Origin of the sequence: Rhizobium sp. MHM7A, assembly GCF_005862215.1 — a bacterium.
Lineage (GTDB): Bacteria > Pseudomonadota > Alphaproteobacteria > Rhizobiales > Rhizobiaceae > Rhizobium > Rhizobium bangladeshense.
This window is the reverse complement of the sequence record NZ_VCHT01000009.1, coordinates 1-227,037: the sequence shown is the minus strand read 5'-3', so window position 1 is coordinate 227,037 and position 227,037 is coordinate 1. Positions and strand designations below refer to the sequence as shown.

Annotated in this window: 218 protein-coding genes, 2 tRNA genes, 6 pseudogenes and 2 riboswitches (1 of these 228 only partly in view); of the genes and pseudogenes, 125 read left to right on the top strand and 101 right to left on the bottom strand. The window is 61.3% G+C overall.

What is annotated here, in order from left to right; translation table 11 throughout:
• From FFR93_RS26360 to FFR93_RS26330, 7 genes are all read left to right on the top strand, one after another.
• Window positions 1–576: the 3' end of a M20 family metallopeptidase gene (locus FFR93_RS26360; RefSeq protein ID WP_138395324.1), read on the top strand. The gene continues 849 nt to the left of window position 1, outside the view; only the last 576 of its 1,425 coding nucleotides appear in the window; the start codon falls outside the window, past its left edge; the stop codon is at window positions 574–576.
• Window positions 569–2,239 carry a M28 family peptidase gene (locus FFR93_RS26355; protein ID WP_138395323.1) on the top strand — a complete coding sequence of 557 codons (1,671 nt, stop codon included), beginning with the start codon at window positions 569–571 and terminating at the stop codon, window positions 2,237–2,239. Before FFR93_RS26360 ends, FFR93_RS26355 begins: the two co-directional genes overlap by 8 nt.
• A gap of 59 nt (window positions 2,240–2,298) precedes the next feature.
• Window positions 2,299–3,153, top strand: coding sequence for a transporter substrate-binding domain-containing protein (locus tag FFR93_RS26350; RefSeq protein ID WP_064705161.1), 855 nt, complete (start codon window positions 2,299–2,301; stop codon window positions 3,151–3,153).
• 80 nt (window positions 3,154–3,233) lie between these two features.
• A complete protein-coding gene (locus FFR93_RS26345) occupies window positions 3,234–3,953 on the top strand; it encodes an ABC transporter permease subunit (RefSeq protein ID WP_138395322.1) in 720 nt (239 codons plus the stop codon).
• The gene (locus tag FFR93_RS26340; RefSeq protein ID WP_138395321.1) at window positions 3,953–4,693 is read left to right on the top strand and encodes an ABC transporter permease; all 741 of its coding nucleotides are present in this window, start codon (window positions 3,953–3,955) and stop codon (window positions 4,691–4,693) included. Before FFR93_RS26345 ends, FFR93_RS26340 begins: the two co-directional genes overlap by 1 nt.
• Window positions 4,690–5,457, top strand: a complete 768-nt coding sequence (locus FFR93_RS26335) for an ATP-binding cassette domain-containing protein (protein WP_138395320.1) — start codon at window positions 4,690–4,692, stop codon at window positions 5,455–5,457. Before FFR93_RS26340 ends, FFR93_RS26335 begins: the two co-directional genes overlap by 4 nt.
• A gap of 30 nt (window positions 5,458–5,487) precedes the next feature.
• The gene (locus tag FFR93_RS26330) at window positions 5,488–6,345 is read left to right on the top strand and encodes a transporter substrate-binding domain-containing protein (RefSeq protein WP_138395319.1); all 858 of its coding nucleotides are present in this window, start codon (window positions 5,488–5,490) and stop codon (window positions 6,343–6,345) included.
• 224 nt (window positions 6,346–6,569) lie between these two features.
• Here FFR93_RS26330 and FFR93_RS26325 read toward each other — a convergent pair whose 3' ends face one another.
• Window positions 6,570–8,882, bottom strand: a complete 2,313-nt coding sequence (locus tag FFR93_RS26325; RefSeq protein ID WP_064705157.1) for an NADP-dependent malic enzyme — start codon at window positions 8,880–8,882, stop codon at window positions 6,570–6,572.
• Between the two features lie 236 nt (window positions 8,883–9,118).
• Between FFR93_RS26325 and FFR93_RS26320 the strand changes: the two genes are divergently transcribed.
• Window positions 9,119–10,558: an FAD-binding oxidoreductase gene (locus tag FFR93_RS26320; protein ID WP_138395318.1), complete on the top strand. Its 1,440-nt coding sequence runs from the start codon at window positions 9,119–9,121 to the stop codon at window positions 10,556–10,558.
• 113 nt (window positions 10,559–10,671) lie between these two features.
• Here FFR93_RS26320 and FFR93_RS26315 read toward each other — a convergent pair whose 3' ends face one another.
• Window positions 10,672–11,421 (bottom strand): phosphoglycerate mutase family protein, encoded by a 750-nt coding sequence (locus FFR93_RS26315; RefSeq protein ID WP_138395383.1) that lies wholly within the window; start codon window positions 11,419–11,421, stop codon window positions 10,672–10,674.
• A gap of 173 nt (window positions 11,422–11,594) precedes the next feature.
• On the opposite strand from FFR93_RS26315, the gene FFR93_RS26310 reads away from it, so the two are divergent.
• A complete protein-coding gene (locus tag FFR93_RS26310; RefSeq protein ID WP_138395317.1) occupies window positions 11,595–12,437 on the top strand; it encodes a UDP-2,3-diacylglucosamine diphosphatase in 843 nt (280 codons plus the stop codon).
• 164 nt (window positions 12,438–12,601) lie between these two features.
• Window positions 12,602–13,819: an MFS transporter gene (locus tag FFR93_RS26305; RefSeq protein ID WP_138395316.1), complete on the top strand. Its 1,218-nt coding sequence runs from the start codon at window positions 12,602–12,604 to the stop codon at window positions 13,817–13,819.
• On the opposite strand, the gene dgcA is transcribed toward FFR93_RS26305, so the two are convergent.
• On the bottom strand, window positions 13,771–14,754 hold the full coding sequence (dgcA, locus tag FFR93_RS26300) for an N-acetyl-D-Glu racemase DgcA (protein ID WP_138395315.1): 984 nt from the start codon (window positions 14,752–14,754) through the stop codon (window positions 13,771–13,773). The two genes, FFR93_RS26305 and dgcA, sit on opposite strands and share 49 nt — an antisense overlap.
• A gap of 83 nt (window positions 14,755–14,837) precedes the next feature.
• Between dgcA and FFR93_RS26295 the strand changes: the two genes are divergently transcribed.
• Genes FFR93_RS26295 through FFR93_RS26280 form a run of 4 tightly spaced genes read left to right on the top strand, consistent with a single transcriptional unit; the run spans window position 14,838 to window position 18,885 of the window.
• Window positions 14,838–16,022, top strand: a complete 1,185-nt coding sequence (locus FFR93_RS26295) for an MlaE family lipid ABC transporter permease subunit (RefSeq protein WP_138395382.1) — start codon at window positions 14,838–14,840, stop codon at window positions 16,020–16,022.
• A 1-nt stretch (window position 16,023) separates the two neighbouring features.
• Entirely contained in the window at window positions 16,024–16,869 is an 846-nt protein-coding gene (locus FFR93_RS26290; protein ID WP_138395314.1) for an ABC transporter ATP-binding protein, read from the top strand.
• Between the two features lie 8 nt (window positions 16,870–16,877).
• Window positions 16,878–18,248, top strand: coding sequence for an MlaD family protein (locus tag FFR93_RS26285; protein ID WP_064705152.1), 1,371 nt, complete (start codon window positions 16,878–16,880; stop codon window positions 18,246–18,248).
• A 25-nt stretch (window positions 18,249–18,273) separates the two neighbouring features.
• Window positions 18,274–18,885 (top strand): ABC-type transport auxiliary lipoprotein family protein, encoded by a 612-nt coding sequence (locus FFR93_RS26280; protein WP_138395313.1) that lies wholly within the window; start codon window positions 18,274–18,276, stop codon window positions 18,883–18,885.
• A gap of 215 nt (window positions 18,886–19,100) precedes the next feature.
• Here FFR93_RS26280 and FFR93_RS26275 read toward each other — a convergent pair whose 3' ends face one another.
• On the bottom strand, window positions 19,101–19,976 hold the full coding sequence (locus FFR93_RS26275) for a D-alanyl-D-alanine carboxypeptidase family protein (RefSeq protein WP_138395312.1): 876 nt from the start codon (window positions 19,974–19,976) through the stop codon (window positions 19,101–19,103).
• 373 nt (window positions 19,977–20,349) lie between these two features.
• On the opposite strand from FFR93_RS26275, the gene FFR93_RS26270 reads away from it, so the two are divergent.
• The gene (locus tag FFR93_RS26270) at window positions 20,350–21,099 is read left to right on the top strand and encodes an aminoacyl--tRNA ligase-related protein (RefSeq protein WP_138395311.1); all 750 of its coding nucleotides are present in this window, start codon (window positions 20,350–20,352) and stop codon (window positions 21,097–21,099) included.
• A 131-nt stretch (window positions 21,100–21,230) separates the two neighbouring features.
• Window positions 21,231–21,749, top strand: a complete 519-nt coding sequence (locus tag FFR93_RS26265; RefSeq protein WP_138395310.1) for an AAA family ATPase — start codon at window positions 21,231–21,233, stop codon at window positions 21,747–21,749.
• Window positions 21,750–21,958: 209 nt separating this feature from the next.
• Here the strand turns inward: FFR93_RS26265 and FFR93_RS26260 are convergent, their stop codons facing one another.
• Complete coding sequence (locus FFR93_RS26260; RefSeq protein WP_138395309.1) at window positions 21,959–29,065, bottom strand: hypothetical protein; 7,107 nt, start codon at window positions 29,063–29,065, stop codon at window positions 21,959–21,961.
• A gap of 463 nt (window positions 29,066–29,528) precedes the next feature.
• Between FFR93_RS26260 and FFR93_RS26255 the strand changes: the two genes are divergently transcribed.
• Window positions 29,529–29,912, top strand: a complete 384-nt coding sequence (locus FFR93_RS26255) for an Hpt domain-containing protein (protein ID WP_082930498.1) — start codon at window positions 29,529–29,531, stop codon at window positions 29,910–29,912.
• 202 nt (window positions 29,913–30,114) lie between these two features.
• Window positions 30,115–30,435, top strand: coding sequence for a 2Fe-2S iron-sulfur cluster-binding protein (locus FFR93_RS26250; RefSeq protein WP_003540151.1), 321 nt, complete (start codon window positions 30,115–30,117; stop codon window positions 30,433–30,435).
• A gap of 423 nt (window positions 30,436–30,858) precedes the next feature.
• Here the strand turns inward: FFR93_RS26250 and FFR93_RS26245 are convergent, their stop codons facing one another.
• Window positions 30,859–31,485 carry a DUF922 domain-containing protein gene (locus FFR93_RS26245; protein ID WP_138395308.1) on the bottom strand — a complete coding sequence of 209 codons (627 nt, stop codon included), beginning with the start codon at window positions 31,483–31,485 and terminating at the stop codon, window positions 30,859–30,861.
• Between the two features lie 102 nt (window positions 31,486–31,587).
• Between FFR93_RS26245 and folP the strand changes: the two genes are divergently transcribed.
• Genes folP through folK form a run of 3 tightly spaced genes read left to right on the top strand, consistent with a single transcriptional unit; the run spans window position 31,588 to window position 33,330 of the window.
• Window positions 31,588–32,457: a dihydropteroate synthase gene (gene folP, locus FFR93_RS26240; protein WP_138395307.1), complete on the top strand. Its 870-nt coding sequence runs from the start codon at window positions 31,588–31,590 to the stop codon at window positions 32,455–32,457.
• The gene (gene folB, locus FFR93_RS26235; RefSeq protein WP_138395306.1) at window positions 32,454–32,819 is read left to right on the top strand and encodes a dihydroneopterin aldolase; all 366 of its coding nucleotides are present in this window, start codon (window positions 32,454–32,456) and stop codon (window positions 32,817–32,819) included. The genes folP and folB overlap by 4 nt, the downstream gene beginning before the upstream one ends.
• Entirely contained in the window at window positions 32,812–33,330 is a 519-nt protein-coding gene (folK, locus tag FFR93_RS26230; RefSeq protein ID WP_138395381.1) for a 2-amino-4-hydroxy-6-hydroxymethyldihydropteridine diphosphokinase, read from the top strand. Before folB ends, folK begins: the two co-directional genes overlap by 8 nt.
• A 62-nt stretch (window positions 33,331–33,392) precedes the next feature.
• Here the strand turns inward: folK and FFR93_RS26225 are convergent, their stop codons facing one another.
• The 4 genes from FFR93_RS26225 to FFR93_RS26210 form a co-directional block, all read right to left on the bottom strand.
• Window positions 33,393–33,944 (bottom strand): hypothetical protein, encoded by a 552-nt coding sequence (locus FFR93_RS26225; protein WP_064705144.1) that lies wholly within the window; start codon window positions 33,942–33,944, stop codon window positions 33,393–33,395.
• A gap of 209 nt (window positions 33,945–34,153) precedes the next feature.
• On the bottom strand, window positions 34,154–35,233 hold the full coding sequence (locus tag FFR93_RS26220; RefSeq protein WP_138395305.1) for a TIGR01620 family protein: 1,080 nt from the start codon (window positions 35,231–35,233) through the stop codon (window positions 34,154–34,156).
• Window positions 35,230–36,705, bottom strand: a complete 1,476-nt coding sequence (locus tag FFR93_RS26215; protein ID WP_138395304.1) for a YcjX family protein — start codon at window positions 36,703–36,705, stop codon at window positions 35,230–35,232. The genes FFR93_RS26220 and FFR93_RS26215 overlap by 4 nt, the downstream gene beginning before the upstream one ends.
• A 177-nt stretch (window positions 36,706–36,882) precedes the next feature.
• Window positions 36,883–37,377 (bottom strand): histidine phosphatase family protein, encoded by a 495-nt coding sequence (locus FFR93_RS26210; protein ID WP_064705141.1) that lies wholly within the window; start codon window positions 37,375–37,377, stop codon window positions 36,883–36,885.
• 275 nt (window positions 37,378–37,652) lie between these two features.
• Here FFR93_RS26210 and dksA point away from each other — a divergent pair, with 275 nt between their 5' ends.
• Entirely contained in the window at window positions 37,653–38,072 is a 420-nt protein-coding gene (dksA, locus tag FFR93_RS26205; RefSeq protein ID WP_008525884.1) for an RNA polymerase-binding protein DksA, read from the top strand.
• A gap of 90 nt (window positions 38,073–38,162) precedes the next feature.
• Here the strand turns inward: dksA and FFR93_RS26200 are convergent, their stop codons facing one another.
• Complete coding sequence (locus FFR93_RS26200; RefSeq protein ID WP_138395303.1) at window positions 38,163–38,798, bottom strand: DUF1062 domain-containing protein; 636 nt, start codon at window positions 38,796–38,798, stop codon at window positions 38,163–38,165.
• Window positions 38,799–39,201: 403 nt separating this feature from the next.
• Entirely contained in the window at window positions 39,202–40,227 is a 1,026-nt protein-coding gene (locus FFR93_RS26195; RefSeq protein ID WP_171049261.1) for a flagellar biosynthetic protein FliO, read from the bottom strand.
• Between the two features lie 294 nt (window positions 40,228–40,521).
• Between FFR93_RS26195 and FFR93_RS26190 the strand changes: the two genes are divergently transcribed.
• Window positions 40,522–43,125 carry a PAS domain-containing sensor histidine kinase gene (locus FFR93_RS26190; protein WP_138395301.1) on the top strand — a complete coding sequence of 868 codons (2,604 nt, stop codon included), beginning with the start codon at window positions 40,522–40,524 and terminating at the stop codon, window positions 43,123–43,125.
• 80 nt (window positions 43,126–43,205) lie between these two features.
• Here the strand turns inward: FFR93_RS26190 and FFR93_RS26185 are convergent, their stop codons facing one another.
• Both FFR93_RS26185 and FFR93_RS26180 read right to left on the bottom strand, forming a co-directional pair.
• Window positions 43,206–44,132: a pseudouridine-5'-phosphate glycosidase gene (locus FFR93_RS26185; protein WP_138395300.1), complete on the bottom strand. Its 927-nt coding sequence runs from the start codon at window positions 44,130–44,132 to the stop codon at window positions 43,206–43,208.
• Between the two features lie 88 nt (window positions 44,133–44,220).
• Window positions 44,221–45,165, bottom strand: a complete 945-nt coding sequence (locus tag FFR93_RS26180; RefSeq protein WP_138395299.1) for a carbohydrate kinase family protein — start codon at window positions 45,163–45,165, stop codon at window positions 44,221–44,223.
• 229 nt (window positions 45,166–45,394) lie between these two features.
• Here FFR93_RS26180 and recA point away from each other — a divergent pair, with 229 nt between their 5' ends.
• The 3 genes and pseudogenes from recA (at window position 45,395) to FFR93_RS26165 (ending at window position 50,147) form a co-directional block, all read left to right on the top strand.
• The gene (gene recA / locus FFR93_RS26175) at window positions 45,395–46,483 is read left to right on the top strand and encodes a recombinase RecA (protein ID WP_011425583.1); all 1,089 of its coding nucleotides are present in this window, start codon (window positions 45,395–45,397) and stop codon (window positions 46,481–46,483) included.
• A gap of 155 nt (window positions 46,484–46,638) precedes the next feature.
• A complete protein-coding gene (gene alaS / locus FFR93_RS26170; RefSeq protein WP_138395298.1) occupies window positions 46,639–49,293 on the top strand; it encodes an alanine--tRNA ligase in 2,655 nt (884 codons plus the stop codon).
• A 104-nt stretch (window positions 49,294–49,397) separates the two neighbouring features.
• Window positions 49,398–50,147, top strand: a pseudogene (locus tag FFR93_RS26165) (GyrI-like domain-containing protein).
• A gap of 47 nt (window positions 50,148–50,194) precedes the next feature.
• On the opposite strand, the gene FFR93_RS26160 reads toward FFR93_RS26165, so the two are convergent.
• From FFR93_RS26160 to FFR93_RS26150, 3 genes are all read right to left on the bottom strand, one after another.
• Window positions 50,195–50,821, bottom strand: a complete 627-nt coding sequence (locus tag FFR93_RS26160; protein WP_138395297.1) for a glutathione S-transferase family protein — start codon at window positions 50,819–50,821, stop codon at window positions 50,195–50,197.
• Between the two features lie 80 nt (window positions 50,822–50,901).
• On the bottom strand, window positions 50,902–51,348 hold the full coding sequence (locus FFR93_RS26155; protein WP_064705133.1) for a GNAT family N-acetyltransferase: 447 nt from the start codon (window positions 51,346–51,348) through the stop codon (window positions 50,902–50,904).
• A gap of 68 nt (window positions 51,349–51,416) precedes the next feature.
• Entirely contained in the window at window positions 51,417–52,628 is a 1,212-nt protein-coding gene (locus FFR93_RS26150) for an NADP-dependent isocitrate dehydrogenase (RefSeq protein ID WP_064705132.1), read from the bottom strand.
• Window positions 52,629–52,819: 191 nt separating this feature from the next.
• Between FFR93_RS26150 and FFR93_RS26145 the strand changes: the two genes are divergently transcribed.
• The 10 genes from FFR93_RS26145 to FFR93_RS26100 all read left to right on the top strand — a co-directional run bounded on the left by FFR93_RS26145 (window position 52,820) and on the right by FFR93_RS26100 (window position 63,253).
• Window positions 52,820–53,362 (top strand): hypothetical protein, encoded by a 543-nt coding sequence (locus FFR93_RS26145; RefSeq protein ID WP_138395296.1) that lies wholly within the window; start codon window positions 52,820–52,822, stop codon window positions 53,360–53,362.
• A gap of 94 nt (window positions 53,363–53,456) precedes the next feature.
• Window positions 53,457–55,496 (top strand): FUSC family protein, encoded by a 2,040-nt coding sequence (locus tag FFR93_RS26140; RefSeq protein ID WP_138395295.1) that lies wholly within the window; start codon window positions 53,457–53,459, stop codon window positions 55,494–55,496.
• A gap of 4 nt (window positions 55,497–55,500) precedes the next feature.
• On the top strand, window positions 55,501–56,331 hold the full coding sequence (locus FFR93_RS26135) for an RNA methyltransferase (RefSeq protein ID WP_064705129.1): 831 nt from the start codon (window positions 55,501–55,503) through the stop codon (window positions 56,329–56,331).
• Complete coding sequence (murI, locus tag FFR93_RS26130; RefSeq protein WP_064705128.1) at window positions 56,312–57,112, top strand: glutamate racemase; 801 nt, start codon at window positions 56,312–56,314, stop codon at window positions 57,110–57,112. Before FFR93_RS26135 ends, murI begins: the two co-directional genes overlap by 20 nt.
• Window positions 57,113–57,240: 128 nt before the next feature.
• Entirely contained in the window at window positions 57,241–58,752 is a 1,512-nt protein-coding gene (locus FFR93_RS26125) for an ATP-binding protein (protein ID WP_138395294.1), read from the top strand.
• A gap of 225 nt (window positions 58,753–58,977) precedes the next feature.
• Complete coding sequence (rpsD, locus tag FFR93_RS26120) at window positions 58,978–59,595, top strand: 30S ribosomal protein S4 (RefSeq protein ID WP_064705126.1); 618 nt, start codon at window positions 58,978–58,980, stop codon at window positions 59,593–59,595.
• A 72-nt stretch (window positions 59,596–59,667) separates the two neighbouring features.
• Window positions 59,668–60,597: a glutaminase gene (locus tag FFR93_RS26115; protein ID WP_138395293.1), complete on the top strand. Its 930-nt coding sequence runs from the start codon at window positions 59,668–59,670 to the stop codon at window positions 60,595–60,597.
• 57 nt (window positions 60,598–60,654) lie between these two features.
• A complete protein-coding gene (ttcA, locus tag FFR93_RS26110) occupies window positions 60,655–61,518 on the top strand; it encodes a tRNA 2-thiocytidine(32) synthetase TtcA (protein ID WP_138395292.1) in 864 nt (287 codons plus the stop codon).
• Window positions 61,519–61,567: 49 nt separating this feature from the next.
• Window positions 61,568–62,395 carry an inositol monophosphatase gene (locus FFR93_RS26105; RefSeq protein WP_138395291.1) on the top strand — a complete coding sequence of 276 codons (828 nt, stop codon included), beginning with the start codon at window positions 61,568–61,570 and terminating at the stop codon, window positions 62,393–62,395.
• Window positions 62,396–62,428: 33 nt separating this feature from the next.
• Window positions 62,429–63,253 carry an inositol monophosphatase family protein gene (locus tag FFR93_RS26100; RefSeq protein WP_138395290.1) on the top strand — a complete coding sequence of 275 codons (825 nt, stop codon included), beginning with the start codon at window positions 62,429–62,431 and terminating at the stop codon, window positions 63,251–63,253.
• Between the two features lie 59 nt (window positions 63,254–63,312).
• Here the strand turns inward: FFR93_RS26100 and FFR93_RS26095 are convergent.
• The 5 genes and pseudogenes from FFR93_RS26095 to FFR93_RS26075 all read right to left on the bottom strand — a co-directional run bounded on the left by FFR93_RS26095 (window position 63,313) and on the right by FFR93_RS26075 (window position 67,215).
• A pseudogene (locus tag FFR93_RS26095) lies at window positions 63,313–63,786 on the bottom strand (GNAT family N-acetyltransferase).
• Between the two features lie 35 nt (window positions 63,787–63,821).
• The gene (locus tag FFR93_RS26090; RefSeq protein ID WP_064712629.1) at window positions 63,822–65,099 is read right to left on the bottom strand and encodes a multidrug effflux MFS transporter; all 1,278 of its coding nucleotides are present in this window, start codon (window positions 65,097–65,099) and stop codon (window positions 63,822–63,824) included.
• Window positions 65,100–65,134: 35 nt separating this feature from the next.
• A complete protein-coding gene (locus FFR93_RS26085; protein WP_064705120.1) occupies window positions 65,135–66,340 on the bottom strand; it encodes a multidrug effflux MFS transporter in 1,206 nt (401 codons plus the stop codon).
• A 137-nt stretch (window positions 66,341–66,477) separates the two neighbouring features.
• A complete protein-coding gene (gene grxD / locus FFR93_RS26080) occupies window positions 66,478–66,813 on the bottom strand; it encodes a Grx4 family monothiol glutaredoxin (protein WP_011425564.1) in 336 nt (111 codons plus the stop codon).
• Between the two features lie 171 nt (window positions 66,814–66,984).
• On the bottom strand, window positions 66,985–67,215 hold the full coding sequence (locus tag FFR93_RS26075; protein ID WP_064705119.1) for a hypothetical protein: 231 nt from the start codon (window positions 67,213–67,215) through the stop codon (window positions 66,985–66,987).
• Between the two features lie 164 nt (window positions 67,216–67,379).
• On the opposite strand from FFR93_RS26075, the gene FFR93_RS26070 reads away from it, so the two are divergent.
• Window positions 67,380–68,570: a hypothetical protein gene (locus FFR93_RS26070; RefSeq protein WP_138395289.1), complete on the top strand. Its 1,191-nt coding sequence runs from the start codon at window positions 67,380–67,382 to the stop codon at window positions 68,568–68,570.
• A 260-nt stretch (window positions 68,571–68,830) separates the two neighbouring features.
• Here FFR93_RS26070 and FFR93_RS26065 read toward each other — a convergent pair whose 3' ends face one another.
• Genes FFR93_RS26065 through FFR93_RS26050 form a run of 4 tightly spaced genes read right to left on the bottom strand, consistent with a single transcriptional unit; the run spans window position 68,831 to window position 72,030 of the window.
• On the bottom strand, window positions 68,831–69,547 hold the full coding sequence (locus FFR93_RS26065; RefSeq protein WP_138395288.1) for a transporter substrate-binding domain-containing protein: 717 nt from the start codon (window positions 69,545–69,547) through the stop codon (window positions 68,831–68,833).
• A 13-nt stretch (window positions 69,548–69,560) separates the two neighbouring features.
• Entirely contained in the window at window positions 69,561–70,325 is a 765-nt protein-coding gene (hpaI, locus tag FFR93_RS26060) for a 4-hydroxy-2-oxoheptanedioate aldolase (protein WP_064705116.1), read from the bottom strand.
• 7 nt (window positions 70,326–70,332) lie between these two features.
• Entirely contained in the window at window positions 70,333–71,115 is a 783-nt protein-coding gene (gene hpaH / locus FFR93_RS26055; RefSeq protein WP_138395287.1) for a 2-oxo-hept-4-ene-1,7-dioate hydratase, read from the bottom strand.
• A gap of 21 nt (window positions 71,116–71,136) precedes the next feature.
• Entirely contained in the window at window positions 71,137–72,030 is an 894-nt protein-coding gene (locus FFR93_RS26050) for an intradiol ring-cleavage dioxygenase (RefSeq protein WP_138395286.1), read from the bottom strand.
• Between the two features lie 251 nt (window positions 72,031–72,281).
• Here FFR93_RS26050 and FFR93_RS26045 point away from each other — a divergent pair, with 251 nt between their 5' ends.
• The 10 genes from FFR93_RS26045 to FFR93_RS26000 are packed head-to-tail and all read left to right on the top strand — an operon-like array spanning window position 72,282 to window position 79,645.
• Window positions 72,282–73,016, top strand: coding sequence for a GntR family transcriptional regulator (locus FFR93_RS26045; RefSeq protein ID WP_138395285.1), 735 nt, complete (start codon window positions 72,282–72,284; stop codon window positions 73,014–73,016).
• Window positions 73,016–73,831 (top strand): sugar phosphate isomerase/epimerase, encoded by an 816-nt coding sequence (locus FFR93_RS26040; protein WP_138395284.1) that lies wholly within the window; start codon window positions 73,016–73,018, stop codon window positions 73,829–73,831. The genes FFR93_RS26045 and FFR93_RS26040 overlap by 1 nt, the downstream gene beginning before the upstream one ends.
• A gap of 48 nt (window positions 73,832–73,879) precedes the next feature.
• On the top strand, window positions 73,880–74,548 hold the full coding sequence (locus FFR93_RS26035; protein WP_064705111.1) for an amino acid ABC transporter permease: 669 nt from the start codon (window positions 73,880–73,882) through the stop codon (window positions 74,546–74,548).
• 9 nt (window positions 74,549–74,557) lie between these two features.
• On the top strand, window positions 74,558–75,208 hold the full coding sequence (locus tag FFR93_RS26030; RefSeq protein WP_138395283.1) for an amino acid ABC transporter permease: 651 nt from the start codon (window positions 74,558–74,560) through the stop codon (window positions 75,206–75,208).
• Between the two features lie 43 nt (window positions 75,209–75,251).
• Window positions 75,252–76,076, top strand: a complete 825-nt coding sequence (locus tag FFR93_RS26025; protein ID WP_082930497.1) for a transporter substrate-binding domain-containing protein — start codon at window positions 75,252–75,254, stop codon at window positions 76,074–76,076.
• Between the two features lie 7 nt (window positions 76,077–76,083).
• On the top strand, window positions 76,084–76,857 hold the full coding sequence (locus FFR93_RS26020; RefSeq protein WP_171049260.1) for an amino acid ABC transporter ATP-binding protein: 774 nt from the start codon (window positions 76,084–76,086) through the stop codon (window positions 76,855–76,857).
• Window positions 76,858–76,879: 22 nt separating this feature from the next.
• The gene (locus FFR93_RS26015; protein WP_171049259.1) at window positions 76,880–77,740 is read left to right on the top strand and encodes a shikimate dehydrogenase; all 861 of its coding nucleotides are present in this window, start codon (window positions 76,880–76,882) and stop codon (window positions 77,738–77,740) included.
• Between the two features lie 15 nt (window positions 77,741–77,755).
• Entirely contained in the window at window positions 77,756–78,124 is a 369-nt protein-coding gene (locus FFR93_RS26010) for a 5-carboxymethyl-2-hydroxymuconate Delta-isomerase (protein WP_138395281.1), read from the top strand.
• Between the two features lie 31 nt (window positions 78,125–78,155).
• Complete coding sequence (gene aroQ / locus FFR93_RS26005; RefSeq protein WP_064712615.1) at window positions 78,156–78,605, top strand: type II 3-dehydroquinate dehydratase; 450 nt, start codon at window positions 78,156–78,158, stop codon at window positions 78,603–78,605.
• 2 nt (window positions 78,606–78,607) lie between these two features.
• Window positions 78,608–79,645, top strand: a complete 1,038-nt coding sequence (locus FFR93_RS26000; protein WP_138395280.1) for a Gfo/Idh/MocA family oxidoreductase — start codon at window positions 78,608–78,610, stop codon at window positions 79,643–79,645.
• A 41-nt stretch (window positions 79,646–79,686) separates the two neighbouring features.
• Here FFR93_RS26000 and FFR93_RS25995 read toward each other — a convergent pair whose 3' ends face one another.
• From FFR93_RS25995 to FFR93_RS25980, 4 genes are all read right to left on the bottom strand, one after another.
• Window positions 79,687–79,920, bottom strand: a complete 234-nt coding sequence (locus tag FFR93_RS25995; protein WP_004676237.1) for a BolA family transcriptional regulator — start codon at window positions 79,918–79,920, stop codon at window positions 79,687–79,689.
• A 19-nt stretch (window positions 79,921–79,939) separates the two neighbouring features.
• The gene (gene purL / locus FFR93_RS25990) at window positions 79,940–82,171 is read right to left on the bottom strand and encodes a phosphoribosylformylglycinamidine synthase subunit PurL (RefSeq protein WP_138395279.1); all 2,232 of its coding nucleotides are present in this window, start codon (window positions 82,169–82,171) and stop codon (window positions 79,940–79,942) included.
• A 120-nt stretch (window positions 82,172–82,291) separates the two neighbouring features.
• The gene (locus FFR93_RS25985; RefSeq protein ID WP_138395278.1) at window positions 82,292–82,870 is read right to left on the bottom strand and encodes an acyloxyacyl hydrolase; all 579 of its coding nucleotides are present in this window, start codon (window positions 82,868–82,870) and stop codon (window positions 82,292–82,294) included.
• 122 nt (window positions 82,871–82,992) lie between these two features.
• The gene (locus FFR93_RS25980; RefSeq protein ID WP_138395277.1) at window positions 82,993–84,411 is read right to left on the bottom strand and encodes a PLP-dependent aminotransferase family protein; all 1,419 of its coding nucleotides are present in this window, start codon (window positions 84,409–84,411) and stop codon (window positions 82,993–82,995) included.
• 81 nt (window positions 84,412–84,492) lie between these two features.
• On the opposite strand from FFR93_RS25980, the gene FFR93_RS25975 reads away from it, so the two are divergent.
• Window positions 84,493–84,747 carry a DUF1127 domain-containing protein gene (locus FFR93_RS25975; RefSeq protein ID WP_138395276.1) on the top strand — a complete coding sequence of 85 codons (255 nt, stop codon included), beginning with the start codon at window positions 84,493–84,495 and terminating at the stop codon, window positions 84,745–84,747.
• 24 nt (window positions 84,748–84,771) lie between these two features.
• On the opposite strand, the gene FFR93_RS25970 is transcribed toward FFR93_RS25975, so the two are convergent.
• The 6 genes from FFR93_RS25970 to FFR93_RS25945 form a co-directional block, all read right to left on the bottom strand.
• Complete coding sequence (locus FFR93_RS25970; RefSeq protein ID WP_064705099.1) at window positions 84,772–85,170, bottom strand: hypothetical protein; 399 nt, start codon at window positions 85,168–85,170, stop codon at window positions 84,772–84,774.
• A 76-nt stretch (window positions 85,171–85,246) separates the two neighbouring features.
• On the bottom strand, window positions 85,247–85,918 hold the full coding sequence (gene purQ, locus FFR93_RS25965) for a phosphoribosylformylglycinamidine synthase subunit PurQ (protein ID WP_138395275.1): 672 nt from the start codon (window positions 85,916–85,918) through the stop codon (window positions 85,247–85,249).
• Between the two features lie 85 nt (window positions 85,919–86,003).
• A complete protein-coding gene (gene purS, locus FFR93_RS25960) occupies window positions 86,004–86,246 on the bottom strand; it encodes a phosphoribosylformylglycinamidine synthase subunit PurS (RefSeq protein WP_138395274.1) in 243 nt (80 codons plus the stop codon).
• Window positions 86,247–86,261: 15 nt separating this feature from the next.
• The gene (purC, locus tag FFR93_RS25955) at window positions 86,262–87,026 is read right to left on the bottom strand and encodes a phosphoribosylaminoimidazolesuccinocarboxamide synthase (RefSeq protein ID WP_008526002.1); all 765 of its coding nucleotides are present in this window, start codon (window positions 87,024–87,026) and stop codon (window positions 86,262–86,264) included.
• A gap of 269 nt (window positions 87,027–87,295) precedes the next feature.
• Window positions 87,296–89,593, bottom strand: a complete 2,298-nt coding sequence (locus FFR93_RS25950; RefSeq protein ID WP_138395273.1) for an EAL domain-containing protein — start codon at window positions 89,591–89,593, stop codon at window positions 87,296–87,298.
• Window positions 89,594–89,681: 88 nt separating this feature from the next.
• Window positions 89,682–90,236: an alpha/beta hydrolase gene (locus FFR93_RS25945; protein WP_064712609.1), complete on the bottom strand. Its 555-nt coding sequence runs from the start codon at window positions 90,234–90,236 to the stop codon at window positions 89,682–89,684.
• Between the two features lie 176 nt (window positions 90,237–90,412).
• Here FFR93_RS25945 and FFR93_RS25940 point away from each other — a divergent pair, with 176 nt between their 5' ends.
• Window positions 90,413–91,216 (top strand): DUF2189 domain-containing protein, encoded by an 804-nt coding sequence (locus tag FFR93_RS25940; RefSeq protein WP_138395272.1) that lies wholly within the window; start codon window positions 90,413–90,415, stop codon window positions 91,214–91,216.
• 129 nt (window positions 91,217–91,345) lie between these two features.
• The gene (locus tag FFR93_RS25935; protein WP_138395271.1) at window positions 91,346–91,825 is read left to right on the top strand and encodes a low affinity iron permease family protein; all 480 of its coding nucleotides are present in this window, start codon (window positions 91,346–91,348) and stop codon (window positions 91,823–91,825) included.
• A gap of 530 nt (window positions 91,826–92,355) precedes the next feature.
• Here the strand turns inward: FFR93_RS25935 and purB are convergent.
• From purB to FFR93_RS25905, 5 genes are all read right to left on the bottom strand, one after another.
• Window positions 92,356–93,663 (bottom strand): adenylosuccinate lyase, encoded by a 1,308-nt coding sequence (gene purB, locus FFR93_RS25925; RefSeq protein ID WP_138395270.1) that lies wholly within the window; start codon window positions 93,661–93,663, stop codon window positions 92,356–92,358.
• A 72-nt stretch (window positions 93,664–93,735) separates the two neighbouring features.
• Window positions 93,736–94,221 (bottom strand): hypothetical protein, encoded by a 486-nt coding sequence (locus tag FFR93_RS25920; protein WP_138395269.1) that lies wholly within the window; start codon window positions 94,219–94,221, stop codon window positions 93,736–93,738.
• Between the two features lie 16 nt (window positions 94,222–94,237).
• Complete coding sequence (locus tag FFR93_RS25915) at window positions 94,238–94,963, bottom strand: DUF2259 domain-containing protein (protein WP_138395268.1); 726 nt, start codon at window positions 94,961–94,963, stop codon at window positions 94,238–94,240.
• Window positions 94,960–95,637, bottom strand: a complete 678-nt coding sequence (rpe, locus tag FFR93_RS25910; protein WP_138395267.1) for a ribulose-phosphate 3-epimerase — start codon at window positions 95,635–95,637, stop codon at window positions 94,960–94,962. The genes FFR93_RS25915 and rpe overlap by 4 nt, the downstream gene beginning before the upstream one ends.
• A 62-nt stretch (window positions 95,638–95,699) precedes the next feature.
• Window positions 95,700–96,782: a branched-chain amino acid ABC transporter substrate-binding protein gene (locus FFR93_RS25905; protein WP_138395266.1), complete on the bottom strand. Its 1,083-nt coding sequence runs from the start codon at window positions 96,780–96,782 to the stop codon at window positions 95,700–95,702.
• A 198-nt stretch (window positions 96,783–96,980) separates the two neighbouring features.
• Between FFR93_RS25905 and FFR93_RS25900 the strand changes: the two genes are divergently transcribed.
• Window positions 96,981–97,475 (top strand): flavin reductase family protein, encoded by a 495-nt coding sequence (locus FFR93_RS25900; protein ID WP_064705087.1) that lies wholly within the window; start codon window positions 96,981–96,983, stop codon window positions 97,473–97,475.
• Between the two features lie 31 nt (window positions 97,476–97,506).
• Window positions 97,507–97,827, top strand: coding sequence for a TfoX/Sxy family protein (locus FFR93_RS25895; protein WP_064705086.1), 321 nt, complete (start codon window positions 97,507–97,509; stop codon window positions 97,825–97,827).
• Here the strand turns inward: FFR93_RS25895 and FFR93_RS25890 are convergent.
• The 5 genes from FFR93_RS25890 to FFR93_RS25870 form a co-directional block, all read right to left on the bottom strand.
• A complete protein-coding gene (locus tag FFR93_RS25890) occupies window positions 97,797–98,246 on the bottom strand; it encodes an NUDIX domain-containing protein (RefSeq protein WP_138395265.1) in 450 nt (149 codons plus the stop codon). The two genes, FFR93_RS25895 and FFR93_RS25890, sit on opposite strands and share 31 nt — an antisense overlap.
• A gap of 7 nt (window positions 98,247–98,253) precedes the next feature.
• Window positions 98,254–99,753, bottom strand: coding sequence for a DEAD/DEAH box helicase (locus FFR93_RS25885; protein ID WP_138395264.1), 1,500 nt, complete (start codon window positions 99,751–99,753; stop codon window positions 98,254–98,256).
• Window positions 99,754–99,910: 157 nt separating this feature from the next.
• Entirely contained in the window at window positions 99,911–101,224 is a 1,314-nt protein-coding gene (locus tag FFR93_RS25880) for a peptidoglycan DD-metalloendopeptidase family protein (protein WP_138395263.1), read from the bottom strand.
• A gap of 138 nt (window positions 101,225–101,362) precedes the next feature.
• Complete coding sequence (locus FFR93_RS25875; RefSeq protein ID WP_138395262.1) at window positions 101,363–102,190, bottom strand: ferritin-like domain-containing protein; 828 nt, start codon at window positions 102,188–102,190, stop codon at window positions 101,363–101,365.
• Window positions 102,187–102,660 carry a peroxiredoxin gene (locus tag FFR93_RS25870; RefSeq protein ID WP_064705081.1) on the bottom strand — a complete coding sequence of 158 codons (474 nt, stop codon included), beginning with the start codon at window positions 102,658–102,660 and terminating at the stop codon, window positions 102,187–102,189. Before FFR93_RS25870 ends, FFR93_RS25875 begins: the two co-directional genes overlap by 4 nt.
• A gap of 125 nt (window positions 102,661–102,785) precedes the next feature.
• Here FFR93_RS25870 and FFR93_RS25865 point away from each other — a divergent pair, with 125 nt between their 5' ends.
• Window positions 102,786–106,184 carry an AsmA-like C-terminal domain-containing protein gene (locus tag FFR93_RS25865; RefSeq protein WP_138395261.1) on the top strand — a complete coding sequence of 1,133 codons (3,399 nt, stop codon included), beginning with the start codon at window positions 102,786–102,788 and terminating at the stop codon, window positions 106,182–106,184.
• Between the two features lie 13 nt (window positions 106,185–106,197).
• On the opposite strand, the gene FFR93_RS25860 is transcribed toward FFR93_RS25865, so the two are convergent.
• A complete protein-coding gene (locus FFR93_RS25860) occupies window positions 106,198–107,859 on the bottom strand; it encodes an alpha-amylase family protein (protein ID WP_138395260.1) in 1,662 nt (553 codons plus the stop codon).
• A 183-nt stretch (window positions 107,860–108,042) separates the two neighbouring features.
• Here FFR93_RS25860 and FFR93_RS25855 point away from each other — a divergent pair, with 183 nt between their 5' ends.
• Window positions 108,043–108,339 (top strand): hypothetical protein, encoded by a 297-nt coding sequence (locus tag FFR93_RS25855; protein WP_138395259.1) that lies wholly within the window; start codon window positions 108,043–108,045, stop codon window positions 108,337–108,339.
• A 63-nt stretch (window positions 108,340–108,402) separates the two neighbouring features.
• On the opposite strand, the gene tyrS is transcribed toward FFR93_RS25855, so the two are convergent.
• Window positions 108,403–109,659 carry a tyrosine--tRNA ligase gene (tyrS, locus tag FFR93_RS25850; RefSeq protein WP_138395258.1) on the bottom strand — a complete coding sequence of 419 codons (1,257 nt, stop codon included), beginning with the start codon at window positions 109,657–109,659 and terminating at the stop codon, window positions 108,403–108,405.
• 130 nt (window positions 109,660–109,789) lie between these two features.
• Here tyrS and FFR93_RS25845 point away from each other — a divergent pair, with 130 nt between their 5' ends.
• Both FFR93_RS25845 and FFR93_RS25840 read left to right on the top strand, forming a co-directional pair.
• Entirely contained in the window at window positions 109,790–110,902 is a 1,113-nt protein-coding gene (locus FFR93_RS25845; RefSeq protein ID WP_138395257.1) for an anhydro-N-acetylmuramic acid kinase, read from the top strand.
• The gene (locus tag FFR93_RS25840) at window positions 110,899–111,435 is read left to right on the top strand and encodes a GNAT family N-acetyltransferase (RefSeq protein ID WP_138395256.1); all 537 of its coding nucleotides are present in this window, start codon (window positions 110,899–110,901) and stop codon (window positions 111,433–111,435) included. Before FFR93_RS25845 ends, FFR93_RS25840 begins: the two co-directional genes overlap by 4 nt.
• Before the next feature lie 27 nt (window positions 111,436–111,462).
• Here the strand turns inward: FFR93_RS25840 and FFR93_RS25835 are convergent, their stop codons facing one another.
• Window positions 111,463–112,140: an alpha/beta hydrolase gene (locus FFR93_RS25835; protein WP_064705075.1), complete on the bottom strand. Its 678-nt coding sequence runs from the start codon at window positions 112,138–112,140 to the stop codon at window positions 111,463–111,465.
• Window positions 112,141–112,358: 218 nt separating this feature from the next.
• On the opposite strand from FFR93_RS25835, the gene FFR93_RS25830 reads away from it, so the two are divergent.
• From FFR93_RS25830 to sufA, 8 genes are all read left to right on the top strand, one after another.
• Window positions 112,359–113,525 (top strand): cysteine desulfurase family protein, encoded by a 1,167-nt coding sequence (locus FFR93_RS25830; RefSeq protein ID WP_064705074.1) that lies wholly within the window; start codon window positions 112,359–112,361, stop codon window positions 113,523–113,525.
• A gap of 143 nt (window positions 113,526–113,668) precedes the next feature.
• Complete coding sequence (gene sufB, locus FFR93_RS25825) at window positions 113,669–115,138, top strand: Fe-S cluster assembly protein SufB (RefSeq protein ID WP_138395255.1); 1,470 nt, start codon at window positions 113,669–113,671, stop codon at window positions 115,136–115,138.
• Between the two features lies 1 nt (window position 115,139).
• Entirely contained in the window at window positions 115,140–115,361 is a 222-nt protein-coding gene (locus FFR93_RS25820) for a hypothetical protein (protein ID WP_064691724.1), read from the top strand.
• Between the two features lie 77 nt (window positions 115,362–115,438).
• Window positions 115,439–116,194 carry a Fe-S cluster assembly ATPase SufC gene (gene sufC / locus FFR93_RS25815; protein ID WP_138395254.1) on the top strand — a complete coding sequence of 252 codons (756 nt, stop codon included), beginning with the start codon at window positions 115,439–115,441 and terminating at the stop codon, window positions 116,192–116,194.
• Window positions 116,195–116,218: 24 nt separating this feature from the next.
• Entirely contained in the window at window positions 116,219–117,493 is a 1,275-nt protein-coding gene (gene sufD / locus FFR93_RS25810; protein ID WP_138395253.1) for a Fe-S cluster assembly protein SufD, read from the top strand.
• 13 nt (window positions 117,494–117,506) lie between these two features.
• Entirely contained in the window at window positions 117,507–118,748 is a 1,242-nt protein-coding gene (locus FFR93_RS25805) for a cysteine desulfurase (protein ID WP_138395252.1), read from the top strand.
• 12 nt (window positions 118,749–118,760) lie between these two features.
• Window positions 118,761–119,141 carry an SUF system Fe-S cluster assembly protein gene (locus FFR93_RS25800; protein WP_138395251.1) on the top strand — a complete coding sequence of 127 codons (381 nt, stop codon included), beginning with the start codon at window positions 118,761–118,763 and terminating at the stop codon, window positions 119,139–119,141.
• Between the two features lie 112 nt (window positions 119,142–119,253).
• Window positions 119,254–119,646, top strand: a complete 393-nt coding sequence (gene sufA / locus FFR93_RS25795; protein WP_138395250.1) for a Fe-S cluster assembly scaffold SufA — start codon at window positions 119,254–119,256, stop codon at window positions 119,644–119,646.
• 60 nt (window positions 119,647–119,706) lie between these two features.
• Here the strand turns inward: sufA and FFR93_RS25790 are convergent, their stop codons facing one another.
• The 5 genes from FFR93_RS25790 to gcvT form a co-directional block, all read right to left on the bottom strand.
• A complete protein-coding gene (locus FFR93_RS25790) occupies window positions 119,707–120,009 on the bottom strand; it encodes a flagellar basal body rod C-terminal domain-containing protein (RefSeq protein ID WP_138395249.1) in 303 nt (100 codons plus the stop codon).
• Between the two features lie 153 nt (window positions 120,010–120,162).
• Complete coding sequence (locus FFR93_RS25785) at window positions 120,163–121,203, bottom strand: GH25 family lysozyme (RefSeq protein ID WP_138395248.1); 1,041 nt, start codon at window positions 121,201–121,203, stop codon at window positions 120,163–120,165.
• A gap of 212 nt (window positions 121,204–121,415) precedes the next feature.
• Window positions 121,416–124,280: an aminomethyl-transferring glycine dehydrogenase gene (gene gcvP / locus FFR93_RS25780; protein ID WP_138395247.1), complete on the bottom strand. Its 2,865-nt coding sequence runs from the start codon at window positions 124,278–124,280 to the stop codon at window positions 121,416–121,418.
• Window positions 124,280–124,642 carry a glycine cleavage system protein GcvH gene (gene gcvH / locus FFR93_RS25775; protein WP_064705064.1) on the bottom strand — a complete coding sequence of 121 codons (363 nt, stop codon included), beginning with the start codon at window positions 124,640–124,642 and terminating at the stop codon, window positions 124,280–124,282. The genes gcvP and gcvH overlap by 1 nt, the downstream gene beginning before the upstream one ends.
• A gap of 26 nt (window positions 124,643–124,668) precedes the next feature.
• Window positions 124,669–125,805 (bottom strand): glycine cleavage system aminomethyltransferase GcvT, encoded by a 1,137-nt coding sequence (gene gcvT / locus FFR93_RS25770; protein WP_138395246.1) that lies wholly within the window; start codon window positions 125,803–125,805, stop codon window positions 124,669–124,671.
• Window positions 125,806–125,881: 76 nt separating this feature from the next.
• Window positions 125,882–125,963, bottom strand: a riboswitch (glycine riboswitch).
• A gap of 3 nt (window positions 125,964–125,966) precedes the next feature.
• Window positions 125,967–126,055: riboswitch (glycine riboswitch) on the bottom strand.
• Between the two features lie 157 nt (window positions 126,056–126,212).
• Between gcvT and FFR93_RS25765 the strand changes: the two genes are divergently transcribed.
• Window positions 126,213–126,593, top strand: coding sequence for a hypothetical protein (locus FFR93_RS25765; RefSeq protein WP_138395245.1), 381 nt, complete (start codon window positions 126,213–126,215; stop codon window positions 126,591–126,593).
• A gap of 73 nt (window positions 126,594–126,666) precedes the next feature.
• Window positions 126,667–127,680 carry a DUF1775 domain-containing protein gene (locus FFR93_RS25760; protein ID WP_138395244.1) on the top strand — a complete coding sequence of 338 codons (1,014 nt, stop codon included), beginning with the start codon at window positions 126,667–126,669 and terminating at the stop codon, window positions 127,678–127,680.
• A gap of 62 nt (window positions 127,681–127,742) precedes the next feature.
• Here FFR93_RS25760 and FFR93_RS25755 read toward each other — a convergent pair whose 3' ends face one another.
• The gene (locus tag FFR93_RS25755) at window positions 127,743–128,009 is read right to left on the bottom strand and encodes a hypothetical protein (RefSeq protein ID WP_064705060.1); all 267 of its coding nucleotides are present in this window, start codon (window positions 128,007–128,009) and stop codon (window positions 127,743–127,745) included.
• A gap of 111 nt (window positions 128,010–128,120) precedes the next feature.
• Between FFR93_RS25755 and crcB the strand changes: the two genes are divergently transcribed.
• From crcB to FFR93_RS25720, 7 genes are all read left to right on the top strand, one after another.
• A complete protein-coding gene (crcB, locus tag FFR93_RS25750) occupies window positions 128,121–128,498 on the top strand; it encodes a fluoride efflux transporter CrcB (protein WP_138395243.1) in 378 nt (125 codons plus the stop codon).
• Window positions 128,499–128,585: 87 nt separating this feature from the next.
• Entirely contained in the window at window positions 128,586–129,584 is a 999-nt protein-coding gene (locus tag FFR93_RS25745) for an RluA family pseudouridine synthase (RefSeq protein WP_138395242.1), read from the top strand.
• The gene (locus tag FFR93_RS25740; protein ID WP_138395241.1) at window positions 129,581–130,234 is read left to right on the top strand and encodes an HAD-IA family hydrolase; all 654 of its coding nucleotides are present in this window, start codon (window positions 129,581–129,583) and stop codon (window positions 130,232–130,234) included. The genes FFR93_RS25745 and FFR93_RS25740 overlap by 4 nt, the downstream gene beginning before the upstream one ends.
• A gap of 9 nt (window positions 130,235–130,243) precedes the next feature.
• Entirely contained in the window at window positions 130,244–131,029 is a 786-nt protein-coding gene (locus FFR93_RS25735; RefSeq protein ID WP_138395240.1) for an ATP12 family chaperone protein, read from the top strand.
• A gap of 65 nt (window positions 131,030–131,094) precedes the next feature.
• On the top strand, window positions 131,095–131,553 hold the full coding sequence (locus FFR93_RS25730; protein WP_064705055.1) for a hypothetical protein: 459 nt from the start codon (window positions 131,095–131,097) through the stop codon (window positions 131,551–131,553).
• Window positions 131,554–131,588: 35 nt separating this feature from the next.
• The gene (locus FFR93_RS25725; protein WP_138395239.1) at window positions 131,589–133,121 is read left to right on the top strand and encodes an acyl-CoA carboxylase subunit beta; all 1,533 of its coding nucleotides are present in this window, start codon (window positions 131,589–131,591) and stop codon (window positions 133,119–133,121) included.
• Between the two features lie 139 nt (window positions 133,122–133,260).
• Window positions 133,261–133,653: a DoxX family protein gene (locus FFR93_RS25720; protein ID WP_064705053.1), complete on the top strand. Its 393-nt coding sequence runs from the start codon at window positions 133,261–133,263 to the stop codon at window positions 133,651–133,653.
• 49 nt (window positions 133,654–133,702) lie between these two features.
• On the opposite strand, the gene sugE is transcribed toward FFR93_RS25720, so the two are convergent.
• The 8 genes from sugE to lipB form a co-directional block, all read right to left on the bottom strand.
• A complete protein-coding gene (gene sugE / locus FFR93_RS25715; protein ID WP_138395238.1) occupies window positions 133,703–134,017 on the bottom strand; it encodes a quaternary ammonium compound efflux SMR transporter SugE in 315 nt (104 codons plus the stop codon).
• Between the two features lie 164 nt (window positions 134,018–134,181).
• Window positions 134,182–134,640 (bottom strand): YaiI/YqxD family protein, encoded by a 459-nt coding sequence (locus FFR93_RS25710; protein ID WP_138395237.1) that lies wholly within the window; start codon window positions 134,638–134,640, stop codon window positions 134,182–134,184.
• Window positions 134,641–134,650: 10 nt separating this feature from the next.
• A complete protein-coding gene (locus tag FFR93_RS25705) occupies window positions 134,651–135,124 on the bottom strand; it encodes a GNAT family N-acetyltransferase (RefSeq protein ID WP_138395236.1) in 474 nt (157 codons plus the stop codon).
• Entirely contained in the window at window positions 135,124–136,251 is a 1,128-nt protein-coding gene (locus tag FFR93_RS25700; protein ID WP_138395235.1) for an S-(hydroxymethyl)glutathione dehydrogenase/class III alcohol dehydrogenase, read from the bottom strand. The genes FFR93_RS25705 and FFR93_RS25700 overlap by 1 nt, the downstream gene beginning before the upstream one ends.
• Before the next feature lie 75 nt (window positions 136,252–136,326).
• Window positions 136,327–138,336: an acetyl/propionyl/methylcrotonyl-CoA carboxylase subunit alpha gene (locus FFR93_RS25695; protein WP_138395234.1), complete on the bottom strand. Its 2,010-nt coding sequence runs from the start codon at window positions 138,334–138,336 to the stop codon at window positions 136,327–136,329.
• A 73-nt stretch (window positions 138,337–138,409) separates the two neighbouring features.
• Window positions 138,410–139,114 (bottom strand): hypothetical protein, encoded by a 705-nt coding sequence (locus FFR93_RS25690; protein ID WP_138395233.1) that lies wholly within the window; start codon window positions 139,112–139,114, stop codon window positions 138,410–138,412.
• A 97-nt stretch (window positions 139,115–139,211) separates the two neighbouring features.
• The gene (locus FFR93_RS25685) at window positions 139,212–140,162 is read right to left on the bottom strand and encodes a DMT family transporter (protein ID WP_171049258.1); all 951 of its coding nucleotides are present in this window, start codon (window positions 140,160–140,162) and stop codon (window positions 139,212–139,214) included.
• Window positions 140,163–140,211: 49 nt separating this feature from the next.
• Window positions 140,212–140,931, bottom strand: a complete 720-nt coding sequence (gene lipB, locus FFR93_RS25680) for a lipoyl(octanoyl) transferase LipB (protein WP_138395231.1) — start codon at window positions 140,929–140,931, stop codon at window positions 140,212–140,214.
• Between the two features lie 182 nt (window positions 140,932–141,113).
• Between lipB and FFR93_RS25675 the strand changes: the two genes are divergently transcribed.
• Window positions 141,114–141,198 (top strand) — tRNA-Leu (locus FFR93_RS25675).
• A gap of 184 nt (window positions 141,199–141,382) precedes the next feature.
• Here FFR93_RS25675 and FFR93_RS25670 read toward each other — a convergent pair.
• From FFR93_RS25670 to FFR93_RS25660, 3 genes are all read right to left on the bottom strand, one after another.
• Complete coding sequence (locus FFR93_RS25670) at window positions 141,383–141,751, bottom strand: hypothetical protein (RefSeq protein WP_138395230.1); 369 nt, start codon at window positions 141,749–141,751, stop codon at window positions 141,383–141,385.
• Window positions 141,752–142,057: 306 nt separating this feature from the next.
• Window positions 142,058–142,570, bottom strand: coding sequence for a BON domain-containing protein (locus FFR93_RS25665; RefSeq protein ID WP_064710517.1), 513 nt, complete (start codon window positions 142,568–142,570; stop codon window positions 142,058–142,060).
• A gap of 71 nt (window positions 142,571–142,641) precedes the next feature.
• Window positions 142,642–143,136: a peptide deformylase gene (locus tag FFR93_RS25660; RefSeq protein ID WP_064710583.1), complete on the bottom strand. Its 495-nt coding sequence runs from the start codon at window positions 143,134–143,136 to the stop codon at window positions 142,642–142,644.
• A 241-nt stretch (window positions 143,137–143,377) separates the two neighbouring features.
• Here FFR93_RS25660 and mgtE point away from each other — a divergent pair, with 241 nt between their 5' ends.
• Window positions 143,378–144,790, top strand: coding sequence for a magnesium transporter (mgtE, locus tag FFR93_RS25655; protein WP_138395229.1), 1,413 nt, complete (start codon window positions 143,378–143,380; stop codon window positions 144,788–144,790).
• 65 nt (window positions 144,791–144,855) lie between these two features.
• The gene (locus tag FFR93_RS25650) at window positions 144,856–145,248 is read left to right on the top strand and encodes a MerR family DNA-binding transcriptional regulator (RefSeq protein ID WP_011425479.1); all 393 of its coding nucleotides are present in this window, start codon (window positions 144,856–144,858) and stop codon (window positions 145,246–145,248) included.
• Window positions 145,249–145,274: 26 nt separating this feature from the next.
• On the opposite strand, the gene FFR93_RS25645 is transcribed toward FFR93_RS25650, so the two are convergent.
• Window positions 145,275–146,264 (bottom strand): heparan-alpha-glucosaminide N-acetyltransferase, encoded by a 990-nt coding sequence (locus tag FFR93_RS25645; RefSeq protein WP_138395228.1) that lies wholly within the window; start codon window positions 146,262–146,264, stop codon window positions 145,275–145,277.
• Complete coding sequence (locus tag FFR93_RS25640; RefSeq protein WP_138395227.1) at window positions 146,264–147,028, bottom strand: DUF599 domain-containing protein; 765 nt, start codon at window positions 147,026–147,028, stop codon at window positions 146,264–146,266. Before FFR93_RS25640 ends, FFR93_RS25645 begins: the two co-directional genes overlap by 1 nt.
• A gap of 247 nt (window positions 147,029–147,275) precedes the next feature.
• On the opposite strand from FFR93_RS25640, the gene FFR93_RS25635 reads away from it, so the two are divergent.
• On the top strand, window positions 147,276–148,676 hold the full coding sequence (locus FFR93_RS25635; RefSeq protein WP_138395226.1) for an L-serine ammonia-lyase: 1,401 nt from the start codon (window positions 147,276–147,278) through the stop codon (window positions 148,674–148,676).
• Between the two features lie 60 nt (window positions 148,677–148,736).
• Window positions 148,737–149,174 carry a DUF1489 family protein gene (locus FFR93_RS25630; RefSeq protein WP_064710522.1) on the top strand — a complete coding sequence of 146 codons (438 nt, stop codon included), beginning with the start codon at window positions 148,737–148,739 and terminating at the stop codon, window positions 149,172–149,174.
• A 46-nt stretch (window positions 149,175–149,220) separates the two neighbouring features.
• Here FFR93_RS25630 and FFR93_RS25625 read toward each other — a convergent pair whose 3' ends face one another.
• The 7 genes from FFR93_RS25625 to FFR93_RS25595 form a co-directional block, all read right to left on the bottom strand.
• Entirely contained in the window at window positions 149,221–149,496 is a 276-nt protein-coding gene (locus FFR93_RS25625) for a hypothetical protein (protein WP_064710523.1), read from the bottom strand.
• Window positions 149,497–149,609: 113 nt separating this feature from the next.
• On the bottom strand, window positions 149,610–151,160 hold the full coding sequence (locus tag FFR93_RS25620) for a D-alanyl-D-alanine carboxypeptidase (protein WP_138395225.1): 1,551 nt from the start codon (window positions 151,158–151,160) through the stop codon (window positions 149,610–149,612).
• A 118-nt stretch (window positions 151,161–151,278) separates the two neighbouring features.
• Window positions 151,279–152,064: a hypothetical protein gene (locus FFR93_RS25615; RefSeq protein ID WP_064713639.1), complete on the bottom strand. Its 786-nt coding sequence runs from the start codon at window positions 152,062–152,064 to the stop codon at window positions 151,279–151,281.
• A 220-nt stretch (window positions 152,065–152,284) separates the two neighbouring features.
• A complete protein-coding gene (locus FFR93_RS25610) occupies window positions 152,285–152,890 on the bottom strand; it encodes a transglutaminase-like cysteine peptidase (RefSeq protein ID WP_138395224.1) in 606 nt (201 codons plus the stop codon).
• Between the two features lie 352 nt (window positions 152,891–153,242).
• Entirely contained in the window at window positions 153,243–154,217 is a 975-nt protein-coding gene (gene pip, locus FFR93_RS25605; protein WP_138395223.1) for a prolyl aminopeptidase, read from the bottom strand.
• Window positions 154,218–154,546: 329 nt separating this feature from the next.
• Window positions 154,547–155,158, bottom strand: a complete 612-nt coding sequence (locus FFR93_RS25600; protein ID WP_064710528.1) for a PilZ domain-containing protein — start codon at window positions 155,156–155,158, stop codon at window positions 154,547–154,549.
• 124 nt (window positions 155,159–155,282) lie between these two features.
• The gene (locus tag FFR93_RS25595; protein ID WP_171049257.1) at window positions 155,283–155,927 is read right to left on the bottom strand and encodes a PAS domain-containing protein; all 645 of its coding nucleotides are present in this window, start codon (window positions 155,925–155,927) and stop codon (window positions 155,283–155,285) included.
• A 261-nt stretch (window positions 155,928–156,188) separates the two neighbouring features.
• Here FFR93_RS25595 and FFR93_RS25590 point away from each other — a divergent pair, with 261 nt between their 5' ends.
• Window positions 156,189–156,977: a rhomboid family intramembrane serine protease gene (locus tag FFR93_RS25590; protein ID WP_138395222.1), complete on the top strand. Its 789-nt coding sequence runs from the start codon at window positions 156,189–156,191 to the stop codon at window positions 156,975–156,977.
• A gap of 95 nt (window positions 156,978–157,072) precedes the next feature.
• Entirely contained in the window at window positions 157,073–157,507 is a 435-nt protein-coding gene (locus FFR93_RS25585) for a CBS domain-containing protein (protein ID WP_064710531.1), read from the top strand.
• 305 nt (window positions 157,508–157,812) lie between these two features.
• Here FFR93_RS25585 and FFR93_RS25580 read toward each other — a convergent pair whose 3' ends face one another.
• Window positions 157,813–158,697 carry a LysR substrate-binding domain-containing protein gene (locus tag FFR93_RS25580; RefSeq protein WP_138395221.1) on the bottom strand — a complete coding sequence of 295 codons (885 nt, stop codon included), beginning with the start codon at window positions 158,695–158,697 and terminating at the stop codon, window positions 157,813–157,815.
• 140 nt (window positions 158,698–158,837) lie between these two features.
• Between FFR93_RS25580 and FFR93_RS25575 the strand changes: the two genes are divergently transcribed.
• From FFR93_RS25575 to FFR93_RS25530, 10 genes are all read left to right on the top strand, one after another.
• Entirely contained in the window at window positions 158,838–159,599 is a 762-nt protein-coding gene (locus FFR93_RS25575) for an SDR family oxidoreductase (RefSeq protein WP_138395220.1), read from the top strand.
• A gap of 26 nt (window positions 159,600–159,625) precedes the next feature.
• Window positions 159,626–160,465 (top strand): transketolase, encoded by an 840-nt coding sequence (locus tag FFR93_RS25570; protein WP_138395219.1) that lies wholly within the window; start codon window positions 159,626–159,628, stop codon window positions 160,463–160,465.
• Window positions 160,462–161,499 (top strand): transketolase family protein, encoded by a 1,038-nt coding sequence (locus FFR93_RS25565; RefSeq protein ID WP_138395218.1) that lies wholly within the window; start codon window positions 160,462–160,464, stop codon window positions 161,497–161,499. The genes FFR93_RS25570 and FFR93_RS25565 overlap by 4 nt, the downstream gene beginning before the upstream one ends.
• Window positions 161,500–161,559: 60 nt before the next feature.
• Window positions 161,560–162,564: a TRAP transporter substrate-binding protein gene (locus FFR93_RS25560; protein WP_138395217.1), complete on the top strand. Its 1,005-nt coding sequence runs from the start codon at window positions 161,560–161,562 to the stop codon at window positions 162,562–162,564.
• Between the two features lie 25 nt (window positions 162,565–162,589).
• Entirely contained in the window at window positions 162,590–163,120 is a 531-nt protein-coding gene (locus FFR93_RS25555) for a TRAP transporter small permease subunit (protein ID WP_138395216.1), read from the top strand.
• Window positions 163,117–164,376 (top strand): TRAP transporter large permease subunit, encoded by a 1,260-nt coding sequence (locus tag FFR93_RS25550; RefSeq protein ID WP_138395215.1) that lies wholly within the window; start codon window positions 163,117–163,119, stop codon window positions 164,374–164,376. The genes FFR93_RS25555 and FFR93_RS25550 overlap by 4 nt, the downstream gene beginning before the upstream one ends.
• Window positions 164,377–164,386: 10 nt before the next feature.
• Window positions 164,387–165,889, top strand: a complete 1,503-nt coding sequence (locus tag FFR93_RS25545) for a sugar ABC transporter ATP-binding protein (RefSeq protein WP_138395214.1) — start codon at window positions 164,387–164,389, stop codon at window positions 165,887–165,889.
• Entirely contained in the window at window positions 165,886–166,896 is a 1,011-nt protein-coding gene (locus FFR93_RS25540) for an ABC transporter permease (protein WP_138395213.1), read from the top strand. Before FFR93_RS25545 ends, FFR93_RS25540 begins: the two co-directional genes overlap by 4 nt.
• A 42-nt stretch (window positions 166,897–166,938) precedes the next feature.
• Window positions 166,939–167,913, top strand: coding sequence for a substrate-binding domain-containing protein (locus tag FFR93_RS25535; protein ID WP_138395212.1), 975 nt, complete (start codon window positions 166,939–166,941; stop codon window positions 167,911–167,913).
• Between the two features lie 64 nt (window positions 167,914–167,977).
• Window positions 167,978–168,871, top strand: a complete 894-nt coding sequence (locus FFR93_RS25530) for an amidohydrolase (RefSeq protein WP_138395211.1) — start codon at window positions 167,978–167,980, stop codon at window positions 168,869–168,871.
• 10 nt (window positions 168,872–168,881) lie between these two features.
• Here the strand turns inward: FFR93_RS25530 and FFR93_RS25525 are convergent, their stop codons facing one another.
• From FFR93_RS25525 to folE, 3 genes are all read right to left on the bottom strand, one after another.
• Window positions 168,882–169,844 carry a patatin-like phospholipase family protein gene (locus FFR93_RS25525; RefSeq protein WP_064710532.1) on the bottom strand — a complete coding sequence of 321 codons (963 nt, stop codon included), beginning with the start codon at window positions 169,842–169,844 and terminating at the stop codon, window positions 168,882–168,884.
• A 116-nt stretch (window positions 169,845–169,960) separates the two neighbouring features.
• A complete protein-coding gene (gene hisI, locus FFR93_RS25520) occupies window positions 169,961–170,413 on the bottom strand; it encodes a phosphoribosyl-AMP cyclohydrolase (protein ID WP_064710533.1) in 453 nt (150 codons plus the stop codon).
• Window positions 170,414–170,438: 25 nt separating this feature from the next.
• On the bottom strand, window positions 170,439–171,053 hold the full coding sequence (gene folE / locus FFR93_RS25515) for a GTP cyclohydrolase I FolE (RefSeq protein ID WP_064710534.1): 615 nt from the start codon (window positions 171,051–171,053) through the stop codon (window positions 170,439–170,441).
• Window positions 171,054–171,363: 310 nt separating this feature from the next.
• Between folE and FFR93_RS25510 the strand changes: the two genes are divergently transcribed.
• From FFR93_RS25510 to thrS, 5 genes are all read left to right on the top strand, one after another.
• On the top strand, window positions 171,364–171,810 hold the full coding sequence (locus tag FFR93_RS25510; protein ID WP_064710535.1) for an iron-sulfur cluster assembly scaffold protein: 447 nt from the start codon (window positions 171,364–171,366) through the stop codon (window positions 171,808–171,810).
• Between the two features lie 3 nt (window positions 171,811–171,813).
• Window positions 171,814–172,218: a membrane protein insertion efficiency factor YidD gene (gene yidD, locus FFR93_RS25505; protein WP_138395210.1), complete on the top strand. Its 405-nt coding sequence runs from the start codon at window positions 171,814–171,816 to the stop codon at window positions 172,216–172,218.
• 5 nt (window positions 172,219–172,223) lie between these two features.
• Complete coding sequence (locus FFR93_RS41030) at window positions 172,224–172,385, top strand: hypothetical protein (protein WP_171049256.1); 162 nt, start codon at window positions 172,224–172,226, stop codon at window positions 172,383–172,385.
• Window positions 172,382–172,909 (top strand): DUF1697 domain-containing protein, encoded by a 528-nt coding sequence (locus FFR93_RS25500; RefSeq protein WP_064713645.1) that lies wholly within the window; start codon window positions 172,382–172,384, stop codon window positions 172,907–172,909. The genes FFR93_RS41030 and FFR93_RS25500 overlap by 4 nt, the downstream gene beginning before the upstream one ends.
• Window positions 172,910–173,027: 118 nt before the next feature.
• Window positions 173,028–175,034, top strand: a complete 2,007-nt coding sequence (gene thrS / locus FFR93_RS25495) for a threonine--tRNA ligase (protein WP_138395209.1) — start codon at window positions 173,028–173,030, stop codon at window positions 175,032–175,034.
• Window positions 175,035–175,225: 191 nt separating this feature from the next.
• Here the strand turns inward: thrS and FFR93_RS25490 are convergent, their stop codons facing one another.
• A complete protein-coding gene (locus FFR93_RS25490) occupies window positions 175,226–176,323 on the bottom strand; it encodes a hypothetical protein (protein ID WP_064713647.1) in 1,098 nt (365 codons plus the stop codon).
• A gap of 113 nt (window positions 176,324–176,436) precedes the next feature.
• On the opposite strand from FFR93_RS25490, the gene FFR93_RS25485 reads away from it, so the two are divergent.
• The 3 genes from FFR93_RS25485 (at window position 176,437) to FFR93_RS25475 (ending at window position 178,885) form a co-directional block, all read left to right on the top strand.
• Window positions 176,437–177,021: a nitroreductase gene (locus FFR93_RS25485; protein WP_138395208.1), complete on the top strand. Its 585-nt coding sequence runs from the start codon at window positions 176,437–176,439 to the stop codon at window positions 177,019–177,021.
• Window positions 177,021–177,632 (top strand): flavin reductase family protein, encoded by a 612-nt coding sequence (locus FFR93_RS25480; RefSeq protein ID WP_064710541.1) that lies wholly within the window; start codon window positions 177,021–177,023, stop codon window positions 177,630–177,632. The genes FFR93_RS25485 and FFR93_RS25480 overlap by 1 nt, the downstream gene beginning before the upstream one ends.
• Before the next feature lie 107 nt (window positions 177,633–177,739).
• Entirely contained in the window at window positions 177,740–178,885 is a 1,146-nt protein-coding gene (locus FFR93_RS25475) for a DUF2336 domain-containing protein (protein WP_138395207.1), read from the top strand.
• Here FFR93_RS25475 and FFR93_RS25470 read toward each other — a convergent pair whose 3' ends face one another.
• Entirely contained in the window at window positions 178,886–179,305 is a 420-nt protein-coding gene (locus FFR93_RS25470) for a hypothetical protein (RefSeq protein WP_064710543.1), read from the bottom strand.
• Between the two features lie 130 nt (window positions 179,306–179,435).
• Between FFR93_RS25470 and FFR93_RS25465 the strand changes: the two genes are divergently transcribed.
• Window positions 179,436–179,894: a GNAT family N-acetyltransferase gene (locus FFR93_RS25465; protein WP_138395206.1), complete on the top strand. Its 459-nt coding sequence runs from the start codon at window positions 179,436–179,438 to the stop codon at window positions 179,892–179,894.
• An 8-nt stretch (window positions 179,895–179,902) separates the two neighbouring features.
• Here the strand turns inward: FFR93_RS25465 and FFR93_RS25460 are convergent, their stop codons facing one another.
• The 3 genes from FFR93_RS25460 to parE form a co-directional block, all read right to left on the bottom strand.
• Window positions 179,903–181,105 (bottom strand): AI-2E family transporter, encoded by a 1,203-nt coding sequence (locus tag FFR93_RS25460; protein WP_138395205.1) that lies wholly within the window; start codon window positions 181,103–181,105, stop codon window positions 179,903–179,905.
• A gap of 116 nt (window positions 181,106–181,221) precedes the next feature.
• Window positions 181,222–182,349 carry an esterase-like activity of phytase family protein gene (locus FFR93_RS25455; RefSeq protein WP_138395204.1) on the bottom strand — a complete coding sequence of 376 codons (1,128 nt, stop codon included), beginning with the start codon at window positions 182,347–182,349 and terminating at the stop codon, window positions 181,222–181,224.
• A 190-nt stretch (window positions 182,350–182,539) separates the two neighbouring features.
• Window positions 182,540–184,609, bottom strand: a complete 2,070-nt coding sequence (gene parE / locus FFR93_RS25450; protein ID WP_064710546.1) for a DNA topoisomerase IV subunit B — start codon at window positions 184,607–184,609, stop codon at window positions 182,540–182,542.
• Between the two features lie 207 nt (window positions 184,610–184,816).
• On the opposite strand from parE, the gene FFR93_RS25445 reads away from it, so the two are divergent.
• From FFR93_RS25445 to FFR93_RS25430, 4 genes are all read left to right on the top strand, one after another.
• Window positions 184,817–185,716 carry an alpha/beta hydrolase gene (locus tag FFR93_RS25445; RefSeq protein ID WP_138395203.1) on the top strand — a complete coding sequence of 300 codons (900 nt, stop codon included), beginning with the start codon at window positions 184,817–184,819 and terminating at the stop codon, window positions 185,714–185,716.
• Window positions 185,717–185,852: 136 nt separating this feature from the next.
• On the top strand, window positions 185,853–186,623 hold the full coding sequence (gene tpiA, locus FFR93_RS25440; RefSeq protein WP_138395202.1) for a triose-phosphate isomerase: 771 nt from the start codon (window positions 185,853–185,855) through the stop codon (window positions 186,621–186,623).
• 131 nt (window positions 186,624–186,754) lie between these two features.
• On the top strand, window positions 186,755–187,288 hold the full coding sequence (secG, locus tag FFR93_RS25435) for a preprotein translocase subunit SecG (RefSeq protein WP_064710548.1): 534 nt from the start codon (window positions 186,755–186,757) through the stop codon (window positions 187,286–187,288).
• 142 nt (window positions 187,289–187,430) lie between these two features.
• Complete coding sequence (locus FFR93_RS25430; RefSeq protein WP_064713653.1) at window positions 187,431–189,059, top strand: CTP synthase; 1,629 nt, start codon at window positions 187,431–187,433, stop codon at window positions 189,057–189,059.
• A gap of 57 nt (window positions 189,060–189,116) precedes the next feature.
• On the opposite strand, the gene FFR93_RS25425 is transcribed toward FFR93_RS25430, so the two are convergent.
• On the bottom strand, window positions 189,117–190,205 hold the full coding sequence (locus tag FFR93_RS25425) for a citrate synthase/methylcitrate synthase (RefSeq protein ID WP_138395201.1): 1,089 nt from the start codon (window positions 190,203–190,205) through the stop codon (window positions 189,117–189,119).
• Between the two features lie 84 nt (window positions 190,206–190,289).
• Between FFR93_RS25425 and FFR93_RS25420 the strand changes: the two genes are divergently transcribed.
• The 5 genes and pseudogenes from FFR93_RS25420 (at window position 190,290) to FFR93_RS25400 (ending at window position 196,738) form a co-directional block, all read left to right on the top strand.
• Window positions 190,290–191,420, top strand: a complete 1,131-nt coding sequence (locus FFR93_RS25420; RefSeq protein ID WP_138395200.1) for a citrate synthase — start codon at window positions 190,290–190,292, stop codon at window positions 191,418–191,420.
• A gap of 136 nt (window positions 191,421–191,556) precedes the next feature.
• Window positions 191,557–192,075: a FecR family protein gene (locus FFR93_RS25415; protein WP_138395199.1), complete on the top strand. Its 519-nt coding sequence runs from the start codon at window positions 191,557–191,559 to the stop codon at window positions 192,073–192,075.
• Window positions 192,076–192,080: 5 nt separating this feature from the next.
• Window positions 192,081–193,937, top strand: coding sequence for an adenylate/guanylate cyclase domain-containing protein (locus FFR93_RS25410; protein WP_138395198.1), 1,857 nt, complete (start codon window positions 192,081–192,083; stop codon window positions 193,935–193,937).
• Window positions 193,938–194,035: 98 nt separating this feature from the next.
• Window positions 194,036–195,991, top strand: coding sequence for a DEAD/DEAH box helicase (locus FFR93_RS25405; protein ID WP_138395197.1), 1,956 nt, complete (start codon window positions 194,036–194,038; stop codon window positions 195,989–195,991).
• Window positions 195,992–196,035: 44 nt separating this feature from the next.
• Window positions 196,036–196,738 (top strand): annotated as a pseudogene (locus FFR93_RS25400) (50S ribosomal protein L11 methyltransferase).
• On the opposite strand, the gene glp reads toward FFR93_RS25400, so the two are convergent.
• The 5 genes from glp to FFR93_RS25375 are packed head-to-tail and all read right to left on the bottom strand — an operon-like array spanning window position 196,707 to window position 202,165.
• A complete protein-coding gene (glp, locus tag FFR93_RS25395) occupies window positions 196,707–197,930 on the bottom strand; it encodes a gephyrin-like molybdotransferase Glp (protein WP_138395196.1) in 1,224 nt (407 codons plus the stop codon). The pseudogene FFR93_RS25400 and the gene glp overlap by 32 nt on opposite strands.
• A complete protein-coding gene (gene moaC / locus FFR93_RS25390; RefSeq protein ID WP_138395195.1) occupies window positions 197,927–198,424 on the bottom strand; it encodes a cyclic pyranopterin monophosphate synthase MoaC in 498 nt (165 codons plus the stop codon). Before moaC ends, glp begins: the two co-directional genes overlap by 4 nt.
• Window position 198,425: 1 nt before the next feature.
• Window positions 198,426–199,238: an indole-3-glycerol phosphate synthase TrpC gene (gene trpC / locus FFR93_RS25385; protein WP_138395194.1), complete on the bottom strand. Its 813-nt coding sequence runs from the start codon at window positions 199,236–199,238 to the stop codon at window positions 198,426–198,428.
• A 9-nt stretch (window positions 199,239–199,247) separates the two neighbouring features.
• Window positions 199,248–200,264 carry an anthranilate phosphoribosyltransferase gene (gene trpD, locus FFR93_RS25380; RefSeq protein WP_138395193.1) on the bottom strand — a complete coding sequence of 339 codons (1,017 nt, stop codon included), beginning with the start codon at window positions 200,262–200,264 and terminating at the stop codon, window positions 199,248–199,250.
• Window positions 200,265–200,272: 8 nt separating this feature from the next.
• Window positions 200,273–202,165 (bottom strand): peptidylprolyl isomerase, encoded by a 1,893-nt coding sequence (locus FFR93_RS25375; RefSeq protein WP_138395378.1) that lies wholly within the window; start codon window positions 202,163–202,165, stop codon window positions 200,273–200,275.
• Between the two features lie 219 nt (window positions 202,166–202,384).
• Between FFR93_RS25375 and FFR93_RS25370 the strand changes: the two genes are divergently transcribed.
• The gene (locus FFR93_RS25370; RefSeq protein ID WP_064710587.1) at window positions 202,385–202,666 is read left to right on the top strand and encodes a hypothetical protein; all 282 of its coding nucleotides are present in this window, start codon (window positions 202,385–202,387) and stop codon (window positions 202,664–202,666) included.
• Window positions 202,667–202,740: 74 nt separating this feature from the next.
• Here the strand turns inward: FFR93_RS25370 and FFR93_RS25365 are convergent, their stop codons facing one another.
• Entirely contained in the window at window positions 202,741–202,995 is a 255-nt protein-coding gene (locus FFR93_RS25365; RefSeq protein ID WP_064710560.1) for a GlsB/YeaQ/YmgE family stress response membrane protein, read from the bottom strand.
• 569 nt (window positions 202,996–203,564) lie between these two features.
• Here FFR93_RS25365 and FFR93_RS25360 point away from each other — a divergent pair.
• The 3 genes from FFR93_RS25360 to FFR93_RS25345 all read left to right on the top strand — a co-directional run bounded on the left by FFR93_RS25360 (window position 203,565) and on the right by FFR93_RS25345 (window position 206,183).
• Window positions 203,565–203,723 (top strand): entericidin, encoded by a 159-nt coding sequence (locus FFR93_RS25360; protein ID WP_138395192.1) that lies wholly within the window; start codon window positions 203,565–203,567, stop codon window positions 203,721–203,723.
• 603 nt (window positions 203,724–204,326) lie between these two features.
• Window positions 204,327–205,220 (top strand): transglutaminase family protein, encoded by an 894-nt coding sequence (locus FFR93_RS25350; protein ID WP_138395190.1) that lies wholly within the window; start codon window positions 204,327–204,329, stop codon window positions 205,218–205,220.
• Between the two features lie 156 nt (window positions 205,221–205,376).
• Window positions 205,377–206,183, top strand: coding sequence for a transglutaminase family protein (locus tag FFR93_RS25345; RefSeq protein ID WP_064710563.1), 807 nt, complete (start codon window positions 205,377–205,379; stop codon window positions 206,181–206,183).
• A 38-nt stretch (window positions 206,184–206,221) separates the two neighbouring features.
• Here the strand turns inward: FFR93_RS25345 and FFR93_RS25340 are convergent.
• Together FFR93_RS25340 and FFR93_RS25335 are read right to left on the bottom strand one after the other, a co-directional pair.
• Window positions 206,222–206,445: pseudogene (locus tag FFR93_RS25340) on the bottom strand (alkylphosphonate utilization protein).
• A gap of 50 nt (window positions 206,446–206,495) precedes the next feature.
• On the bottom strand, window positions 206,496–207,443 hold the full coding sequence (locus FFR93_RS25335; RefSeq protein WP_138395189.1) for a LysR family transcriptional regulator: 948 nt from the start codon (window positions 207,441–207,443) through the stop codon (window positions 206,496–206,498).
• A 135-nt stretch (window positions 207,444–207,578) separates the two neighbouring features.
• Here FFR93_RS25335 and FFR93_RS25330 point away from each other — a divergent pair, with 135 nt between their 5' ends.
• Window positions 207,579–209,012, top strand: a complete 1,434-nt coding sequence (locus tag FFR93_RS25330; protein ID WP_138395188.1) for an MFS transporter — start codon at window positions 207,579–207,581, stop codon at window positions 209,010–209,012.
• 261 nt (window positions 209,013–209,273) lie between these two features.
• Here the strand turns inward: FFR93_RS25330 and FFR93_RS25325 are convergent.
• Window positions 209,274–209,414 (bottom strand): annotated as a pseudogene (locus FFR93_RS25325) (zinc-binding dehydrogenase); the annotation flags it as partial.
• An 81-nt stretch (window positions 209,415–209,495) separates the two neighbouring features.
• On the bottom strand, window positions 209,496–210,212 hold the full coding sequence (locus tag FFR93_RS25320; protein ID WP_138395187.1) for a 3-keto-5-aminohexanoate cleavage protein: 717 nt from the start codon (window positions 210,210–210,212) through the stop codon (window positions 209,496–209,498).
• Window positions 210,213–210,445: 233 nt separating this feature from the next.
• Here FFR93_RS25320 and FFR93_RS42085 point away from each other — a divergent pair, with 233 nt between their 5' ends.
• Window positions 210,446–210,727 carry a LysR family transcriptional regulator gene (locus FFR93_RS42085; RefSeq protein WP_348640335.1) on the top strand — a complete coding sequence of 94 codons (282 nt, stop codon included), beginning with the start codon at window positions 210,446–210,448 and terminating at the stop codon, window positions 210,725–210,727.
• A gap of 10 nt (window positions 210,728–210,737) precedes the next feature.
• Here the strand turns inward: FFR93_RS42085 and FFR93_RS25315 are convergent, their stop codons facing one another.
• Complete coding sequence (locus FFR93_RS25315; RefSeq protein ID WP_138395186.1) at window positions 210,738–211,418, bottom strand: TetR/AcrR family transcriptional regulator; 681 nt, start codon at window positions 211,416–211,418, stop codon at window positions 210,738–210,740.
• 192 nt (window positions 211,419–211,610) lie between these two features.
• Here FFR93_RS25315 and FFR93_RS25310 point away from each other — a divergent pair, with 192 nt between their 5' ends.
• Complete coding sequence (locus tag FFR93_RS25310; protein WP_138395185.1) at window positions 211,611–212,099, top strand: RidA family protein; 489 nt, start codon at window positions 211,611–211,613, stop codon at window positions 212,097–212,099.
• A 177-nt stretch (window positions 212,100–212,276) separates the two neighbouring features.
• Here FFR93_RS25310 and FFR93_RS25305 read toward each other — a convergent pair.
• From FFR93_RS25305 to FFR93_RS25295, 3 genes and pseudogenes are all read right to left on the bottom strand, one after another.
• Window positions 212,277–214,166, bottom strand: a pseudogene (locus FFR93_RS25305) (adenylate/guanylate cyclase domain-containing protein).
• 486 nt (window positions 214,167–214,652) lie between these two features.
• A tRNA-Ser gene (locus FFR93_RS25300) sits at window positions 214,653–214,742 on the bottom strand.
• Between the two features lie 163 nt (window positions 214,743–214,905).
• On the bottom strand, window positions 214,906–215,727 hold the full coding sequence (locus FFR93_RS25295; RefSeq protein WP_064713665.1) for an Ig-like domain-containing protein: 822 nt from the start codon (window positions 215,725–215,727) through the stop codon (window positions 214,906–214,908).
• Window positions 215,728–216,257: 530 nt separating this feature from the next.
• On the opposite strand from FFR93_RS25295, the gene FFR93_RS25290 reads away from it, so the two are divergent.
• The 4 genes from FFR93_RS25290 to FFR93_RS25275 all read left to right on the top strand — a co-directional run bounded on the left by FFR93_RS25290 (window position 216,258) and on the right by FFR93_RS25275 (window position 220,574).
• Window positions 216,258–217,364: a septal ring lytic transglycosylase RlpA family protein gene (locus tag FFR93_RS25290; RefSeq protein WP_138395184.1), complete on the top strand. Its 1,107-nt coding sequence runs from the start codon at window positions 216,258–216,260 to the stop codon at window positions 217,362–217,364.
• A 70-nt stretch (window positions 217,365–217,434) separates the two neighbouring features.
• Window positions 217,435–218,628, top strand: coding sequence for a D-alanyl-D-alanine carboxypeptidase family protein (locus FFR93_RS25285; protein WP_138395183.1), 1,194 nt, complete (start codon window positions 217,435–217,437; stop codon window positions 218,626–218,628).
• Between the two features lie 234 nt (window positions 218,629–218,862).
• Window positions 218,863–219,543, top strand: coding sequence for a dTMP kinase (tmk, locus tag FFR93_RS25280; RefSeq protein ID WP_138395182.1), 681 nt, complete (start codon window positions 218,863–218,865; stop codon window positions 219,541–219,543).
• Window positions 219,544–219,551: 8 nt separating this feature from the next.
• Complete coding sequence (locus FFR93_RS25275) at window positions 219,552–220,574, top strand: DNA polymerase III subunit delta' (protein ID WP_138395181.1); 1,023 nt, start codon at window positions 219,552–219,554, stop codon at window positions 220,572–220,574.
• Between the two features lie 16 nt (window positions 220,575–220,590).
• Here the strand turns inward: FFR93_RS25275 and FFR93_RS25270 are convergent, their stop codons facing one another.
• A complete protein-coding gene (locus FFR93_RS25270; protein WP_138395180.1) occupies window positions 220,591–221,379 on the bottom strand; it encodes a sulfite exporter TauE/SafE family protein in 789 nt (262 codons plus the stop codon).
• A gap of 231 nt (window positions 221,380–221,610) precedes the next feature.
• On the opposite strand from FFR93_RS25270, the gene metG reads away from it, so the two are divergent.
• The 3 genes from metG to FFR93_RS25255 are packed head-to-tail and all read left to right on the top strand — an operon-like array spanning window position 221,611 to window position 224,768.
• Window positions 221,611–223,161, top strand: a complete 1,551-nt coding sequence (gene metG / locus FFR93_RS25265; protein WP_138395179.1) for a methionine--tRNA ligase — start codon at window positions 221,611–221,613, stop codon at window positions 223,159–223,161.
• A 4-nt stretch (window positions 223,162–223,165) separates the two neighbouring features.
• Entirely contained in the window at window positions 223,166–223,948 is a 783-nt protein-coding gene (locus FFR93_RS25260; protein ID WP_138395178.1) for a TatD family hydrolase, read from the top strand.
• A gap of 4 nt (window positions 223,949–223,952) precedes the next feature.
• On the top strand, window positions 223,953–224,768 hold the full coding sequence (locus tag FFR93_RS25255) for an MBL fold metallo-hydrolase (protein WP_138395177.1): 816 nt from the start codon (window positions 223,953–223,955) through the stop codon (window positions 224,766–224,768).
• A gap of 77 nt (window positions 224,769–224,845) precedes the next feature.
• Here FFR93_RS25255 and FFR93_RS25250 read toward each other — a convergent pair whose 3' ends face one another.
• Complete coding sequence (locus tag FFR93_RS25250) at window positions 224,846–225,454, bottom strand: TerC family protein (RefSeq protein ID WP_138395176.1); 609 nt, start codon at window positions 225,452–225,454, stop codon at window positions 224,846–224,848.
• A 256-nt stretch (window positions 225,455–225,710) separates the two neighbouring features.
• On the opposite strand from FFR93_RS25250, the gene FFR93_RS25245 reads away from it, so the two are divergent.
• The 3 genes from FFR93_RS25245 to FFR93_RS41295 form a co-directional block, all read left to right on the top strand.
• Window positions 225,711–226,388 carry a hypothetical protein gene (locus FFR93_RS25245; RefSeq protein WP_138395175.1) on the top strand — a complete coding sequence of 226 codons (678 nt, stop codon included), beginning with the start codon at window positions 225,711–225,713 and terminating at the stop codon, window positions 226,386–226,388.
• 61 nt (window positions 226,389–226,449) lie between these two features.
• Entirely contained in the window at window positions 226,450–226,830 is a 381-nt protein-coding gene (locus FFR93_RS25240) for a hypothetical protein (protein ID WP_138395174.1), read from the top strand.
• On the top strand, window positions 226,827–227,037 hold a 211-nt coding region (locus tag FFR93_RS41295), incomplete at its 3' end, for a hypothetical protein (protein ID WP_205910750.1). The genes FFR93_RS25240 and FFR93_RS41295, both read left to right, overlap by 4 nt.

The window sequence follows — 227,037 nt, the reverse complement described above, 5'->3', positions numbered from 1 at the left end:
ACCGAGACGATCGTCCGCAGTGAAATCGTCAGCGGCGATGCCAATCTCGTCGGCAATACACCCCTTGAAAAGTGCATGTTCGCCCATCTGCAGCGGCTTGGCCCGCCCCCATTCGATGATGCCGACCGGGCGACAGCCCGCAAGTTCCAGCAGACCTTCAATGCAGAAGATATCGCCGCGTCCTATGGTCGGTTCGCGCTGAAACCGAAGGAGGGGCAGGCGCTCTGCGAGGAGATATTTCCTTTGAATGCCGGTGACGGCACACTGGTCGGCTCCACCGATGTCGGAACCGTCAGCTGGGTGGTGCCAACCGTGCAGATGCGAGGCGCTACCTATGCCATCGGCACGCCCGGACATTCCTGGCAGCTGGTTGCGCAAGGCAAACTGCCGGCTGCACACAAGGGAACCGAACACGCCGCCAAGGTGATGGCGAGCACGGCCATCGATCTCATCTGTAATCCCCGATTGATCGAAGCTGCCAAAGCCGATCACAGAGCGCGACTTGAGCGTACGCCTTTCGTCAATCCGATCCCGGATGACGTCGAGCCGCCATTGCCGGAGAAGGCTGATGCCTAACCCGGACTTTCAGCCCGATCCTGAACGCCTGATGGCCCATATCCGCGAGTTCGCCCGTCGGGTGAAATTGTCTGGAACGCCGGAGGAACTCGAGAGCTTTCATTATCTTCAGGCGCAGATGGAGAGCTACGGATACAGGACGCAGTTGCTGTCGCATGATGCCTTCATCAGCTTGCCCGGTCCTGCGAAGGTCGAGGTCAAAGGCGAAAGTCTCCGTTGTATTACCCATTCCATGTCGGTTTCCACAGCGGGCATAAGCGGCGACCTCGCATATGTCGGCGAAGGCAAGGAAGCCGATTTTTTTGGCAGGGACCTGGCCGGCAAGATCGTCCTAATCGACGGAATTGCGACGGAGGAAGTCGCCGTATTGGCGAGCGCGGCCGGCGCTGTCGGCGAGATTCATGTCAGCCCGAATGAGCATCTCTACGAAATGTGCGTGTCGCCCGTCTGGGGCAGCCCATCGCAACACACGCGCGCCCACCTGCCGAAGACCGTGATCTGCACCATCGCGCGGGAAGATGGGGTGCGCCTGCACGAAAGGCTCGCGCGCGGCGAAAGGGTGCGGGCGACGCTGACGGCAGAGGTCGATACCGGCTGGCGCAAGACGCCGCTGCTTGTCGCCGAACTTCAGCCGTCAGGCGAGGACAAACCATTCGTGCTGTTTTCAGGCCATCATGACACCTGGCATTTCGGCGTCATGGACAATGGCGGCGCGAACGCGACCATGCTGGAGGCGGCGCGCCTGCTGGCCCTTCATGCAGGTGATTGGCGACGCGGCTTGCGCATCTGCTTCTGGTCAGGCCATTCGCACGGCCGCTATTCCGGCTCGGCATGGTATGCGGACGAATTTTTCGACGAACTCGATCGCCGTTGCGCCGTGCATGTCAATGTCGACTCCACGGGCGGCGAGGGCGCAACCGTGCTCACCAATTCCGCTGTCATCGATGAACTGAGGCCGCTGGCGCTAGATGTAATCGAGAGCGTAACCGGACAAAAGCATGCCGGCAGACGGCATGGCCGAGCCGCGGATCAGTCATTCTGGGGTGTCGGAATCCCCTCGATGTTCGGCAGCCTCAGCCATCAGCCGCCGGGGCCCGCCAAGACGCTGACGGCGCTTGGTTGGTGGTGGCACACGCCGCATGACACGGCAGAGCATATCGATCCTGACAATCTCAGCCGGGATACGCGGATCGTGCTTGACGTACTTTGGCGCTTGCTGACCTCTCCGCTCCTGCCATTTGACTATACCGTCTACGCGCAGGCTCTCAGCCATCAGGTCGCGAAACTGCAGGCTGAGCTTTCCGGGCGCGTCGACATTTCGGCTCTCGCAAACGCAGTCGAGGAGTTGAGCAACAGCGCGAAAGCCGTATTGGAGACGAAGGACCTGTCTCCGGCAAACACGGCGCGCGTGAACGCATCGCTGATGCGGGCCGGTCGCCATCTCGTGCCGCTGAATTATACGAGCGGCGAGCGCTTTCATCATGATCCCGCCCTTCCGCACCCGGCTTGGCCGTCGTTGGACGGGCTGCGAGCGCTGGCGGCGCAGCCCGTGGGATCGCCGGATATGGCTTTTTACGCTGTCCATGCCCGCCAGACTAGAAATCGCCTTGTCCATGGGGTGAGGGAAGCCAACGCGGCTTTGCGCGCGGCCTTGGAGGACTGACGCAGCCATACTGCAGAACAAACAAGCGGTCGTTTTGCCGCCGAGAAAGGGGAACAGAAATGAAGAATAGAAATCTGCTTGCCGCTGTGTTCGGCGCCATAGCCGTCCTGACTTCGTCCGCTACCGGCGCCAAGGACTGGACGCATGTCAAGGTCGGCATCGAAGGCGCATTTCCACCCTGGAACCTCATGGATTCCAGCGGCAAGCTGGCAGGCTTCGATGTCGATCTCATCAACGACCTCTGCAAGCGCGCCAAAGTCGGCTGCGAACTCATATCCGGCGAATGGAATGCAATGATCCCCAGTCTCAATGCCGGCAAGTTCGATCTGGTGATGACCCTCGGCATCAACGAGAAGCGCAAGCAGGTGGTCGATTTCACCGTACCTTATGCCAGCGGGGTCGCAAGCTTCCTGCTTCTGAGGGACGGGCCGGTGTCTTCTCTGCCGATGACCGGCGAACGGCTGAATTTGAACGACAAGTCCAAGGCCGATCCGGTGATGGCCGAAATCGGCAAGACCCTCAAGGGCAGGACCGTCGGCGTCGTTCAGTCGACTAGCCAAGAGCAGTTGATCAACGCCTATTTCGGCTCCGATGTAACGGTGCGCGCCTACAAAAATTCCGGCGAGCGTGACCTCGATCTGAAGGCTGGGCGCATCGATGCTGGTTTCGACAGCGGTGTTTACGGAACCTCCGTGCTCGGCAAGCCTGGCAATGACGGTCTGATGATGTCGGGCCCGCTGGTGAAAGGCGCGATGTTAGCTACCGAAGTCGCACTCGGCATGCGCAAGGGCGAGACCGATCTGAAGGCCAAATTCGATGACGCAATCAGGCAGGCCGCCAAGGATGGCACGATCAAGCAGCTCTCGGAAAAATGGAGCAAGATCGACCTGACACCGACGTTCGACGTCCGCTAAGCGCCCTTTCGGCGCATCACGCCAACTGAGGCTATGACAATGTCAGTTGCTGCAAGAATATGCTCTCCCGGGGCGGCGCCATGAGCCAGCCGGGTCTTTTTGAGCTCGCCGGCTTCGGTCCGGATGGCTGGGGGCATGCTCTTCTGGCCGGAGCGTGGATGACCATCCTCGTTGCAATCGCCGGCTATGCCGTCGGCGCCTGTATCGGGACGCTTGGGGCATGGGCGAAGATTGCCGGTCATGGCTTTGCTCGGGCAACCGCTGATGCTTATACGACCGTGCTGCGGGGCATTCCCGACCTGTTGGTCATCTACCTCTTCTATTTCGGCGGCAGCGCCGTGGTCACGGCGGTCGGCAGACTTTTCGGTGCCGAAGGCTTCCTCGGCTTCCCGGGCTTTCTTGCCGGTTCCCTTGCCGTGGGCGTCACCTCCGGCGCCCAGTTCACGGAGGTGCTGCGAGGCGGGTTCAAGGCGGTCCACCCGGGTGAGATCGAGGCGGCCATCGCCTGCGGCATGCCGCGCTGGCTTCGTCTGCGGCGGATCATTGCGCCGCTGACGCTGCGTCACGCGCTTCCTGGTCTCGGCAATGTCTGGCAGGTCGTCCTGAAGGAGTCGGCATTGGTATCGATCACAGGCGTTGCCGAACTCCTGCGCCAGGCCCAGGTCGGCGCGGGATCGACCGGGCTCCCATTCGATTTCTACCTGATCGCCGGCGCGATCTACCTGATGATCTCGACAGTTTCGAGCCTCATCATCCAGCAGGCGGAGCGGCGCCTGTCGCGCGGCGTGAGGAGGGATTGATGGACTGGCAGTTTCTCAAGGAAACATTTCTGAGCCTGGTCTCTGCAATTCCGTTGACGATCGAGCTTGCCGTGACATCGATCTGCCTTGGGGCCATTCTGGCACTCTTGCTGGCGCTTGCCCGCCTCTCCGGCGTCGTCGCTCTGGATTGGTTCGCACGGCTCTATGTCTTCATCTTCCGCGGCACGCCGCTGTTGGTGCAGATATTTCTCATCTATTACGGGCTTGGCCAGTTTCCGGCCATACGGCACAGCGTCTTCTGGCCGTTTCTCCGTGATCCTTACTGGTGTGCGGTACTGGCGCTGACCTTGAATACAGCGGCCTACGCCAGCGAAATCATTCGCGGCGGGCTGCTCTCGGTGCCGTACGGTCAAATCGAGGCTGCTCGCGCCTGCGGCATGCATCGCTTCCTGATGTTTCGCCGGATCGTGTTGCCGCTGGCAATCCGCCAAGCACTGCCCGGATACGGCAACGAAATGATATCGATGGTCAAGGCGACGTCACTCGCCTCGATCATTACGCTGATGGAGGTAACGGGTGTTGCCGCCAAGCTCATCTCCGAGACCTATCGGGCAATCGAGGTCTTCCTCGTCTCCGGAGCCATCTATCTCACCCTCAATTTCTTGCTGACGCGTCTCATTCAATTGGCCGAATACAGGCTTAGCCCGCATCTGCGCGCTCCTCTTCCCGTCACCCGAGAGAGTGCCGCCACGGCGACCCCTGCAGGAGAACATCGATGACGGCTACACCAACCGCACTCAGTGTGCGCGACATGCACAAGAGCTTCGGACCTGTTGATGTCATCCGGGGCATCTCCCTTGATGCTTTAGAAGGCGATGTCGTCTCCATCGTCGGTTCGTCAGGCTCCGGGAAATCGACGTTCCTGCGTTGCATCAATCTGCTGGAAACGCCGGATTCCGGTGAAGTGACCGTTGCCGGCGAAACGATCTCGATGCAGCGCAATGCCGCCGGCACCCACCGCGCGGCGGATAGACGGCAGGTCGACCGTATCCGCTCCCGGCTTGGAATGGTGTTCCAGAACTTCAACCTCTGGTCTCACAAGACGGTCCTTGAGAACCTTATCGAGGCGCCCATCCATGTTCAGCGCCGCTCGCGCGCCGAATGCATAGAGGAAGCTGAAGCGCTGCTCGCCAAGGTCGGCATTGCCGATAAACGCAATTTCTATCCCGCTCATCTCTCCGGTGGCCAGCAGCAGCGCGCCGCCATTGCCCGCGCGCTCGCCATGCATCCAAAGGTGATGCTCTTCGATGAGCCGACATCGGCACTCGATCCGGAGCTTGTAGGGGAGGTTCTGCGCGTCATGCGCGCCTTGGCCGAGGAAGGACGCACCATGCTGGTCGTCACACATGAGATGGGATTCGCCCGTGACGTCTCCAGCCGTGTCGTCTTTTTACACAAGGGTGTGGTCGAGGAAGAGGGCAAGCCCCAGGACGTCTTCTCGAACTCGAAGTCGGAGCGCTTCCGCCAGTTCATCAATCAATGATTCATCAGCTCAAACAAGGGGAACTCAAGCATGAAATACCTGACTGCAATCATGACTGCGATCGCTATGATCGCTGCCTTGGCCGTTTCGACGGCGGTACGCGCCGAGGAGAAGAAGTGGACGCATGTGACGATTGCGACCGAGGGAGCCTTTCGGCCGTGGAACTTCACCAAGGCCGACGGTAGCCTCGACGGTTACGAAATCGAGCTGATCAAGTATTTTTGCGCCCATATGAAGGTCGAATGCACGACCGTAATTCAGCCTTTCGACGGCATGATCCCGGCACTCAATGCTGGCAAATTCGACGTAATCATTTCGGGGATGTCTGCAACTGCTAAGCGCGAGGAGGTCATCGCTTTCAGCGATTCCTACGGCACGACGGGCCAGACTTTTGCTGCATTGAAAGACTCTCCGCTTGCCAATCTGCCTTTGAAGGGTGAGGTATTTTCGCTCGCAACGGACGAGGCCGGCGCTGTCGCCGCGCTGAAGCAGCTAGAACCGTTGCTCAAGGGCAAGACAATCGGCGTGCAGACAGCATCGATCGCCGCAACGTTCCTCGACAAATATTTGAAGGGTGTCGTCGATGTCCGTGAGTACAAGACGACGGAACAGCATGATCTTGATCTGAAGGCCGGTCGCGTCGACCTCGTCATGGCTTCGATGGCATATCTCTCGACCGCGGCCGCAAAGCCGGGCAACGAGGATTTGATCGTCACAGGCCCCCGGTTCCAGGGCGGCATGCTCGGGCGAGGCAGCTCGGTTGGCTTGCGTAAGGAGGATACGAACCTGAAAGCCATGTTTAACGACGCGATCGCAGCAGCCAAGGCGGACGGCACCATCGTCAACCTATCGCAGAAGTGGTTCGGCTTCGACGTTACGCCGAGGTGAAATGCGGCTGGATGCTCTCGGCGCATGGTTCGCGGACTTCACAAAGCCCTTGAAGCCCTGAGCTTCAAGGGCTTCCAAGAGCTTGCCGGCGCAACTGAACGAAAGTCGGCGCGTGCCGCCGGATCTGGTTGCAGCGGATCGCACAGCGATTCGAGGATCGAGCTTACTCTTCACGACGGCGGCGCTCGCTTCGAAACACCGCCGCGAATTGGGCCTACATCGCTTTACGCCGGCTGCGATGCCTCGACGACGGCGAGTGCGGCCATGTTGACGACACCGCGCGAAGTCACAGAGGGAGCAAGAATGTGAGCGGGCATGGCGGTGCCAAGCAGGATCGGGCCGACATGCAGTCCGTCGGTCATCGACTTCACCACACCGAAGGTGATGTTGGCGGCGTCGAGATTCGGGAAGACGAGCAGGTTCGCCTCGTCGTGCAGCGTCGTATCCGGCATGACGCGCTTGCGCAGCGCTTCGGTGATGGCGCTTTCGCCGTGCATTTCGCCGTCGACCTCAAGGTCTGGTGCGGTCTCGCGAACGAGCTGCAGGGCATTTCGCATCTTTGTCGCACTTTCGGATTCGCGTGAACCGAAGTTGGAGTGTGAGACGAGGGCGGCGCGCGGAGTGATGCCGAAGCGGCGGATTTCCTCCGCCGCAAGCACGGTTGCCTCGGCAACTTCCTCTGCACTCGGGTTGAAGGTGACATAGGTATCGGTGAAGAAAGTGGCGCCGCGCTGCGAGATCATCAGGCTGAGGGCGGAGAAATCGCGGACATCCTTTCGCTTGCCAATGATCTGGCGAACGTCGCGCAGGTGTTTCTCGTAGCGGCCTTCGAGGCCGCAGATCAGCGCATCGGCCTCGCCGCGCCTCAGCGCCAGCGCGCCGATGACGGTCGTGTTGGTACGCACGATCGTGCGGGCGGCTTCCGGGATGACACCACGCCGGCCTACGAGCGAGAAATACAGATCGACATATTCGCGGAATCGCGGATCGTCTTCCGGATTGATGACCTCGAAATCCTGCAGCGGGCGGATGCGCAGACCGTAGCGCTTGAGACGCGTCTCGATGACCTGCGGACGGCCGATCAGGATCGGTTTGGCCAAGCCTTCCTCAAGCAGCACCTGAGCGGCGCGCAGCACACGCTCGTCCTCGCCTTCGGAGAAGATGACGCGTTTGCGCTCCGCGGCCTTTGCCGCAGTGAAGATCGGCTTCATGACGAAGCCGGAGCGGAAGACGAAGCGATTCAGCTGGTCGAGGTAGGCGTCAAAATCCTGGATCGGGCGGCGGGCCACACCGCTCTGTTCGGCGGCTTTCGCAACCGCAGGGGCGATGCGCAGGATGAGGCGCGGATCGAAGGGCGAGGGGATCAGGTAATCGGGACCGAAGACCGGCGTCTCGCCGGAATAGGCGCGGGCGGCGACGTCGGACGGCTCTTCGCGGGCGAGAGCTGCAATGGCGCGCACGGCCGCCATCTTCATTTCTTCGTTGATCGTCTCCGCGCCGCAATCGAGGGCGCCGCGGAAGATATAGGGGAAGCACAGGACGTTGTTGACCTGGTTGGCGAAATCCGAGCGGCCTGTGCAGATCATCGCATCCGGACGGGCGGCGCGGGCGAGATCCGGCATGATCTCCGGCGTCGGATTGGCAAGCGCCATGATCAGCGGCTTGTCCGCCATCTGCGCCAGTAGCTCCGGCTTCAGCACGCCCGCGGCGGAAAGGCCGAGGAAAACATCCGCGCCGCCGATATTTTCGGCGAGGGTGCGGGTGTCGCTCTTCTGTGCATAAACGGACTTCCATTCGTCCATCAGCTCGGTGCGGCCCTCATAGACGAGGCCTTCGATGTCATGGACCCAGATGTTTTCGCGCTTGGCGCCGAGCGTGACCAGCAGATTGAGGCAGGCCAGCGCCGCGGCCCCCGCGCCCGAGGCGACGATCTTGACGTTATCGATGGACTTGCCAGCCAGCTCCAGCCCGTTCAGGATCGCAGCGGCGACGATGATCGCCGTGCCGTGCTGGTCGTCGTGGAAGACCGGGATTTTCATCTTCTCGCGCAGGCGCCGCTCGACCTCGAAACATTCCGGCGCCTTGATGTCTTCGAGGTTGATGCCGCCGAAGGTCGGCTCCAGCGACGAAACCGTCGAGACCATCTGATCGACGCTTGCGGCGTCGATCTCGATGTCGAAAACATCTATGCCGGCGAATTTCTTGAAGAGCACGGCTTTCCCCTCCATGACCGGCTTCGAAGCCAGGGGGCCGATATTGCCGAGGCCGAGCACGGCGGTGCCGTTGGAAATGACAGCGACGAGATTGGCGCGGGACGTGTAGTCGGCAGCCGTTTCAGGATTGTCGCGAATGGCGAGGCAGGGAGCGGCGACGCCCGGCGAATAGGCAAGTGCGAGGTCGCGCTGGTTGCCGAGCGGCTTGGTCGCCTGGATCTCCAGCTTGCCGGGGCGGGGGTAGCGATGGAAGAACAGCGCCTGCTCGTCGAGATCGCCGCCCGGCAGGTTCTTGTCCGTCTTGGATTTTTCCTGGTGATCCATTGCCGCCTCCGTGCACGTCTTTTTCTGAAGATCCCTCCATACATCAATCGGATCGTGGGGACAGTATGGAAATGAGGGTGGGAGAAGTTTTCGTCGAGACGGCGTGTCCCATGACACTACGCGGCAGATCTACCGCCATCGCCGGTACTAATCCTTTTGGAAACTTGTTTGACACCCCTTGCAAGCGCAAGATGCCGGCCGCGACGGTGCGGGGCGCCGGTCGCATGGAGGAAATCATGGACAATTTGAACCTGACGACCCTGCAACGGGGTCAGACGATGGTCAATGACGTGGCCATGGATGCGTTTGCCGCCGGCTTTCGCGGCAGTCTCCTGACCAGCAAAGACATGGATTACAACGAGGCGCGGACGATCTGGAACGCAATGATCGATCGCCGGCCGGGCCTGATCGCGCGGTGCGCGGGAGCGGCCGATGTCGTGCGCGCTGTGCGCTTTGCGCGCGACAACGATCTGCTCGTTTCGGTGCGCGGCGGTGGGCACGGCATTGCCGGCAATGCGGTTTGCGAGGGTGGTGTCGTCATCGATCTGTCGCCGATGAAATCGGTGCGGGTAGATATCGAGACACGCCGCGCCAGGGTCGAGCCAGGCGCCACGCTCGGCGACGTCGACAAGGAAATGCTGGCCTTCGGGCTGGTGCTGCCGACCGGCATCAATTCCACGACCGGCATTGCCGGCCTGACGCTCGGTGGGGGTTTCGGCTGGTTAACCCGCAAATTCGGGCTGACGCTGGATAATCTGATTTCGGTCGATGTGGTGACCGCCGATGGCGAGCTGGTCAAGGCGAGCGAGACGGAAAGGCCGGATCTGTTCTGGGCACTGCGCGGCGGCGGCGGCAATTTCGGCGTCGTCACCTCCTTCGAATTCCAGCTCAACCCGCTCCATCCTGAAGTTTTCGCCGGATTGGTGGTACATCCCTTCGCCGACGCGGAGAGAGTGCTTCGCGAGTATCGCCAGGCGCTGGAAGCGGCACCGGACGAACTGACCTGCTGGGTGGTGATGCGCCAGGCGCCGCCGCTGCCGTTCCTGCCGGCCGAGTGGCACGGCAAGGAGGTCGTGGTGCTCGCCATGTGCTATTGCGGAAACGTTGCGGCCGGCGAAAAGGCTGCGGCTAGATTGCGTGGGATCGGAAAGCCGATTGCCGACATCGTCGGCCCAATGCCGTTTATTGGCTGGCAGCAGGCATTCGATCCGCTGCTGACACCAGGGGCGCGCAACTACTGGAAGAGCCAGGACTTCGCGTCGCTTTCGGATGCGGCGATCGGCTTGCTTCTGGACGCCGCGCGCGGACTGCCAGGACCCGAATGCGAAATATTCATCGGCCATGTCGGTGGGGCCGCCGGCCGTGTGCCGACCGAAGCCACCGCATTTCCGCAGCGCAGCTCGCATTTCGTCATGAATGTGCACGCGCGCTGGCGGGAAACCGGGATGGACGCAGGCTGCATTGGCTGGGCGCGTGAACTCTTCGAAGCCACCAAGCCGCATGCTGTGGGCACCGCCTATATCAACTTCATGCCCGAAGACGAGGTCGACCGGGTCGAAATGGCTTACGGGGCCAATTATGCGCGTCTTTCCGAAATCAAGCTGCGCTACGATCCGAACAATCTGTTCCGGATGAACCAGAATGTGAAGCCGATGGCGGCGGAGCAGGCTGCGTGAAGATGAAGTAGGGCGGGAGGGGTTGAGTTGGCGCTGACCGTGGCGGACATGGACGTTTTCGCGGATGAAACGATGAATTGGAGAAGGACGGTGCGGCCTCGTTGGGGAGGGGTTTATCCACCGCCCTTCGGCGTTATCGTCACATCAGCGCCATAGGCATCGCGCAATTCGCTCTCCTGTCCCGGCTCCCGGTCGCAGGCCTGGTGCAGCAGGATTGATTGGTAGCCGTGGGAGCGGGTTCCCTCGATCAGCGTGACGTCGGCGTTTCCGGGATTGTCGGAGCGCTCGAACCAGTCGACCGAATGGTGGAGAAAATTCATTTCCACCGCGCGGTTGGTGACGCCATGGCCGACGATCGCTACGTTGTGGTCGTCATGTTCGGCGTCGCGCATGACCGTCTGGAGAAAGAGACGTACCCGCTGCGCCACGTCCGCCCGGCTTTCGCCGTCCGGCGGCCGCGCGTAGAATTTCCCGCTGTTATTGCGCAGTCTTGCCCATTTTTCGAATTCCTCGGGGAATTTCTGCTTCCGCTCCGCGTGATCATAGATCTCGGTAAAGAGACCGAAATCCTGCTCGCGGAGGAGATAATCTTCCCTGATGTCGCCGACAAAGCTTTCCGGCAGGGCTTCGAGCAGCGCATCCTTGCTCTGGCGTGTCCTTAAAAACGGGGAATACCAGATGTGGAGCTTGCCTCGACGTGCGCTCGGCAATGCTCTCAGGAAGGAAGCAATCGCACTGCCAGCCTCTGACGCCTGCCGGTAGCCCCACTGCGTCAGCGGCACATTGTGATCGCCGAATTGGCGGTAGGCCTGCTCGTTGATGTTGCCAAGGGATTCGCCGTGACGAACAAGGAAGAGACGCATCAGCCAACCCGCAGTGTCGAATGTGGAATCGCCATCATCATGAACGTGCCGGATGAACAGGGCAACATTGCCGGCGGACGATAGCGCTCGCGCAATGAACGGCTTTGCGAGGCTTTTCCCCACCTTGTCATCTTCCTGAAACACGAGTCTGGTTTTGGAAGGCTAGATGAAAGATGGGGCATGAGCGGCAGCTCGTGATAGACATGATGGAACCCAGACATTTCCGCACGCTCTTCATTTCCGATGTCCATCTCGGCTCGAAGGCCGCGAAGGCCGATTTTCTGCTGGATTTCCTGCGCTACCACGAGGCAGATACGATCGTCCTCGTCGGCGACATCGTCGACGGATGGCGGCTGAAACGCAGCTGGTACTGGCCGCAGGTCTGCAACGACGTCGTCCAGAAGCTGTTGCGCAAGGCGCGCAAGGGCACCCGCGTCGTCTATATTCCAGGCAATCACGACGAATTTCTGCGCGACTTTCCGGGCATGCATTTCGGCGGCATCGAGGTCGTCGAGCGCATGATGCATGACGGTGCGGACGGCAAGAAATACCTGATCCTGCACGGCGACGAGTTCGATGTCGTCGTCCGCAACGCCCGTCTGCTCGCCTATCTCGGCGACTGGGCCTATGATACGGCAATCCGCATCAATATCCTGCTCGCGGCCGTACGCCGCCGCCTCGGCATGCCCTACTGGTCGTTTTCCGCCTGGGCAAAGCTGCAGGTCAAGCACGCGGTCAATTTCATCGGCGAGTTCGAGCGCGTCGTGGCCGAGGAGGCTCGCAAGAGCGGCGCCGAGGGCGTGATCTGCGGCCACATCCACCACGCCGTCATCCAGGATATGGACGGCATACGCTACATCAACACCGGCGACTGGGTGGAAAGCTGCACGGCGGTCGCCGAACATGCGGACGGCACCTTCGAACTGATCACTTGGCGGGCACTCACCAGCGCCGTACCGGCGCTTGCCGCCGTCGAGCGTTCCGAAGAGGCGGAACTCGCCCCGCAGGCGGCGTGATTTTTGCGCCGTCGCAGCCGCGGCGGCTCTCCAGCAGTTTAGCCGTTACCGCGAGGTGACAGGCCCAATTTATTTCTTAAAACGTTTTCGGACGGCTATTTCTCGCAATAGTCCCTTCCGGGGTGGTGTGTTAGGACAACGTCCAGTTTCCTGCAGGTCCACCTATGATTCCCGCTCAACATTCCCAGGGTGAGGGCGCGCCGCCGCGCTTCCGGCTGCTCAGCGCGCTGTCCTATTGCGCGCCGCTGCTCGTCAACGGCATCGTGCTGCCGTTCTTCCCCGTATGGCTGGAAACTCACAGCTTCAGCGATCATGAAATCGGCATTATCCTTGCCATACCGATGGTGGTTCGGGTCCTGGTCGCGCCCGTCGTCGCCATGATCGCTGACCGCATGGCGGAGCGCGCCGACGTGCTGCTCTGGTCGGGCGGCTTGTCGCTCCTGACGGCGATCGCGCTTTATTGGACGACGAGCTTCTGGCCGGTGACGATCGTCTTCGCGCTGCAGGGCGCTACCTTCGCACCCTATCTGCCCGTGGTCGAATCGATCGTCATTTCGGGCGTTCGCCGCTGGGGACTCGACTATGGCTCGATGCGGGTATGGGGCTCGATCGCCTTCATCATCTCGACGCTTCTCGGCGGCCAGCTGATCGGCTGGTGGGGCGGCGGGATGGTGCTCGTCGTCATGATATTCGGCTTTACGATGACGGTGGTCATGGCGATCTTCTGTCCGCGGATCGGGCCGACGCGGCGGCGCGGTCAGCCGATCGATCTTCCGGCCGCGACTGGCCGAGGTCTGCGCGAACCACATTTGCTGATGCTCCTGATCGGCGTCGCCATTCAGCAGTCAAGCCATGCGGTGCTGAATGCCTTTTCCTCCATCTACTGGCATCAGCTCGGCTTTTCCGGCACTGAAGTCGGCCTCCTCTGGAGCGCCGGCGTTGCGTCGGAGGTGACGGTCTTCTTCCTGTCGAAGCGTCTCAACCGACGCTTCAACGCCTGGACGCTGATCCGCTTCGGCTGCGCAGTAAGCGTCTGCCGCTGGATCCTGTTTCCCATGGATACAGGCTTTGCCGGCTTCTTCCTGCTGCAATGCTTCCACGGCTTCACTTATGCCTTTGTGCATACCGGCGTGCAGCGGCGGATCGTGGCGACGGTGCAGGAGACGCAGGAGGCCTCGGCGCAGGGCGCCTATTTCTTTTATGTCGGCATGGCGATGGGTTTGATGACTATTGCTTCCGGCTATCTCTACGCTTGGCTCGGCCTCGTCAGCTATTACGTCATGGCGCTCGTGGCGCTTTCCGGCCTTGGGCTCGTCATCTCAGCCTACTACCTTCAGCCCCAAAGGGCGCTATCCGGCGGAAAGACCAGGGAAGCGGCGTAGCGCAGGCCGGGCTCGCGATCGCGCGCGAGCAGCAGAGGGCCGTCAAGATCGACGAAATCGGCATTTTGCGCGAGCAGCACGGCCGGCGCCATGGCAAGCGAAGTGCCGACCATGCAGCCGATCATGATCGAAAAGCCGAGCCTCTCGGCTTCGGCCTTCATCGCCAAGGCCTCGGTGAGGCCGCCTGTCTTGTCGAGCTTGATGTTGATGGCGTCATAGCGGTCGGCAAGGCTTGCGAGATCGCCGGTGTGATGGACGCTCTCGTCGGCGCAGACCAGCAGCGGACGGCGAATTTCGGCAAGCAGCGCATCCCGACCTGCGGGCAGCGGTTGCTCGACAAGGGCAACACCGGCCTCTGCGGCGATCTGCAGGTGACGTTCCAGCACCGCCTCGGGCCAGCCCTCATTGGCGTCGAGAACGATTGCAGCATCGGGTGCGGCCGCACGGACGGCGCGGATGCGGCTTTCATCATCACCGGTTCCCACTTTGACCTTGAGCAAAGCGCGATCGGCATGTTCGCGCGCTTGGGCGGCCATCACCTCCGGCTCGCCAAGCGATATGGTGTAGGCTGTCGTGAGCGGCTTCAGCGCAGTGAGGCCGAGGCGGGCTGCGACAGCTTGGCCCGTCCGTTTTGCTTCGAGATCCCAGAGAGCGCAATCGACGGCGTTGCGCGCCGCACCCCGCGGCATCGCCGACAACAGATCGTCGCGCGAAATGCCGGATTCAACCAGCGGGCGCGCTGCCTCGATCTGTGCGAAGACGCTCTCCATGGTCTCACCGTAACGGCGGTAGGGCACACATTCGCCGTGTCCTTTCGCGCCTTCTTCTGTGACTGTGCATGTAACGACCTCGGCCTCCGTCTTTGCCCCGCGGGAGATGGTGAACGTTCCGGCAATCGGAAAGGAATTCATCTGGATATCGAGGGTGCGCGGCATTATTGCTATCCTGCAAGCATAGAAATCGGACGTTGCTTCTGTATATTGACGCGCCGGGCGGCGATCCGCTTCGCGAGTCGGCAATGTCGCCGCAAGCCTTGAAAGACACAAGTATCTTGAACGCCGAGAATCGCAACGCCGCCTCGCTGCAAGTGGACGACCGGTCAGATGGTTCGGGGCAGCACGTTCGTCTCAGCGGCAATTGGCGCAGCGCCTATGTGCATCTTGTGCTGCGCGACTTCGAAAAGCTTCGGCGAGAGAAGAACGGCGACTTGACGCTCGACCTCTCTGACTTATCAGACATCGATACCGCCGGCATCTGGTTGCTGTGCCGGCTGAAGAAGGAAGAGGAAGCGGCCGGACGCACAGTGCGCTTCGTCGGCACCAATCCGCATATCGACGAAATGCTGGAGATGTTTTCCGAGGAACCGGCCAAAGCGGAGCCGGAACAGAAGGAAAAGGTCTCGCTTGCCGCGCGCATATTGGCGCCCATCGGCAAAATGACCTATGACATCTGGGATAATCTTGCCGCCTCGATGTATATTCTCGGCTCGGCGGTGCGCGGCGCGCAAATGAAGCTCGGCCGCGGTAGCGGCGTTTCGCCAGCCTCGATCGTCAACCAGATCGACCACATGGGTGTGCGCGCTGTTCCGATCATCCTGCTGATGTCGTTTCTGATCGGAGCGATCATCGCCCAGCAGGGCGCCTTCCAGCTGCGTTATTTTGGGGCGGAGGTCTTCGTCGTCGATCTCGTCGGCATTCTGCAGCTGCGCGAAATCGGCGTGCTCCTGACCTCTATCATGATTGCCGGCCGCTCCGGCAGCGCGATCACGGCCGAGATCGGCTCGATGAAGATGCGTGAGGAGATCGATGCGCTGAAGGTGATGGGGCTTAACCCGATCGGCGTGCTGATCTTTCCCCGGCTGGTGGCGCTCACCATCGCGCTGCCGCTGCTGACGGTATTGGCGAATTTCGCCTCGCTGGCGGGGGCAGCCGCCGTCGCCTGGGGCTATTCCGGCATCACTTTCGCCAATTTCCTGGCGCGCCTGCACGAGGCCGTGACGCTGTCGACCGTGCTGTCGGGCATGATCAAGGCGCCATTCATGGCACTCGTCATCGGCATCGTCGCCGCCGTGGAAGGGCTGAAGGTTGGCGGCAGCGCGGAATCACTCGGTCAGCACGTGACGGCCTCGGTGGTGAAGGCGATTTTCGTCGTCATCCTGATGGACGGACTTTTTGCGATGTTCTATGCAGCGATCAACTTCTAGTATGGCGGACCGCGTGAACGAGCAACGGATCGAAAGCGAAGGACAGGGCAGGGATATCGTGCTTTCTGCGCGCGACGTCACCGTTGCTTTCGGTTCGAAGGTGGTGCTCGACAATCTGAACCTTGATATTTATCGCGGCGAGATCCTCGGCTTCGTTGGCGCGTCGGGCACCGGCAAGTCGGTGCTGATGCGCACGGTGCTAAGGCTGCTGCCGCGCCGCTCCGGCACGATAAAGATCCTCGGCCAGGACTTCGACGAGCTCAACGAGCCGCAGCGCAACGCGCTCGACATGCGGCTCGGCGTGCTCTTCCAGCAGGGTGCATTGTTTTCGTCGTTGACCGTCAAGGAAAACATCCAGGTGCCGATGCGAGAATATCTCGATTTGCCGCGCTCGCTGATGGATGAGCTGGCGCACCTGAAGATCCGCATGGTCGGGCTTGCCGCCGATGCGGCCGACAAATATCCGTCCGAGCTTTCGGGCGGCATGATCAAGCGTGCCGCGCTTGCCCGTGCGTTGGCGCTCGATCCCGAGCTCGTCTTTCTGGACGAACCGACTTCAGGTCTCGATCCGATCGGAGCGGCCGAGTTCGACGAACTCATCGCCAATCTGCGCGATAGTCTCGGGCTGACCGTCTATATGGTGACGCACGATCTCGACAGCCTGTTTTCGGTTTGTGACCGTATTGCCGTGCTCGGAAAGAAGCGGGTAATGGTGGAAGGCACGATCGACGACATGCTGGCCTATGACGATCCGTGGGTGCAGGCCTATTTCAAGGGTAAGCGAGCACGATCGATCGTGCCGCAGGACAGTGGCGCGCGGCACGGCAGCGGCAGCGGCGGGAAGTGACCGGATAGATGGAAACCAAAGCCAATTATACGATTGTCGGTTTTTTCACGGTGCTGGTGATCGCGGCCGCCTTCGGCTTCGTCTACTGGATGGCCGAATATGGCCGCGGCGGCCCGATGACGGAGTTGATCGTGCGTATTCCGGGCTCGGCGAACGGCCTCAGCGTCGGCTCTCCGGTGCGCTTCAATGGTATTCAGGTGGGCTCGGTGCAGACGCTGTCGATTGATGCCGACGATCCCCAATATTCGCTGGCCTTCACCCAGGTGCGCACTGACGCGCCGATCTACCCCTCCACCAAGGCTGCCCTAGAAATTCAGGGACTGACGGGGGCCGCCTACATCGAGCTGTCGGGCGGCCGCAAGGGCGAGGAGAGTATCCTCAAACATGCGATCGAAAGCGGCAAACGCGCCGTCATCGTCGCCGACCAGTCGAGCGTTACCAATCTTCTGGCGACCGCCGACAAGATCCTCGATCGCGCCAACGGCGCGGTCGGCGAACTTCAGGGGTTTATCGAAGACTCGCGCGCTCCGCTTACCCAGACATTCAAGAATGCCGAAACCTTTTCGGATGCTCTTGCCAAGAATTCCGACAATATCGATGCATTCCTGCAGAGCGTCGGCGAACTCTCCAATACGGTGAAGGCGGTCTCCGGCCGTGTCGATTCTACGCTCCAGGCTGTGGAATCGCTGGTCAAGGCAGTTGACGCTCAGAAGATCGACAATATCGTCTCCAATGCCGAGAAGATCACCGCCAATGTCGCCGATGCCTCAGGCGATCTCAAGGGCGCGATCCAGAAGTTCGACGAGACGGCCACCACCTTCAATGATTTCGGCAAGCAGGCGCAGGCGACGCTTGACCGCGTCGACACGCTCGTCGCCCAGATCGACCCGGCGAAAATCAAGGGTTCGGTCGACGATATCTCGCAAGCCACGAAGGATGCGCGTGCGGCAGTTGCCTCGATCCGCGATGTCGCCAACACGGTTTCGTTGCGCCAGAAAGATATCGACCAGACGATCCAGGACGTGTCGCAGCTTGCCAACAAGCTGAATTCGGCCTCGACCCGCATCGACGGCATTCTCATCAAGGTCGATGCGCTGCTCGGCACCGACAATACGCAATCTCTGTTTGCCGAGGCGCGCGCGACGCTCGAATCGTTTAAGAAGGTTGCGGACAATCTGAACTCGCGCATCGGTCCGATCGCCGACAATCTACAGAAATTCTCGAGCGGCGGCTTGCGCGACGTGCAGACTCTCATCAACGACATGCGCGGAACCGTGAGCAATCTCAACGATACGATCAGCAACTTCGACCGCAATCCGCAACGCCTGATCTTCGGCGGGGACACGGTCAAGCAGTACGACGGCCGGACGCGGCGTTAACAGGGGAAGTCAGGGGTAGCCTAATATGGTCGCATCGCATCTGCTGTCGCGCCGTTCGTGGATCAGGGGAACGGCGATCGCGCTGCCGTTGACGGCGCTGATCCTTTCCGGGTGCGGTACTACGGCCAAGAACGACACTTATGACCTGCCGGGCGCCGTTGATGGCGACGGTCCCGCGGCCAAATCCCGCCAGATACTGATTGCAAGCCCGACGGCGCTGAGGGCGCTCGACAGCGACCAGATTCTTATCCGCGTCTCGTCCTCGGAAATCCAATATCTGTCGCGAGCCCAATGGGGCGACAAGCTGCCGCGCATCGTTCAATCAAAACTGGTCGAGGCTTTCGAGAATTCCGGCAAGCTCGGCGGCGTTGGCATGCCGGGGCAGGGGTTGGCGATCGATTACCAGATCGTCACGGACATCCGTTCATTCGAGATCGACGCCTCCAGCGGCAACCAGGCGGTGGTCGAAATCTCCGCCAAGATTCTCAACGACCGAAACGGTTCGGTACGCACTCAGAAGGTGTTTCGCGCCACGGCGCCGGCCGGTGGCGACAAAGCCGGTTTCGTCAAGGGTCTCGACCGCGCCTTTTCGACGGTGGTTTCGGAGATCGTCAGCTGGACGCTGCGATCGATCTGAGATGGCGTTCCGTCGCCGGCATCGCCTCGCTAATCGATGCGCACCGGCAATGGTACAAGGCGTGCTCCGGTCTTGCAGCCGAAGAGGTGTCGCTCGAAGACATGTTCTGCCGCTGAGTGGTCGACTGTGTCGAGCCCGTTATCGTACAGGACGCCAAACTGGAAGTGGCCTTCCGGTGACGAAGTGCGTGACGATCCTCCAGCTTCGCTTGCCGTTTACTTCGTCGGCTGCGCATCCGTCATCGTCGCTGCAGGCTGAGTGCCTGGCGTGGTGGAGGCAGTGGCGGTTGTTGGTGACGGCAGGGTGCTATCGAGGAGGCTCGCCATCTTGTCGTCACGCAGGCTTGCCGTCTTTTCGCCCATGACGACGCCGACGACGCGGCGGCCATCCTTCAACGCCGAGGTCACGACATTGTAGCCCGATGCATCGGTATAGCCTGTCTTGATGCCGTCGACGCCGTCATAGCGATACATCAGATTGTTGTGGCCGCGCAGTTTCATGCCTCGGAACTGAAAGCCGCGCATCGAGAAAAGCTTGAACTCCTCGGGGAAGTCCCGCATCAGCGAAACACCGAGCGTGGCCATATCACGAGCCGTGGTCACCTGCTCCGGATCGGGAAGGCCCGAGGGGTTCTTGAAGACCGTGTCCTTCATCCCCAGCTGGCGCGCCTTGTCGGTCATCGTTCTGGCGAAAGCCTGTTCGGAGCCGCCGAGCTGTTCAGCGATCGCCACCGCGGAATCGTTGGCGGACAGCACAACGATGCTTTCGACCGCTTCACGCAGCGTCACCTTCCGGCCGGCGCCGACCGCAAGCTTGAAGGGCTCCTTGCTCTCGGCGTTTTCCGACATAGTGAGCTTCTGATCCCAGGTGAGGCGTCCATCGTGCAGCGCCTCGAAAGCGAGATAGAGCGTCATCATCTTGGTCAGCGAGGCGGGATAGTTGAGATCGTCCTGGTTGGAAGCTTCAAGGACCTGACCGGACTGCGCATCGATGACGAAGCTTGCCTGACCGGCCTCGGCCGACATGAAAGCGCCCATCAGCAAGGTGGACGAGAGCGCGGTGGCAAGGAGCCGGGATGTCGTCATGGTCATCGGTATTGCTGTCTCTTTCGTTGCACGGCCGAGGAGCCGTTGGATTTAAACGCAAGCGGATCGGAAAAGTTTGTGACCGAATGAAGGACGGCGGGCAATAAAAAAGCCCCTTCCACAGATGATACTTTTTGTCTCGGACCTTCAGGTTTTGACAGTCGCACGCACGGCACGTAAAAAAATCGTCATGAGCACGAACCGAGCGCTTTTTTCCCATCACGACCGCACCTGCAAGCAGGTCGGGATCGCGCGCGCCCTTGGTGGACGAGGTCTCCGCGTCCTGCTGTGACGTCCGGGCGCTGCATGCGGCCGGCGCGCCGCCGGACGTAAAGCCCTTCACCACCTCAATCAGGGTTGCCAGGGAGACACAGGCACCATGCTCAATATTTATCATGTCAATTCGCTCGTCCATTGGGAGGAGCGCGAAATCAATCTTCGTGATCATCTGATCGGCTTCTTCTCGCAAGAGGTCCGCAGCTTTCTCAGATCGGTCAATCCGGCCTGGGATGTGCGAAGGGTCGAAGCGCCGGCGCTGATGCCGCGGTCGCTGGTTTCAAGCGCCTATTCGAATGCCGACATCTGGGTCCAGGAGCAACTCGGCGCCAGCGATACTACGCTGGTGCTGAGGCCGGAGACCACGCCTTCCACCTATGTCTACATGCAGCATATTCTGGGAAACCATTCGAAGACGCGGCTGCCTCTCTGTGTCTGGCAGGCCGGCAGGTCCTATCGTCGCGAGCAGGAGCAGCCGACGAAACACATGCGGCTGAAGGAATTTTGGCAGCTCGAATTTCAATGCGCCTTCACCGCCGACAGCGGCAACGACTATCATGCGGCTTGCCTCGAACCGGTGCGCCGCATGATCGCCTCGCTGATCCATCTGCCTACGCGGGTCGTGTCCTCCGATCGGTTGCCGGCCTATTCCGAGGTGACGATGGATATCGAGGTCGATAATGGCGACAAGTGGATGGAAGTCTGCTCGATCTCGCGCCGCACTGATTTTCCGCAGCGTTACCGGTCGCAGGCCAAAACGGGAGCGGCCGTCGACCATGATGTCCTCGTACTGGAAATCGCCATCGGCCTCGATCGGTGCATCTATAACTGGGGTATAGCGGCCGCTCGGTAGGGTATGTGAAATCGGGGCCGGCAAGTTGTATCTCCTTTTCCCCTGCCTTTCATCTCCTCTACAAAGGAAAAGTGGAAGGCGGGCAATCGGTCCGGCTCCGATGACGCACGGTTCAAGCAGTGTGAGAAGCCATGCTGATTATCTTCGGCGGTTTGCCGGGTAGTGGAAAGACGACTATTGCCGGTGCGCTCGCGAGACGGCTCAAAGCCGTATATGTAAGGGTCGACACGATCGAACAGGCAATCAGAACGTCTGGGGATCATGCAAGAGACGCCGGCTCTGCGGGCTATGTGGTGGCATACGGCGTTGCCGAGGACAATCTCGCCCTCGGCAGGTTGGTGATCGCCGACTCCGTCAACCCGCTGAAGATAACGCGTGACGCTTGGCTGGCGGTCGCAGAACGGTCCCAGGTGAGCGCCGTCGAGGTCGAGGTTATCTGTTCCGATAAAATCGAACATCGCCGCAGGGCCGAGACGCGGGAAAGCGATGTCCAGGGCTTGGTCAAACCGACGTGGCAGCAGATCGTCGACAGGGTCTATGACGATTGGGATCGCAGGCCGATCGTCGTCGATACGGCTGCGATGAATGTGCAAGAGATTGTTGACGCATTGGTCGTCAAGATCGGGGCCGATCGCCCGCTGCCCGTATAATGTCCAGCTCTGTTGCGGGGTACTGCGTGCAAAAGTCCCTCTGCCCTGCTGCTGGGAGCGGGCGCGGCATACAGAGGTTTGTGAAATGCCAATGTAGCCGGCCGCGGGCGATCTCCGTCATCGCGCGGCTCACACCCCGCATCGCAAGTGAAAGCCGCCTGACACAGGTTCAGGCGGCTTCAGCTGAGGTCAACAATATCTGCCAGACTCTATCTGAGCCTGCCGGCTGCATGGGCGAGCATGGTGTAGACCTTGCCCGTATCCGAGGTCAGGTAGGACTGTGTGACGGTCTGGTTCGGGTCAGTTCGGGCGACGTCGGCCAGCAGCTTTTCGAAATCGCCGATATAACGGTCGACGGCGGTGCGGAATTCCGGTTCGCGGTCGTATTTGCGCTTGATCTCGTCGAAGGTCTGCTGGCCCTTCAGCGTGTAGAGGCGGCGGGTGAAGACGTCGCGCTCGCCGCGCTGGTAGCGGCGCCAGAGATCAACCGAGGCATCGTGATCAATGGCGCGGGCGATATCGACGGAGAGCGAATTCAGCGATTCCACGACATGGCGCGGATTGCGGCTGTCGTTGCTGCGCGCGGCCGGTGCGGCGGTTTCCGCCGAGCGAGCGGGAGCACGGGCCGGCGCCGCGTCCGCAGCTTCTTCACGGGATGCACCCCGCAGGAGATCGCTGATCCAGCCGCCGCTTTCCCGGGCCGGTTCCTGACGGCCCAGTTCCTGGCGAGTGGGGGCGGGCTGCTGGGCGGCTCGCTGAGGGGCGACTGCCGGAGCGGACGGCGCGATTGTTCCGCGTAGACCCGTCGCTTCGATCGGCGCAGGCGCTGCCGGCTGCGGTGGTTGGGCTGCGATCGGCTGCGTCGGGCGCGGCGCCGGCTGCGCCTGGGCAAGCGAGCGGGCGACAGGCTCGGAGAGCTCGAGCTGCTGGCTGGAGCGGCCGACAAGCTGCGAGATGTCCTGCAGCGCCTTGATCTGTTCGGCGACAGCGCGGCGCATGGCCGAGGCGCTTTCCTTGGCCTCCTCCGGCAAGTCGAAGGCGCCGCGCTTCAGTTCGGCGCGTGTAGCGTCGAGTTCATTGCGTATGTCGGCAGCAGAGCGGCGGATGTCCTCGGTGGCGCCGGAGAAGCGGCCGACGGCATCCTCGATCGCCTCGCGCAGCGATTCGCGCATGTGCTGGGCGGCACCGTCGGAGGCGCGGCCAGCTTCGCCGAGCATGCGCTCGACTTCCGACAACGAGGCGGTGAGGCCGCCGCGAATACGATTGGAGAGATCGCCGGAACGGCGTTCGACATTGGCGAAGGTGCTGTCGATCGTCGTATTGGCCTCGTTGCCGGCGCGGGTGATCGCCTCGCGCATGGTCTCGGCGGCTTCCTGAGCGCGCTTCTCGGTTTCCGTCAGAACGCGGCCGATATCGGCAAAGGAGGACTGTACACCCTCACGTAGATCACCGGTGACTTGGTTTGAACGCTGCTCGGCGCGCTCGAACACGGTCTCGATCATGCCGCCGAGCCCACGCATCGTCTTTTCGATCTCGCTCGAGCGCTGCACGAGGCTGACCGAGAGGGCCTGAAGCGCGCTCTCGCGCTCTTCGAGCGTCGACACCAAGTTGGACTGGGCCGCACCCAAAAGGTGCGAAGCTTGGGTGAGAACCTTGGAATGCTCGTCGAAGCGGCCGATAATGCTGCCGACCTGGGCCAGAGTCTGCCCGGAAATGTCGGACAGGCGGTCGACCTTGCCTTCGAGAAGCCTGGTCGAGGCGTTGACCATTTCGGCAGCCTTGGTAGCGGAGTCGGCAAAGCGGGTCGTGGTTTCGCCGAGACGCCCGTCGACACTCGTCAGCTGCTCGGCGGCGCGGTTCATCATCATCGCCATCGCCGCGCTGCTTTCCGACATGCGCTGAACCAGACCGTTGACGTTGCCGACGAGGCTGTTCTCGATGGCGCTGACGGCGTTGGCGACATTCTCGGTGCGGGCGGCAACGGCGCTTGCGAGCGCTTCGTTCTCGGCGCGCAGACGGTCCGCACTTTGGCTGGCCGCGGCGGTGATGCGGGCCGCGGCCTGCTCGCCGGCATCGGTGTAGCGATCGATGATCGGACGGGCCGTTTCGTCGAGTATACGGGTCAATTCGACAGAGCGGCCTGCCAGCATCGAGTTGAGGTCCCGGGTGCGTTCCTCAAGCGTCGAGCGAATCGAGTTGCCTCGCGCTTCGAGCGCCCGGTCGACGTCGGAAAGGGTGGTATCGATCTCACGGGCACGCTCCTCGAGATTGGAGCGGATGGCGCTGCTGCGGGCTTCGAGCGCCTTTTCAACATCCGCCATGGTGGAGGAAATCTCGCTGCCGGCCCCAGAGAGCGTCGTGCGGATGGCATTGCCACGCGCCTCGAGAGACTGACCGGCATCCGACAGGGCCCTGGAAATCGCATTAACCTGCGTGCCTACGATGGTCTCGGCCTCGGCGACCTTGTTGACAATGGCATTGCCGGCTTCCGAGAAGGTCTGGGCGACGGCAGCGGCCTGGGTTGCCAGGCGGTTCTGAGCTTCGGCGACCCGCGTGACGATCTGTGACGAGCGCTCATCCATGGTGCGGGTGAATTCGTCGCTTTTCGCATTGAGATCCTCGGCGAACTGCTGGCCGGTCTTGCCGAGCAGTTCTGTGGTTCTCGTCGCTTCGCCTTCCATTCCCTGGGCTGCTTCGGCCACCGCGCTGCGGAGCGTCGAGGCGAGGCCGGCGGCCTTGCCTTCGATGGTGCGGTTCACGGCTTCGAGGCCGACAGTCAACGCGCGATCCATGGTGGAGAGGCGTTCCTCAATGCGTTCGTTGCCGCGGTCAAGGGTTTCGCCGAGACTTGCCGTGCGGCCTTCGATCGCGCCTGCAAGCGAGGTCGTGCGGCTGTCAAGCGTCTCAGCCAGATTGGCGGTGCGGCTGTCGATGGCCTGGGTAAGATTTGCGGCGCTTCCTTCGAGTGTCGCCGAGATGCGCTGGGTGGCATCGTCACCAAGCGCGCCAAGACGGGAAATGCCGTCGGCAAGCACCCCGGAAAGCTGGCTGCTGGCAGCTTCGACCTTTTCGGCAACGCCGCCGACGCCGTCACGTATGCGGGTCTCGATGGCCGTAAGGCCGGCTTCCATACGAGAACCGGTTTGTTCGAGACGTCCCGCAAGGTTTTCGACCGACCGGTCGAGATGGGAGGATAGGCTTTCGGCGGAGCTCGAAATAGCGTTCGCTGCCTCCTGGAAGCGGCCGGCGATCTGGCCGGCGCCGGTGCGCATCCGATCTTCCAGTGTCTGGGCGCCGGCATCGATCGCCTGACGGATCGAAGCCTCACGGTCTTCCAGCGACAATTCGAGCATGCTGATGCTCGTCGCCACCGAAGTGCCGATGCTGGTCGCCTGTTCGGTCAGCGTATCGCTGATCTGCGCATGCGCCTGGTTCAGCGACAACTCGATGGCATTGCCGCGATCCTCAAGCGTCGTGCGGATGCGCTCATGGGCAGAGGCAAGCCCACCTTCGATGCGCGCCGCGGCTTCCTCGGCCAGGCCCCCGAGCCGCGCATGGGCATCGCTCAGGCGGCCATCGATCCGGCCGGTCAAGCCGCCGACGAGATCCTCAAAACGGGCACCGCCCGCATCGAGAACGCCAGAAAGCGTGGCGCTGTGCTCGGCAAGCGCGGATTCAAGCCGTCGCTGATTGTCGGCATAGGCGTTGTGGATGGCGTCCGTCTTGTCGGCAAAGGCGCCGGCGACTCGGGCCTCGGCATTGGCAACGGCTTCCATGATCGCATTGCTGCGGGCTTCGAGGGCGCTGTCGAAGCGGCTCTGGTTGTCATCGAGGGAAATGGCGAGCGCCATGGTCTTCTCGTCGAGCTTATCGGTGAGCCGGTCATGGCTTGCCGTTACCGCGCCGACGAGTGCGGCGGTGCGGTGTCCCAAGGCTTCCTCGAGGCGAACCTGACCTTCATTCAGCGAGGCGGCCAGCGCGCTAGCCTTCTGGTCGAGCACTCCATTCAGGCGTTCATGCGTGCCGGAGACCGCATTGGTGATCGCATCGGCGCCGCTCGTCAGCGTTTCCTCGAGGCGGCTCTGGCTCTCGTTCAGCGAAATGGCAAGGGCCATCGCCCGATCATCGAGCGTCTCGGACAGGCGGTCATGGGTGGCAGAAACCGCATTGAGGAACGATTCCGAGCGGCTCTCCAGAGTGTCCTGCAGGCGGCTCTGGCCTTCGTTCAAGGAGGCGGTCAGTGCCGATGCCTTCTCGTCAAGGGTTTCGGCGATACGCTCATGCGTACCGGAGACGGCCCTGAGGAAAGCTTCGGAGCGAGCTTTCAGCGTGTCTTCGATCCGCGTCTGGTTCTCGTTGAGAGAGATTGCGAGTGCCATCGCCTTCTCGTCCAGCGTTTCGGACAGACGATCATGGGTGCCGGAGACTGCATTCAGCAGGGCTGCCGATCGGGTCTGCAGCGTGTCGTCGATGCGGGCCTGGCTTTCCGTCAGCGAGATGGCAAGCGCCATCGCCTTTTCATCCAGGGTCTCAGCGAGACGGTCATGGGTGCCGGAGACGGCGTTCAGAAGGGCCGCGGAGCGGGTTTCGAGCGTATTTTCGATACGCGCCTGGGTCTCGCTCAGCGAGTTGGCAAACGCTGCCGCCTTACCTTCCAGCGTCTCGGCAAACAGGTCGTGCGTGCCGGAGACGGCATTCAGCAGGCCAGCGGAACCGGTTTCTAGCGTTTGCTCGATGCGGGCCTGGCTCTCGTTCAAGGAAATGGCCAGCGCCATTGCCTTTTCATCCAAGGTTTCGGCAAGCCGCTCGCTCGTGCCGGACACGCTGTTCAACAAGGCTTCGGCGCGGGTTCCGAGCGCGTCTTCGATGCGGGCATGGCGCTCGTCGAGCGAGGTGGTCAGGGCCGCTGCCTTCGTATCCAGCGTTTCCGACAGCCGATCATGCGTGCCGGAGACGGCGCTGAGGAAGGCAGCGGAACGGGTTTCCAACGTGTCTTCGATGCGGCTCTGGCCTTCGTTCAAGGAGATAGCAAGCGCCATCGCCTTTTCGTCGAGCGTTTCGGAGAGGCGGTCATGGGTGCCGGAAACGGCGTTGAGCAGCGCCTCGGAGCGGGTTTCCAGTGTATCCTCGATGCGGGCCTGGCTCTCGTTCAGGGAAATGGCGAGCGCCATCGCCTTTTCGTCAAGCGTTTCCGCAAGACGGTCATGGGTGCCGGAAACGGCGTTGATGATGGCGTCGGAACGCGACGTCAGCGCTTCCTCGAAGCGGCCGTGGTGGCTGGTCAGCGCATCGACCAGCGCTCCGCCGCGCTCCGCCATGACGCTGTCGATACGCTCGTGGGCTGTGCCAAGCGCTTCCCGGATTTCTGCGGCGCGCGCCGTCAGCACGCCGGTCAGTTCCGCGGCGCGGCCGCCGAAGGCCGTCGTGACCTGCTCGGTGCCAGCGGCAACGGCGGCGGTCAAATCGGTGGTGGTTGTGTGCAGCGTATCGCGGAATTCGGCCGAGCGGGCCTGAAGATTGTTCTGCAGGTCGGAGGTGCCTGATGCAAGCGCCAGCGCGATGTCAGACGTGGCGCTCTGCAGCGCCGAGGTCAGTTCGCCGGTGCGGCTGGTAAGTGCGGTGGTGATTTCTTCGGTGCGGCTGTTGAGCGTGCTCTCCAGCACTTCATGGCCGGTTGCGAGCGCAGTAGCAAGCGCCAGCGACTGGTCGGTCATCGAGGAGCCGAGCCGCTCGATGCTGGAGCTCAAGATGCCTTCGATCGAATCAGAACCGCCGGTCAGCGTCTCGTTGATGCGGGCAAGGCTCTCCATCAGCTTGGTGTCGAGCGAGCCGGTGCGCTTGTCGAAAGCGCTCGTGAATTCGGCGACCCGCTCGTCGAAGGCGGTCGACAGCTGGGCAACGGTCGTCTGCAGCCGCTCTTCAAAGAAGCCGGAACGTAGGTCGAGATCCATGACCGCGTCGTCGGCAGTGCTCTGCAGGCTCTGGCGGAAGCTTGCGCCCTTCTCGTCGAGCGCGTTGTTCAGCTTCGACAGCACGTCATCGAGCGTCCCGCCGATGGTGCGTTCGCCTGACGTCAGGCTCTCGTTGATCTCGCGGGTGCGGGCGATCAGGATCTCATTGAGCTGATGCGTGCGCTCGTTCAGAGCGGCGTTCAGCTTCTCGGTGCTGCTGTCCATGGTCGAGGCGCGCGTCTCGAACTGGCTGAGCAGCCTTTCGCCGTGTTCATTGAGGTGGGCGGTGAGCGCCTCGAGGCGGTTGTCAAATTCGGTGGCGAGCGCAAAACCGGATGCATTGAGCGTCTGGAGCAGGCTGTCGGTCTTGGCGGCCAGCAGGCTGCCCATCGACTGCAGGGCACTGTCCGATTTTTCCAGGATCGTCGCTGCGCGCGTGTCGATCAGCGAGGCGAAGGCTTCGCCCGATGTCGCAAGCCGCACTGCGATCTCTTCAGTCGCGAGCGACAGCTCTTCCTTCAACTGATCGTGGACACTGCCGATCGAGGTGCGGATGCGGTCGGCATGGTTGACGATCGCCTCCCGCTCCGAGCCGAGTTCATGGACAAGGCCGCGCACGCGCAACTCGTTGTCCGCATAGGAGCGTTCGAGCGCGTTGACTTCGGAATGGACCAGCGTTTCCAGCTCGGAAGCGCGCGCGATGGTGCGCTCGATGCCTTCGTTCATGGCGGAAACCTCGCGGCGTACCGCTTGGCCAACGGTCATGATGCGTTCGGAAGCGATGGTTTCCGGCTCGGCCAGGCGCAGTGCCACCTCTGCCATGGAGCGGGCGGCGTTGCGCATGTCCTGGGCTCGGGAGATCATGATGGCGAAAGCATAGAACATCATCACCGGAATGATGATGCCGACCAGGCCGGCAATGACGCCGGGCAGGGCGACGAGATCGGCGATCGAGCGGATCTGCCAGATCTGCGGCGCATAAAGCAGCGACATCAGGCCGAGGCCCGCCATGACCCAAAGCACGGAAAACAGGGTGGCGGTTCGCACCGCCGAGCGGCTGGAGGCGCCGTCGAAGGATTTTAGGATCGAAGCGGGCGTGTTGCGGCTGGCATCATTGGCGGGGGCGAAGGCCGGAGCCCTGGAAGCCTGCTCGGCCCCGGCGCCGCGGCGGCTGCGACGCTGCGCTTCTTCCTGGGCCTGCTGGTTACGCGCATTCGATGGATCAGACACATTACCCTCCGGCGCCTGGGGCGCGTCGCCGCGGCGAGACGGCACATTGTCCTTGCCGAAGTCGATCTGGAGCGCCTCGTCCAACGCCTTGAACGCCTTGTCCTCGATCGACTCATTATACTTGTTATTCGCCATTCGGTTACGCCTCGTTACTGTCGGCCGGCCCGGCAGCGCATCCCGGCTTCCGCCTTGTCCGGGAACAACTTTGCCGTTACGGCCTTCCATCCCAACCGCGGACGGATAAGCATGTCATTTCAGAGTAGATAGCCGTTTTTTCAAACGGAAGGTATCAAAACACTACCATTATCCACTCACTCGGCAAAGGCGCGTACCATAAACCCGCTCCACCAGTATCGTAGTGACACATCTGGGCTCTGCACACAATTAATGAAGGCTTGAGATTTGCGGGCCGTTAACGCGTTGTTAACACCTTTGAATCCGGCGCGCCGCTTAAAAACCAATAATTTAGGGACATTTAACAAACGTTAACCATATGGTGAGATTTCCGCGCCCGATGTGCCGGAATTTAACGCGATGGCCACCCTCCTGACGCAGAACTGTAGCAAGTGCGGACGACATGAGACGGGAGAAATGGCAAATGGCGGCCCAGATGGCAGCATTGAAGATCGTATTCGAGGCGCCGGATAATGCAAAGGGGCCGTGTCCCTCGAAGGTCCGGCCGATCGATCTCGTCCATCTCGCAAAGCAGACGATGGGCGACAAATCGTTGGAAATCGAAGTCCTTCAGATGTTTGCGCGCCAGGCACGGGCGTGCCTTCAAGATATGGCGAGCGGCGAAACCGTGCGTGTCGGGGCGGCCGCTCACCGGCTGAAAGGTGCGGCGAGTTCAGTGGGCGCTTTCCACGTGTCGCAGACGGCTGAGGTCGTCGAGGAGACCGGCGGCGATGCCATCGCGATGGCGGCGCTCGGTGCTGCCGTCCTCGAAGCCGAGAATTTCATTCTCAAGCTCTGCCGCGGCTAACCTCCAAGTCTTCGCTGATCGAATGAGGCCCGTTGTTTCATTGCGGAACCACGGGTCTTTTTGCGACGTCCCAGATGACGCTTTGAAGACGGTGGACGAAGGTCCGATCTGCGAGGTTATGGCGGATTTCCGATTGTTGACTGACGCGTCGAATTATCGGAAGAAAATCCGCCCATCCATTTGAAGACCGGAAATAGTCCTGATGCCTAAACTTACCATCGTCGCCTTCGACGGCACGCGCTTCGACCTCGACGTCGACCAAGGCTCCACCGTTATGGAGAATGCCGTGCGCAATTCGGTGCCCGGCATCGAGGCCGAATGCGGCGGCGCCTGCGCCTGTGCCACCTGTCACGTGTATGTCGACGAGGAATGGACCGAGAAGGTCGGTCAGCCGGAAGCGATGGAAGAGGATATGCTCGACTTCGCCTTCGATGTCCGCCCCACCTCGCGGCTCTCCTGTCAGATTCGGATGAAAGCCGTCTATGATGGGCTCGTAGTGCACGTGCCCGAACGCCAGGCCTGACGGGTTCCGCGCTTCGCCTGGGCATAGCCGGAAATCGGAACCGACTTTCGGAAAGCCCGATGCGCAGATCCTGATTGTCAGAGCGTCCTTTGCGCGTCGAAAGGACGCACGGCGCTCAGAGTGCGAATATTCGACATCACTCACCACAAAAAAGACGCCTCGCGCGCTGGTGCGAGCGAGGCGAGGCGGGCGCATTACCAACGGATGAGGGAGGAACATCCGCGGCTTCGGAACGCGCCAGGAGAACCCAGCGAGGAAAGTCCAGATGCCGTACCTGAACTTTCGAATGTGTTCATATTAACGCGTTCCGGTTGAGTCTGCCAGGATGAAAAATGACCATTAACACGTTGGGAATGGGGTAAGTTTCGCACAAGTTTCGTTGCGCAGCTAAGTTTTTCTGCTCGTCACCGGCCTTAAAAAGCCTTAGTTTGCGCCGACTCGACCGTTGATTCGATTTTTCAACAGCCGCAACATGCGCTTCTGGAAGTTGACCGCCTCCACCCGGTCGAATCGCGCCTGCAGCCGATCGTGCTCCTCTATACCGCGAGCTGATTCGTTTGAGACGAGCTCCTGCATGGCCTCGCAGCTGCGCTGCTGCGGCAATGCGCGGATGGCGCGCTCCATGGCGCGGGCCTGATCTCTGGCGATCTCGGCATGACGCTCCTCGTGGCGCTTGATGTCGCTCGAAAGTGCGTCCCATATCATCGACAGCTCCTTGCTGGCACCCCTGCGGCTCTTCCAGCGCGGCAGGATGATTTGGGTGTGGACCGTAACCTTGACGTTGCCGACGCGGCATCGGCCATTATCCTGGATATAAGTAGCCTCGCCGCCGAAGCGTATCTTGGTGGCGCCTGGATGGCGCGACGACGAGCCGCTCGCCGTCGGGCCGCGCCGGCTGAGTTCGCGGTCGAGCTCATCCGCGGTTTTGCCGCGGATATCGAAATAGGAATAGCTTTTCGATGCGATCACTTCCGCTGCCGCCGGACTGCCGAGAGCAAGAGCAATGGAAAAGGCGACAGGAAGGCACATATAACGCATTGCAAGCGGCATTCTCAACGCAACCCATGTTGAAATCGACAGGAGCTTGGGGCATAGCCACCGCAAGCGCAATATCGGATGACGGCTTTTTTCGTCATCAATAGGATAAGTCTGGTGACAGGGCTCGAAGGCAGTTTATGGCGTGTGGGCCATGGCCGGGAAATCGAACTCGGCCGTCGCTCGGCGATCATGGCGATCATCAACGTGACGCCGGACTCCTTCTCCGACGGCGGACGTTTTGATACCGTCGATGCCGCCGTTGAACACGCGCTGCAGGCGGTCAGCGACGGTGCCGCGATCGTTGACATCGGCGGTGAATCGACCCGTCCGGGCGCGGCGCCGGTCAGCCCTTCGGAAGAGCAGGCGCGGGTGTTGCCCGTCATCGAGGCGCTACGCGGTCGAACCGAGGCGCTGATCTCGATCGACACCTATCGTGCCGAGACGGCGCGGCTTGCAGTCGGCGCCGGCGCCCATATTGTCAACGACGTCTCCGGACTGCAGAAAGATGCAGGTGTTGCGGATTTGGCCGCGGCCACAGGGGCGGGGCTCTGCATCATGCATACCGGCCGCGACAGGGTCAAACTTGCCGATGTAATCGCTGACCAGGTGCATTTCCTCGAGCGATCGCTTGCGATCGCCGCCGCAGCCGGCGTCAACAGCGACCGGATCGTGCTCGATCCGGGCTTCGGTTTCGCCAAGGAGACTGCGGAGGAGAACATGGAGCTGATGGCGCGGTTTTCCGAACTTTTGCGGTTCGGCCTGCCGTTGCTTGCCGGCACGTCACGCAAACGCTTCCTCGGCGCCGTGACGGGGCGCGAGGCGGCGGAGAGGGACGCGGCGACGGCCGCGACCAGCGTGCTGCTCAGGCTTCAAGGGGCTGCGGTTTTCCGGGTGCACAATGTCGCAATCAACAGGGATGCGCTTGATATCGCCGATGCTATGCTCAATACGCGCCAGGAATTCGAGAGGAAGCGGCCGACATGACCACCTACACGATCACGCTGCAGAACTGCGCCTTCTTCGCGCGCCACGGCGTGCATGACGAAGAGGAATTCCTCGGCCAGCGCTTCTTCGTCGATGCCGAGCTCGATGTCGTCGCGGGCAAGGCGCTTGAAAGCGATTCGATCGACGACACCGTCAATTACGGCATCGCCTTCACAGTGATCGAAGAAATCGTCACCGGCAAGCGACGCTATCTCATCGAAGCTCTGGCGCTCGATATCGCCAAGGGGCTCTGTCAGAAATTTCCACAGGTGCGGCGGGCGAAGATCACGGTGCGCAAGCCGAACGCGCCAGTGCCCGGCGTGCTCGATTTCGTGCAGGTGAGTGTTGAACACTTTGCCTGAGGCTGCATCGCAATCCGCCACACTCGGTCTCGGCGGCAATATCGGCGATCCGGTAACAGCGATGGCCGCGGCGCTGCAGAGGCTGGATGGGCGCGACGACTGTCGTGTCACCGCCGTGTCGCGGCTCTATCGCACGCCGCCCTGGGGCAAAACCGACCAATCATTCTTCTTCAATGCCTGCGCTGCCATCGAAACCCGGCTAGCTGCGGAGGCGTTGCTCGATGTCTGCCTTTCGATCGAGCGGGAGATGAAACGCGAGCGTATCGAGCGTTGGGGGCCGCGCACGCTCGATATCGACGTGCTGACCTATGGCGACGTCGCCCAGCAGGCGCCGCGGCTGGAGTTGCCGCATCCGCGTATGACCGATCGCGGTTTCGTCCTGATGCCGCTTGCCGATATCGCCCCTGGGCTCGTTGTCAGGGGCCGGCCGGTCAGCGACTGGCTCCTCGAGGCTGACGTGACCGGCATCGAGGTCGCTGATGTCAGCGGCGAGTGGTGGCGGAGCGCCTGAGGCTCTAAAACGTGAAACGGCGGTAAACCCGCCGCTTCAGGAAAACCCCTCATGCAGTCCGTCTACTGGATCGAGCCGACGGCCATTTCATCGACCTGACGGGTCAATGTCAGGCCGATAACCGGTATCATCTGGCTTTCGACCTTGACCGATACGGTGACATTCATCGTCTTGTCATCACGGACGCGAGCGATCATCGCGCCGTTCAGCTTGGCGCGGTTGATGCCGACCACGACAGTATCCTCGGTGACCGCGCCGGAGACAACGTCAAGCCCCTTGCCGGCGGCGCCGTCGAGGAACTTGCCCTTGTAGGTCGAGCCCGACTGCGAGATGACGGCGGTCATCGGCTGCTTGAAGACGCCGACGCGGCAGGTGCCGTCGAGCTTGATGCCGGCAGTGCTGTCGCCGGTCGGTTCACCGGTCAGGTTGCAGGTGAATTTCGTGCCCTTGTACTTGCCGGCGACGATCTCGCCGGGCCCTTTCCAGGAACCGGTGACGGATTCGAAGAAGGCCTTGTCGCGGGTTGCGGCAGTGGCTGCCGGAGCGACGTCTGCGACGGGCGACAATGCCGCGGCGGCGAGGCCGCATACGAAGAGAAACTGGCGCGAATACATGGATTTTCCTTGGCAAACACCACTCACGAACTGCTGCCAAGTTTTGCCGAAGAATGGTTAATCCTTCCTTTCGATTGTGCCGAAATGCGAGGGATTGCGTTTCTCTCCCGCCGCGCGGATTTTAAGATCTGGCAACTATGCTGTTGAACCTGCTCGGTTTCGCCAACTTCAACTACGGGAGGGCGTAAGCTGAGGGATGGTCTCGTCAGTTAAGGATTGTTGCCGCGCGGCGACATTGACGGCGTGAGATCCCCGATAAAATCGCCGATTCCCGGTCGCCTCACCGCACGAAAGGCAAGCGGGCGACACAGATCCATCGCCGCGATTCCGATGCGAGCAGTCATCAGGCCGTTGATAACGCCTTCGCCGAGTCGGGCCGACAGCTTCGATGCCAGCCCATGGCCGAGCACCTGCTGGACGAGACTATCGCCGACTGCGATCGAGCCAGTGACAGCGAGATGGGCCAACACGTCACGCAGCAGGCGGAACATGCCCAGCGTGCCGGGGCGGCCTCCGTAGAGCTCGGCCATGGCGCGGATGAGGCGTACGGACTCGTAGAGCACATAAAGCAGATCGACGATCGCGCGCGGGCTAACGGCGGTGACGATCGAGACGCGCTTGGAGGCGTTGACGATGAGGGCCCGCGCTTTGCGGTCGAGCGGGGCGAGCAGCTCGCGCTCGGCCAGGGCGATCAGATGCGGGGGATCGATGACCTCGCCCTCGGTCGCCGTCAGCGTCGCGCGGCCTTTCGCTGTCTCGGGATTGGCCGCAAGAAGCGTGGTGAGTCGCGCAACGACGGCACGCGCCTTCGCCGGCCGTGTCTCCAGGATCGCCGCCTCTGCTTCGGCCTTGATTTCCTGGACAGCGGCAAGGCGCATCATCCCCGCGGTCTCGCGGATGACGAGGGCAAGTACAGCGAGGATACCGATGGCGAGCACGCCAAGAGCTGCATAACCTAGCCAGTCGGCGCGGGTGAAGAGATCGCGAATCAGCCGGTCGGTCCAGAGGCCGAGCCCGAGCGACAGCAGGATGCCAAAGGCGCCAAGGGCGATCTTGCCGAAGGAGGTGCGCCGCTTGCGCGGCGTTGCCACCGGCACTGCGCTCAGATCCCGATCGGGATTGATGAAGGGATCCTCCTCGTCGGGCGTCAGAACGATGTCGTCCGCGAAGCTTTCCGGTTTGCGCCGGCCTTGCTGTTGCCCGCCGTTGTCGCGCGGCTCGGCAGCCTCATCCTCATAGGCGAAGGCGGCGGGCGGGCGGCGCGGCAAATCGGAAGGGGGCTTGCTCATGCGAGACGGTCTCCGAACAGGAACTGCATGGCGCGGTCGAGGCGGATATGGGGTACTGACAGCTTGATGCCGCCGCCGGTCTCCTCCAGATGCGGCGGGCGGAATCTGACGACGTTAACGTCGGGGAGGGTGTCGGCGGTCTCGCCTGAGGGGATTCGATCGAACAGGCTTTCCGGATCCTGCGGCAGGTCTCCGGGGAAAATTGCAGTCTTTCTCTGGCCGTCGAATCGCTCGCCTGCGATGGTTTCGCCCTCCATCGGCGTGCCGACGATGACAGGCAGGTCATGGCCGTTGCGTTTGACCGAAGCCTCGCGCGTGGCGCGCACGGAAGCGAGCGCCATCACATCGATGCCGGCTCCCGCCATGCCGATGCGGGCGATGGCGCGATCGACGAGGCGGCGGGTCAGCGCATCGAGCCGATCATGGCTCTCATGATGAAGATGGTCGGCTTTGGTGGCGGCGACCAGCACGCGATCGATGCGGCGCCCCAGCAGCGAGGAGAGCAGCGAGTTGGTGCCGGGGCGGAAGCAGGCAAGCACATCGGTCAGCGCGCGTTCCAGATCCTGGACGGCTTCGGGGCCGCGGTTCATTGCCTGCAGCGCGTCGACGAGCACGATCTGGCGGTCGAGCCGGGCGAAGTGCTCGCGGAAGAAGGGTTTGACGACGACGGATTTATAGGCCTCATAGCGTCGCTCCATCATCGGCCAGAGCGAGCCGCGATCGGGACGCGCGCCCGGCGGCAGGACGAGTGGCGCGAAGGTCAGCGCGGGCGAGCCGTCGAGATCGCCGGGCAGAAGCAGGCGCCCCGGTGGCAAGGTGGAGAGCGAGCGATCGTCGGCCTTGCAGGCCTTGAGATAATCGGCAAAGGCGGTGGCAAGCTCGCGGGCCACCATCTCGTCGGCGCCGGCATTGATATCGGCGGCACGTGTCAGCGCCAGCCATTGCCGCGACAGTTCGGAGCGAACGCCGATTTGCGCAAGCGCGATCGTCTCCTCGCTGAAGGCGCGATAGTCCTTGCCGAGCAGCGGCAGGTCGAGCAGCCATTCGCCGGGATAATCGACGATATCGATCGAAAGCCGGCCGGGTGAGAACAGGCGGTTCCAGCCGCTGGCGCTCTGATAATCGAGCGTGATGCGCAGTTCGGAAATGGCCCGGGTCGAATCCGGCCAGACGCGGTCCTTCACCAGCGCCCGGATATGATCCTCATATTGAAAGCGGGGCACGGCATCGTCAGGCTGCGGCTCCAGCCGCACGGCGGAAACGCGCCCCGACTGCACCGGCTCGAACAGCGGCAGCCGACCGCCATGCAGGAGATTGTGAACAAGCGAGGAGATGAAGACCGTCTTGCCGGAACGAGAGAGGCCGGTGACGCCGAGCCGCACGGTTGGATTGACGAGGCCGCTTGCCCTGTCGGCGAGATTATCAAACGCGATGCGGGCGTCGTCGGCGAGGGATGTCAGGCGTGGCGGCAAGGCGCAATTCCGGTTGATGATTGCCAGGAATATAGGAAGACCGGGCCGCCCGAAAAAGAAGCGGATTCAGAGCATTTCCATTTTTCTTCGGATTTCGAAAATCCCCTATCTTCTTGTTTTAACGCAATTCCGGACGCAAAATCGCTGCACAGTTTTGCTGGAATTGCCCTGGAGACTTCAGGCGACGAGAAAATCGACAAGGCGCCAAGCGGTCACGGAGGCGTCGAAATCGAGAACGGCGAGGCCTGCCGTCGGGAAGCCGGCGGGAAGTGCGTTGACTATAGCCTGGTGGCCGATCAGCGCCTCAAGCGCCTGCTCGATGGTCGGGTTGTGGCCGACCAGCATGACGGCGGCCTCATCCTGCGCATCGACGATTTCGAGATAGGTATCGACCGTAGCATTGTAGAGCGCGTCGACGTAACGCACGTCCAGCGTCACACCCATCGCCCGATGGACGGCATCGGCGGTGTCGCGGCACCGTAGCGCCGTCGAGCTGATCAGAAGATCGGGACGGTAGCCCTTATCAGCGGCCTTGTCGGCGATGATTTCTGCATCGCCATACCCTTTTTCGTTGAGCGGCCGGTCGAAATCGCGCTGTCCGGGTTCGGCCCAGGCGGCCTCGGCATGACGCAGGAGAAAGATTCGATTGGGGGGAGGCAGCGGTACGGTCATGGGCAAATCCAGGATCGGCGGGCCTTTTCAGTAGCGGTTGCGATCATCCGCCGTCAACCGCCAGCCATGCCGCGCCCGCCGAAAACCTGGCTGACAACACGGCGTTTTGAAGGCGAAGCAAAAATTGCGAGCTCGAATAATCATGAGAAAATAGCCCGTTAGCCGAAAATTGTAACAGATTTAAAAATCTGTTTAGCTGTCGTATTTGGCTTGAATCGCGGCTAGCGCTTGGGATATACACCCCGCCAGATGAGATGTTCTTCAGGAGAATCGCGTTGAGTGAGAAGATCGATCTTAGCAATTACGTTCCCTCGGAAGAGGAAGAGTTCATGAACGTAAACCAGCGTGCCTACTTCAGGGCGAAGCTGGTCGCCTGGAAAAACGATATCCTTAGAGAAGCGCGCGAAACACTCGACCATCTGGCTGAGGAAAGCGCAAACCATCCCGATCTCGCCGACAGGGCGTCGTCGGAAACCGACAGGGCGATCGAACTTCGCGCCCGCGACCGGCAGAGAAAGCTGATTTCCAAGATCGACGCGGCGCTGCAGCGCATCGAAGACGGCACCTACGGCTATTGTGAAGAAACCGGCGAACCAATCGGTCTCAAGCGTCTCGACGCCCGTCCGATTGCGACGCTGTCGATCGAGGCGCAGGAGCGCCACGAGCGTCGCGAAAAGGTCTACCGCGACGAATGACAATTCCCATGCAGGCATGAGCCATATTAGCGCCGCGATTTGTTCGCGGCGCTTCTTTGTTGAGCATCTGCCCCGGCGTTTTGAGGGAGGTTATAGGGGTGCGCCTGTCGCCAACGCTTTCCAGTAGGGCTCCCGCTCGGCCTCCATGGCGAGATCGATCATGACGAGGGTGCCATTCCTGATGCGCCGCCGCATGATGTCTGCCCGGTCGGGTTCCGTTCGACAGACGCCCTGATCGTGAAGAGCCAGCAGGCGGGAGCGAGATATCTTCAACTCGCCGGCCAGCAACCGATCCAGGCGTATATTCGTGGGAAACGGGGCCATCAGTTCGATCTCGAGGCTCGTCCAGCCTGTGGTCTCGTGCCGTATCTCCTTGGCGATGTCGACTTCGGCGAACTCATCCACGCGCTGTGACTTGCGTCGCAGCGCATCAAGGTTGAATGTTTCCGACCGAATCCAGTCCGGATCGTTGGACTGCAGCGCGCCAAGAATCATTGGATCGATGTCACGGATGTTCCGGCGCTCGAAGATCGGCCGGTTCCATGTCCTTTCGCAGATCAGGCATTTGTAGATAAGCCAGGCGTCGAGCTTGCGACCGCTGGCATTGAGCCGGATCTTGCCGCTGGATCTGAAAGCTCTGAGACTTCCGCATCCGCTGCACGCAATCCATGGCTGCGGCGCCGTCCTGGGAGTGATGGTCCATCGGACCCGGAGTGTCTTGCACATATCGTCTTGGTCTTCCGTTCGGAAGTCCACCAAGATGGTGCATGAGAAGACCCTTGCGGGCGCGGTATGGCGATGTTGTGGGCGGCTGAAGAGCTGAGACAGCGGAGCTGCACATGGCACATGTTAACAATGCCAGACCGGTCTCTCGCCACCACCCGATGAACATGCTCGCATGCCGCCAGCGTGTCGCTTGCAGCAATACGGGTGAAACTGGAGTGAGACCGGTATTTACTTAGGCAAAGTCTACCTCGAATGCGCCGATGCTCTTCGACCTGATCGATAGCAAATGCTTGGCGAGTTAGGGAGCCCTCAAGGGGGGCGCCACCTGAAAGCCGCAGCACTGCGACTTTTATGCAACTTTGCGATGAGGGCCGAAGTGCAGCAACCGGATATGAGCGTTTTCCTACTTGTCGCGATTGACGCTCATTTCACCGAAGATGCGGGCAACTTCTTTTTGCAGTTCGGTATCGGCGCCGGTGATGGGGGCAAGTTCTGGATCGCGGCGCGGGAGGGTGGCTGGCTGCGGTGCGGCCTGGCGGGCCTGGTTTGACGGGACCGGCACGAGGCGCTCGGCTGTCAGATTGTTAGCCATTTCCTGTTCCAATACCCGCTGGAAATCATGGCGAATCGCCGCTGCCGAGTGCGCAGCCGCATCGTCCTCGGCCGTGGCCGGTACCGCGCGCGGCGCCGGCATGTCCGAGACGGAGACCTCGGGCTCGATGCGCTGCTGCGGCAGCACGCGCTGGCGGGCGGCATCCAGAATCTCGGCGGCGCTCGCGGTATCGCGAAATGGCGCCGGTTGCGCGGCGGCGGGAGCGGGGTGACGTTCCCCAGCGCGGGATTGGGGCGGCACAGGGCGGGGAGAATGATCGCGTTCGGCCGATGGAGGTGCCGTCACGGGTTCTGGTGGAAGCGGGCTGGTGGCCACCGGTGGCGGCACGATAGGTGGGGCCGAAGGCTCGGGCCGCGAACGCTGCTCCGGAGCGGCGGGCGCTGCGAAGGAGGGCTCGGCTGCCGGCTCGGCGCGGGGTGTGGTCGGCGCACGGGCCGCGGAAACAGGTGGTGTTTCCGGCCGCGGGACTGTTATCGGCCGCTCCGCGGCCGGCTCCGGGCGATAGACGCTTTCCGGCTGTTCGGCCGTCTCCGCCAGAATGCGGCTTTCGATGACGATATCGGTCGGGCCGCCGATCATGATGAGATGCTCGACATCGTCTCGGCGCACCAGCACCAGCCGGCGGCGGGCATCGACGGCGGCCGCATCCAGGACCTGCAGGCGGGGCTGACGGTTGCGGCCGCCGCGTACGAAGGGCGACGGAGCGCGGCCTCGGATCAGCCAAAGTGCGAGAATGAGCAGGAGGAGCGCCAGGCCGACGCCACCGGCCGCAAGCAGGAAATTGCTGCCATAGTCTGCGACAAGATCATCGAACATAGTCACTCACTCCATTTCACATTCGGCACATATTGACGACTTTTCCGTTTCTTAGGCAAGGGCCGCCGGTTCTGTCCAGCGATGCGCGAAGGCGATCTCGTGTCATGCCGAATTGCAGCTACGGGCTTCCTACGCGGGCATCAGGGCGCAGATGGCGCTCTTGCCTGTGAATTCAAGCGGTCTTGCCGGCGCCCGGTGTTTTTGCCGACGTGGCAAATTGCTAAGAAGAAAAGAGCGCCTGATTCCCGGTTCTTGTTTGTGCTACGAGGGGGGAGGGGCTTATGCGAGGAATACATGACGAAACCGCGTCAGGCCGACGACTATAACGCACCACTTGTGGATCGTGGGGGGCGTTCTGGCACGGTTTTGCGTATTCTTCTCCTTGCTCTCGTGCTGATCGCAGCCGCCGGCGCTTTTATCGTCTTCAAGCGAACGCTCGATAACGAGATGGTGCTCGGCGGTCTTGGCGTGCTTGCCATGGTCGGCATTTTCTTCCTGGTATCCTCCGTCATCGGCTTCATCGAAGTGATGCCGCAGCGCCAGTCCGACAGCCTCGCGCGCGCTTTCCTCAACAGTCACCCGGACGGCACGCTGATCACGGACGAAAAGGGCCGGATCGTCTATGCCAACGCCGCCTACGGTGCGCTCACCGGCGCGCGAAAGGCAACAGAAGTGCAGACTTTGGAAACACTGCTGTCGCGGCACCGCGAATCCAACGAGGCGCTCTACCGGCTGGTCAATGGTCTGCGCGAGGGCAAGGAAGGCCGGGAGGAATTCCGCCTGCTGCGCGCCATCGGGCCTGGCAGCAACAGCTCGGGCGCACATTGGTACCGGCTGAAGGTGCGGCTGCTGCAGCCGGAGGATGATGGCGGCAAACCACTGCAGATCTGGCAGATCACCGACATCACCGCCGAACGCGACGATCAGGAGCGCTTCTTCAAGGAGCTGCAGAATGCGATCGACTATCTCGACCACGCACCGGCCGGCTTCTTCTCCGCCGGCAGGAAGGGCGAGATCTTCTACTTGAACGCTACGCTTGCGGAGTGGCTGGGGCTCGACCTGACCAAGTTCCTGCCGGGCTCGATGTCGATCGGCGATCTGGTGGCGGGCGAGGGGCTGGCGCTGATCCAGTCGGTACAGGCCGAGCCAGGCCTTAAGAAGACCGTGACTTTGGATCTCGACCTGCGCAAGACCAATGGCCAGAGCCTGCCAGTGCAGATCATTCACAGCGTCACCTCGATGCGCGACGGCGCGCCCGGTGAAAGCCGGACGATCGTGCTGGCGCGCGGGAAGAGCAGCGAGAGCGGTCAATCCGCTTCGGCTGCCGCCATGCGCTTCACGCGCTTCTTCAACAATACCCCGATGGCGATCGCCTCGGTCGACGGCGACGGACGCATCCTGCGCACCAACGCGCCGTTCCTGAAGCTGTTTTCCGGCATCGTCTCGCGCGATGACCTGGAAAAGGCGCCGTATCTCGAAACGATAGTTCAGGAGAGCGATCGGCCGCAACTGGCCGCGGCGCTGGCGGCCGCCAAGGACCGGCAGAGTGACATTTCGCCACTCGACACCCGCACGCCAACCGACGAGGCGCGCTATTTCCGCTTTTATGTCAACGCCGTCATCGACCAGAGCGACGAGGCGCCGGAAGAGGCGGCGATCGTCTATGCCGTCGAGGTGACCGAACAGAAGGCGCTGGAAGCGCAGATGGCGCAGACGCAGAAGATGAACGCTGTAGGAACGCTCGCCGGCGGCATCGCGCATGATTTCAATAACGTGCTGACGGCGATCCTGCTTTCTTCCGATCATCTGCTGCTGCAGGCGCGTCCTTCCGATGCGAGCTTCGCCGATCTCATGGAGATCAAGCGCAACGCCAACCGCGCCGCGGTGCTGGTGCGCCAGCTGCTCGCCTTCTCACGCAAACAGACGATGCGGCCCTCGGTGCTGAACCTGACCGATGTCATCGGCGACCTGCGCATGCTGGTGGACCGGCTGCTCTCGGGCACCAACGTCAAGCTCGACGTGCAATATGGCCGCGATCTCTGGCCCGTCAAAACCGACCTTTCGCAGTTCGAGCAGGTGCTGATCAATCTCTGCGTCAATGCGCGCGACGCCATGCCCGATGGCGGCACTCTGACGCTGCGCACCCGCAACCTGACCGCAGCCGACGTCTCCGCCTTCAACTATTCATACATGCCGGCCGAGGACATGGTGCTGGTCGAGGTGGCCGATACCGGTACAGGCATCGCGCCCGAGATCATGGACAAGATCTTCGAACCATTCTTCACCACCAAGGATGTCGGTAAGGGCACCGGGCTTGGCCTCGCCATGGTGTATGGCATCGTCAAGCAATCAGGCGGCTACATCCAGCCGGAATCCGAAGTCGGCAAAGGCACGACCTTCCGCGTGTTCCTGCCACGCTACATTCCCGAGCCGGCGGTCGCGGCCGAGGCGGGATCGATCGACAATGCGATCAATGAAGTCGCCACCGCGCCCGAGGCGCCCCCCGCGCAGCAGCCGGAGGACCTGACCGGCTCGGCCGTCGTCCTTCTCGTCGAAGACGAGGAGGCGGTGCGCCGCGGCGGCAAGCGCATGCTGGAAACACGGGGGTACACTGTGCACGAGGCGGGCTCGGGCGTCGAGGCGCTGAGCATTATGGAAGAACTCGAGGGCAAGGTCGACATCGTCGTTTCCGACGTCGTCATGCCCGAAATGGACGGCCCGACGCTGCTGCGCGAATTGCGCAAGAGCTACCCCGACCTGAAGTTCATCTTCGTCTCCGGCTATGCCGAAGATGCCTTCGCCCGCAATCTGCCGCCGGATGCGAAATTCGGTTTCCTGCCGAAGCCTTTCTCGCTGAAGCAGCTCGCTGTTGTGGTCAAAGAGACGCTGGATAGCTGATCGGGTGATTGTGAGGGCTGCCGTGTGGCACACCCTCTCCGGAGATTGCCAAGCTGTAAGACCAGCCCGCCCGTCAAAAATCACTCACCAAGAGCCACGGCAATCTCCGCCGCAAGCCGCGCATTGTTCTCCACCAGCGCAATATTCGTCTTCAGGCTCTGGCCGTCCGTCAGGTCAAAGATCGTGCTCAAGAGATAGGGCGTCACCGCCTTGCCGGTGATTTCGTCGCGCTCGGCGCTGTCGAGCGCCCGTTCGATATAGATCTCCATCTCCTCGCGCGCGATCTCGTCGGCCTCGGGCACGGGGTTGGCGACGAGCATGCCGCCGTCGATGCCGAGCTGTTCGCGCACCGTCTGGAAATTGGCGATGGCCGCCGGACTGTTCAGCGACAGCGGGCTGCGGATGCCTGATGAACGCGACCAGAAGGCGGGGAATTCTTCACTCTCATAGGTAACCACGGGCACGCCGCGGGTCTCCAGCACTTCAAGCGTCTTCGGAATGTCGAGGATTGCCTTGGCTCCGGCGGAGACCACGATAACGCGGGTGCGCGCAAGTTCCTCGAGATCGGCTGATATATCGAAGCTTTCCTCGGCGCCGCGGTGCACGCCGCCGATGCCGCCTGTGGCAAAGACGCGAATGCCGGCGCGGGCGGCCGCGATCATCGTCGCCGCGACCGTGGTGGCGCCGGTGCGGCGTTCGGAGATCGCGAAGGCGAGATCGGCGCGCGACACCTTCATCACCTCTTTCGCCTTGGCAAGTTGCTCGAGTTCCGCAGCTTCAAGGCCGATATGCAGCGTGCCGTGGATGACGGCGATCGTCGCCGGCACCGCGCCCTGATCGCGAATAATTGTCTCGACGCTGCGCGCCATTTCGATGTTGCCGGGATAGGGCATGCCATGGGTGATGATCGTCGATTCCAGCGCCACCAGGGGCGCGCCGCGCTGCTTGGCGCTGGCGACCTCCTTCGAATAGGCGATCGGCAGAAGAGGGGAAATGGGCTTGGTCATGGTCTTGTCCTGTCGTCGATAGAGCGTGATGCCGAAAAATGCCGGCGGTGTTCGGAGGACATCATGCTCAACTCCTTAGTTAGGCGCTTCAATGCAGAATTCTCGCCACGGGAACAAGGGCAAGCGCTTCATTCAGGCCATCCGCGGTCAGATTTTCGTTGACGGCGTGCCGCGACTGAACGGTGAGCGCTGCCGCTGCTGCGCCATAGCGGACGGCTTCCTCGAGCGGTAGGCCTGTTATCAGGGCGGCAAGCGTGCCGGCGGCAAGCGAATCGCCTGCGCCGGTGACATCGGCGACGGCGTCGGCGACCGGCGGCTGCAGCGTGGCGACGCAGCCTTCACGAATCGCTACGAGCTCGCGCTGGCCTCGGGTGACGACAGCGCTCCTGATACCCATCGCCTTCAGCAGCGGAGCCCAGCCGGCCGCATCCTGCGGCTGTTGCCCGACGAGGACGGCGGCCTCGGCTTCATTGAGGAATAGGTAGTCGATATCCTTGATGGACGGCTTCAGCCTGACGACTTTCGCCGGCGAGATGGCAATGGCCCCAACTGGTTTGTCCAGGGAGTGTGCCTTCGCGACGATCGCCGTGATTGTCTCTTCCGGCAGATTGGCATCGACGAGAATGCAATCATGAGCGGCGAAGGCCTCTCGCACCCAGCGGATGGAAAGGCGCCGCGGCACGAAGAAGCGGTAGAGATCCATGTCGGCAAGGGCGATCACGAGGTCGCCGGTCTTCTCGATGATCGCGGTATAGCTCGGCGTCTTGCGGTCGAGGAAGACGAAGGGCCGGTCGTCGATGCCGGCGAAATCGGCAGCTTCGCCGACCATTTCGCCGAAGGGATCGCCGCCGCGCGGCGAGATCATTGTCACGTGAAAACCCAGTCTTGCAAGGTTGCGCGCCGCGTTAAAACCGCCGCCGCCCGGCTCCTCGAACCAGGTGCCGGGATTGCTGGCACCTGGCGCCGTTTCGCCGGAGATGCGGCCGCGCCGGTCGATATGGGCACCACCGAGAACGAGAATCTTTTTCATCAGCTTACCCGCTATGATAATGCGCGGAGGGCGAATCGATGCGTTCCGCCTGGCTGCGAAAAAGCCCGCGCATTTGGCCTAAGCCGTTGCTTTGCATCGATAAAACAAATGTAGAACACGGACCATTTTACCTTTTTCTTTCAAATGTTTGTTCGCCCATTGCGGGAATGGAACAAATAGGGTACAAACTCGACATTGCTTGAGCGGCTTCAATAACCTAAAGGTGGATCGGATGTCTCAGAATTCATTGCGGCTGGTAGAGGACAAATCGGTGGACAAAAGCAAGGCGCTTGAAGCGGCACTCTCACAGATAGAGCGGTCGTTCGGCAAGGGCTCGATCATGAAACTCGGTTCCAACGAGAACGTTGTCGAGATCGAAACTGTTTCGACGGGCTCGCTTGGCCTCGATATTGCACTCGGCATTGGCGGTCTGCCGAAGGGCCGTATCATTGAAATCTATGGACCGGAAAGCTCGGGCAAAACAACGCTTGCGCTGCAGACCATTGCGGAATCGCAGAAGAAGGGCGGCATCTGCGCCTTCGTCGATGCCGAACACGCGCTCGACCCTGTCTATGCCCGCAAGCTTGGCGTCGATCTGCAGAACCTCCTGATCTCGCAGCCAGACACCGGCGAGCAGGCGCTGGAAATCACCGACACGCTGGTGCGCTCCGGCGCCGTCGACGTTCTCGTCGTCGACTCGGTCGCCGCGCTGACGCCGCGCGCCGAAATCGAAGGCGAGATGGGCGACAGCCTGCCGGGCATGCAGGCCCGACTGATGAGCCAGGCGCTGCGCAAACTGACTGCTTCGATCTCCAAGTCGAACTGCATGGTGATATTCATCAACCAGATCCGCATGAAGATCGGCGTCATGTTCGGTTCGCCGGAAACGACGACCGGTGGCAATGCGCTCAAATTCTATGCCTCCGTGCGCCTCGACATTCGCCGCATCGGCTCGGTCAAGGAGCGCGAGGAAGTGGTCGGCAACCAGACCCGCGTCAAAGTTGTCAAGAATAAGATGGCGCCGCCCTTCAAGCAGGTCGAGTTCGACATCATGTATGGCGAAGGCGTATCGAAGACAGGCGAGCTCGTCGATCTCGGCGTCAAGGCTGGTATCGTCGAGAAGTCGGGCGCCTGGTTCTCCTATAACAGCCAGCGTCTAGGTCAGGGCCGCGAAAACGCCAAGACCTTCCTGCGCGACAATCCGGATCTCGCCCGCGAAATCGAGCTGGCGCTGCGCCAGAATGCCGGCCTGATCGCCGACCGATTCCTGCAGAATGGCGGGCCGGACGCCGATGACGGCGATGCCGCCGCGGAAATGTAATTTTCGCGCCTGATCTTGATCGGATATCTCAGCCGGCCGCATTCCCTCATCAGAATGCGGCCGGTTTTGTTTGTCGGCTGGACAGTGGCGGAGGCGAACGTTAAAAGCCGATGAATTTGTATTTACCGGCCTCGGGCAGCATTGAAGGGCATAGAATGAGCGGCGTGAACGATATCCGGTCGACCTTCCTCGACTATTTCAAGAAGAACGGCCACGAGATCGTTCCGTCGAGCCCGCTCGTGCCGCGCAACGACCCGACGTTGATGTTCACCAATGCCGGCATGGTGCAGTTCAAAAATGTCTTCACCGGCCTTGAAAAACGTCCTTATGCGACTGCGACAACCTCGCAGAAGTGCGTGCGCGCCGGCGGCAAACATAATGACCTCGATAATGTCGGTTATACCGCCCGTCACCTGACCTTCTTCGAAATGCTCGGTAATTTTTCCTTCGGCGACTATTTCAAGGAGAATGCGATCGAGCTTGCATGGAAGCTGGTGACTGAAGGCTTCGATCTGCCGAAGCATCGGCTGCTGGTGACCGTCTATTCCGAAGACGAGGAAGCAGCGGCGCTGTGGAAGAAAATCGCCGGCTTCTCCGACGACAAGATCATCCGCATCCCGACCTCCGACAATTTCTGGCAGATGGGCGATACCGGCCCCTGCGGCCCGTGCTCGGAAATCTTCATCGACCAGGGCGAGAATGTCTGGGGCGGCCCTCCCGGTTCGCCTGAGGAAGACGGCGACCGGTTCCTGGAATTCTGGAACCTAGTTTTCATGCAGTTCGAGCAGACCGAGCCTGGGGTTCGCAATCCGCTGCCGCGTCCTTCGATCGACACCGGTATGGGTCTGGAGCGCATGGCCTGCATCCTCCAAGGCGTTCAAAGCGTCTTCGAGACCGATCTTCTCCGCACGCTGACCGGCACCATCGAGGATACGATAGGCGTCAAGGCGGAAGGCAGCGCCAGCCACCGCGTCATCGCCGACCACCTGCGCTCCTCGGCCTTCCTGATCGCCGACGGCGTTCTGCCGTCGAACGAAGGCCGCGGCTATGTGCTGCGCCGTATCATGCGTCGCGCCATGCGGCATGCACAGCTTCTCGGCGCCAAGGAGCCGCTGATGTACAAGTTGCTGCCGGCGCTCGTGCAGGAGATGGGCCGCGCCTATCCTGAACTCGTGCGCGCCGAGGCGCTGATCTCGGAGACGCTGAAGCTCGAAGAAGGCCGCTTCCGCAAGACGCTGGAGCGTGGCCTGTCGCTGCTCTCGGATGCGACCACAGATCTCGGCAAGGGCGACATGCTGGATGGCGAGACGGCCTTCAAGCTTTACGATACCTACGGCTTCCCGCTCGACCTGACGCAAGACGCCCTGCGCGCTCGCGAGATCGGCGTCGACATCTCCGGCTTCACCGATGCCATGGAGCGCCAGAAGGCGGAGGCCCGCTCGCACTGGGCCGGCTCCGGCGAGAAGGCAACCGAAACCGTCTGGTTCGAGCTTCGCGAAAAGCATGGTGCAACCGAGTTCCTCGGTTACGACACCGAAGCCGCTGAAGGCGTGGTGCAGGCGATCGTCAGGGATGGCGCCGTTACGGAAGAAGTCAAAGCCGGCGACAAAGTGCAAATTGTCGTCAACCAGACGCCGTTCTACGGGGAATCCGGCGGTCAGATGGGTGATACCGGCGTCATTTCGTCCGACCACGGCAGGATCGAGATCTCAGACACGCAGAAGAAGGGCGAGGGCCTCTTCGTGCATTCCGGAGCCGTCGTCGAAGGTGCATTCAAGACCGGGGATGCTGTTGTTCTGACGGTCGACCATGCCCGTCGTTCGCGCCTGCGCGCCAACCATTCGGCAACCCACCTGCTGCACGAGGCGCTGCGCGAAGTGCTCGGCACGCACGTTGCCCAGAAGGGTTCGCTGGTTGCGCCCGAGCGCCTGCGTTTCGACGTATCGCATCCCAAACCTATGTCGGCCGAGGAACTTAAGGTCGTCGAGGACATGGCAAACGAGATCGTTCTGCAGAATGCCCCCGTCACCACCCGCCTGATGAGCGTCGACGATGCGATCGCAGAAGGCGCGATGGCGCTCTTCGGCGAGAAATACGGCGATGAGGTGCGCGTCGTTTCGATGGGCACGGGTCTGCATGGCGCGAAGACCGACAAGCCTTACTCGGTCGAGCTCTGCGGCGGCACGCATGTGTCGGCGACCGGTCAGATCGGCCTCGTCCGTATCCTCGGGGAAAGCGCAGTTGGCGCTGGCGTTCGCCGTATCGAAGCGGTGACCGGTGAAACGGCGCGTGAATATCTTGCCGAGCAGGACGAGCGCGTGAAGACGCTCGCGGCGTCGCTCAAGGTCCAGCCGGCGGAAGTCCTGTCGCGCGTCGAGGCGCTGATCGATGAGCGCCGCAAGCTCGAGAAGGAACTGGCCGATGCCAAGCGCAAGCTCGCCATGGGCGGCGGGCAGGGCGGCTCGGCTGATGCCGTGCGCGAAGTCGCGGGCGTCAAGTTCCTCGGCAAGGCGATATCGGGCGTCGACCCGAAGGATCTGAAGGGCCTTGCCGACGACGGCAAGACCAGCATCGGCTCCGGCGTCGTCGCCCTTGTCGGCGTGTCCGACGACGGCAAGGCGAGCGCAGTCGTTGCGGTGACGCCGGATCTCGTTCAGCGCTACAGCGCCGTCGATCTCGTTCGCATCGCCTCGGCCGCTCTCGGCGGCAAGGGCGGCGGTGGCCGCCCCGACATGGCCCAAGCCGGTGGCCCGGACGGCTCGAAGGCTGATGACGCCATCGAGGCCGTGGCTCTGGCGCTGGCCGGCTGATCGATCACACAGCGGAATATTCGAAAGGCGGGGCCTTGGCTTCCGCCTTTTTTGTTTTCGGCTTCCGCTGCAAGTTCCGCAAGCTTTGTCAAATCGAGATATGATTGTCTGCAGTCGATCGATTTGCAATAGGGCTTCGACATGGACAGCGGGCGATCTATGGCGAGACGCTGGCGGCCACCGTCAAGCGGCTCAGGCTGCATCGCGCGGCGGGCGAGATTGTCAGCACCGAGCTTGCTGTCAGCGAGATTGCGAAGCGATCCGGCTATCCCAATCTCCAATCCTTCAACCGCATCTTCAAAATCGGTCTACGGCATGCCGCCGGCGCGCTACCGGAACGAGGGAAGCCAAATAACGTTCCGACCCTCACCTAACGGAAAGACCACAGCCATGTTAGACGTTACCTTGCGGCAGATCGAGCCGACCGACTGATCGGCGTCGCCCATACCGGTTCCTACATGCAGATCGGCAAAGCCTTCGATACATTGTTCGGCACACTTTACGCCCGCGGCTTTGCCAAGCCGTATATGCGGATGATCGGCGTCTATCTCGACGATCCCGACACCGTGCCGGCCGCGAAACTACGCTCCATCGCCTGCGTCACCAGCACCCGTGGGTTGTCCACTGAAGCGCCGCTCGAGCGACGCACGATCGAGGGCGGCGACTATGCCGTCCTGCGCCACAAGGGTCCTTATGCGGGCATGTACATGGCCTATCAGTGGCTTTATTCCGAATGGTTGCCGAAATCGGGACGGCAGCTGAAGGACAGCGTCATGTTCGAGGAATATCTCAACAACCCGCGCGACGTGCCGCCGACAGAACTGATGACGGATATTCACGTGCCGCTTGCCTGACGGCTGCATCCCGGCGCGGCATTCTGGACGCCGCGCCGGGATGAGAGTCAGGCAGCCTGCATCGTTTTGCCGGCCTCGTCGTCCAGAGCGTTCGCCCGTTTGTAGGCCTCGCGCTCGCTGATGCGTCCGAAATAATCGATGAAGGCTTGGCGCTTCTCGATGCTGCCGAAGCCGAGGCCCCATCCGATATGAGCACCGACATAGACATCGGCGGCGGTAAAGCGCTCGCCGGTGACGTAGGTCGATTGGGAGACGGCCATCTCAAGTGTATTCATGACGTCGCCGAAACCGCCGCAGCCGGCCATGCGCAGGCGTTCTGTCGGAATTTCGAAGCCGAGCGCCTTCATCGTCACCGCCGATTCGAGGGGGCCGGCGGCAAAGAACATCCAGCGATAGTAGCGGGCGCGTTCTTCCGGCCGCGGCGCAAGGCCCCTTTCCGGGAAAGTCTCTGCCAGATAGGCACAGATCGCTGCGCATTCGGTAACGACGGTGTCGCCGTGGCGGATTGCCGGCACTTTGCCCATCGGATTGACGCGGAGATATTCCGGCGCCTTCATGGTTTCACCGAAAGTCAGCAGTTCCGTGCGATAGGGCTGGCCGATTTCCTCCAGCATCCAGCGCGCGATACGGCCGCGCGACATCGGGTTCGTATAGAATACCAGCTCTTCGGTCATGACGTCCTCCTCGTGTTCCCTTGGCTTTTCCATTGCCGTCGCCCGGAATCAATAGTGCGGCGAGACCTTTGTGCAAGGGGCTAAAGCGCCTTGCGGTATTGGATGAAACCCGAGCGCTCGGCGACCCTGTCATAGAGCTGCCGGGCCGCTGCATTCGTTTCATGCGTCATCCAGTAGAGCCTGCCTGCACCGTTCGCGCGCGCGAGGTCGGCGACTGCATCGATCAGTGCCGCGCCGGTGCCGAGCCCGCGCTGGCTGTCCTTGACATAGAGATCCTGCAGATAGCAGGTCCATTGCGGCAGCCAGCAGGAGCGGTGAAAGATGGCATGGACAATGCCCACCAGGCGACCGTCATCGTCGAAGGCGCCGAGCGCGTGCATCGGCTCGTCGGGATCGTGAAAGCGGGCCCAGGTAAGATCCGTCGTTTCAGGCGGGATGACGACTTCGTAGAAACGTTGGTAGGCAGCCCATAAGGGTTCCCAGGCGGCACGGTCGGAAGGTTGGAGCGGGCGTACACTTGCCGTCATTTTCAGCTCTCCCAATAAAAAACGGCGGGAGATCCCCGCCGTTTCAACGCTATTCCAAAAAGGCCAGCTTACGCCATGGCCTTCTGCAGGTTCTGATCGATCTTGTCGAGGAAGGCGGTGGTGGAGAGCCACGGCTGATCCGGGCCAATGAGCAGCGCCAGGTCCTTGGTCATAAATCCAGCTTCGACGGTGTCGACGCAGACCTTTTCCAACGTGGAAGCGAACTTGGCCAGCTCGGCATTGTCATCGAGCTTGGCGCGGTGGGCGAGGCCGCGGGTCCAGGCGAAGATCGAAGCGATCGAATTCGTCGAGGTTTCCTGACCCTTCTGGTGCTGACGGTAGTGGCGGGTGACCGTGCCGTGAGCGGCTTCGGCTTCGACCGTCTTGCCATCGGGCGTCAGCAGAACCGAAGTCATCAGGCCGAGTGAGCCGAATCCCTGGGCGACGGTATCAGACTGGACGTCGCCGTCGTAATTCTTGCAAGCCCAGACGTAGCCGCCAGACCACTTCAGGGCCGAGGCGACCATGTCGTCGATCAGGCGGTGTTCATAGGTGATGCCGACTTCCTTGAACTGATCCTTGAATTCCGTTTCGTAGACTTCCTCGAAGATGTCCTTGAAGCGGCCGTCATAGGCCTTGAGGATGGTGTTCTTGGTCGACAGGTAAACCGGCCACTTGCGCATCAGGCCATACATCATCGAGGCGCGGGCGAATTCGCGGATCGATTCATCGAGATTGTACATGGCCATGGCAACGCCGGCGCCCGGCGCGTTGAAGACTTCCTTCTCGATGACGGTGCCGTCTTCGCCGACGAACTTGATCGTCAGCTTACCCTTGCCGGGGAACTTGAAGTCGGTGGCGCGGTACTGGTCGCCGAAAGCGTGACGGCCGACGACGATCGGTTGCGTCCAGCCGGGAACCAGGCGCGGCACGTTGCGGCAGATGATCGGCTCGCGGAAGATGACGCCGCCGAGGATGTTGCGGATCGTGCCGTTCGGGCTCTTCCACATTTCCTTGAGGTTGAATTCCTTGACGCGGGCTTCATCCGGCGTGATCGTCGCGCACTTGATGCCGACACCGTACTTCTTGATGGCGTTCGCCGCGTCGACTGTGACCTGGTCGTTGGTGGCGTCGCGGTTCTCGACCGAGAGGTCGTAATAGTCGATGTCGAGGTCGAGATACGGATGGATCAGCTTGTCCTTGATGAGCTGCCAGATGATGCGCGTCATTTCATCGCCGTCGAGATCGGCGACGGGATTGGCGACCTTGATCTTCTTCATGTATCTGCCTCGTTAAGCTTGGAAGGGAACGTTGTCCCGGCTGGGTGATGTAATCCGGAGCGCTATAGCATTGTGAGCCGGGAACGCAAAGCTGCAACGGCCAGGCATGTGACGTTTTTGCCGCCATTGCCAAGTGCTGGAAAATGGCTAATCTCCGCGCCATAAGCCCGCCCGAGACCCGGACATTTGCCATGAAGAAGATCGCCGTTCTGGTCGCCGGCCTCGTTGCCGCCGTGTCCGTCGAACCTCGGCTTTCGCTTGCGGCCGATGCGGCTGAGCCGGTCAAGGAAATCATGGAGGACACGCAGAAGAACTGGGCGAGCGACGTCAATGACTGGATCGATATTTTCGAAGAAAGCATGCTCGCCCGGCTCTACAGCAAGGACTTCGGCGACAAATACAAGGCCGCCGCCCAGAACCCGGCGGCCGACGAAGATGGCATTTCACCCTTCGACTATGACGTGATCGTCAACGGCCAGGATGCCTGTCCGCTGCAGGACCTTTCCATCGAAAGCGGCCAGCCAGCAAACAACGCGACAGAGGTGACGGTGAAATTCAAGGCGGCGACCTGCATGGAAGGCGCACCCAACAAGGATGACTTCACGACTGTGCGTTTCGAGGTCATTGAGGAAAACGGCAAATCCGTCATCGACGACATCATGGTTCATGGGGAAGGGGGATTGGGGCCGACCTCGCTCAAGGAAATTATGGTGCTGATCGCCAGGGGCCAGTAGGCGCGCGATATCGAGATTCGGGAGGATGCTCGTCAGCCGTTTGATTTCCGCTCCCGCGACTGTATCTATCGATACTTCATGGCATGAGGGGCTCATGCACTTGTTTTCCCGTTTTCAGTTCCGCGACTGGCTGCTTGCCAATGATCCAGCGCTTTCGCGCCTGCGCATGGCCTCGCGAGTGACGCTGACGATCGTCCTCGTATTCCTGATCCTGCTTGCGATAAGCGCCTTCATCCTGCCGCTGCCGACGGCGGCCTTCGGCCTCGGCATCGTGCTGTCGATCGAAGGTGGAGTGGCGGTACGCGACAAGGGCAATGCGCGCCAGCTGGTGACGCGGCTGTTCGGCTGTGCCGCAAGCCTTATTGTCGTCGGCATTGCAGCAGGGCTGGAGGATCAGCGCGTTCTCTCCGACCTCGTTTTTCTCGTCATCATCCTGCTCGCATCGGCGGGCCGCGTGTTCGGGCCGCGCGGCTTTGCGATCGGCATGTTCGCCTTCACCTCCTACTTCATGGGGGCCTATTTCCAGCCGACGCTTGCCGAACTGCCTGAGGTGATGATCGGACCGGTCGTCTCCGTTCTTGTCGGCCATGTGGTAAGGACGGTGTTTCTACCTGATGATTGGCGCCGCGATCTGCTGCGCTCGCTCGAAAGTGTCAGCGGGCGGATCAATCAGATCCTCTTCAAACTCGCTGCCCTCGCCCGGAGTGGTGACATCGGCGATGCCGACCGGCAGGAACTGCGCCAGCTGGAAGACCGGCTGAAGGAAGTGGTGCTGATGGCCGAGACATTCATCCCGCGCCCGTCAGCGGGCGTCTTCGATGGCGCTTCCGATCCAGCTGCGGAGCTGGCGATCCGGCTTTTCGATGCGCATCTTGCCGCCGAAAGCTCTATCGTGCTGAGCTTCCAAAGCCCGCCGCCCTTTGCTGTCGTCCACGCTGTGATCGAGGCTGATGCGGCAGAACTCAAGAGATATGAGGGAACGACCGAGGCCAACAAGGATCAGCCGCAGGGCGAAACCGTAAGGGCGCTGCTATGGCTGGGGGAGACGCGGCGACACCTGACGGAGGCGATCAACAAGGGACGGGCCTCCGGTTTCTCCGGCATTGATGCGGCCAAAGATACAATTCAAGCTCAGCCGATCGATTTTTCCCTGGCCAATCCCCTGCTACGTTCAGCGCTGCAGATCACGCTCGCATCGGCGATCGCCATGGGCTTCGGTCTGCTCTTGTCCCGCGAGCGCTGGTTTTGGGCGGTGCTTGCTTCTTTCCTTGTTTTTACCAACACCAATTCGCGCGGCGATACAGCCATGAAAGCTTTGTCGCGGTCGCTCGGAACGGTGTTCGGCATCGCCATGGGCCTCGTACTGGCGACGTTGATTTCGGGCGAGCCGGGTATCGCTATCCCGGTCGTGGCCATATGCATCTTTCTCGCTTTCTACTTCCTGCAGGTTTCGTACGCGACGATGACCTTCTTCATTTCGATCGTGCTCTGTCTGGTCTACGGCATGACCGGCGTGTTGACGCTCGATCTGCTCAAACTGCGCATCGGGGAGACCATGATCGGCGCGGCGGCCGGAACGGCGGTTGCTTTCGTCGTTTTTCCGGCGCGCACCCGCGGCGCGCTCGATATGGCGCTCGCCCGTTGGTTCCAGGCGCTGCGCGAACTGCTTGGCGCAATCGGCGAGGGCAAGAGCGGTTTCGAGTTGATCGCATTGTCGCAGAAGATCGATTCCTGCTACCGCGATGTGACGGTGGCGGCCCGCCCGCTTGGCTCCTCCTGGTCGGTGGTGACGCGGCCCGGCCGGATCCGCCAGGCGTTGGCGATCTTTCTTTCCTGCACCTATTGGGCGCGCGTCCTGGCGAGGAGCTACGAAGCACCGCCTGCCAACAGCGATCAGAAGAGTTTGATCGCAGCGGATCTGGCGTTGATCGATGACGCGGCTCAGCGCGGCTCTACTTGCTTCTTCGTCAAACGCAATGCATCGCGGACGACGGGAAGGCACTTGCCACTCTCACGAGAGGGCGCCCGGGTGGGGCTCGAGATGATCGGTTCGGCACTGGAAAGGCTTTATCCGCAGGCCGACACCTTGCCGTTTGCGCCGAGCGAGGCTATTGCGCGCTCGAAACAGGGATAAGACCATGGCAGGCACGAACAGCGAGCGTCAACTTCTGGCCGAAGGGCCGGCCATTATTCTGGTCGAGCCTCAGATGGGCGAGAATATCGGCATGGTGGCGCGCGCCATGGCGAATTTCGGCCTCGCCGAGCTGCGTCTCGTCAATCCCCGTGACGGCTGGCCGAACGAGAAGGCGCAGGCAACCGCCTCCAAGGCCGATCACGTGATCGAGGCGACGAAGGTCTACGACACCCTGGAGCAGGCGATCGCCGACCTCAATTTCGTCTATGCGACGACGGCGCGCAGCCGCGACAACTATAAGCCGGTGCGCTCCCCGGTCTTTGCCGCGCAAACGTTGCGCACAAAGTTTCGGGCAGGCGAGGCAACGGGCATTCTCTTCGGTCGTGAGCGCTGGGGTCTGACCAATGAGGAAGTGGCGCTGGCTGACGAGATCGTGACCTTCCCGGTCAATCCCGCCTTCGCCTCGCTGAATATTGCGCAAGCCGTGCTTCTGATGTCCTATGAATGGATGAAGTCCGGCATGGAAGATCTGGAGGCCGTGCCGTTCCAAGCGCTCGAGCAGCGGCCTTCCACAAAGGAGCAGCTCTTCGGCCTGTTCGACCAGCTGGAAGAAGCGCTCGATTCACGCAACTATTTCCATCCGCCCTCGAAAAAGCCGAAAATGGTGGACAACCTTCGCGCTGTTCTCTCCCGCCGGGCGTTCACGGAACAGGAAATCAGCGTGCTGCGCGGCGTCATCTCCTCCCTCGACCGCTTTTCGCGCAACAGTCCGCGTAAAGGCGGTTTCACCAGATCCGGCAAGGAAGCGCCAAGCGATGACAGCGCCGACGAATGAGCTGAAGCCCGTCCTCGTCTTCGATTCAGGTATAGGCGGGCTGACCGTGCTGCGCGAGGCGCGTGTGCTGATGCCGGAGCGCGGCTTCATCTATGTCGCGGACGATGCCGGCTTTCCCTATGGAGGCTGGGAGGAGCAGGCGCTGAAGGAGCGCATCATCGGGCTCTTCGGCAAGCTGCTTCAGGAGCACGATCCAGAAGTCTGCATCATCGCCTGCAACACCGCCTTCACCCTTGTCGGCGCCGACCTGCGCGCGGCCTTTCCCCAAATGACCTTCGTCGGCACAGTGCCGGCGATCAAACCGGCGGCGGAGCGGACGCGCTCAGGCTTGGTTTCGGTGCTGGCGACGCCGGGGACGGTCAAGCGCGCCTATACGCGCGACCTCATCCAGTCCTTTGCGCAGCAATGCCATGTGCGGCTTGTCGGCTCGGAAAACCTTGCGCGCATGGCCGAAGCCTATATTCGCGGCGACGCGGTCTCCGACGAGGCCGTGCTTGCCGAGATCGACCAGTGTTTCGTCGAGAAAGAGGGGCACAAGACCGATATCGTGGTGCTTGCCTGCACGCACTACCCGTTCATGGCCAACCTCTTCCGCCGTCTTGCGCCTTGGCCGGTCGACTGGCTCGATCCGGCCGAGGCAATCGCGCGGCGCGCCCGCACGCTGGTGCCGCTGATCGCCGATGCCGTGCATCCGGATAATTTCGACTTTTCAGTCTTCACCTCAGGCAAGCCTGATTTTGCCACGCGGCGGCTGATGCAGGGATTCGGCTTGAGGGCATGAGCGGAATTGTCCTGTGGGTTGGCGAAATCCAGTCCTGAAAAACTGCGCATTCTTTGATAGACGGGGCGGTGCCGTTTCGGAAGAATGGCACTTCATTCGTGTGAGTCTCTTCGCCGCGAGGATCAGCATTGCAGGTTGGCATCGATATGGGATTGGCGTCCGGCAGCCCGGCGACGCTCGATATCGAGGAGCTGCTGGCGACCCGTCTGCTCGTGCAAGGCAATTCAGGCTCCGGCAAATCGCATCTCCTGCGCCGCCTGCTCGAGCAATCCGCCCAATGGGTGCAACAGGTCATCATCGATCCCGAGGGTGATTTCGTCACCCTTAGCGACAGGTTCGGTCATGTCGTCGTTGACGGCGAGCGCACCGAGGTGGAACTGGCAGGCATCGCCAACCGCATTCGCCAGCATCGCGTGTCTTGCGTGCTGACGCTCGAGGGCCTTGATATCGAGCAGCAGATGCGCGCTGCCGCTGCCTTCCTCAACGGCATGTTCGAAGCCGACCGCGAATACTGGTACCCGGTCCTGGTCGTCGTCGACGAGGCGCAGATGTTTGCGCCGTCGGTCGGCGGAGACGTCTCGGAAGATGCGCGCAAGATGTCGCTGGGCGCGATGACCAACCTGATGTGCCGCGGCCGCAAGCGTGGGCTTGCCGGGGTGATCGCAACGCAGCGGCTCGCCAAGCTCGCCAAGAACGTCGCGGCGGAAGCCTCGAACTTCCTGATGGGCCGCACCTTCCTCGATATCGATATGGCACGCGCCGCCGACCTGCTCGGCATGGACCGGCGCCAGGCCGAAATGTTCCGGGATCTGAAGCGCGGCAATTTCGTCGCTCTCGGGCCGGCCTTGTCGCGCCGGCCGCTGCCGATCCAGATCGGCGCGGTGGAGACTTCGGCGCGCTCCTCCAGCCCGAAGCTGATGCCGCTGCCGGACGCGCCGCAGGATGTCGAAGACCTGATCTTCACGCCCGACCCGGAGGAGTTCCAGCGCCCGCCCGTGCGCCGCGCGCCGCCGGCGCCGCGGCCGACGACCGATATCTTGGCCGAACTCTCGCGCTCGACGCAGGCCGCATCGCCAGCGCCGGTGGAGGCGAGGGCAAGTCAGGTTGAGATCTCTGCTGAGGAGCGGGAGGAGCGGCTTGCCGGTGTGCTTGCCGAAATACTCGACGATCCCGCATCCGCCTTCCGCACCGATTCCGTGCTCTATCAAGACTTTCTCGTCCGGCTGCGCATGCGCCGCGTGCCGGGTCCGCCGATCGCGCTGCCGGATTTCCGCCGGCGCGTGGCGATCTCACGCTCCGGCGTCGATGTGGCAACAGCTGCGAGCGATGAGTGGGCGACGGCACTGTCGCTGTCGGCAGGCGTCACCGACGATTTGCAGGGTGTCTTCCTGATGCTTGCCAAGGCCGCCGTCTGCGGCGAAGCGTGCCCGTCCGACGCGCGTATCGCACGTGCATACGGCACGCATTCGGCGCGGCGCGCCCGACGGCTGCTCGGTTATTTCGAGGAACAGGGGATCGTCGTCGTGCACACGGATTTCTCCGGCAAGCGCATTGTGGCGTTCCCCGACATGAATTGCCAAACGGCGCCTGGCGACGCGAACGCGCCCGACACGGGTGACCAGCCGTTGGCTGCGGAATAGTCGCGTTTTCGGGCTTTGGCGCAGTTGACATTTTCATGACGGGCCTCTAAAGACCGCGCCAAGCACCGGGCAGCAATGTCCGGTGTTTCATTTGACATGTCCCGTGGATCGTTTCTGTTCGCGTAACCGGAACATCCTGTCAGGCCTCGGAAGAGGTCAGAGGAGGGCGTGTTTCCTTCGCGCGGTTTGGCAACAAGCCGCCATAAACCTTTGAAAGGAAATACGATGAGCAAGCGCGAATCGTCCAAGTACAAAATTGACCGCCGTATGGGCGAAAACATCTGGGGTCGTCCGAAGTCCCCGGTGAACCGCCGCGAATACGGCCCGGGCCAGCACGGCCAGCGCCGCAAGGGCAAGCTGTCGGACTTCGGTGTGCAGCTGCGCGCCAAGCAGAAGCTAAAGGGTTACTACGGTGACCTGCGCGAGAAGCAGTTCCGCGCGATCTTCGCAGAAGCCGCCCGCCGCAAGGGCGACACCTCCGAAAACCTGATCGGCCTGCTGGAATCGCGTCTCGACGCGATCGTCTATCGCGCAAAGTTCGTCCCGACCGTATGGGCAGCCCGTCAGTTCGTCAACCATGGCCACGTGACGGTCAACGGCGTTCGTGTCAACATCGGTTCCTACCGCTGCAAGGCCGGCGACGTTATCGAAGTTCGCGAAAAGTCGAAGCAGCTGGTGACCGTTCTGGAAGCGGTGAGCCTCGCCGAGCGCGACGTTCCCGACTATATCGAAGTCGATCACAACAAGATGGTCGCCACCTACGCACGCGTTCCGACGCTCAGCGACGTTCCGTTCCCGGTTGTCATGGAACCGCATCTGGTCGTCGAATTCTATTCGCGTTAAGAAAACCCAGGCGTTTTCGCATATGGAAAAGCCGCTCTTTCGGGCGGCTTTTTTGTTATCCGGAGAGAAGCGATGGCGGACTTGCAGGCGACCCTCGACAGTATCTACAGCGATATCCTGCCGCGCATCGGCGAGGGCAAGGTCGCCGACTATATTCCAGAGCTTGCCAAGGTGGATCCGCGGCAATTCGGCATGGCGATCGTCACCGTCGACGGCCAGGTCCATCGCGTCGGCGATGCCGATATCGCCTTTTCGATCCAGAGCATATCCAAAGTCTTCATGCTGACCTTGGCGCTCGGGAAGGTCGGTGAGGGCCTCTGGAAGCGCGTCGGGCGCGAACCATCGGGATCGGCCTTCAATTCGATCGTGCAGCTCGAACATGAGAGCGGCATTCCCCGCAATCCCTTCATCAATGCCGGCGCGATCGCCGTCACCGACGTCGTCATGGCCGGCCATGCGCCACGCGAGGCGATCGGCGAGCTGCTGCGTTTCGTGCGTTATCTCGCCGATGACGAGGCGATCACCATCGACGACAAGGTGGCGCGTTCCGAGACGCAGACGGGATACCGCAATGTCGCGCTTGCCAATTTCATGCGCGCCTATCGCAATCTCGACCATCCCGTGGAGCACGTACTCGGCGTCTATTTCCACCAATGCGCCCTGTCGATGAGCTGCGAACAGCTGGCCCGGGCCGGGCTGTTCCTGGCGGCGCGCGGCAGCAATCCGATGACCGGCCACTCCGTGGTCTCGCCGAAGCGCGCGCGGCGCATCAATGCGCTGATGCTGACCTGCGGCCATTATGACGGCTCGGGCGACTTTGCCTATCACGTGGGCTTGCCGGGCAAGAGCGGCGTCGGCGGCGGCATCTTCGCGGTGGCGCCCGGCATTGCCTCTATCGCCGTGTGGTCGCCGGGGTTGAACAAGGTCGGCAATTCGCAGCTTGGCGCCGTGGCGCTCGAGATGCTTGCGGCCCGCACCGGCTGGTCGGTTTTCGGCGATTGAGGCTGTGTTGCCAGGCCGCTTTCTGCTATGGCAAGTTCACCTTCGATAGGACAAGCAATGAATATCGCAGCTAATATCGCGGATGAGCTCGAAGCGGACGACGGCGTTGGTCTTGCGCTCTTTGCCGATGCACCACGTTCGGTGTCCTTCAACAAGCTGCGCAAGCGCCTGCTCAGGCAAGTACGTCAGGCTTTCGACGATTTCGACATGCTGAAGGGACAGAAGCGCTGGCTGGTCGGCCTCTCCGGCGGCAAGGATTCCTACAGTCTGCTGGCGCTGCTGCTCGACCTCAAATGGCGCGGGCTGCTGCCCGTCGAGCTCATCGCCTGCAATCTCGACCAAGGACAGCCGAATTTTCCGAAGCATGTGCTGCCGGATTATCTGACAAGGATCGGCGTCCGGCATCGAATCGAATATCGCGACACCTATTCGATCGTGAAGGAAAAGGTGCCCGAAGGCGCCACCTATTGCTCGCTCTGTTCGCGGCTGCGGCGCGGCAATCTCTATCGCATCGCGCGGGAGGAGGGCTGCGACGCACTCGTGCTCGGCCACCACCGCGAAGATATTCTCGAAACCTTCTTCATGAATTTCTTTCACGGCGGGCGGCTTGCCTCGATGCCGGCAAAGCTTCTGAATGACGAGGGCGACCTGATGGTGCTTCGGCCGCTCGCCTATGCCGCCGAGGATGATCTTGCCAGGTTCGCGGCCGCCATGCAGTTCCCGATCATCCCCTGCGATCTCTGCGGCTCGCAGGACGGGCTGCAGCGCAATGCAATGAAGGACATGCTCGCCGACATTGAGCGGCGCATGCCTGGACGCAAGGACACGATGCTGCGGGCGCTTTCGCATGTGAACCCGTCGCATCTGCTCGATCCGAAACTCTTCGACTTTTCCAGCCTTGGTGTCACCGATCCTTTATGAAAGGCCGGCTAAGCAGGCTGGCTCTTTTGCATGAAGGACAGCAATTCGCATGACCATTTCAGATCAGGATATTCTCTTTCTCGACGAATGCGTAAAGGAGGCAGCGCGTGCGGAAATCATGCCGCGGTTCCGCAACCTCGGCGATACGGATGTTTTGGAAAAAACCTCGGCGACCGATCTGGTGACGCAGGCGGATCTGCTGGCCGAACACCGGATCACCGCCGCGCTGAAACAGCGCTTTCCCTCAGCACTCGTCGTCGGCGAAGAAGCCTATGACGCCGACAAGTCGGTGGTGCGGGCGCTTGCCGACGCAGAGCTTGCCTTCGTCATCGATCCTGTCGACGGTACGTTCAATTTCGCCGCCGGACTGCCCGTTTTCGGAACGATGCTTGCGGTTACCGTCCGGGGCGAGACCGTTGCCGGCATCATTCACGATCCCGCGCTTGGCGACACGGTGACGGCGATCAAGGGGGCGGGTGCCTTTCTGACACGCCGGGAGGGACAATCGAGCAGGCTCAAGGTGGCTGAGCCCGCCGCCATGAACCAGATGGTCGGCGGCATGTCGTGGGCCCATATGGAAGAGCCCGATCGCTCACGGATCTGCGCCAACATGGCGAAGGCGCGGATGACCTTCGCCTTCAACTGCTCGGCCTATGAATATTGGATGGTCGCGTCAGGCAAGATGCATTTCATCGGTCATGCGAAGCTGATGCCCTGGGACCACCTGGCCGGCGTGCTTGCGCACCAGGAGGCGGGCGGCCACACGGCGAAATTCGATGGCACGCCCTATCGTCCAGGCGAGACGACCGGCGGCATTATCTCTGCGCCTGATAAGGAAAGCTGGCAGCTGATTCGGCGCGAGATCGTCGGCATCTGAGTTGAGGTTTTAGCCGAAGTGATAGGATTTGATATGACAACAACCGTTGACGTGACCATTCTTGCGGATCTCTTGCGCCGCGCGGCTAAGGCCGAGGTCCTGCCCCGCTTCCGCCGGCTTGGCCGGGATGATGTGCGCGCCAAGAGCGAGGCGACCGATCTTGTCACCGAGGCCGACGAGCAGGCCGAGCGGATGATCAAGGCGGAAGCCCAGCGGCTCTGGCCGGACGCGCTGTTTCTCGGAGAAGAGTCTGTCGCGGCCGAGCCGACGTTGCTTGGCAGGCTTGCCGATGCCGATCTCGCGATCGTGGTCGATCCGGTCGACGGAACGTTCAACTTCGCCGCCGGCATTCCGGCCTTCGGCGTCATGGCTTCGGTCATATCAGGCGGCAAAACCATTGCAGGCATCATCTACGACCCGATGGGCGACGACTGGGTGATGGCGGAGAAGGGCGGCGGCGCCTGGCTGCGCAGGCCGGATGGCGAGGCGCAGCGACTGCGCGCAGCCGAGCCTGTCGCGCTCGACCAGATGGTCGGTATGGCTTCGACCGGCTACCTGCCGCGGGAGAAGCGCGCCGAGGTCCTTGGCAATCTCGCCAAGGTGCGTTTCCTCACCAACTACCGCTGTGCCGCTCACGAATACCGCACCCTTGCCGGCGGGCACGTACATTACCTGATGTACAACAAACTGATGCCTTGGGATCATCTTGCCGGAACGCTGATCTCGCAGGAGGCCGGCGCCTATGCCGCCCGCTTCGACGGCTCGTCCTACTTGCCGCAGCATCTCGACGGCGGACTGTTGATTGCGCCCGACAAGGCATCGTGGGACGTGCTGCGGCGTGAGGTGTTGACCCTCTGACAAGCCGACTGTCTCAAAGGCCGGTGGCGAATGTTGGTTTGCGGCAGGCTCTTGCAAGATCAGGCGTAGAACTTTTCCATCAGGAAGTTTTCCAGGCTCTGGCCGCGCTTCTCAACAATTTGGCCGGTCATCACTCGAAATCCTTTGCTTTCGAAAAACGGGCGGGCGGTTATGCTTGCCTCGGTGTAAACTCGCCTGAACCCCAGCCTGAGAGCCTCCTTCTCGGCTCTGCGCAATAGGCGGGTTGCCACGCCGATCCCTTGAAAGTCTGGGTGCACGAACATATGTCGAGACACCCGTCGCCGGTCAGGTCCGAAAACCCGACGGGCTGTCCGTCGATCTCCGCGATCCATCCAGGCCTGCTTATCCTTCTTTCCGCCCATAGAGCGCGATCCTCGAACTCTCGCCCAAGCCTCGATCTGGGCCGCGGAATAGTCGTGCGACGAGACCTCCCGGATGGCGCGCAGAAAAATCTCGATCGTCGCATCAACGTCACCTGGCGCATAAGGCCTGATCACAATCCGCTCGTCCATCCGGGAATACCTTCGATCGATCCGGCGCAACTGGCTCAGAAATGGGCGGCGCCCGGATCGAGTTGCGGACTGTCGCCGGGATGGGTGAAGAGCTTGCCGTTCTCAGCCCACAGCGTGGCTGCGATCGTCAGCAGGCCGAACAGCGCGAAGCCGCCGAAGAGTGGCTGCACGGTGCCGTTGAACATCTGGCCCACCAGCCCGCCGAGGATGGCGCCAAAGGTCGTCGAGACGAAGCCGGTAATAGCGGTCGCCGTACCGGCGAGATTGCCCATCGGCTCGAGGCTGATGGCGGTGAAATTGGTGGCAATCACCGCAAACATCATCAGGACGATGGTGAAGATACTGTAGGCGACGGTGAAATCCGGCTTGCCGGCCAAGGCGATGACGAAGCCGAGCGCCGACAGCGCCGTGAAGACCAGCAGCGCGGCGTGCGAGATGCGGCGCATACCAAATCTGCGGACGAAGAAGCCGTTGGCAAAATTGGCGACGGCAATGCCGCCGGCGGTGGCCGCAAACGCGATCGGCAGCCAGTCGCCTAAGCCATAGACCTCGCCGAAAACCTGCTGCACCGAAATCACATAGGCGCTGATAACGCCGGTGAACATGGTCAAACCGATCATGTAGCCGCAAGTGATGCGGTTGGTGAGCACGGTCTTGAATCCGTCCGCAACAGAGCCGACCGACAGCGGCAGGCGTTCTTCGGGAGGCAGCGATTCCTTCAACCGCAGAAGAGCCCAAACGAACAGGATGCTGGCGACGATGCCGAGCAGGATGAAGATCCAGTGCCAGTCGGCATAGAGGATGATGAGCTGGCCCACCGACGGGGCGACGATCGGCACGATCATGAAGACGATCATGACATAGGACATGACGCGGGCCATTTCGCGACCGCCGAAGCAGTCGCGAACGATGGCCATGGTGGTGATGCGCACGGCGGCGCCACCCACGCCCTGGACGAAACGCATGAGGAGAAGCATTTCGAAGCTCCCGGTTGCGGCAGCGGCAAACATCGCGACCACATAGCAGGCAAGGCCGCCGAGCAGGATATTGCGGCGGCCGAACGTGTCGGAAAGGCTGCCGAAGAATATCTGCGAGACGCCGAAGCCGAGGAAGAACACGCCGATGATGAGCTGGGCGTCGTTGGTGTTGGTGACGCCGAGGGAATGTCCGATATTGGGCAACGCCGGCAGCATGCTGTCGATTGCCATGGCAATGCTGGCGGTCATGATGGCGATGGTGATGACGAATTCGCCGAAGCCCATGCCGATGCGGCGGGACCCCTGGTTTTCCTGGTGCGGTTTATGCGGCGTCATGCGGTGAAATCCTGGATGCGAAAGGAACCGGCCGTTCAAATGGCCGGATTGTGCTGATGGAAGAGCCGGCCCTTCTCGGCGATCAGCACGAAGATAAGGCCGATGATCGAGACGATGAAATAACCGGCGACCATCGGCAGTGCAGTGCCGTCGAAAGCCTGGCCGATGCCGGCGCCGATAAGGGCGCCGCCGACCGTGCTCATGAAGCCGAGAACGGAGGAGGCGGTGCCGGCGACGTGTCCCAGCGGCTCCATGGCAAGCGAATTGAAGTTCGAGCCGATCCAGCCGAACTGGAACATGGCAAGCCCGAAGAAGGAGATGAACAGCGCAAACGGCATCGGCTCTGAACTTGCCATCTGGACGGCCAGCCAGATGGTATTGATGGCGATGAAGCCGAGGAGCGAGGCGTGTGACAGGCGGCGCATGCCGAGCTTGCCGACAAAACGGGAATTGAAGAAGGACGACAGCGACATGAAGATCGCCACGCCGGCGAAGGCGACTGGGAAATAGACGCCGAGGCCGTAGATGCCGACATAGATTTGCTGGGCGGAATTGATGAACCCGAACAGCGCGCCGAAGATGAAGGTGCTGGCGATGGTGTAACAGAGCGCCACGCGATTGGTCAGCACCAGCTTGAAGGCACCGAAGATCGAGCGGGCGGTGAAGGGCCTGACATTGGCGGGATGCAGGGTTTCCGGCAGGCGCAGATAGGCCCAGACGGCGATCGCAGTCGCCATCGTGGCGATGAAGAGGAAGATCAGGTGCCAGTTGCCGAAGAACATCACCACCTGGCCGGCGCCCGGCGCAATCACCGGTACGATCATGAAGACCATCATGATCAGCGACATGACCTCAGCCATCTGCCGGCCACCATAGATATCGCGAACGATGGAGATGGTGATGACGCGGGTGGCGGCCGAGCCGACGCCCTGGACGAAGCGCAGCACAAGCAAGCCGGCGAAGGAGGGAACGAAAACGATTCCGATGGCGGACACGATATAGACGACGAGGCCGATCAGCAGCGGCGTGCGGCGGCCGAAACGGTCGGAGAGCGGTCCGTAGAAAAGCTGGGCGCTGCCGAAGCCGAGCAGATAGGAGGAGACGACGAACTGCCGGTGGTTCTCACTCTCGACGCCGAGGCTCGCGCCGATCTGCTGCAGGGCCGGGAGCATGATGTCGATGGCAAGCGAGTTGATGGCCATCAGGAAGGCGGCAAGCACGATGAACTCACGCTTGCCCATGGGCAGGCGGCCCGCGGACACGGCTTGTGATGAATCTGTCACAATGAAATTCCCATAAACAGGCCAAGGCGCTGCTCACCACAGCGCCTCGGACTCGAGAAATAGATTTGGAAACCGGGCGAACGTCCGGTGACCGGTCAGGCGGCGCCGCGAACGGTGACGCCGTTTTCCTGGAGATGCTGTTGCAGTTCACCGGCCTGGAACATTTCCCGGACGATGTCGCAACCGCCGATGAACTCGCCCTTTATGTAAAGCTGCGGGATAGTCGGCCAGTTGGAATAGTCCTTGATGCCCTGGCGGATTTCCGAATCGGCGAGCACATTAATGCCCTTATAGTCGACGCCGATGTAATCGAGAATCTGCACGACCTGGCCGGAGAACCCGCACTGCGGAAACTGCGGCGTGCCCTTCATGAAGAGGACGACGTCATTGCTCTTGATTTCGTTGTCGATGAATTCGTGAATGCCGCTCATGGGATCTGATCCTTTCAACAGGCGAGTTAAAGGCCCGCCGTTTCAATCGTTTTCCTTAGATAGCATGCGACAGCAGGAATTCCAGCCGCTCAAACCAAAAAAAGACCAATGCGGTCAGACCACTTCGGGATTGTTGCTGCCGCGTTACGGTCGCAGGTTTTGCCGTTTCCCTCAGACGCGACGCTGGCGGCTGCGGCCGGCGGCGGTGCGGCGCTTGCTGACCTGCTTGCGGGCCGGCTTGCGCTTGGGTGTGACCACCTTCCGAGGAGCAGTCGTCGTCGCGGCGGGGCGCGCCTTGCGCCGCCTGCGTTTCGTGGTGGCGCGGCCGATGGTTTTCTTCAGAATTTCCTTCAGCACACTGTCGACGACGCCTGAAATCAATTCTTTGACAAGATCCGCCACAAAACCCCTCCATGCGCTGCGAAAACAACGTGGCTGCTATTGAATTCCAGAAGAGTTCGGTTAGCAAGGCGGCTTCGAAACCCATGCCTGCTTTTTCGCCGATGTCAGCGACCAGCAGCCGGATCGCAGCAACAGGCCGGCCTTTGGCTGGGCGGAACAGCGCAATGAAACTGATCAAGAAGCGGGTCGTCCTGCATTTCCCAGGCTTCGAGCCGCTCGACGGCCTTGCCCATAGGGCGCGATACGAACGCTCTGCCAGACAGAGTGCTGCCGTCTGGGGCTACTCGATCGAAACCGGCCCGCCGGAGGCGGGAGACGACCCCATCAGCTTCGAGGTCACGACGGGCAGCTGGGAAGCGCGCGAAACGGCGCCTGCGGCGGAGACCAGTTCCGCCGGCTGGCGGACTAAGAGCCGGATCCACATGGTTGATCATGACGTGCTCGTGCGCCGGCTGAGTTGCCGCAATACGCTGGGCCGGATCATTGCAGGCTTTCGAAGCTGCGCCCAAATCATGCTGGAAGGTGGCATGCGGAGGTATTTCAGGCATGCATGGCGTTTCGGTCTGTTCTTCCTCTTTCCGTTCCTGCTGACGGCGTTGGCAATCATGCTGACGACTGAGATTGCTATCCTGCCCTATAGTGTCGGCTTCTCCGCTTGGCACGTGCTCTGGAGCGGGCCACTGGCGCTCTGCTTCTTCATTTTCGCATTCCTGCCGTTTTCCGAACGTTTTCATACGCTGCATCTCTTTGCCGATTGGGAGATGGCGGTGGCGCTCGGCCGTATGGATCGAGCCGACATCAACGAATGGCTGGAAGAGCGGGCGACTGCTGTGCGCAAGGCGTTCGCCGAGGAAGCTGACGAGTACGTAATTTCATCGCACAGCATGGGTTCGAGCGTCGCCGCCCATATCATCGGCATACTGCTTGAAAGGGAGCCGGAGATTTTCAAGGGCAGGCGCGTTGTGTTTGCCACACTCGGCAGCGCCATTCTGCAATGCGCCCTGCTGTCATCGGCAACGCTGCTTCGCGCCCGCGTCGGCCTGATCGCCCGCTGTCCGGAGATCTCCTGGCTCGACGTGCAATGCCTGACGGATTCGATCAATTTCTACAAGGTGCCGGTCGTTGCCGTCTCGGGCCATGCAGACGCGCCTGCAGCGAAGATCCTTCTGATCCGCGTCAAGCAGATGCTAACGGGCGCGCACTACCGGAAGATCCGCAAGGACCAACTGCGGGTCCACCGGCAATATGTGCTTGGCCCCGATCTCAAGGCACCCTTCGATTTCACGCTGATGACGTCGGGACCGATGCCGGCTTCGGTCTTTGCCTATCCGGAGCACGACAAGCTGCCGGCTTGAGAGCCGGGTTCCGTCGGCGTTGGCTGGTCAAGATGTTGCCGTTCTGATCCCGCCAAGGTCAGCTCGCGCCCCACAGCCGAGGACGTTTCTTTACGGCGCTCGAAAATGGGGCGAGTGCGGCATCGAGAAGCCTTCAGCTCGTGCGCAGTTTTGACTAGTTAAAATACTCGCCGTGATCATCTTGATTATTGTAGATATTGCGGAGTTTGGCTCGCTGGGCGAGCGCGGGATCAAGCGCGACACATTTCCGCACGCCGCCGTCACGGGAGATTCTCTTCGCCGCCGCCGGCCGCCTCACGGTCTCCCGCAGCAGTTCCGTTCAGACGGCGTACGAAATCCGCAAAGAATGCCGACGCATGAATGGATCTTCGGTGCACGGCGATCGTCTGGGGAATTTCGGAGAACGCTCCCTCCACTAGTCGGAAGCCGGAAATTCGCTCCGAAGTGTGAGCGAGGAATTCGGTCAATCCAGCAGCGGCGTCGCATTGCGACCCGGCAAGGAGATCGATGGCAGCTGCCGGGCTGTCAGTATAGGAGATGGTGGCTTTTTCAAGGATACGTTCGAGCTGCTTCGTATAGGCGGCACTTCTTGCGGAGGCGATCTGCACGCTCTCGATGTCGAGGTCTCCGACCGTCCGGAAAGCCGAAGCCTCGGCCACCAAATAGGTCGCTTTGACGGACATATAGGGGGGTGAAAAGGAGAACCGGTCGACTCTCGATGGATCCGAAGCAATGAAAGCAATGTCCCACTCGCCGCGATCCGCAGCGGCGAGGATATCGGCGGCGGAGCCGTACTGGATCAGCGACAGGCCGCAATCCAGTTGCCCGGCAATTTTGTGACTGATCCGAGCGCTTGGACCGACCAAGGCGCCCGCCTGATCGTCCCACCGCACCAACGCTGCATTCGACATATTGACGGCGGCCCGGATTACGCCCGCCGGTGCTATCTCGGACAGAATTTTCTTCCGCGTCGACATCGGCGCGAACTCCCTAAGATGAAAACCGAGCTGCGAGCGCCTCCGATCCTCTCGCAAGGAGGGCGACGTCAACGCCAACGGCGGTGAACAACGTCCCGAGCGAAATGCAGCGGGCTGCGAACGTCTCGTCCGGCGTGAGGATGCCTGCGGGCTTTCCAAGACTTTTCAGGCGTGCGATGGCGTCTTCGATCGCCGCGATCACGTCGGGATGCCCCGGTTGGCCGGGATGACCGAAGCTAGCCGCCAGATCGGCGGGGCCGATGAAGACGCCGTCAACGCCTTCGACCCCTGCGATGGCCTCCAGTCGACCGAGCGCCTCACGGGTCTCAATCTGCAGAAGCAGGCAGATCTCCTGTTCAGCAATCCGTGCGTAGTTCGGAACGCGCCCGAAGCGGGTGGCGCGCGTCAGGGCGGAGACCCCGCGAACGCCCTGCGGCGGATACCGGATGGCGGCGACCGCTGCCTTCGCTTCCTCTTCGTTCTGCACATAGGGAACGAGGAGCGTCTGGACGCCGATGTCCAAAAAGCGCTTGATCAGGACGGGATCGTTGAAGGCCGGGCGTACGACGGGGGAAACGTCATAAGGCGCGACCGCCTGCAATTGCGGCAGGACGGTGAGGACGTCGCCTGGAGAGTGCTCGGTATCGAACAGCACCCAGTCGAAGCCCGACGGCGCGACGATTTCTGCGGCGTAGCTTCCGGGAAGGCCGCACCAGAGACCGATCTGGCTTTGACCGGCTCTCAGTTTCCGCTTGAAGTGATTGACGGGGAGTTCCATCGGCGCCTCACACGAACGAGACGCCGATGGAGCCGACGGAGCCATAGTCGGCTTGAATGACGTCGCCCTTGGCGATGTCCACCGGGCGAGTAAACGAGCCGGCAAGCACGATCTGGCCCTTCTTCAAGCCGCCTCCGACGGCGTGGAGCTTGTTCACGAGCCAGGCGATCCCCGCGGCCGGATGTCCCATGATGGCTGCGGAAACACCCGATTCCTCGATGATGCCGTTTTTCGAAAGCGTCGCGCCGACCCAGCGGATGTCGATATCCATCGGCCGGATGATACGACCACCCACGACCATCGCTCCGAAAGCGGCGTTGTCGGCGATCGTGTCGGTGATCGCTCTGGGTACCTCGGTTCGGTAGTCGATGATCTCAAGCGCCGGAACGACAAATTCAGTCGCGCGCATGACGTCGTAGATCCGAGTGCCCGGACCCTCGAGATCCTCACCCATCACGAAGGCAAGTTCGACTTCGAGGCGAGGCTTGATAAAGAGATCCGCCCTGATCTGCGCCCCATCATTATAGAGTGCATCGTCGAGAATGACGCCGTAGTCGGGTTCCGTCATTTTCGAGGCCATCTGCATCGCCCGCGATGTCAGTCCGATCTTATGACCCGCGATCCGCGCACCCTTTGCAATCCGCGCCTGCGCCCAGAGCGCTTGGATCTTGTATGCGTCTTCAAGTTCCAAATTCGGATATGTCCGGCTCGGCTGGACGATGGGCCTGCGTTCGGTTTCTGCCTTCAGCAGCGCGTCGGCGGCCGCCTGGCGTTCCTTGTCCGTAATCATGATTTTGCTCTGCTGGTTTCGTTACTTGATCGGAGGGCGCGGCAGGATGGCCTCGCCCGGCTCCATGACGTAGGTGTAGTCGAGCGAGAACCACGGGCCAGTAACGTCCGTGTCGGATGGGTGCGGCTCGTCATGACGGACAAAGTCGCCTGTCAAAGCCGCGGTTACGCCGAACTGCACATCGGAATCAATGTTCGGATCGCTCGGGTCGAAGACCTGGGAGATCAGGGTTTTGTATCCCTCTTTGAAGATCAGCGCGTGCAGATGAGCAGGTCGGTAGGGGTGGCGGCGTTGCGCTTGCAGAAGCCGACCTACGACTCCGTCGACAGGGATGGGATAGCCCACCATCTTGACCGTTCTGAACCAGAAGCGACCCTTGTCGTCCGTAGTGAACTTGCCGCGCAGGTTCATTTCCGCCTGGTCCGGGTCCTGGTTCTCGTAAAGGCCGACAGGAGAGGCATGCCATACGTCTATTTCGGCGCCTGCGATGGGTTTGCCTCCGCGATCAACCACCTTCGCATGGACGAACAAGGGCGTTCCGGGCGTTTCCGAGCGGATGATGGTTCCGCCGTTTTCGACGCGCGGAGAGTTGAGGCGCCAGAATGGCCCGAGCAGCGACTGCGAAGTCTCGGTCTGTCCACTGTCGCCGTTGTTGAGCAGGCAGACGAGCGACGATACCCCAAGTGATCCGGCCATGAGCACGAACTCGTTGTGGCTGTCAGTCTGCAGCTGGCCAATTTCGTTGAGGATGGCCGTCGCTTCGCGAAACTCGACTTCCGACAGCCTGACTTCCCGCACGAATGCGTGAAGATGCTTCACCATTGCAACGAGTATTTCCCGGAGCCGTGGATCTTCGGTGCGGTTCATCACGGCGAGAACGGCGGGCGTCAACTCGCTTTCGGTTCTGATTGCCATAAGGCTACCTCCCAATGAGGTTCGACTATCAGAATAATCGATTATTTGTCAACCGGGCGACGAGCGATGAATGCTACTGGCGGAAGAGGAGGCGTGGTCGATTTTGATTAAATGGTTGAAATATAACGCTATATACGTCTTTACCGGGCGTAGGCGCAGCCGTTTGGTGGTTTGTGACGCATTCAAGTTGACATCAATAATCGTTTATCATATCGATAATCGAAACTTTGGCAGTTGCTTTGGGAGGAAGGATGGACTCGGCCGACGACAGCTTTCTCGGGCCGTTGACAGAAGACGGGCCGTCAGCCGGCTTCCTCGACGATGGCAAGAACACCATCGGCAGCCAGCTCGCATCGCGCCTTCGGGAGGCGATCATCTCCGGTGATCTGGAAGCGGGCAGCAAGATCAATCTCGACAAGGCGCGGAAGACTTTCAATGTCAGTCTGAGCCCGTTGCGGGAGGGCCTGGCCAGGCTCATTTCAGACGGCCTGGTCGAGTTTCAGGACAACAGAGGCTATCGCGTCGCGCCGATCTCGCTGGCTAATCTCGAAGAGGTCACTAGCCTGCGTGAGGAACTCGAGGTTTTCGCGCTGCGTGAATCCATGCGTCTTGGCGACGTCGAATGGGAGGGCAACATCATGCGTGCGCTTCATCGTCTAAATCGCACGGAGCGCGACGCCGCTCGTCCCGAAACGCTGGAGCACTGGGAAACGCTTCACCGCGAATTCCATCTCACCCTGATCTCCGGCTGCGGCAAACCTCTTCTGCTTCACTTCTGCAGTCTTCTGCTCAATCTCAACGACCGATATCGCCGTGTCTTCCTGATCCGTACGTCGGGGGATCGCAACGTCGGGCAGGAGCACAGCGAGATTGCCCAAGGCGCGGTCGCGCGTGATGTCGAGTATGCCTGCGAAAAGCTCCGCCAGCACATCCATCGCACCGGCACCAATCTTCGCAACCATCTCGCGACGAAGGGGATCGCGTGATGGCCGCCGTAACATCGACATCGGCGCCTCTGATTGGCGTTGCGCATTTCTCATCGATATCGCTGCCTCCCGTGGAATTTGCGAAGGCCGCCGCCCGCGCAGGGTTCTCCAGGATCGGGCTCAGGCTGAATCCGGCGTTCCCTGGTGCGCCTTACTACGAGCTCGGTGGTTCGGCTGCGGGCGAGCTGAAATCGGTGCTTGCCGGCGAAGGTGTCGAGGTTTTCGACATCGAGTTCTTCGTAATCGATCCCTCGTTCGACGCGTCGTCGGTGGAGGCCACCGTCGCCGCGGCTGCGCACATCGGAGCACGCCGGCTGAGTGTCTGCGGAGACGATCCAGATCACGCCAGATTGGTATCAAACTTTTCGGAATTCTGCGGCCTCGCGGGCCGTTACGGCTTAGCTGTCGACATCGAGAACATGGGTTGGCGGGTGATTAAGACCTTCCAGGACAGCGTCGGCCTTGTGAAGGCGAGTGGTGCCCGCAATGCCGGCGTCCTCGTCGACGGAGTACATTTCTTCAGGAATGGCGGCACGCTCGCCTCGCTGAAAACCGAGATTGGCTGGGTGAAGCACGTTCAGTTGTGCGATGTCGCTGGACCGGCGCCGGTGACACCAGAGGAGATGATCGCTGAAGCTCGAGGCGGGCGTTTCGCGCCGGGAGAGGGCGAATTGCCGTTGAAGGAAGTCGTCGCAGCGGTCGATAGCTCCGCGGCGATCTCGGTGGAAGTCCCACTCGCAGGGTCCGCCCCGCCTGAGACGCATTTAAAACATCTGTACGACAAGGCAGAAGGATTATTCGGGCCGGATCGCTGATCCGGCGCCGGCGAGGCGTGAGCCGCGTCGGAGGGAGGAAGTCAACACATGGGTTATACGTTCGATTTTGGTGCGGTCTTCGACCGCGCCCCGGAATTGTTTTGGGGTTCGCTTGGGACGCTCGGTCTCGCGGTCACCGGAATGATCCTTGCGCTCGCGATCGGTATTCTCGGCGTCGCTGCAAGAACGTCCAAGAACAAGCTCGTCCGAGCTCCGGTGATTGCCTTCGTCGAGATTGTTCGAAACACACCGTTCCTGGTGCAGATTTTCTTCATCTACTTCGCGCTTCCGCTCATGGGAATCCGTCTGAACCCTACCGCTACCGCCATTATCGCGCTGGGGATCAATGGGGGCGCCTATGCGATTGAGATCATTCGAGGCGGTGTGGAAAGCGTGAGCAAGGGGCAGGTCGAGGCAGGCTTTGCATTGGGCTTGCATAAGACCGATGTGTTCCGGCTGATTGTTCTAAAGCCAGCTCTCCGGGCGATCTATCCGTCCCTGACCAGCCAGTTCGTGATGTTGACCTTGACGACTTCGGTCTGCACTTCGATCGCCGCCTACGAGCTGACCTCGGCGGCGCAGCGGATCGAATCCGACACTTTCCGAAGCTTCGAGGTCTATTTCAGCGTGACCGCAATCTACCTGGTCATCTCGAGCCTGATGATGGGCATCTTCGCCCTTATCTCCCGTTCCTACTTCAACTACCCGACCCGATAGGAGGCGTTCATGGGTCCCATCGGTGAAAACGAGCTGTTCTTCCTCTTGCAGGGTCTGAAATGGACTGTGCTGCTGGCCATCATCGGCTTCGTCGGCGGAGGCGTATTTGGAGTTCTGATCGCTCTGGTGCGCACGTCGAAGAACCGCTTCGCACGTTTCTTATCGTCGGGCTACATCGCGCTCTTCCAGGGCACGCCGCTCCTGATGCAGCTCTTCGTCGTCTACTACGGCGTCGCGCTAATGGGCGTCGACGTCAATGCATGGATCGCTGTGGCCATCGCGTTCACCCTCCATGCAAGCGCCTTCCTGGGGGAGATCTGGCGCGGCTCGATCGAAGCCGTTCCGAAGGGCCAGACCGAAGCCGCGAACGCACTCGGGCTGCATTACATCTCCCGAATGAAGGACGTTGTCCTGCCGCAGGCGCTGAAGATTTCGATGCCTGCGACCATCGGATTTCTCGTTCAGCTCATCAAGGGCACATCGCTCGCAGCAATCGTCGGCTTTATCGAGCTGACCCGTGCCGGACAGATCATTTCGAACCAGACCTACCGCCCACTGCTCGTCTTTGGGATCGTCGGAATGGTCTACTTCATCATTTGTTGGCCTCTCTCCCACATCGGGAGCGGCCTCGAAAAACGGATGGCAAAAGCTGCCCGCTAACCTTGCTTCACCCGAAGCAATGACCACAGAGGAGGAGAATGGAATGTATAGCAATCGCAGACAATTTCTTGGAATGGCCCTGGCTACGGCCGCCTTCGCCACTGTAAGCGCCGCTGCGGCTTCCGCGGCGACCGTCGAGGAGATCAAGGCCAAGGGCACCATCGTCGTCGGCATTCAGGGTGACAACGCGCCATGGGGCTTCGTCAACACGAGCGGCAAGCAGGACGGATTCGACGCCGATGTCGCGACACTGTTCGCTAGGGAACTCGGAGTCAAGGTCCAGTTCCAGCCGCTCGCCGTCGCCAACCGCATTCCGGCCTTGACCACCGGCAAGGTCGATATCTTGTTCGCCACGATGGCAATGACGGAAGAGCGCGCCAAATCGATCCAGTACAGCAAGCCATACGCGGCGAACACGATCTCGCTTTATGCGGCAAAGGCCGACACCGCAAAGACTCCTGCCGATGTTGCCGGGTGGGAAATCGGCGTGCCGAAGTCCAGCTCGCAGGACAAGGCCGTTACCGACGCCGTGGGATCTACGGCGACCGTCCGCCGCTTCGACGACGACGCTTCAACCATTCAGGCGCTGGTCTCCGGACAGGTCAAGGCCATCGGAGGCAACATGTTCTACGGACAGCGGCTCGATGCAGCCAGCGCGGGTACCTACGAGCGCAAGATCGACTTCCTGACGACTTACAATGGCGTCGGAACGCGACTGGGCGAGAAGGACTGGAACGAGGCCGTCAATGCCTTCCTCGACAAGATCAAGGGTAACGGCGAACTTGCAGCCATCACCAAGAAGTGGATGAACATCGACCTGCCGACGTTCCCGGAATCCATCCCCAACATCCCGTTCACCGTCAAGTAAAGCAGACATGGAGGGCGACGTGCTCAGTTCCGCTAACAACCAGTCGACATTGATATCGCTTGAAAAGGTGGAGAAGTGGTACGGCTCCTTCCATGCGCTGAAAAACATCAGCCTGTCGGTTCGCAAAGGCGAGAAGATCGTCCTTTGCGGGCCTTCGGGTTCCGGCAAGTCGACGTTGATCCGCTGCATCAACGCCCTCGAGCTGATCCAGGAGGGCAGGATCGTCGTCGAGGGGCAGTTGCTCGACGGCACAAGCAAGGCGGTTGATGCCATTCGTCGCGAAGTCGGGATGGTGTTCCAGAACTTCAATTTGTTCCCCCACATGACCGTTTTGCAGAACTGCGCGCTGGCGCCCATGAGGGTCCGCGGAACCAGTCGGGCCGACGCCGAGAGGTTGGCGAGGAAATATCTCGCACGGGTTCGGATCCTTGATCAGGCGGAGAAGTATCCCGCGCAGCTCAGCGGAGGACAGCAGCAGCGTGTCGCCATTGCCCGGGCTCTTTGCATGGAACCCAAGGCGATGCTCTTCGACGAACCGACATCGGCGCTCGATCCGGAAATGGTCAAGGAAGTGCTCGACACGATGATCGGTCTCGCACGCGACGGCATGACCATGATCTGCGTGACCCATGAAATGGGCTTCGCCCGTCAGGTTGCAGACAGAGTCATCTTCATGGCTTCCGGCGAGATCATCGAGGAGGCCGAGCCCGAGGTCTTCTTCAAGTCTCCGATGCATGAGCGCACCAAGGCTTTCCTCGGCGAGATCCTCGCACATCACTGAGCCGATTGGGTTGGTTATCGAAATGAATAACAACAGATTCCTCGTCGGTCTCATCGGGGCCGACATCCAGATGTCGAAGTCGCCCGCACTGCACGAAACCGAGGCGCGGCACCTGGAGCTGGATTACCATTACGAGCTCGTCGATTTCGCTGAGCGCAGTTTACCCGCTTCTGCGCTGCCTGAATTGCTCGTAGAACTCGAAGACCGCGGCTTCGCAGGAAGCAACATCACGCACCCGTGCAAGCAGACGGTCATCGCTCATCTCAGCAGCCTGTCCGAGGACGCCGAGATGCTCGGAGCGGTCAACACGGTCGTGCTTCGGGACGGAAAGCGGATCGGGCACAATACGGACTGGTATGGCTTCTACAAAAATTTCGAGCGGGGTATGCCCGGAGTCGCCAAAACTCATGCCGTCCTGCTCGGCGCAGGCGGCGCAGGGGTCGCCGTCGCGCACGCTGCCATCAAGCTCGGTATCGGGATGCTCTCGATCTTCGACCAGGACACAAATCGCGCCACCGCGCTTGCCGATCAGCTCAACCGACGCTTTTCAAGAACCTGCGCGCAACCCGTCGGGGAAGTCGGTGCGGCGCTCGCTTCGACCGACGGGCTGATTCATGCTACCCCGACGGGCATGCGAAGTCATCCGGGTCTCCCGATTGAACCGGAATGGCTTCATTCACGTCACTGGGTTGCCGATATCGTCTACATGCCGCTCGTGACCGAACTTCTGGCGCTGGCAGAGAAGAAGGGGTGCAGGACCTTGCTCGGCGGCGGCATGACCGTGTTCCAGGCCGCGGCCGCCTTCGAACTGTTCACGGGTGTAAAACCAGACGCGGAACGCATGTCGCGTCACTTCGAAGAATTATGCCGAGCTACAGCCTGACTGGGAGGACATGCCTTGCCGCACATCATCATCGACTATAGCCGAGGTGCTGGCGAACGGGTGGCGATCGATGAATTGACCAGAGCGGTCCACCACCGAGTGCGCGACGGAGGCTTGGTGAAGCCCACTGCCGTGCGCACCTTCGCCAGGGAGGCGAACTTCTCCTGCGTCGGCGACGAGCATCCGGACAACCACTTCATCCAGATCATCGTGCGCATGGCTCCTGGCCGGCCGGCGGAGACCAAGCGGGAGTTGTTGAAGGCGGTCCTCGACGCCGCGCGCGATGTCGCGGCCTCCGCGCTGCAGGCGGGTCGGCTGGGGCTGCGGGCCGATCTTTACGAATCCGATCCGGATTTCGCATTCCAGGAAATAGCGTTCGCCTGAGCCTGGCAACGCCCTCACAAGGACAATTACAATGAGCCTGATCTACGTTCTCAACGGCCCAAACCTCAACTTGCTCGGCAAGCGTCAGCCTCATATCTATGGTCACGAGACACTGGCCGACGTCGAGGCAGACTGCCGGAAACTGGCCTCGGAACTCGGCCACGAGATCCGTTTCCACCAGAGCAACCGTGAATATGAAATCATCGACTGGATCCACGAAGCGCGCGAAGATGGAGCCGGCATCGTCATCAATCCGGCCGCATTCACGCACACGTCGCTTGCAATCCTCGACGCCTTGAACACGTTCGAAGGTCCCGTCATCGAGATCCATATCTCGAACGTGCATAAGCGCGAAAGCTTCCGTCATCATTCTTTCGTTTCTCACCGTGCCGACGGCGTCATCGCCGGTCTTGGTACGGAAGGCTATCAGCTCGGAATCCGCCGCGTCGCGACCATGCTCAAGGCGCCGAAGAAGGACTGACAATGGCTCCCCCAGTCAAACTGGCGGTCCTCGGCGCGGGGCTTATCGGAAGGCGTCACATCAAACACGTGTTGGACGAACCGACGGCGGAGCTTGTCGCTGTCGTGGATCCGACCCCGGTGGGAGAGGCGATCGCAAGCGAGGTCGGCGCCAAATGGTTTTCGAGCTTCGATGAAATGGTCGCCGCCGCGCGCCCTGACGGCGTCATCATCGCGACGCCCAACCAGATTCATGTCAGAAACGGTTTCGAGGCTATAGAGGCTGGCATCCCGGCATTGATCGAGAAGCCAATCGCCGACGATATTGCCGCCGGCGAAGAGCTCGTCGCGGCGGCGGAGGCCAAAGGCATTCCGTTGCTGACCGGTCATCACCGACGCCACAATCCGATGATGCAAAAGGCTAAGCAGATCATCGAAAGCGGCAAGCTCGGACGGATACTGGTCGTGAATGCGATGTTCTGGCTGTTCAAGCCGGACGAATACTTCGACATTTCCTGGCGGCGCGAACGCGGCGCGGGACCAGTCTTTCTCAATCTGATCCACGATATCGACAACCTTCGCTACTTATTCGGGGATATCACGGCGGTCCAGGCATGCGAGTCCAACGCAGTTCGCGGAAACCCCGTTGAGGAAACCGCGGTGATCCTCATCGAGTTCAAGAGTGGAATTCTCGGCTCTGCTTCCGTTTCGGATTCCGTCGTCGCACCCTGGAGTTGGGAGATGACGACTGGCGAAAACCCCGCTTATCCTAAAACTGGGGAGGCCTGCTACATGATCGGCGGCACCCACGGGTCGCTGTCGGTGCCGTCACTCAACATCTGGAGCAATCCCGGCAACAGGGGCTGGACGGAACCGTTCGAATGTCATCGCGCCAAAATCAGGAACGAGGATCCGCTCGTCCTGCAGATACGCCAGTTTTGCAGGGTCATCAGAGGCGCGGAAGCACCTCTGGTCAGCGGACGTGAGGGACTGGAAACCTTGAAGGTTATCGACGCCGTGAAGCGATCCGCCGCAGTGGGCCAGCGTATCTGCCTGATCTAAATGGTTGCGTGCCAGCTCAAGGCGGGTCGCGACTCGCGATGTCAATCCGGCGCGGAGGTCTGCAGGGCGAGCGCGTGCAATACGCCGCCCATATTGCCCTTCAGCGCCTCGTAGACCATCTGGTGCTGCTGCACGCGGCTCTTGCCGCGGAAGGCTTCGGCGACGACTTCGGCGGCGTAGTGATCGCCGTCGCCCGCCAGATCGCGGATCGTCACCTTGGCACCGGGAATCCCAGCCTTGATCATGTCTTCGATATCGCCGGGTTTCATGGCCATGATCGTTACTCCTTGCGCATTATTCCGCGGCAAGTTCGCCGCGGCCTTCCATGAAATCAGGGAACCACGATTCATGGGCATCGCGCAATTGCTGAATCGGCAGTGAAATAAGATCGCCGACATCAAGTGCATCTCCGCCAACCGTGCCGAGGCGACGGAAGGGAACGCCGGCACCTTCCGCATTGACGCAGACGAAATCCGCCACATCGGCCGGCACCGTCAGCACGTAGCGCGCCTGGTCTTCGCCGAAGAGCAGCGCATGCGGCAAGCCTTTGCCTTCGCCGAGATCGATCTTCAGGCCCTTGTTCGAGGCCATGGCCATTTCGGCTAGAGCGACGGCAAGGCCGCCCGAGGAAATGTCGTGGCAAGCGGTCGCCTGACCGTTGCGGATCACGGAGCGGACGAAATCGCCGTTGCGACGCTCGGCGAAGAGATCTACTTCCGGCGCCGGACCCTCGCGGCTGGAGAGAACGTCTCTCACATAGACGGACTGGCCGAGGTGGCTGCCGTCGAGGCCGATCATGATCACCTTGTCCCCGTCATTGGCGCTGCCGATGCGGACCATCTTGCGCCAGTCCGGCAGCAGGCCGACGCCTGCAATCGTCGGGGTCGGTAGGATGGCGACGCCGTTGGTCTCATTGTAGAGTGAGACGTTGCCGGAGACGATCGGAAAGTCGAGCGCGCGGCATGCTTCGCCGATGCCCTTCACCGCCTGAACGAACTGGCCCATGATCTCCGGCTTTTCGGGGTTGCCGAAGTTGAGATTGTCGGTGGCGGCAAGCGGTTCCGCGCCTGTCGCGGTGATGTTGCGCCAGCATTCGGCGACCGCCTGCTTGCCGCCCTCGAAGGGATCGGCCTCGACATAACGCGGCGTCACATCGGAGGAAAAGGCAAGCGCCTTGCTTTTATGGCCATCAACGCGCACGACACCGGCGTCGCCGCCGGGAAGTTGCAGGGAATTGCCCTGGATCAGCGTGTCATACTGTTCGTAGACCCAGCGGCGGCTCGACTGGTTGGCCGAGCCGACGAGTTGAAGCAACGCCTGGCCGTAATCTTTGGGGGCGGCGACAAGATTGGCGGGCAGGGGCGCAGGCTTGCCGGATTCACGCCAGGGGCGGTCATATTCCGGCGCCTGGTCGCCGAGATCCTTGATCGGCAGGTTGGCGACTTCTTCGCCCTGATGCATGACACGGAAGCGCAGATCATCGGTCGTTCTGCCAACAATGGCGAAGTCGAGGCCCCATTTGACGAAGATCGCCTTGGCCTGCTCTTCTTTTTCCGGCTGCAGCACCATGAGCATGCGCTCCTGGCTTTCCGACAGCATCATCTCATAGGCGGTCATTCGCTCTTCACGGACCGGCACCTTGTCGAGTTCCAGCAGAATGCCGAGATCGCCCTTGGCGCCCATTTCGACGGCCGAGCAGGTAAGGCCTGCCGCACCCATGTCCTGAATCGCGATGACGGCGCCGGTCTGCATCAGTTCGAGGCAGGCTTCGAGCAGGCATTTTTCGGTGAAGGGGTCCCCGACTTGAACGGTCGGTCGCTTTTCTTCGATCGATTCGTCGAACTCGGCCGATGCCATGGTTGCGCCGCCGACGCCATCGCGGCCGGTCTTGGCGCCGAGATAGACGACCGGAAGACCGACGCCCTTGGCTTCGGACAGGAAGATGGCGTTGGATTTGGCGATGCCGGCGGCAAAGGCATTGACCAGAATATTGCCGTTGTAGCGCGCATCGAACTCGACTTCGCCGCCGACCGTCGGCACGCCGAAGGAATTGCCGTAACCGCCAACGCCGGAAACGACGCCGGAGACCAGGTGGCGGGTCTTTGGATGATCCGGCTCACCAAAGCGCAGCGCGTTCATCGCGGCGATCGGGCGCGCGCCCATGGTGAAGACGTCGCGAAGGATACCGCCGACGCCGGTTGCGGCACCCTGATACGGTTCGATGTATGATGGGTGATTGTGGCTCTCCATCTTGAAAACCACGCAATCGCCGTCATCGATATCGACGACTCCGGCATTCTCGCCCGGCCCCTGGATGACGCGCGGCCCCTTGGTCGGCAGCGTGCGCAGCCATTTCTTCGATGATTTGTAGGAGCAGTGCTCGTTCCACATGGCCGAGAAGATGCCGAGCTCGGTGAAGGTCGGCTCGCGGCCGATCAGATCCAGAATGCGCTGGTACTCGTCCGGCTTCAGGCCGTGGCTTGCAATGAGTTCCGGCGTGATCGGAATGGTGTTTGAAATGGTCATGAGCGGAAAGTCCCTGGCGCGTTTTGGGCTGTCTTTAGCCTATGTAGCGGCGACGCGCGACAGAAAAAACCCGCCGTCAACAAAGGGCGGGCGGGCTTTTTTCCCAAAGGCGGCAATCGTTCAGAACTTGTAGCCGATCTGGATGCCTGCGCGTGTCATGCCGTCGTTCGGGCCGTCACAGAGATTGGCATGCGAAGAGTGGGCGATCTGGGCCATCACGTTCCAATGAGTAGTGAAACGGTAGCCGCCGCCTACATATTCGTGGAACAGAACGCGACAGCCTAATTCCGGTCCGTCATCATTGTCGTCCAGCTCGCCGGTATGGACGACGCCGCCGAATCCGGCTTCTGCAAAAAGCTTCTCGTTGAAATCGACGGTCCAGGTGAAGCCGGTGAAGAATTGGGTGGCTTCACCCGAGGTGCCGATCGAGGTGCCCAGATGGACACGGGGACGCAACAACTGTTGCTGCCAGCCAACGGCCTCCTCGTAGCCGAAAGGATCGAAGAGAGCGGTTATCTCCGGGAAGACGCCGTCTTCTCCGGAACGGCCCGATTGTACCGAGGCAGAGACCCCGAAACGCAGTTCATCAAATATCTGCTCGCCAGCATTTGCCGAACCTGCCATCGAGGTGCCCGCTAAGGCCGCCACTGATGCTAGCCCCAGGCAACGCAACGCGATCCTTCCGAACTCGACCCTCATCTGCTGTCCTTTGATTCGCACAAAGCGGGAATAACAAAGAGGTAACACGGGGGGTGGTGCGGTAAAGCGTTCTCGTCAGGCGTGTGCTTTTTTTCGGAATTATGGCGTGTATTTGCAACAGGTCATATCTCGCCGTCATAGGCGGATCCGCCATTTTCCAGCAGTCGGCGCAGGATCATCAGTCCTGCGGTCAGCTCCTGGCCAGTTTTGGGCGAAGAGAAGCCGATGCGAACGCGGTAGTAGGTTTTCTCGCCGCGCGCCGCCTTGAATTCGTCTTCGTCGTCGACAAGCACGCCGTCGCGCAAGGCGGCGTTCTTGAAGGTGCCGGACATCCAGGGTTCGGGAAGTTTCAGCCAGAGGAAAGGCGCATGCGGGTGCGAGGCGAAGTCGAAACCCTGCAACTGCTCGCGGGCAACGCGGGCCCGTCGGGAGATTTCCCGGATCACTTCCTTGCGGATCTCGTGTGCGCTACCGCTTTCGACCAGCCGTGCGCAGGTTTCCGCCAGGATGAAGGGCAGGCCGCCGGTGACCATCCTGTGGGTCACCTTAATGCGTTGGGCAAAATGCGGCGGACAGGCAACCCAGCCGCCGCGCACGCCGGCGGCGACCGATTTCGACAGACCATTGACCAGGAATGTGCGGTCGGGCGCAAGTGAGGCGATGAGCGGCGTATCGTCGTCGGCCATGCCGCCGTAGAGATCGTCCTCGATCAGCCAGACGCCGTGCTTTCTGGCAATTGCGGCAATCGCCGCGCGCCGCTCATGAGGCATGATCGTCACTGTCGGATTGTGGACGGTCGGCATCAGGAAGGCGATCTTCGGATGCTGCTGCTGGCAGAGCCGTTCGAAATCCTCGGGAATCACGCCGAATTCGTCGGAATCGACCGTCACCATGCGACGGCCGAGAAGGCGGGCGCTGCGGCTGACCTGGGTATAGGTAAGGTTTTCGAAGACGATCTTGTCCCCCGGCGCCGAGACCGCGGCAATAACAGCGACGGCGGCCGCATGGGCGCCGAGCGTCGGCACGATATTTTCGACCTCCGGCGTCCAGCCGCTGCGGGCAAGCCAGCGGCGGCCGGCCTCGAACCAGTTCGGCGGAAAACTCCGGGAATAGGAGGATATTTCGGTGAGATGCTGTTCGCCGATCTCGGCGAGAATGCCTGAGATGATCTTGCCCTGGCCGAGGTCGGGGGCGGCTGTCGTATCGAAACGGATCTTATTGGCGGGTGCGTCCTGAAAGCGCGTGCCGCCGAGCGAGACGGCCATCGGATCAATCTGTTCGCCTGGCGGTGTTTCGGTGCGGTTCAGCACATAGGTGCCGCGGCCGACTTCGCCGGCAACCAGGCCACGCTCGTGCACCAGAGCATAGGCGCGGCCGATCGTGCCGATTGTCACGCCGATATCGTAGGCAAGGTTGCGCTGCGGCGGCAATTTGCTGCCGGCGGGCAGGGTGCCGCTCGCAATGGCGGATTCAATGCTGTCGGCAAGCCGGAGGTAGACCGGCCCGGAGCCGCGGGAGAGATCAGGAAGCCAATTTGTCATGGTGACAATTGTATATCTTGGCACATTGTATCAGTCAAGCGTAAGAGACAATCTAACGGACGAACCGAGAGGATTCCTGGAATGTCTGCCTTGCCCGAAGTCAATATGCCAATTGTATCGATTGTCACTCATGAGAACGGACGCCTCAGTCGCTGCGACGGAAGTGCCAGGGCGACGACGCGTCTGGGCCGGATCTGGGCCGCTATCCTTCTTTGGCATCAGAAGCGCGAGGGGCGCCGCGCCCTGAGAGAGCTTTCGCCGGCTGGGCTCAAGGATATCGGGGTGTCGCAGTCCGATGCCGCACGCGAAGTCGGAAAATCGTTTTTCTGGGACTGATGCCTATGAAGGCGAAGGCAGCGATCAGCTGCAGGCCTTATTGCCTGCCGACCAGCGATTGACGTCGGCGGCGATACGGCCGGCGACCGGTTCCTGCATCATCGGACCAAAAGCCTGGAGACGGGCGGGGCTGCCTTCGGCCTGCACGACGAGCAGCGGCCGGCTTTCAGGGCTGCCCTTGTGGACGAGCAAAATGCGCGGGCGGCCGGTGAAGGAATTGAGCTCGGGTGCGAGCTTATAGGCTGCAAAGGCCGGATCGGCTGATTTGAACCAGCATGCATTGGCGCCGAGCGCCACTCGCTCCATGGTCGGCAGCGCAGCCCGGTTTGGACCTGCTGCCGGCGCCGGCGATTGGCAGGCTGCCAGAGCAACCGCGATAGCCGTCAACAGGGCGGCGTTGGCGACGGAGGGGCGAGGGCGCATTGGTCTTGCTCCGGGGAAAAAGGTCCTGCATGACGTTCCCGCGGGACCCGCAGGAGACATATGCAGCAGGCGCGGGTTAGGCAGCGACGACGTCGAGCGCCGAGGCGAAGAGACCGCGGCCGTCCAAACCGCCATGGGCTGCTTCGATCAGGTTTTCCGGATGCGGCATCATGCCGAGGACATTTCCGTTTTCGTTCATGACGCCCGCGATGTCGTTGAGCGAGCCGTTCGGATTGGTGCCTTCTGCATAACGGAAGACAACCTGGCCATTGCCTTCGATCTTCGCCAGCGTGGCTTCGTCGGCGAAGTAATTGCCGTCATGATGGGCAACCGGGCTGCGGATGACCTGACCCTGCGCATAGGCGCGGGTGAAATCAGTCTCTGCATTGACGACTTCGAGCTTGACCTCGCGGCAGACGAATTTCAACGAGGCATTGCGCATCAGCGCGCCGGGCAACAGACCGGCTTCGACGAGGATCTGAAAGCCATTGCAAACGCCGAGCACCTTCACGCCCTTTGCGGCCTTGTCGATGATCGCCTGCATGACTGGCATGCGGGCGGCGATCGCGCCGCAACGAAGATAGTCGCCATAGGAGAAGCCGCCGGGGATGACGATTAGGTCGACATCCGGAATCTCGGTTTCTGTCTGCCAGATCGTCACCGGTTCGCGGCCGGAGATCTTGCTCAAGGCTGCGATCATGTCGCGGTCACGGTTGAGACCCGGAAGTTGAACGACGGCTGATTTCATGGGTGCGGTTCAAACCTTGCTTGTATTTGTGCCACGTCCCGAAGCAGCCATACATATGCTTCGGGCATTGTAAGTCTCGCAATGTTCAATCGAGAGAAATGGTGTAGTTCTCGATGACCGTATTTGCCAGCAATTTTTCGCACATGGCCTTGAGGTCGGCTTCGGCCTTGGCCTTGTCGGCGCCTTCGAGCTCCAGGTCGAAGACCTTGCCCTGCCTTACATGGCCGACGCCCGAAAAGCCGAGAGCGCCGAGCGCGCCTTCGATGGCCTTGCCCTGCGGATCGAGAACGCCGTTTTTCAGCGTGACGGTGACACGAGCCTTGATCACTTTGTCTTTCCTGCCTTACTTGACGAGAACCGGGCCGGTGCCGCGCACAGGCTCGTTTTCATTGATGATGCCGAGACGGCGAGCGACTTCGGAATAGGCTTCAAGCAATCCGCCAAGGTCGCGGCGGAAGCGGTCCTTGTCCATCTTCTCGCGGGTTTCGATGTCCCAGAGCCGGCAGCTGTCCGGCGAGATCTCGTCGGCGAGGATGATGCGCATCAGATCGCCCTCGAAGAGGCGGCCGCATTCAATCTTGAAATCGACGAGCTGGATGCCGACACCGAGGAAGAGGCCGGTCATGAAGTCATTGACGCGGATAGCGAGCGCCATGATGTCGTCGAGCTCGGCCGGATTGGCCCAGCCGAAAGCGGTGATGTGCTCTTCGGAGACCATCGGATCGTCGAGCGCGTCGGACTTGTAATAGAACTCGATGATCGAGCGCGGCAGGACGACGCCTTCCTCGATGCCAAGGCGCTTGGCAAGAGAACCGGCCGCCACGTTGCGCACGACGATCTCCAGCGGGATCATTTCCACTTCCTTGATCAGCTGCTCGCGCATGTTGAGCCGGCGGATGAAGTGGGTGGGGATGCCGATCTTGTTCAGATGGCTGAAGATATATTCGGAAATGCGGTTGTTGAGGACGCCCTTGCCGTCGATGACTTCATGTTTCTTCTTGTTGAAGGCGGTGGCATCGTCCTTGAAGAACTGGATCAAAGTGCCCGGCTCCGGACCCTCATACAGAATCTTTGCCTTGCCCTCGTAGATACGGCGGCGACGGTTCATCGTGGTCATTCTCTGTTGTTGGCGCGCTTGGGATAGCGCGAGTGGATCAATCTCGTGGCGTCCCCTTAAAGGAAAAGAGAGTGTTTCACAATCCGCCTGTCGCTCCTTCCCAGGATTCTGGATTTCATGGCCGCGGTTTGCGGATTCATGGCCCGCATTCCGAATTTTACGGAATAGCACTAAGAGAATCGAATAAATTCGCTTTACGAGCCTAGCGGCTTTTTCTGTACGGTGGAATGAAGGCGAAATGGCGGGCCGCTTATACAGGATTATTTGGCGGTTCTGCTTGGGAGCGCGCGGCGAAGATGCGTCTGCAAGGCGCGCGCGGCGGTCAGTCCATGGCGCCAGCTTCCGGCGCGGATGAAGGACGGGATCTGCGTTGCTGGCATCGGCCGGGCCAGCGCATAGCCTTGCAGCGTGTCGCAGCCGAGTTGCTCCAGAATGCGGATGTGATCCGCGGTCTCGACGCCCTCAGCAATGACGAGGATGTTGAGCGAGCGCCCGATATCGATGATCGAACCGACAAGTTTGCGCTGCTCCGCCGATTGCGGCAGCATGCGGATCAACTCGCGATCAATCTTCAGCGTGTTCGGGCTCAGGCGCAGAAGGCTGACGATCGAGGCGTGGCCGGTGCCGAAGTCGTCTATATGGATGTCGATGCCGAGCTTGCGCAGCTTCTTGAGGTTGGCGGCCACCGCCTTGTCGCAATCGTCGAGCGAGATCGATTCTAGCAGCTCGAAGGCGACGGCGCCTGGCTCGATCTTCAGGGCGCGGAGCTTCTTGCCGAGATCGGGATCGGTCAGCCGCCGGGCGGAAACGTTAACCGAAATTTTTGGAATCGACAGCCCCTCCTTGATCCAGGTGCGGCGGTCTGCCAGCGCTCGCTCCAGGATCAGGGCGTCTATCGTCGAGACGACGTCGAGATCCTCGGCGATATCGAGAAAGCGGTCCGGCGTCAGCAGGCCGTGTACGGGGTGTTGCCATCGGGCGAGCGTCTCGACGCCTGCCACATCGAGCGTGCCGGCATCGAACTGCAATTGATAGAATGGCACGAATTCATGGCGATCCAGGCCAATCAAGATTTGGTCGGCGAGCCGTTTGGCGGAGACAATATCATCGCGGGCCGATGCGGAGAAGAATTCGAAGCGGTTCCGGCCGAGACCTTTGGCGCGATAGAGCGCAATGTCGGCGTCGAGCAGCGTCTGCTTCGCGTCGAGCTTGGCGCCGCCATTGACGGCGATGCCGATACTGGCGCCGAACCGGCAGTCATGCCCCTCGTATCTGACCGGCCTGCGCAATTCGCGGATCAGGCGTTCGGCCAGATTGGCGATCTTCTTCGATGCAGGATCGACCGCGCAGAGGATGACGAATTCGTCACCACCAATGCGAGCGACGAAATCGGCGGCGCGGACGGAATGTCTGAGCACATGTGCGGCGTGCTGCAGCATGGCGTCGCCGGCGCGATGGCCGAGGGTATCGTTGATCTGCTTGAAGCGGTCGAGATCGATATGCAGAATCGCCAGAGCAAGACCGTTGGCCCGGCATTCCGCCGCGCGGTCGTCCAGCATCTTGTCGAGGTATCGGCGGTTCGGCAGGCCGGTGAGGTAATCGTGCAATGCCAGGTACTCGATGCTTTCCTTGGCAGCCTCGAGTTCGCGGTTGCGGGCCTCCGCCAAATCCTTGGCGCGCTGCAGTTCATTGCGAAGTGCGACTTCTTCGGTGACGTCCCAATTGGCGCCGATCAGCTTGCGTTGGCCGTTACCGTCGACAAAGAAGGCAGAGCGCGCACGGATGATGCGTTCAACGCCGTCGCCGCGGATGATGCGGTATTCCTGCTGAAAGTCGCTGCCGCTTTCGACGCTGCGGTCGGCAAGGTCTAGCACCCGCTCCCGGTCGTCAGGATGCAGCCTTTTGGCCCAGGCGTCGCCGCCGATCTTGCGCGCCGCACCCTGCATCCCGTAAATGGCAATCAGGCGGTCGTCCCATTCGACGACGTCGTTTTCGATATCGGCCTCGAAGACGCCGATACGGGAAATTTCCAGCGCCAGGTCGAGCCGGCGGGACAGGCGGGACAGCGTCTCCTCGGCTTCTTTGCGGGCAGTGATATCGGTATCCGTGCCGACGACGCGCGTCGGCACGCCATTCTCGTCCCATTCGACGCAGGCGCCGCGGCAGTCAATCCAGATCCAGCGGCCGTCCCTGTGGCGTTCGCGATATTGGAAGACCTGATATTCCGGATCGTCGGCATTCTGCCGCTCGATCGCATGCACGACAAAATCGCGGTCGTCGGGATGGACGAGCTGCAGCCAGGCTTCATAGTCGCCGGCGACGTCCTCGTCGGGAGCCATTCCGCGGATGGTTTTCCACGTTGGCGAATAGTATTTTCGGTTGAGGCGGTAATTGTGATCCCATACGCCAAGCCCGGAGCCGACCAGCGCATAATTCCAGCGGCTCTCCCGCTCGGCCAGATCGGGATGGTCGGTTGGCCCGGTGCCCACGAAAGTCTCAGCCGCTGCGATATCGCCATGCGGTCTATCGGCCTCTGGATGGGCTTTTTTCACTGGCATTCTCGCTGATTGCATCTCGGCGCAGTCTGCGTTCTTTCTATTAAGAAAAACTTAGAAAGCAGTCGTTCAAACAGCGAGAAGCGGTCAATCAGACGGAGAGGCGGCTGAGGAATTGGGCAAAGACCATCGTTCCTTCCGGCCAGGGGCCGTGACCGGAATCGGCATTGATATGTCCTGCCTCGCCGGCATCGACGAGGAAGGAACCCCAGCTGCTGGCGATATCGTCGGCATGGTCGTAGCTACCGAACGGGTCGTTGCGGCTGGCCACAGTGATCGAAGGGAAGGGCAGCGGATCGCGCGGGTAGGGCCCGAAGGTCATCAGGTGCCTTGGGCGAATGTCCGGATTGGTGACATCCGGCGGAGCGACGAAGAAAGCGCCCGCTACCCGCTTGCGGAAATGCGGGATGGCGTGGATCGCCGAGGGTACGCCGAGCGAATGGGCGACGAGAACGACCGGGCGGGTCGAGGCGTTCACCTCTTCGGCGATGCGGGCGATCCAGTCCTCGCGGACCGGCTTCGTCCATTCGGCCTGTTCGACGCGTCGCGCCGTGCTGAGTTTCGCCTCCCAGCGGCTCTGCCAATGGCCGGGGCCGGAATTGGTATAGCCGGGGATGATGAGGATATCTGCGTCTGAGGCTTTCATAGTGCCGCCGATGTGAGAAAGCCTGTCCAAGATGTCAAGAGGGGGCTGCAAGGGAGAGAGCGACACGGGCGCTGAAATTTGTTATGTTGCCCCGGTGCCGGTTGCGGGTTTCGTATCGGCTTACCCGCCGATGCGTGTCCGCCGCCGACCAAGTCTCGGCTGAGGAGGAGAAAGCCATGGCGGCATTTCATGTCATGACGGGTGCAAGCGAAAACTTCGCGCGGCCCGTCGTCAATCGCATCGGTATCGCCGACGTCTTCGACGCGCTGAAGCGCGGGCTCGACGATTTCAGCGAAAAGCCTTCCCATTATGTGTTCCTGTGCCTGATGTATCCGATCGCCGGGATCTTCCTGACGCTGTGGACCTCCGGCGCCAACCTTCTGCCGATGGTCTTCCCGCTGATTTCCGGCTTCGTGCTGATCGGCCCGATTGCGGCGATCGGCCTTTACGAGATCAGCCGCCGGCGCGAGGAGGGTCTCGATACGTCATGGACGCACGCGCTCGAGGTACGCCATTCCCCGGCGCTGCCGTCGATCGTCGCGGTCGGGCTGATGCTCTTTGGCCTTTTCGTTGTTTGGCTGGTGACGGCACAGACGCTGTACACCAACCTTCTCGGCGACGTCTTTCCCCGCACCATGACGGATTTCACCCGGCAGGTCTTCGGCACGGCCCAAGGCTTGCAGCTGATCATCTGGGGCAATCTCATCGGCTTTGGCTTCGCGCTCGTCGTGCTGGCGATTTCAGTCATCACTTTCCCAATATTGCTGGACCGCGATGTCGGAGCGGTTGCCGCCGTCGTGACCTCAATCCGTGCGACGATCATCAATCCGGTGCCCGTGCTGCTTTGGGGCCTGATCGTCGCAGCGCTCCTCGTCATCGGCACCATCCCGGTATTTGCCGGACTTGCGCTTGTCATCCCGATCCTCGGCCATGCGACCTGGCATCTCTACCGCAAGCTGGTTGCGCGCGAACCCGCATGATCACAGCCTTCCGGGGATCGCGAGCCGTCGCGATCCCCCCAATCCCGACCTTGACCTAGCTTCCGGAACCTCTGGACTTCTCCCCGCGTTTATCAGAACCGGCTTCGAGGAGGACTTTGAGAGGTGACGATGCAGCATCTGTTCGCCCGCTTCGCAAGCAAGGCATCGGAATGGGCGGGCAAACCCGTCACCTTCATTCTGGCGCTGAGCGTCGTCGTTGTCTGGGCCGTGCTCGGACCTTTCTTCGACTATTCCGAAACCTGGCAGCTGATCATCAACACCGGCACGACGATCATCACCTTCCTGATGGTCTTCGTGCTGCAGAACGCCCAGACGCGTGACACCCGGGCGATCCAGGCGAAGCTCAACGAGATCATCCTGACAAGCCACGCGGAGAACCGCTTCATCGGCATCGAACACCTTGATGAGGAGGAGTTGAAGCATCTCGACCGGCTTGTGGCCAAGGCCGCCAAGGGACGGGGTGACACGGAGGCGTGCAGGACGTCGGAGGCAGAGAAAGCCGAGGCGCCGAAAAAGGCAGACGGGCGCAAACGCTCTGTGGTTGCGAAAGCGTCGAAGCAAAAACAACGGCCGCTTGAGAAAAGCTGAACTATGAAATACACATTCCAATCATATTGACGTCAATCTAACTCCGTAGGGAAAATGAACGACTCCTTCTTAGCGAGCCGCAGGTCGAGCTGTTCTTTCAGGCCTATTTCATAGGAATGACGTTAGGTCATTTGACATTTTTCTTCGACGAAATCGGCTTTATCGAATTTATCCCAAAATTTATTATTTCGTTGCTAATCGTTTTTATATTGTTTATTTTTTACCGTATTAAATACAGTGCAATAAATTCACTTCCATTTCTTTGGTCATTTATTATTTTTATAGCAATTTTATTACTGATTACGTCGGCTGTCTTGTTGTTATCAGGTGGTAGTATTCAAAGGCTGACCTTATTAGCTTTTTTCTTAGCCATTTCCCTGCCTTCGATCCTTGTCGCATGCATCTACTTCCCAGTTATGATCAGGCTGCGACTAAGGGGAAAAGCCGTCCGATAGATTCTCGACTGAGAAGTATGCCGGCAGAAAAACGGCGCCTGCAAGGGCGCCGCCATATCGTTGATTGCAGATCGCTCACGCCTCGCCGAAGACGCGGCGGAAGATCGTGTCGACGTGTTTGGTATGGTAGCCAAGGTCGAATTTTTCGCGGATGTCTTCTTCGGACAGGGCGGCACGAACTTCTGCGTCGGCGAGCAGCTCTTCCAGAAAATCCTTGCCCTGTTCCCAGACCTTCATGGCGTTGCGCTGTACGAGACGGTAGGCATCCTCGCGCGAGACGCCGGCCTGAGTAAGCGCCAGGAGGACGCGCTGGGAGTGGACGAGGCCGCGGAACTTGTTGAGGTTCTTCTCCATGTTCTCGGGGTAGACCAGCAGCTTTTCGACGACGCCGGCCAGCCGCGCGAGGGCGAAGTCGAGGGTGACCGTTGCATCCGGGCCGATCATGCGTTCGACCGAGGAGTGGGAGATATCGCGCTCGTGCCAGAGGGCGACGTTTTCCATTGCAGGCATGGCATAGGAGCGGACCATGCGGGCGAGGCCGGTCAGGTTTTCGGTCAGCACCGGATTGCGCTTGTGCGGCATCGCCGAAGACCCCTTCTGGCCGGGCGAGAAATATTCCTCGGCTTCCAGCACCTCGGTGCGCTGCAGGTGGCGGATTTCTGTCGCCAGGCGCTCGATCGACGAGGCGACAACGCCGAGGGTGGCGAAATACATGGCGTGGCGGTCGCGCGGGATGACCTGGGTCGAGACCGGCTCCGCCTTCAGGCCGAGTGCTGCGGCGACATGTTCCTCGACGCGCGGATCGATGTTGGCGAAGGTGCCGACGGCGCCCGAGATGGCGCAGGTCGCTACTTCCTCGCGGGCAGCGATCAAGCGCTGACGGCAACGCTCGAATTCGGCATAGGCGAGCGCCAGCTTGATGCCGAAGGTGGTGGGCTCGGCGTGGATGCCGTGCGAGCGGCCGATGGTGACGGTGTCCTTATGTTCGAAGGCGCGGGTTTTCAGCGCCGCGAGAAGGCGGTCGAGATCGGCGATGAGGATATCCGTGGCGCGCACGAGCTGGACGTTGAAGCAGGTGTCGAGCACGTCAGACGAAGTCATGCCCTGGTGGATGAATCGCGCATCCGGGCCGACAATCTCAGCGAGGTGGGTGAGGAAGGCGATGACGTCATGCTTGGTGACGGCCTCGATCTCATCGATGCGAGCGACGTCGAACGTAGCGGCGCTGCCTTTCTCCCAGATCGTCCTTGCCGCCGATTTCGGGATGACACCGAGCTCGGCCAGCGCGTCGCAGGCATGCGCCTCGATCTCGAACCAGATGCGGAACTTGGTTTCGGGAGACCAGATGGCGACCATTTCGGGCCGGGAGTAACGCGGGATCATGGGCGGCTGCCTTCACTTCAAGAGGTTTAAGCGTCTATGTCTGCGCCCCTGTAGCAAAGACGGGCGGCAATCTCAACGCATGCGTTTGGCAAGATGATAGCTGCTAATGACGAGGCAGACGAGGCCGAGCGGCAGGAAGAGGCGAAGACCAATCACCAGGAATTGGTAGACGGCGCTGATGCTGGTGAAGACGAACTGGAACGCCCAGACGATACTGCCGACAGGCGCGTGCCAGCGCGAATAGAAGATCCGGTACTCCATGGCGAAGAGGAAGGCGGTCATCAGGATCGTGGCTGCCGTCAGCGTCACGAAGAAGGCAGCAAATCGCGCTTCCAGCGGCCTGCCATAGGCAAAAAAACGGGCCGCTGGCAGGGCGAAGGGCCAGGAAAGCAGGCCGCCGAGGAAATAGAGTGCCGCGACCTCAGCCAGCCGGCTGGTCTGCAGACCGTTGCGGAGGTAAAGCCCCAGCATGGCGGCGGCGAGCATCTGCAGGCCCCAGAGCAATGCGCCGGCAAAGAGATCAGAGGAGGGCGGCTTTGCCGCCCTTAGACGATCCATCCTGGGCGATCCACGCTCAGGGATGAACTGGAACGGCGATCCAGCGTCCGTTCCTCTCAGCATCGAAGGCCAGGACGAGCGCGATGTGAACCTGGTTTCCGCCTTCCGGCTGGTAGACTACGGCGCCGCCGATCCGGTATTCGACCGAGCATGTGCGCTCGGCCGGGACGGCGGTTGCCTGCCGCGCCGCCTGACGATTCGGCACGCCTTCCTTCTCGATCATTTGCAAGCTGAAGCCAAGGATGCGTTTGTCGATCGTTGCGCATTCCTTCGGCGCCGGCACCGGCATCTCGCTGAGTGCGAGCGTATAGGGCGTCTTCGGCGGCCCATCGATTGCAAGTGTGGTGTAGCGAAGTGTCTTCGAGGGGGAGCCGAGCTCGGTTGGTGGGTTGAGGGCGGCGATCAGACCGGGATTTGTCAGAAGGTCGTATTTATCCATCTGGCTGCGCGCCGCCGTCAGGTTCTGCCGCCGTGCTTTGGAAAGATTGGCGTCCTTGTCGGTCAGCTCGGTGCGGAAGGGTGTACCCTCCAGATATTGGCCGCTGTCGGTGTCGATGAAGTAGGTTTCGGAATAGGGAGTCTTGCCGCTATCTTTGATACCGAATTCCTGGAATGCAAAGACCTTGCCGTCGGCCGAAAAACCGATCGGCTGGATGCTGGCTATGTCGCCCGCCAGCGATATGCCGGGCAGGCCGGCCGATGCGGCGGCAAGCACGCCGCCAATAATCAGACCCTTGTTCATGTTCGTGTCCCTTCGGCAGCCTGACGCAATTCGGCGACGGTCCTCCGGTAGCTGTCGACCGTACCGCCCTTGAAAATTGCCGAGCCGGCGACCAGGACGTTGGCGCCGGCACGCGCGATCGCGGGCGTCGTTTCTACGGTGACTCCGCCGTCGACCTCGAGTTCGATCGGCCTGTCACCGATCAGTGATTTCGCTGCGGCGATTTTGGCCGCCATTGCCGGAATGAACTTTTGCCCGCCGAAGCCGGGATTGACCGACATGATGAGGATGAGGTCGACGTCATCAAGCACGTTCTCGATGGCGCTCAGCGGCGTCGCCGGATTGATCGTCACGCCGACCTTCTTGCCGAGATTGCGGACGGTCTGCAGCGACCGGTGCAGATGCGCTCCGGCTTCGGCATGGACGGTGATGCGGTCACAGCCGGCCTTAGCGAAGGCTTCGAGATAGTCATCGACCGGAGAGATCATCAGATGGCAATCGAAGGTGGCGTTCGTGTAGGAACGCAGCGACTTGATGACGTCGGGACCGAAGGAAATGTTCGGCACGAAATGCCCGTCCATTACATCAAGGTGGATCCAGTCGGCGCCGGCGGCGGTGACGTCGCGCACCTCCTCGCCGAGCCTGGCGAAATCCGCCGCGAGGATCGAGGGGGCAATGCGAATAGGCAGCGTCATCAAGTCTCACTCCCATATGGCGCCATTTGCCGATGGCGCCGAAATTCAGGGCTGGCAGCCGCTCATTGCGTCGGCGCAGCAGGTGGAAAAAAGCCATTGCCCCGCCATTCGAGCAGGCGGTAGGGGTTTTGCGAAAGCTCATGCGCGCCGGTGAAGGCGACGGCGCCGACCGGCGTCTGGAACGTCGTGCCGATAAGCGCCTCCTGCAACGGCTTGCCGGCAGCCGCGGCGGATTCGGCTGCCTTGCCGGCAATCAGGGCCGCCGCCAGCGATGGCAGGACATAACCTTCAGGCTCGGTGCCTTTGGCGCGTAAAGCGTCGGCCGCCGGCGCGCCTTCCGGCAGAAGGACATATTCCGGCAGGGCGACCGCGCGCACGCCGGACGCGAGCGGCAGCGGCTGATCGGCGGCGCGCATGGCATCGCCGCCGAGGATCGACAGGGGAATATTTTCCGTCGTGGCGTCGCGGGCGATGACGGCGACATCGTTGCGATCGCCGCCAACGAAAACTCTGGTTGCGCCGGCCCGTTTCAGACGGCGCACGAGGGCGATCTGCTGCTCCTGTCCCGGACGGTAGGTATCGGTGAAAACCGGCTTCAGGCCATTCTGCTCAAGCGCATTGCGCACTGCTTCCGTCAGTTCGCGGCCATGTATGGTGCCGTCCTCGATGAGGGCGATCGGATCGGCGGCCCAGTTCTTCAGGATCACTTCGATGATCTTTGCCGCTTCAGCGCCATCGGCAGGTGCCAAGCGGAAGAGCGGCCAGCCATTTTTCAGCGCATCCTCCATCAGAATGCGGGAGCGGACCGAGACGGTGATGGCGGGAATGTTCGCGTCCTTCAACTTCGGCAGCGCGCCTTCCAGCGTCTCGCTGCAGAGAAAGCCGACGGCGACCTGCACCTTGGCATTGACAAGCGCATCGGCGACCGCCGCTCCGCTATTGTCCTCGCAGGTCTCGTTGATGGCAACGAGCGTATTGCCGGACTGCTGGATCTCGAAGCCGGCGCCGGCGGCAATCTGTGCGCCGAGCGAGCCAAGCGGGCCACCCTGGGGGGCGACGACGCCGATCGTCACGCCGGCCGCATGGCCTTGCGCCGCCGCCACCAGCAGCGTCAGGAAGGCTGCTATGCCACGCAGGTTGGTCATGAAAGGCGGAAATCCCTAGCCATCGTCCATGCCCTTTTATCCGCAAGGCGGCGATCGTCAAAGAAAAACAAGCGGAACGCGACGCTTTTCACCGCTCCTATTGTAGAAAAGGTAACCGATGCTCGCCATATTGCGCGATAGCAAGTCGAACTACAGCGCCGCGCACCGTTTGGGACGCAGAGCGCACGGGAGAAGCAGGTGTTGAACAGGCAGCATATCGACCCCGGCCTTTATCGCGATGCCATGAGCCGTTATGCTGGCCATGTGCAGCTCGTGACGACGGCGATGGAAGGCATGCGCCGCGGCGTTACCATCACCGCCGCCTGCTCGGTTTCGGACAATCCAGCCTCTGTGCTGATCTGCCTCAGCAATACCAATCCGAAGAACGAGATCTTTTTCCGCAGCGGCATCTTCGTGCTCAATACGCTCGGCGCTCACCACCAGGCGGTTGCCGATGCTTTCTCCGGGCGCACGGCGCTTGCCAATGACGAGCGCTTCGCCAGTGCCCGTTTCGATACGCTCGTCACCGGCGCGCCCGTTCTCGCCGATGCGCTCGCCGCCTTCGATTGCCGGGTGACCGACATCAAGGAAATGCCGACGCATAATGTCATCTTCGGCGAAGTCGCCGCCGTCCGCTTCAGCGAGAAGCATCCGGCGCTCATCTATATGAACCGGGATTATCATACGCTGTAATCCGGCTGGCAGGTATTCAAGGAAACAGAGAATGGACAATGCCGGGATCGAGGAAATGTTTCAGGGGCTCGGCCCCGTCACGATCAAGCGCATGTTCGGCGGCAAGGGCATCTATCATCTCGGGCGCATCGTCGCTGTCGAAGTGCGCGACGAGATGCTGCTGAAAGCCGATGAGACGAGCGCCCCGGAATTTGCCGCCGCCGGCGCCACGCAATGGGCCTATGAGGGCAAGAAGGGCAAGCCGGTGAAGATGCCCTATTGGTCGATTCCCGAAGAGGCCTATGACGATCCGGATCTGATGGCGAAATGGGTGCGACTGGCTTATGAGGCGGCGCTTCGCGCCGAAAGTTGAGCGGGTTCACCTGTCGGCAAGGCTGCGATCGCCGCCTTGGTGAAGGCCGACAGCGGCTCAGGCAAATCGGTTAACGAAAACCAGCCGAAATCCGAAAGCTTATCCGGCTCGGTCAATTGCGGCTCGCCGTCGACGTCACGGGCGAGATAAAGGATGGAGATCCAGTGCTGGCGGTCGGCATCGATGATCTGTTCGGTCATGCCGATGCGGTCGATCCGGCCGATGCTGAGGCCGGTCTCTTCTTCGGCCTCGCGGCGCGCAGCTTCTTCAGCCCGCTCCATGTGATCGACCTTGCCCCCGACGATGTTCCAGTAGCCGGCTTCAGGCGGACGCATGCGCTTGTAGAGAAGGATCCTGCCTTGGCGCAGGATCACCAAGCCGACGCCAAGGCCCGGAAAATCGACGCCAGGCTTGCCCACTGGACGTTCAGACCTTGGCGCTGCCGGCGATCAGCATGAAAGCGGGGATATCGTCGCCGAAACCGACCGGAGTCGGGCCGTCGTCGTGATCGCGATGACGGCGGCGGTCGCGGCTGTCGTCATTTGCCGGATAAGGCCGATTGTTGCGCGCATTGTTTTGCGGCTTCTGCTCTGCTTTGCGCTCATTCTTCACGACTTCGGCCTTTGCTGGTGCTGCTGCGATCACTTGGACGTCATTATCCTGTATGTCGTTATCAGATTTATGACTCGCAGCACTGTGCTTGCCGCGTCCGCGCCCGCGATCCTTGTCGCCACGTTCGCGTCCGTTACGGCGCGGGCGGTCGCTGTCTTTGCCTTCTTCCACAGGCGGCAGCGAGTTCAGGTCGCCGTTCAGCCATTCGACATTTTCGCCGATCAGCTTCTCGATTGCGTCGACGAACTTCGTGTCGCGCTTGGTGACGAGCGTGAAGGCGGCCCCGGAGCGGCCGGCGCGGCCGGTACGGCCGATGCGGTGGACATAGTCCTCGGAGTGGATCGGCACGTCGAAATTGAAGACGTGGCTGACATCGGGAATGTCGAGACCGCGGGCGGCAACGTCGGAGGCGACCAGCAGCTGGAGGTTGCCGTCACGGAAGTTCTGCAGCATCGTCGTGCGGGAGCGCTGGTCCATGTCGCCATGGAGCGCACCGACGGAGAAGCCGTGGCGTTCGAGCGAACGGAAGAGATCGGCGACATCCTTCTTGCGGTTGCAGAAGATAATCGCGTTCTTGAGTTCGGTCTGGGCGCGGACGAGTTCACGCAGAACCGCACGCTTTTCGTAATCCTTGCTGTGCGAGGCGACGAAGCGCTGCGTCACGGTCTTTGCGGCCGAAGCGGGCTTTGCCACCTCGATACGCTCGGGGTTCTGCAGGAACCGGTCGGCGAGCTTCTGAATTTCCGGCGGCATGGTTGCCGAGAAGAACAGCGTCTGGCGGGTGAAGGGGATGAGCTTGGCGATGCGCTCGATGTCGGGAATGAAGCCCATGTCGAGCATGCGGTCGGCCTCGTCGATGACCAGAATTTCGACGCCGCTCATCAGGAGCTTGCCGCGTTCAAAATGGTCGAGCAGGCGGCCGGGTGTGCAGATCAGCACGTCGGCGCCACGCTCGAGCTTGCGATCCTGGTCCTCGAAGGAAACGCCGCCGATCAGCAGGGCGACGTTGAGGCGGTGGTTCTTGCCGTACTTCTCGAAATTCTCGGCGACCTGGGCGGCGAGTTCGCGGGTCGGCTCAAGGATCAGCGTGCGGGGCATGCGGGCGCGGGCGCGGCCCTTTTCAAGAAGCGACAGCATCGGCAGAACAAAGGATGCCGTCTTGCCGGTGCCGGTCTGCGCGATGCCGCAGATGTCGCGACGCTCGAGCGCAAAGGGAATGGCCCCTGCCTGAATGGGCGTGGGGATCGTATAGCCCGCGTCTGTAACAGCGGATAGCACTTTTTGGCTCAAGCCAAGGTCAGCGAATGTCGTCAAAGGGAAAACTGTTTCCGTTCCGGTTCGGCCGAACTCTGAACGAGTCGGCGGGATTGCATGCCGCAATGCAGCGCGACATAGCTCCGAATGGCCGGCAAGTCAAGAAATAGAGAGGCCGCACCCTGTGCAGAGTGAAGCTTTGGTTACCAGGCGGGTATTACTTGATATAGGTGGCGAGTTTAAGGCCCGCATTCATGAAATATACTGGATCGACCGCATGGCCGTTCTGGCGCACTTCATAATGCAGATGTGTGCCCGTCGAGCGGCCGGTGCTGCCGGCAAGCCCGATAACGTCGCTACGGTCGACCGTGTCACCGGTCTTGACCAGAACCTGCGACATGTGCCCGTAGCGCGTCGAGATGCCATTGCCGTGATCGATCTCGACCATATTGCCGTAACCGCCCGTCCAGCCGGCGGATATCACCTTACCCGGCGCAGTCGGGCGGATCTTTTCGCCCGGCGAAAAGCGGAAGTCGACGCCGGAATGCAGCGCCAGGCGGCCGAGAAAAGGGTCGCGGCGGTTGCCGAAGGGGCTGGTCATCTCCTTGCCAATGGCAGGGCTGCGGAAGGGCAGGGATTCGGCGGTATTGCGCACGGCTTCCAGCCGGGTCAGCGCGTCATCAAGAGCGATCAGCGAATTGTTGAAGTCGTCATTGCTCTCCGGCTCGACGAAGGGGCCGCCAACGGCGCCGTCATCCTCGTCCTGCTTGGCAGCGGCCTCGGGCATGGGGATCTTGAACCGGGTCAGCACGCTCTCGATGGCGTTGGCGGCGTTGCCGGCGTCGCTCGTCAGCTGCTCGATGCGGCTGCGCTGGTCCTGTTCGACATCCTTTAGCGACAGCGTCACCTTGGAGAAGATGCGGTCGGCGCGATCGCCGACCGTCTCGGTGGCCGGCACGTAGGCAAGGGTCGTATTGTCGGGGGTGGCGTCGGCTGGTGCGCCGCTTGCCAACTGTTTCTCGATCGCCTCGATGCCGCTGTGGTCAAGCGAAGCGCGCTTGTCCTTGATGGCAGGGGCATAGGATTGCACAGGCGAAGCCGGGGTGCTGTCCTTATCCGTGAGCCCGGAGCTTTCGGCCCGGTCGAGCAGATTGTCGAGCTTGCCGTGACGTGAGGTGAGCGCCATCTGCTGCTCCATCAGCTTGTCGACCTTGTCTTCCACCACCTGCTGATCGAGAAGCTGGCGGGAGGTGATGCGGTCGACCTGGGCGCGTAGCGCGGCGATGCGGTCCTCATAATCATGCTGCATGCGGGCCTGGCGCGCCATGGTGGCGCCAATCAGGTCGTCGCGCAGCACGAGATAGGAGGTCGCCAGGAGATAGCCGATGGAAAAGACGCCGAGGAAGCAGAAGGCGACGGCGGCCATCCACGGCCGGATCGTCATGTGGCGGACTTTGTCACCGCTTGCCAGGATAAGAATATGTTCCTGCGCCCGCCTGCCGAATACCCGGTGCTGCTGTCCGCTGTTCACGCAGGCTCTCCCGATTGATGCGCTACGCCTCTTTCAGAAAATTAGACACGTTTATGGTTAATGAACGCTTACTTTGCCGTTGTGCTGGTCGCAATTATGCACCAATTCCACGTGCTACAGCATCGTTGCGGAATGATCTCACGCATGGCTGATCGACGCCAGCGAGCGGTAGAAGGACGGCGTCAAACCGGCCTCGGCGCGGGCGAGATCGTTGAAGGGCGGCTTCAGCGGCCCGCGAAAATTGGCACGCACCAGTTCCTGAAAGGCCTTTGCCGGATCGCGCTTCTCCCGCGCACAGAGGAAGCGGAACCATTTGGCGCCGATGGCGACATGACCTTTCTCGTCATTGTAGATGACGTCGAGCACCGCAGCGCTTTCGCGATCGCCGGTCTCGCGCATTTTCGCCTGCAGCGAGGGAGTGACGTCGAGACCGCGGGCTTCCAGAATGAGCGGCACGACGGCGAGCCTTGCCGTCAGGTCGTTGCGCGTCGAATGGGCCGCCTGCCACAGCCCGTCATGGGCGGGAAGATCGCCGTAATCGGCGCCGAGATCGTTGAGGCGGGCGCGCACCATGCGGAAATGCTTCGCCTCCTCGAAGGCGACCTGCATCCAGCCGTCGAAGAAGGAATTGGGCACTGGCTCGGTTGCGAATCGCGCGACGATATCGAGCGCGAGATCGACGGCGTTGAGCTCGATATGGGCGATGGCATGGAGCAGGGCGATCCGGCCCTTCAGTGTGTGGAGTGAGCGCTTCTCCACCTGGGTCGGCGGTGTCAGCACTGGCTTCTCCGGACGACCGGGCCTCTCCGGCAAGGCGGCGTCGAGTGGTGACCGCAGCGACACCCGGCGGGCAAACCAGCGGGTGGCGCTTTCCTGCGCCAGGGCGGTCTTGCGGTCGAGATCGGCCGAGCGGATGGCGTCGATGGCGCCGCCGCGCAGCGAGGTTATCGAGAGATCGCCATTCACGCGGCAAGATTCCTGACTGCCTCGAGCACGGTCTCGGCATGGCCCTGTACCTTCACCTTCCGCCAGATCGTCGCGATCGTGCCGTCCTGGCGGATGAGGAAAGTGGTGCGCTCCACGCCCATGAAATTGCGGCCGTACATGCTCTTTTCCTTCCAGACGCCATAGGCCTGGAGCGTCGTCTTCTCTTCGTCAGAGGCGAGCGCGACCGAAAGACGGTGCTTCTTGATGAACTTGTCATGGCAGGCTGCCGAATCGGGCGACATGCCAATCACGGCAGCGCCCGCTGCTTCAAACTCCGGCGCCAGAGCAGTGAAGGCCAGCGATTCGGCGGTGCAGCCTGTCGTGTCGTCCTTCGGGTAGAAGAACAGGACCAGCGGCCTGCCGTGAAAATCGGAAAGCGAGACACGGCCGCCGCCATCGCGCGGGAGGTCGAAATCGGGGGCCAGGGCGCCGATGCCAGGAACCGCCATTGGGAAAACCTTTCTTTTGCCGGGTTTGTGGATGACACTCTCTGTCCCCGAATTATATAGTGGACGGAAACCCGTCCAGCATGGCCGGGTTCAATTCTTCGATTTAAGGGAGAGCCCGAGGGCGCATGTCAGCCATCCGCGGCGAAAAGGTCACGTTTCGCAAGAAGGATATCGTTGCGCTGGACCGCTTGCCGTCCGCTCAGGCCGAGGATCCGATCATCGTTCATTGCCCGCCGCCGCGTTCGCCGATGCGCCGGACGGCGAAGCTGACGTCAGTTTTTCTCGGACTGATTCTCCTTATCCTTGCCGCCATCGTCTTCACGATCGAAAGCGGCATGTTCGACAAGCCACTGTCTCAGCAGGCACAGGCGGCGCTGAACGGCGTGGCCGGACCGCGCTACCGCGCCGAAGTCGGCTCCACCGTCATCCGTTTCACCTCCGACTTCCGGCTGGCGCTGGAAGCCCGCAACGTCAATATGATCGACCAGAAGAGCGGCCAGCACCTGTCGACGACGGGGTCGGTGCGCCTGGGCCTCGATCCGCTGCAGCTTTTCCGCGGCCGTATCGCCGTAGCGGATATCGAAGCGGAGGATATCGCGCTCGATACCGCGCTTCTACCCTCGGGCAACCCCATCAAGTTTGACGATCTGCGCATCGACGCCATGCCGGAGGCGATGGAGACGATCTTCGCGCAGCTCGACATGTTCGACAGCATCGTGACGCGCGGCTCGACCAATTCAGTGCGTATCTCCGGCATCGACATCAAGCTCGCCGACAGCGCGAACGGCCCGCTGTCGCTCGTCGTCGACAATCTCGTGTTTGCCCATGCCGGGCCATCCTCGCTGCAATTGCAAGGCGAGGTTGCGCTTAACGGCGAGGTGGCGGAGCTCGACGTGCTGGTCGAGAAAGAAGACGGCCAGGTGTCGAGGATGGCGGCAACGCTCAAGCATGCGGACCTCACGCCGTTTGCGCTGAAACGCAACGATCAGGGCGTGATACGGCAGGGGCTCAGCGCCTTCGCCGATCTGACGGTGTCGGCCACCAGGGAGCGCGACGGGGTGCAGCCGGCTCTTGCCGCAACGGTCGATGTCGATCCCGGCCTGATCTATGCGGACGGCGATCCGCAGGAGTTGTCGGGCGCGCAAATCAACCTTGTTTATGATTTCGCCAAGCAGACGCTAGAGATCGCCCGGTCGAACGCCCGCTTCGGCGCGACCACGCTTCCCCTCAACGGCGCGCTGATCGATCTCGACAAACTCGATCCCAATGCCGGCAAGGGATTCGGCATCGATCTGCTTGTCAGCGGCGGCACCGCCGCTCCAAGCGGCTCCGGCGAACAGCCGCTCTCCTTCGATATCCAGGCGACCGGACGCTATATGGTCGGCGGCCGGGAATTCCTGTTCCCCAACATGACCGTCTCCAGTCCGCTCGGCGCGCTTTACGGGGCGCTGCACGTCAAGCTCGGCGACAAATCTCCGGAAATCAGCTTCGCCGGCCAATCCAGCGAGTTGCAGACGACGGCGATCAAGCAGCTCTGGCCGTTCTGGATGGCGCCCAAAGTGCGCACATGGGTGCACGGCAATCTCTTCGGCGGCACCGTCACCGACGCCGCCATATCCGTCTTCATTCCCTTCGGCCGGCTTGACGAGGCAGCCGGCGGCAGAGGGTTGAAGCTTGACGCCAACCAGATCCGCGTCGGCTTCGATATTGCCGGCGCGCGGATGAATGTCGCCGGCGACATTCCGCCGGTTCGCGATACGGCGGCGCATTTTGACCTGACCGGTCCGGTTGCGACGGTTTCGATCAAGAGTGGCACCTCCTATTTCCCCTCCGGCCGGTCAGTCGGTCTCCGGCAGGGCACATTCGTCATACCCTCCGCCTACGACAAACCGCTGATGGCCGATATCGATCTTGCGGTATCGGGCGCGGCGGACGCCATAGGCGAGCTCCTCACTTATAAGCCAATCCGGGTGCTGCAGCGCGCCGGCTTTACGCCCGAGGATTTCAAGGGGCACATCGACGCGAATGTGAAGGCGCATTTCGGACTGCTCTCGTCGCAAAACCCGCCGCCGGCCGAGTGGAAGGCCGCCATGAAGCTCGCCGACGTCGCTCTTGCCAAGCCTTTTTCCGGCCGCACGATCAGCAATGTCAGCGGCATGCTGAACGGCGATCCGAAGCAGATCGCGCTTGATGCCAAGGGCGAGATCGACGGCATTCCCGCCGATATCGATCTGACTGAGCCCGTCGAGGCGTCGTCTGGCGTCCAGCGGCAGCGCGTGATCACGGCGACGCTCTCCGATGATCAGCGCAGCAAGGTGATGCCCGGGCTTTCCGATATCGTCAAAGGTAACCTGAAGATGGTTTTGACGCGGATCGACGACGACCGGCAAGACGTTCAGCTCGACCTCACCAGATCAATGCTGGACTTACCCTGGATCGGCTGGTCGAAGGGCAGCGGCATTGCCGCCTCCGCGGAATTCGAGATGTCCGGTCCCCCTGAGGATACAGAGATCAGGAATTTCCGGCTGAAGGGTGATGGCTTCGGCGCCAGCGGTTCGCTCAACGTCGGCAAGACCGGCCTTATCTCAGCGGATTTCGACAGCGTCAGGCTCTCCTCGCTCGACGATTTTTCCTTGTCGGTAAAGCGCAGCAAGGGCAATTTCGACGTCTCCGTTTCCGGCGACAGCGCCGATGCGCGGCCGGTCATCGCGCGATTGAAATCGGGCTCGGATAGCGGCGAGGACGGAGACGGCGACAATGTAGGCGTCTCGGTGCGCGCCAAGCTGAAAAACGTCGTCGGCTTCAACGACGAGAAGGTCGGCAATTTCCAGGCGCAGGTGTCACTACGCGGCGACAAGCTGCAGGTACTGAATTTTTCTGGCGTCACCGGTAGCGGCGAGGCCGTTGTCAGCCAGATGAAGGACGGTGGCGTCATCAATATCACCAGCGGCGATGCAGGTGCGGTATCGCGTTTCGCCGATCTCTATCAGCACATACAAGGGGGCCTGCTCAACCTCTCGATCCGGCTTTCACCTCAGGGGGGGTGGGACGGCTCGCTCGATGTGCGCCGCTTCTCGATCGTCAACGAGCAACGCCTGCGTTCGATCGTCTCAACACCTGTCGGCAACGAGCAGCGCAGTCTCAACGAGGCTGTCAAACGCGACATCGACACCTCATCGCAACGCTTCCAGCGCGGCTTTGCCCGCATCGTCTCGCGCAATGGCATGATCGGTATCGAGAACGGCGTGCTGCGCGGTGACCAGATCGGAGCGACCTTCCAGGGCGTGGTGCGCGACCGCAGGGGCAATATGGATATGACCGGCACCTTTATGCCGGCCTACGGCCTCAACCGCCTCTTCGCCGAACTGCCGCTGATCGGCGTCATCCTCGGCAATGGCAGCGACCGCGGCCTGATTGGCATCACCTTCAAACTTACCGGCAAGTTCGACCAGCCGAACTTGCAGATCAACCCACTGTCGATCATCGCGCCGGGCGTCTTCCGGCAGATCTTCGAATTCCAGTGAGGCCGGGCGAGATCTAGATCTCCTTTCGCCTGAGGAGATAGTCGAGGCCGCCGACGCGATACCAGCGGTAGCCATAGGCATCGAGCATGACTGTGTGGAGTCCTTTCTCGTCGGCTTCGCTACTTGCGCTGTCGGCAATATCGATCAGCAGTCTCCCGTGTTCACCAACATCAGGATCGAAGGTCACTTCGGCCGGATGCGGATGCAGGTTGTGCAGGATCAGCACCGAATTTCCGCGCCAGTCATAACGCAGCGCCAGCACGCCATCGTCACCTGTGTCGATTGTTGAGAAATCGCCCCAACCGATCTCGGGGGCCTCCTTGCGCATTCGAATCATCCGCTCTGTCCAGTTCAGGAGCGAATTCGGGTCGCGCCGCTGTACGGCGACATTGATGTGCTCGAAGCCGTAGGGGCCGTCCTTGATGACAGGGGAAATGGGATTTTTGCTTTTGGTGAAACCGCCTTCCGGTTCGCTCGACCACTGCATGGGCGTGCGCGCGCAATTGCGCTCCGGCAGGCACAAATCATCGCCCATACCGATTTCGTCGCCGTAGCGGATGACCGGCGTTCCGGGCAGAGAAAACAGCAGGCTGTAGGCCATTTCGATCCTGCGACGGTCGCCGCCGAGCATCGGCGCCAGGCGACGGCGAATGCCTCGATCGTAGAGTTGCATGCCCTTCTCGGGTCCAAATGCGGCAAACACTGCGTTGCGCTGCTTATCCGTCAGACGACCGAGATCCAGTTCATCGTGGTTGCGAAGAAACAACCCCCATTGCGCAGTCGCCGGGCGCGGCTTGGTGGCCTCCATCGCCTTTTTCAAAGGTCGCGTATCGGCCGTTGCGAGAGCATAAAACAGCGTCTGATTGACCTGGAAATTGAACATCATCTGCATGCGGTCGCCATCGTCGCCGAAATATTCGAAATTGTCCTTCGGCAGGATATTTGCCTCCGCCAGCACGATCGAGTCTCCCAGACGCCATTGCAGGAATTCGCGAAACTTCCTCAACATGTCGAACTGCTCGACCGGCTTGGTGACCTCGGCGCCCTTGGTCGCGATGATGAAGGGGGCAGCGTCCATGCGGAAGCCCGAAACGCCGAGCTGGATCCAGAAACCCATGATCTTGAGGATCTCCGCCTGCACCTCGGGATTTGAGGTGTTGAGATCGGGCTGGTGATCGTAGAAGCGGTGGAAATAATAGGCCTTGGCCTTTTCGTCATAGGTCCAGGTCGTTTTCTGGACGCCCGGAAAAACCATGCCTTGATCTGCGTTTGCAGGCTTTTTGTCCGACCAGACGTACCAGTCGCGATAGCGTGAATTCGGATCGCTCCTGGCGTCTTCGAACCAGGGATGATCCTTCGACGTGTGATTGATCACCAGATCGATCAAGACCCGGATGCCCCGCTGTTTGGCGCCGTGGGTGAATTCGACGAAATCACCGAGCGAGCCATAGCGGTGGTCGACGTTGTAGTAGTCGGAGACGTCGTAACCGTCGTCGCGACCGGGCGAAGCCTGGAACGGCATGAGCCAGATCGCCGTCACGCCGAGTCCGGAGAGATAATCCAGACGTCGCATCAGGCCCTGGAAATCTCCCACACCGTCGCCGTTCGCATCCATGAAGGTCTCGACGGACAGACAGTAGATGACGGCGTTCTTATACCAGAGGTCGTTGATCATGCCGGCGCTCCAAATGCATTTGGTCGCAAATCCCGTCGAGCGGAAAAGGTTCCGGGAAGGCGATATCGTTGCGCGGCCGGTCGGATAATTGCGACCGATTGCGACAGCTCGATCATTGATGTTTTGCTTATTTTAGATAACTCTGATGTAATGTGGCTGCCAGCTGCAACAGCGGTCTGTGCAATGTCGGAGGATGCCATGCAGTGCGCCCGGACGGTCTCATTCCTATCGGCGACCATGATGGCCGTGATAGTTGGCGAGGCTTCGCATTCTGCAGAAAAGGGCGGACGGCTGAAGCCGGTGAAGAGCATCCCCTCTGAGCATGTCCTTTTGGTTCCCCTCGACGCAAAGATGACGCCGCCGGTCTTCTCGATCGGCTGGTGGTCGCGCGTACGACCCGCTTCGGAGGTCAATCCGCCCGGACCGTTGCTTCGAGAGACGAAACAAGACGAAGCGGAATACCGACGGCAGGCCGACTGATGCCGCGCCAAACGAAAAGCCGGCGCGAGGCGCCGGCTTCAAGATCCGTTCAGTTGGAGCCACCTAGGCCGCGCGGCGGATCAGGATGTGCTTCTTCTTGCCGAGCGAGAGCTTGATGACGCCGTCTGCGGTGATTTCGCCGCTGCCGATCAGGCGGCGTTCGTCGCTGACGGCCTCGTCATTGATGCGCACTGCGCCGCCCTGGACGTGGCGACGGGCCTCGCCATTGGAGCCGGCAAGACCGGCGCGCACCATCAGCGAGAGCAGGCCGATGCCGCCGTCGAGTTCGGTGGCCGGGATTTCAACCGAAGGCAGGTTTTCGGCGACGCGGCCTTCCTCGAAGGTGGTGCGGGCCGTTTCGGCGGATGCTTCGGCCGCCTCGCGACCGTGGACGATCGCGGTCGCTTCCGTGGCGAGAATCTTCTTCGCCTCGTTGATTTCGGCGCCGCCGAGGGCCTCGAGTTGGGCGATCTCGGCGAGCGGCAGGCGGGTAAAGATCTTAAGGAAGCGGCCAACATCGGCATCCTCGGTGTTGCGCCAGTACTGCCAGAAATCATAGGGGCTGAAGACGTCCTCGTTCAACCAGACGGCGCCGGAGGCGGTCTTGCCCATCTTGGCGCCCGAGCTCGTGGTCAGAAGCGGCGTCGTCAGTGCGTAAAGCTGCGGCGTCCCCATGCGGTGACCGAGATCGACGCCGTTGATGATATTGCCCCACTGGTCAGAACCGCCCATCTGCAAGCGGCAGCCGTAGCGGCGGCTGAGCTCGACGAAATCGTAGCCCTGCATGATCATGTAGTTGAATTCGAGGAAGGAGAGCGACTGCTCGCGATCGAGGCGCAGCTTGACGCTGTCGAAGGAGAGCATGCGGTTGACCGAGAAATGCCGGCCGACATCGCGCAGGAATTCGACATAGTTGAGCTTCATCAGCCAGTCGGCATTATTGACCATGAAGGCATCGGTCGGACCATCTCCGAAGCGCAGAATGCGCGAGAAGATCTTTTTGATGCCCTCGATATTGGTGGAGATCGCCTCCGGCGTCAGAAGCTTGCGCTGCTCGTCACGGAAGGAGGGGTCGCCGACCATAGAGGTGCCGCCGCCCATCAGCGCGATTGGCCGGTGGCCGGTCTCCTGCAGCCAGTAGAGCATCGTAGCGGAGATCAAATTGCCGATATGCAGGCTCGTCGCCGTTGCGTCGTAGCCGACATAGGCCGTCACGACCTCCTTCGCGAACAGGTCGTCGAGGCCGCTTTCATCGGAAACCTGATGAATGAAGCCTCGCTCTTTCAGCGTGCGGAGGAAATCGGACTTGAACTCGGACATGGCTTTCGTCTCTTGGTGTCTGCGCTCCGCCCTCGAGGCTTGCGCAACTTCGTTGTTGTTGATCTGTCGCGGCGCGTTTAGCACTGTTTTTACGAAAGTGCATCCGGGAATCGCATGGGAGGCAAGCCTCATGGATGTCGTCAGAACCGCGATCGGACTGATGAGCGGCACGTCGATGGACGGAATCGATGTCGCGCTGATCAGGACCGACGGCCGCGGCTTCATCGAGCGCGGGCCGTTCTTGGGCGTGCCGTATGATGCAGAGTTTCGTGGGCGTCTCAAACGGGCGCTGGAACTGGCGCGGCCGCTCCGCGACCGGAACGAACGGCCGGCGGAACTTCGCGAGATCGAGCTCGAACTGACCTTACGGCATGCAACTGCCGTTATGGCATTTCTCGAGAGTTTCGGGCTCGCTGCCAGTGCCGTCGATGTTCTCGGTTTCCATGGCCAGACCGTGCTTCACCGGCCCGACGAGGGACTGACGATCCAGATCGGCGACGGCCGGGAACTGGCGCGCCGGACCGGCCTGTCGGTGGTTTACGACATGCGTGCCAACGACATGGTGAATGGGGGGCAGGGTGCGCCGCTGGTGCCGGCCTATCACGCAGCACTGGCGGCAAAATTCCAGCAGGCGGGAGAGGCGGTATGCTTCGTCAATATCGGCGGCATCTCCAACCTCACCTATATCGGCGCCGACGGCCGGATTGCGGCCTTCGACAGCGGCCCGGGCAATACGCTGATCGACCAATGGGTGGAGATGCAGACCGGCAGAACCTATGATCCCGGCGGTGAGATCGGCGGGCGCGGCATGGTCGTCCACGCCCTGGCGGAGCGGTATCTGGACAGTCCGTTCTTCCGCGGCAATGTCCGCCGTTCGCTCGATCGCGGCGATTTCGCACCGCTTCGGCCCGATGAGGCAAGCCTCGAAGACGGCGCCCGGACGCTTGCGCATGTCGCCGCTGCATCGATCGTCAAATCCGCCGGGTTCCTGCCCGAACGTCCCTCGACCTATGTCGTCTGCGGCGGCGGGCGGCTGAACGGCACCTTGATGGCCGAGCTGTCGGCGATGGCCGAGGGATCGAGGGTGTTGAGCGCCGAGGCCGCGGGTTTCGACGGCGATGCGATGGAGGCTGAGGCCTGGGCCTATCTTGCCGTACGCTCGCTGGAAGGACTCCCGCTGACATTTCCCGGCACGACGGGGGTTGCCGCTCCTGTCAGCGGCGGCGTGCTTGCCACGCCATGAAAAGCGAAAAGCTCATATTGAGGTCGCCGAGGCTGCGCTTTGTCATGTGGGACGAAGGCGACGCCGCCCTGTTGCAGCAGTTGCATTCAACGGTAGCGACGACGCAATATCTCGCCGGCAACGCTCCATGGAGTCTCGACAAGGCTGAGGAACGATTGCGCAGTTGGATCGAGGAGCATGCGCGCGACGGCACGACCAAATATAAGCTTCTCGCCGAGGACGGCAGCTTCGTCGGTCGCGCCGGAATTTCGCGATTCGGGAGCGAAGAATTCGAACTCGGCTATTCCCTGCGCGAGGAGGCGTGGGGCAAGGGCCTGGCGACGGAGGCGGCGAGCGCGTTGGCCGGCTGGTTCTTCGCAAGGGAGTTCGCGTCGGGCTTCATCGCCTTCACCCATCCCGGAAACATCGCCTCGCAACGCGTGCTCAGTAAGATCGGCATGCGCGAACGCGCGCCGATCTTGGTCGATGAAGTGCCCAACACGGCTTTCGAGCTGACTGCCGAAAAGCGGTCGAAAAGACCCGGCCCGTCGTGACGATGGGCAGATGTCGGCGCTGTGAGGTCAGCGGATCCGCTTGGCTGCAGGCTCCGGCACCAGCTCGCCATTGAGGCGGCGGTCGAGATAATCCTCGCATTCGCTCATCAGCGTCTCCACCTGACCATTGAAGAAGTGGTTGGCGTTGGCGACTGTGCGATGAGTGATGAGGATACCTTTCTGGGTCTTCAGTTTCTCCACAAGTCCGTTGACATCCTTTTCCGGCGCCACCTTGTCGGCCTCGCCGTTGATGATCAGGCCGGAAGAGGGGCAGGGCGCCAGGAAGGAAAAGTCATAAGTATTCGGCTGCGGGGCAATCGACATGAAGCCCTCGATCTCCGGCCGGCGCATCAGAAGCTGCATGCCGATCCAGGCGCCGAAGGAATAGCCCGCAACCCAGCACGTCTTGGAGTCGGGATGCAGGCTCTGCACCCAGTCGAGCGCGGAAGCGGCGTCGGACAGTTCACCGGCGCCATGATCGAATTCGCCCTGGCTGCGACCGATGCCCCGGAAGTTGAAGCGCAGCGTCGTGAACCCTCGCTTCTGGAACATGTAGAAGAGCTGGTAGACGATCTGGTTGTTCATCGTGCCGCCGAACTGCGGATGCGGATGCAGGATCAGCGCGATGGGCGCGCTTTTTTCCTTGGAGGGCTGGTAGCGGCCTTCAAGTCGGCCGGCTGGGCCGTTGAAAATTACTTCGGGCATTGGTACTCCGGGTTTTATTTCGCGTTCGCGCTGCGTTGGACAACAACATGACTTGACTCTGGTTGTCAGCTTTTCTAAAACGCAGTTTAGAACAATTCGAAACTTGCATGGCGATCCACAGCTTCGTGGAACGTGTCATAAGGCAAGCCCGGCGGAAATTTCAAGAAAAATGCACCGCGGCCGCTGAAGCAAGCTCGTCAAGCGCAGGACTGAGGATCATGGCGCCGCCACGCCTTTATCTCGACTGGAACGCCACAGCGCCGCTGCACCCCGCAGCACGCGATGCGATCATGCGCGCCATCGACATATTCGGCAATCCGAACAGCGTGCATGGAGAGGGGCGCGCCGCCCGCGCCGCCATCGAGGGGGCACGGCGCAAGGTGGCCGCCCTTGCCGGTGCCGATCCGGGCAATGTGATCTTCACCAGTGGTGCGACGGAAGCCGCCAATCTGGTGCTGACGCCGGACTTTCGTATGGGCCGCACGCCGCTTCGGCTCGGCCATCTTTATTTTTCGGCAATCGAACACCCGGCGGTGCGCGAGGGCGGGCGCTTCTCCAGAGACAAAATGACGGAGATTCCGGTGACGGAGGCCGGAATCGTCGACCTCGACGCGCTTGGCCTGCTGCTCGGCACCCATGACAAGACCGCCGGCCTGCCGATGGTCGCCATCATGCTCGTCAACAACGAGACGGGTATTGTCCAGCCGGTCGAGGCGGCGGCAAAAATCGTGCATGCCCATGGAGGGCTCATAGTAGTCGATGCGGTGCAGGCGGCTGGCCGCATTCCCCTTGACATCGAGCACATCGGCGCCGATTTCATGATCGTCTCTTCGCATAAGATCGGCGGACCGAAGGGAGCTGGCGCGCTGATCGCGCGGGGCGAGGCACTGATGCCGCGACCGCTGATCCAGGGTGGCGGACAGGAGCGAGGTCACCGGTCGGGGACGCAGAATTCACTGGCGCTGATTGGTTTCGGTGCTGCGGCCGAGGTCGCGGCGGGCGAGTTCGAGACGCGCAATGGAGCGATCGGCGCGTTGCGCGAGCGACTGGAGGCCGGCATGCGTCAGGCGGCGGCCGACGTAATCATCCACGGTGAGGGCGGCCAGCGTGTCGCCAATACGATCTTCTTTACTCTGCCGGGGCTGAAAGCAGAGACCGGACAGATCGCCTTCGATCTTGAAGGCGTGGCGCTTTCGGCAGGGTCGGCTTGTTCGTCCGGTCGGCTCGGCGAAAGCCATGTGCTGACGGCGATGGGACGCGACCCCAAACTCGGAGCGCTGCGCATATCGCTGGGCTTTTCGACGACGGAAGAGGATATCGACCGGGCGATTGCCGCTTTTGCGAAGATCGCCTGCCGGCGCAGGTCGGCGGGCGAGGCGGCTTGACCGCATCATAAACTTGCGGAAATGCAAATTTCCGCTTGCCAATCGGGCTGAAAAGTTCCTTTTGGCCTCCTACATCAGGGCAAAGAATTTGCCCGTACGCTACAAGCTGCCGGACCTTGTATCCGGCGAGATTGGAGAACGAAATGGCTGCCGTGCAGGAAACGATCGACCAGGTGCGCCTGATCGATGTGGACCAGTACAAATACGGTTTCGAGACTGTCATCGAGATGGACAAGGCACCGAAGGGCCTGTCCGAGGATATCATCCGCTTCATTTCGGCCAAGAAGCAGGAGCCGGAGTGGATGCTGGAATGGCGTCTTGAGGCTTATCGCCGCTGGCTGACGCTGGAAGAGCCGACCTGGGCGCGCGTCAACTATCCGAAGATCGATTTCAAAGACATCCATTATTACGCCGCGCCGAAGAGCGCGCCAGGCCCGAAGTCGCTCGACGAGGTCGATCCGGAGCTCTTGAAGGTCTATGAGAAGCTTGGCATTCCGCTGCGCGAGCAGGAGATCCTGGCAGGCGTCGAGAAGCCGAAGATCGCCGTCGACGCCGTTTTCGACAGCGTCTCGGTCGTCACCACCTTCAAGGCGGAACTGAAAAAGGCCGGCGTGATCTTCATGTCGATCTCGGAAGCTATCCGCGAGCATCCCGATCTCGTCCGCAAATATCTCGGCTCGGTCGTGCCGACCTCGGATAATTATTACGCGACGCTGAATTCGGCTGTCTTCACCGACGGCTCCTTCGTCTTCGTGCCGAAGGGCGTTCGCTGCCCGATGGAGCTTTCCACCTATTTCCGCATCAACGAGAAGGGCACCGGCCAGTTCGAGCGTACGCTGATCATCGCGGAAGAGGGCGCCTACGTCTCCTATCTCGAGGGCTGCACGGCGCCGCAGCGCGACGAAAACCAGCTGCATGCGGCCGTGGTCGAACTGGTTGCGCTCGACGATGCCGAGATCAAGTATTCCACCGTCCAGAACTGGTATCCGGGCGACAAGGAAGGCAAGGGCGGCATCTACAACTTCGTCACCAAGCGCGGCGATTGCCGCGGCAACCGCTCGAAGATTTCCTGGACGCAGGTCGAAACCGGCTCGGCGATCACCTGGAAGTACCCGTCCTGCATCCTGCGCGGCGACGACAGCCGCGGTGAGTTCTACTCGATCGCCGTCTCCAACGGCCATCAGCAGATCGACAGCGGCACCAAGATGATTCATCTCGGCAAGAACACGTCGAGCCGCATCGTCTCCAAGGGTATCGCCGCCGGCGTTTCCAACAACACCTATCGCGGCCAGGTTTCAGCTCACCGCAAGGCGTCGAATGCGCGCAACTTTACCCAGTGCGACTCGCTGCTGATCGGCGACAAGTGCGGCGCCCATACCGTGCCCTATATCGAGGCGAAGAACTCGACGGCGCAGTTCGAGCACGAAGCAACCACCTCGAAGATCTCCGAGGACCAGCTGTTTTACTGCCTGCAGCGCGGCATCCCCACTGAAGCGGCGATCGCGCTGATCGTCAATGGCTTCGTCAAGGAGGTCCTGCAGGAGCTGCCGATGGAATTCGCGGTCGAGGCGCAGAAGCTGATCAGCATTTCGCTGGAAGGTTCGGTCGGCTGACATGAACGAGACGGACAAGAAGCGCATTCTTGAACGTCTGGAGAATATGCGCGGCGAGCTACTGGCGAAAATTCGCCCCCGCGAGCAACGATACGAAACAGAAAAGCCGCCGGAGCAGCCTTACGTGTTTCTCCAGCAGCGCATGGAAAAGGCAGGAAAGATCGTCGGAGGTTTGCCTGACTTCATCCAAATTCTTTTCGGTTTGATCCGGTTTTGGCGGTAGTGGCCTAACGCGCCGGCATTCTTAGAAATTACGCGAGGCTCTTAGCGAGCTGTGCAGAGAAAACTCAGGAACCAAAGATGCTTGAAATCAAGAACCTTCATGCTCGCATCGCCGAAGACGGCACCGAGATCATCCGTGGCTTGAACCTGACGGTGAAGGCCGGCGAAGTGGCGGCGATCATGGGGCCGAACGGCTCCGGCAAGTCGACACTCTCCTACGTGCTGTCCGGCCGCGAAGACTATGAGGTGACGGAGGGCGACATCCTTTATAACGGCGAGAGCATTCTCGAGCTCGATCCGTCCGAACGCGCCGCCAAGGGCATCTTCCTCGCTTTCCAATATCCGGTCGAAATTCCGGGTGTCGCCACCATGCAGTTCCTGAAGGTGGCGATGAACGAGCAGCGCAAGGCGCGTGGCGAGGACGAGCTGACGACGCCGGATTTCATGCGCCGCGTCAAGGAAGCTGCGGCCAAGCTGCAGATCAATACAGAAATGCTGAAGCGGCCGCTCAACGTCGGCTTCTCCGGCGGCGAGAAGAAGCGCGCAGAGATCCTGCAGATGGCGCTGCTCGAGCCGAAGCTCTGCGTGCTCGACGAAACCGATTCCGGTCTCGATATCGACGCGCTGAAAATCGTTGCCGACGGCGTCAACGCGCTGCGTTCGCCGGATCGCGCCGTCGTGGTCATCACCCATTACCAGCGCCTGCTCGACTATATCGTGCCTGACACTGTCCACGTCCTTTACAAGGGCCAGGTGGTCAAGTCCGGCGACAAGACCTTGGCGCATGAGCTGGAAGCCAATGGTTACGCCGACATCATCGGCGCGGCGGCCTGAGTTCGGGTGGAAAGGACGACGTCCATGAACATGCAGACGACGAGCCGCCTGACCGCGGCCGAAACGGCGCTGATTGAGGCCTTCAACCAGCAGATCGGCGACCTGCCCGGCAATGGCGCAGTGACGGCATTGCGTGACCGGCTTCTCGACGACCTCAAGAAGGCCGGCCTGCCGACGCGCCGCATCGAAGCCTGGCACTATACCGACCTGAAGAATCTGCTGCGCGCCGTGCCGGTGCAAGTGGGTGATGCCGGCTCCAGCGCACTAGAGCCGATCGTTGCCGGCTCTACGGTGCTGGCGGTGATCCAGGGCCATGCCAACCCGAAGGCTATCGCCAATGGCCTTGGTCTTTCCGCCTATTGCGAACATCTGCTCGACGGCTCCGCTGCTGATGGGCTGGATGCTTTGGGCAGCGACGATGCGGTCGGCCGCATCAATGGCAGCTTCGTGCGCGACGGTTATGTGGTCGACGTGCCTGCCGATACCGAGCTTGAAAACCCGCTTGAAATCCAGTTCATCCATGCCGGCGGGCAGACGCATACGCGCCTTCCCGTTTCCTTCGGCGCTGGTATCAAAGGAACTGTCATCGAGCGTCACCGCGCAGTGACGGGTGATGCCGCCCTGGTGTCCCACATCAGTGACATCACCGTCGGCAAAGGTACAGAGTTGACCTGGATCATCCTGCAGCAGCAGGGCGCCGAGGATACGCATCTCGGCCAGATCCGCGTCGATCTCGGCGCCGATGCCAAGCTTCGCCTGTTCGTCATCAATGCCGGCGGCAAGCTGGTGCGCCAGGAACTGCATATCAAGGTGACGGGCGAGGGCGCCGATCTGACGCTACGCGGCATCAACCTGCTCGGGGCCGAGAGCCATACCGACGTGACGATGGTGCTTGGCCACGACGTACCGCATACCGGCTCTACCGAAGTGATCCGCAACGTCGTCTTTGACCGCGCCAAGGGCGTATTCCAGGGCATGATCCGGGTTGCGCCAGACGCCCAGAAGACCGACGCCAAGATGGCCTGCAATACGCTGCTGATGTCCGACGACGCCGAGTTCTCGGTCAAGCCGGAGCTCGAGATCTTCGCCGACGACGTCCAATGCGGCCATGGCGCGACGGTGACCGATATCGACGCCAACCATCTCTATTACCTGATGGCGCGCGGCATTCCGGAAAACAAGGCGCGGGCGATGCTCGTCAACGCCTTCGTCGCCGAAATCGTCGAGGAACTGGAAGACGAGGCCCTGGTCGAAGCGCTGGAAAGCGTGATTTCGGCCTGGCTCGAAAAGCACGCCTGATCGGATCACAGCCATGGACAAGATTGTGCCGGCCACTGAGTACGACGTCGAAGCCATCCGACAGGATTTTCCGATCCTGGCGGAGAAGGTGCACGGCAAGCCGCTGGTCTATCTCGACAATGGCGCCTCGGCCCAGAAGCCGCAGGTGGTGATCGACGCCATCTCGCATGCCTACAGCCACGAGTATGCCAATGTGCATCGCGGCCTCCACTATCTCTCGAATGCCGCGACCGATGCCTATGAGGCGGCGCGCGAGAAGGTTCGCCGCTTCCTCAATGCTCCTGATGTCAACGACATCGTCTTCACCAAGAATTCGACGGAGGCGATCAACACCGTCGCCTATGGCTGGGGCATGCCCAAGATCGGCGAAGGCGACGAAATCGTTCTGACGATCATGGAGCACCATTCGAATATCGTGCCCTGGCACTTCATCCGCGAGCGGCAGGGCGCCAAGCTGGTTTGGGTCCCGGTCGACGAAGAAGGCGCCTTCCATATCGAGGATTTCGAGAAGAGCCTGACGGAGCGCACCAAGCTTGTCGCCATCACCCATATGTCGAATGCGCTTGGTACGATCGTTCCCGTCAAGGAAGTCTGCCGGATCGCGCATGAACGCGGCATTCCGGTGCTGATCGACGGCAGCCAGGGCGCCGTGCATCTGCCCGTCGACGTGCAGGACATCGATTGCGACTGGTATGTGATGACCGGCCACAAGCTCTACGGACCGTCGGGAATCGGCGTGCTTTACGGCAAGAAGGAGCGGTTGCAAGAGATGCGCCCCTTCCAGGGCGGCGGCGAGATGATCTTCGAAGTTGCCGAGGATGCGATCACCTACAATGATCCGCCGCATCGCTTCGAAGCCGGCACGCCGCCGATCGTCCAGGCGATCGGGCTCGGTAACGCCCTCGACTACATGGAGAAGATCGGCCGTGAGGCGATCGCCCGCCATGAGGCCGGTCTTGCGGCTTACGCTGCCGAGCGCCTCAGGTCGGTCAATTCGCTGCGGATGTTCGGGACTGCGCCCGACAAGGGGAGCATCTTCTCCTTCGAACTGGCGGGCATCCATGCCCATGACGTCTCGATGGTGATCGATCGGCAGGGCATTGCCGTGCGGGCCGGTACCCATTGCGCCATGCCGCTCTTGAAACGCTTCGGCGTCACCTCCACATGCCGTGCATCCTTCGGCATGTACAATACCCGTGCCGAGGTCGATGCGCTGGCCGATGCGCTTGATTACGCGCGCAAGTTCTTTGCCTGAGGAGTGTCCGTGATGAGCCTGGACGAAAGCGAACAAAAGATCGACGTGCGCGAAGGCATCGTGCATTCGAGCATCCCGGCAGAGGAACTGGCACGGCTCAGCGACGACGTCATCGGCGCGCTGAAGACTGTCTACGACCCGGAAATCCCGGCCGACATCTTCGAACTCGGCCTGATCTACAAGATCGACATCGAGGACGACCGGATGGTGAAGATCATGATGACCCTGACCGCTCCCGGCTGCCCGGTCGCCGGTGAAATGCCGGGCTGGGTGGAAAATGCCGTCGGCGCCGTCGAAGGCGTGTCGGGGGTCGAGGTCGAAATGACCTTCGATCCGCCGTGGACACCGGACCGCATGTCCGAAGAGGCGCAGGTCGCCGTCGGCTGGTACTGAGCTGCGCTAGTACGCAGTACCCCGCGCGGTATTGATCCGTTTACCTCGGGCGACTACATTTGATTCACGAAGCACCGGATCTTGACCCCGGTTGCGGAAGGAGATGAAGCCGATGGGCTTTGCAGTGATGAGCATGACGGACGGGGCTGCGGCCCGCGTCAAGGCGATCGTCGAGAATTCCGGGCCGGAAGCCAAGGGTGTGCGGGTCGGCATCAAGAAGGGCGGCTGCGCCGGGATGGAATATACCATCGATCTGGTGACCGAGCCGAATGCCAAGGACGATCTGATCGAGCGTGACGGCGCCAGGGTCTGGGTCGAACCCTCAGCCGTGCTTTACCTGCTGGGCACCGAAATGGGCTTCGAGCAGACGACGCTGCGCTCCGGCTTCACCTTCACCAATCCGAACCAGACATCGGCCTGCGGCTGCGGCGAATCCGTCGAGCTGAAACCCGCCGATCTCGCGGCCCTTGCCGCACAGCGCCAGGTCGAGCCGGCGCATTCCTGACAGCCGGTCAGACTGACCAGAATTCTCCGCCAGCCAATCGCTGATGAAGTATCGGCGTGCTCAGTCGCGCTTGATGCTCATCAGCATTTCCCACATATCGGCGCCGGTTTCGAAGATCGCGGCGTTCGCCTTGTAGCTCTGCTCGGCTTCGATCATGGTGGTCAGCTCGGTGGCGAGGTCAACATTCAGCGTCGTAGGCTCGACTATGGCTCGAACGCCCGGCTCGGTGGAGGTGAGGCTGGTGTTGAGCCTGGCGTAATCGGGCGTGCTGCTGTTTGCGATGTTGTTGGCGATGGCGCCGACCCGCGCCGTCTGCGCCCGCATTCCCGAAAGAGCAATGTTGGTGATGCCCGATATGCTCATCAGCCGTTTCCTAAAGAGTCTGGATGGAACGCTCTTATCTGCAATGGTTTAGGGATTGCTGAAGGCGTAGCGTTAGCAAAAGATGGGCAAGCGCGGGCTTCGTGCCACCTTTGTCTCGAGCCGGGACAAGAAGGAGGAATGTGAGCCGGCCTGCTATCGAGACGCCACCCAGTCGTGCCAGTCGCTTTCGCTGCCGTTAAAGACGTTGAGGTCGATCTTGCCATCGACGCCGTCGGAGAGGCCGGAGCCGGAATACTGCCAGAAGACCCACTTGCGGCCGGGATAGACCTTGGACGGATGGGCGGCGACCGAGCGTAGCCAGAAGGGATAATCGAGCAGTTCGCCCTTCAAATTGTCGCGGTAAAAGTCCGGCGCGGTATAGATGATCGGACGCTGCCCATAATGGCGTTCCACCTTGTCCAGGAACACCTGCATTTTCTCCAGAACGCGCTTGCGGGAGATTCTTTGGCTGCAGCTCGACTCACCGTTCCATTCCACATCGATGACAGGCGGAAGCGCGTTGGCGTCCTTTGGCACATTGCGAATGAACCAGTCGGCCTGTTCGCCGGCAGTTCGGCACCAGTAGAAGAAGTGATAGGCGCCGTGCTTCAGTCCGGCCTCCCTGGCGCGGCGCCAGTTCTTCTTGAACATCGGATCGAGGTGATCGCCGCCATCCGTTGCCTTTATGTAGACGAAGTTCGCACCTTGCTTTCGCAGCGTCTCCCAGTCGATCTCGCCCTGCCAGCGCGAGACGTCGACGCCATGCACGGCAAGCTTTCTCGGTGAAATCTTGCCGAAATTGATCGGCTTGGCATCGCGGAAGCGGTGGCCGTAAATTCGCGAGCGTGTCGGCGATTTCGGGCCTGCATCGGGATCGATCCCCGGTTCGGCCGGCATAAGCATCGCAACGGGGCGTTCCGTCGGCATCGGCATGCCGACTGCGCCGTCCGCCGGTACGAGCGCCTGCGGCTCCGGAACCGGTCCGGTCCAGCTCAACGCCTGCTGCGGCTTGCTTGCCTGCGGGACAGGACCACCCACGGCAGCAGCCGGAATCGGGCCGCTCGGCTTCGTGATCGCATTGGTGGTTTCCGCAGAAGGCACAGGGCTGAGCACATCTTCGGCGCCGGAACTTGCGGCGCATCCCGACAGGATCAGGGTGGCGAGGAGAATTGCTGGCACAGCCGATGGACGCATAGGAACCCGCACGCAAAACAGAGATCGACGGCAACATCCATGATGAATGGAAACCGCCCATTTCGAATTGCTAACAGAGACTTGCTAAGAAAGATTGAATTTGAATCGCGTGCTACGGAATGGCTGCGTCGGGTCGAGCCCGCGCGGCGCATGAAAGGCCGAACTGCAGGCGGCCCCTCCCGCACTGGCGGGAGGGGCTTGCGGACTTCATGTTACTCCGCAGCCTCCGCATAACTCTCGACCGGCGGGCAGGTGCAGATGAGGTTGCGGTCGCCATAGACATTGTCGACCCGGTTGACCGGCGACCAGTATTTGTCGACGCGGAAGGCGCCGGGCGGGAAGCAGGCCTGCTCGCGGCTATAGGGTCTATCCCACTCGCCGACGAGATCTTCCACCGTGTGCGGGGCGTTCTTCAGCGGGTTGTTGATCTTGTCCATGCGGCCTTCCTCGATGGCTCTCGCTTCCTCGCGGATCGCCAGCATCGCCTCACAGAAGCGGTCGAGTTCGGCCTTGGTCTCGCTTTCCGTCGGCTCGATCATCAGCGTGCCGGCGACCGGCCAGCTCATCGTCGGAGCATGGAAGCCGCAATCGATCAGGCGCTTGGCGACATCGTCTACTGTCACGCCTGCGCTGTCGACCAGCGGGCGGGTGTCGATGATGCATTCATGCGCGACGCGGCCGGTCTGCGACTTGTAGAGCACGTCATAGGCGCCCTTCAGCCGGCTGGCGATGTAGTTGGCGTTGAGGATCGCCACCTTGGTCGCCTGCGTCAGGCCTTCGCCTCCCATCATCAGGCAGTAGCTCCAGGAAATCGGCAGGATCGATGCCGAGCCGAAGGCTGCCGCCGAAACCGCACCCGGACGGCCGTCGGTTTCCGGGTGGCCTGGCAGGTAGGGCGCCAGATGCGCCTTGACGCCGATCGGGCCCATGCCGGGGCCGCCACCGCCATGCGGAATGCAGAAGGTCTTGTGCAGGTTGAGGTGGGAGACGTCGGAGCCGATGTCACCGGGTCGGGACAGCCCGACCATGGCGTTCATGTTGGCGCCGTCGAGGTAGACCTGACCACCGTGCTGATGCACCAGATCGCAGATTTCCTTGACTGTTTCTTCGAACACGCCGTGGGTCGAGGGATAGGTGATCATGCAGCAGGACAGATTGGCCGCATGCTCCTCAGCCTTGGCGCGGAAATCGTCCATGTCGATGTCGCCATTTTCGCGGACCTTGACGACCACGACCTTCATGCCGACCATCTGAGCCGAGGCAGGGTTGGTGCCGTGCGCGGAGGTCGGGATCAGGCAGACGTCGCGGTGGCCTTGGCCGTTGGCGATATGGTAGTTGCGGATCGTCAGCAGGCCGGCATATTCGCCTTGAGCGCCGGAATTCGGCTGCATGGAAAAGGCATCGTAGCCGGTCACGGCGCAGAGCTTTTCCGTGAGGTCATCGATCATCTCGCGGTAGCCGAGCGCCTGGTCCGCGGGCACGAAGGGATGGATGTCGGAAAATTCCGGCCAGGTGATCGGCAGCATTTCCGCTGTCGCATTCAGCTTCATCGTGCAGGAGCCAAGCGGGATCATCGCGCGGTCGAGCGCGAGATCACGGTCGGAAAGCCTGCGGATGTAACGCGTCATTTCGCTTTCGGCCCGGTTCATGTGGAAGATCGGGTGGGTGAGATAATCGCTGGTCCTGAGCAGGCCCTTCGGCAGGCGATAGGAAGACTCGAAATCTGCGATCGCGAAACTGCCGCCGAAGGCGCGCCAGACGGCTTCGAGTGTCGCAGGCCGCGTGCGTTCGTCGAGGCTCATGCCGATCTTGGTCTCGCCGACCTTGCGCAGATTGACGCCTTCGGCGACAGCGGCGCGCAAAATCAGGCCCTGCATATGGCCGACATCGACGGTGATCGTGTCGAAGAAGCTTTCCGGCTCGACCTTATAGCCGAGCTTCTCCAGACCCTTGGCCATCAGCACGGCCTTCTGGTGCACCTGCTGGGCAATCGCCTTGATGCCCTTCGGTCCATGGAAGACGGCGTACATGGAGGCCATGACGGCGAGCAGCACCTGGGCGGTGCAGATGTTGGATGTCGCCTTTTCACGGCGGATATGCTGCTCGCGTGTCTGCAGTGAGAGGCGGTAGGCGCGGTTGCCGCGGGCGTCTACGGACACGCCGACGAGTCGGCCGGGCATGGAACGCTTGATGGCATCCTTGACGGCCATATAGGCGGCATGCGGACCGCCGTAGCCGACGGGGACACCGAAACGTTGCGAGGAGCCGACGGCGATGTCGGCACCCATTTCGCCAGGCGATTTCAACAACGTCAGCGCCAGAATGTCGGCTGCGACCACGGCGATGGCGCCGGTCTGGTGCAGGCGGGAGATCAGGCCGGTGAAATCATGCACGTGACCATGTGTGCCGGGATACTGGAAAATCGCGCCGAAGACGTCGACGGGATCGAGATCGGTGAAGGGATTGCCGACGATGACCTGCCAGCCGAGCGGCTCGGCGCGGGTGCGGATGAGAGCGATCGTCTGCGGATGGCAGTCGGCATCGACGAAGAAGGCCTTCGCCTTGGACTTCGAGACGCGCTCGGCCATCGCCATGCCTTCGGCGGCGGCGGTCGCCTCGTCGAGCAGCGAGGCATTGGCTACGTCAAGACCGGTGAGGTCTGAGATCATCGTCTGGTAGTTCAGCAGCGCTTCGAGGCGCCCCTGGCTGATCTCCGGCTGGTAGGGCGTATAGGCCGTGTACCAGGCTGGATTTTCCAGGATGTTGCGCTGGATCACCGGCGGCGTGATCGTGCCGTAGTAACCCTGGCCGATCAGCGAAACGAGCACCTTGTTCTTGTTGGCGGTCTCGCGCAGCTTATCGAGCGCCTCGCGCTCGGTCATCGGCGCGCCCCAGACGAGCGGCGCCTTCTGGCGGATGGCGGGCGGCAGCGTCGCGTCGATCAAGCCGTCGAGGCTGTTATAACCGATCACCTTCAGCATCTCGGTCATTTCGGACGGCGAGGGGCCGATATGACGGCGATTGGCGAAATCGTAGGGCTGATAGTCGGTGAACTGGAATTCGGTCGGCGTTGTCATTACGCGATGAGCTCCTTGTAGGCGGCCTCGTCGAGCAGGCCGTCAGCATCAGCGGGGTTCTTGAGCTTCAACTTGAAGAACCAGCCGGCGCCTTGAGGATCGGAATTGATGAGCGACGGATCGGCGACGATCGCCTCGTTGACCGCGGTGATCTCGCCGTCGAGCGGACAATAAACCTCGGAGGCTGCCTTGACAGACTCGACGGTCGCGGCATCGTCGTTCTTGGCGAAGCTCTTGCCGACTTCGGGCAATTCGACGAAAACGAGATCGCCAAGCTGTTCGACGGCATAGGTGGTGATGCCGACGGTTGCGACATCGCCGTCGAGCTCGAGCCATTCATGTTCAGCGGTAAATTTCAGCATGGAAAAAATCCTTTCGGGAAACGGGTTCAGCGTTTGTAGGTCGGCGTAACGAAGGGCAGGGCAGAGACGGTGACGGGCAGGAACTTGCCGCGCACTTCGGCATAGACTTGGTTGCCTACCGCAGCATGGGAGATCGGCAGGTAGCCCATGGCGACGGGACCTTCGACGCTCGGGCCGAAGCCGCCTGAAGTGACTTCGCCGATTTCGGTCTTGCCCTCGGCATCGGCGTAGAGCTTGGCATGGCCGCGCACCGGCGCCTTGCCTTCCGGTTTCAGGCCGACACGGCGGCGGGCTGCCCCATTTTCGAGTTCGGAGAGGATGCGGCCGGAGCCGGGGAAACCGCCGGCCCGCGCGCCGCCTGCGCGCCTTGCCTTCTGCATCGCCCATTCGAGGGCCGCCTCGACCGGCGAGGTGGTCGTGTCGATATCGTTGCCGTAAAGGCAGAGGCCTGCTTCCAGGCGCAGCGAATCGCGCGCGCCGAGGCCGATCGCCTGGACGTCGGGATGTTCGAGCAACCGCATGGCGACATCTTCGGCCTTATCAGCCGGGATGGAGATTTCGAAGCCGTCCTCGCCGCTATAGCCGGAGCGCGAGACCAGACAGGAAACGTCGTGGAGGCGGCAGTGGCGCACATCCATGAATTTCATCGCCGCGACATCGGCCCAGAGTTCGGCGAGAACCTCGACTGCGCGCGGTCCCTGCAGCGCGATCAAAGCGCGGTTCAAAAGCGTGATATCGCACTCGTCGCCGATGTGGTTCTGCAGATGGGCGAAATCGGCCTCCTTGCAGCCGGCGTTGACGACGACGAAAAGGTGGTCGTCCAGATGGGTGATCATCAGATCGTCGAGAATGCCGCCGGTATCGTCGGTGAAAAAGCCATAGCGCTGCCGGCCTTCGGCGAGGCCGAGGATATCGACCGGCACCAGGCTTTCGAGCGCCAGCGCCGCATCCTCGTAGCTGCCCGACTTCGCCTTCACGATGATCTGCCCCATATGGGACACATCGAAGAAGCCCGCCTCTGTGCGGGTATGGAGATGTTCCTTCATGACGCCGGCGGGATATTGCACCGGCATGTCGTACCCAGCGAACGGCACCATGCGGGCGCCGAGCGACAGATGCAGGGCATGCAGCGGGGTTTTCTTCAGGGCAGCAGTATCGTCCAAACGACGCCTCCGGGGTTTGCGCCTTGTTGAAAAGGCGCGGGCTCAAATCTGAAGGCGCGGCTGCGCGCTTCTCTCCTGAGCCCCCTCTGTCCTTGACGCCTGAGATTGTTATCCCTTCGGCGAGCGTTTCGAGAACGCTTCTCTCCAGAGTTCCGTCTGCCCCTTGCTGGTCCTTTGGCCTGAGAGTTTCCGGGGCGGTTGCTCCTTCGGCACCGGCGGCTTAAGCACCGGATTCTCCCAACAGGGTGGCGCAATTATCCGGCGGGCATGCCGCTTGGCAAGGGCCAAATGTCGTGACCGGACAAATTTTTGTCGCCATGGTCGCGGAAGGCCGCGATCTCAGGCAAATCTGCTTTTGCATTTGTCCGGGAAAACGGCTATCGCGACATGCTGTTGAAGGGGTTCTTATGCGGCGGACAGGACTGAAAGCGACGCTCGACCTGCGCATGCTCTGCGCTTTGAGCCTGCTTTTGCTCGGATTTGCCCATCAGGTGCCGCAGGCTGCCGCTTCCGATGGTTATGATGCTGCGGCCTATATGCTGCCAGACGGCACCTTTGCCTCGCTCTGCGTCACCGTAAAGGAGGCCGACGGCAAGACCGTCGTTTTCAAGCCGAATTGCGAAGCCTGCCGGCTGTCCGCCTCGGTGATCCTGCCGACGCCGGATGAAGGTTCATGGTTGGAGCGCAAGCTCGCCTCGCTGACCAATTCACCGATCGAAACAGCCGCCATTGCCGGGGCAGACACCGTCAGCCGCCCGAATTCCCGCGCGCCTCCGAACTCCGTCTGATCTTCCTCCGCTATTCCAATGCAACATGCCGGTCCGCCTGCCAGACGTGCCGCGGCCGGCGAGGAGATATAAGATGAAACCGATCAACACGCAGACTATCAGGATTTTCGGGCTCGCCGCCCTTCTTTCCGTCACCGCGTCCGGCGCCGAGGCGCATGTGAGCTTCCTTGACAAGCAGGCGGCGCAGGAAAGCACCATTCTCGCGACGCTGCAGGTGCCGCATGGCTGCGACGGCAGGGCGACAACGGAGGTGCGGGTCAAGCTTCCGGAAGGCTTCGCTTTCGCCAAGCCGCAGCCGAAAGCGGGCTGGGAACTCGAAGTGCTCAAGGGCGATTACCAGAAGACCTACGACAATCACGGCGACAAGGTGAAGGCCGGCGCGGTCGAGATACGCTGGAAGAACGGCAATCTCTCCGACGATTTCTACGATACCTTCGTCATCCAGGGTAAGGTTTCTGGCGTCGAGGCGGGGACCTCGCTTGCCTTTCCGGTGACGCAGATGTGCGGCGACGCGGTCGAGGCTTGGGATCAGGTGGCTAGGGAAGGTGGCGATGCGCATAACCTTAAAAGTCCGGCGCCTCTCCTGAAGATTGTTGCTGGGGAAGGTCACGGGCATGACCACGACGACATGGCCGGGATGGACATGACCGGTAATACCGGCATGGAGATGTCAGCTACATCGGCTGCGCCGCCTAGCGAAACCGCCAAGGCCGGCGACCTTGAGATCTCCGGCGCCTTCGCCAAGGCGATGCTGCCGGGCCAGCCGGTCGGCGGCGGGTTTTTCACTGTGAAAAACAACGGCAAGATGGATGATCGACTGCTATCGGTAGTGTCGCCGGCGGCAGGCGAGGTTCAGATCCATGAGATGGTGACCAAGGACAATGTCATGCGCATGCGCCAATTGAAGGACGGCATCGCCATTGCGGCGGGCGAAACAGTGAAGCTGGAGCCCGGCAATTTGCATCTCATGTTCCAGAAGGTAAAGACGCCGTTCAAGCAGGGCGACACAGTACCGGTGACGCTGACCTTCGAAAAGGCCGGTAAGGTCGACCTGGTGCTGCAGGTACTTTCGGCACAAGGCAAGTGAGCACGGGCGGGTTGACGCAGAGAAGCCCGCGGGGAGGGTTTTTCGCCGGAATGGCGATTGCCTCAGACGTCCTCGTAGGATTGCAGTGCCTGCTTGAGACCTGCCTGGGGCTGGCGGTTGCCCTTTTCCATCAGGTCGAGTGCCACTTCCGTCGACTGGATAATGCTGGCGGGATCGTCGATCCCCTCAGTGCCTTCGGCCTTCAATTGCCGGTCGGCGAGACGTCGCGCTTCGCGCGCGGCGGTGCTCGTGGCAACGCGCTGCGGTATTCTCAGCGATTCCAAGGCAATGGCGGCGGTGCTTGCCGAAATGGACAGGAGCTGGGTCATGCCGGTACAGTATCGACAGGATCTTGGCACGGGCATAAGAAAACCGCTGGCATTTTACTGAATTGAAAGAATTTATTCCGTCACGATCGCTCAAACTGGGATATCCCGCCCATGATCCAGGCTCTCCTCGTCGCCGTCGGTGGCGCCATCGGTTCCCTCCTCAGATATTTTGTCGGCCAATGGGCGCTGAGGCTTATGGGGCCGGCATTCCCCTGGGGCACTCTCGCCGTCAATGTCGTCGGCTGTTTCGTCATCGGCGTCTTGGCTGAACTGATCGCGCGGAAGTTCAATGCCTCGCTGGAACTGCGCCTGCTGCTGATCACCGGCTTTCTCGGCGGCTTCACCACCTTCTCGGCCTTTTCGCTCGACGCCATCTCGCTCTTCGAGCGCGGCGAGGCTGTTGCCGGCGGCATCTACATGGCAGCCAGCGTCGGCCTTTCGATGATGGCAGTGTTCGCGGGCCTCGCCATCATGCGTGCCTTGGTCTGATTCCGGTTTCCGTTTTGCATGAAAATGCTCTAAGGCTGCGGCAAGAACGCCGGCTTGGCCCGCGCTGCAATTTCCGAAAGACTAATCATGGCTGGCATAGAACATATCAAAGTTGAACCTGATGAGGCGGGCATGCGGCTCGATCGCTGGTTCAAGGTGCATTTTCCGGGGCTCGGATTCGGGCCGCTGCAGAAGCTGCTGCGCTCCGGCCAGATCCGCGTTGACGGCGGGCGCGTGAAATCGGATGCACGCGTGCAGCCCGGCCAGACGGTGCGCGTGCCGCCGCTCGATGTCGACGCCAAGCTGAAAGCCGGGCCGATCGCCGGCAAGGATCTGAAGCACTCCACGGATTTCGACCTCTTGTCACGCATGGTGCTGCACGAAGACGAAAAGGTGATCGTCCTCAACAAGCCGGCAGGCCTTGCGGTACAGGGCGGCTCCGGCGTCGCCAGACATATCGACCAAATGCTCGAGGCCTGGACCAGCCCGAAGGGTGAGAAGCCACGGCTCGTCCACCGCCTTGACCGCGACACGTCAGGCGTACTCGTCATCGCTCGCACCCGGGGTGCCGCACAGAAGCTGACGGCCGCCTTCCGGGAGCGCGATACGAAGAAGACCTATTGGTCTCTCGTGAAAGGCGTGCCGCGCAAGCGTGAGGACAAGATCTCGACCTGGCTCGTCAAGGAGCCTACGGCTGACGGCGACCGCATGCGCATTGCCAAGCATGGCGAAGACGGCGCCGATCATGCAGTGTCCTACTACCGCATCGTCGAGACGGCGGCGCAACGTCTCGCCTGGCTGGAGATGGAGCCCTATACTGGGCGCACGCACCAGCTTCGTGTCCATGCCCTGCACATCGGCCATCCGATCATCGGCGATCCCAAATATTTCGACGATGATCCAAACTGGGATTTTCCGGGCGGTATCCAGAAGCGGCTGCACCTGCATGCCCGCCATATCGACATCCCTCATCCCTCGGGTGGACGGTTGCGCGTGACCGCGCCCTTGCCGCCGCATATGGTGCAGACCTGGAACCTGCTCGGTTTCGACGAAAATACGGCTCCCATCCTGGACGATGAAGCATGAAGCTGGCTCTCTTCGATTGCGACGGCACGCTGGTCGACAGTGCCGGGCTGATCCACGAAACGATGCGACGCACCTTCGAGAAGTTCGGCAAGGCGGAGCCTCGGTTTGAGCACACCAAAGCCATTATCGGCCTGTCGCTGGATATCGCCATCGCCCGCATCCAAGGCAGGCCGCATGTCGAGCAGGAGGATATCGACATGACAGCGCATTACAAATCGCTGTTTACGATCGTGCGCAGGGACCTTGAATACAAAGAGCCGCTGTTTGCCGGCATTCGCGAGATGATCGACGCGATCAGCGGCCGCGAGGATCTGCTGATCGGCGCGGTGACGGGTAAATCCCGGCGCGGGCTGAACCTCGTGATGGAAACGCACGGCTTCGACAAGCATTTTGTCGTTGCGCGCACCGCCGACGATTGCCCCTCCAAACCGCATCCGGCCATGGTGACGGAATGCTGCGACGAAACCGGAACGAATGCCGCCGACACCATTGTCATTGGCGATGCGGTTTACGATATGCAAATGGCAAAGGCTGCCGGCGCAAAAGCGATCGGTGTTGCCTGGGGCTATGCCAGCGTGGATGAGTTGATCGCCAGCGGCGCCGATGCGATCGCCTATCATCCGAACGAGATCTTGCGCCATTTTTCCTGAGGTGACGCCATGCGCGATCTTCTAAACGATCTTTCCGAAGGCCTGAGCCACCCCGATCCCATCCGCCGCGCGCAGATCCAGATGAAGAAGCCGCTGCCGAAGCGTTTCTATGTCGATGTCGCGATTGCCGAGCACGAGGGCGGTTTTGCAATCACGCTCGACGGCAAGCTGGTGCGCACGCCGGCACGGCTGGTTCTCGCAGTCCCGACAGAGGCGCTTGCCCGGCTCGTCGCTGCTGAGTGGAACGCGCAGGCCGAGGTCATCGACCCTGTCACCATGCCGGTGACAAGGCTCGTCAATACCGCAATCGACGGCATTGCCACCAATACGCAGGCGATCTTCGAGGACATACTGCGTTTTTCCTCGAGCGATCTGATCTGTTACCGCGCCGAAGGTCCGGAGCGGCTGGTCGAGCGCCAGGCCGAGCGGTGGGATCCTGTTATCGACTGGGCCGCCAGCGATCTTCGCGCCCGCTTCATCCTCGTCGAAGGTATCATGCATCACGAACAGCCACGCGAGGCGACCGCCGCCTTTGCGGTCACGCTCGCGCGGCATCAGAACCCGATGGCGCTAGCGGCCCTTCACACGATCACGACGCTGACCGGCTCGGCGATCCTGGCGCTTGCCTTGGCCGAGGGCCGGCTGACCATGGAGGAGGTATGGTCGCTTGCCCATCTCGACGAAGACTGGACGATCGAGCATTGGGGGCGCGATGAGGAGGCCGATGAGCGGCGGGCTAAGCGCTTCGTCGAGTTCAAAGCTGCAGCCGATGTTTTTTTCGCCCTAAGCGCCTGAAACATATTGCCTTCCCAGGCATTATGACGAAATCTGCGACTCCAATGGGGAGTGCGGGATTTGCAATGATTTGGCTGAGGTCGTGTTTCTGCCGGGCCGCACTCATCTGTATTGCGCTTACGGCCTGCGTCAGCCTCTCGGCCAATAAGCCGGAGGCCCCGCTTTACGATGTTCGAAGCGCCGTCGTTCTCTCAGGCCCGAACATGCCGGCCGAACTGCTTTCGGGGATCAATGACCGTGTCAATGCCGCGATCAACGCCACCGTGCGAGACACCGTTCTGCCGCGGGTGGTGCTGACGATCCGCGTGGTTTCCATCCAGAAAGGCCTCGGTTTTCAGAAGGACCGCAACGTCGCCAAGATCAGCGTCGACGCGGCTTCGGTCGAGGATGGCTCGGTCATCGCCGTCAGCGCCTTCGACGTGACCAGCATGGCCGCCGATCCGAAGCTCGCCGACGAAATTATCGCCGAGGATGTGGCTGCACGGATACGCTCAGTATTCTCGCTCAGCGGACGCAGCCGCTGAGGTATGTCGAACAAGGAGCGGCGAGGGGAGATCACATGAAGGAAATTCTCGAAGAACTGGAACGCCGCCGCGGCGTTGCCCGTCTCGGCGGCGGCAAGGAGCGCATCGATGCTCAGCACAAACGCGGCAAGCTGACGGCGCGCGAACGCATCGACCTCTTCCTCGATGAGGGCTCCTTCGAGGAGTTCGATATGTTCGTCGAACATCGCTCGACCGATTTCGGCATGGACAAGAGCCGTATCGCCGGCGATGGTGTGGTCACCGGCTGGGGTACGGTCAATGGCCGTACGGTCTTCGTCTTCGCCAAGGACTTCACCGTCTTCGGCGGTTCGCTTTCGGAAGCGCATGCCGAGAAGATCATGAAGGTGCAGGACATGGCGCTGAAGAACCGCGCGCCGATCGTCGGCATCTACGATGCAGGCGGGGCCCGCATCCAGGAGGGCGTGGCGGCACTTGGCGGTTATGCCGAGGTCTTCCAGCGCAATGTGCTCGCCTCTGGCGTCATTCCACAGATCTCGGTCATCATGGGCCCCTGCGCCGGCGGCGACGTCTACTCACCTGCCATGACCGATTTCATCTTCATGGTGCGCGACACTTCCTACATGTTCGTCACCGGTCCCGACGTGGTGAAGACGGTGACCAACGAGACTGTGACAGCTGAGGAGCTTGGCGGCGCCACGGTGCACACGACACGCTCATCGATTGCCGACGGCGCGTATGACAATGATGTCGATACACTCCTGCAGGTGCGCCGGCTGATTGATTTCCTACCGCAATCGAACACATCGCCGCTGCCTGAGATCGAATGTTACCAGTCGGTGACCGACATTGATAATTCGCTGGATACACTGGTGCCGGCGAGCGCCAATAAGCCATATGATATCAAGGAATTGATCCGTAAGGTCGCGGACGAGGGAGACTTCTTCGAAATCCAGGAGAGCTTCGCCAAAAACATCGTCTGCGGCTTCGGTCGCGTCGAAGGCTCCACCGTCGGTTTTGTCGCTAACCAACCGATGGTGCTGGCCGGCGTGCTCGATAGCGACGCCTCACGCAAGGCGGCGCGCTTCGTGCGTTTCTGCGACTGCTTCAACATTCCGATCGTCACCTTCGTCGACGTGCCGGGCTTTCTGCCGGGCACGGCGCAGGAATATGGCGGCCTGATCAAGCATGGCGCCAAGCTGCTCTTCGCCTATGCGGAGGCGACCGTGCCGAAGCTCACCGTCATCACCCGCAAGGCCTTTGGCGGCGCCTACGACGTGATGGCGTCAAAACATCTGCGGGGCGACTTGAATTATGCCTGGCCGACGGCGCAGATCGCGGTGATGGGCGCCAAGGGCGCGGTCGAGATCATCTTCCGCAAGGATATCGCCGATCCGGAGAAGATTGCTGCCCACACGAAAATGTACGAGGGCAGGTTCCTCTCGCCCTTCGTCGCTGCAGAACGCGGTTATGTCGACGAGGTGATCATGCCGCATTCGACCCGGCGGCGGCTGGCGCGCGGCCTGAAGATGCTGCGCAACAAGGATCTCGCCAATCCCTGGAAGAAACACGACAACATTCCGCTTTGAGATTGGCCGATGAATAAAACCGTCCGGTCAAGTGTTTACCTCCTGTCGAAAATGTGAACGGCCGTCAGTGATCCGTGTGTTCAATCCGCGCCGGGGACAAGCTAACGCTCGGCTCTTATTCTTTTAAAGGAGGGATTTAATGTCAACTTTCGAGCGTCTTTCTGCCTATCGCCCCTATGGGCTGGCCGCTCTCAGAATCATGACCGCGCTACTGTTCATCGAGCACGGTACGATGAAGCTTTTCGGTTTCCCGGCTTCGCAGATGTCAGGCCCGCTGCCGCCATTGATGCTTTTCGCCGCTCTTCTGGAGCTTATCGGCGGTCTCCTGATTCTGGTCGGCCTGCTGACGCGTCCGGTTGCCTTCCTGCTGGCCGGCCAAATGGCGGTCGCTTATTTCATGGCGCATGCTCCGAACAGCTTCTTCCCGGCTGTCAATCAGGGCGACGCCGCAATCCTGTTCTGCTTCGTGTTCCTCTACCTGTTCTTCTCCGGTCCCGGCGCTTTGGCGGTCGATAACCGCAAGACGGCTTGAAACTGACATTGATTGCGGGGCGCTTCGGCGCCCCGCAGCATTTCCGGGGTCAGGCGGTGAGTTTGAGGCCGGTGATGCCGGCGACGATCAGCGTGATGCAGGCAAGACGGGAGACACTTGTTTGGTCACCGAGCAGCCAGATTCCCAATATCACGGTGCCGACCGTGCCGATGCCGGTCCAGACCGCATAGGCGGTGCCGATCGGCAGGTGCTTCACCGCCAGACCGAGCAACACGATGCTGACGACCATCGATATGACGGTCAGCGCTGTCGGCAGCGGCCGCGTGAAACCATCTGTGAATTTAAGGCCGATCGCCCAGCCACATTCGAAAAGACCGGCGAGAAAAAGCAGAAACCAGGCCATGCGACTCTCCTTGTCAAGAGCGAGGCCGTCCCCGCGACGGTTGCATCCTGGGGATGCCGCAGTCGTCTGCGATAGTGCCTATATCATGGAGAGAACGGCTGTCTTCAAGATACGAATCGCGTTGGCCACCATTCCACCCGTTTCTTGCGCTCTTCCGGAAGGGATCATGGCTGTCCGCCGGAAAGATTCTTGGCACGGCGGCAGAGGCGATCGAAGGTTTCAAGGAAACGCGAGCGGTCTTTCGGGCTGAAGGCGGCGTTGTAACCCTTGCTCTCGCCGGTTTCACGCAGATGCGCGCCGAGATCGCGCATGGCGCTCGCCATGCCGATATTGGTTTCGTCGAGGACACGTCCCGTGGGGCCGCTGACGAAGGCGCCGGTCGCGACGCAGCGCACAGCAAGCGGCACGTCGGCAGTAACGACGACGTCACCTGCGCCCACGCGTTCGGCGATCCAGTTGTCGGCGGCATCGAAGGCGTTGGAGACGATGACGTTGTGGACCATCGGATCGCGGGACGGGCGCAGCCCGGAATTGGCGACGAAGGTGACTTCGAGACCGTGGCGTTCGGCCACCTTCAGGATTTCCGGTTTCACCGGGCAGGCATCGGCGTCGACATAGATCATTGCGAAATCCTCATGCAGGCTGACTAGCCGGCTGTCTGATCATATCGATATGGGGAATGCCGTCTTCCAGATATTCCTGCGATGTCCCGACAAAGCCGAAGGATTCGTAAAAGCGGCGCAGATGGGCCTGCGCCGACAAGACAATGGGATTTGCCGGATAAAGCCGCTCGCAGGCGGTGATCGCTTCGCGCATCAATGCATCGCCCAGCCGCTTGCCGCGATGGGCAGGCGAGACGACGACGCGGCCGATCTTCGACGGATCCTGCGACTCGTACGGTTTCAGGATTCGCGCCGCGCCCAGGAGTTCGGCGCCCTCCAGCAGCCGCAGATGCAGAGCATCGATATCCTTGCCATCGAGTTCCGGATACGGGCAGTTCTGTTCGACGACAAAGACATCGACGCGCATCCTCATGAGATCGTAAAGATCTCGTGCGGAGAGTTCATCGAGCGTCCTGAGATCGACCCCGTAGTTGGCTGCAGCCATCAATAGACCACCACGCCGCGGATGCTTTCACCCTTGTGCATCAGCTCGAAGCCCTTGTTGATGTCTTCGAGCGGCATGGTGTGGGTGATCATCGGATCGATCTGGATCTTGCCCTGCATGTACCAGTCGACGATCTTCGGCACGTCGGTGCGGCCGCGGGCGCCGCCGAAGGCCGTGCCCATCCAGTTGCGGCCGGTCACCAGCTGGAACGGCCGCGTCGAGATTTCCTGGCCGGCGCCGGCAACGCCGATGATGACCGACTTGCCCCAGCCGCGATGGCAGGCCTCCAGCGCCTGGCGCATGACCTTGGTGTTGCCGGTGCAGTCGAAGGTGTAGTCGGCGCCGCCGATCAGGTCACCATTGCGCTTGGTCATGTTGACCAGATAGGGAACGATGTCGTCGCCGACCTCCTTCGGATTGACGAAATTCGTCATGCCGAACTTCTCGCCCCAGGCCTTGCGGTCCGGGTTGATATCGACGCCGACGATCATGTCGGCGCCGGCAAGGCGCAGGCCCTGGAGGACGTTCAAACCGATGCCGCCGAGCCCGAAGACGATGGCCGTCGATCCGACCTCGACCTTGGCGGTGTTGATGACGGCGCCGATGCCGGTGGTGACGCCGCAGCCGATGTAGCAGACCTTGTCGAAGGGCGCGTCGGGATTGATCTTGGCGAGCGCGATCTCCGGCAGCACCGTGTAATTGGCAAAGGTCGAGCAGCCCATATAGTGATGGATCTTGTCCTTGCCGATCGAGAAGCGCGAGGTGCCGTCCGGCATGACGCCCTGACCCTGGGTGGCGCGGATCGCGGTGCACAGATTGGTCTTGCGCGACGTGCAGGAATAACATTCGCGGCATTCCGGCGTATAGAGCGGAATGACGTGGTCGCCCTTCTTGACCGAGGTCACACCCGGGCCGACATCGACGACGATGCCGGCGCCCTCATGGCCGAGGATGGCCGGAAACAGGCCCTCCGGATCGGCGCCCGACAGGGTGAAATCGTCGGTGTGGCAGATGCCGGTCGCCTTGACCTCCACCAGCACTTCGCCGGCCTTCGGGCCGTCGAGCTGCACGGTCATCACTTCAAGCGGTTTTCCGGCCTGAACGGCTACGGCGGCGCGAACGTCCATCGTCCTATCTCCTGCTGATTTGTCGGTGCCCAACTGTCTTTATCGGCCAAGCTTGACATGGCCGGGGAGCCGGGCTCAAGCGAATTCCATGATGACGGCGTCGACTGCCAGGCTTTCACCGGCGGCGGCATTGATCTTGGAGACAATGAGATCGCGATCAGCGCGCAGAACGTTTTCCATCTTCATCGCCTCGACGATCGCAAGCGTTTCACCGGCCTTGACCTCCTGGCCCTCGGCGACCGCGATGGACACGACGAGGCCGGGCATCGGGCAGAGCAGGAGCTTGGAGGTATCCGGCGGCGGCTTGACGGGCATCAGCCTGTCGAGTTCCGCATGCCGCGGCGAAAAGACCTTGACGGTGACGGACAGTCCCTGCCAGTCGATACGCAGGCCGTTGAGTACAGGACGGATCTGCGCGGCTATATCCTGGCCGCCGACCTTGCCGCTCCACACCGGATCACCCGGTCTCCAATCGGTGACAACGCTCCGGCTTACGCCCTCGATCTCCATGTCCATATCGAAAGGAATGGTGACGAGGCCATCGAGCAATCTGACAGCGACGTAGCTCCCGCCTGTTTTGACCACCCAATCCTCCCGCAGCGCGCCCGAGGCAGCGCGCAGGCGATCGGCGAAACGTTCGCGGCGGTTCGCTTCAATAAGCGAGGCAGACAGCGCTATGGCGGCAAGCGTGCCTTCCTCCTGCCGGTCCGGCTTTATCGGCGCGAAGCCGTCAGGATATTCCTCGGCAATGAAGCCGGTGGAAAGCCGGCCCTCGCGCCAGCGTGGATGTTTCATCAGCGCCGACAGGAAGGGAACATTGTGCTCGATGCCGTCGACGATGAAGCCGTCCAGTGCACGTCCCATGGCCTCGATCGCTTCGCTGCGCGTCGGCGCCCAGGTGCAGAGCTTGGCGATCATCGGGTCGTAATACATCGAGATCTCGGCACCTTCGAAGACGCCGGTATCGTTGCGGACGACAGTGTTGCCGGTCCTGCCTTCCGCGGGCGGGCGGTAGCGCGTCAGGCGACCGATTGAAGGCAGGAAGTTGCGGTAAGGATCCTCGGCATAAAGCCGGCTCTCGATCGCCCAACCTTCGAGCCTGACATCCTCCTGGCCGAATCCGAGCGGCTCTCCCGCCGCGATCCGGATCATCTGCTCGACGAGATCAATGCCGGTGATGAGTTCGGTCACGGGATGCTCGACCTGCAGACGGGTGTTCATTTCGAGGAAATAGAAATTGCGGTCTCGGTCGACGATGAACTCGACGGTGCCGGCGCTCTGGTAGTCGACGGCCTTCGCCAGCGCCACAGACTGTTCGCCCATAGCCTTGCGGGTCTTTTTGTCGAGGAAAGGCGAGGGCGCCTCTTCCGCCACCTTCTGGTTCCTGCGCTGGATCGAGCATTCGCGTTCACCGAGATAGACGACATTGCCATGCGCGTCGGCCAGCACTTGGATTTCGATATGGCGCGGCTCAACGACGAATTTTTCGATGAAGACGCGGTCGTCCCCGAAGGAGCTCTTCGCCTCCGAACGGGCGCGCTCGAAGCCGTCGCGTACCTCGACCTCGTTCCAGGCAATGCGCATGCCCTTGCCGCCGCCGCCGGCGGACGCCTTGATCATGACCGGATAGCCGATCTCGCCAGCGATCGCTTCGGCATGCGCGGCGTCCTCGATGACGCCGAGGTGGCCGGGCACCGTGGAGACGCCGGCCGCATTGGCGAATTTCTTCGATTCGATCTTGTCGCCCATCGCCATGATGGCTTTCGGCTTCGGGCCGATGAAGACGATGCCCTGCTTTTCCAACTCGGCACAGAAGGATGCGCGTTCGGAAAGAAAACCGTAACCGGGATGCACTGCCTCGGCGCCGGTCGCCTTGCAGGCGGCGATGATCCTCTCGGCGACCAGATAGCTTTCCGACGCTGCGGCAGGGCCGATATGCACCGCCTCATCGGCCATTTCGACATGCAGCGCATCCCGATCCGCATCCGAATAGACCGCAACGGTGGAAATGCCCATGCGGCGCGCGGTCTTGATCACGCGGCAGGCAATCTCGCCGCGATTCGCGATCAGGATTTTTTTGAACATCGAGACTCCACCCAGAAATGCGTCCCGGAGTTTTACGCATAAAACACCGGAACGCACAATCGGGCTTGATATCTCAGGCGACGGCGGCTTTCGCGACGGGTTCGTCGTCGACGACGCGCAGCCAGCGGCTGCGCCGCGGTTCGGGACGATCGCGCAGCGTGACGGCGGCCATGATCCCAGCCCAGTGCGGATGGTTGGCGCCCGGCAGGGTTGCCTGCTCGATCTGGTGGAGGACGCCATATTCGGCCGGCGACAGGGCGATGACGCCGCCTGCGGCGATGCTTCTCAAAATGCGCATCGTAAAATCGACGTCCTGGCGTGTGATGTTCTTGCGGTCGACGGCGCGCGACAGTTGGTAGCCGCCGACGCCGTCGGTGATTGCCAGGCGAAGCTGGTCGAGCGCAAGCGCTCTCAGCTCATCTGGAACATTCGCTGAAATCTCCATGACGTGGAGAATGAGCTCGAGTTCCAGCGCCGAATTGACAACACCGTCGGTCGTGAACATGCGCATGATCCAGGCAACGTTGATTTCATCAAGCGAGCCCTGCGGATAAGTGTAGTGGACGATGAAGCCGGCGATCTGCTCCACGAAGAAAGCGTTCCACTCGGCACATTTTTCGGGACAGGAATTGTTGAGCGCCAACATTGCAACGACATCCTGGGATGTCCGGATCCCCTCCGGAAAGGCATGTTTGCGCAGCAGCACGATATCTTCGGCCGTCAGCCGATGCTTGCCGGCCACGACACAGGCCGGAAAAGCGAAACGGAATTCGCTCATGTTTTAACTCCAGGCTTCATCATGAAGCCGGAGACAGGTTTAGCGACCGCGAATTGACGATCCCTCAACAAGGGGAGTTAACTCCCAGTTCCGGAAATCACGACGATTTTAGCGATCTTGCCTGCAGCCGCTCGCGCCAGATGATGAAGAGGCCCGATGCGACGATAATGAAGATGCCGATCCACTTGGAAAAGGTGGGAAAGTCGTTGAAGAGCGCGTAGCCGAGCACCGTAGCCGAGATGATCTCGAAATACTGGAACGGCGCAAGCAGCGACAGAGGTGCAAGCCGGAAGGCCCGAACCACCAGCATATGCGCGTACCCGGAGATGGAGCCGAGCGCGAGAAGCAGAGCAAGGCCGAGCCCGGAGGAGGGCAGGGAAATGGTGAAATCCTCATTGCCGGCGCTGCTGCCGACGAGAAGTGCGGCCGCCATGAAAATCGTTCCGCCGATGCCGGCCATCGTCTGCATGGTGAGCGGCGAATCAGCTTCGCCGATTGCGCGATTGAGGAAAAGGTAGAGCGAGAAGAGAAAGGCGCAGGCCACCGGCAGCAACGCCTTCAGGCCAAAAATCTCGTAACTCGGCTGGATGACGATCATCGCGCCGCCGAAACCGACGACGATCGCCATCCAACGCCGCCAGCCGACCTTTTCTCCGAGAAACAAGGCCGATAGGGCGGTCAGCATGAAAGGCTCGACGAAATAAATGGCGAAGACGTCGGCAAGCGGCATATATTTGACGGCGACGAAGAAAAGCAGGCTTGCCGCGCCATGCAGAACGCCGCGCAGCAGGTTCAACCACGGTCGTCTCGCCGAAAACGCCTTCAGCCCAAAAAGAGCGAAAAGAATCGGCAAGGTGCAGGCGATCTGGAAGAAGAAACGATAGAAGGTCACCTGACCCGGTGACATCGCCTCGAAGGTCGCCATATATTTGGCGATGGCATCCATGGTCGGCAGGATGAACATGGCGCCGGACATGATGGCCATGCCCTGCAGGGAGTTTTGATGGGGCTCTGACATGGCTGCCGATTCTTGTGGGAACGGCGCCATCAATCACAGGAAAGCCCGGCAAATCAAGCCCGTTAAACCCCGCGAGCGGTCACACTTCGTTCGCCGTTTCGCCAAAAACCGCCTCGAATGCGGCGCGCAGCCTCACATCAACATCGGCCATCATGACAGGAAGGCCCAGATCGACGAGACTGGTGACGCCATGGGCCGAAATCCCGCATGGCACGATGCCGCTGAAATGATCGAGATCCGGATCGACATTGAGCGACAGGCCGTGGAAGGTCACCCATTTGCGCAACCGGATGCCAAGGGCTGCGATCTTATCTTCGGCCATCGTTCCGTCGGCCAGCAACGGCTTTTCCGGACGGCGCACCCAGACACCGACGCGTTCCTCGCGCCGCTCGCCGCGCACGTTCATCATGTCGAGCGTGCGGATGACGACCTCCTCCAGGGCGGCGACGAAGGCGCGTACGTCCTGGCGCCTACGCTTCAGGTCGAGCATGACATAAGCGACGCGCTGGCCAGGTCCGTGATAGGTATATTCACCGCCGCGTCCCGTCGCAAAGACCGGAAAGCGATCCGGCTGGACGAGGTCGCTCGCATTGGCGCTGGTGCCGGCGGTGTAGAGCGGCGGATGCTCGACCAGCCAGACAAGCTCGTCGCCGCCTTCTGCGATCGCCGCCACCTCGCGCTCCATCGTCGCCACCGCTTCCTCATAGGCAACGAGCCCCTCGGCGATGCGCCAGCGCACCGGCCGGGTGCCGAGTTTCGGGAGCATGGAAAATTCGAGATCGGTGCGTAGCATGGCCATTCCTTGCCGCTTGCCCCGAATGCCTGACGAAATAGGGGCGGCAGGAGACCTATATGGACCCGTTTTCCGGCCAATTCAAATGCCGTGACAGGTTTTCAAAAAAACTGTCATATCGCCCTTGTGCACCCCAAATGCTTTTGCTACATGCTGCCCCGCCGACGCAAATCGGCACCTACCACGATGCGGTCGTGGCGGAATTGGTAGACGCGCAGCGTTGAGGTCGCTGTGGGGCAACCCGTGGAAGTTCGAGTCTTCTCGACCGCACCAAATTATTAAAAAACCCTCGTGACCATCTGGTTTCACGAGGTTTTTTTATGTCTTCCTTTTCCCAGATGTATACGAGAGTTCTGCGGCGCAGGAAATCAGCGCGTCCCCGGCCGAAGCACCGGGACAGCTGAATAGAAAAAGGGCCTGTTACGGCCCTTTCCTCCCGATCACGTATTGCGGCGGATCAATGCGTTGCGCGGCAGGCTTCTGTGCGGGAGGCGCCGCTGTCGGCACCTTTTGTATGGGAGCCGCTAGGGCCGACCATGCTGTGGCACGGAGGCAGGGGCCTGATGCTCGCGGTCGCGGTCTTGTCGACTGCCGGTTTCGTCATGGCAACCGGGGCGAAGCCGTCGCTGTCATTGGTGTAATCGCTGGAATAGGCCGGAGCCTTGTGGTCGTTGCTGTAATGTACGTGGGCAGGCTGCGCCATCTTAGTGGGCGCAAAGCCATCGCTGTCGTTGGTATAGTCATCGGTATATGTCGGCTGAGCGAAGGCAGCGCCTGCAAGGCTGACGGCAAACAGGGATGCGGCGAGGGCAAATTGAATGCGCATGGTTCTTCTCCTCGATCTGTTGTTGCATTCAACAACATAAACCATCCCCGGCGGATAAGATTTCGCGCGTCAAATGAGGCATTTTTGCGCACGAAAACCGGCTGGTGCAAGGCGTTTTGCTCAAGTGAAATCACGGCGTTGTCAACTCGCTTGACCTTTTCGTTACGGCAGTGCCTGCCAAGAGAGGCAGGCGATCGTCCGCCCTTGCTACAATCGCAAATTGTTAAGTTTTGGTAACGTAAAGGCAAGGCCGGACGGGGAGGCGACGCCGCCTTCCTGCGATGATGACCATCGGGCGGTCATGGGTCAGTCTTCGTTTGGAATATGGGCGTCGACCCCGGTTAGTTGCAGCTTGTTGCGGACATGGTGGACACCGTCGACCGAAAGTGCGCTGAGCTCGACTTTGCGGGCAATGCCGATCGTCTCGACCGAACCTTCCAGGGTTACGACGTGACCGTCCGCGTGAACCTCGATACTGTTGATATCGACCTCAGGGATATTCTCGAGAACATCGTTCACCCGCGCTTCAAGCTCGTCGCTTTCATCGCGGTCGATCATCCCGGCGCGAAGCGAATCCTTCAGCCGATTCTCCTTGCCGTCCTTGTCTGTGCCATCGACACGGAAACCTGTGTTGGGATCGCTGTCGAAATTTGCCGCAGTCTCGCCATAGGGGCGGTTTGCCGGGTCGCTGGCAGCAGTGCCGTCGGCGTAGGGCCAGCCGTCGTCGAGGTTGCGTTCCTCGAGGTCGCGATAGTCTTCTTCGCGGGAAAGCTCGGGGGGCACGCGTGAAATCGGGGTCTTGTCGCCGATCCTTGCCATTATAGTCGCTCCTTGTTTCTCTGCGGGTCAACGCTGAGAGGGGCGAATGGTTCGGCGCCCCGGTCGATTTGTTAGCCTTGCATTTTCTCCCATCTTTTGACGAGGCGGTCGCGCTTCAGCCGTGAAAGCCGCTGCAGCCAGAAGATGCCATCGAGCTGGTCGATCTCGTGCTGGAGGCAGATGGCGAGGAAATCTTCGGCGGCCTCCTCATGCACGTTGCCTCCGGCATCCTGATAGCGAAAGCCGATCGCTCGTGGCCGTGTGACCTCTTCGGTCGCGCCGGGCATGGAGACGCTGCCTTCAGCATGGCTCATCGTCTCCTGCGATCTCCAGGTAATCTGCGGATTGACGTAGAGGCGCACACCGTCTGCCCTGTCGAGCTCAAGCACGGTGATACGGAGGAAGACACCGATGTGGGCAGCGGTGATGCCGACGCCGGGTGCTGCGCGCATCGTCGCCAGCAGGTCGTCGGCAAGCTCGGCCAGCGATGCATCGAAGGCCGTTACCGGCGCGCAGACGGTCTTCAGGCCCGGATTCGGATAGCGCAGGATCGGACGGATAGGCATGAAGCGGGCTCCCTCGCTTTGAACGGCGAGGAAACTATCGCCGGCCGCAGACATTGTCATCACGAAGCACGGTTTGCCGCTTTACGGCAAGGATGCTTTGAGCTAGCAGGGGCCAAGAATTTCGGCTGCGGCGAGCTCGCGCGGGATTCACTTATCTGCTTGTTGACAATGTGTTTTCGGCCGACATTTGCGAATGCGGCTCGGCAGTCGTTGAAATTCGAACCAGGTGCGAGGGCGGCAGATGACGACGACCGACACGGAAGACCGTATTCGCCGGCGCGATGACGAGGAAGCGGATATTTACGACGAGGACGGAAATGTCCGCGGCGATTTCCTGGCGCTCGTCGGTGCGGCGATCGCCGATCGCGATACGTTGTTCCTGCGCGGGAATGTCGCCCGCCTGCATGAATCCGAAATAGGCGACCTGCTCGAATCGATCCAGCCGGATCAGCGCCTGGCGCTGGTGCGCCTGCTCGGCGAAGACTTCGACATGACGGCGCTGACCGAGGTCGACGAGGCGATCCGCCGAGAGATCGTCGACCAGATGCCGAACGAGCAGATCGCGGCAGCCATCGGCGAGCTCGACTCGGACGATGCCGTTTACATTCTCGAAGACCTCGATAAGGAGGACCGGGAAGAAATCCTCGCCCAGCTGCCGTTTACCGAGCGGGTGCGGCTGCGCCGGGCGCTTGACTATCCCGAAAGCTCGGCCGGGCGCCGCATGCAGACCGAGTTCGTCGCGGTGCCGCCGTTCTGGACTGTGGGTCAGACGATCGACTACATGCGCGACGAGGAGGATCTGCCTTATTCCTTCTCTCAGATCTTCGTCATCGATCCGACCTTCAAGCTGCTCGGCGCCGTCGATCTCGATCAGATCCTGCGCACCAAGCGGCAGACGAAGATCGAACAGATCATGCGTGAGACCAATCATCCGGTTCCCGCCGAGATGGACCAAGAGGAGGCCGCCCAGCTCTTCGAACAATACGACCTTCTCTCGGCTGCCGTCGTCGACGAAAACGGCCGGCTGGTCGGCGTGCTGACCATCGACGACGTCGTCGACGTCATCCACGAAGAGGCGGACGAGGACATCAAGCGCCTCGGCGGCGTTGGCGATGAAGAGCTGTCGGACAATGTGATATCGACGGCGCGCTCGCGTTTCCTCTGGCTTTTGATCAATCTCGGCACGGCGATGCTGTCGGCCAGCGTCATAGGCCTGTTCGACGCCGCGATCGAGAAAATGATCGCGCTTGCGGTGCTGATGCCGATCGTCGCCTCGATGGGGGGCAATGCCGGCACGCAGACGATGACGGTGACGGTGCGTGCTCTCGCCACCCGCGATCTCGACATCTACAATGCCGGCCGCATCATTCGCAGGGAAGCGGGGGTCGGCATTCTGAACGGAATGGTCTTCGCCACTATCATGGGCCTTATCGCCGGCACCTGGTTCCAAGACTATCAGCTCGGCGGTGTGATCGCGGCGGCGATGGTCATCAATCTGATGGCGGCCGCCCTGGCTGGCATCCTGCTGCCGCTGCTGCTCGACAAGATGGGAGCGGACCCGGCGATCGCCTCGTCGGTGTTCGTGACCACGGTAACCGACTGTACTGGCTTCTTCGCCTTTCTCGGCATTGCCACGTGGTGGTTCGGGATCTGACGGATCGCCGAAATTGACTATTACGTAAAAGTCAATATTATTGCCGGTTCGACGACGGGGAAGACATGCCGGTGAACAAATATTATAGCATAACGGAGCTGACGCGCGAATTCGGTGTATCCACGCGCACGCTCCGCTTCTACGAAGACGAGGGACTGATCCATCCGGAGCGGCGAGGGCGCACCCGTCTCTTCCGGCCGGCGGACCGACGGCTCATCGGAGAAATCCTGCGCGGACGACGGATCGGCTTCACCATCGCGGAGATCCGCGAGATCATCCAGGTCTACAAGGAGCCGCCAGGCGAGCTCGGCCAGCTAAAGCTGCTGATGAAGCGCGTCGACGAGAAACGTGAGGACCTGCGCCAGAAGCGCAAGGACATAGACGACACGCTGACGGAACTAGACAATATCGAAGAGGCCTGCCTCGGCCGCCTCGCCGAAATCGGCGTCACCACCTGAGAATTGCCGTGGAACGGTTGCGGAGATTACTGCGCCTCGGCGCTGCATTGGCCAGCGATCGTCTGGACCTCCTCATTAGTCTCTGGATCGATCTTGCCCGTCTGCAGCGGCGTGAGAAGAGCGTTGGCCTGCAGCCTTTCGAGCGTGCACTGGCAGAAGGCCCTGCATAGGGCCTCGCCTTGCTGCTTGACGCAGGCGGCGTTGCATTCCCTTAGGTAAGTTTCAGCGGAATCCGGCTGCGGCGGCGGGACCACAATGGAAAGTCCGTAAGCGATCGCGATCAGAACGGGCTGATGAATGAGGTAGAAGGCAAGGCTGTGACGGCCGAGCCTGGCCGGCCACCAGGAGCCTGTACCGATCGCCGCAAGCCAATGCGGCAGTCTAGTTCTGATGGCGATCAAGGCGACACTCAGCCCCACAAAGAACGGCAGTGCCCAGGGAAACAGCGGCACGTAATCGTTCGAGCGCTGCGGCGTTTCGGCAAGGCCGATCCAGGCGAGATATCTGGGATCGAAGAAGGACGAACGGAGCAGGCCTGGTGTGCCGAAAATGTCGAGAATCCAGGCGGCAAGGAGCGCGACTGTGGTGAGGAGCGTGAAGGCGAGCGGCAATCTCATAAAGACGATGCCGATGAGCGTGAGCACCGCGATACAGTGCAGGATGCCGAAATAGATCCAGGTGTCCGGCATTGCGATGCGGGTGGCGATCGAAATGACCGCGGCTGCTCCGGCAATCATGGCGAGACGTTTCCAGAAGGACGGCCAGCGAATCGTCGGCGTGCTGGAAAGCACAAGGCTTATGCCGACAATGAAGAGAAAGGTCGTTGCGATCGCCCGGGCATAGATCTTCAGCCAGCCGGTCTCGGCGGTGCCGGGCGCGAGATAGGCCATGAACTCCATGTCCCAGGTGAAATGGTAGCTCGCCATGGCGATCAGCGCGACGCCGCGCGCCGTATCCAAGAGACCGATGCGCGGTGGTCTTGCCGCCGCATCTGCCTTCATTGCCGGCATTGTCATCACAGTCCCCCGGTCGAAGCATTTCCGTCGTTAGACGGCATGTCGCGGCGAATAGCAGAAAGCTGAAGCTCTGATGGCGGCCTTCCATCCATGATCGCCAGCCGCGCCTCCGAAAAGAACTGCCGCCGTGCCAGCACGAAGATGACGACTGAGGTCGTTAGCATGAAAATATAAGGATTGATGAACCAGCCGAGATAGCCGATCGACAGGAAGATCGCCCTCAGACCCTCGTTGAAATTGCTGCCCGCGATGACATTCATGCGGATAACGCGTTCGGCCGCCCGCTCGGCGGCGATAATGTCGGCTTCGGTGTCGCGCATCATCGGGATGGAACCGAAAAGAATGGTGCAATAGTTGAACAGCCGATAGGACCAGCCGAACTTGAAGAAGGCATAGCCGAAAAGCGTCGCCAGACCGCCGACCTTCATCTCGAAAGCGCCATGGCCGCCATGGAGGACGAAGGGCAGGTCGGCAAAGACGGCGCCGACTTTCTCCGTCGCGCCGAGCAGGGCGAAGCAGCTGCCCATTGCGAAAATAGAGGTGGAGGCGAAAAAGGCCGTGCCGTTCTGCAGGCCGGCCATGATCTGCGTGTCGATCATCTTGAGGTCGCGGCGCAGCGAATTGTAGATCCACTCCCGCCGGCGTTCGGTCATCGCATGGGTCAGGCTGGTGCGGCCGAAGAAGGTGCGGCCCTTCAACAGCCAGGAATAACCCACCCAGACACAGGCAAAAAAGGCCAGAGCGATATAATCCGCCGTCGTCATCAATGATTCAGTCTCCGCGTGAATGCGGCCACCTTACATATGCGCTGCAATGCTGCAATGACCGGTGAGCCGAGGCCGCCGAGATTAAGAGCGCCGCACGCCATATCGCTTTGAAAAGCGATTCCGATTTTCCGGGCTCTGCGCTAGTGTGAAATGTCGCATCGACTCCATGCGATGTCGGTTCGCCGCTTGGATCGGAAACCGGCGGCGTTTAAATTTTGTACTCCAGTGTTCAGAAGGCGCATTCATGTTTCTTTCGGTTTTCGACGTGTTCAAGATCGGTGTCGGACCGTCGAGCTCGCACACGATGGGTCCGATGTCGGCCGCCAACCGGTTTCTCGATCTGATCCTGTCGAACGAATGGCCGCGCCCATCAGGTGCACAGGTTGCCGCGATCAAGGTCAGCCTTCATGGCTCGCTCGCCCATACCGGGATCGGCCATGGGACGGGCAGGGCAGTCATTCTCGGGCTGATGGGCGAGGCGCCCGACAGTGTCGATCCCGACAAGATGGACGGCATCATCGATATGGTGGAGCGCATCGGTCGCATCACGCCGCCGGGCCATCCGGCCTACCAGTTCCAGCCGAAGTCCGACCTGATCTTCGACAAGAAACAGCCGCTGCCCGGCCATGCCAACGGCATGATCTTCTCCGCTCATGACAAGGACGGGCGGCTGCTCCTCAAGCGCATCTATTATTCGGTCGGCGGCGGCTTCGTCGTCACCGACACCGAGCTGGAACAGATGCGGGCGAAGAAGAATGCCACGGGCGGGGTTCGCGTGCCCTATCCTTTCGCGACAGCCAAGCAGATGCTCGAGATGGCGGAGCGCTCCGGGCTTACGATCGCGCAGATGAAGAGGGCCAATGAGGAGAGCCAGCGCAGCCAAGAGGAGCTCGATCGGGGGCTCGACCGCATCTGGGAGGCGATGCGGTCCTGCATCGAACGCGGTCTCAAGGTCGAGGGCGTCATGCCCGGCGGTCTCAACGTCAAGCGCCGCGCCCGCCGAATCCACGACAAGCTTCAGGAGGAGTGGCGCAGCAATCGCGTCAATCCGCTGCTCGCCAATGATTGGCTCAGCGTCTATGCGATGGCTGTCAACGAGGAGAATGCAGCGGGCGGGCGGGTCGTCACCGCGCCGACCAATGGCGCGGCCGGCGTCATTCCGGCAACGATCCGCTATTACGAGCATTTTCACGAGGACTGGGACCAGAAGGGTATCCGCGACTACCTGCTGACGGCAGCAGCCATTGGTGGCATCATCAAGCACAATGCCTCGATCTCAGGCGCCGAGGTCGGCTGTCAGGGCGAGGTCGGCTCGGCCGCGGCGATGGCGGCCGCGGGTCTTGCAGCCGTGATGGGCGGCACGCCGGAGCAGATCGAGAACGCCGCTGAGATTGCACTCGAACATCATCTCGGCATGACCTGCGATCCGGTCGCGGGCCTCGTGCAGGTTCCCTGTATCGAGCGCAATGCGCTCGGCGCGGTCAAGGCCGTCACCGCGGCATCGCTCGCCGTCAAGGGCGACGGCCAGCACTTCGTGCCGCTCGACGCCTGCATCGAGACAATGCGCCAGACGGGCCACGACATGAGCGAGAAATACAAGGAAACCTCGACGGGCGGCCTGGCCGTCAACGTTGTCGAATGCTGATAGTAGGGACTGCTTCGCTTCATACTTGACGCCCGCTGCCAAAAGGATTTCAACGGCGGCATGGCATTGCATCTCATCAAACTCTGCGTCGGCGCCGACTCAATCGAGGATCTGCGCGAATGGGTGGCGGAGCGCTCTCTGCGCGCCATCGCCGCCGGACTCGAACCTCATTCGGTGCACACCACGCGCATGGTGCCCAAACGCATGGCGGAGCTCCTCGACGGCGGTTCGCTCTACTGGGTGATCAAGGGACAGGTGCAGGCAAGGCAGAGGCTGCTCGACATCGTGACATTCACCGACGACGAAGGGATTTCACGCTGCCGCCTGATGCTGGGTCCGGAGGTCATCGAAACCGCGGTACAGCCGAAGCGGCCTTTCCAGGGCTGGCGCTACTATACGCAGGATGACGTGCCGCCTGATCTGACGAGCTTGGGCGCCGGGATCGCCGAAATGCCCGCGGACCTGCGCCGCGAGCTTACAGAGCTCGGCCTACTCTAATTTCCCATCGCCCAAAACGCCGGCTTCGGGTAACAGCAATCAAATTTCAGCGCAGACGCAGCTGCACAGGCGCGCTGCCGTCCGGCGACGTCACATGCAGATGAATGCGGGCTTCAGGCTGCGAATAGCGCCAGGCGCGGGCGCCGTGGCAAAGCAGCAGATTGATGAGATCCCGGGTCTTTGCAGACTTCGCCCTCGGCCGTTGCAAACCGATTTCGGCAAGTCGCAGAGCGGCTTCGTGCAGCGGATGCAGGGGCGAGCGCCCCTTGGCTCCGATGCGGCGGTCGCCTGGCATTCCCGGAACATTCTCATTGATCGCCATTGTTTTCCCCGTACGCACTACTGATCGAGTTCAAAAATGGTGGCCAGAAACGCAAACACCGATTCCGGCCGTTACCAATGCCGCCGGCCATGTTGCTGGCAGCACCGAATAGCTCATTGGGCGGCCGCCCAGCACTTGATGCCGGCCTTCTTCAAGGCCTTGCAGGCGTTGACCGCATCACGCTGATCGTCAAAGCCGCCGAAGCGCGCGCGGTAGACCTGGTCATTGCCGGTGCCGTAGGCGACCGCGAAGGGCTTTGCCGAGGCCAGTGCCTTGCCGCCCTTGCTCTTGGCGCCCTCCAGGAGGTCCATGGCCATCTGCCGGCTCGGCGAGACGCCGACCTGTACGACCCAGCCTGCAGGCGCAGGGCTGGCGGGGGTGGTGCTGGTCGAAGCGGTCGTGACGTGATCGACGGCGGCGTTATCCTGTCCAGCAGGTGCGGCGACCGGAGCCTGCTGCTTGAAGCTCGTGGTCTTGACCTTGGTCGGCGCCGGCATCGTCTGGGCGACCAGAGGGTTGTCGGACTTCGGCGCCGATGTTTCGGTATAGGCGACTTCGGCCTCGGCCACCTGATAGCGCGCGTCCGGCAGAGGACCCTTATGTGGCAGGCTGAGATCGGCGGCGGCAGCGGCGGCAACCGGCGTCTGCGCCGCGGTGATCGTCTTCGCGACCTGCTGCGGGGCGACCGGTTGTCGGGCCTTCTGCGGCTGAACGGGAGCGGGCGTTTCGATCATCGCCGGGGCAGGGGTTGCCTGAGCCATCAGCGCCGAATTTCCGCCGCGGCTCGACGCCTTCGGCAGATAAGTAGCGATCAGATTGCGCATCTGGGCATCGCGAGCCGAGCCGGAAGTGCCGCCGAGAACCACGCTGACGATCGACTTGCCGTCGACCTGCACCGAACTCACAAGATTGAAGCCGGCGGCGCGCGTATAACCGGTCTTAATTCCGTCGACGCCACGCACTGAACCGACCAGGCGGTTATGGCTACGGATCGTGCGGCTGCCAAACTTGAAGGCGCGGGTGGAGAAATAACCGTAATATTGCGGGAAATGCTGGCGAAGAGCGATGCCGAGGCGGGCCTGGTCACGGGCCGTCGTCATCTGCGCCGTGTTCGGCAAGCCGTTGGCATTGCGGTAGGTCGTGCGCGTCATGCCGAGAGCATGCGCCTTGGCAGTCATCAGTTGGGCGAAACGATCCTCGCTGCCGGCGAGCAGTTCGCCAAGGGCGGTCGAGGCATCATTAGCCGACAGGGTGACGAGACCGAGGATGCCCTGTTCCACGGTAATCGTGCCGCCTGCGCGCACGCCAAGTTTCGTCGGTGCTTGCGCTGCGGCATGAGCGGAGAAGGGAACTGGTGTATCGAGACGGATGCGACCCTGCTCCAATGCTTCAAAGACCATGTAGAGGGTCATCATCTTGGTCAGCGAGGCAGGGTATTGCAGCCGATCGGCATTCTCGCTGTAGAGAACGTTGCCGGTCTTGGCGTCGACGACGATGCCGGCATATTTCGGATTGGCCGTTTTCGCTTCGACACTTGCCGAATCGACCATGATGATCGTGACAGCCACCGAAAGGATCGCCAACAGCTTTGCAACAAAGCTGCCGGACCGGGACGATGATACGGAGGAGACTGACGTTGACACTATTCCACTCTTCGCTTGCATTTCAGATATTGGGCAGGAACCGCACACCCCTCGCCGCACAGCTCGTCTTTTGAAATTACCGATTCAGCGTTACCAATCCGTTTATGATGAATCGTTTCACTCCCTATCCGCGAGCATTTTAGGGGCTTGTCGCAGAACGGTTCACAAGACGCGCCTCCACAAAGATGCGGATCGCGGCATCAATATGTTCCCAGTCGGCGAGATGGCTGCTGGAGAAGCGGTAAAGGACGCTCAGATCCTTGCCGACCTTGATGTCCCGCTGGCAATCTCCACTTGCAGCCTTGTCCTGAGTTGAAGGCAATATGCAGCGCACGACGTAGTCCGACCCGCCCTTGACGGGTGCCGTGAGCAGCACTTCGCCGCCATAACCGGCGTCGGCGCGGAGCCGATGGAGCGTCAATCCGTCCCGGAAAGGCTCGGCTGCTCCTTCGATCAGATGCGAATAGATCGGCTCCAGCCGGCCGGACATATCGCGCGACATGGTGCTCTGGGCGATCTGCAGGAAGATGAGGTCGGAGGACTGGGCGATATCGTCGAATCGCAGACGGTTGTCCTTGCCGTAACCCGACATGGAGGGCCAGGTAAGGTAGAGGTCGACGCGCTCGGCTGCCCCGTTATGCCTCTGGCTCGGGAAGCGGATGGTATTCTCGGGGAATCGTACAGTGTCACGGCCGATGGTCAGCGTGATTTCCGCCGTGCTGTCGGTATTGCCGGCGAGCGAGATATGCCGGCCGAACCAGCGGCCGGCGATACTGATGGCGACGGTCAGGACCGCCAGGATGGCGATTACCGCCATCGCGCGCAGGAGAAACCCCATCGAAAGAATCGGCTGCTCGTCGGGTGCGCTTTGCGCGGCTTGGCTCATGGCGGTTCTTCGCGTTTCGGTCCGCCGCAGGAAGAACATGAGCCGCCGGTGCCGATGATGAATCTCATCGGCATGATCGGACCGGCAGGGTTAAAAATTCACTAAGATTTGAGTTGCAGCTGTACCGGAATGAAATCCCTGTCCCAAAAAGGAGTGAGCCGTTCCCGGGACAGCGGGAACGGCTCTTGGGCACCGGTCGGGGACGGGATGCGGGGACTGACCGGGCCGAAACCTGTGCCGGCTTTGCCGGCAAGCTGGCTTACTTGACGCTGCCGACTGCGACGGTGCGGCCGTCCTGAAGCTTCGACCAGCGGGCCGGATCGCTGGCGGACTGGCGCTTGAGATAGGTGTACTCAGTGTCCGACCATAAAAGGACCTTATTGCGCATGTTGTCGAGAATGAAGTCGCCGCGATCGGTGCGGACCGTCAGCACGGCATGGCCTTCGCCGTTCGGCTGCAGCACGACCGTGATCAGCGTGTCTGATGGCGAGAAGCCGTCTTCGATCAACATCTTGCGCTTCAGGAGGGCGTAGTCCTCGCAGTCGCCGACGCTGGTCGGATAGGCCCAGCGCTCTTCGACACCGTAGATCTGTTCATCCGTCTCCGGCTGGATCGATGAATTGACTGCGTAGTTGACCTTGAGAATCTCCTTCCAGCGATCCTCCGTGAGGATGGCTGGCCCGGCATCGCCGCCGGCATAGGTGCACTCCCTCGGATTGGTCTTGCAGAATTCATAGTGTCCGATCGGCGGGCTGGCATTGCCTGCCAGTGCCATGCTGGCGGGCGTTGCCTGTCCCGAGCCGGCCATTGTCATCATGATCGCACCGGCCAGCAGGCCGCCTTTCAAGACATTCGCAGTCGTCATTGCCGTCTCCCCTGAGTTGAGACGACAATGACACGGACGTTTTTATCTCACGCAAAATTACGCAATAGAATTATATACTTAGTTAAATCAAATGCAGATAAAACTTGGTTCGAATGCAAATAAAATTCGATGCGCATTTATGTCAAATTTCATTAAAATTGTCGTCGACGCGACAAGGACTTCGCTCATCGAAAGCCTGCGCTGCCGTTGCGGCGTTAAGATTTTTCGCTGAGCCGGATGAACGCCGGTGGCCCTGCGGTGGGATGGGTGCGGTGGCGATGCAGGTGGAATTCGCGGGTTTGAATAGGCCGAAAGCAGAATATCGCTCCGATTCCGGACTCAGCCAGCAAAATTATTTTTGAGGGAAATCGCGGAATCGATCGGTGGCGGCGACGATTGCCGCGCTCATATCGGGATTTGCGGTGGAATGAGAGGCGTGGGGAAGGATTACGAGCTCGCTTTGCGGCCAGGCGCGGGCCAATTCCCAGGCGGTGATGAGCGGCGCCTCGATGTCGAACCGTCCTTGCAGCAATATGCCGGGAATGCCGGCAAGCCGCGCTGCGTTCTTCAAGAGTACGCCCTCCTCAAGCCACGCGCCGTTGACAAAGTAGTGGGTGATGATGCGGGCACGGGTCAGCACGTAAGCCGGATCGGCCCAGCGGCGCGGCAGCCCCTCGGGATCGGCAAGCAGGATCGAGGCGGCCTCCCAATCATGCCAGTCGCGCGCCGCCTTCAGACGCGTCTGCGGATCTGGATCGTTGAGGAGGCGGTGATAGGCACCAGCCATGTCCTCTTCGGACCCCAGCGTGCCAGAGGGGACACCATGGCGGAAACGGTGCCATTCTTCGGGAAAAAGCGGCGCCATGCCGCGACAGAGCCAGTCGATTTCCGACCGCCGCGTCATGGTCACGCCCGATATGACCATCGCCCCGACGCGCTGCGGATGAGTCTCGGCATAGGCGAGCGCCAGCGTCGAGCCCCAGGAATTGCCGAAAAGCAGCCAGCTGTCGATTTCGAGAAAGAGCCTCAGCTTTTCGATATCGGCCACGAGATGCCAGGTCGTATTGAGCGAGAGGTCGGTTTCGGAATCTGCGGCGCTCGGCAGGCTTCGGCCGCAGTTGCGCTGATCGAAGAGGATGATCCGATAGGCATCCGGGTCGAATTGCCGGCGGGCCGCGGTCGAACAGCCGGAGCCCGGGCCGCCGTGCAGGACGAGCGCCGGCCGCCCCATAGGATTGCCGCAGGCTTCCCAATAGATCAGGTTGCCATCGCCCGTATCGAGTAGGCCATGATCATAGGGGTCTATTTCCGGGTAGAGAGCTGACATCGGTGCACCTGCGGTCGAGGCGGAGGTTATCCATCATATCCTCGACCGAGTGAAGACGGATCGCTGCCAGTTTCGCGCGACCGTATCCGGTCGGTGTCGCAGCTTGTTCCACTCATAATATAGATAGTTTACTGGTGGGAACGACTTGCGTCAGGATTTCGCGCCAGCTTTCCAAAGCCGGATTTGTTGCCGCTTGCAGATTGCTTGCCGTGAAGATCGCGCCTTTCAAAACGACCCGAGCCCGTGCGCTCCGGTTTGGCAAACGCGCTCGGCGCAGTCTCGAATCGACCCGCCCCGAAGATTTGCGCAAGGCAGCGTTTTTCAGGTTGTCAGAGGAATTCCCGCAGCGTTTCACGGGACTGGATCGAGAGGAATTCGATCGCTACGCCTTCGACGAAGTGGCGCACGACGCGGCCGCGCATGTTGCCGAGGCGCACTGCTGTTCCTATCGACGGACGCATCTCGACGTCGACTGCGGCACCGGATAGCGAAAGGTCCATGATGCGGCAGGTATATCGCGTGCCGTCTTCCAGCGTGAGTTCGGTCTTGACATCACGCGGCGTCAGACGGTCATGGCGACGATCCTCCGGCAGGCCGAGTTCGTGCTTGTTCGCAAGCCATGTGAGCTGGGCGGCGAGCTTCTCGCGTTTGCGCTCGGTGGCATTGATCGACATGGTGAAGCCGCGGCCGTCAAGGGTCTGGACGTAACCTTCGACGCGCCCGAGATGATCGATATAGGCGACGACGCGTTCGTTGGCGCGCGGCCGGCCGGAGCAGGTGACGTACATATCGCCGGGCGACATGTCGATCACCATGCATTCGAACTCCTCGTAGTTCGCAAGCATCAGCCGGCCCTGCATATTGATCGGCACGCGCTGGAAAACGCCTTGTTCAGGGCGCGGCGCAGGTCGTTGCGTCTGAGCTGGCTGGAACGAGTGCATCAAAGGGCTTCTTCATGAAAACTGGAGAGATCAATCATTACCCTCAATCCATTAACAGATGGTTGTCTCGCCCCATTGTGACATAGCCGAAAACGAGCATGCGCCTTGTCCTGAAACGAGACGCTCAACGCGCGTCGGCACTCAGCAGCTGCGACACCATCCGGCGCATGGCCTGTCCGAATCCGATGCCTTTTGCCGCGACGATCTCGTTGATCGGGCGCGATTCGACCGGTGCGGCCTTGCTGAATTTTTCGGGCAGCAGACGGCTGCGGTCCAGCGCGAGGAATTCCAGCGGGACGATCTCCAGCCAGCTCGCAGCCGCCGTCGGTGCGATCGCGCCGAGCAGGCGGTCGCAGGCGCCGTCTGACGAGCGCAGCGGCATCATGATGATCTCGAAGGAGGCCTGATGACCGACTGTACTGTAGCCGGTGGTGTTGAACAGGGCCGGCATGGCGTGGTCCATGACGCCCATCGCCGTGCGTTCAATATCGGCGTGCTGGCCGTGTGCCCAAAGGGACGAAAAACGTTCACCGCGCAGGTCGCGCCCGAAGAAATCACAGATGCGGGTGCCGGCGAGCCGGAAAACGATGTCTCCGTCGTCGCGCGCCTCAAGGATGAAGAGACTCTGCAGAAGATGAGGAACGGCGGAAGGTTCGACCTGTGATTTCAGCGGCGCATCGGCAGCGCCACGGATACGGTTCCAATAGTCAAAAATTTCGATGGTCGTTTGCACACGCATTTCACACCAACCTGTCCCATTCCGGATCATTTTCGGGCAGTCATTGCCCGGACAGCTTCTACCTTGCGGATTTCATGCCAAATCCCGGTCGTTAAGGTTAAGAATGGGTTTAGGTTGAGGTGCAGTGGCTGGCGTGACACTGTCTCGCCAACACTTCGACGTTCGAAGTTCTGCACAACTGCTGGGGCCGAGGTCTTTCCTCAAGCGCCCGGTTCGCCGTCCGCCACGTCGGGCGGCTTTTTTTTTGATCATCCCTCCTGTATGGCTGAGGCCTCAACGAGGCGAACACAGATGAATGAGCAGACGGGCGAGCCGCAGAAGGCGCCCGAACCTTCCGAGGTCCAGCCGCCGGCGCGACCCCAGCGCGTACCGATCTTCAACCTTCCGCCGGCGCTGCTCTTCAGCCTTTGCCTGCTCATCCTCGTCTATGCGGTGCAGGCGCTCGTTCTCTCGGACGATGCGGTGAGCTGGCTGCTGTTTACGTTTGGTTTCGTTCCCGCCCGCTACGTCATTCCGCTGTCGCAGCAGGGTCTGGAATTGTTCTGGACGCCCGTCACCTATTCGCTGCTGCACGGCAGCGCCCAGCATATCGTCTTCAACGCCTTCTGGCTGATGGCCTTCGGGGCACCGGTCGTACGCCGCATCGGGACGCTGCGGTTCCTATTCTTCTGGATCTTTTCCGCCGCCGCTTCCGCCGCCCTGCATACGACGCTTAACTGGGGAGACGTATCTCTGCTGATCGGCGCGTCGGGCGTCATTTCCGGGCTGATGGGAGCCGCCTGCCGATTCGCTTTTCCGCCTGACCGGCGACCGATGGCGGTGGCGCATCTCAATGCCCGACTGTCCATTATCGACGCGCTGAAGAGCCGGACCGTCGTCATCTTCATGCTGCTATGGCTGGTCGGCAACGCCCTGATCGCCGTCGGCGTCCCGCTCGTCGGCGACAGCGATCAAGAGATCGCCTGGGATGCCCATATCGGCGGCTTCGTCTTCGGCTTCTTTTTGTTTTCGCTGTTCGACCGGGCGCTTCGGCCGCCTGCGGAACCAACCGAACCGGAGAAGGATATGTTGCAATCCTGAGCCGGGCAGTGCACGATCGAACGATCCGTGTTTGGGGGGAGAAACCGCCGCGGACGCCTGTGACACCCGTCACAGTATCGACATAGGAGGTTCGAATGACCAGTTCAGTCAAAGCAATCCTCGACCTGAAGGGCAGGGACGTCGTCACCGCCGGGCCGAACACCACCGTCGCAGAGGCGGCCGTCATTCTGAGCAAGAAGAGGATCGGCGCCATCGTCGTCGTCGGCATGGAAAACCGGATTTCCGGCATGTTCACCGAGCGCGATCTCGTCCATGCAATCGCCAAGCACGGCAAGGAAAGCCTCGATCAGCCGCTCTCTCAGCTCATGACGTCAAAGGTCTACCGCTGCCACGAGGAGACGACCGTCAACGAACTGATGGAACTGATGACCAGCCGCCGCTTCCGCCACGTTCCGGTGGAAAGCAACGGCAGGCTTGCCGGCATCATCTCGATCGGCGACGTGGTGAAATCCCGGATCGCCGAAGTCGAGCGTGAGGCCGAGGAGATCAAGGCCTATATCGCCGGCTAAGGTTTCGCCTGTTGCTTTACGCGATCTCTAGTCCCCGATTGCGGAGCCCTCCACAAACAGGTAGGGGGCCGACGGTTAGGCTGCTTTCAAAACCTTAGCAGGTCAAATTCCGCCCTGTCCCACAAGTGAGATGTTGTGCCAGGCGTTGCCTGATGCCTTCGGGTCGACGTTGATAGCCGCCGTTCCAACAGGTTGACAGCATCCGTCGCCGTCGATCGCAGAGCACCGTGATCTTCCGCCGCAAGCGAAAAACGCGTTGTGATCCGGCGGAAGATTCACACGGCGTCAGACCAATCCACATCCTCTTAAAGCGTTTGATCGCCCACGCCGTCGATAAGCCAATCGGCAAAACGTTTGGCGAGGCGCCGCTGGGCGCCGCTTTTCGGATAAGCGAGATAGTGGCCGATATAGCGACTGTCCCTGCAGACGGGAAAGGGTCGTACCAGTCGGCCATTTTCGAGTTCGCGCCTTGCAAGAGTGGTCGACTCCAACGCGATGCCAAGTCCGTTTGCCGCGGCGTCAACTGCAAGAAAACTTCTATCGAAGCTCATGGCAGGCAAAGGAGGAGGGCCGAGGTTGTTGAGTTCAAACCAATCGATCCACTGAATCCGTTTCAGGTCGCTCCGGATAAGCGGCACGCGGACCAGATCCCGCGGAGATTTCAGGCGCTCCGCCATTCCGGGGGAGCAGAGAGGAGAGACTATCTCCTCACCGAGCGGCACAACAATCAAGTCCTCGCGGTTCGATGGCTCGCCATATACGATGTCGACGTCGAAAAGGCCGTCGACAAATCGGGCATAGCTAGTACTCGCGGCGACCCTGACCTCGACCCCTGCGTAATGCGCGAGAAAATCTGGGAGACGAGGCGACAGGACTTGCGCGGCATAGCTCGGGGCACAGTGGACACGGAGAAGATGGGCCTTGTTGGATGAAATGGTCTCAACACCACGGCGGAGTTCCTCGAACGCGTTCGACGCATGGGACAGAAGCGTCTGGCCTGCAAGCGTCAGTGTGACCTTGCGTGTGCTGCGTTCGAAGAGAGACGTGCCCAAATCACGCTCAAGTTTGGCAATGGCGTGGCTGACGGCGCTGGGCGACAGATGCAGCTCTTCCGCCGCCGCTCGGAACGAAGCAAGCCGGGCAGCTGCTTCAAAGATGCGGACCGCGGATAAGGACGCCAACTGAACCATGGAATTAGTGAACCAGATTCACCTACCGTTGTAAACTTCACGTTTGTCCAGGGCCATCAAGTACGTCAGTTTCCAAACCACAAGGCGACTGACTTGTCCATGATTTGCCAGATGCTCGGGAAGCATCGGGAGGAGATTACATGCTTTTGAAAGGGAAGACCGCGGTCATTTCCGGCGCGGCGAGCAAGCGCGGCATCGGCCGTGCGACCGCACAGCTTTTTGCGGAACATGGCGCCCGTGTTGCCATCCTCGATATTGATGCTGATGCCGCAGCGGCAGCCGCGGCGGTGTTGCCAGGCGTGGACGTCGGCGCACATTTAGGATTCCGCTGCGATGTCGCCGACAAGGGCTCCTGCCAGGAGGCCGCATCCAAGGTGATCGAATCCTTCGGCGCGGTGAATGCCTTGATCAACAACGCCGGCATCACGCAGCCTGTCACAACGCTCGATATCACCGAAGTCGACTGGCAGCGGATCGTAGCCGTCAACATGACCGGCGTGCTGTTCCTCAGCCAGGCCTTCATTCCATACATGCGCGATAACGGAGGCGGATCGATCGCCTGCATGTCTTCGGTCTCGGCGCAGCGGGGTGGAGGCATCTTTGGAGGCCCTCACTATTCCGCAGCCAAGGCAGGCGTGCTTGGTCTCGCCAAGGCAATGGCGCGAGAATTTGGCCCCGCCGGTATTCGCGTCAACTCGGTGACGCCAGGCCTCATTCAAACGGATATCACCGGAGGCAAGCTTACCGAACAGATGCGCGCCGACATCATCAAGGGGATCCCGTTAAGTCGGCTCGGCGACGCAGCCGACGTCGCAAACATTTACCTATTCCTCGCCTCGGATCTGTCGGCGTACGTCACGGGCGCTGTGATCGATGTCAACGGCGGCATGCTGATCCACTGAAATCCAATCAGGAGATACATCCGAGCATGAGTCAGATCGGTCACAATATCAGCCTCACCGAGCGCGCTCGCCGCATCCGGCGTCACGCGCTTCGGATGGGCGAAGTCCAAGGGCAAGGCTACATCGCACAGGCACTTGGCGTCGCCGACGTCCTCGCCGTTTCGTACTTTCACGCCACGAACTACCGCCCGGACGATCCGGAATGGGAGGGGCGGGACCGCTTCCTCCTGTCGATCGGGCACTATGCCATCGCTCTCTATGCCGCGCTGATAGAAGCCAAGATCATTCCGGAAGACGAATTGGAAACTTATGGCACAGACGACAGCCGCCTTCCGATGTCTGGAATGGCTGCCTATACGCCCGGCATGGAGATAACGGGCGGATCGCTCGGTCATGGCCTCGGCATTGCCGTTGGAATGGCGCTTGCCCTGAAGCGGAAGAAATCGTCCTCCTTCATCTACAACCTGTTCTCCGACGGCGAACTCGACGAGGGTTCGACATGGGAGGCGGCGATGTCTGCCGGCTCCTACAAACTCGACAATCTGATCGGCATAGTGGACGTCAACCAGATGCAAGCAGACGGCCCATCGATCGGTGTGCTCAACTTCGAGCCGCTTGCACCCAAGTTCGACGCCTTCGGCTGGTTCGTCCAGCGGGTGGATGGCAATGACATCGATGCGCTCGTGAAGGCATTCGACGCAGCCCGGCAGTATGAGGAAGCGAAGCCGCGCATCATCATATGCGACACGAAGATGGCGAAGGGAGTGCCGTTCCTGGAAGCACGCGACCGTAACCACTTCCTTCGCGTGGAACCCCACGAGTGGGCGGACGCGCTCAAAATCATCGACGGGGGGGTGGAAGCATGAGACGTTCGAAATATATCCGACCGGCACACCTCGGCGCCAGCAGCGACAAGCCTCGGCTGACAACCTCGGCGATGATCGCATCCATTGCCGGTCCCGACCAGCCAACGCGGCCGGCGCCTTTCGGCAATGCTCTGGCAGCTCTGGCCCAAAAGGACGACCGGATCGTCGGCATGTCTGCGGACCTGGCGAAATATACGGATCTCCATGTGTTCCGCGCTGCACATCCGGACCGCTTCTACCAAATGGGGATGGCGGAACAGCTACTTATGATGTCTGCCGCGGGCATGGCGCGCGAAGGCTTCCAGCCATGGGTCACGACATACGCCGTGTTCGCGTCCCGCCGCGCCTACGACTTCATATGCCTCGCGATCGCCGAGGAGATGCTCGACGTCAAGATCGTCTGCGCCCTCCCGGGCCTGACGACGGGATACGGTCCCAGCCACCAAGCCACGGAGGACCTCGCGATGTTCCGGGGGATGCCGAACCTAACGATCATCGATCCATGCGACGCCAGCGAGATCGAGCAGGCGGTTCCCGCAATCGCCGCTCATCGGGGCCCGGTCTATATGCGGCTCCTGCGCGGCAACGTTCCGCTCGTTCTCGAAGAGTACGGCTACAAGTTCGAACTCGGACAGGCGAAACTTCTCCGCGACGGCAGGGACACTCTCATTATTTCTTCCGGTCTGATGACGATGCGGGCCCTTGAAGCCGCCAAGCAGCTACGGAAGGACGGTGTCGACGCGGCGGTCCTTCACGTTCCGACCATAAAGCCACTCGACGAGCCAACCATCGTAGCCGAATGCCAGAAGGGCGAACGGCTTGTGGTCGTTGCGGAAAATCACACTGTCATCGGCGGTCTCGGAGAGGCAGTGGCCGGAACGCTGATGCGTGAGGGCGTCAGACCCTCGGCGTTCCGTCAGATCGGCTTGCCCGACGCATTCCTTGAGGCCGGCGCCTTGCCGACGCTCCACGATCAGTATGGGTTGTCGACCCTCAGGGTGACGGAGGCGGTCAAAGCCTGGCTCTCGATCTGACGACGTCGGCCGGTTGAGGAGATGCCGGCCGGTTTAACAAGCTTGTTTTGGAGGATGGATATGAGCTTGCAGATAAATAGAAGATCATTCCTGGCGACCGCGGCTGCCGCGCTCGCGGCCCCGGCGATCCTGCTCTCAAGCCGATCCGCCAACGCCGCCACCACGCTGACGCTCGGTCATGGTGCAGCACCTGGCAATCCGAGAACGGTCGCCGCCGCAAAATTTGCGGAACTCGTCAAACAGAAAACCGATGGCCGCGTTCAAATCAATGTCGCTGGCGCCGAAACACTGGGCAACGACTCGGCCATGCTGACCAGCCTGAGGACGGGGGGCCTCGATTTCACCGCCAACAGTCAGGGCGCCACATCCGCGATTGTTCCGGAGCTGAATGCACTCGGCCTGCCTTTTCTGTTCGAAAACACCGATAAGGCGATGGCAGTCCTCAATGGGCGGGTTGGAGCCGAACTCAACAAGCGGTTTGAGGCGGTCGGCGTCGTGCCCCTGGACTGGTGGGATAACGGCATCCGTCATCTCACGAATTCGAAGCGGAAGGTCGCCTCGCCGGAAGATCTGAGCGGTTTGAAGATCCGCACCCCGGCCGATCCCATGACGATCGACATCTTCCAGGCGCTCGGAGCTGGTACTGAACAGATCGCATTCAGCGAACTCTACATCGCTCTTCAGCAGGGCGTAGTGGATGGGCAGGAGAACCCTCTCGCAAACATTGAGAGCTCGAAGCTGCACGAAGTCAACAAATATATCAGTCTGACCGCGCATAAATGGGAATCCACGCCCTTCCTCATGTCGAACATTGCGAAGGCCCGTCTTGGCCCCGATCTCGAGGCCGTCAGCGCTGCGGCCAAGGAAGCCGGCGAGCTCCAGCGGCAGCTCTCGAGGGATAAGGCTGCGGAAGTTCTCGAGAACTTCAAGAAGAACTCCGCCGTAGAGGTCGTCGAAGTCAACCACGATGCATTCGTTAAGGCGACCGCTTCCGTTGCGGACATCTGGAAGAAGAAGTCCTTCGGCGATTTCGTCGCCCAGGTGGAAACCGCAGCGAGGGGCTGAGTCCCTCTTACGATCCGGAGGCCTCATGAGCAGGTTTTATTCCGCCGTCGATCTGGTCGCCGGCATCATAGTCGTATTCGCCCGACTGGTTATCATCGTTAGCGGCATTGGACTGACGATGGTCACGGCGGCGAATGTGGCCGTCCGATACGTCTCGGCAAGCGGGGGGCTGTCATTCGCGCAGGAGCTGCCGATGCTGATGTTTCCATGGTTCGTCATCGCCGGGATTGTGATCGCAGCCCATGCCGGCGGGCACATGGCCGTGGAGTGGCTTTACGACAAGCTTGACGGGAAGCCCCGGACGACGGCCCTGGTCGTGGCGAATACGATCAGCGTCGCCGCGTTCCTTGTCCTGGCATATCAGGCGACGGTGGTTGCCGAGATCGCCGGCGCCGAGCACAGTCCCGTCCTTCAGCTTCCGAACAGCATCGGATACTACTCGCTTTCGATCGGCGCCGTGCTCGTGTCCACCGTCACCATCGCCGCGACCGCCCGCGTTCTGCGTCTGGGCTGGAACCATCGCCTCGAAATCAAGACCGAGGATATGGCGCTATGACCCTTGTGATGATCTTTTCCTTCTGCATTCTCATGGTCCTTGCCGTTCCGGTGGGTTACGCGCTCATTATCGCAGCCGGACTCGGGGTGCTATTCAACGGATACGTTCCCTTGTCGGTGGTCGCCCAGCAGGTCTATGACCAGACTCAGTCCTTCCCGATGCTGGCGCTTCCCTTCTTCATGCTCGCGGGTACGCTCATGCTCGGTGGTGAGCTCGGGCGTCAGCTCCTGGAGCTTGCATCCCGTGCGATGCAGCGTTGGCGGGGTGGGCCGCTTTCGACCACGGTCGTATCCTCGGTTGTCTTCGGCGGCGTGTCCGGTTCGGCGGTGGCGAATGCAAGCGCACTCGGCTCGGTGCTGATCCCATGGCAGAAGAGGCACGGGTTTCCGCCGGCGCTCTGCGCTGCAAACAATGCGACGTCGGCCGTGATCGATGTCCTCATTCCGCCGTCTATCCCAATGATCCTTTATGCCCTGATAAGCGGCGTCAGCGTCGGCGACCTGTTCATATCGGGCGTCATTCCGGGTCTGATCATGGCTGCGAGCTTTGTGTTCGTCTGCTGGTTTATCTCGGTCAGACGTGGATACGAGGCGCAGGCTGTGAAGGTGCGCAAGCGGGAGCTTGCCAGCCTGGCGCTTCGAAGTTTCCCCGCGATCCTGCTTCCGATCGTCATTATCGTGCTGCTGCGATTCGGTTTCGCGACGCCGACGGAGGTCTCGGTCCTCTCGGTGGGCTACTCGCTGCTGCTCAGCATCCTGTTCTACCGAGATCTCACCTGGAAGCGCTTTTGCGAGAACATGGTCGAGGCTGGCGTCGCGACGGGCGTCGTGATGCTGGTGATCATGGGTAGCGCGGCGGTCGGCTGGGTGCTGACGTTCGATCAGGCCCCGCAGCAAATGGCCGAATGGGTTTCCGCCCACATCTCCAGCCCAATCGTCATCATTCTCATGATGAACGTCATCATGCTGGTCGTCGGCATGCCGCTCGACATGCCACCGGCTATCCTGTTGCTGGGACCGATCTTCGTCCCTCTCGCTGACTCCATCGGTCTGGACCGCGTCCAGCTCGGGCTCATGATGGTGATCAACCTCGGGATCGGACTGTACACGCCGCCGATCGGCACGACGCTGTTCATCTCATCGTCCATCGCGAAGGCACCGCTCGGGACGACGACCAGCGAACTCTGGCCGTATTTCGGGATGGCAATGCTTCTCCTGCTCGCGATCAGCTTCGTGCCCGCGCTGACGATCTACTAAGGGGCGAGCGATGAGCGATAATCCAAGAAATGTAATCACAGTCCGGGGGCTCACGAAGTCCTACGGCGCGACATCCGTTCTTAAAGGTGTCGACTTCTCGGTCGCGCGCGGAGAGGTTCATGCCTTGCTCGGCGGAAACGGCGCCGGCAAGTCGACGATGATCAGGATCATCACAGGCGCGTCGTCGAAGAACGATGGAGACATCCGCTTTTTCGACAGCGATGGAAGGGAGCGAAGCGAGACCGAGGGCAGGGGAAAGGTCGCTGTCGTGCACCAGGAACTTGCGCTCCTGCCGCATCTGACTGTCGCCGAGAACATCGCGCTGCCGCGTCACAGGAAGGCTTCCGGGCTGTTCCGGCGCCGGGCCGCGGCGGAACAGGCGTTCGACGCGTTGCGGATGATCGACCAGGACTTCGCTGCTAAGTCCGTGCACAAGCTGGTGGGCAGCCTCAGTCTGCACGAAGGTCAGATGGTCGAAATTGCCAGGGCTCTTTCGTCGGGTGCGGAGTTGATCCTTCTCGACGAGCCGACTGCCAATCTCACCGCTGTGGAAACCGAGAGGTTGTTTGCCGTCCTGAGGCGGCTTACCCGCGATAACGATCTGTCAGTCGTGTTCGTCTCCCACCGGATGAAGGAGATCCGGCAGATCGCAAACGTCTGCACAATCATCCGCGACGGCCGGACCGTCCTCGATCGGCAGGCGATGGAGGAGCTGACGGACGCCGACATCATTGAAAAAATGGGGCAGGTGGCCGGCTCCCTTGCGGCGGAACGCGCGCCCCCGACCACGCTCCGGCCCGGTGCTTCCGCCGAGAGGAACACGCTCACTATCAAGGAACCCGGTTTCAAGCTCGAACTGCTTCCGGGGACTGTTCTGGGCGTGGCGGGCGCATCGGCCGGGCCTGCGACCCTTATCGAAGGATTGACGGGCGCCGCCCGCAAGAAGCGCTGGACCGTCGCGCGCGCGGCATGGCCGGATCAGTTCGGGTCGCCGCGAACCGCCGCACGCCTGGGGGCTGGGTTCGTGACAGGAGACCGTGCTCACAAGGGGGTTCTTCACAGTCTTCCGATCATAGACAACGTCATGGCTTCCCGACGCGTGATCCGAGGCGCCGCGATTGCCGGCAGCTCTGAAGGAGCCGAGTGCCTTGATCTGTTGAAGGCACTCAAGGTCAAGGCGGCTTCCATCTGGGATTTGCCTAACACGCTGAGCGGCGGGACGCAGCAGAAGCTGTTGCTCGCCCGGTGGCTGGGCGTGCCGTCCCGGCTGCTCGTCCTCGAGGAGCCGACCAGGGGCGTCGACATCGGGACCAAGCGGGAGATCTACCAGCTCATCAGACAGATGGCGGCCTCGGGTACGGTGATCGTCTGGTGGTCGACCGAAAATGCAGAACTGCTGGAGGTCTGCGACCGCGTCATAGCCTTCGACACCGAGGGACGGTGTGCGGGCGTCCTGGAGCAGAACGACTTCAGCGAAGAGAAACTCGTAAGTTTGACTGGAATGGCCGCATGACTACGACCCAGACACAGACAGCACCGGCGGAGGCTTCGACGCCCGAGATCAAGCGCAGGGAAAGTCTCGTTGGCGCATACCGGACCGAGATTGCCATCGCTCTGGCTATCGTACTCCTTGCGCTTGCTGTCGGCTCTCAGGTCCCCCAGGCGCTGACGTGGGGTAACTTCGCCAACATCACCCAGGCCGGTGCTCCGCTCATTATCATGTCGCTCGGCGTGCTTCTGGTCGTCGTCACGGGCGGAATCGACCTGTCCGTCGGATCGGTCTTCTCACTGACCGGGATGGTCACGGCGCAGGCGATGGCCTATGGGTTCGGCGGCGTATCTGCGAGCTTTGTCGGTCTCTGCGTCGGGTTACTTTTCGGATCGATCAACGGCTTCCTTGTCACGATCGCCGGTCTTGCTCCTTTCGTCGTAACCCTGATCACTTTCGCCGTCGCAGGATCGCTGGCATTCATCGTGACGAACGGACGCTCCATGCCGATCGGCGATCCGGACTTCTGGCTGCTTAACAGTGGCAATTTGATACCGGGCGTGCCGAACTACATCCTGTTTTGCATTGTCCTTCTGATCGCGATGGAACTCTTCCTCAAGAAGATGGTCGCCGGTCGCTGGTTCTATGCGGTCGGCAGCAGCTCGACGGCGGCTTACCTGCTCGGGATTCCGGTCAAACGTACGAAGTTCATGGCCTATGTCGCCTCATCGCTGCTTGCGTCGTTCTCTGGCCTGCTGACGATCTCATACATTCTCAATGCTGAATCCACGGCCGGATCCAGCCTGATGCTTCAGGCGATCGCGGCGGTCGTTATCGGCGGGGCTAGCCTCCTGGGCGGAACGGGGACTGCCGTCGGCGCCGTGCTTGGCGCCCTGATGATCACGGTGATTCAGAACGGCGTCAACCTCATAGGAATCAACAGCTTCTGGCAGGGGTCGGTCACCGGCGCCGCCATTCTCATCGCGGTCCTTATCGACCGCTTCAGCAAGTCGCGGCGGGGGGCCGTTTGACATCAACCCGGCCTAAGCCGGTCTTTTGGAGGAGGAATGAAAATGAAAATCAGAACACGCGCTATTGGGTTGTTTACAGGCGTTGCTTTGGCCACCCTTTCACTCGCTGCTGCCGCCCAAGCTCAGGACAAGAAGACCGTGGCGTACTTGGCGCCGTCGCTTGACATCTCCTACTGGCAATGGGTCGGCTACGGCGTGAAGGAGAAGGCCAAGGAACTCGGCATGGACTACGTCGAGTACACTTCGGAGAACTCGCCGGCAAAACAAATGGACAACGCCCGTACCGCTGTCACCAAGGGCGTTGATGCCATTGTGATCGGCCCCGTCAGCTCGACCAGCACGCCGCCGCTTCTCGCCTATTTGAAATCGCAGAACATTCCGATCGCTTTTGCCGGCATCGGCCCTCAGCCCGGCCAGACCGATTACACGTCGTCCGTAACCGCGAACAATTACGAGACAGGCAAGGCACAGGGCGAGTTCGTCTGCAAGCTTGCGAAGGACCGTGGCGGCAATCAGGTCGGCATGCTCTCATTGCCGCAGGATCGCGAGAACGCCCAGAAATATCTGAAGGGTGCGGAAGAGGCATTCAAGGCAAACGGATGCGACCTGGCGCAAATGCTGGAAACCAGGGGGCTCACCGTCAATGAGGCGGTAACGCAGGCCAACGACATGCTCACCGCCCATCCCGACATCAAGGCCATTTACGGCATGTACGATGAGGCCGGGACGGGCGCCGCGAAGGTACTGCAGACGCGCGGTCTCACTGGCAAGATCGGCATCGCTGTCGCAGACGGCAGCCCGACCACGATCTCGCTGCTCAAGTCGAACGCGATCCAGGGCATATTCTTCCAGGAAGCCGTCGGTCAGGGAATTGACGGAACCCAGCAGGTCTTCAACGCGATAACCGGCGCGTCGGTGAAGAAAGACCTCGCTCTCGTCATGCCGCTCGTGACCGCGGATAAAGTCGACACCCCGGAAGCGAAGGCCGTTATCGCACGCGTATTCCCGGCCAACTAAGGCGGACGGACGCCGGTGTTTCTGGTCGGCGTCCTCTTCCCTCGTCTTTTGAAGGGCAGCAGGTATGAAAGATCTCCCGATCATCGATCCGCATTTTCATCTGTGGGATCTCGACAACAACTACTATCCGTGGCTGTCGGACGGTGTGAAACCCTCCGCCTTCGGCGACTACACGGCGATCAACAAGACTTACGTCATCGAAGACTTTCTCGCGGACGCGAAGAATCAGAACCTCGTAAAGGCGGTCCATCTCGACGTTGGGTACGATCCGAAGGATCCGGCCGGCGAAACACGATGGCTGCAGGGCGTTGCCGACAAGCACGGGTTTCCTCATGGCATCGTCGGATATGCCGACCTTCGCAAGCCTGACGTCGGCGACCTCCTTGACGAGCACATGTCCTACGCGAACTTCCGCGGCATTCGGCAATCGATGAACTTCCACCAGGATCCCGCGAAGACCTATCTGACGGAGCCTGGAGTCAGTCGGACACCGGAATGGCGCCGAGGCTTCAAAGAACTCGCCCGCAGGGGCCTTAGCTTCGACCTCCAGCTCTACTATTGGCAGATGGAGGAATTTGTCGACCTTGCCCGTGACTTTCCGGACGTGCAGATCATCCTCAACCATACGGGCATGCAGGTTGACGGCCCGAGCCATTTCGAGGGATGGCGCAGAGGAATGCGCGTTCTCGCGCAGGTACCCAATGTTGCTTGCAAGATCTCCGGCCTGGGCATGGGCGACTGGACCTGGTCCGTGGAAAGCATCAGGCCCTATGTCGAGGAGGCGCTTGCAGCCTTCGGCATCGAAAGATGCATGTTCGCTTCGAACTTCCCGGTGGACAAGCTGTTCGGCAGCTACGACAAAATCATGGGCGGATTCAAGGCGATAGCGGCGGAGTATTCCGGCGACGAGCAGCTTGCCCTTTTCCATGACAACGCAGCGCGCCTGTACAGGATTTGATTCAGAGGCTTCACGGGGTGCTGGCGTAGACTTCCTGCATGCGCTTGATCTCGGGGAGCCTGGCTCTGGCTTCCTCGTAACCGCGTTCGATCGCCTCGCCGGCCCGGTGGAATTCTGAAAGGCCGATATAGCTGAGGCGCGGCTGCAACGAGATGTCGGGCGGATCGCCGGCAAGGCGGGCGCGGGCAATCCGATCCTGGATGATGTTGAAAGCCTGCACCATGACACCGGTCATGCCGAGGCGGGCATAGGGCGCCTCTTCCTGTTTCTGCAATTCCTGCTGCGAGAGGCTGGCGTTGTGCCGGACCACAGCCGAGCGGCCATAGAGATCGTAATTGAGATTGACGGCGACGACCAGCGGCTGCTCATAGGCGCGGCAGACCGAGACAGGAACCGGGTTGACCAGGGCGCCGTCGACCAGCGTGCGGTGATTGCTGCGCACCGGCTCGAAGATGCCGGGCAGGGCATAGGAGGCGCGCAGCGCCGTGATCAGCGAACCATTGGCGATCCACACCTCGTGGCCGGTATTGACCTCGGCCGCGACCGCGACGAACGGCCGATCCAGATCCTCGACGTTCAGGCCTTCGAGATGCTCCTGCATGCGCTTGGTCAGCCGCATACCGCCGAACAGGCCGCTGCCACCGATGGTCAGATCGAGCAGACTGGCAATGCGGCGCATGGTCAGCGAGCGCGCGAAGCTTTCGAGTTCATCGAGCTTGCCGGCGAGATAGCAGCCTCCGACCAGCGCGCCGATCGATGTGCCGGCAATCATGCCGATCTCGATTCCGGCCTCGTCAAGGGCGCGCAAGACGCCGATATGGGCCCAGCCGCGGGCCGCTCCGCCACCTAGCGCGAGCGCAATCTTCAGTCTCTTGACAGGCGCGGGCGCAGGGATTGTCTCGAGTATCGTCGACATGCCGGAACCGGAACCTTGGCCTTCAGCGCTTTGACGGTGCAGAGTCCAGTTCAGCATTGCGCTCTCCCCTCCCAGCAGAACACGTATGTCACGATAGTGTGCTCGATCCGTTGTCAAATGGTATATAGAACCGGTTTCTGGCACAATAAGGGGCAAATTCCGGGGAGGTCGGTCTATTTTCCGTATATGTCCTGCGGATCGAAATGACGCTCGTCGTCGACGATGTCTAGCATCGGCTTTCCGTCGCGCAGCGTCACCGTTCGATAGAAGCAGGAACGGCGGCCGGTGTGGCAGGTGGCGTCATGGCCGGCGACCTCGACCTTCAGCCAAATGGCGTCCTGATCGCAGTCAGTGCGAATTTCCTTCACCGTCTGAAGGTTGCCCGAGGTCTCGCCCTTCTTCCAGATCTTGCCACGCGACCGGCTGAAATAGTGGGCCGTGCCCGTCTGGATGGTCAGCGCCAAGGCTTGGGCATTCATATGCGCCACCATCAGCAGTTCGCCATCGCCCGCGTCGGTCACGATCGCGGTGATCAGGCCGCGATCGTCGAAACGCGGCGTAAAATCGCCAGCGTCTTCCAACGTCGATTTGTCCTCGGACGGTTGGTTGAAGATCAGTTGACTCATCGCGGCCCTCCTGAGGGAGCCGGTATCAGCGGCTCCGCACCATACTCATGAAACGGGCCTGATCGGCCGCTTCGGTCTTGAACGTTCCGGTAAAGGTGGTGGTCAACGTTGTCGAACCCTGCTTCTGAACGCCGCGCATCGCCATGCACATATGTTCGGCTTCGATCATCACGGCAACACCGCGCGGTTGCAGCGTGTCATCGATGGCCCGGGCGACCTGGGCAGTCATCGTTTCCTGCGTCTGCAGGCGTCGCCCATAGATTTCGACGACACGGGCAATCTTCGACAGGCCGAGCACACGTCCGTCCGGCATGTAGGCGACATGGGCCTTGCCGATGATCGGCACCATATGATGCTCGCAATGCGAGTAGAAGGGAATGTCCTTGACAAGGACCATGTCGTCGTAGCCGGCGACTTCCTCGAAAGTACGGCCAAGCACGTCCTCCGGCGCCATGTCGTAGCCTGCAAAAAGCTCGCGGTAAGCTTTGGCGACGCGGGCCGGCGTCTCGATGAGGCCTTCGCGCGTCGGATCGTCACCAGCCCAGCGCAGCAGAACGCGAACGGCTTCCTCCGCCTCCTGCTGGGAGGGGCGGTCCGAGTCACGGTTCGGCTGCGGAAAGTTCTTTACGATGGCGTCCATGATCAATGGTCTCCTGGCCCGCGTCGCGGACCCATCTGTCGGAATCGCCACTGGTCAGTCCCATGCGGGAATTCATGCACCTTTGGCAGGCTCCGGGGCTTTCAGGGCAGATTCAAACGCCCATCCGGCACGGTTTCCCAATCAAACTTACACAAGGCCATTGCATTTTCATGGCCTCCGAACGACATACATATAGGAAGACAGCCATGGTATGTAAGTATCCTCAGACGACACGGTGTGTTTTTTGTTTCAACGACAATCACAGCCCGATTTAGGCCGATCCGCGGCGACTTTGGAGCGGAAATCCAGCATGGACGACATCTACAACAGCAAAATCCTCGAATTCGCCGGCAATATTCCGTTGACCGGGACGCTTGATGATGCCGATGCGACCGCCCAGGCGCACTCCAGGCTTTGCGGCTCCAAGGTGCGGATCTGGCTGAAAATGGATGGCGATGTCGTGACCGGTTTTTCCCATGACGTGAAGGCCTGCGCACTCGGCCAAGCCTCGTCCTCGATCATGGCCCGCCATATCGTCGGCGCGACATCGGGCGAATTGCGGCAGGCGCGCCTGGACATGCTCGCCATGTTGAAGGCGGACGGGGCAGGGCCTGGCGGTCGGTTCGAAGACATGCGCTATCTCCTGCCAGTGCGGGACTACAAGGCCCGCCATGCCTCGACGATGCTGACCTTCGATGCGGTGGTCGATGCGATCGGGCAGATCGAGGCCAAACGGGCGGAAGTTGTCGAGGCGTAAGATATGTGCGAGTTCTGCGTCCAGCAGGCTGACGATGAGGACGATGGCGGTGCGGCCGCATCGAGACGGCCGCACGCAAAGACTGCACGCTATTTCCGCAACTACACCGGGCCGTTCCGCAAAACCCCTGATCGTCTGCTCGGCATGGGCTTTATCCGCCTCTATCAGCTGACGCTTTCCAGCTTTGTCGGCAATTCCTGCCGCCATATCCCGACCTGCTCGGAATATGGCTACGAGTCGATTGCCCGCCACGGATTATGGGCCGGCGGCTGGATGACGCTGTTTCGCGTCGGCCGTTGCGGCCCCGGCGGCACCAGCGGGCTCGACCCGGTTCCGGAAATGCTCGGCGACAGCTTCCGTTGGTGGACGCCGTGGCGCTATCTGTCCCTCGGACGCAAGAGAGGGTGAGCGCGATGACGATGCCCGGCGAATATAGACGTGCATCGGCAGATTTCGGCACCTACCTGGACGATATCTGCGACGCCGCAGTAGCAGTGTGCAAACACATCTGCGAAGCAGCCTTCGACAGGATGCTGAAGACCTTGCCCTATGGAGCAGAGGAGTTCTGGCCATGAGTACCTTCATCGCCCTCCTGCACAGCATCGTGCTCACGCCCGACCGCCGGGTGATCATGGAAGACTTGCGCGCGCTTGCCAAAGCGCTTGGCTATCGCGAGCCGCGCACGCTGGTTTCAACAGGCAATCTCGTTTTCGAAGCCGACGACATGCGCCCGCATGAACTCGAGGTCGCGCTGGAAGAGGGCTTCGAAGAGAAGTTCGGCAAACATGTCGATATCGTCGTGCGCAGCGACTGCACCTGGATGGCGCTCTGCGGCACCAATCCCTTCAGGGATGGCAGTGGAGATCAGGTCATCGTCCGGGTCATGCGCCTGCCAATCGATCCAGAGAAGGTGGAGGCGCTGAAACCGCTGATGGTGGAAGGCCAGCGCATCGCCGTTGTCGGCGGCGACCTCTGGATCGATTTCGCCGGCAAACCGAGCCAATCTAAATTGCTGTCGGCGCTGACGACCAAGCGGCTTGGCGTCGGAACGATGCGCAACTGGAACACCGTTTGCGGTCTTGCGCAGATGATCATCTAAGCCGGCTGCTTCTTTACTCCCTGCGGAAATATCAGTATCAGGCGGCAGCGCCTCCTGCTTGGTGTCGCTTCATTTCAACCACCCGCATTCGTTGGCGGGACTGGCAAGGAGAATTTCGATGTCCCAATCCGTTTCCCTGACATTTCCCGATGGTTCCGTGCGCAGCTTCCCGGCTGGCGCGACCGGCAGGGATGTCGCAGAATCCATTTCCAAGTCGCTTGCCAAGGGCGCCGTCGCCATTGCGATCGATGGCGCCGTGCGCGACCTTTCCGATGCCGTGACCGACGGCAAGATCGAGATCATTACCCGCAAAGATCCCCGCGCGTTGGAGCTCATCCGCCATGACGCCGCGCATGTGATGGCCGAAGCGGTGCAGGAACTTTGGCCCGGCACTCAGGTGACGATCGGTCCCGTCATCGAGAACGGCTTCTATTACGACTTCGCCAAGAACGAACCCTTCACGCCCGACGATCTGCCGAAGATCGAAAAGAAGATGAAGGAGATTATCGCCCGCAACGCGCCGTTCACCAAGCAGATCTGGTCGCGTGAGAAGGCCAAGGAAGTCTTCGCCGCCAAGGGCGAGCAGTACAAGGTCGAGCTTGTCGATGCGATCCCGGAAGGGCAGGATCTGAAGATATACAATCAGGGTGACTGGTTCGACCTCTGCCGCGGCCCGCATATGGCCTCCACCGGTCAGGTCGGCACGGCTTTCAAGCTGATGAAGGTTGCCGGCGCCTATTGGCGCGGCGACAGCAACAACGCCATGCTGTCGCGCATCTACGGCACGGCATGGGCCGACCAGGCCGATCTCGACAATTACCTGCACGTGCTGGCCGAAGCCGAAAAGCGTGACCATCGCAAGCTCGGCCGCGAAATGGATCTGTTCCATTTCCAGGAAGAGGGCCCGGGCGTCGTCTTCTGGCACGGCAAGGGCTGGCGCATCTTCCAGACGCTCGTCGCTTATATGCGCCGTCGCCTGGCCGCCGACTACCAGGAGGTCAACGCGCCGCAGGTGCTCGACACGTCGCTGTGGGAAACCTCGGGACACTGGGGCTGGTACCAGGAAAACATGTTCGCCGTAAAATCGGCACACGCGATGACGCATCCCGAAGACAAGGAAGCCGATAATCGCGTCTTCGCGCTGAAGCCGATGAACTGCCCTGGCCATGTACAGATCTTCAAACACGGCCTGAAGTCCTATCGTGAGCTGCCGATCCGCCTCGCCGAATTCGGCCTCGTGCACCGCTACGAGCCTTCCGGCGCTCTGCATGGCTTGATGCGCGTGCGCGGTTTTACGCAGGACGACGCGCACATCTTCTGCACCGACGAGCAGATGGCGGCCGAATGCCTGAAGATCAACGATCTGATCCTCTCGGTCTATGAAGATTTCGGGTTCAAGGAAATAGTCGTCAAGCTTTCGACCCGGCCGGAAAAACGCGTCGGTTCCGACGCGCTCTGGGACCGCGCCGAAGCCGTTATGACCGACGTGCTGAAGACGATCGAGGCTCAGTCCGAGGGCCGCATCAAGACCGGCATCTTGCCGGGCGAGGGCGCTTTCTATGGACCGAAGTTCGAATACACGCTGAAGGATGCGATCGGCCGCGAATGGCAGTGCGGCACGACGCAGGTTGACTTCAACCTGCCCGAACGCTTCGGTGCCTTCTACATCGACAGCAACTCCGAAAAGACGCAGCCGGTGATGATTCATCGCGCCATCTGCGGCTCGATGGAGCGCTTTCTTGGGATCCTGATCGAGAATTTCGCGGGTCATATGCCGCTCTGGGTGTCACCGCTGCAGGTGGTGGTCGCGACAATCACCTCGGAAGCCGACGCTTACGGGCTTGAGGTGGCCGAAGCGCTACGCGAAGCGGGTCTCAATGTCGAGACCGACTTCCGCAACGAGAAGATCAACTACAAGATCCGCGAGCATTCCGTCACCAAAGTTCCTGTGATCATCGTCTGCGGTAGGAAGGAGGCCGAGGAACGCACGGTCAATATCCGCCGCCTCGGCAGCCAGGACCAGGTTTCGATGGGGCTCGACGCCGCCGTCGAGAGCCTCACCCTCGAAGCGACGCCGCCCGACATCCGTCGCAAGGCCGAAGCAAAGAAGGCCAAGGCGGCCTGAAATTTGCCTGGCTCCGACAGCGCCAAGGTCGGCGCTGTCGGGGATCTGAAACCGCAATATCTTCGTCGCAAACGGGGAGCGGCTTCATTCCGATGGCGGATCGCGATGGTCTCTCCGCGGCCGTCTTCTCGATGCGCCGCCGACCGCATCGTTCGAAGGGAGTGCCGTCGAGCCAAACTGTTTGCGGGAAATCAATCGAGGCTGGCGCCGTCGCCGCCCTGCGGCACGAGCTGTTCGTAGGAGGGCAGAGGCTCCTCCGGAGCCGGCTGGACACCCGGCGGGGGCGGCGTGCCGGCCGGCGCCTGCTGCACCGGGCGGGCAGCGCTCACGGGCTGCTGCGGCTGCTGGTCCTTCATCAGAACCTCGACGTCGGTATTCCGGCCGGCAACCACCGTGAAATCGCGCTGATAGATCTTGTCCTTGTTACGGGCGACGGCGGAATATTCGCCTTCGGCAAGGACCATGGTCGGAAAGGCGCTGACGCTTTCGCCGACACTGTCGCCGGCTGCCGTCAGGATCGACCACGCCGTGTCGGCGATCGCCTCGCCGCCGGCTTCGGAGACCAGCTTGAAGGTAATCTGCGCAGCACGGTGCTGGATGGTCGCCTCCGTGAGCTTGCCGGCCTCGACCTGAATGTCGGCGCGAATGACGGCGTTGACGCTGCCATATTCGGAAACGATGTGATAGGTGCCGGCATTGAGACGCACGACGGTGTTCGGCGAGACGTCGGCCACGACGAGACCACGCTCGCCATCGTCGCGCACTTCCGAGGAATAGATCGAGAAGCTCAGCTGGTCCGGGCGGATGCGGGAATCGGTGCCGGAGACGGCGTTGAGCAGGAGGCCGCCGGCATCAAGGACCATCACCTGCTTGTCGACCTCGCCGTCAGCGGGCACGGTCAGCTTTTTGGTGACGCCGGCGCGGCCGAATGAGACATTGACGAAATAATCGCCCGGAGCGAGCTGGAAGGCGGCGGGCCCGCCCTTGGCGCTGGCGATAAGCGGCAGCTTGCCGTCGGCTCCCGCGATCGGGCTGAAGACATACCAGGAAAGGCCGTCATCGACAGGCGTACCGTCGGCCGTCAGCTTGGCTTCCATCGCGACGTCGCGCAGCTTGGTCCCTTCGGGCGCGGTGCCAGGCGCGATGAAGGCGTTGAGCTTGGGCATCTTCGACGTCGAGTCGAGCTGTTTGAATTCTTTGAAGGCATCCTGCGCGCCTGCGCCGAGGGGCATCAATACCATCAGAGCGATGGCGAGGCTGATGCGTGCAAGAGGCGAAATGCCAAACATCTGTTTCGTGAACCGATTGACTTCTGAAATCGCAAAGGCCACTTCAAGACCAACGCGATGGCAAATTCAAGACCCACGCTTTGCAGCAGCATAAAAATGAAAGTTTCTCCCGCATGAAATCCGATATCAAGCTGATCGATTACCTCGCCGTGCGCCGTTCCATTCCCGCTTTCCAGATGTGTGAACCAGGCCCCGAGAAGGCCGAGATCGAGGAGATCCTGCGGCTTGCCTCGCGTGTTCCCGATCATGGCAAGATCGCTCCGTGGCGTTTTATCGTCTATCGCGGAGATGAGCGTGCGCGGCTCGGCGAGGAGCTCCTGAAGCTGGCACTCGAGACAAAGCCGGATCTTTCCAAAGAGATGATCCAGGTCGAGCGTACCCGCTTCACCCGCGCGCCCGTGGTCGTTGCCGTTGTCAGCAAGGCGGGGCCGCACATCAAGATCCCGGAATGGGAGCAACTGATGTCGGCGGGCGCGCTCTGCCTCAACGTCATTCTTGCCGCCAATGCCAGCGGCTATGTCGCCAACTGGCTGACGGAATGGTTCGCCTATGATGAGCGCGCATATCCGCTGCTCGGCGTCGCCTCCGGCGAAAAGGTAGCAGGTTTCATCCACATCGGCTCGACCACGTTCCCGGCGATAGAGCGGCCGCGGCCGGAGCTTGCCGATACCGTGACCTGGGTTGGCGGAGAGGACTGATGTTCTACACGACGGACACCAATCGGCATGGACTCGCGCATGATCCCTTCAAGGCGATCGTATCGCCACGGCCGATCGGCTGGATCGGCAGCAAGGGCAGGGACGGTTCGATCAATCTTGCTCCCTATTCCTTTTTCAATGCCGTCGCTGACCGGCCGAAGCTGGTGATGTTTTCTTCCGCCGGGCGTAAGGACAGCCAGCGCAATGCGGCGGAAACCGGCGTCTTCACCTGCAATTTCGTCAGCCGCGATCTCGCCGAAAAGATGAACCTCTCGTCGGCGGCACTGCCCTACGGCAACAGCGAATTCGACTTCGCAGGGCTGACGCCGAAACAGTCCGAACTGATCGACGCCCCCTATGTCGGCGAGGCTTATGCCGTGCTCGAATGCAGGGTCACCGAAATCATCGAGCCGAAGACGCTGTCGGGCGCACCTTCCGAAAATGTACTCGTCTTCGGCGAGGTAGTCGGCATTCGCATCGACGAGGCCATCGTCAGAGACGGCCGCCTGGACATGTCGATCGCCCGGCCGGTGGCCCGCATGGGCTACATGGATTACAGCGAAGGCAGCGATGTTTTCGAGATGTTCCGGCCGCAGGTGCCAAAAATGTAGTCCCGAGCGTAAGGCATACAAGGGCTTAAGAAATATGGTGAACGAATCTTAAACCTTTTGCCGCTACGGTCACAGCAATGAATGCAGCGCGAGGAAATCGCGTTCAAGTGCTGGGGCGTCGCGTGATCGTAGAAGCTTTCCTTCGTTGGATCGAAACGGCCAAGACCGGTGATCGGGCCCGGGCCGCGAACGCACTGGGTCGAGCCTATCTGCAATCCGAGATGAGCGGGGAGGAGCGGGCGGCAGCCGAGATGGCGATGACCTTTCTTCTCGATGACCCGTCGCCGCGTGTGCGGCTTGCGCTGGCCGAGACGATCGCCTGGTCGCCCGACGCGCCTCGCAGTCTGATCCTTTCGCTTGCCGCCGACCAGCCCGAGGTCGCCTGCCACGCCGTTACCTGTTCGCCGCTTCTGAGCGATGCCGATCTCGTCGATCTTGCCGCACGCGGCAACGGCGCGACCCGCATGCTGATCGCGGCCAGAGCCCATGTCACGCGCCCAGTCTCCGCAGCACTTGCGGAGGTCGGCGACGAGGAAGAACTGCTCTGCCTGCTCGAAAACGACGGCGCGGCCATTTCCAGCCAGTCGTTGAAACGAATCGCCGAACGGCTCGGCGACTGCTGCGATATCCGCAACCTGCTGCTCGACCGCAGCGACCTTCCGGCCGATGCCCGCCAGCTGCTCACCCAGCATGTCAGCAATGCGCTGGTCGGCCTGCCGCTGGTGCAGGCGGCGATCGGGCTGCAGCGGCTCCAGCGCATCAGCCGCGAGGCGACCGAGGCAGCGATCGTTTCGATCGCCGGCGATATCGCGCCGCGGGAGATACCCGACCTCGTCGAACATCTGCGCCTCAACGGCCGGCTGACGCCGTCCTTCCTGATGCATGCGCTCTGCGCCGGCAAGGTGGATTTCTTCGCTGCCGCGATTGTCGATCTCACAGCGTGCAGCGAGCGCCGCGTGCGTTCGATCCTGGCGACTGGGCGCATGCATGCCGTGCGCGCCCTCTATGAGTCCGCCGGCCTGCCTCGGGATATCAGCGTGATCTTCGTGGAAGCGACGCTTCTATGGCGCGAGGCGGCTCGAAAGGCGCCGGGCAGCGTGCTAGACACCGTAGGCGGCCGTCTTCTTGAAAAATTCCGCCATCACGGCGGCTCGCACAGCGCGGCCGGAGAACTGCTCGACATGGTGGAAAAGCTTCATGTCGCCGAGCAGCGACAATCGGCCCGCGTCTACGCGGCGCTCGCTGCGGCCTAGCTAGTCATTCAGCCGGGTTACCACCCAGGAATAACTAGCGGATACGAAATGCACCGGTTTGGAAAGCGTCTCCTTGACGTCTTTGCCCGTTGGGAGGTGTGCGCGAACCTGGCCGGCGATATTCTCAGCAAAGCCGGCGATGCCTGTTGGTTGTTCGGGTGCGGCAGGAACGGTGTCGGCCGCGGCGGCAGGCAGAGGCGCAGGTTTCGGGGGTTCGGCGGCGGCAAGCGCTCTCGGCGCCTCGCACACTGCGATGACCGAGGGATAGCTGACATTGGCAAAAGCTTTCAGCCGGCGTTCGGCTTCGGCATCGCAAGCGGCAACGGTTTCCCAACGCTTGTCGACCGTCGCGACATAGCTGCATTGGCTGACGGAATCGTCGCAACCGAGAATGGTCATTGCGATGAGCACCGCTTGCATATTCTGACTCCTAAGCTATTGAACGTGAGATCGCCTTAGACGGCGCAATTCCAACCGAAAGAAGGCGAAGGCCCTAACTCTTCGGCATGTCAGCAAAAATTTGCGCCTCCCGCAAACACTGGAAACCACTATGTCCGTCACTATCGCCCAGGAGCCGCCGCGCCAGGAAGGCGTCATCCGCCTTCTCGATCTTTCCGACGCCTATGCAGGGTCGCTCTATCCGGCGGAGAGCAACCACCTGGTCGACCTCTCCTCGCTGGAGAAACCGTCGGTAAGCTTCTTCGTCGCCCGCAATGAGGGAGCGATTGTCGGATGCTGCGCGCTGGTCGAGGCCGGCGACGGAACGGCGGAGATCAAGCGCATGTTCGTGGACCAGCAGGCCAGGGGATTAAGGATCGCCAGCGGGCTCATGATTGCGCTGGAGGCGATCGCGAGGGAAAAGCGGTTGACGGCGATCCGGCTCGAGACTGGCATTTACCAGCCCGAGGCGATCGCCCTCTACCGCAAATACGGATATCAGGAGATCGAGGCTTTCGGCACCTATCTGCCGGATCCGCTCAGCCTGTTCATGGAAAAGCAGCTGGGATAGCGGCAGTTTCAGCCTTCGGCGGCGCGGGGGATCGGCTTGGACGGCGGTGCCTGCTCGTCGATGATGATCTGCGGCACACTTCCGCTGCTCTCGGCGCTTTGGGCCTCGTGGATCCATTCGCGCCAGATGGCGACGATCAGCGCCATCAGCACCGGACCGATGAAGAGGCCGAGAAAGCCCATCGTCTTGACGCCGCCGACAAGACCGAAAAAAGTCGGCAGGAAGGGCAGTTTGATCGGGCCGCCGACAAGCTTTGGCCGCAGCGTCTTGTCGACGATGAAGAGCTCAACGGTGCCCCAGACGAAAAGGGCGATGCCGGCGACATGCGAGCCGCTCGCCAGGAGATAGATGGAAACCAGCGTGAAGGAGAGCGGCGCACCACCCGGTATCAGCGCCATCACGCCGGTGAGCACACCGAGCGTCACCGGCGACGGCACGCCGGCGATCCAATAAGCCACACCAAGCACAATGCCTTCGCCGATCGCAATCAGCGTCATGCCCATGACGGTGGAGCTGATCGTTGCAGGGACGACGCGTGAAATGCGCTCCCAGCGGTTCGGCAGGATGCGCTCGCCAAGCATGTCGATCTGCTTGGAGAAGGAGAAGCCGTCGCGATAGACGAAGAACAGCGCGATCAGCATGAAGAGCAGCGTCAGGAGAAGGTGGAAAGCACCGCCGCCGGCTGCCAGGACGGCGCGATAAATATTGCCGATGTGAGCGCCACTGACCGCCTGGATGAGCTCGCCGAGAGCACCGGGACTGCCGATATATTTCGTCCAGAGGTCATCGAGATAGGGGCCTGCAAAAGGCAGCGCGCCAATCCAGTCGGGCGTCGAAGCGCCGGCACGGTTGGCGTGAATCGCCCAGGCAAGCCAAGTGCGTACCTCGCCCGTCGTATAGGTGACGGCAAGCCCGATCGGAATGACCAGAAAGGTGACGATCATGACGATAGCGATCGTCGCAGCGATCGTCGTATTGCCGCCGACGCGGGCCAGAAGCTTGCGATAGAGTGGCCAGCTCGCAAAGCCGATGACCAGCGCCGCAAGCACCGGGACCAGAAAGCCGTAGAAGAAATAGACTCCGGCGGCGACAATCAGCACCAGCAGCCAGCGCGCCGCTGAAATGGACGGAATCAGCGGCGTGCGTGTCGGCGCCGAGGACCCAAGCCATCGCGGCTCATGATTGGTTTTCTGACGGTCAAACACACCCACGCGCGCCTCTTCTTATTCTTGTGCTCTGGTTATGGGCCATGAACCCGGCGGTTTCAAGGTCCGCACCATGAAAGCTGATAATAAGCATAACTGTTCGTCCGTCGGGCATGACAGTCTTACTGCTGCGGGCGGCGGAGAACCTTGAAGGCGTAGAATTGCGTTTTCTGGCTGGTCGAGAAATTATTGTCGGAGCCTAGGATGAGGACGTCGGTACCGTCCTTGGCCTTTCCGAGCGACATGGCCTCGATATTGTCGGGGACGAGGCCGATTGCTCTGAGGTCGAGAAGCTGGCTCTTGCGGGCAGGCACAACGCGCTGATCGTTCTTGGCGAGTGATGGGGTGGCGGATATGTCGCTCGCGCCAGCGAGATCCATCATCATGATCTTGATGTTATTGCCGAAGCCTTCGGCATAGCTGCGCTCGACGGCGAGCAAGCGGTGATCATCGAGAGCGAGCATTTCCGACATGCCGTTGTCATTGCCGGCGGCGGCCGTGGCGGCGGCCTGCGGGATCGGCGAGACCGGATAGACATACTGTGCCTTCGGCTCGCCGGTTTTCCCGTCAAAACGGACGATCCGCGAAAGGCTGCCCGTCGTCAGCGACGGCTTCGGGCCATCCTGGTAGAGGGCGGCTTCGACGCCGACGAATACGTCGCCTGCAACGGCGAGATCCTCGAAAGCGAGGTTGTCGCGGATGCCGGTCAACTTGTCGGCTGTTGGGGCAAAGCCCTCCGGCAACGGGAATTCGCGCACGAACGAACCGTCCGGCGCAGTGACGCGGATAAAGGGCGGCAGCAACACCTTGGCGTCGCCTTCGCTGCCCCAATAGATGCCGTCCTTGCCGAGGCGGATCGATTCCGGGTCGACGGTCTTGGCGGCGAACGGCTCAGCGTTCTTGTCCTTCAGCGTCACGTGCTTGACGACGGAAACGCCCTTGAGGCCCGACGCATCGACATCGATGTCGAGTTCATAGAAGCGGGCAGTGTCCGAACGGTCGTCGCTGATGGCGATGTAGTGGCCGGTGGCGGCATCGAAATCAAGGCCTGAAATGCCGCCGAACTCGACGCCGTGTTCCATTTGGCCTGAGGGTATGACGAATTCACCGAGGTAGGAGAGCGAAATGCCAGCGGCGCAGTCGCCGAAAGGGCAGGCGCTCGTGAAGGTGGCGCCGATGTCGGTGGCGCTGACGGTGACGGTGCTGGACAGGAGAACGAAAGCGGCAGTCGCGGCAAAACGCTTGGTCATGGCAAAATCCGGCAAGGGTTGAAAACGGCTCGAAACGGCTAGGCGCCATCCCCTGGGGAAGTCGCGCGCAGTCCGCTTCATGCGCCGCTTATTTGACGGAGTTGTTACGGTTCTTCGTCAGTTCCGTGAAATCGCAGATGCTAAAGGGGCGCGCCGAGCGATCCAATCGTTCGGCGCGGCTGAGACTTGTTCAGATATCAAGGTTTTCGGCGAAGGCCGCACGCTCCTGGATGAAGCGGAAGCGGGCCTCGGGTTTGGTGCCCATCAGATCGTCGACGGCGCTGCGGGTGCCCTCGAAATCCACCTCGTCTATCAACACCCTGAGCAGAGTGCGCTTGGCCGGATCCATGGTGGTTTCCTTGAGCTGGGCGGGCATCATTTCGCCGAGTCCTTTGAAGCGGCTGATCTCCACCTTGGCCTTGCCTTTGAATTCCGTCTGCATCAGCTCGGCGCGATGGTTGTCGTCGCGAGCATAGGCGGATTTCGCCCCCTGGGTGATCTTGTAAAGCGGCGGCACGGCGAGGAAGAGATGGCCGCCGCGCACCAGTTCCGGCATTTCCTGATAGAAGAAGGTGATGAGCAGCGAGGCAATGTGGGCGCCGTCGACATCGGCATCGGTCATGACGATGATGCGCTCGTAACGCAGATCTTCCTGACGGTATTTCGAGCGTGTGCCGCAACCGAGCGCCTGGATGAGATCGGCGAGCTGCTGGTTGGCGCCGAACTTTTCACGGCCGGCGCTGGCGACGTTCAAGATCTTGCCGCGCAGTGGAAGGATCGCCTGGTTGGCACGGTTACGCGCCTGCTTGGCCGAACCGCCTGCCGAATCACCCTCGACGATGAAGAGTTCGGCGCCTTCGGCGGTGTTCTGCGAGCAATCGGCGAGCTTGCCCGGCAGGCGCAGCTTGCGCACTGCCGTCTTGCGGTTGACTTCCTTTTCCTTGCGGCGACGCAGGCGCTCTTCGGCGCGCTCGATCACCCAGTCGAGCAGTTTGGCGGCTTCGTTCGGATTGTCGGCGAGATAGTGGTCGAAGGGATCGCGCAACGCGTTCTCGACGATACGCTGGGCCTCGACGGTCGCAAGCTTATCCTTGGTCTGGCCGACGAATTCCGGCTCGCGGATGAAGACCGACAGCATGCCGACCGCCGAGATCATCACGTCTTCGGTGGTGATCTGCGCGGCGCGCTTGTTCTGCGTCAATTCCGCATAAGCCTTCAGGCCCTTGGTCAGCGCGATGCGCAGGCCGGCCTCATGCGTGCCGCCTTCAGGGGTCGGGATAGTGTTGCAATAGGAATGCACCTGCGGGTCGCCGCCGTACCAGGTAATCGCCCATTCCATCGAACCGTGGCCGCTGGCCTTCTCGGTCTTGCCGGCGAAGATCTCGCGGGTGACGGTGAATTCCTTGCCCATCGTCGCCTGGAGATAATCCTTGAGGCCGCCGGGGAAATGGAAGGTGGCTTTGTCAGGCACCTCCGACCCTTCGGGCAGTACGCCCGGCTCGCAGCTCCAGCGGATCTCGACGCCGCCGAAGAGGTAGGCCTTGGAGCGCGCCATGCGAAAGACACGGGCGGCATCGAACTTCATGTGCTCCCCAAATATCTGGGGATCGGGATGGAAGCGCACGCGCGTGCCACGGCGATTGTGGACGTCGCCAAGTTCCTCGAGCCCGCCCTGCGGCAGGCCGCGGGAGAAACGCTGGCGATAGAGTTTGCGGTTACGCGCCACCTCGACCTCGAGGAAGTCGGAGAGGGCGTTGACGACCGAAACGCCGACGCCGTGCAGGCCGCCCGATGTCTCGTAGGCCTTGCCGTCGAATTTGCCGCCGGCATGCAGCTTGGTCATGATGACTTCGAGCGTCGATTTGCCCGGCACCTGCGGATGGTTCTCGACCGGAATGCCGCGGCCGTTGTCGGTGACGGTCAGATAGCCCTGCAGATCGAGATACACTTCGATGAAATTGGCGTGTCCGGCGACCGCCTCGTCCATCGCGTTGTCGATGACTTCGGCGAAGAGGTGATGCAGCGCCTTTTCGTCGGTGCCGCCGATATACATGCCTGGGCGCATGCGCACCGGCTCGAGGCCCTCGAGAACGCGGATCGACGAGGCGCCGTAATCATCCGCGTTCGAGGCCGGGGCGGGACGAGGAGAGACGGGCGGTGCAGCCGCCGGCACACGCTCGGTCGCAGCCGCAGGCTTCGGGGCCTCCTCGCGTTTTTCAGAAAGGGGCAGTCCGGAAAAAAGGTCGTTGCTATCGTCCATGGAGCCGTTCAGATCTTCATCCTGTCTTGGGCGGGCATCCGCCGCGGACCCAAAATCACCGCATTTCATGTCACGTTTGCGAATCAGGCAGATTCTGCCAGAAAGCACCGCTATACGCGACACCGCCGGTTAGGCGGGCTTTGACACATGATTTGCGTTGCCGGGCGCGGAATGGCAAGCGGCGGCAGGCTTCAGGAAACCATCCGCATGCGAATGTCCACAAGTGATTGCACCGTTATCACCACAATTGCGGCCTTTTTGCTGACCGCAGCCCTGCTGTCTTCCGGCGGGCCGGCGCGGGCAGCTGACGTGCTGGCGCCCTTCAAGGACGATCTGTTCTCGAAGCAGACAGTGCTGCAGAGGGCCGACGACGGCGCGTTCGAGGTCGTCGATTACGACGAGATGCGCGATATCAACGGCCGCGACCAGATCCCGCAAAAAAGAGTCCAGCAGAAATATGTGGCGCTCGGCATCCGCAAAGCCCAGGCGGACGAAACCCTCTCCCTCGACGGCACAAGGCTCGATGTCACCAGGGTGGGACCGGCCGCGAACGCCGCCTTCACGGTGATCTTCATCCACGGCCGTGACGGCGACCGCCGGCTCGGCGCCAATGATTACAGCTTCGGCGGCAATTTCAACCGGCTGAAGAACCTCGTCGCCGGCAATGGCGGCGTCTACTATTCGCCGACGGTCAGGAGCTTCGACAGCAACGGCGTTGCCGCAATCGCGGGCCTCATCCGCTATGCCAGCGCGCAATCGCCCAAACGGCCGGTGATCCTGTCGTGTGCCTCCATGGGCAGTCAGGTCTGCTGGGGCATCGCGCGTGACGAGGCGAGCGTCAAGCGGTTGAAGGGCATGTTGATCATGAGCGGCGTCACCGATCCGGATTTCACCAGAAGCGCGTTCCACAAGGCGAAACTGCCGCTCTGGTTCGCGCATGGCAGCCGTGATCCGGTCTATGCAGCTGCCGACCAGCAGGCGCTATTCGAAAGCCTGCACAAGGCAAAATATCCAACGCGCTTCACGCTGTTTCAGACCGGCAATCACGGAACGCCGATCCGGATGATCGACTGGCGCGGGGTCTTGAACTGGATTCTCGCCGGCTGAAGCGCGCTGCCGGTGTCTTTTCGGAAGAAAATATGCGCGGGACCACGAGATTCCCTCAACGTCAAGGGCATGATGCTTTTCTTTGACGCAAGCTTTTGATATGGCCGCAGGCATAAGCAGTTTGTGGAAGGCCGGCATGACACCTGACGTGCGCCCGCTCGTGGCGGGGAATTGGAAGATGAATGGCACGCGTGCCTCCCTGGATCAGATCAAGGCGATCGCCGAGGGCGTTCGTCCACCGCTGGCCGGCAAGGTCGAGGCGCTGATCTGCCCGCCGACGACGCTGCTCTACGTGGCGACTGCGCTCTGCACCGACAGCCCGCTTGCGATCGGCGCCCAGGATTGCCACCAGAAAGCATCAGGCGCCCACACCGGCGATATCTCGGCCGAAATGATCGCCGATAGTTTCGGCACCTATGTGATCGTCGGTCACTCCGAGCGCCGCACCGATCACGCCGAAACGGACCATCTGGTGCGCGCCAAGGCGGAGGCTGCCTTTGCCGCCGGCCTGACGGCGATCATCTGCATCGGCGAGACGGCGGACGAACGACGGGCCGGCCAGGCGCTCGACGTCATCAAGCGCCAGCTTTCCGCCTCGGTTCCGGACGGCGCGACCGTCGAAAATACGGTCATCGCCTACGAGCCGATCTGGGCGATCGGCACCGGCGTGACGCCGACATCAGGCGACGTGGAAAAGGCGCATGCCTTCATGCGTTCCGAAATGGCGGCACGCTTCGGTGATGAAGGCCGCAAGATTCGTCTTCTCTATGGCGGCTCGGTAAAGCCCGCCAATGCCGGGGAACTAATGGGCATCGCCAATGTCGACGGCGCGCTGATCGGCGGGGCGAGCTTGAAAGCCGCCGACTTCCTCGCCATCTACCGGGCCTATGAGGCGCTGCTCGCCTGAGGCATTGTTCATTGCTCGGTTCATACGTCTATTTATTCCGGGCCGAAGGGCTTGGAATAGGCGAGAGCCTCATGTAAAGAGCCGCCAGAATTCTTAATTATGTCCGCCTCCAGGCGGGCAGGACTGGACCCATGCAGACAGTATTGATTGTCATCCATCTCATGATCGTGCTCGCCCTCGTCGGCGTCGTGCTCATCCAGCGCTCTGAAGGCGGCGGACTCGGCATCGGCGGCGGTTCAGGCTTCATGTCGGCCCGCGGCACTGCCAATGCGCTGACGCGCACGACCGCGATCCTGGCGACCCTGTTCTTCCTCACTTCGCTCGGCCTCGGCATACTGACGCGCTATGAGGGCCGTCCGAGCGACATTCTCAATCGCATCCCCGCGACGAGCGGCCAGGGCAACGGCATTCTCGACTCGCTCGGCGGCGGCACACCGGCTCCGGCGAACCAGCCGGCGGGCAATGGCGTCCCGAGCAGTGGTGCGGCCGCGCCCGCACCACAGGCTCCTGCCGCGCAAGCTCCCGCAGTCCAGGCTCCGGCAGCCACCGCGCCTTCATCGACTGCTCCGGCAGCAACCGCTCCGACGACTACTGCCCCGGCAACGCCCGCAGCTCCAGCCGCGCCGTCGCCAGCTCAGCCCTCCGGCGTCCCGACGGGACAGTAAACCGGGATTCGACATAAACCGCCGGCAGGCCCTCGGGTCTGCCGGTTTTCTTTTGTGCAGATTCTCCGTCAGACTCCGAAAGTTCTGGAAAAGAATTTTTGGGCTGGTGGAATCGTTTTTGAAAAGGTATCCGGTGAAGCCCATGGCGCGATACGTATTCATCACTGGCGGCGTGGTTTCCTCCCTCGGAAAAGGAATTGCGGCCGCGGCTCTCGGAGCGTTGCTGCAGGCCCGTGGATATCGGGTCCGGCTTCGCAAGCTCGACCCCTATCTGAACGTGGATCCGGGCACGATGAGTCCGACCCAGCATGGCGAAGTCTTTGTCACCGACGACGGCGCGGAAACCGATCTCGATCTCGGTCACTACGAGCGATTCACAGGGCGTTCGGCCACCAAGACGGACAACATCACCACCGGCCGGATCTACAAAAACATTATCGACAAGGAACGGCGCGGCGACTATCTCGGCGCGACGGTGCAGGTCATTCCGCATGTCACCAACGAGATCAAGGATTTCGTGACCGAGGGCAATAAGGACTACGACTTCGTCATCTGCGAGATCGGCGGCACTGTCGGTGATATCGAGGCCATGCCCTTCATGGAAGCGATCCGCCAGCTGGGCAACGATCTGCCGCGCGGTACCGCCGTCTACGTCCATCTGACGCTGATGCCTTATATCCCGGCGGCCGGTGAGCTCAAGACCAAGCCGACCCAGCATTCGGTGAAGGAACTGCAGGCCCTCGGCATTCATCCCGATATCCTGCTGGTGCGCGCTGACCGCGAAATTCCTGAAGCTGAGCGCCGCAAGCTTTCGCTGTTCTGCAACGTGCGTCCGTCCGCCGTCATCCAGGCACTCGATGTGGCCAACATCTATGACGTGCCGATGGCTTACCACAAGGAAGGCCTCGACGACGAAGTGCTCGCCGCCTTCGGCATCGAGCCGGCGCCGAAGCCGCGTCTCGACCAGTGGGAGGAGGTCTGCAATCGCATCCGTACGCCCGAGGGCGAGGTGACAATCGCGATCGTCGGCAAATATACCGGCCTCAAGGACGCCTATAAATCGCTGATCGAGGCGCTGCATCACGGCGGCATTGCCAATCGCGTCAAGGTCAAGCTCGAATGGATCGAGTCGGAAGTCTTCGAGAAGGAAGATCCCGCACCCTATCTCGAAAAGGTGCATGGCATTCTCGTGCCCGGCGGCTTCGGCGAGCGGGGCTCCGAGGGCAAGATCCATGCGGCGCGCTTCGCCCGCGAGCGAAAGGTGCCTTATTTCGGCATCTGTTTCGGCATGCAGATGGCCGTCATCGAAGCGGCGCGCAATCTCGCAGACGTGCCGGAGGCGTCGTCAACCGAATTCGGCCCGGCGAAAGAGCCGGTGGTCGGTCTGATGACGGAATGGGTCAAGGGCAATGAGCTGCAGAAGCGGACGGCAGCCGGCGATCTCGGCGGCACCATGCGCCTCGGCGCCTACAAGGCGGCGCTGAAGAAGGGCACGAAGATCTCGGAGATCTACGGCTCGACCGATATTTCCGAGCGTCATCGCCATCGCTACGAAGTCAACATCGACTATAAGGACCGGCTCGAGAGCTGCGGCCTCGTCTTCTCCGGCATGTCGCCCGATGGCGTGCTGCCAGAGACGATCGAATATCCCGATCATCCCTGGTTCATCGGCGTGCAATATCATCCGGAACTGAAGAGCCGGCCGCTCGACCCGCATCCGCTGTTTGCAAGCTTCATCGAAGCAGCGACCGAACAGAGCCGTCTCGTCTGACGCATGCGGCGCCAGATCGCGCGGTTTGCGCGGTCTGGACAATCCGCAATTCTACTGTCAGGCAGCGGCCGGCAAGGGCCCGATATAGACTGACCGCGGTCGGATCAGCCGGCCGTCGAGAGCCTGTTCCCGGGCATGCGCCAGCCATCCAACCGTACGGCCGATTGCAAAGACCCCGGTGAAGGCCTGACGCGGGAAGCCGAGCGCTTCGAGCAGCAGCGCTGTATAGAATTCGACATTGACGTCGAGCGGTCGGTTCGGCTTGCGCGCCTTCAGGATCGCCAATGCAGCGGCTTCCACGGCCTCGGCGAGTTCGCCGCGGACGCTGTCGACCTGGCCTGACGCGATCAAAGGCTTCAGCGTGCCTTTCAGCGCATCGGCGCGCGGGTCGCGGACGCGATAGATGCGGTGACCGAAGCCCATCAGCCTTTCGCCGCGATCGAGCGCGTCGGCAAGCCATCTGCCGGCATTTTCCGGCGTTGCCACCGCATCCAGCATGTCAAGGACGGGACCGGGCGCACCGCCATGCAGCGGTCCCTTCAGCGCGCTCAATGCAGCCAGGACCGAAGAGGTAAGGCCGGCCTGCGTCGAGGCGATGACCCGAGATGCGAAAGTCGAGGCGTTGAGACCGTGGTCTGATATCGTCACGAGATAGGTGTCGAGCGCCGCCGTCTGCTCTATGGTCGGCAATCGTCCGGTCAGCATGCGCAGAATATCGGCCGCCTGCGACAGCGAGGCGTCGGGCGCGATCGGCTTTTCGCCGCGCTGCAGCCTGAGAATCGCCGGCAGGAAGACCGCCGGGGCTGCCAGAAGGGCTATTGCGGTGTCGAAATCCTCACCGTCCGGCAGCCTGGCGATCAGCGCCCGCATCGCATCGACCGGCGGCAAGGCGAACAAGGCCGCGTCGGCGGCCTCGATATGGATGAAAACCCTTGCTCGGGCTTCCGCCAGCCAGGTGCGCAATAGCGCTTCATCGAAGCTCCGTTCCGTCAATTCGTCGAGCAGCAGGGCAGCCACGCCCTCATAGGTCCCGCCCGCCACCAGATGATCCAGCGATACACCGCGGATGATCAGTCGCCCCGCTTCGCCATCGACATCCGAAAGCTGCGTTTCGGCGGCAATCACGTCTTCCAAGCCGTTCTGCATGATGTTTTCTCCTTTACGGCTAGGATGATCCGACCTAGTTTCATTGACGTCAATCTTGACGCAATTGATCAATGTGAGGACGTGATGTCGTGGCTAACGGCCGAGGAAGCGCTGAAGGCGCTGAAGACCAAACCGCAGACACTCTACGCCAATGTCAGCCGAGGGCGCATCCGCGCCAAGCCGGATCCCGCCGATCCGCGCCGCAGCCTCTATCACGCCACCGACGTGCAGCGGCTTGCAGTTCGCCATGCGGGCCGTCGCAAGGCGGAAACGGTCGCCGCCGGGACGATCCGCTGGGGCGATCCCGTTCTTTCCTCGGCGATCTCGACCATCGCGGGCGGCCGCCTTTTTTATCGAGGCCATGACGTGGCTGATCTTGCCGAGACGGCAACGCTGGAGCAGACGGCGGCATTGCTCTGGAATGGAGCGGAAATGCCTGCCTCCACTGCTGCGGCCCGGCATGCTCCTCCATCGCTTCAGGCCGCGTTCCTGGCGCTTGCCGGGCGGGTGACATCGGACCTGCCGACGCTTGGCCGCTCGCCGGCAGCACTTCGGCGCGAGGCGCACGGCATTCTCGCAACGATCGCCGATGCGCTGGCGCCGGGCGCTTCGGACCGACCGCTGCATCTCAGGCTGGCGGCAAGCTGGCAGCGGCCGGAGGCCGGCGATTGCCTGCGTCGCGCGCTGGTGCTGCTTGCAGATCATGAACTCAACGCCTCGGCCTTTGCGGCACGGGTCACGGCCTCTTCGGGTGCGGCACTGTCGGCCGCCGTGCTGTCCGGTCTGGCGACCCTGACGGGACCTCTGCATGGCGCCGCCTGGCAGAGCGTCGATGCGTTGATCGAGGCGGCTTGCACCCTCGGTCCGGGGCAGGCGATCCGCCGCACACTTGCTCAGGGCAATCGCCTATCCGCCTTCGGTCACCCGCTCTATCCGGACGGCGATATCAGGGCGCTGGCACTGCTTTCACAATTTTCCCTTCCGCCGCAGTTCGCCGAAGTCAGGGATAGGGGCGAGGAGATTGTCGGCGAAAAGGTCAATATCGATTTCGCGCTTGCGGCGATGACGTCCGCCTTCGATCTGCCGAGAGAGGCGCCGATCATCATTTTTTCGCTTGCGCGCTGCACCGGCTGGCTTGCGCATGCGATGGAGCAGATCGAAAGCGGCGAATTAATCCGGCCACGGGCGCGTTATACCGGACCGGCGCCCTTATGAAGAGCAGCACCTGAGATACGCAGTCTGTTTTTTCGTCTAGGGAAATATCCGAATTCGGCTATCATGCCTCGCATGGAAGAAGACGGTGGCGGGTGCTTTCGCAGAGGCAGTTCCGCACCGGTCACGGGGGCTTTCCATGAATATGACGTTTCGCAAGCTGTTTGCCGCCGCGCTCACTGCCGGGCTCATTCCGCATGAGGCGGCGCTCGCGCAATCTGCGGGCTGCGCGATCTCGCGCGATGCCGGCGCCCGCCGAACGTTTAGTTGCCCCGGCGGCGTGAAGGTGACGGCGGAGGCCGGCGCGTCTTTCGGACTCTCCGACCGCAATGGCGACGGCAGTCCCGATTCGGCGTCGCTGCGGCGCAAGGCCATCCTCGTTGATGTCGACGGCAGCCAGCATACGGGTGGTTTCCAGGTGGTGACACCGCAGGCGATCGCCGCCGTGCGTGGCACGCAATGGGCCGTCGACGTCGCAGGCGGCAAGACTTCGGTGCTCGTCGTCAGAGGCAGCGTGGCTGTGCGCCGGCCTGTCGGCGAGCCGGTGGTGCTGACACCGGGCGAAGGCGTCGATGTGATCAGCGGAGCCGAACCCCTCCTCGTGCGTCGCTGGCCTGCGCCGCGCGTCGCCGCCCTTCTTGCCCGCCTCGGCCAATAAATGCCATGAGCCATCGCCTGCTGACCGTGATCGCGCTGCTGCTCGCCGGTCTTTGGGGCGCGGTGCTCGGCTATCTCCATCTCAATGGCCGGATAGGCCTTCTCGATCGGATGGAGGCATCGCTCGCCGATATTCGCAGCATCGTAGTCGGATCAAATACACCGCCTCCCGTCGTCTCGATCGTCGCGATCGACGACCGTACGGCGGCGGCCCACGGCTATCCGCTTGATCGGGCGACACTGGCGCGCCTCGTCAATGCGATCAACGCTCTGAAGCCGAAGGCTCTGGCACTCGACATCCTGCTCGTCGATCCGGGACCGGAGGAGGGGGATGCGGCGCTGACCGCAGCTCTTGAAGGGGGACCGAGCGTGATTGCGGCGGCGGCCACCTTTGCGCAGAGCCGGCAGCGGGTCACCAACTTGCCGGACGATCCGCTTGCCGCCATTCCCGAGGCAGATCAGCTTCTCTTGCCGCTCCCGCGCTTTGCAGCCGCGGCGGCGGTCGGTGTCGTCAATGTCGCCACCGACCACACCGGCACGCCGCGTTTCATTCCGCTGATCTCGCGCGCCGCAGACCGGCTCGACCCGGCTTTTCCGCTGCGTGCCGCCTCGGTGGCTCTCGGTGTCGATCCGACGATCGAACACGACGCTATCCTCCTCGGAACGCTGCGTATTCCCACAGATATCGGCCAGCGCCTGCCGGTGACCTTCTATGGCCGGCACGGCAGCATCGCCACATCAAGCGCCGCAGATGCGCTTGACGGCAAACTCCCGGCGGATGCGATCGCCGGCCGCATCGTCGTCATCGGCGCGACCGTCACCGGCGGCGGCGATGTCTTCCCCACGCCGTTCGATCCGGTCATGCCCGGCGTCGAGGTCATGTCGACGGCGATTACCCATCTCGTCACCGGCGACGGGATGGTGCGAGACCACAGGATCAGGCTGATCGATGCCGGTACTGCCGTCGCCCTGCCGCTCCTGCTGGTTTCATTGATTGCATGGCGGCGGAGTTCTGCGGGCTATCTCATCATCGTGCTGATGCTGGTCGTCTGGGCAATGCTCAATCTGTCGGCCTTCGCCCATGGCTACTGGCTGAGCGCGGCGCTACCGATCGCCGCGGCACTGCCGCCGGCGCTGCTCTTCGGTGCGGCCGAGCTCTGGCGTGATCGCGGCCGCGCCCGCCATTTCGCCGAACAGAGCGCGCTGCTGCAGCGCATCGAGGCGCCGGGTCTCGGCGAATGGCTGGCGCGCAATCCGAATTTCCTTGCCGCGCCGGTGCGCCAGGACGCCGCCGTCGTCTTCATCGATCTCTCGGGCTTCACCGGCCTCAGCGAAAACGTCGGGCCGGTCAAGGTGAGCGAGGTGCTGAGCAGCTTTTTCGAACTGATCGACGAGGAGGCGCGCGCCCACGGCGGCGCCATTACCAGCTTCATGGGCGATGGGGCGATGATCCTGTTCGGCCTGCCGAAGCCCGCCGATGACGATGCCGCCCGAGCCGCCGCCTGCGCGGTCGGCCTTTGCGAGCGCACCCGGGCCTGGCTTCGAACGCAGGCGGGGCTTGCCGAGAAGAAGATCGGCTTCAAAGTCGGCGCCCATTGCGGGCCGATCGTCGCCTCGCGGCTCGGCACCGGCGACCGGCAGCAGATCACGGCGGCGGGCGATACGGTAAATGTCGGGAGCCGGTTGATGGAGGTCGCAGCCAGCCATGGTGTCGAGCTGGCGCTGAGCGCCGAAATCGTGCGCGCAGCAGGTCCTGGTAGCGTGCTCCTCACCGCCGGCCGAATCGAGGGTCCGTTGGAAACGACGCTGCGCGGGCGGGCAAACCAGATCGACGCCTGGCTGTGGCGAAGCCGCACGCTTTGACAATCGCTGCGGGAGCGGCTAGGAACGGCGCAAACACCCCGCCGGCTGGCTCCGGCCATGGCGCATTTTGCGCCTGACAGCTCCGAAAGATCGAACCCATGACAGAATTCAACGGCGTCGTTCCGGCGATCGCCAAGGCGTTGCAGAAGCGCGGTTACGCCGAACTCACCCCGGTGCAGCAGGCGATGCTCGATCCGGCACTTGCCGCTTCGGACGCATTGGTCTCGGCCCAGACCGGCTCCGGCAAGACCGTCGCATTCGGGCTGGCGCTGGCGCCGACGCTGCTCGAGGGCAGCGAGCGTTTCGGTGCTGCCGGCGCGCCGCTTGCACTCGTCATCGCGCCGACGCGGGAGCTTGCCCTGCAGGTGAAGCGTGAGCTCGAATGGCTTTATGAGATGACGGGCGCGGTGATCGCCAGCTGCGTCGGTGGCATGGACATCCGCAGCGAGCGCCGCTCGCTGGAGCGCGGCGCTCATATCGTCGTCGGCACACCGGGCCGGCTCTGCGACCATATCCGCCGCCACGCGCTCGACATGTCGGAGCTGAAGGCCGCTGTGCTCGACGAGGCCGACGAGATGCTCGACCTCGGTTTCCGCGAGGACCTGGAATTTATCCTCGACTCGGCCCCGGACGAGCGTCGCACATTGATGTTTTCGGCCACCGTGCCGGCTGCGATCGCCAAGCTTGCCAAGAGCTACCAGCGCAATGCGGTGCGCATCAGCACCGCGGCCGAGGAAAAACAGCATGTCGATATCGAATATCGCGCGCTTGTCGTCACTCCGAGCGACCGCGAGAACGCGATCATCAACGTGCTGCGCTATTACGAGGCGACCAACGCCATCGTCTTCTGTTCGACGCGCGCGGCCGTCAATCACCTGACCTCACGGTTCAACAACCGCAATTTCTCCGTGGTGGCGCTGTCGGGCGAACTGACCCAGAACGAGCGCAGCCACGCGCTGCAGGCGATGCGCGATGGGCGTGCCCGCGTCTGCATCGCGACCGATGTCGCCGCCCGCGGCATCGACCTGCCGGGCCTCGATCTCGTCATCCACGCCGACCTGCCGACCAATCCGGAAACGCTGTTGCACCGCAGCGGCCGCACCGGCCGAGCCGGACGCAAGGGCATTAGCGCCATGATCGTGCCGCTGAATGCCCGGCGCAAGGCCGAGCGCCTGCTGGAGAATGCCGGCATCTCGGCCGCCTGGGCGCGGCCGCCGTCTGCCGAGGAGGTGAGCGAGCGCGACGACGAGCGGCTGCTTGCCGATCCGATTTTCCATGAAGCGCCGCAAGAGGACGAACAACAGCTGGTGCAGCAGCTTCTCGCCAGCCATGGCGCCGAAAAACTCGCCGCAGCTTTCCTGCGTCTTTACCGCACCAACCATTCGGCGCCGGAAGACTTGGTCGAGGTCTCGGTTTATGAAGACCGCAGCCGCAAGCGCCGCGACGATGCCGCGCCCTACGAGCCGGCCCAGAAAGGACCGCGCGATGATTTCGGTCCGAGCGTCTGGTTCTCCGTCTCGGTCGGGCGCAAGCAGAATGCCGAGCCGCGCTGGCTGATCCCGATGCTCTGCCGCAACGGCAACTTGACTAAGCGCGAGATCGGCGCGATCAAGATGCAGTCGGAAGAGACCTATGTGGAGATCGCGGCGGCGAGCGCCGACAGCTTCCTGAATGCGATCGGACCGAACAAGGCGCTCGAACGCGGCATCCGAGTGACCCGACTCTCCGGCACGCCTGACTTCAGCCGCGCATCGGCGCCGAAAGCTTATGCCGGTAAGACCTCGCGTGACGAGCGGCCGGGTGAGGCGTTCCGCGAAGAGCGGCCGAAGAAAAACTTCGGCAAGGGTTCGAGCGGCGGCTATGCGGCAGCCGACAATGGCGGCGGGGAACGGCGGGACGTCAAGCCCTGGAGCAAGAAGACCGGCAAGCCCGGCTACCATGGGGCAAAATCCGACAAGCCTGGATATGACAAGCCGAAGTTCGAGGGCGGAAAGCATGAGGGCAAGGGCGGCGCTGGGCCGAAAGGCAAATTTTCCAAGAAGAAGTCCGGCTGATTTTGATCGCCGCGTGATTTCTTGACTGGCAGGATCAGACGACGATGAAACGCTCCGGAATATCTCGTGTCGATCCGGCCGCCTTCATCAAGGGCAATCTGCCGATCTCGCCGGTCCTCTCAATCCCCGAGATCCTGCTCCACACCGCCGGGCCTGCGAGCGGGCTCTGGCGGCTTGCCGGCCGTCGAGAAGCCGACGCGCCGCCTTACTGGGCCTATCCGTGGGCTGGCGGAATAGTGCTTGCCCGCCATCTGCTTGACTGGCCGGAAATGGTCGCCGGCCGCCGCGTCCTCGATCTCGGCGCCGGCTCCGGACTGGTGGCCATTGCGGCGGCGAAGGCTGGAGCAGCGACGGTGATGGCGGTCGATGTCGATGCCAATGCGATTGCCGCGATCAGCCTCAACGCGACGATCAATGACGTCACCATCTCGGCAGTTGCCGCCGATATCCTCGATGCGCCGCCGCCGGAAGCGGCGGATCTCCTTGTGGTCGGCGATCTTTTCTATGATCCCTCGCTTGCCTTGCGGGTGATGACTTTCTTGCGGCTTTGCCAGGCAAGCGGCATCGAGGTGCTGATCGGCGATCCGAGCGAGCCTATCTGCCGCATCGAGAACTCAGGCGAATCTCGACTCGGGCGGTGACGGACTTCGGCGCGGCGAACAGCGGCGGCGCGGTGCAAGCGGGCGTTTTTTCGCTCTCCTGATCGAAGGCGAGGCTATACGAGATGATCCGGCCGCAGCAGCATGACTGGGCAGGGCGCTCCGGCCGGCAATTTCGGCGCCTGCGGCGGGCGGATAATGAGGCAGTCGGCCTGGGCAAACACCTTCATCATCGAGGAGTCCTGTTTTGCGAAGGGTTCGGCGCGCCAGCCGCCGGCGGGCGATTTCGAAAGCCTCGCTCTGATATAGTCCTGCCGGTGATCATTGGCGCGCAGGGCGACGGCCGCCTCCACCATTGTCTCGCGTTGCACCGGCGGCAGCGAGGCGAGTTTGCGGATCAGCGGCTCGAGAAAGAGCAGCGAGCAGACGAGGCTCGAGACCGGATTGCCGGGCAGGCCGAGCACATGAGTCTCGCCAAAGCTGCCGACCATCAGCGGCTTGCCGGGGCGCATGGCGATGCGCCAGAAATCGAGCTGCATCCCGGCCTCGATCAACGTCGCCTGCACCAGGTCATGATCGCCGACCGACGCGCCGCCGAGCGTGACGATGACGTCGGCCTTCGCATCTCGTGCATTGTCGACTGCCGCGGTGATTTTGGCCTTGTCGTCCGGCACAATGCCGAGATCAATGACATCGGCTCCGGCTCTGCGGACAAGGGCGGCGATACCGAAGGTGTTGGAGGCGATGATCTGCGAAGGGCCGGGCGTGCTTCCGGGCGGCAGCAATTCGTCGCCAGTCGCGAGAATCGCGATCAGCGGGCGACGGAGCACGTCAACATCGGGCCGGTTCATGCCGGCCGCAACCGTCAGCCGGGAGAAATCGAGGACAGTTCCGGCAGAGAGCACCCTTTCGCCTTCGGTGAAATCCTGGCCGCGCGGACGCACATGCTGGCCCTGCCGCACCGGAAACCTGGTTCTGATGCCGCCGTCGATCTTCTCCGCATCCTCCTGCAGCAGGACGCTGTCGGCGCCTGGCGGAACCGGCGCGCCGGTGAAGATACGCACGGCCTCTCCCTGGCCGACGGTTCCCTCGAAGTCATGTCCGGCCGACGACGTGCCGATGACCTTCAGCACGGCTCCCGGCTCAGGCGCGTCCTCCCGGCGCAGCGCGTAGCCGTCCATGGCCGAGGCATCGAAGGGCGGCTGGGTCAGGCGCGCCGTCAGATCAGCGGCCAGGACGCGGCCCTCAGCCTCGACCAGCGGCAGCGTCTCCGACGCGGCAACGGGCTTTGCGCGGGAGAGCAGGCGGTCCAAGGCGTCGGCGACCGGCAGAAGGTTCATTTCGCCTCCGGATGGCGGAAGTCGCCTGACTTGCCGCCGGATTTTTCGAGCAGCCTGATGCCGCCGATCTCCATTGCCTTATCGGCCGCCTTGGCCATGTCGTAGATCGTTAGACAAGCGACCGAAACGGCGGTCAGGGCCTCCATCTCCACACCGGTCCTGCCGGTGAGCTTTGCAGTTGCCATGACGCGCAGGCCAGGCAGAGCCGCATCTTCCTCGATCTCGACCGCGACCTTCGTCAGCATCAGCGGATGGCAGAGCGGGATGAGATCGGCTGTGCGTTTTGCCGCCATGATGCCGGCCAAGCGCGCCGTACCGATCACATCACCCTTCTTGGCATTGCCCTGACGGATGAGCGCAAGGGTTTCCAGCGCCATCTTCACATAGCCCTCGGCGGTGGCGATGCGCACCGTCTCGGCCTTGTCGGAGACATCGACCATATGGGCCTCGCCGGAGGCGTCGATATGTGTAAGTACTGGCTTTCCGCCGCTCATGTCATTCGGCCGCGATGGCGGCTTCGCCTAAGAGCAGCGCGCGGGTGGCGGCCGCCACGTCGTCCTTGCGCATCAGGCTCTCGCCGACAAGGAAGGTATCGATGCCGACGGCCTGCAGGCGCTTGCAATCGGCATGGGCGAAGATGCCGCTTTCGCCGACGAGGAGCCGATTATCGGGAACCAGGGAGGCAAGCGTCTCGCTGACCGTCAGGCTAACCTCGAAGGTCCGGAGGTTGCGGTTGTTGATGCCGACGAGCGGTGAGGAGAGCTTCAACGCGCGCTCCAATTCCGGCGCGTCGTGAACCTCGACCAGCACGTCCATGCCAAGCGAGAAAGCTTCGTCCTGCAGACGCTCCGCATCGTCATCGGTCAGCGACGCCATGATCAGCAGAATGCAGTCGGCACCCCAGGCGCGGGCTTCATGAACCTGATAGGTCTCGAACATGAAATCCTTGCGCAGCGCCGGCAAGGCGCAGGCAGCACGGGCGGTCGTCAGAAACTCCGGCGCGCCTTGAAAGCTCGGCCTGTCGGTCAACACGGAGAGGCAGGCGGCGCCGCCAGCTTCATAGGCGGCAGCCAGCGCCGGCGGGTCGAAATCGGGTCGAATGAGGCCTTTCGAGGGGCTCGCCTTCTTGATTTCGGCTATCAGACCGAATTGGCCTGCGTCGCGCTTGGCCGCGAGCGCCTTGTGAAAACCGCGCGGCGCAGACTGATCAGCCTGCATCGCCTTCAGGTCGGCAAGCGATACGCCAGCCTTGGCGGCAGCGATTTCCTCGCGCTTATAAAGTTCGATCTTCTTCAGGATGTCGGTCATCGGCCAATCCTAATCGATATCGTTGGAAACGGCGATGAGTTTGTCGAGGGCGAGCGCCGTGGCGCCGCTATCCAGCGAATGCGCGGCAAGCGCCATGCCGTCGCGAATCGTGCCGGCCTTGCCAGCGATGACCAGCGAGGCGGCGGCATTGGCGAGCGAGACATCGCGATAGGCATTCCGTGCGCCACCGAGGACCTCGCGAAGCGCTGCGGCATTGGCGACACCGTCGCCGCCCTTGATATCGGCGAGCATGCAGGGGCTAACGCCGAAATCGGCTGGCGACAGCTCGAAAGTGCGGATTTTGCCGTCTTCGAGCGCCGCCACCTTGGTAACGCCGGTCGTGGTGATTTCGTCGAGGCCATCGCCATGGACCACCCAGACGCATTCAGAACCGAGATCCCGCATGACTTCGGCAAGCGGCACCAGCCATTGCGGCGAGAAGACGCCGAGCAGTTGGCGGCGGACGCCGGCGGGGTTGGAAAGCGGCCCGAGAAGATTGAAGATGGTGCGCGTGCCGAGTTCGACCCGGGAGGGGCCGACGTGGCGCATGGCGGAATGATGAAGCTGCGCGAACATGAAGCCGACCCCGGCTTCCGCGATGCAGCGCGTGATGATCTCAGGGCCGACGTCGATATTGACGCCGAGTGCGGCCAGATTGTCCGCCGCACCCGATTTGGAGCTCAGCGCCCGATTGCCGTGCTTGGCGACGGGCACACCGGCGCCCGCCACGATCAGCGCCGCCAGCGTCGAAATATTGTAGGTGCCGCTGGCATCGCCGCCAGTGCCGACTATGTCGATCGCATCGGCCGGCGCCTCGACTGTCAGCATTTTCGACCGCATTGTCGTGACCGCGCCGACGATCTCATCAACGGTCTCGCCGCGAACACGCAAGGCCATTAGGAAGCCGCCGATCTGCGAGGGCGTCGCCTGGCCGGACATCAGGATGTCGAAGGCGTCGCGAGCCTCGTCACGCGTCAGCGGCTCGCGGCTTGCGGCCTTGGCCAGGAACGGCTTCAGATCGGTCATAAAACCTCCTAGCGAACCGTCGCCTGTTCGGCGAGCGTCTGGTTGATCTGTGCCCCATACTGCGTCTGCAGCGAGTTGACCATCTGGTCGAGGATATCATCGCCGGCGGCATTGGCCATGGCGGTGAGTTGGGCGTCGCGGTTGTTCAGCACGTCGCCGGTCGGGTGGCTGTTGACCTCGGTGACCTTCATCAGGATCTGCGTCGAGGGATCGGCGCCGACCGCGCTCGCAACCGTATCGACGGGGCCTGAGAAAGCGGCCTTGACGGCGGCGCGCCCGAGAACCGGATCATCGGTGGAGCGGGTGATGCCGCTTTTGCTTTCGACGGCGATGCCGAGCGGCGCCGCAATATCGGCAAGGGCGGTGCCCTTTTGCGCCTCGGCCTTCAATTCCTCGGCCTTCTTGGCGAGCTCGGCCTTCTGCTGCTCCGCCGTCCAGTCCTCGACGGCTTTCTCGCGCACCTCGGCGATCGGGCGGTCCCGGTCCGGTATGATTTCGCGGACATTGAACCAGACATAGCCGTCATTGCCGACCGGAAGCGGCGACGCATCGACGCCGACCTCGGTCTTGAAGGCTTCACCGAGCAGCTGCTGCTTGACGGGAATATCCTTGATCTCTTTGCCGTCCTTGTCGGCACCTGTCGCATCGATGGCGTCGACGGTTACTGCCTTGAGGTTCAACTGGCCGGCAATGTCTTCAAGCGTCGCGCCACCGGCGCGCAGGTCCTCGATTCGGTCGTGAACGTTGATCACTTCCTGAGACGCATTAGCGAGCGCCAGCTGCTTGCGGATATCTTCCTTCACCTCGTCGAAATTCTTGACCGTCTCCGCCTTGATATTGGTGATGCGCAGGATGACCGGACCGAAGGAGCCGTCGACGACAGGCGTTGTGCCGCCATCTTTCGACACCGCAAAGGCGGCATCGGCGACGGCCTGGTCGGGAACCTTGTCCTTGGTGAACTCGCCGAGCAGCACGTCGTTGGCGGTCTTGCCCTGGTCGGTGACCAGCTGGTCGAAGCTGGTGCCGCTCTTCAGCGCGGTTTCGGCGGCGGCGGCAAGGTCCTTGCTGGTGAATGTCAGCTGCTCGATCGTCCGGCTTTCCGGCGTGCGATAGGTATCCTTGCCCTTGTCGAAGGCCTCGCGGATCTGGTCGTCGGTGACGGTCGCGGCGTCGGCGATATCGGCCGGCTGCAGCTTGAGATAGATGATCTTGCGGTATTCTGGCGCTCGGTAGCGCTGCTTGACGCCTTCGAACCAGCTCGCCAGCACGTCGTCGGCTGGCGCCTTGATCGGCTCGATGTTGGCGTTGGTCAGCAAGAGGTAGTCGATGCTGCGGCTTTCATCGCCATAGAGCTTCAATGCGTCGACCAGCGTCTTCGGCGCGGTAAAACCGTTGGAAACGGCATCGACGATCTGGCTGCGGACGGCGACCTTGCTGCGCTCCTTGATGTAATCGTCCTGGCGAATGCCGGCATTGCGCAGGCGCGAGACAAAGAGCTCGCGATCGAACCGGCCGTTGACAGCCTTGAAGGCCGGATCGTCTGCGATCAGCTGAGCGAGACGATCCTCGGACAGGCCGAGGTTCATATCTTCAGCGAGCTGGTCCAGTGAGGCGCCGGCGACGAGCTCTGAGAGCACCTGCTGCTCGACTCCGAAGGCGCGGGCCTGCTCGGGGGTGAGGCGCATGCCGAACTGCTGGCCGATGCTTGCCACCTGACGCTGGTAAGCGAGCTGGAATTCGGTGACGCCCACCTTCTGATCGCCGACCGTCACGACCGTGGTGCTGTTGCCGCCAGAGATCAGCTCACGCGACACGCCCCAGATGCCGAAGGAGGCCACCAGGAGTAGCAGGAGCAGCTTGGCAACCCAGGTCTGAGCAGCTCTTCTCAGAAAATGGAACATGGAAAGGCAAACCTCGCAGTATTCATTGACCCGCGCGCGGGCAGACATTCGACGTTCCTTAAAACAAAGCCGACAGGAAATGAAGGGTTGTCACGCGAAAAGCTGCGCTGGGCTAAGATGGCGACGCAAGGCGTTGATGACGAACAAAAGATCGGCTCCGGCGGAACCTTTCAGGCCGCCATTTCGTTGAAGCGGCATCCCATGAAACAGGAGCAGACCATGGCAGAATTGAAAACCGCTTCCGCCGAATCCACCGCTGCGCGCGTCAAGGCGGATATCGCAGCAGACGATCTGTCGGCGCAGGTTACCGCACTCCGCGAAGATCTCTCCAGATTGACGGACAGCGTGCGGGCGCTGGGGCAGGGGGCAAAGTCGGTGGTCACGGACGAAGCTTCACTGATGACGGAGCGGCTGCGCGACAAGATTCGCGAAGAACCGATCATGGCGCTCGCGGTGACGGCGGGCATCGCCTATATGTTCGGCCTTCTGAGCCGCCGCTGAACATGGAAATTCGGGACGGTAAAGCCGGACGCAAGGCGCCCGGCTCTTAGTCATGTCTGCTTATGACGGGACAGTTAGCGGCGGATGGCGCGGCCCACGAAAATCAGAATGCAGGCACCGACGAAGCCGGTGATCAGGTAACCAAGCCACCCCGCCAACGGCTGAATGTTCAACAGAGCCAGGATCCAATTTGCGACAATCGCGCCGACGATCCCGAGCAATATGTTCATAAGCACGCCCATACTGCTGCTCATGACCTTTTCCGCCAGCCACCCGGCGATGCCGCCGATGATGATGGCGGCAATCCAACCCACGCCTGCGTCTTCCATAGTACTCCCTCCTGGTGAAACGACTAGCAAGAAAGCACGAAGCGAAAAAAAGTTCCACTCTCGGAGGAGCTCAAGCGCTTATGGATGCAGCAGGGTGACCGGCGTCTCGAGCAGGTAAGCGACGAATTGGAATAGCAGACCGGCTATAGCCAGAATTGCGAATCCGAAAGGCATGATCAGGCTTTTGCTAAACATTCTTTTTCTCCCTCGCGGGTAAAGCATAAGCCTAACTCCAGGCTGCGCAAGATTATTACTAATAATTGGTTAAGCGTGACATTTAAGTAGAACTATAAATACCTATAAATGATCTTCTTCACCTACGGTGACTTGGTTGGATGCAGAGAAACTGGCATGTCTCCTGATAGAAGCTAAAAAATTTCAACATCTCGGTGAATTTCACCTGAGTTAAACTTCGCCCAACACGTAACGCGGAGACCGGCCATGCAGCAATTGGGGCGCAGGTGCTGACACTGCTCCAGGAGACAATCTGGTGTCCTGCTGGCGGCGGATTGATTTTGCCGCCGACTGCGTCATTTTCCGCGAAACACAATTCAATGAGGAAAGGCTCGATGCCAAAAGCTGTGATCGCCATGGCCTGCTGCCTCTGCCTGCCGACGCTTGCAGCCTGCGGTAATACCGCATACGGGCTGAAGAAGGATGGACAAGAGGCGAGCCACGCAATGGACAATGCGACCCATCGGGTGCTTTCGTCCGGAGCCAAGAAGTAACGGCATCAACGGGGTGGCCGGCGTCAATGCGCAGGAAATCTCGGCATGAAAAAGCCCGCCTGGGGTGAGGCGGGCTTGGCATAACAGAGAGAATTGACGGACGGAAAACCGCCCCGACTAATACAGCATTTCCTTGAAGGCGCCGCCGTACGTCATTCGACGTAACCGCGACCGAAAGGTTCCGGCAGCGGCCGTCAGGATCGGGTCAGAAGTTGCCCCAATTCTGAGCGCGGGCACGAGCGCGAATAATCCGGTATTCGCGACCGCCATAGAGCGAACCGATGGTCAGCAGAAGTGTCAGCACGTCCCAGATGATATGCATGTTATCCTCTTAGTTGGACGGCTCTGCCGTCTATCGGTAATCGGCACAATAGCAATTTTTCGAACCTGCTTATATGACAAGAAATCGGGATAAGCAGGAAAAGGGGCAGGGCGCTTGCGAAGAGGCGCCGCCGCCCTCGCGCATCGGCTTTCCGAAAAACGGAAGCGATTTTCGGAAAGCACGTTGTGCAAGTTCAAAGAGTTACAGCGTCCTTTGCGCGTCTGATAAGGAGCGCGGCGCTGCAGGAGCAGCAACGTAAACACATCAGTCGACGGCAGCCCATGACGATTTTCTCCGTCCGCCACGTCACGTCCTATCGCTACCGCAGGGAGGTCGATTTCGGCGAGCATCGCCTGATGTTTCGGCCGCGCGACAGTTTCGATCAACGGCTGATCGAAGCATCGCTGACGACCTATCCGGAGCAAAGCCATGTGCGCTGGATCCACGATGTTTTCGGCAATTGCGTGGCGCTCGTCGATTTTCCACGGCCCTCATCGGAGCTTCGTTTCGAAACCTGGATCACGCTTGATCATGAGCCTCAACTCGCCCCGGACATTCGGATCGACGACGCGGCGCTGACCTATCCTTTCTCCTACGACAAGGACGAAATCGCCGATCTCGCTCCGGCGATGCAGCGCCATTATCCCGATTCGGGCGATGAGGTCGGCCGCTGGGCGCGCCAGTTCGTCCGCGTGGGGCACACGACAGAGACCGGGCACCTGCTGATGACGCTTTGTTATGCCATTCGTGAGAGCTTCGTCTATGCACGTCGCCATGAACATGGAACGCAGACGCCGCTGCAGACCTTACAACTTCGCTCCGGCACTTGCCGGGATTTCGCACTTCTGATGATGGAGGCGGCACGCTCGCTCGGTCTCGCGGCGCGATTCGTCACCGGCTATGTCTACGTCCCCGACCGGGATGGCTCCACCGTACTCGGCGGCGGCTCCACGCATGCCTGGTGCCAGATCTATCTACCGGGGGCCGGTTGGGCCGAGTTCGATCCGACCAACGGCATCGTCGGCAACCGAGATCTCATTCGCGTGGCCGTCGCCCGTGACCCGCGCCAGGCAATTCCCTTGAGCGGCAGTTATGACGGGAATAGCTCCGATTTCGAGGGCCTGACGGTGCAGGTCAATGTGACCACGCGGCAGGCGTGGCTTACCGAGGGGTGATGGCGCATTACCTCGGGCAATACTGGATTGCCCGGGGCAATGCTGGATTGCCCGGGGAGGTGCGGGATTACCGGTTGCGCGGTGGCGGGAACCGGGGCAGCGCGATCAACGTTCCATACTCACCTCCACCAAGCGGGGAGTGACGAGGAAACCGCAATGAAGATACGCGCCGGGTTTCATCTGGGCTATGAATGCATACAGCCGACGCCGATGCTGCTGGTCCTCAACATTCACCCCTCCAGGCGCGCCGATCTCCTGAGCGAGCAGGTCCTGACATTCGACCGGCCGGTCGAGGCATGGGAATATACCGATGGGTTCGGCAATGCCTGCAGCCGGATCGTCGCTCCGCCGGGGCTGACGACGATTTCCACTGAGTTCGAAATCTACGACACGGGGCAGGCCGACATCGTTCCCGTCCAGGCGGTGCAGCACGCGATCAAGGATCTGCCCGACGAGGTGCTGGTCTTCCTGCTCGGCAGCCGCTACTGCGACATAGACAGGCTCTCGGATTTCGCCTGGGCGACCTTCTCATCGACGCCGCTCGGCTGGGCGCGTGTGCAGGCGATCTGCGATTTCGTGCATAACCACATCACGTTCGATTATCAGAAGGCCGACGTTCTCAGAACCGCGCATGGCGGCTTCACCGACAAGAGCGGCGTCTGCCGCGACTTCGCCCATCTCGCCATCGCACTTTGTCGATGCATGAATATTCCCGCCCGATATTGCACGGGCTATCTCGGCGATATCGGCGTTCCGGCCGATCCCAATCCAATGGATTTCAGCGCCTGGTTCGAGGTTTTTCTCGGCGGTCACTGGCATACGGCGGATGCCCGCCACAACACTCCGCGTATCGGCAGAATTCTGATGGCGACGGGCCGGGATGCCACGGACGTCGCGATGTCGACGGCTTTCGGTCCGGCGAGGCTTTCCCGCTTCGAGGTGATCACTGAAGAAGTGCCGTAAGAGACCCTGAGGGAAGAACGGACCACCCCGGGCAGATTCTATGCCTTCTTGAGAAATTCCGTTTTCAGCACAAGACCTTTGACCTGCTTGGTGTTGCACTCGATCTCGCCGGGATTGTCGGTCAGGCGAATGCCTTTCACCAGGTTCCCCGCTTCAGCGTCTCCGAGGTGCCTTTGACCTTGAGGTCTTTGATCAACGTAACGGAATCGCCATCGTGGAGCTGGCTTCCGTTGCTGTCCTTTACAATTACGTCCTCTGCCATGATGTCCCCGCTTGATGATGCGCGAGGGAAATCACGGCGAGGCGGGATAGTCAATCACCGGCCTGGGACCGTCCCGTCCGATCCTCAGTCTCCGGGGCTCTCCAATCCGTGGCTGCACAGACCTCACGAACGCAGCTGCGAAGCCAGCGATGTGCGGGATCGGCATCCATCCTCGGGTGCCAAAGCAATGAAACCGTGAGCTCCGGCGTCGGAACGGGAAGGGGGAAACTGTGCATTCCCGCCCGCAAGGCTGCCGTGTGCAGTTCAGGCACGCTCGCGACCAGGTCCGAGGCGCGGGCGAGCGCCAGCGCTGTGGCAAAACCGCCGACGATGGTGGCGATCTGCCGTTCCAGCCCGAGCACATCCAGGGCGTCGTCGATCGCTCCTCTGTCGAGTCCGCGCCGCGAGACAGCGATGTGGCCTGCGGCCGCGTAACGGGACGGCGTGATCTCATTCAGGCAAAGCGGGTGGCCGGTGCGCACGACGCCGATGAAGCGGTCGCGGAACAAGGCCTGCGCCCGCACCTCAGGTCCCATCGTCTCACCGACGACACCGATTTCCAGATCAACGCTTCCGTCACGCAACGGCGCACTGTCCTTGTCCAGTTTCTGGACGAAGCGCAGCCGCACACCAGGGGCTTGCGGGCCGAGGCGAGTGATGAGGCCGGGGCCGAAACTCTCGGCGAAACCCTCGCTGGCGCGCAGCGTGAATGTCCGAACGAGGCGGCCGAGATCAAGCGCTGCGGCAGGACGCAGGACTGCCCGACCATCCTCGACGATGCGGCCGACCCGCTCGCGCAGCTCCAGCGCCCGAGGTGTCGGAACCAGGCCGCGCCCGGCACGCACCAGCAGCGGATCGCCCGTGGCCTCGCGCAATCGCGCCAGCGCCCGGCTCATTGCCGATGGGCTGAGCCTCAGCCTCTCGGCCGCACGGGCGACACTGCCTTCAGCGAGCAAGACATCGAGGGTGACAAGCAGGTTGAGGTCAGGGGGCGACATGCATGCGGTATAACACGATTTTCCGGTGATGTGGCGTCTTATGCATGGATGAAGTGCAAATGCTGCATGTTCCGCCATGCCAGAGGCAGGATTAGGGTTCGACGGCTCCGTTGGAGCGTGAACAAGGAGATCCTGTTGAAACCGATCATTGCAGAGCAGGGCGAGGCACTCGCCGAAAGCCGCTGTTCCGTCCGCTGGGTGCTCGCCAGCCTTTGCCTCTCGATGCTGCTGCCATCGCTCGGCACCAGCATCGCCAATGTTGGCCTGCCGGCACTTGCGCGGGCATTCGACGGCTCGTTCCAGGACGTGCAATGGATCGTTCTCGCCTATCTCCTCGCTATCACCACGCTGACCGTCAGCGTCGGACGGCTTGGCGACATGACCGGCCGCAGACGGCTTCTGCTCATGGGCATCCTGCTCTTTACGCTGGCCTCCGTCCTCAGCGGGCTTGCGCCGGCGCTCTGGCTGATGACCACCGCACGTGCGCTGCAGGGTCTCGGCGCGGCCATGATGATGGTCCTCGCAATGGCTTTTGTCGGCGAAACGGTGCCGAAGGCGAGAACCGGCAGCGTCATGGGGCTGCTCGCAACCATGTCGGCGATTGGTACCGCTCTCGGCCCTTCGCTCGGCGGCGCTCTGATCGCCGGGTTCGGCTGGCCGGCCATCTTTCTTGTCAACGTGCCGCTCGGCATCGTCGCCTTCACTCTCGCCTATTGTTTTCTGCCTGCCGACGACAACATTGGGAAAGCGGAGCGCGCCGGTTTCGACATGGCAGGAACCTTGCTGCTTGCCCTGGCGCTTTCGGCCTATGCGCTGGCGATGACGATTGGGCGGGGCAGCTTTGGGTTGCTGAATCTGGCCCTGCTGGCGGCCGCCTTTCTCGCGGCCGGTCTCTTCGCCTTAGCCGAGTCGAAAGCCGCGTCGCCGTTGATCCGGCTGGCGGTTTTCCGCAATCCGGTGCTGAGCGCCAGTCTGGCGATGAACGCTCTCATCTCGACGGTGATGATGGCGACGCTGGTGGTCGGCCCATTTTATCTCTCGCGTGCGCTCGGACTCAGCGAGGCCGGCGTTGGAGCCGTCATGTCGATCGGCCCCGTCATCTCCATCTTCGGCGGAATTCCCGCCGGCCGCCTGGTCGATCGTCTGGGAGCGCCATTCGTGATCGCTGCAGGCCTCTTTGCCATGGCTGCCGGCGCCATCGCGCTTGCCGTGCTTCCCGGAATCGCTGGCTACATCACCGCCATCGCCATCCTGACGCCCGGCTATCAGCTGTTCCAGGCGTCCAACAACACCGCCGTCATGGCCGATGTCGCCCCTGACCAGCGCGGCGTCATCTCCGGCGCGCTCAACCTGTCGCGCAATCTCGGTCTGATTACCGGCGCCTCTGTCATGGGCGCGATATTCGCGCGAGCGTCGGGAACATCGGATATCACTGTAGCACGCCCCGAGGCCGTTCACTGGGGCATGCAGATCGCTTTTGCGGTCGCAGCCATGTTGATCGCGGCAGCACTCGCCATCGCGGCCGTAACTTACCGCCGCGGGAGAGTCGCCGACAGGTTGCAGAAGTGAAGTCGGCGGTGGCGCATTGAGATCGCGCCGCTGAGCAGGAATGAGACCAAGGTCCGATCCGCCCCGGACTTCGGGCCGATACCAAAGCCTCGATCGCTGCAATAGATTTTCGCGCCGGGACAGATTTGCGGAGGTTTAACGGTGACCAAGATCTTCGTTATGGGGATGATACTGACGCCGGTAATTTTCTGGGGTTCCGTTGGTGCGCTGATCTACTCGATGTTGTCATGAACGGATATTGCGCCTTCTTTCGTGGCCCGAAATCGGACTGGAGGCCTCCCCGAAGCTGACAAGCGTGCCGCGCGGGCGCAGGCAATCCAGCGATGTGGCAAAGGTGTCGGCGCCGACAAAATCATAGACAACATCCACGCCAGTCGGATCAGCCGGCTTGAAGGGTCCGATCTTCGGATTCGCTTGTCACGCCAAAGAGTTAGTCCTCCGCATTTCCGCGAGACCGCCGCAGACAGCTAAGAGACATGTGCTTTAGCCGCGAAAGATCGTAACGGCCGCGGCGACGAGCGCGGCATTGTCGCCGGCAATCGTCCCGTCCGGCAGGTGCTTCCCATCCTCGAGGCCGACACGGGTCGAATAGCCCCGCTCGCGCGCCGATCTGGCGAACGGCCAGACGGTGTTCTCGAATCCGTGGAGAAGAATAGGCCTCAGGAGGCGGCGGCGTTCGAGCACCTCGATAATACCATCCCTGATGTGACAGGCGCGCTGCAGATCCTGTTCGTCATCGAGCTCGACGAGCACGCGAAAGACCCGCTCATGATTATCGAGGCTGACATAGCGTTCCGCATCGGCGACCGACGCCAGACCGACCTCGATCCCGACACCTTTTTGGCGAAGCAGCTGCATGACATCGGGAGCGTCGGCTTCAGACAGGTTCACGGAGGCATAATCCGGCAAGACACGCCATTGGCCGATGGCATGGCGTGTTCGCTTGAGGTCGCCTTCGATCCAGGCGCCGGTGGACACGCCGATCAGCGTTCCCGGGCAGACTCGGCGGATCGCTGCGACCGTATCGTCGACGGCGGCGAGACTTTCATTCCCATCGGCTCCACGCGGATGAACATGAACCTCGGCAGCGCCTGCCGCGACCGAAGCCGTGGCTTCACGTATCATGGCATCGATAGTCAGCGGAATGCGCGGGTGGAAATCGCTCCGCCGCGCGCCGTTGATGCAAGCTTGAACGATCATGAAGAGCCTCGCACTTATTGGATCGCCCGCGCTTTCCAGCCTAACAATCTGGAAAGACTAAGAGCGGCGCGCCAGCGCTCGCTGAAGCGATTTCTCTTGTCCTTACCTCGCTGACGATATCAAATCAGGCGCAATAAGCGATTGCCGATTTCGGCAAGCTCTTTTTCCAAAAACGGAAAGGCTGAATGGACTGGAATGATCTGTAAGTTTTTTCTCGCCGTCGCGGAGCTGAGATCGCTGGGCGCTGCAGCACACCGGCTGGCGTAAGCACGTCGATGGTCTCGCGCCGGATAGAGGCCCTCGAGCAGGGGTTGGGCTCGACGCTGTTTCGGCGCAACTTCGACAGATATGAACTGAACCAGTCCGGCCAGAGCCTTAAGAGACCGGCCGAGCAGGCAGAAACGTCACTGAAGATTCATGAGCGCTCTGCGAGGGAGGGAGAGGCCCGGATTCAGATCGTGAAAGGTGATCTGCTCGAGCTCCTGAATGAGCGTGCTGATCAACTGGAGAGCTGAGCCCCCTTGTTCATTGTCTCGGAACAAGCCCGTCAAGCAGGAAGTCCAGGCCTTTCCTGAAAACGCCGTCCCAGTCATTATCCAACAGCAGACGAGCACGCTCGATCGTCGGGTATTCTTGGCTAAGATGCGCAAGGCGCTGCTGCCCGGCGAGCATGTCTTCGTCCGAAAGGTCGAAGTTCGCACGGGTGATGGTCGCGCCCATCACATAGTTCCACAGCGACCATATCGCGCCATTCAGATCCGCCTCATTGACACCAGCTCTGGATAAGATGCTGCCCAGCAGCTCCAGACGACCGAGGATATTCGGGCCCAGCGCCCGGCGGGGCAGCAGCGACGCCGACCAGGGATGGCGCAGCATGCTGGCGCGCCAGTCTTCAAGCATATGAAAGACCGCTTGGCGCCAGTCCGGAGAGTCGCTAATTTGCGACGGTCCTCGATATTCGAGCACCGAGTCGAGCGCGAGATCAAAAACCTGCTCTTTGTTGGCGACGTGCCAATAGAGGCTCATCGCGCCTGAGCCGAGACGATCAGCCAGCCGACGCATCTTCAATCCGTCGAGGCCTTCAGCGTCCAGCAGTTCAACCGCCGTCGCGATGATCCGTTCAAGCGATAGAGGCGGGTCCTGTACGGAGGGTGCAGCTTGCCGTTGAGGGCGTTTATCCTGAGTGCCGTCGCGTTTGGCCACCATGCTTCTTTCCTAAAGATCAGGACATCGATTTAAGCCGACGAAGTGACGGATGTCGATCCTCGTCGCTTGACTCGTACAACGTACGATGCAATGGAATCGTACGTTGTACGAGTCAATCTGTTGCCGAACAGTAAGAAGCGCAATCCAACAGGCGGCGAGGGTCGTTCCAGTCCTCACGGCCGAGAGAACATCATGTCACACGCAATCAAACATCTGCTTATCGGAGGGCTGATCATCATGACCGCGGGAATTCCCAATGCGACGACGGCAAACGAGGGTGAGCTCAAGCTGACCATCGTCAATCCAAAAAGCCTCTACGACCCGACGCCGAATGGCTATAGCACGGCGGTGATCGTACCGAGCGGCGCCCGGTTGGCCTTCATCTCCGGGCAGGGCGGCCAGGACGGCATGGGAGCCTTGTCGCCGGACTTCGCCGTTCAGGTGAAGCAGGCCTACGTTAATTTGCGCAGCGCCCTCGACGGCCTAGGCGCAAGGCCGGACAAGGTTGCCAAGCTGACGGTCTTCGTGGTTGACCACGATATGTCCAAGCTCGAGGTGCTGACGAGGAATGTCAAAGACATGTTCGGCGACGAGCTTCCGGCGCAGACCCTTGTTCCCGTTCCCAGACTTGCAATCGATCCGATGCTGTTCGAGGTCGAAGCCGTCGTTGTTCTCGAATAGAGGCCGCGACTGATCCCGCCGCAGAAAACGGCGGAGCCGCCGTTTTCACCGCCGCCTGCGCTCGGGCTTTAAACGCCACATCTGATAACGTCGACCGGAACGAGCGACACATCGCGGCCGGTGAAACGAAGGCCCCGTCTCGAGACGCTTGTCATCCGTGGCCGATCGTCAATGCAATTATGGCGAAGCACACTCCGGCAGGCGCAGCGGCTTCTTTAGCTTTGTGAGCTCTTCCGCTTTGGCGCAGTCAGGAAAGCCGACAAGCTGCATAGTTTCGATCAACCGCTGGCGCTCCGCTTCGTTGAATCCGGGAATATTGACAAATCCCTCGATGGTCAAATCGGGAAACCGCGCGAGTGCGTCCGTTACCGAGACCTTCGCCTCTTCAGTTCGGCCAAGAGCTGCAAGCGCGCCAGAACGCATTACCCAGTGTTTCCTTCCGTAGTTTTCCGGCGACAAGCGGTCCAGCATCCGCAGGGCATCTTCATACCGGCCGGCCATGAAATAGGCATGACTAAAAATCCTGGCACTCCACATCGGGAAACCGGGGTTGAGACTGAGCGCCTTGTCGACCAGTTGCGCGGTGCGCTCAGGCTCGCCGAAGGTCGAGGCCCAATCGATATAGAAAGTCAGAACTTCGAACTGACCGGTTAGCGAGGCGCAGTGCGGTATCGAACTCAGCCTTGGCGCGTTCGAATTCGCCTTTGTCACCCAGATGCATGGCAAAGACAGCATGCGCCTCAGCATCGCTCGGGTCGAGCTGGACGGCGCGTTCGGCAGCCTCGGCAGACAGAGCCCGGTTCTTCTCGGCGTCAACGCCAAAACCGATCAAGATACCATGGGAATGGCTAAGTTCGACCCAAGCGCGGGCAAGGCCGGGGTCCAGTTCGACCGCGCGGGTGAGCAGCCTGACGGCCTCCTCTACATCCGCCTGATTGACTTGCTCGAGTTTTTCGGTGCCGAGCAGATAAAGTTCGTAGGCGTTGAGATTCTCGGGCGGCTTTCGGTGGGCGGAGATGCGGCCCGCCTCCTGAACCAAACCTGCGCCGCCGCCAAGGCGGTTCGAAATCTGCTCGGAAATTTCAATCTGGATTGCGAACAAGTCCTCGTCCGGCCGGTCCCAGCGCTGCGACCAAAGATGTTTGCCCGTTTTGGTATCGATGAGCTGCGCCGTAATTCTAACGCGGTCAGACTGACGCTGGATGGATCCCTCGACCACAAATCCTGCGCCAAGCGCCTTACCCACCTCACTCGGCACGGCCGGTTTGTCCCTGTATTGTTCAGTCGAGTTACGCGCGATCACGTGGAATTCAGGGAACCCCGCCAGATCGGTGATTATGTCCTCAGCGAGGCCGTCGGCGAGGCGTCCGGTCGCTTGGTCACCGCCATAGTTGTCGAACGGCAGCACCGCTACGGACGGCTTGCCACTTACTGTCGCAGTCGGCCAGTATTGCCAGACTGTCCAGGCCAAAACCAGGAGAAGGACTGGCACGGCTGCTGCTGCCCGTACCCAGTGCTGAGGCGATGACCGCGCTGATTGACGTGGGGCTTGTCCCTCAAGGATGACGCGGAAAGCCTGTACCGGTTCGGCGATATTCTTTACCTTCTGATCGCCCATCGGCTCGAACCGAAAGCCAGCTTTTTCTCAACCTCCCTGGTGACCTTTCCCGAAACACAGATGCCGCCCGGGTCTGCCAGCTGCTGAAGCCTCGCCGCGACATTGACGCCCTCGCCATACCGGTCATCGCCCTCAACGATCACCTCGCCGAGATTGATCCCAATCCTCACGCTGATCCGCTGGTCCTCGGGGACGGCGGCATTCCGTTCCGCCAGCCCGCGCTGCAGCGAAACGGCGCATTCCACGGCGTCCACTACGCTGCCAAATTCGGCGAGCATCCCGTCGCCCATCAGCTTGAAGATCTGGCCGTGATGGCGCGCAATCTCCGGCTCAAACAGTTCCTTGCGTCCCGCACGAAGGCGCTCGAATGTGCCAGCCTCGTCGCGCTCCATCAGCGCGGAATAGCCCACGACATCAGCAGCGAGGATGGCGGAAAGCTTGCGGTCCATTGGTTCGGCCTCACCAGCCGATTATAGGACTGGTCGCACTCAATTGAAACGACCGACCTCGAGCAACAGCTACTGGTGCCCCAGCTCCGAGCAGGTATCGTGGCGACGAAACAGCGCTCAGTGGCTTGTTCCCGCCGTTAAGCAGGTACCCTCAATGAGTGAACAGCGCATACCAAGACGATGTAACCGCGGTATCGATCGAACTAAGGACCGCGAATCAAAAATGCTTTCTGACTTGCATCGCCGCGACCATGATCATGCCCGCGGTATTACGCCCGCAAGCGTCGATCTTTCGTAATGATATGCTGGAACTGCTTTTCGGCGAAAACTCAGAGCAAATGCGAAAAATCTACCTGAGCACGATTGAGGCTGTTGTAGTCGCAGAAAAATCACATCGATATTCAGGGAAGCATATCTGACGTTGTTTTAGGGTCGATCAAGCGAGTCAAACAGTCTTGAACCGTCGTTCGCACATATGAACGCAGATGGCGGAAGAGGTGGGATTCGAACCCACGGTACGGTTTCCCGCACGCCGGTTTTCAAGACCGGTTCCTTAAACCACTCGGACACTCTTCCAAGTATTTGGGTGAAGAAATCCCGTTTCGGTCTTTCCGGTGGATCGGTGGTTTCTGCCGATTTGCTGCCCATCACTCACAGGCCGGCTTTTTAGCAGCTTTGATGGCAGCGTCAACTTGTTCTGCAGAGAAGCGGCTTTATCGGCCGCTTCTCTCTGCCCCCGTCAGACCAGGACGGTGAAGTTGTCAAATGCGAGCTGCGGAAAGCCGGTCGGCTCGACGTCCGGCTGAATATCGAAGCGGATAAAATCGACCGCCCCCAAGGCTGCCAACGAGATGTGCTGGCCATCGGCAATGGTGTCACCATAGACCGTCAGCGACATCTCGCTCACCTTGTTGCCACCGATATAACCCTCGAAGGTTACGAGGGCATCGACACCTTCATAGGCGGGGTCGAAATTGGTTGCGACGTCGACGCCCTCTACCGTGAAGAGCTTGCCATCGACGCGTTCGAAAAACGGATTGTAGGGATTGGTGACGACGTACTCGTTGCCGCCGGATTCAGCGACCGTCCAAAGGTTGCCATCGAGTTTGTCGCCAAACTTGAATCCTGCATAGCCCGAAACGATATCCGGCAGTCCGGGATATTCCGTGGGAGCATTCTCGAAATCGATGGAATACTGTCCTTGCGGAGGAGTATGGACTCCGATCTTGAGACTGGCGACATCGGTGCCGCCTTTTCCATCGGAGATCTTGAACGAAAAATTCTCGCCAAAGACTCCGCCGGGCTCAAGAGCGCTTGGATCATTGACCGTGTAACTATAGCTGCCATTGCTCCAAATCGTCAGCGTTCCATGCTCACCCTCGATAGTGAGATATCCCGGCTCGCCCGCCTTGTTGGGAATTCTTATGCCGTTGACGAACTGAACCTGAAGCAGATCGCCATCGGAATCAGACGCTTTATCGAGAAGATTTCCTTCAATGGCCTCCGCTGGTGCGTAGTCGTGGACCGACACGTCAGGCACTATTGGTTTGTGATTTGCCATGGCTCGTCTCCCAAAGATGAGCGTGGAAAGGACGCCGGGCTGCGACCCAAGCGCTGCGAATAAACTTTCTACTCCACTTTGAGTCAAGAAACAAAGTACACGCCTTAAGGGAGCGACAGCCAATGCCATTGGCGTGAAGGACACGTTAACGAGAGAGCAGGAAGCCGATAAACTACCCTGGGGTGAAAGCCCAGTCACAGCCACCGCGTGGAGAACAGCTGCTGCACAATCGGTGTCTCGATCCGGTACTTCTCGACGTCTCAATGCAGCCCGGTGTTTACCATATGCCCCGCATCGGCACGCCGATTTTGGCTCTCACTGCAACAGCGGGAGGGCAGGGCAGAGGGCTTTGCGTTAGCGATTTATAAACCATAATGATTAGAATTTTCGCTATCACTGGGAAATCGTTCGTAAATTTGCCACGAACCCAGCAAGATTAAAGTCTCGTTAGGCGGGTGGGAATAAGGCGTTATTGGCCCGAGATGGGACAAGGTTCTTAACCATAGCGATCTTTGAGCGGCGTGGGATATATGAGATTGGGATACGGGGCGGCGTCTTTCGCAACGACAGCGCGGTGGCTTGCGATATCGGCGATGTGTGCGACGGTTGCAGCTTGCGGTACGACACAGGCGGTGCCGAAGAAAAAAGCGCACGGCAAGGAGTATTTCTCCGAATCCGAATATGGCGTGAAGGCCAGCCCCCGCGTCGCCACCGGCAAGAATATCCCGAAGGGCGGCGGCCGTTATATAGTCGGCAACCCCTATGCGGTAAAAGGCAAGTGGTACTATCCCAAGGAAGACTTCGCGTATAACAAGGTCGGCATCGCCTCCTGGTACGGCTCGGCTTTTCACGGGCGCCTGACGGCGAACGGCGAAGTCTACGACCAGATGCACCTTTCAGCCGCGCATCCGACGTTCCCGCTGCCGAGCTACGCCCGCGTTACCAATCTCGAGAACGGTTCCTCCATCGTCGTGCGTGTCAACGACCGCGGCCCCTATCACGAAGGCCGCATCATCGACCTTTCCAACAAGACCGCCGACATGCTGGATCTGCAGCACAGCGGCACTGGCAAGGTGCGCGTGCAATATGTGGGCCGCGCCCGCATGGACGGCCATGACATGCCCTATCTGATGGCCTCCTACGTGCCGAAGGGCAGCCGGATCCCTGGCGTCAATCCGGAAGGGCAGATCGCAACCGGCGTCATGGTCGCCTCCAACAGCCGCAAGATCACCCGCGATCAGCTGCAGAGTGCGGAAAATTATGAAACGCGGCCGGCCAAGGTGCCGGTGCCGTTGTCGGGAACCTCCTATGCCGGCTCGACGCCGAGCGCGCGCTACAATGCGGCGCCCGGCCTTGCGCCGGCCGCCCATGTCCTAGTGGCGCCATCGGCTCCTTCCTCTGCCGCTGCGCCGGGCTTCGATCAGATGGTCGTGTTGCCGGAGATCGGTCCCGTGCCCTATGAGCGGCCCTATGGCGGGTCTCAGCCTTCCCTCGCGCTCGGCTACCAGAACGACGCGGTGAAAACGGTGACGGTCGATCTCGCATTCGACGCGGTGATGGCGCGCAATGATGGGCTGACGCAGGCCTCGATCGTTGCCTCGGCGAAACGCCAGCAGGCAAAATTCGCAGCGCGCTGAGCATGGCGATTGCATCGGATTTCGCCGCGCTCTAACCTTCTCAATACGCCGTTGACCGATGGGAAATGCGATGCTGAGGCCTGTGCTTCGCCTGCTTGCATGTCTGATGCCACTCGCCGCCAGTGCACATGCTGCCGACGGGGGCGCAGCCGGTTTTGCCACCAAGGCGGCGCAGGCTTATATGATCGAGGCCTCCACCGGCACGGTGCTTCTCGCCAAAAACGCGGATCAGGGCTTTTCGCCGGCATCGCTCGCCAAGATAATGACGATGGATCTGGTCTTCGAGGCACTGACCAAGGGCCAGATCACGCTCGATACCGAGTACCCCGTTTCCGAATATGCCTGGAGGACCGGCGGCGCGCCGTCGAGGACGGCAACGATGTTTGCGGCGCTGAAGTCGCGCGTACGCGTCGAGGATCTGATCAAGGGCGTCGCGATCCAGGGCGCCAATGACAGTTGCATCATCCTTGCCGAGGGGATGGCCGGAAGCGAACAGCAGTTCGCTCAGTCGATGACCCGCCGCGCCCGCGAGCTGGGCATGGAGAACGCGGTGTTCGGCAATTCCACCGGCCTTCCCGACGGCAAGAGCAAGGTGACGGCGCGCGAGATGGTGACGCTTGCTGCCGCTCTCCAGCAATCCTATCCCAATCTCTATCCCTATTTCGCGCAGCCGGATTTCGAATGGAACAAGATCTTCCAGCGCAACCGCAACCCGCTGCTCGGGCTCGATCTGGGCGCCGACGGGTTAGCGACCGGCTTTGCCGAGGGCGAGGGTTATTCAATCGTCGCCTCGGTCCAGCGCGACGGCCGGCGCCTGTTTTTGACGCTTGCCGGCATCGCCTCCGACAAGGAGCGGACAGAGGAGGCCAAGCGCGTGCTCGAATGGGGACTAACCGCCTTCGAGAACCGACAGATTTTCGGCGAGCATGAGGTGATCGGCTCAGCCAGCGTCTATGGCGGCATGGCGCGCACCGTCGATCTCGTCGCCAAGGTGCCGGTCAGCGTCTATATTCCAATCAGCAATCCCGACCGGCTGTCGGCGCGCATCGTCTATCGCTGGCCGCTGACGGCGCCGGTGAAGCCGGACTATCAGGCCGGCACACTCAGGATTTTCGCCGGCAGCCGGCTGCTCAGGGAAGTGCCGCTCTATACCGCGCAGGCCGTCGGAAAGGGTTCGCTCAGCAGCCGGGCGGTCGACGCCATGCTGGAACTCGGCGAATCGCTGTTCTTCTCCTGGCTCTGGGACAAGTCCGCCCCTGGCTGAACGCCTTATGCGCACCGCAATTTCTGCAGATCGGGGAGTTGCGCACGGCGCTTTCTTACACGCGTGTCGTTGCCGCACAGTCATCTCCAGACTTGAACGCCCGATCTTCTGATACAATTTGCGGGAAAGGTGATTGTGTCGCCGCGGCGAAAGGTTTTCCTTCCCGGTGTCTTCGGATAGATAGAAGAGGCAGGGCGCGCGTGCGTGCGGCGTCCGGAATGCGGGAAGTTGTCATTGTCATCCGGTACGGGACTGTTCGTTACGTTTGAAGGCGGGGAAGGCGCGGGGAAGTCCACGCAGATCCGCCGGCTCGCCGAGGCGTTGGAAGGCGAGGGGCGTGAGGTGCTGGTGACCCGGGAGCCCGGTGGGTCGCCGGGCGCGGAGGCCGTGCGCCACGTGCTCCTGTCGGGCGCTGCCGAGGCCTTCGGCACTCGAATGGAGGCAATCCTCTTTGCGGCAGCGCGCAACGATCATGTCGAAGAGGTGATCCGGCCTGCCCTTACGTCAGGTAAGATCGTGCTCTGCGATCGCTTCATTGATTCCTCCCGCGTCTACCAGGGCATCACCGGCAATCTCGAGCCCGATTTCATCGAAACGCTGCAGCGGGTGGCCATCAACGGCGTCATGCCGGATTGCACCTTGATACTGGATATTCCAGCAAAGGTCGGGCTGGAGCGGGCGCAGAAGCGCAGCGCTTCGGAGGGTCCGGACCGCTTCGAGAAGGAGCGGCTCGAAACGCATGAAAAACGGCGCGAGGCCTTTCTCGATATCGCGGCTCGCGAGCCGGAGCGCTGCCATGTGGTCAATGCCATGCAGACGGAAGAGGCGATCGCCGCCGAGATCCTGGCAATCGTCAAGCGTCTCATATCGCCCGCAGACCGCGCGCGGATGCCCGAAGCCGCCCATCATGAGTGATGCCTATTATGAGTGAAGATAGGCCGGGACTGCTGGACGGCGCCATATGGCCCGCAGAAAATACCAGGCTGTTTGGCCATGAGGAGGCGGAGTCCTTCCTCGCGCAATCCTATCGATCCGGCAAGGGCCATCACGCCATCCTGATCGAAGGCCCGCAGGGCATCGGCAAGGCGACGCTCGCCTTCCGCTTCGCCAATCACGTGCTCTCGCATCCCGATCCCGACGCGGCGCCGGAGATGATCGGCGATCCTGATCCCGCTTCCGCCGTCAGTCGGCAGATTGCCTCCGGCGCCTCGCACAACCTCCTGCATCTCGCCCGGCCGGTGGACGAAAAGACGGGCAAGGTGAAATCGGCGATTACCGTCGACGAGGTGCGCCGTGCCGGCAAGTTCTTCTCGCAGACCTCAGGCACCGGCAACTGGCGAATCGTCATCATCGACCCGGCCGACGACATGAACCGCAACGCGGCCAACGCCATTCTGAAGATCCTCGAGGAGCCGCCGAAGCGGGCGCTGTTTCTGGTGCTGTCGCACGCACCAGGCCGGCTGCTGCCGACGATCCGCTCGCGATGCCTGCCGCTGAAACTGACGACGCTTGCCGACCAGGCACTTGTTGCGGCCCTTGCCCATCTCGGCATATCAGGCGAGGGCGGCGTGCTTTCGGCAGCCAAGGGTAGCGTCGGCGAAGCCTTGAAGCTCTTGAACTATGGCGGCGGCGAAATCATCGCCTGTTATGACGAGGTGCTTTCGGCCGAGGGGCCTTCGGCGCGCAAGGCAATGCATCGGCTGGCCGAGGCACTTTCGAGCAAGGAAAGCGACACGATTTTCGATTTCTTCGTCAGCCACGTCGGCGACGACATCATGAGCCGCGCTCGCGCGGCTGCAGGCGAGGGGCAGATCGCCACGGCCGAACGACTGGCGCGGCTCTATTCGGAAGTTACCGAGCGGCTTACCATTTCCGACGCCTATAATCTCGACCGGAAGCAGACGATCATCGGTATTCTCGCGGATATCAAAAAGCCGGGTCCGTAGCCAAGATTTGGGCGGATCAGCCGGCCAGCAGCTTCCATGCGACGACGCCAAGCGTCACGGCGAGAACGATGCGGATGGTGCGTTCGTGCAGTTTCGGCGCCAGAAGGCTTCCCAGAATGATGCCGGGGATCGAGCCGACGAGCAGGGCAAAGAGCATCGGCCAGTCGATCTCGCCGATCAGCCAGTAGCCGGTGCCGCCGATCAGGGTGAGGGGTACGGCGTGGACGATATCGGAACCGACGATCTCGCGCACATCGAGCCTGGGATAGAGGACCAGCAGGATCGTCACACCAAGCGCACCGGCACCGACTGAGGTCAAGGTGACGAGCACGCCGAGACAGAATCCGAAAATGACGGTGAGGGCAAGAATGGTCGCGGGTCCTGGCGGCGTTCGTTCGCCGATGGCGCGGCGCGCCAATTCGAGTATCGGACCGCGAAAGATCAGCATGATCGCGGTCATCACGAGAAGCCAACCGAGGGCTGATGTGATGGTGTTGGTCACGCCGATGCTCTTGCGATCGACGCCTGCCAGCAGCCAGAGCATCAGCAAGGCAGCCGGCACACTGCCGGCGGCGAGACTGCCGACGATCTTCCAGCTGACACGCCCATGCACGCCGTGAACGGCGGTGCCCGCCGTCTTGGTGATCGCCGCATAGAGAAGGTCGGTACCGACGGCGGTCGCGGGATGAACGCCGAAGAGCAACACCAGCAACGGTGTCATCAGCGAACCGCCGCCAACGCCGGTAATGCCGACAAGGGCGCCGACGAACAGGCCCGAAAGCGAATAAAGAGGCTCGAATGTCAAGCAAGCGCCTCCAACGGCGCCCGTCCACGACTATCGCGATAGATGAAAACTGGCACTTCGTTCGGTCCTGCCCCTCTTCTGACGACCGGTAAATTGCGTGCGAGACGGAGTCAAGTTCACGAGCCCGTGTCCTGGAAATCATGGACGGCAGCAAAACTTGATGTTTCGCTTGACGGTTACATGCGCTAAGAGCGGCTGACCATTGATAGAATAAGCCGGACATTGGCCGCCATGACAGACAAGACACCCTTCTACATCACCACCGCGATTTCCTACCCTAACGGCAAGCCGCACATCGGCCACGCCTATGAGCTGATCGCGACGGATGCGATGGCGCGCTATCAGCGCTTGGATGGCAAGGACGTCTTCTTTCTGACGGGCACCGACGAACATGGCCAGAAAATGCAGCAGACCGCGCGTGCCGAAGGGATCACCGCGCAGGCGTTGGCCGATCGCAACTCCGGCGAATTCGAGGCGATGGCGAAGCTGCTCAGCGCCTCGAACGATGATTTCATCCGCACGACGCAGCAACGTCATCACGAGACGTCGCGGAATATCTGGAAGCTGATGGCCGACAACGGCGACATCTACAAGGACAGCTATGCAGGCTGGTATTCGGTGCGCGATGAGGCCTATTACCAGGAAAGCGAGACGGAGCTGCGCGCCGACGGCGTGCGCTACGGCCCGCAGGGCACGCCCGTCGAGTGGGTGGAAGAGGCGAGCTACTTCTTCAAGCTCTCCGAATATCAGGACAGGCTGCTTGCGCATTACGAGGCCAATCCCGATTTCATCGGTCCGGCCGAGCGGCGCAACGAGGTGATCTCCTTCGTCAAGTCAGGCCTGAAGGATTTGTCGGTCTCGCGCACAACCTTCGACTGGGGCATCAAGGTGCCGAACGACCCTTCGCACGTGATGTATGTTTGGGTGGACGCGCTGACCAACTACATCACGGCGACCGGCTATATCGAGGACCGCAACGGCCCGCGAGCGAAATACTGGCCGGCCGACGTGCACATCATCGGCAAGGACATCATCCGCTTTCACGCCGTCTATTGGCCGGCCTTCCTGATGTCGGCGAATCTGCCGCTGCCGAAGCGCGTCTTTGCCCATGGCTTCCTACTCAACAAGGGCGAGAAGATGTCGAAGTCGCTCGGCAACGTCGTCGATCCCGTCAATCTCGTAAACCATTTCGGTCTCGACCAGGTGCGCTACTTCTTTCTGCGCGAAGTCTCCTTCGGCCAGGACGGCAGCTACAGCGAAGAGGCGATCGGCACGCGCATCAATTCCGACCTCGCCAATGGCATCGGCAACCTCGCCAGCCGGTCGCTGTCGATGATCGTCAAGAATTGCGACGGCAAGATCCCGGAATGCGGGCCGCTGACCGACGAGGACAAGGCGATGCTGGCCCAGGCCGACGCGCTGCATGCATCGACGCGCGAGGACATGGGAAAGCAGCTCATCCATCGTGCGCTTGCCTCGATCATTGCGGTGGTTTCGGAGGCCGATCGCTATTTCGCCGGTCAGGCGCCCTGGGCGCTGAAGAAGACGGATCCGGCGCGGATGGGAACAGTGCTTTACGTCACGGCCGAGGTGGTGCGCCAGATCGCCATCCTGCTGCAGCCCTTCATGCCTGATTCATCCGGCAAGCTGCTCAATCTCGTGGCCGCGCCGGCAGACAAGCGCGATTTCGCCGCCCTTGGCGAGGCGGGCCGCCTCGTTGCCGGTACGGCACTCGAAGCGCCGACGCCGGTCTTTCCGCGCTATGTGGCTCCGGAGGCCTGAGGCCGTGCTGATCGATACCCATTGTCATCTCGATTTCGCCGACTTCGAGGCGGAGCGCGATGAGATCGTCACGCGCGCCCACCAAGCCGGCGTCAAGCAGATGGTGACGATCTCGACGCGCGTGCGCAAGCTCGACGGGCTGCTCGCCATCACCGAAAGATATCCGTCGGTATTCTGCTCCGTCGGCACGCATCCGAACAATGCCGGCGACGAGCTGGACATACAGACAGAAGAGCTGGTGCGCCTTGCTAATGCTCATGAAAAGATCGTCGCAATCGGTGAAGCCGGTCTCGACTATTTCTACGATACGCAGAAGCCGGAGGACCAGCAGACCGGCTTTCTCCGCCATATCGCAGCGGCGCGCATCACGCAGCTGCCGCTGGTCATTCACAGCCGCAGCGCCGATGAGGACATGGCTGCTATCCTGACCGAGGAGGCGGGGAAGGGGGCCTTCCCTTTCATACTGCACTGCTTCTCGGCTGGTCCGGAGCTAGCAAAAACCGGTGTCGAGCTTGGCGGCTATGTCTCCTTCTCCGGCATCCTGACCTTCCCGAAGTCGGAAGAGCTGCGTGAGATCGCCAAGACCGTCCCGCATGAACGGCTGCTGGTGGAAACGGACGCGCCCTATCTCGCGCCGAAACGCTGGCGCGGCAAGCGCAACGAGCCGTCCTATGTCGTCAACACGGCCGAAGTGCTCGCCGAGACGATCGGCCTTTCCTATGCGGACGTCGCCCGGATCACGACGCAAAATGCGTTGCGCCTGTTCTCGAAAATGCCGAGGATCTAGCGGCGTGCTCTACCGGCGGCGTTTCACCATTCTCGGCTGTTCGTCGTCACCGGGGGTTCCGCGCATCACCGGCGACTGGGGCGCCTGCAATCCCGACAACCCAAAGAACCGGCGTACGCGCGCCTCTTTCATGGTGCAGCAATTCGGCCCTGACGGGGTGACAACGGTCGTTATCGACACCGGGCCGGATTTTCGCGAGCAGATGATCAGGGCAGGGGTCGACCATGTCGATGCGGTGCTCTACAGCCATCCGCATGCAGACCATATTCATGGCATCGACGATCTGCGCGGTTATTTTCACAATACGCGCCGCCGGGTGCCGATCTTTGCCGACCAATTTACGATGGACAGGCTACGTGAAGCCTTCGGCTATTGCCTGGAAACGCCGCCCGGCAGCAATTATCCGCCGATCGTGCTGCCCATTGTCATCGAAAATCTCAACGAACCCGTCGAAATCCGCGGCCCCGGCGGCAAGATCGATTTTTCACCGCATATCCAGCAGCATGGCGATATCCATTCGCTCGGCTTCCGGATCGGCGATGTGGCTTATTGCAGCGATATCAGCGATTTCCCGCCGCAGACCGTCGAGAAACTGCAAAACCTCGATGTGCTGATCATCGACGCTCTGCAATATAGCTATCATCCAAGCCATCTGTCGCTGGAACAGTCGCTCGACTGGATCGGCCGGCTGAAGCCAAAACGGGCGATTCTCACCCATATGCATACGCCGCTGGACTACGATGCGGTGATGGATCAGACGCCGGATCATGTGGTGCCGGCGTTTGATCAGATGAGCTTCGAGACCGAGTTTCTCGTTTAACTCAAGCGCTGCGGCGTCCCTCCTTATCAAATGACTGTCAAAGCGGGATCGGGGTTGAACCCGACCCCTGACGCAGCTCACTGGATATAGGGAAGGAGCTCGATCGCGCCGCGATAGATCATGTCAAGCGAGACATAAAGGATGATCAGCAGACCGACATACGCGATCCAGCGATGACGGCTGAGCAGCCGGGCGATAAAGTGCGCCGCGATGCCCATCAGCGCGATCGACAGGCCGAGGCCGATGACCAACACGCTCGGATGTTCGCGCGCAGCGCCCGCAACGGCGAGCACGTTGTCGAGCGACATCGAAACGTCGGCAACGACGATCTGGGTCGCTGCCTGAAAGAAGGTCTTTCTCGGAACGCCTTCGCCGCTTTCGGCGACCTCTTCCTCGTGGTGGCCGTTGCGAAGCTCGCGCCACATCTTCCAGCAGACCCAAAGCAGCAGCAGGCCGCCGGCCAGCAGCAGGCCGACGATCGCCAGCAGATAGACGGCGATACTGGCAAAAAGAATACGCAAAATCGTCGCGGCAAGAATGCCGATGACGATCGCCTTGCGCCGTTGCGTGGCCTCGAGGCCGGCTGCGGCCAGACCGATGACCACTGCGTTGTCGCCGGCGAGAACAAGGTCGATAGCAATGACCTGCAGCAAAGCCGTCAGACCGGCTGCCGTGAAGATATCCATATGAAATGTCCCCTATGCGTCAAGAGCCGTGCTAGCGTCTCGGCGGTTTGACGTCAACCGCTGAGGAATAGAACAGACGGTGCAATTCACTGCCTGGTGCATCCGAAAAGATAAGCGGCAACGTTATGGAACTGCAGGTGGAATAGCGCCAAGCCGTTGCCGTTGGGTGGAACATTCATCTCGGCTGCCGGTTCTTCAAGTCAGAAAACCAGGCGTCGGGTCGACGGCTGGAACGAGACATCGAGAGGAGCGTTCCGTGAGCAACATTCACAACGATACCAATCCGGCTTCTTCAGGCCCGATGGGCGGCGGCAGCCTTACCGCATTCTTCGACAGCCGGTCCGAAGCCGAATCCGCGGTCTCCCGTCTTGAGGATGCGGGCGTGCCGGTCGCGAGAATAAGATTGATGCCCGGATATGAGGCGGATGAAAAAAATGCGGGCGTCATCAGCGACGACCGTAGCGGCTTCTTCGACGCGCTGGCCGACTTCTTCTTCCCGGACGAGGATCGGGCGATGTATGCAGAAGGGCTGAGGCGAGGCGGCTTTCTCGTCCAGGTCAATGACATCGACGACGCGCTCTATGAAACCGTTCACGATATTCTGGACGACGAGGGCAGCATCGACATCGATGAGCGGGCGGATCTCTGGTTATCGGAAAGCGGCCGCCAAGGTGGGTCCAATACGGGTTTTGCAGGCTCGGCCCATGGCGGCAAAGCCGCGGAGGACCTGGCCGTGTCCGAAAGCGCGTTCGAAGGATCTCCCGCCGGCGATGCACGATGGGTCGCGGTGCGTGATACCGCGCACGGGAGCGCCAAGGTGCGTGCCTATACCTTCAGCGAAGGATCCACATCATCCAATGACCAGGATCGGCAATCACAGACTCAGTCGCAAGGCGGATCTCACCAGAGCCAAGGTTTCCGGCGCGACCATTGATATCTAAATTGCCGGCGCAATACCGGGCATCCTTTGCGCTCGCTTAATCGAGGAGATGTCCATGCAATCCTCCATCAACCGCGACGGCTTTCTTCCGCTCGACCCCGACGAACTGGTCGAGGAAGGCGAACTTCCTTTTCCCGATGCAGCCGCCGACACTGCACGTGAAAAGGCCGAACAAAGCCTGCACCACCTGCAGCGGGAGCTAAGACTGCTGCGCGCCCGAATGGGCCTGCTGCGTGAAGATGCGGAAGCGGCGCTGAAAGCCAAGGCAACAGCAGTCGATGCAAATGCCCATGTGCAGCTCGGCAGCTATCCGTGGCTCAAACTTGCCGTCGCCACAGGTATGGCATTCGTAGTAGCGAGGGCGATCAGAAGGATGCCATTCGGCGTGTTGCTGGGCGGTCTTGCCGGTCATGTCTCGCAGACGAGACGGTGGTGAACGATCTGACGAGTTCGAGTGAGACGGCGAAAAGCGAGATGTCGGAACGCGCAAGGACCGAAGTCTTTGGCGCGATTGGCAAAGGCTTTTGTTCCATAATCTGTCTTATGCCACTTTTCGCTGTAGCGGGGGTACATTCTATTTCCAAGTGCGACATGCTTATAAAAACAATGGCTTCGCCTTGGAGATATATGCATGTCCCTTTGC

Coding starts and splice junctions, on each gene's coding strand:
- FFR93_RS26355 (WP_138395323.1), top strand. CDS start 569: ATGCCTAACCCGGACTTTCAGCCCGATCCTGAACGCCTGATGGCCCAT.
- FFR93_RS26350 (WP_064705161.1), top strand. CDS start 2,299: ATGAAGAATAGAAATCTGCTTGCCGCTGTGTTCGGCGCCATAGCCGTC.
- FFR93_RS26345 (WP_138395322.1), top strand. CDS start 3,234: ATGAGCCAGCCGGGTCTTTTTGAGCTCGCCGGCTTCGGTCCGGATGGC.
- FFR93_RS26340 (WP_138395321.1), top strand. CDS start 3,953: ATGGACTGGCAGTTTCTCAAGGAAACATTTCTGAGCCTGGTCTCTGCA.
- FFR93_RS26335 (WP_138395320.1), top strand. CDS start 4,690: ATGACGGCTACACCAACCGCACTCAGTGTGCGCGACATGCACAAGAGC.
- FFR93_RS26330 (WP_138395319.1), top strand. CDS start 5,488: ATGAAATACCTGACTGCAATCATGACTGCGATCGCTATGATCGCTGCC.
- FFR93_RS26325 (WP_064705157.1), bottom strand. CDS start 8,882: ATGGATCACCAGGAAAAATCCAAGACGGACAAGAACCTGCCGGGCGGC.
- FFR93_RS26320 (WP_138395318.1), top strand. CDS start 9,119: ATGGACAATTTGAACCTGACGACCCTGCAACGGGGTCAGACGATGGTC.
- FFR93_RS26315 (WP_138395383.1), bottom strand. CDS start 11,421: ATGCGTCTCTTCCTTGTTCGTCACGGCGAATCCCTTGGCAACATCAAC.
- FFR93_RS26310 (WP_138395317.1), top strand. CDS start 11,595: ATGGGGCATGAGCGGCAGCTCGTGATAGACATGATGGAACCCAGACAT.
- FFR93_RS26305 (WP_138395316.1), top strand. CDS start 12,602: ATGATTCCCGCTCAACATTCCCAGGGTGAGGGCGCGCCGCCGCGCTTC.
- dgcA (WP_138395315.1), bottom strand. CDS start 14,754: ATGCCGCGCACCCTCGATATCCAGATGAATTCCTTTCCGATTGCCGGA.
- FFR93_RS26295 (WP_138395382.1), top strand. CDS start 14,838: ATGTCGCCGCAAGCCTTGAAAGACACAAGTATCTTGAACGCCGAGAAT.
- FFR93_RS26290 (WP_138395314.1), top strand. CDS start 16,024: ATGGCGGACCGCGTGAACGAGCAACGGATCGAAAGCGAAGGACAGGGC.
- FFR93_RS26285 (WP_064705152.1), top strand. CDS start 16,878: ATGGAAACCAAAGCCAATTATACGATTGTCGGTTTTTTCACGGTGCTG.
- FFR93_RS26280 (WP_138395313.1), top strand. CDS start 18,274: ATGGTCGCATCGCATCTGCTGTCGCGCCGTTCGTGGATCAGGGGAACG.
- FFR93_RS26275 (WP_138395312.1), bottom strand. CDS start 19,976: ATGACCATGACGACATCCCGGCTCCTTGCCACCGCGCTCTCGTCCACC.
- FFR93_RS26270 (WP_138395311.1), top strand. CDS start 20,350: ATGCTCAATATTTATCATGTCAATTCGCTCGTCCATTGGGAGGAGCGC.
- FFR93_RS26265 (WP_138395310.1), top strand. CDS start 21,231: ATGCTGATTATCTTCGGCGGTTTGCCGGGTAGTGGAAAGACGACTATT.
- FFR93_RS26260 (WP_138395309.1), bottom strand. CDS start 29,065: ATGGCGAATAACAAGTATAATGAGTCGATCGAGGACAAGGCGTTCAAG.
- FFR93_RS26255 (WP_082930498.1), top strand. CDS start 29,529: ATGGCGGCCCAGATGGCAGCATTGAAGATCGTATTCGAGGCGCCGGAT.
- FFR93_RS26250 (WP_003540151.1), top strand. CDS start 30,115: ATGCCTAAACTTACCATCGTCGCCTTCGACGGCACGCGCTTCGACCTC.
- FFR93_RS26245 (WP_138395308.1), bottom strand. CDS start 31,485: ATGCCGCTTGCAATGCGTTATATGTGCCTTCCTGTCGCCTTTTCCATT.
- folB (WP_138395306.1), top strand. CDS start 32,454: ATGACCACCTACACGATCACGCTGCAGAACTGCGCCTTCTTCGCGCGC.
- FFR93_RS26225 (WP_064705144.1), bottom strand. CDS start 33,944: ATGTATTCGCGCCAGTTTCTCTTCGTATGCGGCCTCGCCGCCGCGGCA.
- FFR93_RS26220 (WP_138395305.1), bottom strand. CDS start 35,233: ATGAGCAAGCCCCCTTCCGATTTGCCGCGCCGCCCGCCCGCCGCCTTC.
- FFR93_RS26210 (WP_064705141.1), bottom strand. CDS start 37,377: ATGACCGTACCGCTGCCTCCCCCCAATCGAATCTTTCTCCTGCGTCAT.
- FFR93_RS26200 (WP_138395303.1), bottom strand. CDS start 38,798: ATGTGCAAGACACTCCGGGTCCGATGGACCATCACTCCCAGGACGGCG.
- FFR93_RS26195 (WP_171049261.1), bottom strand. CDS start 40,227: ATGTTCGATGATCTTGTCGCAGACTATGGCAGCAATTTCCTGCTTGCG.
- FFR93_RS26190 (WP_138395301.1), top strand. CDS start 40,522: ATGACGAAACCGCGTCAGGCCGACGACTATAACGCACCACTTGTGGAT.
- FFR93_RS26185 (WP_138395300.1), bottom strand. CDS start 44,132: ATGACCAAGCCCATTTCCCCTCTTCTGCCGATCGCCTATTCGAAGGAG.
- recA (WP_011425583.1), top strand. CDS start 45,395: ATGTCTCAGAATTCATTGCGGCTGGTAGAGGACAAATCGGTGGACAAA.
- alaS (WP_138395298.1), top strand. CDS start 46,639: ATGAGCGGCGTGAACGATATCCGGTCGACCTTCCTCGACTATTTCAAG.
- FFR93_RS26160 (WP_138395297.1), bottom strand. CDS start 50,821: ATGACCGAAGAGCTGGTATTCTATACGAACCCGATGTCGCGCGGCCGT.
- FFR93_RS26155 (WP_064705133.1), bottom strand. CDS start 51,348: ATGACGGCAAGTGTACGCCCGCTCCAACCTTCCGACCGTGCCGCCTGG.
- FFR93_RS26150 (WP_064705132.1), bottom strand. CDS start 52,628: ATGAAGAAGATCAAGGTCGCCAATCCCGTCGCCGATCTCGACGGCGAT.
- FFR93_RS26145 (WP_138395296.1), top strand. CDS start 52,820: ATGAAGAAGATCGCCGTTCTGGTCGCCGGCCTCGTTGCCGCCGTGTCC.
- FFR93_RS26140 (WP_138395295.1), top strand. CDS start 53,457: ATGCACTTGTTTTCCCGTTTTCAGTTCCGCGACTGGCTGCTTGCCAAT.
- FFR93_RS26135 (WP_064705129.1), top strand. CDS start 55,501: ATGGCAGGCACGAACAGCGAGCGTCAACTTCTGGCCGAAGGGCCGGCC.
- murI (WP_064705128.1), top strand. CDS start 56,312: ATGACAGCGCCGACGAATGAGCTGAAGCCCGTCCTCGTCTTCGATTCA.
- rpsD (WP_064705126.1), top strand. CDS start 58,978: ATGAGCAAGCGCGAATCGTCCAAGTACAAAATTGACCGCCGTATGGGC.
- FFR93_RS26115 (WP_138395293.1), top strand. CDS start 59,668: ATGGCGGACTTGCAGGCGACCCTCGACAGTATCTACAGCGATATCCTG.
- ttcA (WP_138395292.1), top strand. CDS start 60,655: ATGAATATCGCAGCTAATATCGCGGATGAGCTCGAAGCGGACGACGGC.
- FFR93_RS26105 (WP_138395291.1), top strand. CDS start 61,568: ATGACCATTTCAGATCAGGATATTCTCTTTCTCGACGAATGCGTAAAG.
- FFR93_RS26100 (WP_138395290.1), top strand. CDS start 62,429: ATGACAACAACCGTTGACGTGACCATTCTTGCGGATCTCTTGCGCCGC.
- FFR93_RS26090 (WP_064712629.1), bottom strand. CDS start 65,099: ATGACGCCGCATAAACCGCACCAGGAAAACCAGGGGTCCCGCCGCATC.
- FFR93_RS26085 (WP_064705120.1), bottom strand. CDS start 66,340: ATGGGCAAGCGTGAGTTCATCGTGCTTGCCGCCTTCCTGATGGCCATC.
- grxD (WP_011425564.1), bottom strand. CDS start 66,813: ATGAGCGGCATTCACGAATTCATCGACAACGAAATCAAGAGCAATGAC.
- FFR93_RS26070 (WP_138395289.1), top strand. CDS start 67,380: ATGAAACTGATCAAGAAGCGGGTCGTCCTGCATTTCCCAGGCTTCGAG.
- FFR93_RS26065 (WP_138395288.1), bottom strand. CDS start 69,547: ATGTCGACGCGGAAGAAAATTCTGTCCGAGATAGCACCGGCGGGCGTA.
- hpaI (WP_064705116.1), bottom strand. CDS start 70,325: ATGGAACTCCCCGTCAATCACTTCAAGCGGAAACTGAGAGCCGGTCAA.
- hpaH (WP_138395287.1), bottom strand. CDS start 71,115: ATGATTACGGACAAGGAACGCCAGGCGGCCGCCGACGCGCTGCTGAAG.
- FFR93_RS26050 (WP_138395286.1), bottom strand. CDS start 72,030: ATGGCAATCAGAACCGAAAGCGAGTTGACGCCCGCCGTTCTCGCCGTG.
- FFR93_RS26045 (WP_138395285.1), top strand. CDS start 72,282: ATGGACTCGGCCGACGACAGCTTTCTCGGGCCGTTGACAGAAGACGGG.
- FFR93_RS26040 (WP_138395284.1), top strand. CDS start 73,016: ATGGCCGCCGTAACATCGACATCGGCGCCTCTGATTGGCGTTGCGCAT.
- FFR93_RS26035 (WP_064705111.1), top strand. CDS start 73,880: ATGGGTTATACGTTCGATTTTGGTGCGGTCTTCGACCGCGCCCCGGAA.
- FFR93_RS26030 (WP_138395283.1), top strand. CDS start 74,558: ATGGGTCCCATCGGTGAAAACGAGCTGTTCTTCCTCTTGCAGGGTCTG.
- FFR93_RS26025 (WP_082930497.1), top strand. CDS start 75,252: ATGTATAGCAATCGCAGACAATTTCTTGGAATGGCCCTGGCTACGGCC.
- FFR93_RS26020 (WP_171049260.1), top strand. CDS start 76,084: ATGGAGGGCGACGTGCTCAGTTCCGCTAACAACCAGTCGACATTGATA.
- FFR93_RS26015 (WP_171049259.1), top strand. CDS start 76,880: ATGAATAACAACAGATTCCTCGTCGGTCTCATCGGGGCCGACATCCAG.
- aroQ (WP_064712615.1), top strand. CDS start 78,156: ATGAGCCTGATCTACGTTCTCAACGGCCCAAACCTCAACTTGCTCGGC.
- FFR93_RS26000 (WP_138395280.1), top strand. CDS start 78,608: ATGGCTCCCCCAGTCAAACTGGCGGTCCTCGGCGCGGGGCTTATCGGA.
- FFR93_RS25995 (WP_004676237.1), bottom strand. CDS start 79,920: ATGGCCATGAAACCCGGCGATATCGAAGACATGATCAAGGCTGGGATT.
- purL (WP_138395279.1), bottom strand. CDS start 82,171: ATGACCATTTCAAACACCATTCCGATCACGCCGGAACTCATTGCAAGC.
- FFR93_RS25985 (WP_138395278.1), bottom strand. CDS start 82,870: ATGAGGGTCGAGTTCGGAAGGATCGCGTTGCGTTGCCTGGGGCTAGCA.
- FFR93_RS25980 (WP_138395277.1), bottom strand. CDS start 84,411: ATGACAAATTGGCTTCCTGATCTCTCCCGCGGCTCCGGGCCGGTCTAC.
- FFR93_RS25975 (WP_138395276.1), top strand. CDS start 84,493: ATGTCTGCCTTGCCCGAAGTCAATATGCCAATTGTATCGATTGTCACT.
- FFR93_RS25970 (WP_064705099.1), bottom strand. CDS start 85,170: ATGCGCCCTCGCCCCTCCGTCGCCAACGCCGCCCTGTTGACGGCTATC.
- purQ (WP_138395275.1), bottom strand. CDS start 85,918: ATGAAATCAGCCGTCGTTCAACTTCCGGGTCTCAACCGTGACCGCGAC.
- purC (WP_008526002.1), bottom strand. CDS start 87,026: ATGAACCGTCGCCGCCGTATCTACGAGGGCAAGGCAAAGATTCTGTAT.
- FFR93_RS25950 (WP_138395273.1), bottom strand. CDS start 89,593: ATGCCAGTGAAAAAAGCCCATCCAGAGGCCGATAGACCGCATGGCGAT.
- FFR93_RS25945 (WP_064712609.1), bottom strand. CDS start 90,236: ATGAAAGCCTCAGACGCAGATATCCTCATCATCCCCGGCTATACCAAT.
- FFR93_RS25940 (WP_138395272.1), top strand. CDS start 90,413: ATGGCGGCATTTCATGTCATGACGGGTGCAAGCGAAAACTTCGCGCGG.
- FFR93_RS25935 (WP_138395271.1), top strand. CDS start 91,346: ATGCAGCATCTGTTCGCCCGCTTCGCAAGCAAGGCATCGGAATGGGCG.
- purB (WP_138395270.1), bottom strand. CDS start 93,663: ATGATCCCGCGTTACTCCCGGCCCGAAATGGTCGCCATCTGGTCTCCC.
- FFR93_RS25920 (WP_138395269.1), bottom strand. CDS start 94,221: ATGGATCGTCTAAGGGCGGCAAAGCCGCCCTCCTCTGATCTCTTTGCC.
- FFR93_RS25915 (WP_138395268.1), bottom strand. CDS start 94,963: ATGAACAAGGGTCTGATTATTGGCGGCGTGCTTGCCGCCGCATCGGCC.
- rpe (WP_138395267.1), bottom strand. CDS start 95,637: ATGACGCTGCCTATTCGCATTGCCCCCTCGATCCTCGCGGCGGATTTC.
- FFR93_RS25905 (WP_138395266.1), bottom strand. CDS start 96,782: ATGACCAACCTGCGTGGCATAGCAGCCTTCCTGACGCTGCTGGTGGCG.
- FFR93_RS25895 (WP_064705086.1), top strand. CDS start 97,507: ATGGACAATGCCGGGATCGAGGAAATGTTTCAGGGGCTCGGCCCCGTC.
- FFR93_RS25870 (WP_064705081.1), bottom strand. CDS start 102,660: ATGGCGGTTCCTGGCATCGGCGCCCTGGCCCCCGATTTCGACCTCCCG.
- FFR93_RS25865 (WP_138395261.1), top strand. CDS start 102,786: ATGTCAGCCATCCGCGGCGAAAAGGTCACGTTTCGCAAGAAGGATATC.
- FFR93_RS25860 (WP_138395260.1), bottom strand. CDS start 107,859: ATGATCAACGACCTCTGGTATAAGAACGCCGTCATCTACTGTCTGTCC.
- FFR93_RS25855 (WP_138395259.1), top strand. CDS start 108,043: ATGTCGGAGGATGCCATGCAGTGCGCCCGGACGGTCTCATTCCTATCG.
- tyrS (WP_138395258.1), bottom strand. CDS start 109,659: ATGTCCGAGTTCAAGTCCGATTTCCTCCGCACGCTGAAAGAGCGAGGC.
- FFR93_RS25845 (WP_138395257.1), top strand. CDS start 109,790: ATGGATGTCGTCAGAACCGCGATCGGACTGATGAGCGGCACGTCGATG.
- FFR93_RS25840 (WP_138395256.1), top strand. CDS start 110,899: ATGAAAAGCGAAAAGCTCATATTGAGGTCGCCGAGGCTGCGCTTTGTC.
- FFR93_RS25835 (WP_064705075.1), bottom strand. CDS start 112,140: ATGCCCGAAGTAATTTTCAACGGCCCAGCCGGCCGACTTGAAGGCCGC.
- FFR93_RS25830 (WP_064705074.1), top strand. CDS start 112,359: ATGGCGCCGCCACGCCTTTATCTCGACTGGAACGCCACAGCGCCGCTG.
- sufB (WP_138395255.1), top strand. CDS start 113,669: ATGGCTGCCGTGCAGGAAACGATCGACCAGGTGCGCCTGATCGATGTG.
- FFR93_RS25820 (WP_064691724.1), top strand. CDS start 115,140: ATGAACGAGACGGACAAGAAGCGCATTCTTGAACGTCTGGAGAATATG.
- sufC (WP_138395254.1), top strand. CDS start 115,439: ATGCTTGAAATCAAGAACCTTCATGCTCGCATCGCCGAAGACGGCACC.
- sufD (WP_138395253.1), top strand. CDS start 116,219: ATGAACATGCAGACGACGAGCCGCCTGACCGCGGCCGAAACGGCGCTG.
- FFR93_RS25805 (WP_138395252.1), top strand. CDS start 117,507: ATGGACAAGATTGTGCCGGCCACTGAGTACGACGTCGAAGCCATCCGA.
- FFR93_RS25800 (WP_138395251.1), top strand. CDS start 118,761: ATGAGCCTGGACGAAAGCGAACAAAAGATCGACGTGCGCGAAGGCATC.
- sufA (WP_138395250.1), top strand. CDS start 119,254: ATGGGCTTTGCAGTGATGAGCATGACGGACGGGGCTGCGGCCCGCGTC.
- FFR93_RS25790 (WP_138395249.1), bottom strand. CDS start 120,009: ATGAGCATATCGGGCATCACCAACATTGCTCTTTCGGGAATGCGGGCG.
- FFR93_RS25785 (WP_138395248.1), bottom strand. CDS start 121,203: ATGCGTCCATCGGCTGTGCCAGCAATTCTCCTCGCCACCCTGATCCTG.
- gcvP (WP_138395247.1), bottom strand. CDS start 124,280: ATGACAACGCCGACCGAATTCCAGTTCACCGACTATCAGCCCTACGAT.
- gcvH (WP_064705064.1), bottom strand. CDS start 124,642: ATGCTGAAATTTACCGCTGAACATGAATGGCTCGAGCTCGACGGCGAT.
- FFR93_RS25765 (WP_138395245.1), top strand. CDS start 126,213: ATGCGGCGGACAGGACTGAAAGCGACGCTCGACCTGCGCATGCTCTGC.
- FFR93_RS25760 (WP_138395244.1), top strand. CDS start 126,667: ATGAAACCGATCAACACGCAGACTATCAGGATTTTCGGGCTCGCCGCC.
- FFR93_RS25755 (WP_064705060.1), bottom strand. CDS start 128,009: ATGACCCAGCTCCTGTCCATTTCGGCAAGCACCGCCGCCATTGCCTTG.
- crcB (WP_138395243.1), top strand. CDS start 128,121: ATGATCCAGGCTCTCCTCGTCGCCGTCGGTGGCGCCATCGGTTCCCTC.
- FFR93_RS25745 (WP_138395242.1), top strand. CDS start 128,586: ATGGCTGGCATAGAACATATCAAAGTTGAACCTGATGAGGCGGGCATG.
- FFR93_RS25740 (WP_138395241.1), top strand. CDS start 129,581: ATGAAGCTGGCTCTCTTCGATTGCGACGGCACGCTGGTCGACAGTGCC.
- FFR93_RS25735 (WP_138395240.1), top strand. CDS start 130,244: ATGCGCGATCTTCTAAACGATCTTTCCGAAGGCCTGAGCCACCCCGAT.
- FFR93_RS25730 (WP_064705055.1), top strand. CDS start 131,095: ATGATTTGGCTGAGGTCGTGTTTCTGCCGGGCCGCACTCATCTGTATT.
- FFR93_RS25725 (WP_138395239.1), top strand. CDS start 131,589: ATGAAGGAAATTCTCGAAGAACTGGAACGCCGCCGCGGCGTTGCCCGT.
- FFR93_RS25720 (WP_064705053.1), top strand. CDS start 133,261: ATGTCAACTTTCGAGCGTCTTTCTGCCTATCGCCCCTATGGGCTGGCC.
- sugE (WP_138395238.1), bottom strand. CDS start 134,017: ATGGCCTGGTTTCTGCTTTTTCTCGCCGGTCTTTTCGAATGTGGCTGG.
- FFR93_RS25710 (WP_138395237.1), bottom strand. CDS start 134,640: ATGATCTATGTCGACGCCGATGCCTGCCCGGTGAAACCGGAAATCCTG.
- FFR93_RS25705 (WP_138395236.1), bottom strand. CDS start 135,124: ATGGCTGCAGCCAACTACGGGGTCGATCTCAGGACGCTCGATGAACTC.
- FFR93_RS25700 (WP_138395235.1), bottom strand. CDS start 136,251: ATGGACGTTCGCGCCGCCGTAGCCGTTCAGGCCGGAAAACCGCTTGAA.
- FFR93_RS25695 (WP_138395234.1), bottom strand. CDS start 138,336: ATGTTCAAAAAAATCCTGATCGCGAATCGCGGCGAGATTGCCTGCCGC.
- FFR93_RS25690 (WP_138395233.1), bottom strand. CDS start 139,114: ATGAGCGAATTCCGTTTCGCTTTTCCGGCCTGTGTCGTGGCCGGCAAG.
- FFR93_RS25685 (WP_171049258.1), bottom strand. CDS start 140,162: ATGGCGCCGTTCCCACAAGAATCGGCAGCCATGTCAGAGCCCCATCAA.
- lipB (WP_138395231.1), bottom strand. CDS start 140,931: ATGGCCATGCTACGCACCGATCTCGAATTTTCCATGCTCCCGAAACTC.
- FFR93_RS25670 (WP_138395230.1), bottom strand. CDS start 141,751: ATGCGCATTCAATTTGCCCTCGCCGCATCCCTGTTTGCCGTCAGCCTT.
- FFR93_RS25665 (WP_064710517.1), bottom strand. CDS start 142,570: ATGGCAAGGATCGGCGACAAGACCCCGATTTCACGCGTGCCCCCCGAG.
- FFR93_RS25660 (WP_064710583.1), bottom strand. CDS start 143,136: ATGCCTATCCGTCCGATCCTGCGCTATCCGAATCCGGGCCTGAAGACC.
- mgtE (WP_138395229.1), top strand. CDS start 143,378: ATGACGACGACCGACACGGAAGACCGTATTCGCCGGCGCGATGACGAG.
- FFR93_RS25650 (WP_011425479.1), top strand. CDS start 144,856: ATGCCGGTGAACAAATATTATAGCATAACGGAGCTGACGCGCGAATTC.
- FFR93_RS25645 (WP_138395228.1), bottom strand. CDS start 146,264: ATGACAATGCCGGCAATGAAGGCAGATGCGGCGGCAAGACCACCGCGC.
- FFR93_RS25640 (WP_138395227.1), bottom strand. CDS start 147,028: ATGACGACGGCGGATTATATCGCTCTGGCCTTTTTTGCCTGTGTCTGG.
- FFR93_RS25635 (WP_138395226.1), top strand. CDS start 147,276: ATGTTTCTTTCGGTTTTCGACGTGTTCAAGATCGGTGTCGGACCGTCG.
- FFR93_RS25630 (WP_064710522.1), top strand. CDS start 148,737: ATGGCATTGCATCTCATCAAACTCTGCGTCGGCGCCGACTCAATCGAG.
- FFR93_RS25625 (WP_064710523.1), bottom strand. CDS start 149,496: ATGGCGATCAATGAGAATGTTCCGGGAATGCCAGGCGACCGCCGCATC.
- FFR93_RS25620 (WP_138395225.1), bottom strand. CDS start 151,160: ATGCAAGCGAAGAGTGGAATAGTGTCAACGTCAGTCTCCTCCGTATCA.
- FFR93_RS25615 (WP_064713639.1), bottom strand. CDS start 152,064: ATGTTCTTCCTGCGGCGGACCGAAACGCGAAGAACCGCCATGAGCCAA.
- FFR93_RS25610 (WP_138395224.1), bottom strand. CDS start 152,890: ATGACGACTGCGAATGTCTTGAAAGGCGGCCTGCTGGCCGGTGCGATC.
- pip (WP_138395223.1), bottom strand. CDS start 154,217: ATGTCAGCTCTCTACCCGGAAATAGACCCCTATGATCATGGCCTACTC.
- FFR93_RS25600 (WP_064710528.1), bottom strand. CDS start 155,158: ATGCACTCGTTCCAGCCAGCTCAGACGCAACGACCTGCGCCGCGCCCT.
- FFR93_RS25595 (WP_171049257.1), bottom strand. CDS start 155,927: ATGATCCGGAATGGGACAGGTTGGTGTGAAATGCGTGTGCAAACGACC.
- FFR93_RS25590 (WP_138395222.1), top strand. CDS start 156,189: ATGAATGAGCAGACGGGCGAGCCGCAGAAGGCGCCCGAACCTTCCGAG.
- FFR93_RS25585 (WP_064710531.1), top strand. CDS start 157,073: ATGACCAGTTCAGTCAAAGCAATCCTCGACCTGAAGGGCAGGGACGTC.
- FFR93_RS25580 (WP_138395221.1), bottom strand. CDS start 158,697: ATGGTTCAGTTGGCGTCCTTATCCGCGGTCCGCATCTTTGAAGCAGCT.
- FFR93_RS25575 (WP_138395220.1), top strand. CDS start 158,838: ATGCTTTTGAAAGGGAAGACCGCGGTCATTTCCGGCGCGGCGAGCAAG.
- FFR93_RS25570 (WP_138395219.1), top strand. CDS start 159,626: ATGAGTCAGATCGGTCACAATATCAGCCTCACCGAGCGCGCTCGCCGC.
- FFR93_RS25565 (WP_138395218.1), top strand. CDS start 160,462: ATGAGACGTTCGAAATATATCCGACCGGCACACCTCGGCGCCAGCAGC.
- FFR93_RS25560 (WP_138395217.1), top strand. CDS start 161,560: ATGAGCTTGCAGATAAATAGAAGATCATTCCTGGCGACCGCGGCTGCC.
- FFR93_RS25555 (WP_138395216.1), top strand. CDS start 162,590: ATGAGCAGGTTTTATTCCGCCGTCGATCTGGTCGCCGGCATCATAGTC.
- FFR93_RS25550 (WP_138395215.1), top strand. CDS start 163,117: ATGACCCTTGTGATGATCTTTTCCTTCTGCATTCTCATGGTCCTTGCC.
- FFR93_RS25545 (WP_138395214.1), top strand. CDS start 164,387: ATGAGCGATAATCCAAGAAATGTAATCACAGTCCGGGGGCTCACGAAG.
- FFR93_RS25540 (WP_138395213.1), top strand. CDS start 165,886: ATGACTACGACCCAGACACAGACAGCACCGGCGGAGGCTTCGACGCCC.
- FFR93_RS25535 (WP_138395212.1), top strand. CDS start 166,939: ATGAAAATCAGAACACGCGCTATTGGGTTGTTTACAGGCGTTGCTTTG.
- FFR93_RS25530 (WP_138395211.1), top strand. CDS start 167,978: ATGAAAGATCTCCCGATCATCGATCCGCATTTTCATCTGTGGGATCTC.
- FFR93_RS25525 (WP_064710532.1), bottom strand. CDS start 169,844: ATGCTGAACTGGACTCTGCACCGTCAAAGCGCTGAAGGCCAAGGTTCC.
- hisI (WP_064710533.1), bottom strand. CDS start 170,413: ATGAGTCAACTGATCTTCAACCAACCGTCCGAGGACAAATCGACGTTG.
- folE (WP_064710534.1), bottom strand. CDS start 171,053: ATGGACGCCATCGTAAAGAACTTTCCGCAGCCGAACCGTGACTCGGAC.
- FFR93_RS25510 (WP_064710535.1), top strand. CDS start 171,364: ATGGACGACATCTACAACAGCAAAATCCTCGAATTCGCCGGCAATATT.
- yidD (WP_138395210.1), top strand. CDS start 171,814: ATGTGCGAGTTCTGCGTCCAGCAGGCTGACGATGAGGACGATGGCGGT.
- FFR93_RS41030 (WP_171049256.1), top strand. CDS start 172,224: ATGACGATGCCCGGCGAATATAGACGTGCATCGGCAGATTTCGGCACC.
- FFR93_RS25500 (WP_064713645.1), top strand. CDS start 172,382: ATGAGTACCTTCATCGCCCTCCTGCACAGCATCGTGCTCACGCCCGAC.
- thrS (WP_138395209.1), top strand. CDS start 173,028: ATGTCCCAATCCGTTTCCCTGACATTTCCCGATGGTTCCGTGCGCAGC.
- FFR93_RS25490 (WP_064713647.1), bottom strand. CDS start 176,323: ATGTTTGGCATTTCGCCTCTTGCACGCATCAGCCTCGCCATCGCTCTG.
- FFR93_RS25485 (WP_138395208.1), top strand. CDS start 176,437: ATGAAATCCGATATCAAGCTGATCGATTACCTCGCCGTGCGCCGTTCC.
- FFR93_RS25480 (WP_064710541.1), top strand. CDS start 177,021: ATGTTCTACACGACGGACACCAATCGGCATGGACTCGCGCATGATCCC.
- FFR93_RS25470 (WP_064710543.1), bottom strand. CDS start 179,305: ATGCAAGCGGTGCTCATCGCAATGACCATTCTCGGTTGCGACGATTCC.
- FFR93_RS25465 (WP_138395206.1), top strand. CDS start 179,436: ATGTCCGTCACTATCGCCCAGGAGCCGCCGCGCCAGGAAGGCGTCATC.
- FFR93_RS25455 (WP_138395204.1), bottom strand. CDS start 182,349: ATGACCAAGCGTTTTGCCGCGACTGCCGCTTTCGTTCTCCTGTCCAGC.
- parE (WP_064710546.1), bottom strand. CDS start 184,609: ATGGACGATAGCAACGACCTTTTTTCCGGACTGCCCCTTTCTGAAAAA.
- FFR93_RS25445 (WP_138395203.1), top strand. CDS start 184,817: ATGCGAATGTCCACAAGTGATTGCACCGTTATCACCACAATTGCGGCC.
- tpiA (WP_138395202.1), top strand. CDS start 185,853: ATGACACCTGACGTGCGCCCGCTCGTGGCGGGGAATTGGAAGATGAAT.
- secG (WP_064710548.1), top strand. CDS start 186,755: ATGCAGACAGTATTGATTGTCATCCATCTCATGATCGTGCTCGCCCTC.
- FFR93_RS25430 (WP_064713653.1), top strand. CDS start 187,431: ATGGCGCGATACGTATTCATCACTGGCGGCGTGGTTTCCTCCCTCGGA.
- FFR93_RS25425 (WP_138395201.1), bottom strand. CDS start 190,205: ATGCAGAACGGCTTGGAAGACGTGATTGCCGCCGAAACGCAGCTTTCG.
- FFR93_RS25420 (WP_138395200.1), top strand. CDS start 190,290: ATGTCGTGGCTAACGGCCGAGGAAGCGCTGAAGGCGCTGAAGACCAAA.
- FFR93_RS25415 (WP_138395199.1), top strand. CDS start 191,557: ATGAATATGACGTTTCGCAAGCTGTTTGCCGCCGCGCTCACTGCCGGG.
- FFR93_RS25410 (WP_138395198.1), top strand. CDS start 192,081: ATGAGCCATCGCCTGCTGACCGTGATCGCGCTGCTGCTCGCCGGTCTT.
- FFR93_RS25405 (WP_138395197.1), top strand. CDS start 194,036: ATGACAGAATTCAACGGCGTCGTTCCGGCGATCGCCAAGGCGTTGCAG.
- glp (WP_138395196.1), bottom strand. CDS start 197,930: ATGAACCTTCTGCCGGTCGCCGACGCCTTGGACCGCCTGCTCTCCCGC.
- moaC (WP_138395195.1), bottom strand. CDS start 198,424: ATGAGCGGCGGAAAGCCAGTACTTACACATATCGACGCCTCCGGCGAG.
- trpC (WP_138395194.1), bottom strand. CDS start 199,238: ATGACCGACATCCTGAAGAAGATCGAACTTTATAAGCGCGAGGAAATC.
- trpD (WP_138395193.1), bottom strand. CDS start 200,264: ATGACCGATCTGAAGCCGTTCCTGGCCAAGGCCGCAAGCCGCGAGCCG.
- FFR93_RS25375 (WP_138395378.1), bottom strand. CDS start 202,165: ATGTTCCATTTTCTGAGAAGAGCTGCTCAGACCTGGGTTGCCAAGCTG.
- FFR93_RS25370 (WP_064710587.1), top strand. CDS start 202,385: ATGGCAGAATTGAAAACCGCTTCCGCCGAATCCACCGCTGCGCGCGTC.
- FFR93_RS25365 (WP_064710560.1), bottom strand. CDS start 202,995: ATGGAAGACGCAGGCGTGGGTTGGATTGCCGCCATCATCATCGGCGGC.
- FFR93_RS25360 (WP_138395192.1), top strand. CDS start 203,565: ATGCCAAAAGCTGTGATCGCCATGGCCTGCTGCCTCTGCCTGCCGACG.
- FFR93_RS25350 (WP_138395190.1), top strand. CDS start 204,327: ATGACGATTTTCTCCGTCCGCCACGTCACGTCCTATCGCTACCGCAGG.
- FFR93_RS25345 (WP_064710563.1), top strand. CDS start 205,377: ATGAAGATACGCGCCGGGTTTCATCTGGGCTATGAATGCATACAGCCG.
- FFR93_RS25335 (WP_138395189.1), bottom strand. CDS start 207,443: ATGTCGCCCCCTGACCTCAACCTGCTTGTCACCCTCGATGTCTTGCTC.
- FFR93_RS25320 (WP_138395187.1), bottom strand. CDS start 210,212: ATGATCGTTCAAGCTTGCATCAACGGCGCGCGGCGGAGCGATTTCCAC.
- FFR93_RS25315 (WP_138395186.1), bottom strand. CDS start 211,418: ATGGTGGCCAAACGCGACGGCACTCAGGATAAACGCCCTCAACGGCAA.
- FFR93_RS25310 (WP_138395185.1), top strand. CDS start 211,611: ATGTCACACGCAATCAAACATCTGCTTATCGGAGGGCTGATCATCATG.
- FFR93_RS25295 (WP_064713665.1), bottom strand. CDS start 215,727: ATGGCAAATCACAAACCAATAGTGCCTGACGTGTCGGTCCACGACTAC.
- FFR93_RS25290 (WP_138395184.1), top strand. CDS start 216,258: ATGAGATTGGGATACGGGGCGGCGTCTTTCGCAACGACAGCGCGGTGG.
- FFR93_RS25285 (WP_138395183.1), top strand. CDS start 217,435: ATGCTGAGGCCTGTGCTTCGCCTGCTTGCATGTCTGATGCCACTCGCC.
- FFR93_RS25275 (WP_138395181.1), top strand. CDS start 219,552: ATGAGTGAAGATAGGCCGGGACTGCTGGACGGCGCCATATGGCCCGCA.
- metG (WP_138395179.1), top strand. CDS start 221,611: ATGACAGACAAGACACCCTTCTACATCACCACCGCGATTTCCTACCCT.
- FFR93_RS25250 (WP_138395176.1), bottom strand. CDS start 225,454: ATGGATATCTTCACGGCAGCCGGTCTGACGGCTTTGCTGCAGGTCATT.
- FFR93_RS25240 (WP_138395174.1), top strand. CDS start 226,450: ATGCAATCCTCCATCAACCGCGACGGCTTTCTTCCGCTCGACCCCGAC.